This is a genomic window from Caballeronia sp. ATUFL_F1_KS4A, assembly GCF_023630905.1.
GTDB classification, from domain to species: domain Bacteria; phylum Pseudomonadota; class Gammaproteobacteria; order Burkholderiales; family Burkholderiaceae; genus Caballeronia; species Caballeronia zhejiangensis.
Map to the genome: position 1 here is coordinate 112,919 of NZ_JALQEB010000029.1, position 227,962 is coordinate 340,880.

Here is a 227,962-nt window from a genome sequence, read left to right on the forward strand (position 1 = left end):
CGCAGATACGCCATGCCCTTCGTCGTGATGCGTTCGGCGGGCACGCCGCGCGCGATCAACGCCTGCGCGACGGCATCGGCGCGCGCCGCCGACAGTGCGCGGTTATAGGCGAGCGAGCCTTCGTTGTCGGTATGGCCTTCGATCAGCACGGGCCGCATGCTGCGCTTCAACACTTGCGCCGCGCGATCGAGCATCGGCGAATCGCTGCGGCGAAGCGTCGATTCATCGGTATCGAAGAGCGGCGTGTTCGGCAAGCGCATCTCCACGCCTCCCTTGACCGGCAACATCGTGATGCCGTATTGCGCGTTCAACCGGTCTTCCTTCGACCGATTGAGCCCGCTTGAACATCCGGCGAGCAGCGCGAGCGACACACATGCGCCCACCGTTGCGCGCGAAGCCATTGCCTTCATTGCATAGTCCTGCATCGAAATCGAGTCTCGATTATAGGGAGCGCGAAAGGTGCCTTCTGTAAATAACGTTGCCTGACTGCGCGCATCGAGTGGAATGATTCGTGCGTGATTACAATGCTGGCGAGCTTTCATGTTTCGCCGGTCATCGATCTCACGAACAGAGCCTCATCATCCATGCCGATCCAGCCGCGCAACGACCCGACCCCGGACTCATCCGAGCGCACGCGAAAGATGCAGCGCACCGCTTCCGCCGCGCTCTATGCCGTGCTCGTTCTGGTCGCGCTCTATACGGCGCGTACCTTCATTCCGGCGGTCGTCTGGGCGAGCGTGATCGCGATTGCGCTGTGGCCGGCTTTCGGCTGGCTCGAACGCCGGCCCATGTTCAGACGGCATCACAACGTGCTTGCTGTCGGGCTGACCGCGGCCATCGGCCTGCTTTTCGTCGTGCCGTTTTTCATCGTCGCGGCGCAGACGGTGAGCGAAGCGCGCGACATGCTCCACTGGTTCCACGAAGTGCTGCGCACCGGCCTTCCGATGCCCGCGTTCATCGAGCATCTGCCGATGGGTTCGCAACAAGTCGCGCGCTGGTGGCAGGAGAATCTCGCGACGCCGCTCGAAGCATCGCCCGCAGTGAAGAACCTGCATAGCGCGACGGTCGTCGCGATGACGCGGCACTTCGGCGGGCGCGTCGTGCATGGTTTCGTCATCTTCGGCTTCATGCTGATGACGCTCTTCTTCGTGTTTCTCGCGGGTTCGAAGCTCGGCGAGCAACTGCTCGCGGGTTCGCGCCGCGCGTTCGGCCCGGATGGCGCCGCGATCGTTCGCCGGATGGCCGAATCGGTGCGCAGCACGGTCGTGGGGCTCGTGGTCGTCGGCTTGGGGGAGGGCGCGCTGCTCGGCGTCGCCTATGCGGTGACGGGCGTGCCCCATGCGACGCTGCTGGGCATGCTGACGGCCGTCGCGGCGATGCTGCCGTTCTGCGCGCCGATCGTCTTTCTCGGCTCGGCGCTATGGCTGCTCGCGCAAGGCTCGACCATCGCGGCGGCGTGCGTCGCCGTGTTCGGGCTGATCGTGGTGTTCGTGGCGGAGCACTTCGTGCGGCCGGTGCTGATCGGCGGATCGGCGCGGCTGCCGTTTCTGCTCGTGCTGTTCGGCATTCTCGGCGGCGCGGAGACGTTCGGGCTGATCGGCCTTTTCATCGGTCCGGCGCTGATGACGATTCTCGTCGTGCTGTGGACGGATTACGTCGACAACCGCAGTTAGCGCTTCAGCGCCTACTGCGGTGTCGCGAGGCAGCGCGACTGCATCCGTTCACCCGCGTTCCTGGACGCACACCCACGGCGACAGCACCACCGCCCACAATTGCGGATCGCGCGCGGCGACATCGGCGGCGGTCTCGGCCTGCATGCGTTCGACGAGTCCTGCCGAAAGCCATTGCGTGACCTGCTGCTTGTCGTCGTTGGCGATGGCTTCCGCGACGCTTACGAGATCGAGATCGCCCTTCACCCAGATGAGCTTGCCTTGCGCGAAAAAGCGCTCCAGCTCGGACCAGCCGATCTGGGCGGTTTCGGCGAGAAGCTTGACGTAGAGCGGGCTGGGCGTGGGAGCGTCGGACATGGAAAGAGTGCGGAGAAAAACGAAAGGCGTCCGACACTATAGCGCAGTGCCGGACGCCCTCGTTTCAAACGACTGCTGCGAGAAACTTTACAGATCGAAGAAAACCGTCTCGTTCGGGCCGCGCAGATGGATGTCGAAGCGATAGATCGTGCCCGACGAACCCGGCTTGGCCGACGCGCCCGCTTCGCGCTTCGCGACAAGCGTATGACGGCGCTCCGCCGGCACGCTCTGCAGCACGGTGTCCTTCGCGTTGGCTTCGGTTTCGTCCTCGAAGTAGATGCGCGTGTAGGTGTGCAGCAGCATGCCGCGCATCAGCACGATGACATCGAGGTGCGGCGCGGAATCGTCGGCGGTTGCGCCCGGCTTCACCGTATCGAAGATGAAGCGCAGCTTCGGATCCGTGCCCGTGCCGCAGCGCGCGAAACCGCGAAAGCCAGACTCGCGCGCTTCCTGCGCGCTCTGCACGTAGCGGCCGTTCGCATCGGCCTGGGCGATTTCGATCAGCGCGTCGTTGACGGGCTTGCCTTCCGCGTCGAACACGTTGCCGACGACGGCGATATGCTCGCCCGGCACTTCACGATCCGCCGCCGATGCGGTGAAGAGGCTCTTCAGATCGAAGTTGTACTGCTCGGGAACGAGGCCGTAAGCGAAGTACGGTCCGACGGTCTGCGAAGGGGTCTGTTTCAGCGTGGTCATGTTCGGTTACTCCGTCGGCGTTTGGTCCGGGCCGCGCAGCACGATGTCGAATTCGTAGCCGAGCGCGTAGTTTTCCTGCGTCGTGTCGATCGAAAAGGCCGAAACCAGACGCTTGCGAGCGTGCTCGGGAATGCCTTGGTAGATCGGATCGAGATCGAGCAGCGGATCGCCGGGGAAATACATCTGCGTGACGAGGCGCGAGCCGAAATATTCGCCGAAGAGCGAGAAGTGGATGTGCTGCGGACGCCACGCGTTCGGGTGGTTGCCCCACGGATACGCGCCCGGCTTGATCGTCATGAAGCGATAGCGGCCTTCGTCGTCGGTCAGGCAGCGGCCCGCGCCGAGGAAATTCGGATCGAGCGGCGCATCGTGCTGGTCCGCCTTGTGCACGTAGCGGCCGGCGGCGTTCGCCTGCCACACTTCCACGAGCGTGTTGCGCACCGGACGGCCGCCTTCGTCGAGCACACGGCCCGTCACGATGATCCGCTCGCCGAGCGGTTCGCCGTTTTTCGCGGCGTTACGGGTGAGGTCGTTGTCGAGCACGCCCAAGTCTTCAGCACCGTAGACCGGCACGCGGCGGTTGCGCAGATTTTCCTTCAGCGGAATGAGCGGCAAACCGGGGCTGCGCAGGACCGACGACCGGTAACCCGGCGACAGATACGCGGGATGGGATTCCCAGTCACGCGGTGTGAGGATGGGGGAGGTCATGTCGACTGTCTCCTGTATTTGTGGAAGTTGAATAGGATGTTTCTGACGGCTACTTTATAGAACGACACAAGTTATGGAAAATGATGTTTCGTGCCATCTTGCATAACGGATCGTCATGGATACCGATTTCACCAACACCCGCGTCAAGTTCCGGCATCTCCAGTGTTTTCTGGCCGTCACGCAACTCGGCAGCGTGCAGCGCGCCGCCGATAGTCTGTCGATCACGCAGCCCGCCGTTTCCAAAACGATCGGCGAGCTCGAATCCATTCTAGGCGTGCGGCTGTTCGAGCGTGGGCGGCGCGGCGCGGTGCCTACGCGCGAGGGCCGGCTCTTCGCGCCGCACGCGAGCGCGTGCGTGGCGTCGCTGCGCGAGGGCGTCGACATGCTTCTGCGGGAACGTGGCGACGTGCCGGGATCCATTTCGATAGGCGTTCTGCCGACGGTCGCGCCGGTGCTGCTTTCGCCCGCGCTGACATCGTTCCGGCAGCAGTGGCCGGCGGTGTCGCTGTCCGTCTGGACCGATTCCAACGCGCTCTTGCTGGAAAAGCTGAAGGCGGGCGACGTCGATCTCGTCGTCGGACGCTTGTCCGAGCCGGAAGCGATGCACGGGCTGTCCTTCGAGCAGATTTATCGCGAGCCGCTCGCGGTGGTCGTGCGCCGCGAGCATCCGCTGACGCTCGAAACGCCGCTCACGCCCGCGCTGCTCGCGCGCTTCGTGATCGTCGTGCCGCCTTTCGGCACGCTGATCCGTCAATCGGCGGAAAGCGTGCTGACCGCGTTCGGCGCGCACGCGCTGACGGCGCTCGTCGAAACGTTGTCGGTGTCGCTTGGGCGCGCGCTCGCGATGAACAACGACGCCGTGTGGTTCGTGCCGGCCGGCGCGGTCGAGCAGGACATCGGCCTCGGACTGCTCGCCGCGCTGCCGATGCCCTTCGCGGGCACCGACGAGCCCATCGGCCTGATCCGCCGCAACGACGCCGCGCGCACGCCGGTGGAAGAGGCGCTCGTCGACGCACTGCGCGACGCCGGCCGCTCGCGCGCCGGGAGCAAATGACCGCCGACGCCGGGCGGCGCGCAAGTTGCTGAAGCAGCATTTACCGCGCAGATTTGGCGCGAAAGAAATACTATGACAAAAAGCTGCAGATAAGCGGTGACGGCAACCATCGGCCTTGGCGGCAGTCACTACCGATGTTGCCGGCAGCCTTTGTCCTGCACCTCCCGCCGCACAAACGCGCCGCACTCGAACAAGTTCGCAAGATGAAGACTGTACTGCTCGTCGACGACGACCCCGCCACCATCGAAGCCTGGACCCTCTCTATGCAAGGCGAGGATTGCAATGTCTTATGCGCGTTCGACGGCAACAAGGCGTTGTCGATACTCGGCGAACAGAGCGTGGACATCGTCGTATCGGACTGGATGATGCCGGGCTTGGGCGGCGCGCTGCTCTGCCAGACGATGAAGAACGACGCGTCGCTCGCGCACATTCCTTTCCTGATGATTTCGGGGCATCCGAACCCGCCGGCGTTCGTCAGCTACGACGGCTATTTGCGCAAGCCCGTCGACGTGGGGACGCTGATCGCCGCGGTGAACCGCTTGTGCGCCGCAAAGAAACGTCCGCCGTATTGAGCGCCGTCTAGCGCAACACGGCGAGCGCATCGTCCATTTGCGACTGCGCGAGGCGGTTCAACTCCTGCGGAATCTGGCAGTCGAGCGGCAGGCAGGGCGTGACGATCACGCGGATATGCCCGCCGCGATCCGGCCACCCTTTCGCCGGCCAGACCTTGCCCGCGTCGTGGACGACAGGCACGACCGGCACCTTCGTCGCGCACGCGAGACGCACGCCGCCCGACGCCAGTTTGAGCGGCGCATCGTGCGCGACGCGCGTGCCTTCCGGAAAGATCACGACGGAATCGCCCTTTTTCAGCCGCGCGGCGCATTCGCGCGTCACGGCCGTATGCGCCTGACGGATCGAGCCGCGGTCGAGGCTCACCATGTCGAGCCCGCGCAGCACCCAGCCGAAAAACGGAATGTTCATGAGTTCGTGCTTGAACACGAAGCTGATGCGTCGCGGAAAGAGCGCCATGAACGAAAGCGTTTCCCACGTCGATTCGTGACGCGACAGGATGATGCACGGCCCGTCGGGCAGATGCTCCAGACCTTCGATCGAGCACGTCACGCCGGTGATGACGCGCATCATCACGACCATCGCGCGGCACCAGAGCTTCGCGAGCCGGTAACGTCCGTTGCGGCCGACGAACGGAAAGAGCGGCAGGATCAGAATCGACCAGACGATGCCGCTGCCCAGCAGATAGGTTGCAAAAAGCCACTTGACGAGGGTGCGTCGCATCGGGATTCGTGAATGACAGTGGGATGAACGGCGGGAATCCGCAAGCATAGCGTATCGGGTGAAACGCCTTGGATCGGCGTTTCGCGTCATGCGGCGTCATCGAAGCGATGCAACAATGGACCCCGACGAAACACACAGCAAGGAAACAGCGCAATGGAAAATCAGACGCCGGTGCAGTTCGACGAAGGCATGCTCGACGTGGGCGACGGTCATTCGATCTACTGGCGCGCGCAGGGCCCGCGCGACGCGCCGGTGATGCTCGTCGTGCACGGCGGCCCCGGCGGCGCGATGAACGTCAAATGGGCCGAGGTGCTGGAGCAGGACAAATGGCGCGTCGTGTTCTTCGATCAGCGCGGCTGCGGCAAGTCCACGCCGTTCGGCAAGCTGGAAGCGAACGGCATCGATGCGCTCGTCGGCGATATGGAAAAGCTGCGCGTCGCGTTACAGATCGAGCAATGGGCGATTTTCGGCGGCTCGTGGGGCACGACGCTCGGGCTCGCGTATGGCGTCGCGCATCCCGAGCGCTGCACGGGCTTTCTGCTGCGCGGCATCTTTCTCGCGCGGCGCGAGGACATCGACTGGTTTCTATGGGACGTGCGGCGCGTGTTTCCGGAAGCGCATCGCGCGTTCCTCGATGCCATCGAGGCGGCGTGCGGCCAGCGTCCCGCGAACGGGCAGGACATTTTGCGGATGACCGAAGCGCCGCTCGCGCGCTTCGACGAAGCCGGCACGCGGCTCGCGCGCGCGTGGACGCAGTACGAGACGACGCTTTCCGTCGTCAACAAGCCCGAGAAGGAACCGGCCGAGGAAGAGAAACGTCCGAGCGCGGAAGCGAACGCGGCGGCGATCTCGATGGCGTTGCTCGAACGGCACTACATGGCGAACGAGCTGCCGCCGATCCCGCTCTTGCCGCTCATCGCGCGGATTGCGCATCTGCCTTGCCGGATCGTGCATGGCCGCTTCGACATGGTGTGTCCGGCCGATCAGGCGCTCGACCTCGCGGCTCACTGGCCGGGCGCGGAACTGACCGTCGTGAATGCGGCGGGACACTGGACTTTCGAGCCCGGCAATGTCGCGGCGCTGCGCGCGGGCGCGGCGGCGCTCGCCGATGCGATCGCGCGGACGAAGCGCGCGACCGCCTGAGACGCTGAAGAGTCAGAGAATCGCGGGCGCCGCTTCGCTCAGGCGACGCCAGTCGAGATCGACGCCGATCACGACCGGTTTGGCGTTGCGCTGCGTCGCGATCGTCAGCGTCACACATAGCGACGTGCCCGTCACCGAGAGATACGGCGTGCTCGCGACGACCTGCTGCGGCTTCGCGTGCGCATCGACGAAATACGGACGATTGTCCCAGCGGCCCGTCGACGGATCGGCGATCGGCGCGAACCGCGCGGTCGGCGATCTCGCGGCCGCGCCCGCCAGGCCGGGCATGAACTCGCGGCCGCCCTGATCGAGGAAAAAGCAACTCAGCGTGCACGGCTGCGCGAGCAGGTCGGCGCAAGAGGCTTCGGCCGTCGCGCCCGACGCGAAACGCCGCGCCGCCTGCGTGAGTCCCGCGCGATAGGGCAGCAGAAGCAGATCGCCCGCGAGGCGCTCGGTGCGGCGCATCTGCGCGAGCGTGTCGAACACGTCTTCGAAAAGCGGCGTGACCGCGCCGCGCTCGGCGAGCCGCACCGACGGCATGCCGAGCAGATAGCCCTGGACGAAATCGACGTTCGAGCGCGCCGCCAGCATCAGATCCTTGTGCGTCTCGATGCCTTCGGCGACCACGAACATGCCCGACTCGTGCAGCAGATCGACGAGCTTCGGCAGCAACGCGTCGCGCATGTGAGCGCTTTTCGCCCGCACGAGACTGCGATCGAGCTTGACGATGTCCGGCCGCAGCGTCAGCAGCCGGTCGATGTTGGAATGCCCCGCACCGAAATCGTCGACCGCGACGAGAAAGCCTTGCGCGCGAAAGGAACGCGTCGCGCGCGCGATTTCCGCGACGTCCGTGCCGCCGGATTCGAGCACTTCGATCACCAGTTGCTCGGGCGCGAGACCGGATGCCCGCGTGGCCGCCGCGAGCCGCGCGGCATAGCCGGGATCGGTGAAGGTCGCCGGATTGATGTTGACGAAGAGCCAGTGCGCGGCGGGCAGCATCGGCGCCGCGTTGCGCAGATGCGTGAGATGGCTCATGCGGTCGAGCTCGGTCAGCTTGCCCGCGACGATCGCGCGCGCGAAGAGATCGAACGGTCCGACTAGCGCGCGGTCTTCGGCTTCGCCGCGCAACAGCGCCTCGTAGCCCACCTCGCGCTGGTGCGGCAGGCTGTAGATCGGTTGCAGATGCGTGCGCAGCGTGATGCCGTCGACGATCTCCGTATGTCCGGTCAGCACGTTCAGGGACGCTGTCGCGGCGGCCGCACGGCGGTGCCCGGAGACGGCATGCGGGAAGCGAGCGCCGGCGGACGAACGCACAAAGGAGCAGTCAGGTCGATGAACGGCACGGCAGTCACGCGTTTCGGTGGGGATGAGCGCAATATCGGCTGGTCGCGTGCAAACTTGAGCGCGATCCGTCCATGCGTCGAGCGGGCTTTGTCGTCTCCGGTTTGCCGCCGACGCCCGCGCGACCTATCTTTGTTGGTGCGATGCTACGATCCGCGTGCAACTTAAGCCGGGCCGTGCCCGTCGAAAGTCGCAACGAACCCCTTGAGAGAGATAGATGGCGCAACAGAAAACCAATCCCAAACTCGAGCAGGCGCTGACGCGCGGCGATCTCGCGATCCGCCAGGCCAACTCGGGCCGCGCCACCGCGGTGCTGCGCGCGCTCGGCAAGATGATCGTCGAGGCGTCGGCGACGATCGGCGTCGAGGCGCACGTCGTCATCCACGACGGCGACAAGATCTACGATCCGGCCGACGGCGTCTGGCCGCAGCAATTGCTCGTGTCGCTCGACGGTCCGGTCGAGGATAACGATCCGGACGAAATCCGCACCATCACGCTGCTCGCCGACACGCCCGCGACGATTTTCCGCTGCGAGTGGCAACGCGCCGACGGCAATATCGGGCGGCAGGAAGGCCGTCCGCTCGCGATGGTCGCGTTCATTACCGACGTGGATATCCCCTGGCTAGACGAAGAGGACTGATTTTTTAATTCGCTTCAGCGCGTTTCATACTGCGACACGATTATGTCGTGATAGAGCGGGCGTCCTTCCGGAAGGACGCCCGCTTTTTTTCGTCCTCCTCGACCGCCTTTCGGCAATCCCAAACTTTGCATATTTTTGGTTTCGCAGAATCTGCGAAGAAAAATGTAAGCAAACGTTACCGAACCCCTTTTATTAAATGTTTTCCAGCGTTTACGCGATGCTCCGCGACTGTTCGCCGAACGCTATTCTCCTGAATGCCTCTCGCGTTGGCCGGTGGCTGCTTACCCTCGTTCTTTCACCCTCATCGGGCGCGCATATACCTTCCTGGCATATGCATATTTCGGTTTGCGGCTGCGGCCGACGATTGGCTTTTTCGCCGATTAGAAGCTTTCTTCCACTGAATTAGCCCAAAAGTTGCTGAGAAACAGCGGCAAGCGCGCACCCCCTTTTTCGACTTCGTGAGAGGCTCGACCCGCCCGTGTAAGGAACCCTCCAATAAACGTCCTCAACACGCGGCACCTTTCCAATCGCCAAGAAAAAATGGGGTTTACAAATGGAACGTCTGAACCTTGCCAACAATGCCGCCGCTAACCAGACCGAATCGGCGGTACGCCCGACTCTCACGGTCGTCCCCGCGCTTCAGAAAACGGAGCGCATGCCGTTTACTATCCGTATCGTCGAAGACGATGGCGGACTGCAGAAAGCCGTGAGCATCAGACGTTCGGCCTACGGGCGGCATCTGCCCGAATTCGCCGAAAAGATGACGATCGAGCCGTCGGACCGCGATCGCGGCACGGCGGTGCTTCTCGCGGAATCGAAACTCGACGGCGCACCGCTCGGGACGATGCGTATTCAGACCAATGCGTACGGCCCGCTCGCCGTCGAGCAGTCGGTGCGTCTGCCGGATCATCTGGCGACGAGCCGCCTCGCGGAAGCGACGCGTCTCGGCGTCGCGGGCGGCATGGTGGGGCGGGTGGTGAAAGTGGCGCTGTGCAAGGCGCTCTGGATGTTCTGCGAACTGCACGGGATCGACTACATGGTGATCACGGCGCGCACGCCGCTGGATCGGGAGTATGAGGCGATGCTCTTCAAGGATGTTTTCGGCGTCAACGAATTCCTGCCGATGTCGCATGTCGGCGGGCTGCCGCATCGCGTGCTCGCGAAGGACGTCGCAGCGGCGCGCCAGCGCTGGGAAGAAGCCCGTCATCCGCTCTTCAATTACATGGTGAACACGCATCACCCGGACATCGATTTGCATTCTGTAGATTTATCTTTTGACTGGGAACCGGTACGATGCCCAGACGCTCCGTTGATGGCTTACGGCAGGTAAAAGAAACGGACGATCGTATTTAGGACGGTAATAGCGAATAACCGGACCAGGAGCGGTCCGGTTGGCCAAAAGCGGCGGCGCGCGGGGCTTCGGCCTCCGCCGCTGTCTGCGCCGGCGCATTTCGCGCTGGGCGCAAACGGGGGTTTTTCCAAGAATGGCGTCGGTTATTCCAGCTTCCTTATCGAGATTCAGACGCACGGGCTCGTGGATCGACGACGCGCTGTACGCGGTCGCCGTTTACGCCGTGCCTTTTCTGATTTTGCTCGGTACGATCGCCACGCTCTATTTCCTTCCGCGTCAATACGAAACGCGCGGCGCGGTTCCGCTCCAACTGCGCGTCGTCGCCGATAAAGCCGCGATCATGAATCCCGGCGACGCGCTCGTGGCGCTTCGAGGCGTCACGCCGGTATCGCGCTACAGCACGCGTCTTTCGGAAAAGCCGGTCTGGTTCAGTTTCACCACGCCAAGCATGAGCGCGCATTCATCGACGGTCGTCGAATTGCCGTCGCGTCACGCGCAAACGCTTGCCTGCTGGAACGCGGACACGCTTGCGCCGCTCGGCGACGCGAGCCGCGAATCCGTCAGCGGCCAGATGCGCGCGGTTAAAGCCGGTTTCTCGATTCACGTCGGGCGATTGAAAGAACCGGAAAACATTCTCTGCAGGGGCACATTTTCCGGACCCGCGCAAATCAACGCATTTACATGGGAATGGCAAGGCCTCCGTAATTCGGCGCTCGATTTTCAGGAAAGCTCCGGATTGATCGCCGGCGGTTTGCTGACGCTCGCGGTATTCGTCTTCGTGACGGCGCTCATCAATCACGAATGGACCTATGTGATTTTCGCGGTATGGCTCGTCGGCAATCTGCGCCTCTGCGCAAATGCGATGGGCTGGGACATGCAATGGCTCGGCCGCGTATTGCCGACCGAATACATTCAGCCATTGCGGCAAATCACCTTCGCGGCCTATTACCTGTTGACGGCCGCGCTCTTTCAACAGCTTTTCCGGCGGGAGTTGCGCGTGGTCGGTTATCGCTGGCTGCTGCGCGTCATTCAGTACGTCGGCATTGTGCTGCTCGCCGCCGCGATCGCGTTGCCGTATGAGCTTTTCATTCCGACGCTCTGGGTCATCGCGGGTTTCGGCATATGCGTGCTGTTGTTCTTCCTCGCGCGGCTCGTGTGGATGGCGCGTTCGCGCACCGTGCTGTGGTATGTCGCGTCGCTCGCGATCGTGCTTTTCTCCACGTTCTCCGAAGTGCTCGGCGCGGCCTTCGGGCTGAAGGTGCTCGTCGGCGGCGTCAATACGGTGATGGCCGCGCTGTCGTCGAGCATGATGGCGGCGTTCGCGATCGCCGAGCAGATGCGCGCGGAACGCGATTTCCGCCGCCAGGCGCAGATGGAACTGCGCAACACCTACGAAGTCACGCCGATCGGCCTCTTCACGCTCGATTCCGACGGTCACTTCGTGCGCGCCAATCCGGCGTTGCGCGCGATGCTCGATCTGCAAAAGGCCGACTACAAGGTGCGGCACTGGAACGACTACTTCGAAGCCGGCGCGTGGGGCGCGCTGCAGGCGCTCGCGTCGAAGGGCAGCGACGGCGAACTCGAAATGGGCGGCTCGCCCGAACGCGGCACCGCCGAGCGCCGCTATCTGTTGAAGGCAATCCGCTCGAACGGCTGGATCGAAGGCTCGCTGCAGGACACGACCGAACGGTCGAAGGCCGTCGAGCGCCTTCGCTTTCTCGCCGAGCACGATTCGCTGACGGGCTCGCTCAACCGGCGCGGCGTCGAGAAGGCGATTGCCGCGCAAAGCGAAGAGACGCTGCCGTGGGCACTGGCCTATGTCGATCTCGACCGCTTCAAGCTCGTCAATGATCTCTTCGGCCATCGCAGCGGCGACGAAGTGCTGCGCCAGGTCGCGGCCCGCACGCGCGCGCACTTCGCGCGCAGTTATCCGGTCGGACGCATCGGCGGCGACGAATTCGTCTGCGTGATGCACGACACGTCGATCGAAGACGCCATCGCGCAATGCCGCGAACTCATCTCCATTTTGTCGGATGCGCCGTATCAGGTCGGCAATCGCGCGTTTCAGGTGAAGGCGTCGATCGGTCTCGTCGAATGCTCGCAGGGCGTGCGCGTGCAGGACGCGCTCTCACACGCGGATCGCGCGTGCCGGGAAGCGAAAAAGGTCGCGCACACGCATCTCGTCACGTACCGCAAGGGCGCGGCGGCGTTCGAGGAGCGCGCGGAGGAACTGAAGCTCGTCGAGACGCTCGGGCGCAATCGCCTGCCGCCGGGACTTTTCCTCGTGATGCAGCCGATCATGTCGCTCACCAAGCCGACCGAATCGCTCAACTTCGAAGTGCTGCTGCGCATGCGCGCGCCCGATGGCGCAACGCTGCCTGCAGGCAAGGTGATCGTCGCGGCGGAGGAATCGGGCAACATTGCGGCGATCGATCGCTGGGTCATCTCGACGCTGCTGGACTGGATCGAAGCGCATCGGCATCAGCTCGGCAACACGCAGTTCATTTGCGTGAATCTTTCAGGCGGTTCGCTGAACGACGAGCAGTTCATGGAGGATATCTTCGCGCTCTTCGCGCGGCATCAGTCGATCGTGCATTACCTGTGCCTCGAAATCACGGAAAGCGTTGCGCTGCACGATCTGGAGAACACGCAGCGTTTCATCGCGCGCGTGCACGACATGGGCGGCAAGATCGCGCTCGACGACTTCGGCGCCGGCTACACGTCGTTCAAATATCTGAAGGCGCTATCCGCCGATGCGCTCAAGATCGACGGCGAATTCGTGCGCTCGATGTGCGCGCATCCGGCCGATATCGCCATCGTCGAGGCGATCGTCGCGCTGGCGCGCAATCTCGGCATGCGCAGCGTCGCGGAGTGGGTCGAGGACATCGATACCTTGCGCGCGCTGCAGGAGATCGGCGTGGACTATGTGCAGGGTTTCCTCGTCGCGCGGCCGCAGGACAGCTCGGCGATTCTCGCGGCGAGCTCGGCTGCGAGCTTCGTCAAGGATCCGGAAGTCATCGGTTTCGTCGAAAGCCTGTCGGAGCCGGTGCAGGCGACCGTCTTCGACTACGAATGGCACGCGCGCGCCTCGGGCACGCACTGAGCGGCGCGCGTCAAGCCGTCTTCATCTCGTTCAAAATCTTCGCCGCCGCGATGGGAATGCGCGTGTCTTCCCATTGCGCGAGCCATTGAATCTCCTTGCGCGTGAAATAGCCGGGATGGTTGCGCAGCGCGAACTGCAAAGAATCGACGATGTGATCGCGAATGATTTGCGGCGCGTTTTCGTCGTTGACGATCGCGTGAAGGGCTTCCAGGGTGCTCATGTTTTCGATAAGACGAGGTTGATCGGCGATGACGCTCTCCCGAACATAACCGACTAAAAATCCGGAAAAAATTCGGCGCGGATGTTTAAATAAAAGGACTCGAATTAATCCAGCGGGGACAAACACATGAATCGCTCACGGCGCGCACGCTCGCGCCACGAGGCACGCGCCGATGTCTGAGCGGCCCGCGCACAAAGCTTCGATGCACTCCATCGGCTCGAATCAACTGGGCATGCGCCAGTTCAACGAGCGCATCGTCTTGCAGGCAATCCGCCTGCATGGCGCGCTGCCGAAGGCCGAAGTCGCGCGCATGACGCGCCTGTCGATGCAGACGGTTTCGCTGATCGTCGATCATCTGATCGAAGACGGCCTGCTCGCTAAAGAGCCGCGTTCGCGCGTGCGCGGGCGCATCGGGCAACCGTCGGTGCCGATTTCGCTGCGCGCGGACGGCGCGTTTTCCATCGGCGTGAAAGTGGGGCGGCGCAGCCTCGACGTGCTGTCGATGGACTTCGCCGGCAACGTGCGCACGCGCGAGACGCTGGAGTATCCGTATCCGGATCCGCATACGCTGTTTCCCGCGCTGGAAGAGCGGCTCGCGCGCGTCACCGCCGCGCTCGGCGACGACGCGCGCAAGATCGCGGGCATCGGTGTCGCGGCGCCGTTGTGGATCGGCGGCTGGCGCGATTTCTTCGACACGCCGCCCGACGCGCTCGCGGCGTGGGACGACATCGACATCCGCGCGCGCATCGAAGCGATGACCGCGCTGCCGGTCGAATTCGCGAAGGACACGACCGCCGCGTGCGCCGCCGAACTCGTGATGGGCCAGGGGCGCGGGCTGCGCGATTTCCTGTATGTGTTCATCGGGACGTTCATCGGCGGCGGGCTTGTCATCGATGGCCGATTGCACGCGGGACCGGGCGGGAATGCGGGCGCGATCGGATCGCTGCCGCTCGTCGGCGGAGGCAAAGGCAAGCGCGCCGGGCAGTTGCTCAACACGGCGTCGGTGTACGTGCTGGAAAAGGCGCTCGCCGCGGCGGGCGCGCCGGCCGCCGCGGCGCACGATGAGCGCGCGTGGTCGCCGGAGTGGCGCGCGCTGTCGGAAGCGTGGATGCGCGAGACGTGTCCCGCGATCGCGACGGGCATCGCGTCGTCGGCTGCATTGCTCGATCTCGAAGCCGTGGTGATCGACGGTGAAATCGACCGGAATCTGCTGCGCGAAGTCATTGGCCGCACCGATGCGGCGCTCGGCAACTTCGACTGGCAAGGCATGACGCGGCCGCGTCTCGTCGAAGGGCAGATCGGCCCCGACGCCCGCGCGATGGGCGGCGCGATCCTGCCGCTTTACGCGCACTTCGCGCCGAAGCACGAGCTCTTTCTGAAGCCGCTCGACGTCTGAATCATTCGAGCGAAAGGCGCGTCGCGAATGCGAGCAGCGCCGCGGAGAACGTCCAGCGCTGCACCGTCTGCGCTTTCGGATGACGGCGCAGCCAGCCGGAAATACGCACCGCGCCCGCCGCGAGCGTCAGGTCGAACGCGACGCCGACAACGACCAGCACGACGCCCAATTCCACCACTTGCGACCAGACCGGCCCCGTCTCCGGCCGCACGAATTGCGGCAGCAGCACGGAGCAGAACAGCAGCGCCTTCGGATTGAGGATGCTGCTCAGAATGCCTTTCGCGTAGGCAGAGCGCAGCGTGGATGCAGTGTGTCCGGATGCGGCTTCGAGTCCGAAAGCGGGCGAGCGGAAGATCTGGATCGCCACGTACGAGAGATATAGGCCACCCGCGATACGCACGCCGTCGTAAAGCCACGGCGCGCTGCGCAGAAGCGCTGCAACGCCGAGCGCCGACAGCGTGACGTGCGTCGCGCGTGCCGTGGCGAGACCGGCGGCGACCGCGAGTCCGCGGCGGAATCCGCGCGTGCCGCTCGTCTGCAGCACGAGCGCCATGTCCGGTCCGGGCAGCGCGTAGACGACCGCGAGCGCGCCGATGAAAACCCAAAGCAAGTGTGCCGAAACCATGATGCGCTCCTGTTCAGAAGGCTTTATCGTGCCACTTCGGAAAGAGCGATTTATGGTCTTTTGAGGCGATTTTGCGAGTCGGGTTGCAGCTTTCCTCTAAGATCAGAAGAGTTTAAAGGGGATAGCACCATGACCGAAATCGACCGCATCGATCGCGCGATGCTTGCTGCGCTCCAACACGACGGCCGCATGCCCGTCGCGAAACTGGCCGAGCGCGTCGGCCTGAGCGAAACGCCGTGCGCGCGCCGTCTCAGGCGTCTCGAAAGCGAGGGATTCATCGACGGCTATCGCGCCGTGCTGTCGCGCAAGGCGCTGGAACTGGGCGTCGTCGCGTTCGCGCAGGTGCGCTTCAGCGTGCACGACCGCGCGCTCTCGGATCGCTTCGAGCGCGAAATTCAGGGCATTGCCCGCATCGTGTCGTGCCACAACATTTCGGGGACGGCGGATTATCTGCTTCAGATCATCGCGCGCGATCTCGACGAATACGGCATCTTCATGCGCGACGTGCTGCGGACTTTGCCGGGCGTCACCGCCGTGGAATCGATGCTCTCGCTGCGTGAAGTCAAACGCGACAGCGGGCTTCCCCTGCCGTGAAGATTGTCTAGACAAGGAGCGACATCGCTCGAATGGGAAGCCTCGGGATTCCCCTAATACAACGTAAGTTGTATATACAAGAAGATGAAGTGAACTCGACGCGGGTTGTCGTTCGCGTCTGTCCACACTCACTTCTTGATGCGCAGGAGCAATCCGTGACTTCGACTTCCCGTTTTCGCGACACCGAGATCCGCGCGCCGCGCGGCACGCAACTCAGCGCAAAGAGCTGGCTGACCGAAGCGCCGCTGCGCATGTTGATGAACAATCTCGATCCCGAAGTGGCCGAGAATCCGAAGGAACTGGTCGTGTACGGCGGCATCGGCCGGGCGGCGCGCGACTGGGCGTGCTACGACAAGATCGTCGAAACGCTGAAGCGTCTGGAAGCGGACGAGACGCTGCTCGTCCAGTCGGGCAAGCCAGTCGGCGTGTTCAAGACGCACGAAAACGCGCCGCGCGTGCTGATCGCGAATTCGAACCTCGTGCCGCACTGGGCGAACTGGGAGCACTTCAACGAGCTCGACGCGAAAGGTCTCGCGATGTACGGCCAGATGACCGCTGGAAGCTGGATCTATATCGGCAGTCAGGGCATCGTGCAGGGCACGTATGAAACCTTCGTCGAGGCCGGGCGACAGCATTACGGCGGCGATCTCAAAGGCCGCTGGGTGCTTACCGCCGGTCTCGGCGGCATGGGCGGCGCGCAGCCGCTCGCGGCGACGCTCGCGCTCGCGTGTTCGCTGAACATCGAATGTCAGCAGAGCCGCATCGATTTCCGTCTGAAGACGCGTTACGTCGACGAACAGGCGACCGATCTCGACGACGCCCTCGCGCGCATCCGGCGCTACACGTCCGAAGGCCGCGCGATCTCCATCGCACTGTGCGCGAACGCGGCGGACGTGCTGCCCGAACTCGTGCGTCGCGGCGTTCGGCCGGACTTGGTCACCGATCAGACCAGCGCGCACGATCCGCTCAATGGCTATCTGCCGAAAGGCTGGACGTGGGCGCAATATCGCGATCGCGCGCAAAGCGATCCGGCGGCGACCGTGAGGGCCGCGAAGCAATCGATGGCGGAGCACGTCCGCGCGATGCTCGCGTTCCGCGAACAGGGCGTGCCGACCTTCGACTACGGCAACAACATCCGCCAGATGGCCAAGGAAGAGGGCGTCGAGAACGCGTTCGACTTCCCGGGCTTCGTGCCGGCGTATATCCGGCCGCTCTTCTGCCGCGGCGTCGGGCCGTTCCGCTGGGCCGCGCTCTCGGGCAATCCCGAGGACATCTACAAGACCGATGCGAAGGTGAAGGAGATCATCGCCGATGACGCGCATCTGCATCGCTGGCTCGACATGGCGCGTGAGCGGATCAGTTTTCAGGGCTTGCCGGCGCGCATCTGCTGGGTCGGCCTCGGGCTGCGCGCGAAGCTCGGCCTGGCGTTCAACGAGATGGTGCGCAACGGCGAATTGTCGGCGCCGGTCGTGATCGGCCGCGACCATCTCGATTCCGGCTCCGTCGCGAGCCCGAATCGCGAAACCGAAGCGATGCAGGACGGCTCGGACGCCGTGTCCGACTGGCCGCTGCTCAACGCGCTGCTGAACACGGCGAGCGGCGCGACGTGGGTGTCGATCCACCACGGCGGCGGCGTCGGCATGGGCTTTTCGCAGCACGCGGGCGTCGTGATCGTCTGCGACGGGAGTCGTGAAGCCGATGCACGCATCGCGCGCGTGCTGCACAACGATCCGGCGACGGGCGTCATGCGCCATGCCGATGCCGGTTACGACATCGCGATCGAATGCGCGCGCGATCAAGGCCTCGATCTGCCGATGATCGACAAGCGATGAAAAAGCTCTGGCAACACTGCCACGCCGCGACGATGGCCGGCGGCAAGTATTCGGTCATCGACGACGCGGCGATCCTGACCGATGGCGCGCGCATCGAGTGGATCGGACCGCGCGCGGCCGCGCCGGATATCGGCGAATGCGAACGTGTCGAACTCGATGGCGCGTGGGTGACGCCGGGTCTGATCGACTGTCACACGCATCTGGTTTTCGGCGGCGATCGCAGCGGCGAATTCGAGGAGCGGCTCGAAGGCGTGAGCTACGCGGAGATCGCGGCGCGCGGCGGCGGCATCGCGAGTACGGTGCGCGCGACGCGCGAAGCCAGCGAAGACGCGCTGTTCAAAGCGGCGAAAACGCGCGCGCTCGGCCTGCTGCGCGAAGGCGTGACCACGCTCGAAGTGAAGTCAGGCTACGGGCTCGATCTCGCGAACGAGCGGAAGATGCTCGCCGTCGCGCGTCGTCTCGGCGAAGCGCTGCCGCTGACCGTGCGCGCGACCTGCCTCGCCGCGCACGCGTTGCCACCCGAGTACGCGAATCGCGCGGATGACTATATCGCCCATATCTGCGATGAGATGCTGCCAGCGCTCGTCGAAGAAGGCCTGGTCGATGCGGTCGATGCGTTTTGCGAGCACATCGCGTTCTCCACGGAGCAAGTCGAGCGCGTGTTCCGATGCGCGCGCGATCTCGGCGTGCCAGTCAAAGTGCACGCGGAGCAGTTGTCGTCCTTGCATGGATCGTCGCTGGCGGCGCGGTATCGGGCGTTGTCGGCGGATCATCTCGAATACATGACCGAGGACGACGCCATCGCGATGGCGCAATCCGGCACCGTCGCCGTGCTTTTGCCGGGCGCGTTTTACATGTTGCGTGAAACGCAGTTGCCGCCCATCGACGCACTGCGGCGGCATCGTGTGCCGATCGCGCTCGCGAGCGATCTGAATCCGGGAACGTCGCCCGCGCTTTCGCTGCGCATGATGCTCAACATGGCCTGCACGCTCTTTCGCCTGACGCCCGAAGAAGCGCTCGCCGGCGTGACCTTGCATGCGGCAAAGGCGCTCGGCTTGCACGCGACGCACGGATCGCTCGAAGCGGGCAAGACCGCCGATTTCGTCGCCTGGCGCATCGGCAGGCCGGCCGAGCTTTCGTACTGGCTCGGCGGCGCGCTCCCGAACCGCGTCGTGCGGGGCGGTGCGGAGGTCGATATCGAGCGCATCGCCCGATGAAACAAACGCCTCGTCCGAACCGGAACGAGGCGTTTCACCAAGAAAAGAAACGATGAGGCGCGGCGTTACGTGCGCTTGCGGATCATTCCCCAGACGACGAGCAGGATGATTGCGCCGATCACCGAGGCGATCCAACCCGCCGGTTGTCCCGGCTGATACCAGCCGAGCGCCCGGCCGACGTACCCCGCGATCAGCGATCCGGCGATGCCGAGGACGATGGTCATGATCCAGCCCATGCTGTCGTCGCCCGGCTTCAGTGCGCGTGCGATGAGACCGACGACGAGTCCGACGATCAAAGTACCGATAAATGCAAGCATGCGGTCGCTCCTTGACTAAGTTTTACGGCGTTTTGATTGCGTTTGCGGAAGGATTCCGGACGATCCGGTACATCCAAAGTAGCACGGCGCAATGCGTTTGGGTATGACACTGGCCGTTCGGCTAACCCGTGGAGCACGAACGATGCCGCGTCCCGCCCCAAGGTAAAATTCGTCGCATTGCCTCTCTGCATGCGTTGCTACGATATGACCGATTCCGAATTCCCCTCCACCGACGAAGCCATCCACGAAGACCGCCTCTGGCGCGACGACGGCTGGACCGCGCGCGTCATCAAGAACGAGGACGACGACGGCTGGGCCGTCGAGATGATTCAGGCGGGCGAGGCGGAACCCGCGCTCGTCGGCCCGTGGACAATGGGCCGCGACAAGAAAAATCCGAAGCCGCTCGATGCAGGCGCGTTCCGCACGCTCGTCAAGACGGCGTCGGAAGTCTTGCGTCGCCATGAACAGCAACGTCATGCGATGTTGAACAAGAACGTCACCATCGACGTGCGGGGGGAGGACATCACCGTCACGCTGGAGATCGTTCCGGATGAAGACGATCCCTACGCCAATCTCAAAGCCTTCGATGCGTACGGCGCGCAGCTCGCGTTCGTGCGTGTATCGCCGGCGTTCAAGCTCAGCAAGGCGAGCGCCGAACGCTGGGCCGAGAACGATTTCGCCAAGCCGAACTGAATCGGCTGCAGAGCGCGCATGGCGCGGGCACAAATAGAAACGCCGTCGCGCTTTCGTGCGACGGCGTTTGAAGAAATCTTGTGAGTCGAAGCGGCGCTCAGCCCTTTCTGACGACGAATTCGATTCGGCGATTCGCGAAACGTCCGCTGGCAGTATCGTTGTCGGCGATCGGATTGGCGTCGCCGTAGCCTGCTGCCGTGAGCGATTGCGGCGGCACGCCGTTACGCACGAGGAAGCCTCGGACCGCCTGAGCGCGTTCCTTTGACACTTCCAGCTTGGCCGCCGCTCCGCCCTGGGCATCCGAATAACCCGCGATTTCGAGATTCACCATCGAACCCTTGGCTGCGCAGTTCTTGAGCAGCTGCGCCGTCTCGCCGAGCGTGGCGTAGGCGCTTTCCGGCACCTGCGCACTCGAACGCTCGAAATTGACAACCTGAAGGTCGAGCACGCGCGTCAGCTTGTCGCCGGAGCAAGGCGTGTCCGTGGCGAGCAGGCTCTTTAGCGCGCTGCGAAAGGATCGTGTCGCCGTGGCGACCGCGCCGTCCACGTCGAACGCCGCGACCTGGAACATGCCGCCGAGCGAGCTTCTCATCCTATCGACCCAGCCGAGCTTCGCGTTTGCGGCCGCGCCGCTCAGTTCCACCTTCGAGCCGGTGATCTTGGCTTCCGCGCCGGGCACGGCCATGAGCGGGAAGAAGTCGCTCAGACGCGAAAGCCAGGCTGCCGGGCGTGTTTCGGCAACGACGGAAATATCAGCCGTGTAGGCTTTGCCGAAGCGAGCCGTCAATGCGTCGATGAGATGCTTCTTCTCTGCTTCGGTGCCGACCGTCGCCTCGATCGCCGGGACGCCCGCCGAGTTGACGCTGAACAGCAACTGCGCGTCTTTCCATGAAGCCGGCGCGGCTTTCATTGCCGAGGCCGATTGCGGTGCCGCCGCCGTGTTGGCCGACGCATCGATGGATGACACGGCCGGCGTTTCATCGCTGACCGGCGAGACCGATGGCGTCGCGGAGGAAGCCTGCGTCGACGCATCGGCGACCGGCTGCGTGGCTGGCGCGGCGCTCAGATCGACGCTTTCGCCATGCGTGAAGCCACGGTAATAGACGAGCGCGAGGATGACGGCCAACACAGCGAAAAGCAGCCAGATCCACTTGTTCGAACGCTTCTCCGCCGGCTTGCGAACCGGTGCGCGCATCGGCGGCGGCGAGGGGGGCAAGGACGGCGCGGGCTTGGGCGCCGAGGCGCTTTGCGTGACGGCTTTTGCGACGGGTTCGGGCGCAAGCGCCACCGCGACGTCGCCGTCGATGCGCGGTTCGAGGCTCGATGCGACGGTATCGAGGCGCGGCGTGATACAACTGGTGAAGCCTTCGGTGTTGCCAACGCCGATGGCCGTCGCGACCGCGTTCGACATCGACGAATTGATCTCGCCGACCTGATCGCGCAGGAGCTTGGGCACCTGCGGCAGTCCCCACTGTGCAAGCAGGAAGTGGCGTTTCATGACGCCGAACAGCACGGCCGCCACGATGCCGGCGAGCGCCGACGTCGCTTGCGTCGGAACGCCGGTTTCTGCCGAGACGGCGTCGGTCAGGGCATCGACACGCTGGCCCGTCGCGAGCGCGGCAAGCGAGTGCCCGGTGGTTTCGAGCTGCTTGAGCCCGCCGGTGGTGGCGATCAGCTTTGAGAACTGTTCCGCGATGTAGGCGTTGGTCTCCGGCTGCATGATGACGGCGTAGACCGACTGCGAGCCGGGCACGAGCGTCGCCCGGTCCATGAGCGAGGCGACGAGTCCGGGCGCGATGCGCGCCGCGAGTTGCCGGACCATTTGCCCAGGTATGCCGAACTGCTGCGACAACTGCTCCGCGACGTTTTCCGAGATCGCGGCGTTGACCGCCTGGACCAGATTGATGCTCATCGACTGAATTTCCTTTCTACATGAGCGCTTAACGCAAGCGCAGAAGCGCAGCGGATTCTATATGCACAGTTATCCTAAAAAGAATCGTGCAAACTTCTTTACAAAAACGGTGCTTCGATGCGACTTGCCTTACGCTTTTTTTAGCGTGCAAGCGGGCTCATTTGCGAGAAAAATTTGAGAATCCGCTTGCAGGCGATGCCGAGCCACGACGGTTCGGCGGGCGCGGTTTCCGCGCTTTTCACGGAAAGCGCGACGAGCGACAGCATGGAATGAGACTGGATGAGCGTGCGATACGAAGCGTCGAGCGGCGACGTCCACGCGCACGAGCGGCAATCGTGCTTCGCGCACATATTGCAGGGAGGTTGATCGCGGTTCATGGCAGAGTCCTTTACAAGTATCCGCTCATGATCTTCGATACGGGATCGCAAGGCGATCAGAGCCTTCCGATTGAACTCTTGGTTTTATTTTCGGAAATAGGACAAACTAGCTTGATAAATCCGGCACTGTTCGCACCAAAGGAGATGGCGATGCACTATCTGTTGATTTACGAACTTCGGTCTGACTATCTGGAGCGCCGCGCGCAGTTTCGCGATGAACATCTGGCGCTCGCGTGGGCGGCGGTCGAACGGGGCGAAATCGTGCTCGCCGGGGCGCTCGATGCACCCACCGATCGCGCGATGCTGCTGTTTCACAGCGAATCGCCCGCCGCCGCCGAAGATTTCGCGAAGAACGATCCTTACGTGACGAACGGGCTGGTGGAGCGTTGGGAAGTGCGCAAGTGGAACACGGTCGTGGGCGCGAACGCAGCCACGCCCGTGCGATAGCGCGACGCGAAGATCACGCGTCGGCGGTTTCTTCCTCCGGCCGGTCCCGCCGCGAGGAACCGCGCCGCTGCGCCGAGCGATACAGGCTCGTCAACGTATCGTCGATCTGTTGCGAACGCTCGAAGAGCGTCGCGAGCCAGTCGACGAACGCGGATACGCGCGGCGTCGCCTGACGGCTCTTCAGGAACGCCACCGACACCTTGAGCGGCGGCGATTTCCATTGCGGCAGCACTTCGCGCAACTGTCCCGAGCGCAGATAAGGCTGCGCCGCGATCCGCAGCGGCTGAATGAGCCCGAGCCCTTCGACGCCGCACGCGAGGTACGCGTGCTCGTCCGCGACCTGAACGAAACCGCGCATCTTCATCGTGACGGCTTCGCCGTCGACAGCGAAATCGAAATCGGCCGGGCGCCCGCTTTTCTCCGCAAGACAGTTCACCGCGACGTGCTGCGCGAGCTCGTCGAGCGTTTCCGGCGTGCCGTGCTTCTCCAGATACGCGGGACTCGCGCACGTCACCTGTTCGAGCATGCCGAGCCGGCGCGCGATCAATCCGGAATCGGGCAATTCGCCGAGCTGCACGCTGCAATCGACGCCTTCGCCGACGAGATCCACATTGCGATTGCCGATGCCGATCGACAGTTCGATCTGCGGATAGCGCGCGTGGAACTCCGGCAGCGCGGGCACGACGATCGACGTCGCGACGGTATCCGGCATTTCGACGCGCAGCCGTCCGCGCAGGCGCTCTTCGCCCGCGCCGAAACCGGATTCGAGCTCGTCGATATCGGCGAGAATTTGCGCGCAGCGCTCGTAATAAGCGGCGCCGTCGACGGTGAGATTCAGGCGCCGCGTCGTGCGTGCGAGCAATTGCACGCCGACTAGCGCTTCGAGTTGTTGCACGGTCGTCGAAACACTCGCGCGCGGCATGCCGAGCGACTCGGCGGCGCGCGTGAAACTGTTCGTATCGACGACACGCGTAAAGACACGCATGGCATGGACGCGATCGATCACGTTGAGTTTTCCTTTTATGACGATTGAATGGCGATGCGCGAGAAAAAACGACTTCACCGCGGCTGCGAAACCGCGGAAAAAAGGCGCATCGGCGATGGTTGAATCGTACGGACGGGAAGCGTCAACGTGAATACACAAAAATGGCGGATTCTTGCCTGATTCTTTTCGACGGCGAATCCTGCGCGCGTCACAGCATCGGCATTTCGCCGCGCAGGCGGCCCGCGACGCCCGAGAAGTCGCTGCCCGACGGCGCCTGATAAAGCCGCAGGCCCATCTCGGGAAGGATCGAGAGCAGATGATCGAAGACGTCGCCCTGAATGCGCTCGTATTGCGTCCACGCGGTCGTCGCGGTGAAGCAATAAACCTCGACAGGGATGCCGTCCGATTGCGGCTCCATCATTCGCACCATGATCGCCATGTCCTGGCGAATCTCCGGATGGCGCTGCAAAAACGCAAGCCCGTACGCGCGGAACGTGCCGATGTTCGTGAGCCGCCGCCGGTTCGCGGGCTCGTTCGCGAGTTCGCCGAGATTGCGGTTGGTTTGCTCCACCTCGGTCTGCTTCTGTTCCAGATAATCGTGCAGCAGGCGAAAGCGTTTCAGGCGCGCAGTCTCTTCCTCGGTGAGAAAGCGCACGCATTGCGCGTCGATACGCATCGTCCGCTTGATGCGCCGCCCGCCCGATTCGAACATGTGCCGATAGTTGCGATAGCTCTCCGAAAAGAGCTTGTAGGTCGGCACCGTGGTCACGGTGTTGTCCCAGTTCTGCACCTTGACGGTGTGCAGCGCGATGTCCTTCACGAAGCCATCGGCGGCGGCTTGCGGCATTTCGATCCAGTCGCCGATGCGCAGCATGTCGTTCGACGTCAGCTGCGTGCTCGCGACGAGCGACAGCAAGGTGTCCTTGAACACGAGCAGCAGCACGGCCGAGAGCGCGCCGAGACCGGAGAGCATCCAGAGCGGCGAACGGTCGATCAGTATCGACAGGACGAGCACGCCGCATACGAGCGCGAGTCCGAGCTTGCCGATCTGGATGTAGCCTTTGATCGAGCGTGTCTGCGCTTCCTTGCTTTCCGCATAAACGTCCTGCCACGCGGACAGGGCGCTGCCCGCGGCGAAGAACATGCAGATCCACGCGCCGCCGTGCGCGACGCGGCCGATGATCGTCGCCCAGTGACCGATGCGCGGCACTTCGTCGATGCCGAGCGCGACCGTCGCGAACGGCACCGCATACCAGAGCCGGTGATAAGCGCGATGCTTGATGAACGCGCGGTCCCACTTCTGATGCCCCGCGAGCACGAGCAGGCGATGCGCGACATGGAGCACGATGCGGGCCACGACCCATTGCACGAAGAGCGCGATCAGCGCGAGCGCGACGAGACCCGCCACCGTTTGCGCCCACGGATGAATGGCGAGCAGATGCGGCAGCGGATCGGGCAGGAAATCGAAATTCATAGGGATCGTGGAGGACTGAAGACGCGCGATCTTGCATCGCGACGCGCTCCGTATTGTGCATGATCGTGCGCGTTCGAGGCATCGGATGCGGCCGAGTTGCGGGCCGTGGCGCGCCTTATCGAAAACCCGAGTTCGATGAAAATGAATTTTTTTTGGCCGGATTTTCGAGTAAATATACTTTCATCGCGTTCAATCGCCATGAGGGCGCAGCGCATTTCATGTCCCGTTCACTATCGGTCCGTGCGCCGGCGAGCGCCGACGATCTGATCTCCGCGCGCATCGCGGCGGCCATGCCGACGCTCACGCCGATCCATCGGCGCATGGGGGCGTTCGTGCTCGCGAACCTGTTCCGCTCGGCGACGATGCGTATCGACGAGCTGGCGGGCGCGGTGGGCGCGTCGGTGGCGACGGCGAACCGTTTTGCGCGCGCGCTCGGCTTCTCCGGCTATCCCGCGTTTCGCGAGGCGCTCGTGCGCGGCTTCGAGGCGACCATCGCGCCGGTCGAGCGCTTGCGCACCGCGCTCGAATCGCCGGCGAGCGGCGCCGAAGTATTCGATGCATCGCTTGCACAGGCGGCGGCGAATCTGCGTCTCGCGCAAACATCCGTCGATGGCGCGAGGGCCGAAGCGATCGTCGATACGATTCTCGCCGCGCCGCGCGTCTTCGTGATCGGCTACGGCGCGAGCGCGTTTCTCGCCGGCCTGATGGAGCACGGTCTCACGCCGTATTGCGCGAACGTGCAATCGCTCGCGCTGATGGGCGGGCCGTCGCACGCGGCGCGCAGGCTTTTCACGGCTTCGCGCGGCGATGTGCTCGTCGCGATCGCGTTCCCGCGCTATGTCGACGACACCATCACGCTTGCGCGGCTCGCGCGCGATCACGGCTTGCGCGTGGTCGCGTTGACGGACAGCGCCGCGTCGCCGCTCGCGCAGGTCGCCGATCTCGTGCTCGCGATCCGCGCCGAGCGCAGGCTCGCGGCGAATTGCGATACCGCCGTGCTCGCCGTCATCGAAGCGCTGTGCGATGCGGTCGCGCATCGGGCGAAGCGTTCGGTGGAGGCGGCATCGGGATTGACCGAATTCGTGTTGCCGTGGCTCGTCGCCCCGGCGCTCGCCAAAGATGCGCGCGCCGCTCATACGACGCGCCGCACGACCGCGAAACGACACACTCACAGGGAACCGCGCGACTCATGAAGGTCACACCAGTCATTGCGATTCACGGCGGCGCGGGCACGCTCCTGCGCAGCGCGATGAACGCCGAAACGGAAGGGCGCTATCTCGCCGCGCTCACCGACATTCTCAGCGCGGCTCAGCGCGTGCTCGCCGATGGCGGCAGCGCGCTCGACGCCGTCACCGAAGCCGTGCGTCTGCTCGAAGACTGTCCGCTCTTCAACGCGGGGCACGGCGCGGTGTTCACGGCGGCCGGCACGCACGAACTCGACGCCTCCGTGATGGACGGCGCGACGCTCGAAGCGGGCGCGATCAGTTGCGTGACGCGCGTGAAGAACCCGGTGCTCGCCGCGCGCCGCGTGCTCGACGCGAGCGATCACGTCATGTTTACGGGCGCCGGCGCGGAAGCCTTCGCGCAGTCGCAGGGTCTCGAATTCGTCGATCCGTCGTACTTCTACACGGAAGCGCGCTTTCAGCAATGGCAGAAGGCGCGTAGCACGTCCGGCACCATGCTCGATCACGATGCGATGACGAAATTCGCCTTCGGTAACGGCCCGGACGATCCTATCGATCCCGACAAGAAGTTCGGCACGGTCGGCGCGGTCGCGCTCGATTCGAACGGTCATCTCGCGGCGGCGACGTCGACGGGCGGCATCACGAACAAGCAGGCGGGTCGCGTCGGCGATGCGCCCCTGATCGGCGCGGGCTGCTATGCGAACGACGCGACGTGCGCGGTTTCGACCACGGGCACGGGCGAGATGTTCATCCGCATGCTCGCGGCGTATGACGTGTCGGCGCAGATGGAATATCGCGGCGTGTCGCTGGAAGAAGCATCGAACGATGTCGTGATGAACAAGCTGCCGCGCATCGAAGGACGCGGCGGACTCGTCGCCGTCGATGCGAAAGGCAACGTCGTGCTGCCGTTCAACACGGAAGGCATGTATCGCGGATTCGCGCGCGTGGGCGAAGCGCCCGTCACGGCGATCTATCGATGATGACGCTGCCCGAAGCGTGCGTCATCGACGTACACGGCCTGTCCGTGAATTTCCGCTCGCGCTCGCGCACCATCGAAGCGGTGCGCAACATCTCGTTTAGCGTCGACCGCGGCGAGACGCTTGCGATCGTCGGCGAATCGGGCTCGGGCAAGTCGGTCACGTCGCTCGCGCTCATGCGTCTCGTCGAGCATGGCGGCGGACAGATCGTGTCGGGCAGCATCGCGTTTCGCCGGCGCAACGGGCAAGTGCTCGATCTCGCGAAAGCATCGTCGGCGACGATGCGCGGCGTACGCGGCGCGGACATCGCGATGATCTTCCAGGAGCCGATGACATCGCTCAATCCCGTGTTCACGGTCGGCGACCAGATCGCGGAAGCGATCGCGTTGCATCAAGGCAAGAGCCGTTCCGATGCGCGCGCCGAGGCATTGCGTCTGCTCGATCTCGTGCGGATTCCCGAGGCGAGGCGCGTGTTCGCGCGCTATCCGCATCAGTTGTCGGGCGGCATGCGCCAGCGCGTGATGATCGCGATGGCGCTCTCGTGCAAGCCCGCGCTCTTGATCGCCGACGAGCCGACGACCGCGCTCGACGTGACGATCCAGGCGCAGATCCTGCAACTCGTGCGCGGCTTGCAGGACGAGATGAACATGGGCGTGATCTTCATCACGCACGACATGGGCGTGGTCGCGGAAGTGGCCGATCGCGTGCTCGTCATGTATCGCGGCGAGAAGGTGGAAGAGGCGCCATCGGACGCGCTGTTTCATGCGCCGAAGCATCCGTACACGAAAGCGCTGCTCGCCGCCGTGCCGACGCTCGGCGCGATGCGCGGCACCGATCGTCCCGCGAAATTCCCGATCCTCGAAGTCGAGTCCGCCGACATCGCGCCCGACGATGCGAGCGCGTTGCGTCCGTCGGAAGCGGTCGAGAAGGAGAAGCAGCCCGCCGTCGATGAAGCCATTGAACCGATACTGCGCGTGCGCGATCTCGTCACGCGCTTTCCGGTGAAGAGCGGCCTCTTTGGCCGAACGACGGCGGCGGTGCACGCGGTCGAACGCGTGAGCTTCGACTTGCGGCCTGGCGAAACGCTTGCGCTCGTCGGCGAATCGGGTTGCGGCAAATCGACGACGGGACGTTCGCTGCTCAGGCTCGTCGAGAGCCAGAGCGGTTCCATCGAATTCGATGGACGCGATATCAGCAAGCTCGAAGGTCACGCGTTGCAGGCGCTCAGGCGCAATATCCAGTTCATTTTTCAGGACCCGTTCGCGTCGCTCAATCCGCGTCTGACCGTGGGCTTTTCGGTGATGGAACCGCTGCTCGTGCATGGCGTCGCGAGCGGAAGACAAGCACAGGCGCGGGTCGACTGGCTGCTCGACAAAGTGGGCTTGCCGCCAGAAGCCGCGCAACGTTATCCGCATGAATTCTCGGGCGGTCAGAGGCAGCGCATCGCGATTGCGCGCGCGCTCGCGTTGAACCCGAAAGTCGTGATCGCCGATGAATCCGTGTCCGCGCTCGATGTCTCCGTGCGCGCGCAGATCGTCAATCTGATGCTGGATTTGCAGCGCGAACTGGGCGTCGCGTATCTCTTCATTTCGCACGACATGGCGGTCGTGGAGCGCGTGAGTCATCGCGTGGCGGTGATGTATCTCGGGCAGATCGTCGAGATCGGGCCGCGCGCGGCGGTGTTCGAAGCGCCGCGTCATCCGTACACGCGCAAGCTGATGAGCGCGGTGCCGGTCGCCGATCCGTCGCGTCGGCACGCGAAGCGCATGCTCGCCGCCGACGAGATTCCAAGCCCGATCCGCAAGCTCGGCGATGAGCCGATCGTCGCAAAACTGGTTGCTGTCGGACCTGATCACTTTGTCGCCGAGCATCACGTTGGCGGCGCTTACTAAAAGCAATTCGAAGAGCACCTCGAAAAGCACTTCAACAAGGAGTCCAACGATGCCGTCCTTCAAATTGCGCGCGATGCTCGCAGCAAGCGCGTTCGCCACATTGACCGTTCTCGCGCCGGTCGCTGCGCACGCGCAAAGCACCGCCGTGATGGCCGTCGCCTCGACCTTCACGACGATGGATCCGTACGACGCCAACGACACGCTCTCGCAAGCCGTGGCGAAGTCGTTCTACGAAGGCTTGTTCGGTTTCGACAAGGACATGAAGATTCGCAACGTGCTCGCGACGAGCTACGAGGCGAGCCCCGACGCGAAGGTGTACACGATCCGTCTGCGCAAGGACGTGAAGTTCCAGGACGGCACCGACTTCAACGCCGATGCGGTGAAGGCCGTCTTCGACCGCGTGACGAATCCGGACAACAAGCTGAAGCGCTACAACCTCTTCAACAAGATCGAGAAGACCGAAGTGGTCGATCCGTACACGGTGAAGATCACGCTGAAGATTCCGTTCTCGGCGTTCATCAACGTGCTCGCGCACCCGTCGGCGGTGATGATCTCGCCGACCGCGCTGCAGAAATACGGCAAGGACATCGCGTTTCATCCGGTCGGCACGGGGCCGTTCGAATTCGTCGAATGGAAGCAGACCGACGACCTGAAAGTGAAGAAGTTCGCGGGCTACTGGCGCAAGGGATTGCCGAAGATCGACATGATCGACTGGAAGCCCGTGGTCGATAACAACACGCGCGCCGCGCTCATGCAAACGGGCGAAGCGGACTTCGCGTTCTCGATTCCGTTCGAGCAGGCCGCGACGCTCAAGTCGAGTCCGAAGGTCGATCTGATCGCGGCGCCTTCGATCATTCAGCGCTACGTCAGCATGAATACGCTGCAGAAGCCCTTCGACAATCCGAAGGTGCGCGAGGCGATGAACTACGCGATCAACAAGGAAGCGCTCGTCAAGGTCGCGTTCGCGGGTTATGCCGTGCCGTCCGAAGGCGTCGTGCCGCCGGGCGTCGACTACGCGACGCCGAAGCTCGGACCGTGGAAATACGATCCCGCGAAGGCGCGCGAGCTGTTGAAGGAAGCCGGTTATCCGAACGGCTTCGAAACCGTGTTGTGGTCCGGCTATAACCACACGACCGCGCAGAAGATCATCCAGTTCGTGCAGCAGCAACTCGCGCAAGTGGGCGTGAAGGCATCGGTCGAAGCGCTCGAAGCGGGGCAGCGCGTGCAGCGCATCGAGAGCGCGCCCGATCCGAAGACCGCGCCGGTACGCATGCTCTACATCGGCTGGTCGTCGTCGACGGGCGAAGCGGACTGGGCGATCTCGCCGCTCCTAAGCGGCGGCTCGTTCCCGCCGAAGCTCTTCAACACGGCGTACTACAAGAACGATCAAGTCGATGACGATCTGCAAAAAGCGCTCGCGACGACCGATCGCAACGAGAAAGCGAAGCTCTACGCCGATGCGCAAAAACGCATCTGGGCCGACGCACCGTGGATCTTCCTCGTCACGGAAAAGGTCGTGTATGCGCGCAGCAAGCGTCTGTCGGGCGCATACGTAATGCCGGACGGCTCGTTCAACTTCGACGAAATCGCAATCAAGTGATGGACGACGGCCGGGCTTCATCGCCCGGCCTTATCTGACGAACACGATGCTCAACTTCATCGCCAAACGCCTGTTCGGATTGCTGCCGACACTCTTCATCGTCGCAGTGCTGGTGTTCTTCTTCGTGCACATGCTGCCGGGCGATCCCGCGCGTCTCGCAGCAGGCGCGGAAGCCGACGAAGCCACGGTCGCGCTCGTGCGCGCCGATCTCGGCCTCGACAAGCCGCTGCCGCAACAGCTCGTGAGCTTCTTCGGCAAGGTCGTGCATTTCGATTTCGGCATGTCCACGCGCAGCAAGCGGCCCGTGTCGACGGAAATTGCCGAGCGCTTCATGCCGACCTTGTGGCTCACGCTCGCGAGCATGGTATGGGCCGTGATCTTCGGCATGACCATCGGCATCGTGTCGGCGGTGTGGCGCAATCGCTGGCCCGATCGACTGGGCATGACGCTCGCGGTGTCGGGCATCTCGTTTCCGGCCTTCGCGCTCGGCATGCTGCTGATGGAAATCTTCTCGGTGAAGCTCGGCTGGCTGCCCATCGTCGATGACGGAACGTGGAAAGGCTACGTGCTGCCATCGATCACGCTGGGCGCGGCGGTGGCCGCCGTCATGGCGCGCTTCACGCGCGCGTCGTTCGTCGAAGTGCTCGGCGAGGACTTCGTGCGCACCGCGCGCGCAAAGGGCGTGCATGAGCCGATGGTCATCGTGAAGCACTGCCTGCGCAACGCGATGATTCCCGTCGTCACGATGATGGGCCTGCAATTCGGCTTTCTGCTCGGCGGCTCGATCGTCGTCGAGAAGGTGTTCAACTGGCCGGGCCTTGGCCGCCTGCTCGTCGATGCCGTCGAGATGCGCGACTATCCCGTGATTCAGGCAGAGGTGCTGCTGTTCTCGCTGGAGTTCATCGTGATCAATCTGATCGTGGACGTGCTGTACGCGATCATCAATCCGACCATTCGCTTCAAGTGAGGACGCGATGAGCGTGACAGCCGAAAGCGCGGCAACCGCGCTGCAAGAGATCCGCACGCCGTGGACCGAGTTCTGGCGCAAGTTCAGGCGGCAACACATCGCGATGATCGCGGCCGTGTTCGTGCTGCTGCTGATCGTGATCGCGATCATCGCGCCGTACATCGCGCCGTATGACCCGGAAAACTACTTCGACTACGACGCCCTCAACGCCGGTCCTTCGGCTGCGCACTGGTTCGGCGTCGATGCTCTGGGCCGCGACATTCTGAGCCGCATACTCGTCGGCAGCCGCATATCGTTGACGGCGGGATTGCTCTCGGTCGTGCTCGGCGCGGTGATCGGCACGTTCTTCGGCTTGCTCGCGGGCTACTACGAAGGATGGTGGGACCGCATCGTGATGCGTATCGCGGACGTGCTCTTCGCGTTTCCCGGCATTCTGCTCGCGATCGGCGTCGTCGCGATTCTCGGTAACGGCATGGTGAATGTCGTGTGCGCGGTCGCGATCTTCAGCATTCCCGCGTTCGCGCGGCTCGTGCGCGGCAATACGCTCGCGCTGAAGCATCTCACGTATATCGAGGCGGCCAAGAGCATCGGCGCCTCGGACTGGACGATACTCGCGCGGCACATTCTGCCCGGCACGATTTCATCGGTGGTCGTGTACTTCACGATGCGGATCGGCACGTCGATCATCACGGCCGCGAGCCTGTCGTTTCTCGGACTCGGCGCGCAGCCGCCGACGCCCGAGTGGGGCGCGATGCTCAACGAAGCGCGCGCCGACATGGCGATGGCGCCGCATGTCGCCATCTTCCCGAGTCTCGCGATCTTCTTCACGGTGCTCGCGTTCAATCTGCTCGGCGACGGCCTGCGCGACGCGCTCGATCCGAAGCTCGACCGGCCATGATGCACATCGGCTCGCTCGTCGCGGGGCCGCGCGGCACGATCGCGGATGTCGCGGGCGTGACGGTCGGTCATTGCACGCTTGCGCAAGGCGCGGTGCAGACCGGCGTCACGGTGATTCGTCCGCATGACGGCGACGTGTATCGCGACAAGGTGCCCGCTGCGGCGTGCGTCATCAACGGGTTCGGCAAGAGCGTCGGGCTCGTTCAGGTCGACGAGCTTGGCGTGATCGAAACGCCGATCGCGCTGACCAACACGTTCGGCGTCGGCACGCTCGCCAATGCGCAGATTCGCGCGGCCATTGCTGCGAATCCGCGCATCGGACGCGAAGACCCGAGCGTGAATCCGCTCGTGTTCGAATGCAACGATGGCTATCTCAACGACATGCAGGCGCTCGCGATTCACGAAGCGCACTACACGAGCGCACTCGATGCGTGCAGTGTCGAGTTCGAGCGCGGCGCGGTCGGCGCCGGGCGGGGCATGTCGTGCTTCGAACTGAAGGGCGGCATGGGTTCGGCTTCGCGTGTGGTGCATATCGGCGGCGACGCTTATACGACGGGCGCGCTCGTGCTCGCCAATTTCGGCAAGCTGCAGCAATTGATTGTCGAAGGCGAAGCGCTCGGTCGCAAACTTCAATCGAGCATCGATGAGAAGCCCGAGCAAGGATCGATCATCATGTTGATCGCCACCGATGCGCCGCTCGATGCACGTCAGTTGCGCCGTCTCGCGATGCGCGCCGCCGCCGGTCTCGCACGCACCGGATCGGTCTTCGGACACGGCAGCGGCGACATCTCGCTCGCCTTCACGACCGCGTACACCGTGCCGCACGATGCAGACTTCATCGCGATGCCGCCGCTCATCAACGACGCGCGTCTCGATCCGCTGTTTCAAGCCGCCGCCGATGCCACCGAACAGGCGATCCTCGATGCGCTTTACAGCGCGGAAACGGTCGCCGGGCGCAACGGTCATCGGCGCATCTCACTCAAGGACGCATTGAGAACACGACCATGAAAGTGCTGATCTCGGTGGATATCGAAGGCATCGCGGGCGTGTTTCATCCGGAGCAGACGCGCGCCGGCAACACGGAATACGAACAGGCGCGCCGCTGGATGTCGCGCGAAGCCGATGCGGCCGCGCAAGGTGCATTCGATGGCGGCGCGACGCAAGTCTGGATCAACGATTCACATGGGGGCTTTCGCAATCTGTTGCCCGATCTCATCGATCAACGCGCGCGGCTCGTGCTCGGCAAGCCGCGCACGCTCGGCATGATGGCGGGACTGGAAGCATCGCCGGAAATCGTGTTCATGATTGGCTATCACGCGCGCGCGCAAAGCCGCGGCATTCTCGCGCATACGATCAACAGCGCGGCCTTTGCGCGCGTCATGCTCGACGGCGAGGAAGTGGGCGAGGCCGGACTCTATGGGCGGCTTGCCGAGGAACGCGGCGCACGCGTCGCGCTGCTGACCGGCGACGACGTGTTCGGCGCCGAAACGCTGCCCGCATTCCCAGGCGCGCGCTTTCTCTGCGTGAAGACGGCGCACGGCTATTCGAGCGGTGTCACCGAAACGCCCGCCGCAGCGTGCGAGGCGATCCGGCTCGCCGCGCGCGAAACGATCGAAACGTCTTCCGGACATGCCCGCCGTCCGGCGATCACGGAACACCGCTGCGAGTTGCGCGCGCAAACGAGCGCATTCGCCGATCTCTTCTGCCAATGGCCGACGCTCGAACGCATCGATGCCGTGACGCTCGCTTTCGATGCGCCTTCGATGGAGCATGTCGTGCGGATACTCAATTGCCTTTCGGCAATGTCTTTCATGATACGGTGAGTGGTTGAACCAGGCGCTTCGAGTATCGTTAGAATGGCGTCTTTCGCGAGACCGCTCATGGTTTCGACTTGCTTGCAGACGACGCTCATGCATACCGTGAAGCTTGAACATAACGACGACGAAGTCCTCGATCCCGCCGATCCGCAACTTGTCGTGCGCGGCTCGCTCTTCATCGACGGTCACGATGCCGGTTGCTGGGAAGAGCGGCGCGACGGCACATGGGCGGCGCATGTGCGGCACAAGGGCGGCTGGATCGTCGAGACGAGCCGTGGCGCGCTGATCGAGCGGCTCGCCCGCGGGGCATAACGCAGTTTTCTTCGAACTGATTTAACACATTTCATGTATCTGTCGATCATCGCCGTGGGGCTCGGCGGCGGGCTGGGTTCGTTGCTCAGATGGGTCCTCGGCTTGCGCCTGAATGCGATTTTTCCGAATCTGCCGCTCGGCACCTTTGCGGCGAACGTCATTGCGGGCTACATCATCGGCGTCGCAGTCGCTTTTTTCGCGCGCTTTCCCGATATTTCGGTGGAATGGCGCCTGTTCATCATCACCGGATTGATGGGCGGCCTGTCCACGTTTTCCACGTTCTCGGCCGAAGTGGTCGCGCATCTGCAGCAAGGGCGGCTCGGCTGGGCGCTCGGGGAGATCGCGATTCACGTTGGCGCGTCGCTCGTGATGACCGCGCTCGGCATCGCGACGGTGGCCGTCGCTTCCTGAAGGACCCGATCGGCGGCGCGGCATCGGCATCCGTCTTTTTATCGATTTGAACGTTTGCGCGCGCCGATTCCACTCATTCCCGTAAAGTTTTTTTTCCCGCGTTTTGAACGCTAGACCCTCGCTGCTTCGGCAGCGGTTTTTTCTTTTGACAGTAACGAAGGTGATGAAATGCCAGGCCTGCCGCTCATCGAAGTCAGACCGTATCGTGCGAGCGATCTCGACGGTGTAATCGATCTGTTCCAACGCGCCGTTCGCGAAACGGCATCGGCCGACTATAACGAAGCGCAGATCGCAGCCTGGTCGCAAGCCGATCGCGACGAATGGGAACTCGCGCGCTTGAGCCGCCCGACTTGGGTCGGACTTGTCGACGGCGAACTCGCGGGCTTCGCCGATCTCGAGAAGAACGGTCTCATCGACATGATGTTCGTCGATCCGATACATCAGCGCAAAAGCGTGGCGACGTCGCTGCTCGCGCGCATCGAGGCCGAAGCGGAGGTGCTCGGCCTGACGACGCTGCATACCTATTCGAGCGTCACGGGGCGGCCTTTCTTCGAATATTGCGGTTTCACGATGCTGCTGGCGCGCGCCGTCGTCGTGCGGCAGCAGCGCTTTGTCCAGTTCGTGATGGAGAAAGTGCTGGATCTGTGAAATCTGTATAGACAACACGCGTCGATCTTCCGGGGCGAGCCTAGTGAAATCCCGGATAACCCCTTGTTTCGTCCTTTCTGCGCGATTAGACTTGAGTCTAACTTGTATAGACAGGACGAACCATGATCACGCTTACGCCCGGAAAACTGACGCTGCCGCAACTGCGCCTCATCGCGCGAGGCTCGGACCCGCTTCTGCTCGATCCGGCCAGCTTCGACGCGATCGATGCCAGCGCGCGCGCAGTCGCCGCGATCGCCGCGAAGGGCGATCCGGCTTACGGCATCAATACGGGCTTCGGGCGGCTCGCCAATACGCACATTCCGGCCGATCAGCTGGAACTGCTGCAAAAGAATCTCGTGCTGTCGCATGCGGTGGGCGTGGGCGAGCCGATGTCGCGTCCGGTCGTGCGGCTTTTGATGGCGCTCAAGCTGTCGAGTCTCGGGCGCGGCCATTCGGGCATCCGCCGCGAAGTCATCGACGCGCTCATCACGCTCTTCAACGCCGACGTCCTGCCGATCATCCCGATCAAGGGTTCGGTCGGCGCATCGGGCGACCTCGCGCCGCTCGCGCATATGTCGACGGTGCTGCTCGGCATCGGCGAAGTCACGATTCGCGGTGAGCGCGCCAGTGCGCTCGACGGTCTGGCGGTCGCGGGCCTCAAGCCGCTCACGCTGCAGGCGAAGGAAGGTCTCGCGCTGCTGAACGGCACGCAGGCGTCGGCGGCGCTCGCGCTTTACAACCTTTTCGCGATCGAAGATCTGTTCCGCACCGCGCTCGTCGCGGGCGCGCTGTCCGTCGATGCAGCCGCCGGCTCGGTCGTTCCGTTCGATGCGCGCATCCATGAACTGCGCGGTCATCGCGGGCAGATGGAAGCCGCATCGGCGTATCGCACGCTGCTGAAGGGCTCCGGCATCAATCTGTCGCACGCGGATTGCGACAAGGTGCAGGACCCGTACAGCCTGCGCTGCCAGCCGCAGGTGATGGGCGCGTGCCTCGACCAGATGCGCCACGCGGCGGATGTCCTGCTGATCGAATCGAACGCCGTCTCCGACAACCCGCTGATCTTCCCCGATACGGGCGAAGTGCTCTCGGGCGGCAACTTCCACGCCGAGCCGGTCGCATTCGCCGCCGACAATCTCGCGCTCGCCGCAGCCGAAATCGGCGCGCTCGCGGAACGCCGCATCGCGCTTTTGATCGACGCGACGCTCTCGGGCCTGCCGCCGTTCCTGGTGCGCGATGGCGGCGTCAACTCCGGCTTCATGATCGCGCACGTGACGGCGGCCGCGCTCGCATCGGAGAACAAGACGCTCGCGCATCCGGCGTCGGTCGATTCGCTGCCGACGTCCGCGAATCAGGAAGACCACGTCTCGATGGCGACGTTCGCCGCGCGCAAGCTCGGCGACATCGCCAGCAACACCGCGAACATCCTCGCGATCGAACTGCTCGCGGCGGCGCAAGGCGTCGATCTGCGCGCGCCGCATCAGACGAGCGCGCCGCTCGCCGAAGTGATCAAGACGCTGCGCGCGCACGTGCCGCACTACGACCTCGACCATTACTTCGCGCCCGACATCGCCGCGATCGCGACGCTCGTGCAGCAAGGCGCGATCGCGCGGCACAGCCCGTTCTCGTTCGCGTCGGAACAAGCTGAATGAGCACGCCCGCGTATCAGGAGATCAAGGACTACATTCTCCAGCGCATTCATATCGGCGAGTGGAAGGAGGGCGACCAGGTGCCTTCCGAAAACGAGCTTGCGCGCGAATTCAAGGTCGCGCGCATGACCGTGAACCGCGCGCTGCGCGAACTGACCGCCGAACAGGTGCTGACGCGCGTGCAAGGCGCGGGCACCTTCGTCGCGCAGCCGAAATACGCGTCGACGCTCGTCGAGATTCGCAGCATTTCGGATGAAATCGTCGCGCGCGGTCACACGTATCGCGCGCAGGTGCTGCATTTGGGCGCGTCGATCGTCGATGAAGCGCTCGCCGCCGAAATGCATCTCGCGCTCGGCAGCCCGGTGTTTCATTCGCGCGTGCTGCATTTCGAAAACGACGAGCCGGTACAGATGGAAGAACGTTACGTGAATCCCGCGCTGGCGCCGGAATACGCGCGCCAGGATTTCACGACGATCACGCCGAACCAGTATCTGATGACCGCCGCGCCGCTGCAGCGCGTCGAGTATCGGATCGAGGCATCGGTGCCGTCGGCGGAAATTCGGCTCGCGCTCGCGATGGCCGAGCACGAGCCGTGTCTGCTGCTGCATCGGCGCACGTGGTCGCGCGATGCGGTGGCGTCGGTTGCGAATCTCTGGCATCCCGGCGACCGCTACCAATTCACCGGACACTTCTGAACGTGACGATCATTCGTGCCGATTCGCTGACGCCCACGCCGTGGAAGAACGGCGGCGGCATCACGCGCGAGATCGCGGCGGGGCCGCAGGGCGTGTCGCTCGATGCGTTCGCGTGGCGTCTGTCGCTCGCCGACGTCGCATCCGACGGTGCGTTCTCGAAGTTCGAGGGCGTCGATCGCGTGCTCGTGCTGCTCGACGGCGCGGGCATGCGTCTGACGGAAGCGCACGGCAACGTGCATGTTCTCGATGCGCCGCTCGCAATCGCGCGCTTTGCCGGCGAGACGCCGATTCACGCCACGCTCCTCGCCGGCCCGACGCGCGATTTCAACGTGATGGTGCGCCGCGATCGCGCGCGCGCAACGGTGAACGCCGGGCGCGCGTCATGCTCGCTCGCGTTCGAACACGACGTGACGTTTCTGTTCTGCGTGCAAGGGCGGCTCGACATCAAGTTCGCCGACGACACATGCCATACGCTCGAAGCAGGCGACACCTCGCGCATCGATGGCGCGAGCGCGCTCGAATGCGCGGTTCAGGATGGCGCATCGTGGCTGCATATCGGCATCGACATGATGTAGACGCGCATCGACATAACAACGGAGACAAGCGATGAACGCATTCTTCGCGGAGCACGCGCGCCTCGCCGATGGCTGGCGTCGCGACGTGCTGCTCGAATGGGACGACGCCGGCACGCTCGTGCGCGTCACGCCGGACAGCGCGGCGCCCGCGGGCGTCGAGCGCGCGAAAGGACCGATCCTGCCCGGCATGCCGAACCTGCACTCGCACGCGTTCCAGCGTGCGATGGCGGGCCTCACCGAGTATCGCGCGAGCGTCGCCGATACGTTCTGGAGCTGGCGCGATCTCATGTATCGCTTCGCCGCGCGGATCGGCCCGGAATCGATCGCGGATATCGCGCACTGGCTTTACATCGAGATGCTGAAGGCGGGCTACACGTCGGTGTGCGAGTTTCACTACGTGCATCACGCGCCCGATGGCGCGCCGTACGCGAATCGCGCGGAACTCGCGGAGCGCGTCGTCGATGCGGCGGAGCGCGCGGGCATCGGCATGACGATGCTGCCGGTGCTCTACGAATACAGCGGCTTCGGCAAGAGCGCGCCGCGCGACGATCAGCGGCGCTTTCTCAATACGCCCGATTCGCTGCTCGGGCTCATCGACGCCCTCGCGCGCTCGCGGCCCGAAAACGGCGCGCGGCGTTACGGCGTCGCGCCGCATTCGTTGCGCGCGGTGTCGGGCGAATCGCTCGCGGCGCTCATCGAGGGAATCGATGCGCGTTTTGAGCGCGCGCCGGTGCATATCCATATCGCCGAACAGATGGCCGAAGTGGACGCCTGCGTCGCGGCTACGGGGCATCGTCCGGTGGACTGGCTGCTCGAACATTTCAACGTCGATGAGCGCTGGTGCCTCGTGCACGCGACGCACGTCGATGCCCACGAATGCGCGCGTCTCGCGGCGAGCGGCGCGGTCGCGGGTCTGTGTCTCACGACCGAAGCGAATCTCGGCGACGGCGTGTTCCCGTCGCGCGATTATCTCGACGCGGGCGGGCGCATCGGCGTCGGGTCGGACAGTCATGTCGGCGTCGACTGGCGCTCGGAGCTGCGTCTGCTGGAATACGGGCAGCGCCTTTGCCGCCAGCAACGCAACGTGCTGGCGTCGCCGACGCAAAGCCGTCCGGCCGATCGTCTTTTCGATGCCGCGCTCGATGGCGGCGCGCACGCGACGGGACGCGCTGTCGGTGCGCTCGCGCAAGGCTTGCGCGCCGACTGGCTCGTGCTCGACGACGCGCATCCGGGCATCGGCGGACATGCGAGCGACGCGTGGATGTCGAGCGCGGTGTTTTGCGAGCATGGCGAGACGCCGATCCGCGATGTCTTCGTCTCCGGCCGCAAGGTGATCAACGCGCGCCGTCACGCCGACGAAGACGAAGCGCTCGCGCGTTATCGCGCCGCCTTGCGCGGCTTGCTGGATTGAGGTCTCACATGAACGGCTCTTCGATCTTCACGCTGGAACGCGGCAACGCGCCGCTCCTGATTTCGATTCCGCACCGCGGCACGCAGATTCCCTGCGCCCTCGCCGACGAGATGACGCCCGTCGCCAAGCTCACCGAGGATTGCGATTGGCATCTCGAACGCCTCTATGCGTTTGCGCGCGATCTGGGCGCATCGATCCTGACGCCGCACTACGCGCGCTATGTCGTCGATCTGAACCGCCCGCCCGACGACGCGAATCTCTATCCCGGCCGCGACACGACGGGGCTCTGTCCGGTCGATACCTTCGACAAGGCGCCGCTCTACAAGCCGGGCCACGAGCCGTCGCGCGATCAGATCGATGCGCGCCGCGCGATGTACTGGCAGCCGTATCACGATGCGCTCGCCGGCGAGCTCGATGCGCTGCGGCGGACGCACGGCCGCGTGCTGCTATGGGAAGCGCATTCGATCCGCTCGGTCGTGCCGCGCTTTTTCGATGGCCGCCTGACCGATTTCAACTTCGGCACGGCGGATGGCGCGTCGGCGGCGCCGGGGCTGGCGGAACGGCTTGCGAGCATCGTCGAGCGCGACGGCCGGTACACGACGGTGGCCAACGGGCGCTTCAAGGGCGGCTATATCACCCGGCGTTACGGGCGGCCCGAAGAGGGCGTTCACGCGGTTCAACTGGAGCTTACGCAGGTCAGCTACATGGAAGAAACGCCGCCATTCGCTTACGACGAAGCCAAGGCGAACGCGATCGAACCGCTGTTGCGCGAGCTCGTATCGGCCGCGCTTGCCTATGTGACCGCGGCTTTCTGACTGTCAGCCGGATGACGAATTGCTGGCGTCGGCGTAATGGCCGGATTCGCAGCGATCTCGCGTGCGCCCGGCGGACGTGAAAATTACGCTGGAAAAACAGTAACTTAAGCAGGGTCCGCCACGCGATCCCGCGCACGCCGCGCAACACGGAGCGAAACGCATTGTTGCGGTCCGGACAATTATGTTTCCTTGAAATTGGGGTTTCCCCTAAGTCCGCGGCCTCCTACACTGTCTTCAAGCGAAACGAAATCAGAAAACGCTTAAAAAGCTTCCGATTCGGTTTCGATTTCAAAACAAGACTACTGGAGGTTCATCATGATCAAGGCATTCGTTCCCGCACTCGTCGTCGCTGCTGCTTTGGCTGCCCCGACTTTCGCTTCGGCACAAAGCAATGCGCCGGTGACTCGCGCTCAAGTCCGCGCTGAACTGGTTCAACTGGAAAAGGCTGGCTACAACCCGTCGGAAGACCGCGTGAACTATCCGCAGAATCTGCAGGCCGCTCAAGCACGCGTGAACGCTGAAAATGGCGCGAACGCTTATGGTCCTTCGACCGCTGGCACTTCGCAATCGGGCGTAGCTGCTCCGGCCGCACGCGCCAACGTGTCGATGTCGGATCGCAACTCGGTCTACTTCGGTCACTAATCGAAGGTTGATGCAGCAGGGCAGTAGATGTGGTGAGCAGTAGCGGTTGAAGTAGCAGCAAGCATCAGAAAGTGCAGTACTTGCGAGAATGCAGTAGTAGTGCGTAGTAAAGCAGTACAGCAGCAAGAAGCAAGAAGCAAGAAGCAAGCAGTGAACGCCGGCCGCCATCGAGCGGCCGGCGTTTTTTATTGCGCGTCGTCTTTCTCTTCGATGCGCGGCGACACCGCCCCGCACGCGCGAATCACGAGTCGCACGACTTCTTCCGTCTGTTCATCGAAGGCCTTGCGTGTGAGCGCGCGCTTGCCTTTCAACGCGCGTATCTGCGCATCGAAGTCGGCATAGTGCTGCGTGATCGCCCAGATCATGAACATGAACGTGTCCGGCTCGACCGGCGCGAGCAAGCCGCGCGCGATCCAGCTTTCGATGACGATGACGCGTGTATCGAGCCAGGGCTTCACGCGTTCGTTGAGAATGTCCTGCATGTGATGCGCGCCGTGGATGATCTCGCTCGCCCACACCTTCGAGCCGAGCGGCCTGCGTCGCGACAGGTCCATCTTTGCGCGCACATAGCCGCCGATCGCTTCCACGGGATCGTCGCTGCATTCAAAGGTATCCGCCGCGCGATGCCAGTCCTCGAACAGATCTTCGAGCACGCGCCGATAAAGCGCGAGCTTTGTCGGAAAGTAGTAATGCAGGTTGGCCTTCGGCAAGCCGGCGCGTTCGGCGATCATCGCCGTGCTCGCGCCTTCGAGTCCTTTCTCCGCGAACACTTCCTCGGCGCAAGCGAGAAGCTGCGCTTCGTTGCTCTCGCGGATTTGCGCCTTGCTACGCCGTGAAGGCGGCGCAGTGTCTTCGTTTCCGGCGATGCCGTTCGCCGCGTCGTCGTATCTCATCGTCGAGTTCTTCATCGTCGAATTCTTGGGCCGTGTGCCGCATCGTGCCTGATTCGCGTCATTCGTGCCATTCGCATGTTTGGCGCTGCATCGCGTCGAAAAAGCCATTGCACCCAATAGCTGCCGATGCTGCATCGCAATGGCACGCTTATCGCTTTATTTGCTCGGTGTTTGCCCGCACACGAAAGACGTTGATTTGCTTATTTTAATCGGCTACAACCTGTCCAACTGGACAGGATTGAAGAGCGCTCGATTTATCGAAGAGGCGTGTCGTTCGCATCATTCATCGCATAAGAAAAACGTGCACCGGGCGCGTGCAGCATCGCACCGCAAACGTCCGGCATGCACGAAACGAAGTCACTCACATACGAAGTCCGATCGTAAGGAGCGAGGCGAATGAACGTCGTAACGGATGCAATCAGAGAAGCTGGTCTCGATACGTCCATCAAGGTGAACGGTCAGCGTCTATGGGACAGCCTGATGACGATGGCCAAAATCGGCGCGACACCGAAGGGCGGTGTCTGCCGTCTCGCGCTGACCGATCTCGATCGCGAAGGGCGCGATCTCATCGTGAGCTGGGCGAAGGCAGCGGGCTGCACGGTGAGCGTCGATCAGATGGGCAACGTGTTCATGCGCCGCGCAGGACGCAATCTCGACGCGCTGCCGGTGGTTACTGGCTCGCACGCGGATTCACAGCCTACGGGCGGGCGCTTCGACGGCATCTACGGCGTGCTTGGCGGACTCGAAGTGATCCGCTCGCTCAACGATCGCGGCATCGAAACCGAGCATCCGATCGAAGTCGTCATCTGGACCAACGAGGAAGGCTCGCGCTTCGCACCCGCGATGGTTGCGTCGGGCGTGTTCGCGGGCGTGTTCTCGCTCGATTACGGTCTGTCGCGCAAGGACGTCGATGGCAAGACGATCGGCGAAGAACTCGAGCGCATCGGTTATGCGGGCGATGTGCCGTGCGGCGGCCGCAAGCTGCACGCGGCGTTCGAGCTGCATATCGAGCAAGGGCCGATACTCGAGGCCGAAGACAAGACGATCGGCGTCGTCACCGATGCGCAAGGTCAGCGCTGGTACGAGATCACGCTGACGGGCCAGGAAGCCCACGCAGGCCCGACCCCGATGCCGCGCCGCAAGGATGCGCTCCTCGGCGCATCGCGCGTGGTCGATCTCGTGAACCGCATCGGCCTCGACAACGCGCCGCTCGGGTGCGCGACGGTCGGCATGATGCAAGTGCATCCGAACTCGCGCAACGTGATTCCGGGCCGCGTGTTCTTCACCGTCGATTTCCGTCATCCCGACGATGCCGTGCTCGCGCGCATGGATGCCGCGTTGCGCGAGGGCGTGGCACGCATCGCGGGCGAGATCGGTCTGGAGACCGCGCTCGAACAGATCTTCTACTACGAGCCCGTCAAGTTCGACGCCGCGTGCGTCGCTTCCGTGCGGGCGGCGGCGCAGCGCTTCGGCTATTCGCATCGCGACATGGTGTCGGGCGCGGGCCACGATGCGTGCTATCTCGCGCAGGTCGCGCCGACGTCGATGGTGTTCGTGCCGTGCGTCGATGGCATCAGCCACAACGAGATCGAAGACGCGACGCAGGAATGGATCGAGGCAGGCGCGAACGTGCTGCTGCACGCAATGCTGGAGCGCGCGTCGGAACCGGCTTCATAAGCGACGTTTTCTGTTGTTACGTTCAGCACTGTCCGCGTCGATCGAACGCGGACGGCGGGCACTCGTACGTCCTCACAAGGAACGCGCATGACCATGAAACCGACCGGCGATATCGCGAGCCATCGCCTCACGCAGGAACAGCTCGCATGCGAATTCGCGGATGTCGCGCCGCTCCTCGACGCCACCGCCGCCGCTGCCGCCGCGAGCCGCTGCCACTACTGCTACGACGCGCCGTGCGTCCAGGCATGTCCGACGAGCATCGACATTCCAGGCTTCATCCGCAAGATCGGCAACGGCAATCTGAAGGGCGCGGCCGTCGATATCCTGTCGGCCAATCCGCTCGGCGGAATGTGCGCGCGCGTGTGCCCGACGGAGATTCTTTGCGAGGGTAGTTGCGTACGCAACCATCAGGGCGACGAGCCGGTGAAGATCGGCGCGTTGCAGCGTCATGCGACCGATTGGGCGATGGCCAGAGGCGTCGCGTTATTCGAACGCGCGCCGGAAACGGGGCGCCGCATTGCGATCGTCGGTGCGGGACCGGCGGGACTCGCGTGTGCGTATCGGCTTGCGCTTGCGGGGCATCGCGCGGTGATCTTCGATGCGCGCGAGAAGCCAGGCGGACTCAACGAATACGGCATTGCTGCGTACAAGACCGTCGAGGATTATGCGCAGCGCGAAATCGAATGGCTGTATTCGATCGGCGGCATCGAGATCAACACAGGTCGGTCGCTCGGCCGCGACTTCACGCTCGACGGGTTGCGCAAGCAATACGACGCAGTGTTCATCGCGTTCGGCCTTGCTGGCGTGCGCGAGCTGGCGCTCGAAGGCGAAGCGCTCGAAGGCGTGATGAACGCGGTCGATTTCATCGAGCAAGTGCGCGAGGCAGATGATCTCGCGAGCGTGCCGGTCGGGCGGCGCGTCGTCGTGATCGGCGGCGGCAACACCGCGGTCGATGCGTGCGTTCAAAGCCGCAAACTTGGCGCGACGAACGTGACGATGGCGTATCGACGGGGCGTCGAGAACATGAGCGCGACGTGGGCCGAACGTGAGTTCGCGCAGACGAACGGCGTGAGCATCGTCACGCACGCGAATCCGGTGCGATTGGTCGGCGATAACGGGCAGGTGACGGGCGTCGAGTTCGAACGCGGCGGCGAGCGCTTCGTGATCGAAGCGGACATGGTGCTGAAGGCGATCGGGCAAACGCTTGTTCCCGTCGGAATCGATCGCGAGTTATTGACGCTCGATGGCGGGCGCATCGTCACCGACGAGAACCGTCAGACGACGCTCGCGAAAGTCTGGGCCGGCGGCGATTGCGCGACCCATGAAGGACTCGATCTCACCGTGCAGGCCGTACAGGACGGCAAGCTGGCGGCCGCGTCCATCGACGCGTCGTTCGAACTGACTGCGATCAAAGCCGCCTGAGCCAAAAGGAGAACCACGAACATGGCCGATCTGACTTGCAACATCGCCGGCATCACGTCGCCGAATCCTTTCTGGCTCGCGTCTGCGCCGCCGACCGACAAAGCCTACAACGTCAACCGCGCTTTCGAAGCGGGCTGGGGCGGCGTCGCGTGGAAGACGCTCGGGCTTGATCCGCACGTCGTGAACGTGAGTTCGCGTTACGGCGCGGTGCAATGGAACGGACAAAGAATCGCAGGACTGAATAACATCGAACTGATTACGGACAGACCGCTCGACGTGAACTTGCGCGAGATCGAACAGGTGAAGCGCGACTGGCCCGATCGCGCGCTTATCGTCTCGTTGATGGTTCCGTGCAACGAGAAGGACTGGAAGTGGATTCTCACGCAAGTGGAAGACACGGGCGCAGATGCGGTGGAACTGAACTTCGGTTGTCCGCATGGCATGAGCGAACGCGGCATGGGCGCGGCCGTCGGACAAGTGCCTGAATATGTCGAAATGGTGACGCGCTGGGTGAAGGAAGGCACGAAGCTGCCGTGCCTCGTGAAGCTCACGCCGAACATCAGCGATATTCGCATGGGTTCGCGCGCCGCGTTCAAAGGCGGCGCCGATGGCGTGTCGCTCATCAACACGATCAACTCGATCGTTGCGGTCGATCTCGATCAGATGGCGCCGATGCCGACCGTCGACGGCAAGGGCACGCACGGCGGCTATTGTGGTCCCGCCGTGAAGCCGATCGCGCTGAACATGGTCGCCGAAATCGCGCGCGATCCGCAGACGCCGAATCTGCCTATCTCCGGCATCGGCGGCATTTCATCGTGGCGCGATGCGGCGGAATTCATGGTGCTTGGCGCGGGCAGCGTGCAGGTGTGCACGGCCGCGATGCACTACGGCTTTCGCATCGTGTCCGATCTCGCCGATGGCCTCTCGAACTGGATGGACGAGAAAGGCTACGCAACGCTCGATGACATTCGCGGGCGCGCCGTGCCGAACGTCACGGACTGGAAGCATCTCAATCTCAAGTACGACATCAAGGCGCGCATCGATCAGGACAAGTGCATCCAGTGCGGGCTGTGTCATATCGCTTGCGAGGACACATCGCATCAGGCGATCCTGAAGGAGAAGGACGGCAAGCGTCATTTCGAAGTGGTCGATTCGGAATGCGTCGGCTGCAATCTGTGCATGCACGTTTGTCCTGTCGAGCAGTGCATCACGATGGAACGCGTCGATGCGGGCGAATATGCGAACTGGACCACGCATCCGAACAATCCCGCGCGCATCGATGCGGAAGAACCCGCGAAAGCGGCATGAACATAGACATAACGTAGCGCTCGTCGTCGTTGAATCCCCATGATCAACCGCACACTCAACCGGAGTGCATCCGATGAATCAGACAGCGCATGACGTCGAGACGAGCAGCTTGTATAACGATGACCTCGCACCGACCGGCCCCGCACAGCGCACGTGGAAGTGGTATCACTTCGCGGCGTTGTGGGTCGGCATGGTGATGAACATTGCGTCATACATGCTGGCCGCGGGTCTCACGGACCAGGGCATGTCGCCGTGGCAGGCGGTGTTGACGGTTCTGCTCGGCAACATGATCGTGCTCGTGCCGATGTTGCTGATCGGCCATGCGGGCGCGAAGCACGGCATTCCGTATGCGGTACTCGTGCGCTCGTCGTTCGGCACGCAAGGCGCGAAGTTGCCGGCGCTGCTGCGTGCGATCGTCGCGTGCGGTTGGTACGGCATTCAGACGTGGCTGGGCGGCAGCGCCATCTATACGCTCTTGAATATCCTGACGGGAAACGCATTGCATGGCGCGGCGCTGCCGCTCATCGATATCTCGCTCGGACAACTTGCGTGCTTTCTCGTGTTCTGGGCCTTGCAGCTCTACTTCATCTGGCACGGCACCGATTCGATTCGCTGGCTCGAAAGTTGGTCTGCGCCGATCAAGGTTGTGATGTGCATCGCGCTCGTGTGGTGGGCGACGAGCAAGGCGGGCGGCATCGGTTCCATGCTTTCGGCGCCGTCGCAGTTCGTCGCGGGCGGCAAGAAGGAGGGGCTTTTCTGGGCCACGTTCTGGCCGGGGCTCACGGCGATGGTCGGCTTCTGGGCGACGCTCGCGCTGAACATTCCCGACTTCACGCGCTTCGCGCGCACGCAACGCGATCAGGTGATCGGGCAATCGATTGGCCTGCCTGTGCCGATGGCGCTGCTCTCGGTGATCTCGGTTGTTGTCACGTCGGCGACGGTCGTGATCTACGGGAAGGCGATCTGGGATCCGATCGATCTCACGAGCCGCATGACGGGCATCGGTGTGGGCGTGGCACTGATCATCCTCACGCTCGATACGATGTGCTGCAATCTGGCGGCCAATCTTGTTGGACCGGCTTACGATTTTTCGAGCCTTTGGCCGAAGGGGATTTCGTATCGCGCGGGCGGCATGATTACGGCGACGATAGCCATCGTCATGATGCCTTGGAAGATTCTCGCGACTACGCAGGGTTACATCTTCACGTGGCTCGTGGGCTATTCGGCGCTGCTCGGTCCGGTCGCGGGCATTCTGATGGTCGATTACTTTTTGATTCGCGGCACGCGGCTCGATCAGCGCGAACTCTTCGATGAAGACGGTGAGTATTCGTATAGCGGCGGATGGAATGTGGCGGCGGTGGTGGCGCTTTTGGTCGGCGTGCTGCCGAATCTGCCGGGTTTTTTGCACACTGCGTTTCCGGGTTCCTTTCCTAACGTGCCCGCGTTTTTCAATACGCTCTATACGTATGCGTGGTTCGTTGGTCTCGTGCTGGCTGCCGTTGTGTATGGATCGTGGATGAAGTTGCGCGGTGGCGCGCGGGCCAGGGTTTTGAGTGCTTGAGTTTTTTGCTTTCGCTTTCGCTTTCGCTTTCGCTTTTGCTTTTGCTTTTGCTTTTGCTTCGCCGGATCCCGTTTTCTTTGTGGTCTATGAGCGTTGCCCCTGTGCGGGGCGGCAGTCACTTTCTTTGCTGCTGCAAAGAAAGTAACCAAAGAAAGCAGCTCGTTAAGGCCCGCGGTCACACGCAATTTGGGTAGTCCTCTCGTCGCAGATGGCACTCGCCTAAAGAGTGCCATCGAAGGACTAACCGGGCTTGGATCGCGCACGGTCTGACAAGCTAGTTTTCCAAGGGCGCTGGATCAGCACGAAACAGCTTCGGCACAGCGCTACGCGCTGCCGCCGGGTCTGCAAGGGAAACCAACGTAAGGAACACGCGGCGTGGTCAGAGGGAAGGGTAAGTAGAGAAGCACTCGCGGACCCGATTGGCCGTTCGGCCGCGAAGCGGGCTGGAGCTATTTGGTGCTGAACCGGTTTGGTGTGTGGTGCGATGAGACGGACCGTGCGCGAGCCAAGCCCGATGGGGCCTATGAGGGCACTCTTTAGGCAGCCCACGATGGACGAGAGGACTACCCAAATTGCGTGTGACCGCGGGCGTATCGGGAGCTGCTTTCTTTGCTTACTTTCTTTGCAGCAGCAAAGAAAGTGAGTGCCGCCCCGCACAGGGGCAGTGCTAATAGACCGACACGAACAAAGGATTTCACGAGAGCGGAAGCGAACAAGCAACGCAACGCAACGCAACGCAACGCAACGCAACGACAACCCCCCCCCCGGAGGGACACTTCAATGCCAACATTGATCCGCGGCGGCACCATCATCGACGCTGACCGCACCTACCGCGCCGATGTTCTCTGCGCAGACCCGCAAGCCGGTGGCACGATCCTGGCGATAGGCCTCGACATAGAGGCACCGGCCGATACGCACACCATAGACGCCGGCGGTCAGTACGTCATGCCGGGCGGCATCGATCCGCACACGCACATGGAACTGCCCTTCATGGGCACCACCGCGAGCGACGATTTCTATACCGGCACCGCAGCGGGATTGTCAGGCGGCACGACGAGTATCATCGACTTCGTGATTCCGAGCCCGAAGCAACCACTCATGGATGCGTTCAAAGAATGGCGCGGCTGGGCTGAGAAAGCATCGGCGGACTACGGCTTTCACGTCGCGGTGACGTGGTGGGACGAGTCGGTGCATCGCGACATGGGCCTGCTCGTTCACGAACACGGTGTGTCGAGCTTCAAGCACTTCATGGCCTACAAAAACGCAATCATGGCCGACGACGAAGTGCTCGTGAACAGCTTCACGCGCTCGCTTGAACTCGGCGCGCTGCCGACCGTGCACGCGGAAAACGGCGAGCTCGTCTTTCAGTTGCAGAAGCAACTACTTGCGAAAGGCTTCAGAGGACCGGAGGCGCATCCGTTGTCGCGTCCGCCCGAAGTGGAAGGCGAGGCGGCCAATCGCGCGATCCGCATCGCGCAAGTGCTCGGCGTGCCGCTCTATATCGTGCATGTGTCGGCGAAAGATGCAGTCGATGTCATCGCCAAGGCGCGCAACGAAGGACTGCGCGTGTTCGGTGAAGTGTTGCCGGGCCATCTGGTGATCGATGAATCGGTGTATCGCGATCCCGACTGGACGCGCGCCGCCGCGCACGTGATGAGCCCGCCGTTTCGCACGAGCGAGCACCGCGAAGCATTGTGGCGCGGGCTGCAATCGGGACAGCTTCATACGACGGCGACGGATCATTGCGTGTTCTGCGCATCGCAGAAGGCGATGGGCCGCGAGGACTTCACGAAGATCCCCAACGGTTGCGGCGGCGTGGAAGATCGCATGTCGGTGCTGTGGCATCACGGCGTCAACATGGGACGTCTCACGCCGAACGAATTCGTGCGCGTGACATCGACGAACGCGGCGCAAATCTTCAATCTCTATCCGCGAAAGGGGGCGGTGCAGATAGGCGCGGACGCAGATCTCGTCGTATGGGATCCGAACGCGACCCGCACGATCTCCGTAAAGGCGCATCATCAAAAGGTCGATTTCAACGTCTTCGAAGGCATGCAAGTGCAGGGCGTCGCGACGCACACGCTCACGCGCGGCGCGCTCGCGTGGACCGACGGCGATCTGCGCGCGGAACGCGGCGCGGGACAGTATCTGAAGCGTCCGCCGAACGCGTCGTACTTCGAGGCGGCGCGCGTCGCCAACAAGCTGAAGGAACCGCATCCCGTGAATCGCGCTGAATCGGCTTGATTTGCGCATCGGTCCACGAAGCTCCGCGTTGCATTCGACGCGGAGTTTTGTCACGTTTCGCGGCGTGGTCACGCGCCTGCAAGCATAATCCGGCAGGCTATCGATTTTTTTGCGCCGCCCGATCATGCCGATGAAAATCACAAAGAAGCTACGCCGCCTCGCCGCGCCAGGTTTGCTCTGTCTGCCGCTCGCGTGCGCGGCAAATCCCAACGCGCTGTGGGAAATCGTCCACGACTACTGCGAGCCCGCCGCCGAGGGCGCGCAGGTCCGGCAGAAATGCGCGGACGTGAATCTGGCGGGCGGCTATGCGGTGCTGAAGGATATCGTCGGCGTCGCGCAATATCTGCTGATTCCGACCGCGCGCGTGAGCGGCATCGAAAGTCCCGAACTGCTCGAGCCCCACGCGCCGAATTACTTTCGCGACGCATGGAATGCGCGCGGCTATGTCTTTCGCGCGTTGCGCCGGACGCTGCCGCGCGACGAAATTTCGCTCGCGATCAACTCGGCAAGCGGGCGCACGCAGAATCAATTGCACATTCATATCGACTGTCTCGCGTCGGATGTCGCCCAGACGCTGCGCGAACTGGGACCGGGCATCGGCACGGCGTGGAAGCCGCTGCCGGTGAGATTGCGCGGCCATGTGTACAGCGCGATGCGTATCGATGATGCTGATCTCGCGCATACGGATCCCTTCAAGCTCGTCGCGCCCTATGCCGCAAGCCGCGGCCAGACCATGGGCGAACAGACGCTGCTGCTCGTCGGCGCCGTGCGTGGCGATGGCGTGCATGCGTTCTTTCTTCTCAACGATCACGTTCAGCCAGGCAACTGGGCGTCATCCGAAGAGCTGCAGGATCATACGTGCTCGTTGGCCAATCGGTCTATAGAAAAGCCGTGAGGTTTTCAGAAGAATGAAGTGACGCAAATCGTTCGGAGTTCGGATGAATCGCAATCCGCAAATCAGAACTTTCGCGCCTTGTCACTTCTACTTCTGGGAACCACAATGAATGCACTTCGACATCACGTTTGACCCGTTGAAGGACGCGATCAATCGGCTTCAGCATGGTGTGTCGCTGGAGCTTGCGAGGGAGATTGCGTGGGACGATGTCGCGCCGAAGGTTGATGGTCGTCGCGACTATGGAGAGGTACGCGAAGTCGGTTTCGCGCCTATTCGGGGCCTCATGGTTTGCGTAGCGTTCACGCAGAGAAACGAAACGCGGCGCATCAACAGTTTGCGCCGCGCCAACAGAAGAGAGATAAATCGGTATGCAACAAACGTATAGAGGATTCATCCTTCCTACGCCCGAGGAAGAGGCGGCGATTCAGCGCGGCATCGAACTCGATCCGGATACGTGGAATCTGTCCTACGAAGAGTTTGAGCGACTGGAATCATCCGCCGCTTATCATCGTCGGCAGTCGATGTCTGGCGAGCTTCCGGCCGCATGACCCTCATCCCGCGTCGCGCGTGTTCATCCGATGCGCAAACACACGCGGCGCGATCCCTTCGACACGCGCTTCCGGCAAGACGCGCTTCAACGTTCGCAAGGTGAACGCAAGGTCTTCGCTAGCAGTATCGAATTCGAGCCGCAGTTCGCAGCCTTCACGCTGCGCCTGACTCACGTAGATGCCAAGCGGCGAATGAAACAACGCGCGTATGCGTTCCCGCGACGCTTCGCTATCCGCGAAATGCGCAAGCGCCAGAACCCGCACACGTTGACATGCACCTAACCCATCATCCTGCAATTTTCGACGGCTGACCGCCCACGCAAGCGACATATCCATGGCCGTTGCTCCATCACGTTTCCCTTGTGTAGAAGGATACGGCGGCTCGCGTCAACGTCACGCAAAGACATGTGCGCCGCGTGTAAAAAACGTATCAATCGAAGCCATGAAAGACCGCATCGTCCGGACCGATGGAAGCAGGCGACTTCCATGCCGCATCGCGCATCGAGTGACGCACCTGATGCTCGACGCCGAGCAGCACCGCGAAAATCGCCATGCGAACCGCAATGCCGTTGTCGGTCTGACGGAAGATCGCGAGGCGCGAGTCGTGATTCAGGTCGGTGGCGAGATCGTTCGCACCGGGGCGGCTGTCGCGCGGCAGCGGATGCATGATGAGCGTGTCGCGTCCGCATACATCGTCGACGAGCGCCTGGTTGATCTGGAAATCCGGCGTATAGCCTTCGATGGACTCATCGGCGAAACGCTCTTTCTGAATGCGCGTCGCGTAGACCACGTCGGCGCCCGCGAGTCCCGCGCGCAAGTCGCTCGTTTGTTCGATCACATGATCGCCGCGCGCGATGCGCTCGATGATATGCGCCGGCATCTCCAGCGAACCCGGCGACACGAGCGTAAATTTCAGTCCTTTGTAAAGCGAGAGCAGCTTGGCGAGCGAATGCACGGTGCGGCCGTACTTGAGATCGCCGACCATCGCGATATGCGCGCCATCGACGATCTTGCCGAGACGCGAAAACTCGCGCTGGATCGTATACAGATCGAGCAGCGCCTGACTCGGATGCTCGCCGGGGCCGTCGCCGGCATTGATGACGGGAATGTTCGTCGCGCGCGCGAATTCCGCGACGGAGCCTTGCTCCGGATGCCGCACGACAATCGCGTCGGCGTATCCGCTGATGACGCGGCTCGTGTCGTAGATCGACTCGCCTTTCGCCATCGACGAAAAGGTGAAGCCGGTCGTGTCGCACACGGAGCCGCCGAGGCGCGCGAACGCCGCGCCGAAACTCACGCGCGTGCGCGTGCTGGCCTCGAAGAACAGATTTGCAAGCACCGCGCCTTCGAGCACGCGCGTGATTTTTTTGCGCCGCGCGATGGGCTGCATCATGTCGGCCGTGCGGAACAGCGCTTCAGCCGAGTCGCGCGAAAATTGGTCGATCGAAAGCAATTGCGGCCGGCCTTCGAAGTCGATGGTCAAATGTGCGCTTTGCGTATATGGGCCACCTTCCGGCAAACCGCCGAGAATCTCGCCGACATAGCGCGCGGCGATCTCCGGCATCGCGCGCGACTCCGGCGATTCGTCCGGCAGCAACCATGTGTCCAGCGCACGCCGCGACACGCCGATGCGCGACGCGAACGCGTCGCGCGTCATGTTCAGACGCCGCATCGCATCGCGAAGAATCGTCTGCTGCTGAAGTTCCTGAGTCACCGTCACCGCTCCCGAAATATACGCGGTGCGTATATTAGGTCACTCGCCGATCAGATGCAAGACGAGTTCGCGCTGATGCTGCGCCGTCCGGTGCTCGAACACGTAGATGCCCTGCCAAGTGCCGAGCACCATCCGGCCAGCCTCGATGGGAATCGAAAGCTGCACCGTGGTCAGCGCGGTGCGCAGATGCGCGGGCATGTCGTCGGGGCCTTCGGTGTCGTGCACGTAGCGGCCGGGCGCTTCCGGCGCGACCGACTCGAAATAGCGTTCGAGATCCACGCGCACGTCGGGGTCGGCGTTCTCCTGAATCAGCAACGATGCCGACGTATGCCGGCAAAACAGCGTGAGCAAGCCAGTGCGGATGTCCTGAAGGTCGATCCAGTGATCGACGTCGCGGGTGACTTCGTGCAGGCCGCGCGAGCCTGTCGCGACCGTCAGATGGTGGAGTGCCTGTTTCATGTCGGTCTCGGTGCGAGGAATGGGCGGTGCGCCACATCGTGAGTTTACCGACTTCCCGCGTGGCGTTCGATTCGACGCGATGAACTATGCTGTCTGGACGATGGCTCCACGAAAGGCGCGCACGATGACACGAAACGCGGCTTACGGAACGCTCGCGCTGGCGGCTGTGCTCGCCGCGGCCCCGTACGGGACACACGCCGAAGAAAAGCGCGAGAACCGCGGCAACGATCCGTTTCTGCACGTTTCGAGCGCCATCGCCGATTGCGCCGCTCCGCGCGGCCCGTTCGAAACGCATCAGGAATGGCTCGACGAAGCGCATTACCGCATCGAACGCGGCAATAGCTGCTGGATCGCGGGGCGCTGCCGGCTCGCCAACAGCTACGACTACGACAAGGAAATCGCCGAAAGCGTGACGCGGCGCCTGAATTCGCTCAACGCCTCGCTGCAGTGGCGCGAGAAAACGAGTTTGTGGCTCACGTTGCAGCGCCGCTTCATCTATCTCGACGGCTGCGTGTCGGGCGACTTCGACACGGCGCGCTTCGTGAAAGAGCTCGGCGAAACGGCCGATGTCGAAAAGGTCATCGACCGAACGACGCGCCGGCCGTGATCTCGCAATTGACCTAAGCTAAAAGAGAGACCAAACACCAGGAACCGCCGCGCATATGCGCGTCCGGCTTTCGCCGATGAAAACGAACTTCGCTGACTGGCTGTGCAGACGCGTGCGCCACGCGCTGCTGCTGATGGCGTTCGCCCTCGTGCCGATGAGCGCCGTAGCCGCCGTGGCGGCGCCCGTCGTCGTGATTCCGCTGAAGGGCGCGATCGGGCCGGCGAGCGCGGATTACGTCGTGCGCTCGCTCGCCCGCGCCGCAGACGAGCACGCGCAACTCGTCGTGCTCGAACTCGACACGCCCGGCGGCCTCGATCTCTCGATGCGCTCGATCATTCAGGCGATGCTCGCGTCGCCGGTGCCGGTGGCCGCGTTCATCGCGCCGAGCGGGGCGCGCGCTGCGAGCGCGGGCACGTACATCACGTACGCGAGCCATATCGCCGCGATGGCGCCCGGCACGAATCTGGGCGCGGCGTCGCCGGTGCAGCTTGGCATCGGCGGATCGGAGCGCGAGGGCAAGGCGGCGTCGAACGCAGACGCGCAATCGACCGAAACGCGCAAGCAGATGCAGGACGCCGCCGCCTACATCCGCGGCCTCGCGCAATTGCGCGGACGCAACGTGCAATGGGCCGAGCGCGCGGTGCGCGAGGCGGTCGCGTTATCGGCGACGGAAGCGCTGGAGCAGAAGGTCATCGACGTGACCGCCAACGACGTTCCCGACCTGCTCGCGAAACTCGACGGCCGTCATGTCAAAACCGCGAGCGGCGATCGCGTTCTCGCGACGAAACAGGCGCCGCTCGTCGTGCTGCAACCCGACTGGCGCAGCCGCTTTCTCGCGACGATCACCGACCCGAGCGTCGCGCTCATCCTGATGATGATCGGCATGTACGGCCTCTTCTTCGAGTTCGCGAATCCGGGCATGGTGCTGCCGGGCGTCGCGGGCGCGATCTGCCTGCTTGTCGGATTGTTCGCTTTGCAACTATTGCCGATCAGTTTCGTCGGACTCGGATTGATCGTGCTCGGCATGGGCTTTCTCGTCGCGGAAATGTTTCTGCCGACATTCGGCTCGCTCGGCATCGGCGGAATCATCGCGTTCGCGATCGGCGCGCTCATGCTGATCGATACCGACGTTCCCGGCTTCGGCATTCCGGTCGGGCTCGTTGCCGGGCTCGCGCTCTTCACGGCGCTCTTCGTGTTCACCGTGTCGGGCGTCGCGTTGAAAGCGCGCAAGCGGCCCGTCGTGAGCGGCGGCGAAGCGATGCTCGGCACCATCGGCGTGATGCTGGCGCACGAATCCGGCAGCGGCTGGGCGCGCGTGCAGGGCGAACGCTGGCGCGTGCAGGCGGACGCGCCGCGAGCGTTGCCGCAAGAAGGCGCGCGCGTGCGGGTGATGTCGCGCCACGGTCTCACGCTGACCGTCGAGCCGCTCGAAGGCGAACGCGAGGCGGGCCATTCCTGAACACATCGACAACGAGGCTTGAAAAATGGGGCTTACCTTCGGTTTCAGCGGCATTGTCATTGCGTTCGTCATCTTCATCGTCGCGTCGGCGGTGCGTATTTTTCGCGAGTACGAGCGCGGCGTCGTGTTCATGCTCGGGCGCTTCTGGAAGGTGAAAGGGCCGGGGCTCGTGCTCATCATTCCGGTCGTGCAGCAGGTCGTGCGAATGGACTTGCGCACCGTCGTGTTCGACGTGCCGCCGCAGGACGTCATCACGCGCGACAACGTGTCGGTGAAGGTGAATGCGGTCGTGTACTTTCGCGTCGTCGATCCGGAGAAGGCGGTGATTCAGGTCGCGCGTTTTCTCGAAGCAACGAGCCAGCTCGCACAAACGACGTTGCGCGCGATTCTCGGCAAGCACGAGCTCGACGAGTTGCTGTCCGAGCGCGAGCGCCTCAATACCGACATCCAGCGCGTGCTCGATTCGCAGACGGACGCATGGGGCATCAAGGTATCGAACGTCGAGATCAAGGACGTCGACATCAACGAAACGATGATCCGCGCGATCGCCCGCCAGGCCGAAGCGGAGCGCGAGCGGCGCGCGAAGATCATCCATGCGGAAGGCGAGTTGCAGGCATCGGAGAAGCTGCTGCAAGCTGCGCAGATGCTCGCGCAGCAGCCGCAGGCGATGCAGTTGCGCTATCTGCAAACGCTCACGTCGATCGCCGGCGACAAGAACTCGACGATCGTCTTTCCGGTTCCGGTCGATCTCGTGAGTTCCGTCATCGACCGGCTGACCAAAGGCTCGACGCAAACTTAGACGAGAGCAGGGAAGTCGATCACCGTGTCGTTCACGCGGTTCACGAGGTTCGTGAAATTGATGACGCTCATCGCAAACAGCGTGTCGATGACTTGCGCTTCCGAATAGCCCGCTTCGCGCACTTCGGTAAGACGCGCCGCGTCGATCGTGCCGGTCGTGCCCGCGACATGCCGCACGAAGCGCACGAGCGCATCGCGCTTTGCATTGCCGGTCGCTTCGCCCGCGCGAATTTGCTGCGTTTCCTTCTGCGACAGCCCGACCATCTTGCCGACGAGCGTATGCGCGGCGGCACAGTAATCACAGCCCGCGAGTTCGCTGACGGCGAGCTTGATCGCTTCGACATCGGCCTTGTCGAGGCTGCTCTTCGCGAGAATCGCATCGCCGTTGAGCGCTGCGCCGAGCGCGGCCGGGCTATGCGTGCCGATGGTCGCGTAAGCGTTCGGCACCTTGCCCGCGGCCTTCTTGATGGCGGCGAAAAGATCGGCGGTGACGCCCGTTGCTTCGTTGACGTTGATTTGGGAAAGACGTGACATGGTGTGCTCCTTCGTTCGGTGGTTGGCCATGTGGATGGCATGGGTTGAACTTTAGGCGCGTGCGTCTTTCGCGTGAATGCTCGCGCGGCTCGTAAAACCGCGCGATCGTCTCATCGTGCGAATGCGGCGGCTTCGTGCCATGATCGGGGCTTCCGCACGCATCGCGAACGCGCACATGGACTATCTGACGAGCCTGAAGGTGTTTTGCACGGTGGTCGAAGCGAAGAGCTTCGCGCGTGCGGCCGACATACTCGGCTTGTCGCCGCCCGTCGTATCGCGTGCCATCGCCGGCCTCGAAGACCGCCTCGGCAGCCGGCTCTTCAATCGCACGACGCGGCAGATCTCGCTGACGGAAACCGCCGAGCGCTTCTTCGCCGACTGCTCGCGTCTGCTCGACGAATTGCAGGCGATGGAAGAGCGCGCGTCGAACCGCGCGAGCGAAGCGACCGGCCTGTTGCGGCTCGTCTCGCACACGACCGTGATGATGAGCCGCTACGCGCCGCTCGTCGCGAGCTTCAGGCGCGCGCATCCGCATGTGCGCCTCGACGTGACGTTGACGGAGCGACCCATCGATCTCGTCGGCGAAGGCTACGATCTCGCCATCGTGCTGCCTTTCATGCTATCGACCGATACCGCCGTCACGCGCCTGCTGGAAACCATTCCGCTCGTGCTCGTCGCGAGCCCCGCGTATCTCGCGCAACGTCCCGCGCCGCGCCATCCGTCCGAACTCGCCGATCATGTTTTCGTGCCGATGTCGCCGTCGATCCGCAAGCCGGCGCTCACGTTCCGCATCGGCGGCGAGGAACTGCGCGTGCCGCTCAGTCACGACATCACGTCGAACAGTGCGGTGTTCAATCGCGAGATGGCATTGCAGGGCTTCGGCATCGGCGTGTTGCCGACGGCGCTCGTGGCCGAAGAGGTCGCGTCGGGGCGGCTCGTCACGCTGCTCGACGCCTACGAGCGCGTCGATTCCGCGATCGAAATCCGGATCGCGTACAGCACGCGCGCGCTGTTGCCGGCCAAGGTGCGCGCGTTCGTCGAGCATGCCGTGCGCTTCTGCGCCGACGAGAGCCTGCGTCCCGACGCGCCGGCAAATCGTCTTCGCGCCTTGTAGCACAAGGCTCGGCGCGATTCTTTCCGTCTGCGTCATTCATTCATGCGCGCCGTGACGGTTGACTTGGTGCATATGCACAACTAGTCTTCCGGGCTATGACGGGCAATGGATTCAGGCCTTCCTTCAAACTTAATTGTGCATATGCACTTATCGCAAATGACGACTCCTACGACGAATATTCCTTCGGTAGCGGCGCCGGCGCTCGCGCGGCCCGCGCGCAAGATTCCCTGGATGCTGCTCGCGCTTGGCCTGGTCGGGCTCGTGCTGATCGCGGCGGCCACGTACTGGGCGCTCGTACTGCGCTTCATTCAGACGACCGACGATGCCTACGTCGGCGGCGATGTCACCGTGCTTGCGCCGAAGGTGAACGGTTTCGTCACCGACGTGCTCGTGCAGGACAATCAGCCCGTGAAGGCGGGGCAAGTGCTGATCCGCCTCGACGCCCGCGATTACGATGCGCGCCTCGCTCAAGCCGACGCCGAATTGTCGGGCGCGCGCGCGGCGGTGGTCGAGTTGCAGGCGAAGGACGCGCTGCAGGCGGCCGTCATCAACCAGCAGCAGGCGGAAGTGCGCGCGTCGTCGGCGGAACTCACGCGCACCGGGCAGGACCGTTCGCGCTATCGCGAACTCGTGAAGGACGATGCGGTGTCGAACCAGATCGTCGAGCGCGCGGACGCGGACTACACGAAGGCGCAGGCGGCGGTGGATCGCAGCGGCGCGTCGCTCGTCGCGGCCAAGCGTCAGTTGAGCGTGATCGAAGCGCAGATCGCCGATGCGCAGGCGCGCGTCGCGACAGCGGAAGCGGCACGTCGTGTCGCGGAGCTGAACGTCGAATACACGACGATCCGCTCGCCGGTCGATGGCTATGTCGGCAATCGCACGGCGCGCGTGGGCGTGCTCGCGAACGTGGGCACATCGCTGCTGACCATCGTTCCGTCGACGGGCCTTTGGGTCGATGCGAACTTCAAGGAAGATCAGTTGAAGAAGATGCGCGCGGGCGACGAAGCCGACGTCGAACTCGACGCATCGAGCGTGCCGCTCACCGGTCACGTCGAAAGTCTCGCGCCCGCGACCGGCGCGACCTTCAGCGTGCTGCCCGCCGAGAACGCGACGGGCAACTTCACGAAGATCGTGCAGCGGGTGCCGGTTCGCATCCGCCTCGATGTGCCGAAGGGCATGGAAACGGTGCTGCGTCCGGGCTTGTCGGCGACGGTGAAGGTGCATCTCGCGAAGCAGTCGAACGGCTGAGGAGCGCGGCGATGACACACACCATTCCTTCCGATCCCGCGAGCCAGCCGATACGGCAACGCGTGTTCGCCTTCGCGCTGATGTGCCTCGGCTTCTTCATGGCGACGCTCGATATCCAGATCGTCGCGTCGTCGCTCAAGGATATCGGCGGCGGATTGTCGGCGAGCCAGGACGAGCTGTCGTGGGTGCAGACGTCGTATCTGATCGCCGAAATTCTCGTCATTCCGATGTCGGGCTGGCTCTCGAAAGTGTTCTCCACGCGCTGGCTGTTCGTCGCATCGGCAATCGGCTTCACGCTCACGAGCATGTTGTGCGGCATGGCGTGGGACATCAATTCGATGATCCTCTTTCGCGGACTGCAAGGCGCGCTCGGCGCCGCGATGATCCCGACCGTCTTCACGACCGCCTTCGTGCTGTTCCCCGGCAAGCAGCGATTGATTGCATCTACAACTATCGGCGCGCTGGCGTCGCTCGCGCCCGCAGTCGGACCGGTGATCGGCGGATGGATCACCGATCAATGGTCGTGGCACTGGCTCTTCTATCTGAACGTGGTGCCGGGTCTCGTCGTCGCGTTGCTCGTGCCGAAGTACGTGCACGTCGACGAGCCCAATGTTTCGCTGCTGAAGAAGGGCGATTACATCGGCATCGTGCTGATGTCGGGCTTTCTCGGCTGTCTGGAATACGTGCTCGAAGAAGGGCCGCGCAAGAACTGGTTCGGCGACGACGTCATCATCGTCTGTGCGTGGATTTCGGGGATCTGCGGCTTCCTGTTCCTCGTGCATGCGTTCACGGCGAAGGATCCGATCGTCGATCTGCGTGCGCTCGCGGTGCGCAACTTCGCGATCGGCAGTCTGCTTTCGTTCGTGACGGGCATCGGCATCTTCGTGTCGGTGTTTCTGACGCCCGTGTTCCTCGCGCGCGTGCGTGGCTTCGATTCGCTCCATACGGGTCTCGCGCTGCTTTCCGTCGGCTGTTTTCAACTGCTTTCCATCGGCGTGTACGGGTTCGCGTCGCGCTTCATCGACATGCGCGTGCTGCTCGCATTCGGTCTGATCTGCTTCGGCGCGGGCTGTTACTTCTATACGCCGCTGACGCACGACTGGGGCTGGCAACAGTTCCTGCTGCCGCAGGCGCTGCGCGGCATCGGCCAGCAATTCGCGGTACCGCCCATCGTGACGATGGCGCTCGGTTCGCTTCCGCCATCGCGGCTCAAATCGGCGAGCGGGCTGTTCAATCTGATGCGCAATCTCGGCGGCGCAATCGGCATCGCGGTGAGCGCGACGATGCTCAACGATCGCCTCAATCTGCATTACCTGCATCTGAACGAGAGCGTGACGATTGGCCGGCCGGTCGTCGACGACATGATCGCGCGCAGTTCGGCGCATCTCGCTTCCGTCGCCGGCGATGCGTTGAACGCGTCGCAAGCGGGCCTGGCATCGCTGCACGCGCTCGTGATGCGCGAGGCGCTCGTGCTGACCTTCGCCGATTGCTTCTACGTGCTCGCGCTGTGTTTCCTCTTCGGCCTGATGACGGTGATGTTCGCCAAGCCGATCACGAGCGCGCCGCCTTCGTCCGACGCGCATTGAACCGGGCCTTATCTGGATGCTTCGATCATGAAGAAACTTCTCGTCGCAATACTTTCCGGCGTGACCGCGCTGACGCTCGCCGCGTGCGCGGTGCAGCCCGCCACGCACGCCGATCTTCCCGCGACGGTCAACGCGACCGCGCCCACGGACTGGAGCGTCGATGTGCCGAGACAGGCCGTCGATCCCGCTGCATGGTGGAATCAGTTCAACGATCCGGTGATGCATGAACTCGTCGCGTCGGTGCTGAACGATAACCTCGATGTTCAAGCCGCCGTCGAGCGCGTGAAGCAGGCGCAAGCGCTCACGACGCAACGCCGCGCGGCCTTGCTCCCGCAACTGGATGCGAGCGCGGGCGGCGCGTACACGCGGCAGAACACGCCGCCGCCGCTCGGCTATGTGAAGCAGGCGGGCTTCGGCCTCGCGCTGAGCTGGACGCCGGACGTGTTCGGCGGCGAGCGGCTGGAACTGCTGGCATCGCAGGCGCAGCTCGTCGGCCGCGAACACGCCGCGGATCAGATCAGGCTCGCGCTCGCCGCGGATACGGCCGCTGCGTATGTCGACCTTCGCTGGGCGCAGGCGGAATTGAAGATCCTGCAAGACAATCTGCAGATTCGCGAACGCGCGTTGAAACTCACGCAACGACGCCTGCAATACGGTCTGTCGACTCAACTCGATGTCGCGCGTGCGCAGAATCAGTTGAGCGACCTGCAATCGCGCATCCCGCGCACGCAATCGACGATCCAGCATCAGCTGAGTCTGATCGCGGTGTATTCGGGCCGCACGCCGGAATCCATCGACAGGCTGATGCTCGCGGATGCGGGCGACGCGCCCGTGATTCCCGTTCCCGCCAGCGGCGCGCCGCAGATGTTGCCGTCCGATGCCTTGTTGCGCCGCCCCGATGTGCTCGTCGCGTATGCGACCGTTCAGCAGCGCGCGGCGGAAGTGGGCGTCGCGCGTGCCGAGCGTTATCCGAAGTTCTCGCTGCGCTTGTCGGATGGCTTGCTCGCCTCATCGTATCTCGGCTTGCCGACGCTGACCGATAACCTCTTTTCCGCCGCGCTCAACGCGACGAGCCCGATCTTCAAAGCCGGACGCATCACGGCGCAGGTCGAGCAGAACGAGAGCCGGATGCGCGAGTCGGAACTGCATCTGCGTCAGACGATGCTCGAAGCGCTGAAGGATGTCGAGGATACGCGCAGCGATCTCGTCAGCACGACCGAATCGACCGCGCGTCTCACCGAAGCGCTCTCGGCATCCGGTCAATCGCTCACGCTGTCGACGCAGTTGTACAAGGGCGGCGCGGCCAGCTTTCTCGATGTGCTCGACGCGCAACAATCGTATCTGCGCGATGCCGATGCGCTGAATCAATCGAAGCGCGAACACGCGCTTGCCGCGGTGGCGCTTTATCGCTCGCTCGGCGGCGGTTGGAGCGCCACCGGCGACGACGATGCGATCAAGACCGCCAGCGATAAAACGGAGACGCCGAAATGAGTTTGATCGAAGAAACCGCCGCCGGCCTCGACGGTCTCGCGCAATTGCGCAGATTGATCGCAAGCGGGCGCAAGCCGGGCATTCTGGTATCGCTGGATTTCGATTTCATCGAAGTGGAAGCGGGCAGGGCAGTGTTCGCGGGCGTCCCCGGCGATCACGCGTATAACCCGATCGGCACCGTGCACGGCGGCTATGCGGCGACGCTGCTCGATTCCGCGTGCGGCTGCTCGGTGCATTCATGCCTGACCGCGACGCAGGCGTACACGACGCTCGAACTGAAGGTCGCGTATCACAAGGCGCTCACGCGCGACTCGGGCGTGTTGCGCGCGGAAGGACGCGTGCTGTCGATCGGACGGCGCGCCGCGTTCGCCGAAGCGACGCTCAAGGACGCGAGCGGCAGATTGTTCGCATCGGCGACATCTACGTTGCTTGTCATGGAGCGATAAAAAGCCCGGCTTTCCATCGCAGGAAGCCGGGCCGCGAGCAACCGCAAAAGCCGCTTATTTCACGCTTTCCAGCGCCTTTCGCACCGTCGCGAAGATCTGATCGATCTGATCGTCTTCGATGATGAGCGGCGGTGAGAACGCGAGGATATCGCCGGTGTAGCGCACGAGCACGCCCGCCTCGAAGCACTTGACGAACACTTCATACGCGCGCGCGCCGGGTGCGCCTTCGCGCGGATCGAGCTCGATGCCCGCGACGAGGCCAAGATTGCGAATGTCCTTCACGAACGGCGCATCGCGCAGCGCGTGTGCGGCGCTTTCGAACTTCGCGGCCTTCGATGCCGCGCGCTCGAACAGCTTGTCGCGCTGATACAGATCGAGCGTCGCGATGGCCGCTGCGGTCGCGACCGGGTGCGCCGAATAGGTGTAGCCATGGAACAGTTCGATGGCGTTGGCCGCGCCCGCGTTGACGACCGTGTCGTGCACGTTGCGATGCGCGGCGACGGCGCCCATCGGAATGGTCGCGTTGTTGATGGCCTTGGCCATCGTGATGAGGTCGGGCGTTACGCCGAAGTATTCGCTGGCCGTCGCTTTACCCAAGCGTCCGAAGCCGGTGATGACTTCGTCGAAGATCAGAAGAATGCCGTACTTCGTGCAGATATCGCGCAGCTTTTGCAGATAGCCTTGCGGCGGCACGAGCACGCCTGTCGAACCGGCGAGCGGCTCGACGATCACGGCGGCGATCGTCGACGGATCGTGCAGCGCGACGATGCGCTCGAGGTCATCGGCGAGATGATCGCCCCACGCGGGCTGGCCTTTCGTGAATGCGTTGTGCGCGAGATCGTGCGTATGCGGCAGATGATCGACCGACGGCAGCAGCGCGCCCGAGAACGTCTTGCGATTCGGCGCGATGCCGCCGACCGAAATGCCGCCGAAGCCGACGCCGTGATAGCCGCGCTCACGGCCGATCAGACGCGTGCGCTGGCCTTCGCCGCGCGCGCGGTGATACGCCAGCGCGATCTTGAGCGCCGTATCGACCGACTCGGAGCCCGAGTTCGTGAAGAAGATGCGGTCGAGGCCTTCGGGCATCAGGCTCGCGACTTTGGTCGCCGCTTCGAATGCGAGCGGATGGCCCATCTGGAAGGTCGGCGCGAAATCGAGCGTCGAAAGTGCCTTTTGCACCGCATCGACGATCTCGTCGCGGCAATGGCCTGCGTTCACGCACCACAGTCCGGCCGTGCCGTCGAGCACTTCGCGGCCATCGGTCGAGCGGTAGTACATGCCCTTGGCGCTGTCGAGCATGCGCGGCGCGGCCTTGAACTGGCGATTGGCGGTGAACGGCATCCAGAACGACGAGAGGTCTTCGATCACGGGGCGAGCGGTCATCACGGGGTCTCCTGAAGAAGTACGGCCACTGTATTCCCCGGCAAAATTGCAAGGCATAGACAGTTGCTTCACTGCGCTGCCAACTGTGCTGGCAGAATGCTGCAAACTGTATTGGCCGGCGGACTTTCTCCGCGTTATTCTCGACGCCATGATCGAACTCAAGCTGGAGCGCGGCGCGCGGCAGGCGCCGACGCTCGTCGAACAAATCGTGCGCGCGTTCTCCTCGGCGATCGAGGAGCAGACGTTGCGCGAGGGCGCGCTTCTGCCATCGGTGCGGCGTCTTGCCGAAGCCGAAAGTCTCAGCACATTCACGGTGACGGAAGCGTATGGCAGGCTCGTGTCGATGGGCCTCGTCACGGCGCGGCGCGGATCGGGTTATCGCGTGGCAATACGCGGGCGCAGCGAGCGCGTGCGCGCCGTCGAATGGCAGCCGCCGAGCCTCACCGCGACGTGGCTTTTGTCGGACGTATTCGCCGATCATTCCGTGCCGATCAAATCGGGCTGCGGCTGGCTGCCTAACGAATGGGTCAACGAGAGCGGTCTGCAGCACGCGTTGCGCGCGGTGAGCCGCGTACCGGCGGCGCGCATCGCGGATTACGGGCATCCGTACGGCTTCGCGCCGCTGCGCGAGCGGATCGCGGAGCAGATGGACCGCCACGGCTTGCCGATCGACGCCGCATCGAACGTGCTGCTGACCGCGGGCGCGACGCAGGCGCTCGATCTCATCGTGCGCACGCTGCTGCGTCCGGGCGATGCGGTCGTCGTCGAAGATCCGGGCTACTGCAATCTGCTGCAGATTCTGCGGCTCGCGGGTTTGCAGGTGCATGGCGTGCCACGCACGGCGGCCGGTGTCGATACCGACGTGTTCGAGCGCATCGTCGTCGAGCATCGACCGAAAGCGGTCTTTCTCAACACGACCTTGCAGAATCCGACGGGCGCGACCTTCGGCATGGCGTCGGCGTTTCGGCTGATGCAGATTGCGGAGCGGCACGGCCTGTGGGTCGTCGAGGACGATGTGAACCGCGAGCTCGCCGCGCCCGGCGCGCCCTTGCTCGCCGCCATGGAAGGGCTCAGCCGCGTGCTCTACGTCGGCGGTTTCGCGAAGACGATCACGCCCGCGTTGCGCTGCGGTTATGTCATCGCCGAGCGCGACGTATTGCGCGAACTGGCGCGCACGAAGATGGCGGTCGGGCTGACGTCATCGGAGGCGACGGAGCGCATCGTCGAGAAAGTGCTGACGGAAGGGCGCTACGCGCGGCATGTCGAATTCGTCGTGGAAAAGCTCAAGGATGCGCATGCGCTCGTCGAAGAACGCATGGATGCGCTGGGCGTTGAGTTGTTCCGGCGTCCGCGCGCGGGGCTTTTCCTGTGGGGCGCGTTGCCGATCGATCCGGCGGATGGAAGCGACGTCGCGACACGCGCATTGCAGCACGGCATATGGCTCGCGCCCGGCTCTTATTTCCGTCCGGACGATGCTCAAAGCGCATGTTTTCGATTCAACGTCCCTTATTCCGTGGACGATGCGCTTTGGACATTTCTGGAAAGAACGATAAAAGGCTTTTAAAACGGACACGACAAACTCGCATCATCGTGTCCGTTAATCGGATATTTATTGCGCCACTTGCGAAGAAGCGGAAGCCGAAACTTGCCCGCGTTGAATCTGCGCGGTGCGTTCCGTATTGCCGAAATCGCCGCGTCCTTGTGCGGCTTCTTCCGCAGCGAAGGTCTGCGCGCTGACGCCATGCTGCGAAGCCGGCGCTCCGACATCGGGACGATAATGCGGCGCCGGTCCATAACCGCTTGCAAATGCCGAGCCGGCGAAAAGAGAACTCAATGCAATAGCAAAGCCCACTACGAGTCGCTTGTTCACGAGGACGCTCCAACGAAGATATGAGGAGATGCGGTTGTCTGAAGCGACAACTGCAATCGGAGAAGCGAATCGTTGCTACGAAACGCCCCCGACATGTGAACGCAGTGTAGAAGGACTGAGCCTTTTTTTAATCGCACGAAAAGCCAATTGAGTTTTCGTCGATCTCAAACAATGGGATGACGTCAGGGTTTCATACGGAAGCATCGCCCGTTGTCGTGGATGGCGATGTTTCGGCACCGCCTTGTTCCGGCAATGCGGCTTTTGCCGCGCGTTTGCGGGGCGCGCTGCGCTTCACCGCCGGTTTCACTGCCGGTTTCGCCGCGACGGATTTCCTTGCTGCCGGCGCCGCTGCTTTCTTCTTCGCAGCAGTTTTTTTCGCCGCCGCTTTCCTCGCTACAGCCTTCGGTTTGACCGCGTTCTCCGCACTTTCCGCATCGATCAGAAACTTGCTGCGATCCTTCACGTTCGCGATCCACGCGGGCGGGCGCGCCCAGCCGCTCCACGTTTCACCCGTCTTCGGATTGCGATACTTCGCGGGCAGCTTGCCCTTCTTCGCGAGCTTGGTCATCGCTTCGTGACGGCCGGCGGGCGCGGGGTACGCGACCTGCGGCTTGCCCGCGCGTTTGGCCTTCTTGCCGTGACGGTCGATATCCGCGGTCGTGAGGCCGTGCCTTTCCATCAGCGCGCGAATATCGTCGAGTACGGCTTGCGCGCGTTTCGCGATCAGCTTCTCGGTCTGCGCCTGGAGCTTCTTCAACTTCGCCTGCATCTGCTTGAGCGTCGCCATCGTTGTCTCCTTGTTGTCGGTTATGTATGTGAGTCTAGGCGAGAGCGAAGCAAGCGGGATAACCTCGCCGCCCGCGCACGAAGTTATCCGCATTGGATGGATCGTTCGCGGGCAACGTATTCCAAATCACTCGCCGTAGATATCGAAGTCGAAGTACTTCTGTTCGATGCGCTTATACGTGCCATCCTTGATCATCGCGGCGATGGCGCCGTCGAGCTTATCCTTCAGGTCCGTATCTTCCTTGCGCAGGCCGATTGCCGTGCCCGGACCGAAGATCCCACTGTCTTCCAGCGCGCCGCCCGCGAAACCGTAGGGCTTGCCGCGCGGCGTCTCGAGAAAGCCGCGTTCGGCTTGCACCGCGTTTTGCAGCGATGCATCGAGCCGTCCGGCGAGCAGATCCTGATAAACCTGATCCTGATCCGCATAAGACACGACCTTCACGCCTTTCGCGCCCCAATGCACCTTCGCATACGTTTCCTGCATCGAGCCTTGCTCGACGCCGACAGCTTTTCCCGCGAGCGATTCCGCCGTCGGCTGGATGTTCGCATCGCGTTTGGCGACGAGGCGCGTGGGCACGTGAAAGAGCTTGCTGGAGAACGCGATCTGCTTGACGCGCGCGGGCGTCATCGACATCGTGGAGAGCACGCCGTCGAACTTGCGCGATTTGAGGCCGGGAATCATGCCGTCGAACGCATTTTCGACCCATACGCATTTCGCGTTGAGACGCCGGCATAGTTCATTGCCGACATCGATATCGAAGCCGACCAGCGTGCCGTCGAGCGCTTTCGATTCGAAAGGCGGATAACTCGCATCGACGCCGAAGCGGATAGTCGACCACTCTTTTGCATGCGCTCCGATCGATACGGCAAGCATCGAACCCAACAACACCGTTACCAGCCTCTTCACGATAGTCCCTTCTTTCTATGAGTATTCGAATGGTTGGCGAATTAAACCGCCGTTGAAGATTATAGAGGCGTGCGCGCAGTGCAAAAGAAAAAGCGGCCGCGAAAAATCGCGGCCGCTCGAGGCAAAACTGATAACTTTTCCGATGCTTAACCCGCGCGTACTTCGACGCGGCGCGGACGCGCTTGCTCGCGACGCGGAATCGTGAGTCTCAGCACGCCATTGCTGAGATTCGCGTCGATCTTCGTCGTGTCGAAGTCTTCGCTCACCGTGAAGGCGCGTACGAAACGCGGCGCGCGCAGTTCGGCATGATGCACGCGCACCGTGCCCGGCACAGGCAATGCTGCTTCGGCTTCGATGGTGAGGCGCGCATCGTGCACCTTCACGTCGAGCTTCTCGCGCGACACGCCGGGCAGATCGGCCCACAGCGTGATGCCATTGCTATCCTCGACGATATCGACCGCGGGTGTGACCGTTGCGCGGCGTGCATTGTCTTCGTTCTTGCGCGCAGCGTCGTTCGTGTTTTGCGCGGCGACTTGAGTGTTCTCGGTCATGATGTGCTTCCTCTTACTGAATGGTGATCGCACGCGGCTTCGATGCTTCGCGCTTGCCGATGGTGATGGACAACGTGCCGTTCTCATAGCGCGCTTCGACCTTGTCCGCGTCCGCGTTTTGCGGCAGTTCGATCACGCGGCGGAAGCTGCCGGTGAAGCGCTCTTTCGCATACGTGCGCGCGCCTTCCACCGTTGCCTGCGCCTTGCGTTCGCCGCTAATGGTGAGCGTGCCTTTATCGACGGTCACATCGAGCGATGCAGGCTCGACGCCCGGCGCGAACGCGACGATATGAATCGCATCGTCCGTGCTGCCGATGTTCAGACGCGGGAAAGCATCCGCGCGGCTCGAACGCATGCTCGAAGGAAGATTGCCGAAGAGCGAGGACATCTGCCGCTGCATGCGGTCCAGTTCAGAGAAAACGTCGCCGCTGAAATAAAAGTCACTCATGGTCCAGTCTCCGATAGTGCGGCCAGCGCGGCCTGCAACAGGAAGTTGAATCGACGACGCGGTTATCGCCGTCAGTGCATCGAAAGTAGGAGCGAAGGCTATCGTTTCAATACCGCCGCCCTATGTTTCAAGCGCAATTTTTTTTCTCCGGGCGGCTCTTGAAAGAAGCCGAAGCGCGCTTACATCCGTCCGAATGCGCTTCTTGCAGGTCGTTCTGCTACCGTCGAATACAGCGCAACTGCTGCTGTTTTTCATCTCATGGAGCCGGCATCATCATCGCGTGAAAGATCGATACGGATTCAGGCGAAGGAGCCGCTCATGGAACTCTTGAAGATGTTGCGCATCGTGCTTTGGAGCTTTTTCGGCGTGCGCAAGCGCGCTTCGCACAACGCAGACTTCGCGCAGGTCAGGTTGCCGCTATTGCCGGTCATCGCCGTGATGCTCGCGGGCGCATTCGGCCTGACGCTGCTGACGGTGGCGAAGCTCGCCACGGGCATCGCGCACTGAACGCACGAGCGCGCCGTCCCGCTCTTACAATGGCGATCGGATGATTGCCACGAGCGAGGACGGGAACGATGAAAGTATGCGTTTATGGCGCGGGCGCCATCGGCGGATGGATCGGCGTGAAGCTCGCGCAGGCGGGCTGCGATGTCAGCGTGGTCGCGCGCGGCGCGACGCTCGATGCGCTGAAGACGGAAGGGTTGCGGCTCGTCGAAAAGGACGCCACGCATGTCGTGAAGGTCGCGGCGAGCGCCGAACCCGCTGATCTCGGCGTGCAGGATCTCGTCGTGGTTGCAGTGAAGGCGCCCGCGATGGAATCCGTCGCCGCGCATATCGCGCCGCTGCTGTCGAATGAAACCCCCGTGCTGACCGCGATGAACGGCGTGCCCTGGTGGTTCTGCGACGGCCTCGGCGAACCGTTCACCGGCAAACGTCTTTCGTCCGTCGATCCGCAAGGCAGGATCGCCGCGGCGATTCCGGGCACGCAGACGGTCGGTTGCGTGGTGCACGCGAGTTGCTTCGTAGAAGCGCTGGGCGTCATCCGGCATCATCAGGGCAAGGGGCTGATTCTGGGCGAGGCGACGGGCGCACCGACCGCACGCACCGAATCGCTCGTTTCGCTCTTCTCGAAGGCGGGCTTCGACGCCACGCTCTCCGCGCAGATTCAACGCGACGTCTGGTTCAAGCTATGGGGCAACATGACGATGAACCCCATCAGCGCGATCACCGGCGCGACCACCGACCGCATTCTCAGCGACGATCTCGTGCGCGGCTTCGTCACGAACGTGATGCTCGAAGCGAAGGAAATCGGCGCGCGCTTCGGCATTCCCATCGAACAGAAGCCCGAGGATCGCCACGCCGTGACGCTCAAGCTCGGCGCGATGAAAACGTCGATGTTGCAGGACGTTCAGGCGGGCAAGGCGGTCGAGCTCGATGCGCTCGTCGCGTCCGTGCGCGAGTTGGGCGCGATGACCGGCGTGCCGACGCCGTTCACCGATGCGCTTCTCGGGCTCGCACGCCTGCACGCTCGCACGCTCGGGCTCTATCCGGCCTAAGCCGGCTCACCGCGCCACTCTGTCCGGCGAAGGCAGCACCTTCGCGCACACCCGACATCTTCAGAGGAACCCAATGGAGCAACAGGATCAGCGGGAAACCGCGAGCGAGCTCGTCGCAATGCGCGACATGCTGCGCGAGTTCGTCCGCGAGCGGGACTGGAGCCGCTTTCATTCGCCGAAGAATCTGGCTGCGGCGTTGTCGGTGGAAGCGAGCGAGTTGCTCGAACCGTTCACGTGGCTCGCCACCGGCGACAGAACCGAACTCGACGAATCGAAGCTGCAAGCCATTCGCCACGAAATGGCGGACGTGCTCGCCTATCTCGTGATGCTCGCCGACTCCCTCGACGTCGATCTGCATCGCGCGCTGATCGAGAAGATGGCGCTGAACCGGTCGAAATATCCGGCGCACAAAGTGAAGGGCGACGCGCGCAAGTACACGGAGTACGACGACTGACACCCGGACGAACGCCACTGGCGCACGATGCGCCCGCGCGGTTAAGCTTGGCGTTCAGCCCGTTCCCTTAGAGGATTGTCGATGGACTTTTCGCTTTCTCCGGAGTTGACCGATCTGCAGGCGCGCGTGCGCGCTTTCATCGCTGAAGAGATCGTGCCGTTCGAGCGCGATCCGCGTTGCACGCCGCATGGCCCGAACGAAGCGCTGCGCGCCGAGTTGATCGCGAAAGGGCGCGCGGCGAAGCTGTTGTCGAGCCACGTATCGCCCGAATTCGGCGGCCTGGGCCTGAATCACGTCGCGAAAGCCATTCTGTTCGAGGAGGCGGGCTATTCGCCGCTCGGTCCGGTCGCGCTGAACATCGCCGCGCCCGACGAAGGGAACATGCATCTGCTCGAAGCCATCGCTACGCCGCAGCAAAAGGAGTGCTGGCTGCGTCCGCTCGCGGCGGGCGAGATTCGCTCGTGTTTCTGCATGACCGAGCCGCCGCCGGGTGCGGGCGCCGATCCGGCGATGCTGCAGACCATCGCCGTGCAGGACGGCGACGACTACGTGATCGACGGACGTAAATGGTTCATCACGGGCGCGGAAGGCGCGGCGGTCGCGATCATCATGGCGAAGTTCGCCGACGGTCCCGCGACGATGTTCCTCGCCGATATGTCGAGCCCCGGCATCGTGATCGAGCGCGCGATGGATTCGCTCGATACGTGCTTTCCCGGCGGCCACGGCGTCGTGCGCTTCGAGGGCCTGCGCGTGCCGAAGGAAAACGTATTGGGCGAGCCGGGCGAAGGATTTCGCTACGCGCAGGTGCGGCTATCGCCGGCGCGTCTCACGCACTGCATGCGCTGGCTCGGCGCCGCGCGGCGCGCGCACGATGTCGCGACGGCGCATGCGCGGCAGCGTCAGGCGTTCGGCAAGGCATTGGGCGAGCACGAAGGCGTCGGCTTCATGCTCGCCGATAACGAAATGGATCTGCACGTCACGCGTCTCGCCATCTGGCATTGCGCGTGGGTGCTCGATCAGGGCGTGCTCGGCAAGCACGAATCGAGCATCGCGAAAGTGGTGTCGTCGGAGGCGCTGTGGCGGGTCGTCGACCGCTCGGTGCAGGTGCTCGGCGGGCAGGGCGTCACGCACGAAACCGTCGTCGCGCGGATTTTCGCGGACATGCGCGCGTTCCGTATCTACGACGGTCCGTCGGAAGTGCATCGATGGAGCATCGCGCGGCGCATCCTGCGCGGGCCGAAGCCGCGCGGCGAATCGGCCTGACGAATGCGCGCTTACTGCACGCGGGTTTCGCCGCGAGCCTGCCGTTGCGCGATGATGCGGCTCGCGCGCATCGCGTTGTCCGGGTAGTCCAGCCAGTCGTTCGGATCGTAGCCGACCGAGCGCCACAGCAGAAATTCCTGCCGGACCTGGTCGCGCGTTTTCGGCGCGTTCGGATCGGTGGTTTGCGCCGGCGGTTGCGCGAGCGCGGACGCGGCGCAGCACAAAGCGAGCGCGCCGAGGATGATGCGGGAAATGGATGTCATGACGAATACCTCACACCGCGTAGCACGGCGATTTCATTCTAGGTGACGGAACGAAAACGCGCAGAACACGTTGTTCGCGTTCGGCGCGTCGCGTTTCATATGTCGTGTGCTGACGAACCGCCCTATACTCGATTTCTTCGGGCGGGGCGTTCCGGCGATTCATAGAACCATAGCCTGAGCCAACGAATACACGACAAACAGGCCCAGTCATGAGCACGTCGAGCGTTGCCATCAGCAGCAGTTTTCCGGAGATGGACGAACTGAAAGCGATTCGCGTCGCGGGCGGCGCGCGCTTCGCGTGGCACACGATCGGCGAAGTGCGCGCACGCGAGCATATGTTTCCGATCCTGACCGCGGCGATCGGCTCGGACGATCCGCAAGCGCCCGCCATCGGCTTTTTCGGCGGCGTGCATGGGCTCGAATGCATCGGCACGCAACTCGTCCTCGAATACATGCGCGCGCTGTTGCGACGGCTCGAATGGGACGACACGCTGCATCATCAACTGCGCGCGGTGCGGCTCATCTTCATGCCGATCGTCAATCCCGGCGGCATGTTCGCGCGCACCCGCGCGAATCCGAATGGCGTCGATCTGATGCGCAACGCGCCGCAAAGCGCCGAAGGACGCGTGCCGTTTCTCGCGGGCGGACAGCGCATCGGGCCGTGGCTGCCGTGGTATCGCGGCCCGGCCGATGGCCGCATGGAAGTGGAGAGCGCGGCGCTGCTTTCCGTTGTCGAGGAACAGTTGATGTCGCGGCCGTTGAGCTTCGCGCTCGATTGTCATTCGGGCTTCGGCTGGGACGACAGCATCTGGTTTCCCTACGCGCGCACCGAGCGGCAAATGGCGCATCTGCCGGAAATGTTTCTGCTGAAGACGATGTTCGAGGAGTCGTATCCGCATCATGGCTACGCGTTCGAGCCGCAGAGTCATCAATACCTGCTGCACGGCGATCTGTGGGATTTCGCGTATGACCGCTCGCGCGCACCCAACATCTTCCTTCCGATGACGCTCGAACTCGGCTCGTGGCGCTGGATTCGAAAGAATCCGATGCAGCTTTTCTCGCGCCTCGGCATCTTCAATCCGATCAAGGCGCACCGGACGAGGCGCGTGCTGCGGCGTCATCCGAACTTCTTCGATTTCCTCACGCGCGCGGCGTTCTCGTCGCGTCGCTGGCTGCCTGGCGGCGAATTCCGCGAGGACGTGCTGCGGCGCGCGCGCGAGCACTGGCAACGCACGGCCCTGCGATGAGCCAGTGGATCCTTCTGCGCGGCCTCACGCGTGAAGCGCGTCACTGGGGCGCGTTCGATGCGGCGCTCGCCGCGCATGGGCTCGCAGGCGCGGGCGAGCGCGCGATATGCATCGATCTGCCGGGCAATGGCGTCGAACGCGCGCATGGGGCGCCGCTTTCCGTCGTCAGGATGATGGCGTTCGTTCGCGAGCGCGCCGCCGCGCTGAACATACGCATGCCGTGCCGCGTGCTTGCGATGTCGCTCGGCGCGATGGTCGCCACTGCGTGGGCCGAACATCATCCCGGCGAGATCGAGCGGCTCGTGCTGATCAACACCAGCATGCGCCCGTTCGCGGGCGTGTCCGAACGCCTGCGTCCCAATGCGTGGCCGATGCTCGCGCGAATCGCAATGACGTGGACGCTGCCCGAGCGATGCGAAACGCTCATCCACGCGCTGACGTGCAATCGTATCGACACGCGTGACGCGGATATCGCGCACTGGGCGCATCTTCGGCGCACGCGTGGCGCGAGCGCGGCGAACGCGCTGCGTCAACTCGCGGCGGCGGCGCGCTTTCGCGCGCGCGTCGATGTACCGCCATGTCCCGTATTGCTGCTATCGTCGGCGGCGGACCGGCTCGTCGATCCGATATGCTCGCTGCGCATCGCGGCGCAATGGCGTGCCTCGCACGCGGTGCATCCGTGGGCGGGCCACGATCTGCCTCACGACGATGCCAACTGGACGTGCGCAGCCATCGCCGCGTGGCTCGACGAGCGCAAGCGCACGCGTGACGTTTCCGTGACGAGTGCATGACACCCATTTGTTTCAAGGTCAATATGAAACCGCCCATCATCAATCTCGATGCGCTCGAACCGCAACCGCTGCCGCCGGAATTCGCGCCGACGGGCGCCGCCGCCGAACGTTACGCGCCGCGCATTGCGCGTATCGGCGGCATGCTCGGCGCGAGGAAGCTCGGCTATAGCCTCATCGTGCTCGAAGCGGGCAAGCGCGCGTTTCCGTTTCATCATCATCGCGTGAACGAGGAGATGTTCTTCGTGGTGGAAGGCGAGGGCGAAGTCCGCATCGGCCAGGAGACGCATGCGATTCGCGCGGGCGACGTCATCGCCTGCCCGCCGGGCGATGCATCGACGGCGCATCAGATCGTCAACACGGGCGCGCAACCGTTGCGCTACCTTGCGGTCAGCACGATGCAATCGCCCGAAGTGGTCGAGTATCCGGATACGGGCCGCCAGGCCGTGCTCGTCGCCGACGAGCCGGGCGTGAAGGGCTTGCGCGCCGTGTTTCGCGCAAGCGATTCGCTGCACTACTGGGACGGCGAATAGAAATGCAGCAGGCACGACGATGGCGAACACCGTCGTCGCCGCCTTCCATGCTTCATTCATGTAACCGTCACGAATTTCCCGTTAGCTCATGTAACGGACGTGCGTTTCGCGCGACGCATAGGGGAAATCTCGTGTTGCAACGCAGCATCCCATTGCGTATGCTGTTCCTGGCAGGTGGCACAGGCCGCCGCCGCACGCATTCGAGCATCGACACGAACAATCAAACGCCGGCAAGCACAGAGCGTTTCATCGGGCGGGCCGGTAAGCATTACGGTCGTCAGCCTGAGGGAGCCGCACATATGGAACTGACCACATCGTCGCAACCGACGCTGCACGTCTTCCATCAGGAAGGAGGGTGGCATTGGGGCATCACCGTCGAGCGAGCGGCGGGAGGCGGAATGAAGGTCGTCGCGTATAGCGACGAAGGCTTCGGATCCGAGGAAGAGGCACGCGAGGACGGCGAACACGTCCTGCGCTCGGAAGACTGGCGCTCGCGCCAGAGTTTCAGCCGCAGCGAGCGGCGTCAAGGGTATTCCTGATCGGGGCGGCACACGCTCGCCCCCGTTATCGTCCCACCGTTCTTTTTTCCCCTCGTTGCACCCACGCCTCGCTGCATCTTTCGCCTGCACCGGAAACGCGCGACACTGAACGCATCCGCATTCCGACAAGGCGCGTCCCATGCCGTCCGTTCCCTGTCCCTCGCACGCGACACCCGACAATCCCCGTTTCGCAATACGCCGCATGACGCCGCGCGATGTCGACGTCGCGCTCGAATGGGCCGCGACCGAAGGATGGAATCCCGGTCTCGACGACGCCCGCTCGTTCTTCGCCGCCGATCCGCACGGATTTTTCGTCGGCACGTGGGACGGCGCGCCGGTCGGCTGCATCTCGGCAGTCGCATACGGCGATGCGTTCGGTTTCATCGGCCTCTATATCGTGGTTCCGGAATGGCGCGGCAAGGGCTTCGGCATGCGCTTGTGGAACGAAGGCATGGCGTATCTCGGCGCGCGCACTATCGGGCTCGACGGCGTGCTCGCGCAGCAGCCCAACTATCGGAAATCCGGCTTCGTGCTGGCGTATCGCAACGTGCGCTATGAAGGCATCGCATCGGCGGATGAAGATCCTGCCGATGGAGCCACGATCACCGATGCGCTGAACATCCCCTTCGCGCGGCTTCTCGATTACGACACCCGCGTGTTCGCGTGCGAGCGCACCGCGTTCCTGCGAGCGTGGCTGTCGCAACCGCAGGCGCACGCGCGCGCACTCGCCGCGCTCGATGGCGACGCGGTGAGCGGCCTCGCCGTGATCCGGCGTTGCGGCGCGGGCCACAAGATCGGTCCGCTCTTCGCCGACGATCTGAGCACGGCGCGCGCGCTGTATCGTGGGCTCGTTTCCGTGCTGCCCGGCGAGACCGTGTTCCTCGACGTGCCCGAAATCAATCCTGCGGCGGTGGCGCTGGCGGTCGAACACGACATGACGAGCGTCTTCGAAACGGCGCGCATGTACACGCGTGCGGCCCCGGACGTGCCGCTCGCGCGTGTCTTCGGTGTAACGACCTTCGAGCTCGGCTGAGAACGCCAAAGACCGGTCAGGCCGGCGGCGTGCCGTCGTGGAAGAAGGTCTTCAGTTGCGAGCGCAGTTCGGGCGAATCCGTGTGCTGATGGACGGCGACGGCATGCTGCACGGCCGCTTCCATCAACTCGTCCTCGCTGTCGGCAGACAGGACGACGCTGCATTTCACGTCGCTCGGGCACTCGCGGCAATCGATGTACTTGCGTGTCATGGCATCCTCCTCGCATGAGACGCTGAATCCAGTATAGGCGGCGCGCCGCGTCACGGTGACGAGGTTTGCGCGCGCGCGCACACTCCGGTAACGTGTGACGTCTGTGCCACGCGCGAGCCCGCTCATGAGCCACGATCATCCGCACCATCACGACCACGACCACGATCACGATCACGCCGGCAGTGAATTGCCGGAGATGGACCTGCGCGTGCGCGCGCTCGAATCGCTGCTGGTCGAAAAAGGATATATCGATCCGCGAGCGCTAGACGTCTTCATCGAAACCTACGAGCACAAGGTCGGGCCGCGCAATGGCGCGCGCGTCGTCGCGAAGGCGTGGAGCGATCCCGCGTTTCGCACATGGCTTTTAGACGATGCCACCGCCGCCATCGCCTCGCTCGGTTTCACCGGCCGGCAAGGCGAGCACATGGTCGCGCTCGAGAACACGGAGGACGTACATAACATGGTCGTCTGCACGCTGTGCTCGTGCTACCCGTGGTCGGTGCTCGGGCTGCCGCCGGTCTGGTACAAGTCGGCGCCGTATCGCTCGCGTGCGGTGATCGATCCGCGCGGCGTGCTGCGGGATTTCGGCGTCGAATTGCCGGAACAGGTCGAGTTGCGCGTATGGGATTCCACCGCCGAAGTGCGCTATCTCGTCGTGCCGATGCGTCCCGCCGACACCGATCATCTCGACGAAGACGCGCTCGCCGATCTCGTCACACGCGATTCGATGATCGGCACGGGCGTCGCGCTCGCGCCGTCGCAGGCAACGGGAGCATCGGCATGAACGCGGCGCACGACATGGGCGGCATGCAGGCGTTCGGCCCCATCGAAATCGATGCCTGCGACGCGCCGGGCGCATCGCCGTTTCACGCGGAATGGGAGCGCCGCGTGCTGGCCGTCACGCTCGCGATGGGCGCGACGGGCCAATGGAACATCGACACGTCCCGTGCCGCGCGCGAAAGCCTGCCGCCCGCGCAGTATCTCGGCAGCAGCTATTACGAAATCTGGTTCGAAGGCTTGAAGAAACTCTTGACGGCGAAGGGACTCGCGAGCGCCGATGAGATCGCGAGCGGCCGTTCGCAATCCGCCGCGAAGCCGAACGTGCGCGTGCTGAAAGCGGAGGACGTAAGCGCCGCGCTGTTGCGCGGTGCGCCGGTCGATCGTCCGGCTACGTCGGCGGCGCGCTTTTCCATCGGTGATGAAGTCCGCACGAAACTGATGAATCCGCCGACGCACACGCGTCTGCCGCGCTATTGCCGCGGCAAGCTCGGGCGCGTCGTCGCGGTGCGCGGCACGCACGTCTTTCCCGATGAAAACGCGCTCGGTCACGGCGAGCATCCGCAATGGCTCTACACCGTGCGTTTCGAGGCGAAAGACTTGTGGGGCGCGGATACGACCGCGTCGTCGGTGTGTGTCGATTGCTGGGAGCCGTATCTCGAATGACCTCGACCGACGCTGAATCGAAGCTGAAAGAACTGCGCGCCGCGTTGCCCGAACTGCCTTTCGACGGCGACGGTCCCGTGTTTCGCGCGCCGTGGGAAGCGCAGGCGTTCGCGATGACGCTCGCGTTGCACGAGCGCGGCGTGTTCTCCTGGAAGGAGTGGGCGCACGCGTTGAGCATCGCGATCGAGGACGCGCAGGCGGCGGGCGATCCCGATCACGGCGACACGTATTACGCGCATTGGCTCAGCGCGCTCGAACGCCTCACTGCCGAAAAGGGATGCGTGAGCGACGCGATGCTTGCGCAGCGGCGCGACGAATGGGACGAGGCCGCGCGCGCCACGCCGCATGGCCAGCCGATCGTGCTTACGCGCGCATTGCCCGCCGCGACGCTCGATGCGTATCGCGCGGCGATCTATCGGATCGAAGCGCAGCCGGACATCGACATGAAGATCGGCGTCGGGAATCGCGATGTCGTTGCCTTGCTCGAAAAGCATGGCGTCGCAAGCGCGGTGTTCGTCACGGCGTTCAATCCGTTCGGTCATGTGCTCACGCCGCAAGAAAATGCGCTGCGCCAGCGGACGCTGATCGAACGCGTCGGACAGATGGGATTGCAGGCGCTGCCGGGCGCGGGCATTGATCCGCAGCATGTCTGGGTGGCCGAAGCGAGCCTCTTCGCGCTCGGCGCGACCCGCGACACCGCCGATACGCTGATGACGCAATTCGCGCAGAACGCCGTCGTGTATGTCGACCGCGCGGGCGTGCCGGAATTGCTGCTGCATCCGGATCATCGCTGAAACTAACCAACAGGAGAAACCCATGCCGCTCGTTCGCATCGATCTGCAGAAAGGCAAGGACAGCGCGTATCGCACGACTATCGGCGATGTCGTGTACGACGCGATGCGCTCGACACTCGACGTGCCCGAGAACGATCGGTTTCAGATCGTCGCGGAGCACGGCGCGACGGACTTCATCGTCGATCGCACGTATCTCGGCATCAGCCGCACGGACGATTGCGTCGTGATCCAGGTCACGCTCAACGAAGGCCGCGACCTCGCGAAAAAGAGCGCGTTCTACAAGGCGGTCGCCGATGGCTTGCACGAACGTCTCAAGCTGCGGCGCGAGGATGTTTTCATCAGCCTCGTCGAGGTGAAGAAGGAGAACTGGTCCTTCGGCAACGGCGAGGCGCAGTACGCTCCCAAATGACCGAAGCAACGATTCCCTTCGATGTCCGCCCGATGCCGCTTCCCGATCACGCGCCCGGCGACGTGCGCGTGTGGCTGCTTCATATCGATTTTTCGATGCCGCTCGACAGCGCCGCCTACGCCGTGATGAACGCGGATGAACGCGCGCGCGCCGCGCGTTTTCTGCGTCACGCGGATGGCGCGCGTTTCGGCGCGGTGCGTTGCGCGCTGCGACATCTGCTCGCGGCCGAAACGGGCGACGATCCCGCGCGTCTCGCGTTCGATGCCGTCGATCGCGGCAGGCCGTTTCTCGTTCGCCGGAACGCGCCGGATTTCAACGTGTCGCATTCGGGCGGCTATGGCTTGATCGCGATGTCGCGAGAAAGGCGCGTGGGCGCCGATATCGAGGAAGCGCGCGCGACGTTCGATTGGCGCGATCTCGCGCCCGCGGTGCTCGGGGATATCGACCGGCGCGAAATCGAAGCCTTGCCCGACGATGCCGCCCGAAACCGCGCGTTCTTCGACTGCTGGACGGCGAAAGAGGCGGTGCTGAAGGCGCACGGCGATGGCATCGGCAGCACGGATGTCGCGATGCACGGCTTTTCAGTTCTTCCGCGCAGGGACGTTCGCTATGCGGTGACGCGCGGCGCGGGCGCGTTCGACGCTATTTCGCTCACCGCGCCCGACGGATACGCTGCCGCGCTAGCCTGGTCCTATTGATGCGCCGCAGCGACGCTCACGCCACTTTCGTGCGGAGCAAATCCCGATGCGTGAGATACAGCCGCAAGTCGAATTCGATCTGATGGTAGCCGGGCTGCATCAACTCGCACAGGCGATAGAAGGCCTTGTTGTGATCGCTTTCCTTCAGATGCGCGAGTTCATGCACGACGATCATCCGAAGAAACTCGGGCGCGGTGTCCCTGAAAAGCGACGCAATGCGGATTTCCTTCTTCGCCTTGAGCTTCGCGCCCTGCACGCGCGAGATGGCGGTGTGCAGGCCGAGCGCGTGACGCAGCACGTCGAGCTTGCTGTCGTAGAAGACTTTGTCGATTGCAGGCGCGACGCGCAGGAATTCCTGCTTCAGATCTGAGCAATATTCATAGAGCGCGCGATCGGACTGTACGGCGTGCCTGTTCGGATAGCGCGCGTCGAGATACGAACCCAGTTGTTGCTGGGCGATCAGTCGGCGAACCTTGTCCTGCAGCACGTTCGGGTAGGCGCTCAGGTATTTCAGGTGTTGCATGACGGCCAAATTCGATAAAAATGCCTGCGTGCGCAGGCGGGCGTGGGACGCATCGGGCAGCGTCCGCAGCGTGATTTGCGCAGCGATTCAGCAATCATTTTAGTCAACGCCGCGCGGCCTCGCCGACGCCGTTCGCACAAGCGTGTTTCGACGCACGCAATTGCGTAAGTTTATGTTTCAGGCCGGTTTCGACCCCAGCGACCGTGCGAACATGCGCCCTCTTCGGGCAAGGGCGACAAAGGCGGTTTCTTCATGGCATCGAGCAAGGCTCATCATGCGACGGGATGGGCGGCAGGCATCATCGCGGCGGCGATCGTGACGCATCCGGCCACGGCGGGCGGCGCGAACATGCTCGCGGGCGTTTTCGCGCTGCTCGCGGGCGTCGCCGGGGCGACCGCGCCGGACTGGCTCGAAGTCGCGTGGTGGACGCGCGCGCGCAAGCTCTGGATCACGCATCGCACGCTCACGCACTGGGGCATCGGCTGGGTTGCGCTGCTCGCGCTTTCGTATCACTTTCTCGGCCGGCATCCGGCGGCGCCCGTCGCGTTCGGCTTCGCGTGCGGCGGGCTCATGCATCTCTTCGCGGACTGGCCGAACCCGCTCGGCGTGCCTTGGATCGCCGCGCGCCATTCGCTCAATCTATGGACGAGCGGCCATTGCGATCTGATCATCGTCGCGGCTGCGTGGGCTGCAGCGCTTTTCGTCGTCGACGATGTCTGGTTTCATCATGTCTATGGCCGCATGCTGCTGAACGCACTACATATCTAGCACGACATCGCGAGGAGTCACGTTCTCATGCAACCGAATCCCATGCGCAATCGCTTCGCTTTCTTCCTTGCCGCCTTTCTCGCGATGCTCGCGCTCGGCGGCTGCGCGGGCTTCTTCAATCGCGACGCGATGCGCGTGAGCGTCGCGGGCATCGAGCCGCTCGAAGGGCAAGGGCTGGAGATGCGTTTCGCCGTGAAGCTGCGCATTCAGAACCCGAACGACGCGCCGATCGACTTCGATGGCGTCGCGCTCGATCTCGATCTCAACGGCCGCGCATTCGCGAGCGGCGTCAGCGATCAGCGCGGAACGGTGCCGCGTTTCGGCGAAACGGTGCTGTCCGTGCCGGTGACGGTATCGGCATTCTCGATGGCGCGCCAGGCGTTCGGCTTTGCGAGCGGCGACACCGTCAGCAAGGTGTCGTATGCGGTGCGCGGCAAACTCGCGGGCGGCGCGTTCGGCGGCGCGCGCTTCGCCGACAGCGGTTACGTCGATCTGCCGGGCATGGGCGCGCCCGGCTACTAGGGCGCGGACGGCTCCCACGGATCGTAAGGCACGACGCGATCCGCCTCGTTGGCGTCGTTGCGGGCGATCACGGCGCGCGCTGCTTGCGTCGCGCTCAGATTGACCGGCTGATGCGGCACGCCCGGCGGAATGAATACGAAGTCGCCCGGCTCGTTGATGACCGATTCCGCCAGTCCCGGCCCATAGCGCGTCTCGATGCGTCCTTCGAGTATGTAGATGCCGGTCTCGTAGCCAACGTGGATGTGCGGCTCGCCGCGTCCGCCCGGCGGCACGACGACGATATGCATCGCGAGTCCGCGCGTGCCCGCCGTCTTCGCCGACAGCCCGATGAAATACGGCAGATGCTGAACCGTCGCGAGTTGCTCTTTCGGACGCACCGTGACGACCGTCTGCTGCGCTGTCTCTTCAGTGAAATCCTGCATGGCGATGCCTCCGTGAGCCGCTCTTGAGCTATCGACAATAGTCGAAAGCCGATGTCGCGCAAAGGTCATGCGATGCGGCTAACGTAGCCGGAATGCGCGCACCGTCTTTGTGCAACCGCACATGCCCGACCCGCGAGCGATGCGCCGGGGCGGCGCATAATCTCCTTGATTCGAAGCGCGAGCCGCAATCGCACCGCAACCGAAAGCCTCGGGAGGACACCATGCTGGTCAAGAACGAAGCGCGGGTCGAACATCTCATCAACGATCTTCTCGAGTTCGCGAGAGGGCGATTGCCGGAGCCAAGCTTCAAGGTCATCGAGCCGCTGCTTCGCTATTACTACGAGCAGGTCGATGTCGAGGATATCGCGAGCCGCGATGTCGCCGATCTCTACGGCGCCGCGATGGCGCACTGGCAGACCGCGCAGAAGTTCGTGCCGGGGCGCGAGGTGCTGCGCGTCTACAACCCGAATCTGGAGCAGCACGGCTGGCATTCGGATCACACGGTCGTCGAGATCGTCAACGACGACATGCCGTTTCTCGTCGATTCGGTGACGATGGAACTCAACCGCCTGGGGCTCGCGCTGCATTCGGCGATTCATCCGGTGTTTCGCGTCTGGCGCGCGAGCAAGGGCGCGCATACGGGCGAGATCGAGCGCATCGGTCAGGGTCATGCCGAAGCGGGCGACGGCAACTCCGAGCTCGAATCGTTCATCCATTTCGAAGTCAATCGCTGCGGCGACGGCGAGCGTCTCGACGAAGTGCGCGAGAACATCGCGCGCGTGCTCGGCGACGTGCGCGCGGCGGTCGAAGACTGGCCGAAAGTCACCGAGGCCGCGCGTGTAGCGATAGACGATCTGAAGGCGCGCGATACGACGCCCGACGGCATCGAGTCCCGCGCGTTCCTCGAATGGATGGTCGCCGATCACTTCACGTTCCTCGGCTGCCGCGATTACGAACTCGTCGAGCATGAAGGCGGCTTCGCGCTGCGCGGCGTGGCCGGCTCGGGCCTCGGCATTTTGCGCGAAACCTTGCGCGCGCCGTCCGACGGGGACGTGACGCCGCTGCCGCCGGGCGCGGCCGCGATCATCGAAGGCGCGGCGCCGATCTTTCTGACGAAGGCGAATTCGCGCGCGACGGTGCATCGGCCGGGCTATCTCGACTATGTCGGCGTGAAGCGCACGTCGCCGGATGGCAAGGTGATCGGCGAACGGCGCTTCCTCGGTCTCTATACGTCGACGGCGTATCTCGTGCCCACGTCCGAGATCCCGATCGTGCGCCGCAAATGCGCGAACATCGTGCGGCGCGCGGGCTTTCTCGCGAAGGGGCATCTGGCGAAGTCGCTTATCACGGTGCTCGAACAATATCCGCGCGACGAACTGTTCCAGGCCGATGAAGACGTGCTCTTCGATATCGCCATCGGCGTGCTGCGTTTGCAGGAACATCAGCGCACGCGGCTTTTCGTGCGGCGCGACCGCTTCGACCGCTTCGTGTCATGCCTCGTCTTCGTGCCGCGCGACAAGTTCAACACCGACTTGCGCCGCCGCATCAGCCGTGTGTTGATGGAAGCGTTCAACGGCAAGAGCATCGAGTTCACGCCGCTCCTGTCCGAATCGCCGCTCGCGCGCATTCATATCGTCGTGCGTGCGGACAGAGGCGCGATGCCCGAAGTCGATACCCGCGAACTCGAAGCGCGCGTCGTGCAGGTCGCGCGCCGCTGGCAGGACGATCTCGCCGATGCGCTCATCGACAGTCACGGCGAGGAAGCGGGCAACCGGCTCCTGCAGCGTTATGCCGATTCGTTCCCGGCGGGTTATCGCGAGGACTATCCGGCGCGCACGGCGGTGCGCGACATCGAATTGATCGAGGCGACGCATACGCGGCCCGGCGGCTTGTCGATGAGCCTGTACCGGCCGATCGAAGCCGGACGCCGCGCGTTTCGCTTCAAGGTGTATCGCGTCGGCGATCCGATCGCGCTGTCGCACAGCCTGCCGATGCTGGAGCATCTCGGCGTGCGTGTCGATGAAGAGCGGCCGTATCTGATCGAGCCGACCGGCGCGCCAAATGCGTGGATCCACGATTTCGGGCTGGAGTTGCAGGACGACGTGGAGTTCGATATCGACCGCGTGAAGCCGCTCTTCGAAAACGCGTTCGCGAGCGTGTGGTCGGGCGAGATCGAGAACGACGACTACAACCGTCTCGTTCTGCGCGCGGAGTTCGGCGCGCGCGACGTGACGATCATGCGCGCCTATGCGAAATATCTGCGGCAGGTTGGCTCGACCTTCAGCGATGCGTATATCGAGCGCGCGCTGATCGGCAATCCGCTGATCGCGAAGAAGCTGCTGCAACTCTTCATGGTGCGTTTCGATCCGGCGCGCGGCGGCTCGGCGGAAGATCGCGACAAGGCCGCCGAACGCGTGCTCGCCGATATCGAAGCCGCGCTCGACAAGGTGCCGAATCTCGACGAAGACCGCATCCTGCGTCAGTTTCTGGGCGTCATCACGGCGACGGTGCGAACCAATCATTTCCATCGCGATGCGCAAGGCCAGCCGCGTCCGTATGTGTCGTTCAAGCTCGATCCGTCGAAAGTGCCGGGCTTGCCCGAGCCGAAGCCGATGTTCGAAATCTGGGTCTATGCGCCGCGCGTCGAGGGCGTGCATTTGCGCGGCGGACGCGTTGCGCGCGGCGGGCTGCGCTGGTCGGACCGGCGCGAGGATTTCCGCACCGAAGTGCTCGGCCTCATGAAAGCGCAGATGGTGAAGAACACAGTGATCGTGCCGGTCGGATCGAAAGGCGGCTTTGTCGTGAAGAATCCGCCGCCCGTATCGGATCGGGAAGCGTTTCTCAATGAAGGCGTCGCGTGTTATCAGATGTTCCTGCGCGGCCTGCTCGACGTGACCGACAACCGCACGCCCGATGGCATCGTGCCGCCGCCCGATGTCGTGCGCCACGATCCCGACGATCCGTATCTCGTCGTCGCCGCCGACAAGGGCACGGCCACGTTCTCCGACTACGCGAACGCGATCGCGCACGAATACGGCTTCTGGCTCGACGATGCCTTCGCGTCCGGCGGGTCGGTCGGCTACGACCACAAGAAGATGGGCATCACGGCGCGCGGTGCGTGGGAATCGGTGAAGCGGCATTTCCGCGAGATGAACTTCGATACGCAGACGACCGATTTCACCGTGGTCGGCATTGGCGACATGTCCGGCGACGTCTTCGGCAACGGCATGCTGCTGTCGCGCCATATCAGGCTGATTGCGGCGTTCGATCATCGGCATGTGTTTCTCGATCCGACGCCCGATGCGGCCACGAGCTTCGATGAGCGCGCGCGTCTTTTCGCGCTGCCGCGCTCCAGCTGGGCCGACTACGATCCCGCATTGATCTCGACGGGCGGCGGTGTCTATCCGCGCACGGCGAAGTCGATTCCGATCTCGCCGCAAGTGCAGGCGGCGCTCGGCATCAGCGCATCGGTGCTCGCGCCGAACGAACTGATCCGCGCGATCCTGCTGGCCGAGGCGGATCTGCTCTATAACGGCGGCGTCGGGACGTATGTGAAGTCGAGCGCGGAGACGCATCAGCAAGTCGGCGATCGAACGAATGATGGCGTGCGCGTGAACGGCGCGGAACTGCGCGTGAAGGTCGTCGCGGAAGGCGGCAATCTCGGGCTCACGCAACTGGGGCGCATCGAGTTCGCGCAGAAGGGCGGCCGCATCAATACGGATGCCATCGATAACTCGGCGGGCGTCGACTGTTCGGATCACGAGGTCAACATCAAGATTCTGCTCGGCCTCGTCGTCGCGGATGGCGAGATGACCGAGAAGCAACGCAACGCGCTGCTCGCCGAAATGACCGATGAAGTCGGCCTGCTCGTGCTGAAGGACAACTATGCGCAGACGCAGGCGCTGTCGATCGCAAAGCGCCATGTCGCCGAAACGCTCGACGCCGAAGCCCGCATGATGCGCTTCCTCGAACGCGCCGGGCGCCTGAAACGGCGCATCGAGTTCCTGCCGAACGACGACGACATCAACGAGCGCGCGGCGGCGAAGTCGGGGCTGACGTCGCCAGAACGCGCGGTGCTGCTCGCGTACGGCAAGATGTGGCTCTACGACGAACTGCTCGAATCGGACGTGCCCGAAGACGCGCTCGTCGCGGACATGCTGCCCGAGTATTTCCCGAAGCCCTTGCAGCAGCGCTATAGCGAGACGATGCAGCGCCATCCGCTGAAGCGCGAGATTCTCGCGACGCATCTGACGAACGCGCTCGTGAATCGTGTGGGCTGTACGTTCGTGCATCGGCTGATGGAAGAGACCGATGCGCGCCCGAGCGATATCGTGCGCGCGGCGCTGATGTCGCGCGATGTCTTCGATCTCGACGATTTGTGGCGCAGCATCGACGGACTCGACAACATCGTCGCGGATGAAGTGCAGGCGCGCATGTTCGTCGATGTCGTGCGTCTGCTCGACGATACGTCGCTGTGGTTCCTGCGTCATCTGAAGCACAACGGATCGGGCTCGAACGAGGCGAAGGGTTTGCTCGCGCGTTGCCGCGAGGCGGCGCTTCGACTCGCGCCGCAACTGCCGGCGCTCTTGCCCGCGACGCAGCTCGACGCGTGGTACGCGCGGCGGCGCGATCTGGAGGATGCGGGCGTCGAGAGCAGTCTCGCGGCGCGCGTCGCGAGCGGCGAGATCGCGACCGCCGTGCTCGACAGCGCGGAAGTGGCGGCGTGTTCCGGGCGCGGCCTGGAACTGGTGGCGAGCGTGTATTTCGGCATCGGCACGTTGCTCGATTATCGCGGCATCGCCGAACGGGCGATGGCACTGCCGATCACGACGCACTGGGACTTACTCGCGCGCGCGGCGGCGCTGGAAGAGCTCGCGCGATTGAAGCGCGCGCTGACGGTGAGCGCGCTCGAACAGTCGCGCGGCATCGATGCGCCGGATGTGATCGTCGAGAGCTGGCGCGCGAAACGGCAGGACGCGCTGGATCGGTACACGCGCTTGCTGGCCGAATTGCGGGCGAGCGGCGGCGCGAGTTTGTCGATGCTGCTGGTGGTCGTCAGGGAGATGGCGGTGCTGGAGAGAGCGTAGGGACCGTGGGGATTGGCGGCCTTTTATCAATTCTCAACAAATCGTCTCAGGCGTTCCCCTCGGCACTCATTTTTAGGAACTGTCCTTCTTTTTGAAAGATTTGAATTGCCAAATAATTGTCGATTTTTCGAAAGCACCTGTCTGACGGCAGGTGTTTTCAAGATTCGACGTTTTGGAGGCAATTCATGAGCGTTATCAAAGGACGCCTGGCGATCGCGGTTGCGGTCGCGTCCGTTGCAGTTTTATTTGGCGGTTGCGCGACCGAGGCGTCGCACTCGGTTGCGGTTCCCGCCGTCGCGAGTTCCCAGAAGCCGTTCGCGGGCAAGCCCGTGCCCGTGGCCATCGGCAAGTTCGACAATCGCTCGAATTACATGCGTGGCGTGTTCTCGGATGGCGTCGATCGCCTCGGCAGTCAGGCGAAGACCATCCTCGCCACGGCCTTGCAGCAAAGCCGACGCTTCACCGTGCTGGATCGCGACAACCTTGGCGAAACGAAACAGGAAGCCGGGTTCGCGAACAAGGCGCAGTCGATTCGAGGCGCGAATTACATCATCACCGGCGACGTGACGGAGTTCGGCCGCAAGGATGTCGGCGATCAGCAATTGTTCGGTATTCTCGGACGCGGGAAGACTCAGGTGGCCTATGCGAAGGTCAGCCTCAATATCGTCGATATCGCCACGTCCGAGATCGTGACGTCGAGCCAGGGCGCCGGTGAATTCAGTTTGTCGAGCCGCGAAGTGATCGGCTTCGGCGGAACGTCGAGCTATGACTCCACGCTCAATGGCAAGGTGCTCGATCTTGCGATCAGCGAAGCGGTCAATCACCTGGCCGAACAAGTCGATGCCGGCGCCCTGCCGGCCGCAAAGTAATTCCACTCGTTTTCATCCGAACAACAACATGATCGTCAAGATTCACAAACTGACCGGCTTCGCGCTGCCGGTCGCGGTGGCGTGCTCGCTGCTGACGGGTTGCGCAACACAGACCACGTCGCTTTATCAATGGGACGGCTATCAGCCGCAGGTCTACGAATACTTCAAGGGACAAACGAGTCCGTCCGACCAGATCGCCGCACTCGAAGCGGCCCGCGAGAAGGTCTTCGCAAAGGACAAGACATTGCCTCCGGGCTTTCGCGCGCATCTCGGCATGTTGTACGCGACCGTGGGCAAGGGCGCCGAGGCTCGTCAGCAATTGACCGAGGAAAAGGAGCGCTTTCCCGAGTCGTCTACGTATATGGATTTTCTGTTGAGCAAACTTCAGTAAGCACCGACCATGACTTTCAATATTTCCCGCAAACTCATCGCGGTGCTGTCGATCCTCTTGACGATGACCGCATGCGCTTCGCGCTCGCCGAGCCAGACGGACTACACGGCGTTCCGCAACAGCAAGCCGCGTTCGATTCTCGTTCTTCCGCCTGTCAACGACTCGAAGGATGTCGGCGCGACCTACGGCATGCTGTCCCAGATGACGATGCCGCTCGCCGAGGGCGGTTACTACGTCGTGCCGGTCGCCGAGATGGAAGAGACCTTCAGGCACAACGGTCTGACGACTGCAAACGACATTCAGGACGTCTCGGCGGCGAAGCTGCGCAGCATTTTCGGCGCGGACGCAGCGTTGTACACGAAGATCACCGCATACGGCTCGTCGTATCAAGTGGTCGCGAGCACGACTCTGGTCACGGCCGCGGCGAAGCTCGTCGATCTGCGCTCAGGCGAAACGCTTTGGAGCGGTTCGGCCACGGCGAATGGCAAGGAGGTCGGCACGAACGTGAGCGTCGGGTCCGGTCTCATTGGCGCGCTTGCGCAAGCTGCTGTCACGCATGTCGTGAATGTCACCAGCGACAAGTCATGGGCCGTTGCGGGACTCACTAGTCAGCGCTTGCTGGCAACGGGTGGATCGAACGGTCTGCTGTATGGGCCACGCTCGCCGAAATACGGAACGGACTGACCGGGACATAACGCGAGAAGCGACAACGCGCCGAATCATCGGCGCGTTTTTTTTCGCCGATTAAACCGTCGTTTCCTTAATAGATGATCCTTAAATAAGGAATACACAGCAAAGCCATGAAGCACTGTATCCACTCGCTCGCCGCATCGGCAACTTTGTCCGATACATGCTAGATCACATGCACGATTTAACTGCTCGGGCACTTTACATCGCGTAAATCAAGGCATTAAATCAACAGGCGGGCCGAAGCGTCCGCTTGTTGCAATTCATCCCCGTTCTCGTGATTTCTCCGACGTGCATCCGATCGACATGCCACGCACGATCCGATGGCGGGTTCCTTGCGCTTTCGCGTACCAACTGGCAGGGTCGGACACGTCGCGGCGCTTCATATAGCAGCGAGGTCTCACAATGAGCAACATTTCAGGCGAAGCGATCGACACCCTCAAGGCGTCGGTGCGAGGCAGGCTCATCACACCGTCGGATTCCGATTACGACGAAGCGCGCAAGGTCTGGAACGCGACTATCGACAGGCGCCCCGCGCTCATCGTGCGTTGCGCCGGCGCGGCTGACGTCATCGCCGCGCTAGCGTTCGCGCGCGAGCAGGGCGTACTCGTTTCGATTCGCGGCGGATCGCACAACATCGCGGGCAGCGCAGTCAGCGACGACGCCTTGATGATCGATCTCTCCGCGCTGAAGTCCGTGCGTATCGATCCGCAAGCGAAGCGCGCCCATGTCGAGCCCGGCGCGCTGCTCTCCGACTTCGATCACGAAGCGCAGGCATTCGGCCTCGCGACACCGCTCGGCATCAACTCGACGACGGGCGTCGCCGGTCTCACGCTCGGTGGCGGCTTCGGCTGGATCAGCCGCAAGTTCGGCGTGACAGTCGACAATCTCGTCGCAGCGGAGATCGTCACGGCCGACGGCACCTGGCGCCGCGTGAGCGCGGACAGCGAGCCCGATCTCTTCTGGGCATTGCGCGGCGGCGGCGGCAACTTCGGCGTCGTGACGCTCTTCGAATATCAGCTGCATGAAGTCGGTCCGCAGATATACGGCGGCCTCGTCGTCTTTCCGCTCGAACAGGCGAATGAGGTTCTGCCGAAGTATCGCGAGTTCGTCGCGCAATGTCCCGACGAGCTCACCGTGTGGGCCGTGCTGCGTCTCGCGCCGCCGCTGCCGTTTCTTCCCGAGGACGCGCACGGCAAGCCCGTGGTCGTGCTGGCGAGTTGCTATGTCGGCCCGGTCGAAAACGGCGAAAGGGCGCTCGCGCCCGTACGCAGCTTCGGCACGCCCTATGGCGAACATCTCGGCGCGATGCCGTTCGCAGCATGGCAGAAGGCATTCGATCCGCTGCTCACGCCGGGTGAGCGCAACTACTGGAAATCGCACAACTTCGCGAGTCTGAACGACGCAACCTTCGACATCCTGACGAATGCGGTGAAGTCGCTTCCGTCGACGCAGTGCGAGGTCTTCATCGGCGCGATGGGCGGGCAGACGAATCGCGTGCCGGTCGATGCAACCGCTTATGCGAATCGCGATTCGATCTACACGATCAACATTCACGGCCGCTGGAGCGAGGCCGCGGACGACGAGAAGTGCACGAAGTGGGCGCGCGACATGTTCTCCGCGATGACGCCGCATGCAATCGGCAGCGTCTACGTGAACTTCATGACGGGAGAAGAAGGAGACCGTGTGAGAGCGGCGTATGGTCCGAATTACGAGCGGCTCGCCGAAGTGAAGCGGCGCTACGATCCGGATAACCTGTTCCGCAGCAATCAGAACATCACGCCGGCGGCGTGACGGCAGGTGCGTCGTGTTTCGCGATGAAACACGACGCACCGCAAGCGTCGTTCAGGGCCGATTCAGTTGACGGCCGATATCGCGCGTGCCGAACTTCGACGCGTCGTTATCGGCTTCTTCGTAGACGAGCTTGAGCGTTTCGACGCTCAGATATTGACGCAAGAGGCCCAAAAATTTTGGCTCGACCGCGAGACGCAGCCGGTCGAATCGTTGATGCAAGCGGCTCCGTTCGAGATAATCCGCGACGGCCCGCGCGAACTTCTCACGATCCATTTCTGCCGTTTCGGTCGCGCGCGGCGCGGGGTTCCTGAGGTCCTCGACTTGCCGCAAATCCAGCTTCAATCCCTGCGTTTCGAAGATCCGGGCACGGCTGCCGTCGGCGGCGAGAACCCAGGTGATGGCGGTCATGATGCTCCTCCTGTTCGCCAGCCCAAGCGGGCTCCCGCCATTGTGCGCCTAATCTTCGTTTAGCGGCTTCGTTGTCGCCCCGCATTCGTTTTCGCGGCGCAGCAACGCGCGCGCGAATGTGCATCAAGGCAGCATCGAACCGCTCGCTGCGAAGCGCGTGTGGAACGAAAACGCCTGATCGAGGCGATGCGGCGTATGTCCGCCGAGCGCTGCTGCATCGCGGTAATAGTCGCGCAAAAGATCGCGATAGAGCGGATGCGCGCAGTGCTCGATCACGCTCATCGCGCGTTCGCGTGGCGCGAGGCCGGTGAGGTTGGCGAGCCCGCGTTCGGTCACGACGATATCGACATCGTGCTCGTTGTGGTCGCAATGGGGCACCATCGGCACGATGCTCGAGATACGGCCTTCCTTCGCGACCGATTTCGTCGCAAACACCGCATACGCCGCATTGCGCGCGAAGTCGCCCGAGCCGCCGATGCCGTTCATCATGTGCGTGCCGCCGACGTGCGTCGAATTCACGTTGCCGTAGATGTCGGCTTCGAGCGCCGTGTTGATCGCGATGAGACCGAGACGCCGAATCACTTCAGGATGATTGCTCACTTCCTGCGGCCGCAGCACGAGCCGGTCGCGATAGCGTTCGATCTCGTTGAACACTTTCTCCTGCCGTTGCGCGGACAGCGTGATCGACGCGCCCGATGCGAACGTCGCCTTGCCTGAGTCGAGCAGATCGAAGGTCGAGTCTTGCAGCACTTCGGAATAGATCGTCAGCGCTTCGAACGGCGACGCCGCGAACCCCGACAGCACAGCGTTCGCAATGGTGCCGATGCCGGCCTGCAACGGCGGCAACTGTTTCGGCAGACGCCCGCGCGAGACTTCATGCTGGAAGAACTCGATGAGATGACCGGCGATCAACGCCGTGTCCTGGTCGGCGGGCAACACGGTGGATGCGCTGTCCGGCTTGTCGGTGATGACGATCGCGGCGATCTTCTCGATCGGAATCTCGATGGCGGCCGCGCCGATCCGGTCATGCGGGCGCACGATCGGCAGCGCTTCGCGCGCGGGACGGCGCTCGGGAATCCAGATGTCGTGCAGGCCTTCGAGCGAGAGCGGCTGCGCCAGATTGATCTCGACGATCACGCGTTCGGCGAGGATCGCGAAGCTCGCGGTATTGCCGACCGAGGTCGTCGGCACGATGCCGCCGCTCTCGGTGATCGCGGCTGCTTCGACGATCGCGAGGTCGAGCTTGCCGAGGCGATTCGCGCGCAGCAGTTCGACCGTCTCCGACAGGTGTTGATCGACGAACATTACGTCGCCGCGGTTGATCGCGCGGCGCAAGGTCGTGTCGACCTGAAACGGCAGGCGTCGCGCAATCGCACCGGCTTCGGTCAGGATGCGGTCCGTGTCATGACCGAGCGATGCGCCCGTCATGAGCGTGATACGCAACGGTTCGTCTTCCTCGCGGGCGCGGCGCGCGATCTCGAGCGGCACGGCTTTCGCGTCACCCGCGCGCGTAAAGCCGCTTGCGCCGACGATCATGCCGTCGCGAACGAGTTGAGCCGCTTCGGCGGCCGAGGTGATTTTTCCGCGCAACGCGGCACAGCGAATACGATCTTCGTACATCGACGTCTATCTTCAAGAGCTTCGTTTAACCGAAGGCGATTATAGGTAGCGCGGTTTGCCGTCGAAATCGCAACGTTGAAAGACATTGTTCCAATGCCGTGCGACATTGCGCTTTGTCCAAATCGATGCACGCGAGCGCGTTCGCACGCGCCATGAAAGTGCGGCAAAAGAGCGCGCTGGCGAAAAATCGATTCGACTATAAGACGCGCGACGCCGTGGATTAATCGCCGGACCAGGAAATCAGCTTTGCATGGCGAGGAAGGATGCGTTCAGCGATGCGCGTCGAAGGGCGCATCCGGATCCACCAGCGCCGTGCGGACGAAGTGCAGGCACGCGAGCACGCGCTGCACCTCGCGCCGCGCGTTGCGTTCGTCGCGCGTGCGTTCGAGCATGTCTTCTGCGATCACGATCGATGCGACGACCGAAGCTATCGCGCGACGCAGCGTCCGGCTATCCGGCGTGCGGAACAGCACGGCGATATCGCGCAACACACGCGCGAGCGACGTGCTCCACGCGATGCGCAATGCATCGGGAAAGCACGCCGTATGCAGCGCGCGGGAGTCGCGCCGAAGATCGATCATCGCTTGTCCGACTTCGAGCGTGACGAGCATCCACAGAAGCGCATGCCGATGTTCACGCGAGCGTCGCGTGAGCAAGGCGCGCAATTGCGACATCAGATCGTGCGTGCCCGAATGGAAGCGCTCGCCGAGTCCCGCGAGCTTGCCTTCGCATGCGAGCGCCGCTTGCGCGCGCAATTGCGCGAGCGTCTTGCCGACGAGCCAACGCGTGCGTGGCGGCACGATGACCGCGCACGCGATGGCCGCGCCGAGCATCGCGACGAGAACGGCAACGCCGTTGTTCAGCAACAGGCCCGGATCGTAGACGATGCGATTGTCGGGCGCGGCGAGCAGGCAGAAGAACACGCAGAAGCCGATGCCATAGCCCGCGCTCGACGGACGCATCGCGAGAAAAGCGCCTGCCGCGAGCGGCGGCGCGAGCATCGCGCACAGGAGCGCCAGGCCGTCGATCGCCGGATACACGCGACACAGATATGCATATCCGATGACGATCGCGAGCGCCGCACCCGCGGCCATCTGCGCGATGAATTTCGAAGGCCGCGCCAATGCCGACGACAACGCGCACGCGAGCGTCGCGCCGATGACGGCGTAGCCTCCGCTCGGCCACGCCGTCACGATCCAGAACCAGGCCGTCGCCGCGATCACGATGCCTGTACGCATGAAGGTCGCGACGACGACGAAGCGGCTGGTCCGCGCGTCGTATCGCGGCGCCGCGCGATGGTTCGGAATCGACAGATAGCGAATCGTATCGGCGATGAAGCGATACAGCAGCTCCGCCGATGTCGTGAAATCGAGTTGCGTCGCGTGATCGGTGTGAGGGAGCGCGCGTTGTGCATCGCGCAGGCGTTTCGGCAGCGTCGCTTTGTAGCGCTCCAGATGTTCCTTCAGCGCTTCGCGTTCGAAGTTCTGCGCAAGCTCTTCGAAGAAGGGCGCGAGTGCATCGCTCGCGCGCAGGCGCTTCATCGATTGATCGAGCGCATGCAGGCGCGCGCATGCGTTCATGAAGGCGCTGTTCAGTTGCGCCAGCTTGCCGTTGCCCTGACGCATCGCGGGCGACTCATACGTGGCGAAACCACGCGTCGCTTCGAAGCCGACGATCTCATCGACGAAATCGGCGAAGCGGCGTTCGCGCGCGATACGCGAAAGACGTCCGCGCAATACGTCGGCGGCGAATGCGGCGAAACGCATCCGGCGCGCATCGAGCGACTGCGTGAGCGTCGCGCTCGCATGACGCGGAAACACGAGCGCGCTCACCACGCTCGAACACACGATGCCGAGCATCACTTCCGCACCGCGCGTGAGCGTTGCGATGAGCAGGCTGTTCGGATCGGTGACGGCGGGAATGCCGATCAGCGCAGCCGTATAGCCCGCGAGCACGAAGCCATACCAGCGAAAGTGCCGGTAACGCACGGCGAGCGCGGTGCACGCCGCGACCCATATCGTCAGCGCGAGCGCATGGAGCTCGGGCTGTTGCACGAACACGGCGCCGAGCGCGAGCGCGGCGATCATGCCGAGCGCCGTGCCCGCGAAACGATAGACGCTCTTCGCGAGCACCATGCCGGAGAACGGCTGCATCAGGACGAAGGTGGTCGTCATCGCGACGCGCGGCTGCGGCAATTCCAGCCGCATCGCGATGCTCATCGCGATGAACGCGGCCAGCAAGGTCTTTGCGAGATGCAGCCAGACGTGGCCATCGGTGACGAGCCAGTCGCGCATCGACAGGCGTGCTTGCTGGAGCGACATGCTGACCGCCGATAGTCCTCTCGTCATGAAGGCGCCGATTGTAGGCAAGCGGACCGGGCGGATTAATGTGCAAATCAGGGAACATTCTTTCCTGATTCAACAACAATCGATCGCGCGCCAAGGCGGACAATAGCGCTTCCGAAGTGAATGTGACGGTTTGATGGACACCCTACAGAACATGCGGGTTTTCACTCGCGTGATCGAAGCCGGCAGCTTCACGGCTGCGGCTCAGTCGATGAACTCGACGACCGGCGCGATGTCGCGCGCCGTATCCGAACTCGAAGCCCATTTGCGCACGCGCCTGATGAACCGCTCCACGCGGCGTCTCGCGCTGACATCGGCGGGCGAGCGTTATCTGAAGCGCGTGCGGCAGATTCTCGCCGATATCGACGGCGCCGAAGAAGAAGCAAGCTGCGCGTATGAGCATCCGACGGGCACGTTGCGCATGTCCAGTTTCGCGAGCGTCGGACAACATTACATATTGCCTGCGATCGCGCGATATCGCGCGCTCTATCCCGATGTGAAAGTCGAACTCACGCTATCGCAGCGCATGCCCGATCTCTTCGAAGGCAGCAGCGACGTAGCGGTGGTGTCGGCGGGCGCGCTGTCGGATTCTGAAGTGATTTCGCACAAGCTGGGCGAGACCTTCAGCATTCTGTGCGCGTCGCCGGAATACATACGTTCGCGCGGCGCGCCCGACGTGCCCGCCGATCTCGCGCAACACGATTGCCTCACGCTGCAGACGCCCGCGTTTCCCGCGCGCGAGTGGACGCTCGAAGGGCCGGAAGGCCGCGAGACGATGCAGATCAGCGGAACGGTGCAGGTGAACATCGCGGAATCGCTCGTCGTCGCGATTCGCGAAGGCATGGGCATCGGCATGTTGCCGCTCTATGCTGCGATCGAAGGCTTGCGCAATGGCTCGCTCGTGCGCGTGCTGCCGCAGCACACGCTGCAGCGCACGAATCTCTATGCGCTCTATGCGTCGCGCAAGTTCGTCGATGCGAAGACGCGTACGTGGGTCGAATTCCTGCGCGCGCATCTTCCCGACGTGATCGCGCGCGATGAAGCGTTGCTCGCGGAAGTGGGCCGAACGCCATCGAAGGTTCTGCGCGCCGCGTGAATCACGTATCGCTCCACATGCGCAACAGGTTGTGATAGCAGCCGACGAGCGTGCGTTTCGCGCTTTCGTCGCCGTTGGTCGCATTCAGGCGTTGAATGGAGTTGTCGAGATCGAAGAGCAGCGCGCGTTGCGCATCGTCGCGCACGAGGCTTTGCGCCCAGAAGAAACTCGACACGCGTGCGCCGCGCGTGACGGGCCGCACCTGATGCAGGCTCGTCGCGGGATAGACGATCGCATGTCCCGCGGGCAGCTTCACTTCCTGCACGCCGTACGTGTCTTCGATGATGAGCTCGCCGCCGTCGTATTCGTCGGGCGGCGTGAGAAAGAGCGTGATCGATACATCGGTACGCACGCGCGCGCCATGCCCCGGCACGATGCGGATCGCGCCATCGACATGACTGCCGAAATGCATGCCGCCTTCATAGCGATTGAAAAGCGGCGGATACACGCGATTGGGCAGCACCGCGCTGATGAAAAGCGGATGACGCTCCAGCACGCCGACGAGCGCGTCGCCGAGTTCGAGCGCGATCGGCGAGCCTTCCGCGATCTGCATGTTGCGCTTGACCGGCGCGCCCTGATAGCCGGCGGTCGCGCGGCCATCGACCCATGAGTCGCTTGCTTCGAGACGCGCGCGCATTGCGGCGGCGTCCTCGGGGGAGAGCACGTTCGGTATCGAGAGGATCATTGTTCTTGCCTTCGCGAGCGCGCGCCATGAGTCGCATGGCGCGCGCATTCGCATCACATCACATCAACGGAAGCGGTAATTCAACGTCGCGATGAACGTGCGGCCGAGACCCGGAACCGCGCGTCCGCCATCGGACGGAATCAGGGCGTCGTAGTACTTCTTGTCGAACAGGTTCTGCACGTTGAACTGGATATCGTAGCGCTTCTGATGATATGCGGCCATCGCGTCCCAGCGCACGTAGCCGCCCGCTTGAACGAGATTGTTGTTCGCCGCGTAGCGCGACGATACATACGAAGGCCCGCCGCCGATCTGCCATACGGGCGTGAAGTCGTACGTCGTCCACAGCGTCAACATGTGCTTCGGCGTGTTGGCGGGCGTGTTGCCTTGCGTGCCGTCGAATGCCTTCAGGATGGTGCCATCCATGTACGTGTAGCCGCCGAACATCTGCCATTGCCGCGTGATGTGGCCGGCGATGCCGAGCTGATAGCCGCGCACGCGCACGTCGCCATCGAGTGAATAGCTGCCGTCCGAAGCGAGCGTGCGCGCATTGGTCTTCTCGATGTTGAAGAGCGATTGCGTGATCGACAGGCCGCCGTTCAGCAGATCCCACTTCGAGCCGATTTCATAGGACTTGTTGTGCTCGGGCGGCAGGTTTTGCTGGCCGTTGGTGAGCGTGAGCGCTTCGAGCGACGGATCGAACGACGTGCCGTACGAGACGTAGTACGACTGCCAGTCCGTCGGCTGCCATACGACGCCTGTGCGCACGCTCGTGAAATAGTTCGTCTGCGTCGCGTAACCGGGCTGATTGATCGAGTTGTTGATCGCCGCTTCATAGCGGTCCCAGCGCACGCCGCCGATCCACTTCCAGTGCTCGCCGATCGAGATGGTGTCGTTCAAATAGACGCCGATGCCGTTCGCGCTCGACTCCGCGAGATTGGTCGCCACTTCGCGATAGTTCGCCGGACGCGGCACATACGCCGGATCCACGAGCGGCACGATGGCGAGCGTGTTCGACGGCAGACCCGGCGTGGTCGCCGTGAAGGTCTGGTTGCTATACGTTTCGTGACTCAGATCGACGCCCGCGAGCATGTCGTGCTTCAAGGGGCCGGTCGCGAACTTGCCTTGAACGTCGGTCGTGTTGTAGACCGAGTGATCGTTGATGGTGCGGTCCTTGCCTTGCAGACGCACGAAGAGCGACGAGAGCGGCAGCGTCGTGTAATTGCCGTTCGAGAGCGCGGGCGACGTGCCGAGCGGGCCCGTCAGCACGGCCGCCGCGTTGGTCGCGCGCGCTTCGGTGCTGTAGTGGCTGAACTGCGTCTGGTTGCGCAGCGTGAACATGTCGTCGAAGCGATGTTCGATGCGCGCGTTCACCGTCTGCACATCCTGAATCGTGCGGTCGTCGGTGAAGCCGTAGAAGGTCTTCGTATCGACGGGCGCGGGATGGCCGTTCAACGGCGGAATGCCGTAGTCGGGCTGATCGCGGTTGTGCTGGATCAGCGCCGACAACGTCACCTGCGTCGGCGTGCCGATGCCGAATTTCACTTCGGGCGCGATGCCGTAGTCCTTGTTGATCATCTCGTCGCGCGTCGAGCCCATCGACTGGCCGAACGCGTTGATGCGGAACGCGGAGGTATCCGTCATCGGCTGATTGATATCGACCGTCGTGCGATAGCGGTCGTGCGTGCCGGCTTGCAGCGAGACATCGGCGCGCGGATTCAGCGTCGGCTGCTTGCTGACCTGATTGATGACGCCGCCCGTCGAACCGCGCCCGAAGTACAGCGACGACGGCCCGTACAGCACGTCGATCGATTCCAGATTGAACGTATCGCGATAGTACTGGCCGCGATCGCGGAAGCCGTCGAGATAGATGTCGGTGCGCGCCGAGAAGCCGCGCAGGTTGATGTTATTGCCGATCTGGCCGCCTTCGGCCGCGCCGAGCGTGACGCCGGGCACGTTGCGCAGCGCATCGGAGAAAGAGCTCACGGCCTGCGATTGCAGCACCGCCTTCGGCACCACGACGACGGCTTGCGGAATGTCGCGCAGGGCGGTCGGCACCTTTGCGCCGACGCTCGACATCTCCGGCTGGAAGTCGGGCGCGTCGGCCTGACCCGTCACCTTGACGGCGGGCAGGGTCGCGGTTTCGGGTGCGGCGGCGGGGGGCGTGTCTTGCGGTGCGGCTTGTGCGGATTGCGGTGCGGTCTGGGCGTAAAGCGGCGCGGCCATGGGCACGGCGGCAATAGTCACCAATGCCGCAGCAAGCGGCGTCTTTCTCAACATGTCGTTTTCCCGATGCTTGTTAGTGAAATTCAAATCGGCAGCGAAGCGGGTTTTCGACTGCCGACGTTGACCGATCCGAGATCGAGGCGAAGGCGGGCGACGTCGTCGAGAAAGAACCGGCGGCGGCGCCCTGAGAGCGCACGTCGCGCTCGACGGGCTTCATTGAGTCAACCTATCGGCGCGATCGTGTTAAATGCGAATCAGTATCATTACATGTCTCAGAAACATTTGGAAATATCCTAGTTTCGCGACGGGTCTTTTTGCCCCTTTTTGTGACGGCGGCGCAACGTAAGATTCTGTAAGGTTGGCTTTGGCGCTTGGGCGGCGCCGCTGAAGGCTTGCTGGCCGGGATTGAGCGGGCGAGCAGCAGGCGATGAAGAACGACGCTACGACGAAGCGCTTCAGAACCCCGCGACGCCCGATGTAACGAGCGAGTAAGGTCCGCTCGTCAATTGCTGTCTGAGAAACTCGATGCACACGCGAATCTTCGCCGAATGCGACGAGCGCGCCGACGTCACCGCCCACACGTCCGCGCGCTGCCGATAAGCCGGCAGAACGGGCACGAGACGGCCGTTTTGAAGACTGCCGGCGGCGTCCCAGATCGAGCACATCACGATGCCGAAACCTTCCTCGGCCCACTGCCGCACGATGTCGCTGTGGTTCGAAGCAATCGGCCCGGTCACTTTGACGCTTTCCTCGCCGTTCGGCCCGGCGAGCCGCCAGACGCCGAAACGCTGATCGCGCCCGCGAAACAGCAGGCAATCGTGATGCGCCAGTTCGGCCAGCGTTCTAGGCGTGCCGCGCCGTTCGAGATACGCGGGCGCGGCGGCGAGCACGCGAAAACTGTCGACGATCTTGTGCGCGATCAGATGCGGCTCCAGCACTTCGCCGACGCGAATGTCGATATCGAAGTTCTCGCCGACGAGATCGACGCGCCGGTCGAGCAGTTCGAGCCAGATTTCCAGCCCCGGATGGCGACGCCGTAGCAAGGTGAGCGCGGGCGAAACATGCTCGCGCCCGAGCCGCAGACTCGTGCCGATCCGCAAGACGCCGCGCGGATCGTCGAGGCCGGCGAAGGCGTCGGCCATGCCCTGGACGTCGTCGAGAATCTTTTGCGCCCATTGGAACGCCGCTTCGCCGTCGCTCGTGATGGACACGCGGCGCGTCGTGCGCGTGAAGAGCCTGACGCCGAGACTCGTCTCCAGCATCGCAATGCGCTTGCTGACGTGCGCCGGCGAGATGCCGGTCTCGGTCGCGGCGGCGATGAAGCTCGAACGCCGCGCGACGATGCAGAACAACTGCAAGTCGCGCAGGAATTGGTCGTTGTTCGCGACGAGCGCGCTTTGCGTTTTCATTCGAACGATGTTGGCCCGCTTGCGGCAGTGGATCAAGCCTAGCCGCAAGCGCGGCGCACGCGCAAGAACATCAGTTCGACAGCGACAGATACGGCGAGCTGAACGCCTGCGGCGGAAACACCGGCTGCGCGCCGCCTTGACGCGTGAAGCTGTAGCGCACATAAACGGCGGCGAGCCACTCGCGATACTGATACGCGTTGCCGAACGATGCCGTCGCGCCGAACGCGAGTTGTGGCGCGAGCTGGTATTCGCCCGTCGCGCTGAGCGAATACGACACGCCCGTCTTGCTCTGGCCGGGATAGACCGCGCCCGCATCCGGCGTCGCGCCGGAACTCGCGGCTCGCGCCTGATACGTGCCGTTCGTCGGGAAATAGTCCGACGCGTCCTGCCGATAATGCTGCACGCCGATCGAACCCTTCAGGTCGTACGTGAAAAGCCCCGTGCGTCCCATGTATTCGACCGGGAAGTTCAGGATCACGTACTGCTGCGGGCTGAAGTAGCCGCCTTGGCCATACGTGAAGTACGACAGGTTCTTGTCGTAGTGCATCAGCGTGGTGTTGGCGCCGACGGTCAGCGTCTGGTCGGCATCCTTGATGAGACGCGTGTAGATGCCGCCGCCGCCCTTCACCGCGTTGTTGGTCGCGACCTGATTGCCGTCGAGGAACTGATACGCCGCGTTCACGTAGACGCCGCTCGTGCCGTCGTCCCAGCCGAGGTCGGCGCGCGCGCCCGTCGATGTCACGCCGCCCCATTCGAGGTTCGCGCCCTGATCGCGCGCGCCGGCGTACGAAAGCAGGCTGTCGGTGACGGCGCGGCGGGCGACGGCGAGCGAATACGACACCTTGTCGGTGATCGCGTTCTGATACTGCAATCCGCCGACGACATTGGTCTCGCGAAAGCCGAGCGGCGTCGTGCCGACATCGCCCTTGAAGTTGCGGTTCTCGTAGCCGAGCGAGAGCCCGACGCCCGTCGCCGTCTGCGAGCCGTAGTTGTTGGTCGGCGGCGTGGCGGTCGCGCCGAGGCCGGAGCCGAAGCGCGCGAGCGTGTTCGGCTCGCTGCTCGCGGTGCCGGCGTCGAGCGTGACGGGCGTCGCGCGCACGATGACGTGGCCGTTGCCGGCCTTGATGCGGCCTTCGATGGGCGCTTCGATATCGGTCAGGTTCGAGAGGCCGTCCTCGCCGTCGCGGCTGCGGAAGATGAGGCCGCCGGAAATCGTGCTCGCCTGCTCGCGATTGATCTGCGCGAGTTCCTCCGCGACGCCCGCCGTCTGCGAATTCGCGACCGGCGCGGGAACGCCGCCCGTGCTCATCGCCGCGGCTGCGGCGGCGCGCTGCGCGGGTTGCGCCTGCGACGGGTAATAAGGCTGCGCGTAGCCCGCGGGCGGCTGCGGGATGTACTGCTGCTGCGCGTACTGCGGCGGCGCGTATGGCTGCGGCGCGTACTGTTGCGGCTGCTGGTAATAAGGCTGCTGCTGCGGCGGCGGCGCGCCGTAGGCGTACGGATCGGCGGGACGCGTCGTCGCGGTCTTGGGCGATGACACCGGCTTCCTCTTCGAGCTGGCGGGCAGCGGCGCGTTGTACGCATTGGCTTGCGCCTCGCGCGCGCCGGGCGACATCGGCCAGGGCTCGGCATACGGATCCTGCGCGGCGTAAGGCTGCTGCTGATACGGCTGCGGTTGATACTGCTGCGGCTGCGGATAAGCCGGCTGATACCCGCCATCCTGTCCCGGATACGGCTGCAACGGCGCGCCCGATTGACCCGAGCCATACGCGTCGGGTCCGTAGCCGCCGCTCGGCACCGGACGCGGCGCGGCGTTGGGCATCGTCATCGGAGCGGAGGACGGCGCGACGTAAGGCACGGAATACGGCGCGGGCTGAGGAGGCGGCAGATAGTTCGGCACGGGCTGCGAATAACCTTGAGGAAGGGCCTGACGATAAGACGCGTCCGATGCGAGCGCCGGGTTCGACGCCGTATCGACGGCCGTCTTGCCTTCGAACGGATTGGTGCCGGGCAGCGGATTCGAGCCGACACGGCTCATCGCGGTTTCCCAGCCGGGCGGGACATTGCCGCGTCCCTGCGCCGACGCCGCCGGCGCGGGCGTATTCGCGGCGACGAGCGAGCGTTGCAGGAACTGCGCGGCGAGATCGAGCTTGCCTTGCGCGCGATACATCCGGCCGATCGCGGCGAGCACGCCCGGATCGTTCGGCGCGGCTTCGTACGCCTGATTCGCGTAGGTCTGAGCGAGCTTGAAATCGCGCACGCCGCTCGCCGCCGACATCGCCGCCGTCTGCAAGCCGATATCGTCCGGACGGCGCGACAGCGCTTTTTGATAGCACGAGAGCGCGTTGCGGTCATCGCCCGCCGATGTGTACATGCGGCCGAGCGCCGCCTGCAGGTCGGCGTTGTCGGGCATCGCGGCGAGCCACGGCGCGATCACGTCGTAGGCGGCGGCGAGATCGCCTTGCCGGCGCACGACATCCGCACGCGCGATGACGATGCCCACGTTCAGATTGTTGAAGTCCGCGCGCTGCTGCGTCGTGAGCGGCATCGATTGCAGACGGCGCATCACCGAGCCGAGCTCGGCTTCCTGCTGCGTCGCCGACAGAATGCCCGCGTATTGCAGCAGAAGACCGGTATCGTTCGGCGCATTGGCGATGGCGCCGCGCACGAGCGACAACGCCCGCGCCGGATCGCCCGCCTTGACGTAGGCCGATGCCACCGCGCCCATCAATTCCGCATTGCCCGCCGCAACGGGTTCCGCGCGGCGCAAGATCGCGAACGCCTGCTGACGCTGACCGGACGCAGCGGCGCGCGTCGCGAGATCGGCCTGCTGATGCACCCACAGGCGATGTTGCAACGCGGTCATCGCCGGCGTGCGTTGCGCGGCCGGAATGCGGTCGAGTTGCGCGAGCCCGGCCGGCCAGTCCTGCGTTTCGGCGGAGAGCAGCGCGCTCGCGTAGAGCGCGTCGGTCATGTCGGGATGCGTGGCGAGCAGGCCGTCCATCATGCTGCGCGCATTGCCGACCGCGCCCTGACGCACGTAGATGCGCGCGAGATCGAGCCGCAGCCACGGATCGTCGGGATTGTTGAGCAGCGCGTCTTCGAAGAGACTGCGCGCCGCACCGAGATCGCCGCGTGCTTCCGCCGCGCGCGCCTGTGCCGCCTGCGCTTCGCCGCGCAGCTTGTTGATGCCGCCGGCCTTCGCCTGCTGTTCCGTGTTCAGCCGATTGGCGAACTCGAGCGCTTCGTCGCCGCGCCCTTGCGCGGCCAGTGCGCCGACGAGTCCGCGAATCGCATCGGGATTGTCGGCCTGGCGGCGCAGCGCCATGCGATACGCCGCTTCCGCGCCGCGTGGGTCGCCGTTCGCGAGCAGCATTTCGCCGAGCAGCACTTGCGCGGTGACTTCGGACGGATCGGTTGCGATCGCGCGTTCGAACAGCGCCTTCGCTTGCGCGATCTGGCCGTTGCTGCGCGCGCCGATGGCATCGCTTGTATAGGTCCAGTAGGTCGCGCTCGTGAGCGCGTCTTTCCAGCGCGCCGCATTGCCGGCCCGCGACGCGCGTTCGAGATACGTGCGCGCTTCGGAAAAACGCTCCTGCTTCAACGACGCGACGCCCATGCCGCCGAGCGCATCGGCGTCGTTCGGATTGCTCGCCAGCACCGACGAAAAACGCGCGCGCGCCGTCACGAGATCGCCGCGATCGAGCGCGGTGAAACCTTCCGCGACGGTCCGTCCGCGCGCATCGACGGCGGCGTCGGCCTGCGAGCGCTCGCGTGCCGATTTGTCCTGCTGCACCATCGAATCGAAGCGCGCTTTGACGGCGGCGTCATCGGGCGCGACTTGCAGATACGCCTGATAAAGCGGCGCATCCGATGCGCGCGCGCCGAGCCACAAGAGCGCCTGCCGCCAGCTTTTTTTCGCGTCGGCGCCCACAGCGCTGTCGCCCGACAACTTCGCGAGCCGCGCGATGCCGTCGCGCCGCGTCGTATCGCGATACGTCAGATGCTGCGCATAGGCGAGCTGATAGCGCGGCTCGTCGGGATTCTCGCGCGCCAGTTGTTCGAGGCCGCGCCGCGCTTCGTCCCAGCCCTGCGGCGTGGCGGCGAGCGCCTGGTAATACTCCAGCTGAAGTCCGGGCGTCGCGGGCTTGCCGTCGATCGCGCGCTTGTATTCCTGCACCGCCGATGCGCTTTGTCCGCTTTGCGCGAGACGCCGCGCGTCGTTCACGGTCTGATCGCGCGAACTGGTTTCGCCAAGCCGCCGGCCGAGTTCGTCGATGTTCGGATAACTCGGCGCGACCTGGCGCAACTGCGCGAGATACTGCTGCGCGCCGCTGCCGTCCTTGCGATCGGCGAGCACCATGCCCATGCCGAAAAGCGCATCGGGCTGCTTCGGATTGATGCGCAGCACTTTCTGCCACGCCTGTTCCGCGAGATCGCCGCGCTTGTGCGCCTGCCAGTATTTGCCTTGATCGATGAGCACGTTCAGCGGATCGGCGGCGGCCTGCGCGAAGGCCATCGCCGGTGCGGCGCAGATCAGCGCCGCGATCACGCGTTTTCTGGTCTGGATCAGCATGCGCTTCTCCAGTTCGGCACGAGACGGCCGTTTTCATCGAAGCGATATCGACCGTCGATGAAACCGCCGCCAAAGAGACCGAGCACGCGATCGTAATAGACCGGCTCGCGTCCCGCGCCCGGCGGCGCGGTCAGCGCTTCGAGATGCGCGCGCGCGAGGCCCAGGCCGCGTTCGTCGTTGAGCGCCTTGAAGTACGGCGCGAGCGCGGCCCAGTAAGACAGCGGACCTTCGCCCGTCGCCGCGCCGGTCGTCACGTTGACCTTTTCCGGCGGAAAGCCCGCCTGCGCGACGCTCTGGCGCATGCCGCCGAGCGCATCGAGCCACGGACGCGCGAGCGGATCGCCCGGTGACGTCATGCCGGCCCACAGATAGACGCGGATCGCGTCGTAGCTGCCGACATCGCCGTTCTTCGGATCGACGACGAACCGGCCGTTCTGATACGCGGCCCAGTCCGGCGCGTAGCCGCGCGGCGACGTCACCTTGATCGTCTTCGCGGCGCTCTGCGCGAGCTTCGTCCACGGGCCGTCGGGCATGTCGTGCGCGAGCCCGCGCAAAACCGGCAGCGGCAGATAGCTCGGATTCAGCCGCGTCACGTCGCCGATGCGAAAGCCTTGCGGACCGGGCAGAAGCATCGGTCCGAGGCCGGGCAGGTCGACGGTTTCCTGCTTCACGATCTGCGTCGCGAGCGCGTAGGCGAGCTTCGTGTACGCCGGTTCCTTCCACAGGCGACCGGCCTGGAAGAGGTCGTACGCGATCCACACATCCGAGTCCGACGCCGAATTCGGGTCCATCACGCCGAACGAGCCGTCCGGTTTCTTGCCCCATTGCCATGCGGGCAGACGCACGTTATTCGAATCGAACTGATTGGCCGACAAGTTCGTGCGCGTCCAGCCGAGCACCCGGTCGAAGGTCGCGCGGTCGTTGGCGACGAGCGCGAAGAACAGCGCGTAGGACTGGCCTTCGGAGGTCGTCTGCTGCGCTTCGGTCGAACGGTCGATCACGCGGCCATCGGCCTGAACGACGCGCTCCACGAACAGCCGATACGCGGACCAGTCGCATTGCTGCGCCGCGTTTGCGCCCGTCACGGACGCGGCAATCGTTGCACCAGCGAAAATCTTGGCGGTCGATACCCGCATATCAGTCCCTCAGGCGCCGCGCGGCGATCGAGCGCAGCGTACGGTAGAACAGGGCCGCGATGATGAGCGCGGCGAGCACGCCGGCGAGCACCAGCAGAATCGGATGCGACGACAGCGCCCAGCGCATGTAATGCATCGGCGAAAGATGGCCGACGTAGTACGCCTCGCCGTTCGACGTGACCGTCACCGTGCGGCCGTGGATCACGGCCATCGCGCCTTGAATCGACGGCAGCAGGTCGTTGTCGAGCAGCGCCGCGGAAAGATCGGCGTCGGACTGGCCCGCCGCGCTGATGAGCGCCACCGCGCTGCGCCCGCTCTTGAGCGGCGATTCGAAGCCGGTCAGAAGCGCATCGCCGTTCGAGCTGACGAGCGACAAATCCGCGCGCGCGGGCGAGCGTTCCGGGCCTTGCTCGCCATGCCACCAGTCGACGAGCTTGAACGCGACATCGGAAAGCTGGAACGTGCGCGCGTCGCCGTCGCCGGAAAAGGGCATCTGCTTCGCCCAGCGTTGCAGCAGCGGCTGGCGTCCGGGCGAACCGAGGATCAGCAGATCCTTGTCGGCGAAGCGGTCGACGTCGTTCGCGCTCGTGACCGTCACGCCCGTCACCGGATAACCCGTCGATGCGCCCATGCGGCCCATTTCGAGCAGATACAGGCTGTAGTCGGCCGAGTTCGGCTCGTTCGGCAGCACGACCGCCGTCTGCGAAAGATCGGCCATGCGCGTGAACGGGAAGCCGCCGTTGGCGAACGCGGCCAGATCGGGCAGCGCCATGTAGTGCGGGAAACCGGAGAGATCGATGGTCGAATTCGGATCGACCGCGCCGACGACGTTATCGAGCACGCGGCCCTGGCATTCGCCCGTCTTGGGGATGTCGTAATAGAAATGCAGACGCAGTTGCGCGCGCGGCGTGATGAGCAGCGGCGGCAGATAAATCTCGCGGCGCGCGGCGACCGTCTTGTCCGGCATCACGCGGCTGAAGTAGTGACCGAGGTCGAACGTCGATGTCGATACGGCCGGAATGCGCAGCGACTGCACGAAGCCATTGTTGACGCTGATATTGAGCGACGAGCGATCCGGCGCGGGCCGCACCGTGTAGCGATAGCCGAGATCGACGGGCACGCCCTTCGTCTGCCACATGAAGAGATCGGGCGGCACGCGCAGATTCACGCGCACGGCATCGGCGTCGTAGCCGTAGGCGGTCAGGTCGCGCGCTTCCGCGAGCTCGCCGAAGCGCACGGGGCGGTCGGTCGGCAGCCAGTTGGGGGCATCGTACGGGCGGCGCGGCTGAAGGTCGTTGAACTGCGTGATCGTCGCGCTCGTGCCGGACAGCGTGTTCTGTCCGACGCCAAGGGCCTTCGCGGCGGTCTTCAGCTCGTTGTCGTCGCGGCCGAGCACGAGCAAGAGACGCCCGCGCGCGTTCGCGTCGCGTTCGACGAGCGCGATCGTCGGACCGGAGACAGCCGGAATGTCGACGCCCGCGATCTTCGCATCGCCGATGGCGAACACCACGGCATTGCCCGACAGCGGCACGTTGTCCGTCTGCGCCGGAAAGATCGCGCCGCGATAGCCCGCGAGCGAGCCGAAGTACGACGCGACCATGCCGGCGGCTTCGAGCGTCGGCAGGCTCGGCTTGCCCGCGAACACGAAAGGCAGTTCGAGGCGGCGCACGTCGCGCCGGTCGAAGAACGGAGTCGGCAGCGCGGCGAGATCGGGCTTGTTCGCGATCGACGCATACGTGAGATCGAGCGAACTCGCGTTGCTGACGCTCGCCCAGAGCGTCGAGTTCGACGGATCCTCGCACTGCTGCGTGTAGTGGCCGATCAACTGCACGTTGAGGTGATTGAACTCGGTGATGAAGCGCGGATCGATCGCCACGTCGCGCGCGACCAGCGTGCCGGCCTGTTCTTTCGGCACCGGCAGCGTCGCGGCCACTTCGCCGTTGATGAGCACCTTCAACTGCGAAATCGACGGCAACAGCGACGGCGAATAGCTATAGATCAGATGCAGGATCGCGCCGGTCACGACTTCGTCGCCGCGCACCGAAAACGCGATGCCGTTCTGGCCATCGGTGCCGCGCAGTTGCAGCGGATCGAGCGCGCCGTAATCGGCGAAGGTCAGCGTCTGACGGCGGCCGCCCGGAACCAGCGTGCCGGGATCGGCGGTCGTCGGAATGCGCGACGTGAGCGGCTTCTCGGGCTTGCCGGAAAACGCGGGCACGGGCATCGCGAGCGGCGCTTGCTGAATCGACGCCGGGTTGTAGACGACGGCGGGACTCGGCGCGGGCACGGCGCCGACGCCGGTCGCCTGCTGCGCGCCGCCGGTTGCCGCAGCGCTTTCGGCCGCCGCCGCGATGGACGCGAAGGGCGCGGCGAACGCCGTCTGCAAGGCCACGAAGACGGCCAGCGCGCGTGCAAAGGGTCGTTCGCAAAAACGCGGCGCGCGCTCGCCCGTTTCTTTTTCAACGCGCAACTTCGACATACCGATGCCCATTTTTATTGGTCTTTGGTTTTCAGCTTCTTCACATCGACCGGGCGCTTGTTCATCCAGGTTCGAAGGTCGCTGTACAAGTGCTCGAACAGTCCCGCGATGCCGCGCGTGCCGACGAGCAGCACATGCGACAGGCCGCGCAACGGCGTGTCCGGACGGCGTCCCTCCGACCATCCGGTCCAGGCGTCCGCGCGCGCGAAAGTGGTCTTCACGAAGTCGTATTCCTGCTCGCGCGTGAGTTGCGAGAAGCGCAGGCCGACGCGTCCGGGTTCCGTATAGCCGACCGTCGCCGGAAACGCGTATTCCTCGTCGCCGCGAAAGAGCGAGACGGTGACGCGCTCGTGCATCGGCACTTCGATCTTGCTCGGCAACGCGACGCCGACGCCGCCTTCCGAATAATCGATGGTCTCGCAGGCGAGCGTGCGGCCGGTCGAGAACTTGAGCATGACGGGCATTTTCATCGTGACGCGATGCGTCGCGCGGACCTGCTTGCGCTCGCTCGCCGCCGCCACCGATGCGCCGAGAATCAGCATGTTGTAGACCGTCCAGCAGAGGTTGAGGATGGTCGTGTTCACTTCGCTGCGCACATGCCAGTTGATGGCGATATGCACGATGCCCGCGACGAAGCCGAGCAGATTGAGGAGCAGCAGGAACAGATACGGCCGCGAGATGGACCAGTCGAAGTAATCCTTCGCGATCTGCCCGCCCTTGGCCGTCACGTTGAACTTGCCGAGCTTCGGGTTGATGACGGCGAGCAGCGTCGGCGCGGTGATGTACGACGCGAGCACCGATTCGTACACTTCGGCCCAGAACGAATGGCGGAAGCTGCGCTGCATGCGCGAATTGGTGATGCTCGCGTGCATCATGTGCGGCAGCGCGAAGATCGCGATGGTGCTCGCCGCCGCTTCGATCACATGCGCGCCGAAGAACAGATACGACAGCGGCGCGGTAAGAAACACGAGACGCGGCACGCCGTAGAAGAAGTGCAGCATGCCGTTGAGATAACAGAGCCGCTGGCCGATCTTGAGGCCCTTGCCGGTAAGCGGATTGTCGATGCGGAAGATCTGCGTCATGCCGCGCGCCCAGCGGATGCGCTGCCCGATATGCCCTGAAAGACTTTCCGTGGCAAGACCCGCGGCCTGCGGAATCGCGAGGTACGCGGTCGTATAGCCGAGCCGATGCAGCTTGAGCGCCGTATGCGCGTCTTCGGTCACGGTCTCGACCGCGATGCCGCCGATCTCCTCGACCATCGAACGGCGCAGCACGGCGCAGGAGCCGCAAAAGAAGGTCGCGTTCCAGAGATCGTTGCCGTCCTGCACGAGACCGTAGAACAGTTCGCCTTCGTTCGGCACCTTGCGGAACGTGCCGAGATTGCGTTCGAACGGATCGGGCGAGAAGAAATGGTGCGGCGTCTGCAGCATCGACAGCAGCTTGTCGCGCAGGAACCAGCCGAGGCAGATTTGCAGGAAGGAGCGCGTCGGGATGTGATCGCAATCGAAGATCGCGAGGAATTCGCCCTTCGTGATCTTGAGCGCCTCGTTGATGTTGCCCGCCTTCGCGTGACGGTTATGCGTGCGGATCGTCCAGTTGACGCCCACTTCCTCGCAGAACGTCTTGAATTCGGGGCGACGGCCGTCGTCGAGTACGTGGATCGCGAGCTTGTCCGACGGATAGTCGAGCGCGAGCGCCGCGTAGATCGTCGGCTTCACGACGGAAAGCGGCTCGTTGTACGTCGGGATGAATACGTCGACGGTCGGCCACTGGCTGCGGTCGGCCGGCAGCGGCAAGGGCTTTCTCTTCAGCGGCCACGCGGTCTGGAAGTAGCCGAGCATGAGCACGAGGGTCGCGTAGACTTCGGCGGCGACGAGCAACATGCCCCACGCGGCGTCGAGCGGACGTTCCCAGTAAGTCGTTTCCGTGAGCCGCCAGAACATGTAGCGGCCCGACGCGACGATCGACAGCATGATCATCACGAGCGTCGCGTACTGGCCTTGCAGGCGGCGAAAGCCGAGCGCGCAGACGAAGCAGATCGTCGCGAACGCGAGTTGCTGGCCGAACGCGAGCGGCACCGTGACGACGAAGTAAAGCGCGAACGCGGCGAAGAGCGTGAGCAGGATCACGACGATCCGGCTGCTCCAGATGCCTGCATCGACGAAACGTTCGAGGCGCGAGGTCGCGACGCTCACTTCGGTCTCGGGCGACGGGATCTTGGCGGAACTCATGCGAGCTTCCTCGGCGAAGCGGCCATCGCATCGACGGCCGAGAGGAGCCACTCGCCGCACGCGCGCAAATCGGCGGCGGCTTGCGACAGCGGATCGTAGTGGATGAGCGTCGTGTCGCACGCGAGCGATTCGGAGACGCCTTCGTCCTGATGGATGACGCCCGGAAACAGCTTCGTGCCGAGCATGTTGCGCAGCACCTTCAGCACGTCCTTGCTCAATTGACGCGACTGATCGACCTGATTCACGACGTAGCCCTGACCCGCGAAATCGGCGCGCGGCGCGGCGTAGGCGTCGATCATGCGCTCCATGCCGGGGATCGCGGCGTAGGACGCGGCATCGGCCAGCACGACGTTCAGCGCGAAGTTCGCCGCCGTGAGCGCGGTGCGCGTGTAGACGGACGAGCCCGGCGGCGTATCGACGATCACGATGTCGTTGGCGTCGAGCGCGAGCGAACCGAGCGCATGCGCGAGCCACGCCGGATCGCTATCGACGAGCGCCTCGAAGCGGCGGCGGTCGTCTTCGGTCACCGCGCCGTAAGGCAGCACGGTCACGCCGTCGACGCCATCGAACATCACCGTCTGCCAGGGATCGCGGCTGAGCGTCGCGCGCGAGATGCCGTCGATGCTGTCGAGCGGAATGCCGAAGTGCAGGCGCAGCGCGTTCTGCGGATCGAGATCGAGCACGATCACGCGACGATTGCGCGCGGCGAGCACCGACGCCAGATTGGCGGCGAGCGTCGTCTTCCCGACACCGCCTTTCGCGGAAACTACCGTGATGACTTTCATGAGCGTGAGAGGCGGCTCGCGCGAGCGTGCGTGTTCGTGGATTCGTCGCCCTGCGGACGGGCGTGGCGCAGGCGCTCGAACATGGCGTCGAGCGAGTTCGCGGACGCGCTCGGCGCGCTCTGCGTTTGCGGCTTGAAGAGCTTGCCGAGGATCGATTGCGGCGCGGCGGGCGCAGCGGCTGTCACCGGCGCAACTTGCGCAGGCGTGCGGCGCGCCGCGAAGTCCGTTCCGAACGAGGCGGCGGGGCGCGCGAGTTCAGTAGCGTTCGATTCGACCGGCGGGACCATTGTATGAACCGGCGCTGCGTTCGTCTTGGACACGGTCGCCGAATCTGGAATCGTTTCCGTTTGCGCCGGCGCCGATTCGCCGAGCACCGAAAAGCGCAGCGCGCTCAACGACTCCGCCGCCGGCGGATTGACGGCCGGAATCGTGCGGCGATGCGGCCGCGTGAAGAGAGGCTGCCTGCCGCGATGGATCGGCGTCGGCTTGTCGGCATGGTGAGCGGCGGGCGGGGCGGCGGCTTCGTCCGGGCGCGCCCGCGCGGCGTTCGGCTGCACGTCGTGGCGCGGCGCGATCTCCGGAATCGCCGGCTGCGCGAAGTCGAGCGTGGCAAGCAGCGGCCAGCGGGTGCGGGCCGTCGTGGCCTCCTTCTCCCGGCCGATTTCCTGATAGTCGCCTGCATTGCCGCCGAAATGATCGAAGAGCTTCTCGATATCGCGCGAAGTATTCATGATGCCGCTTCCTCGTCGTGCCTGTTCTTGATGCCTGGCCGGTGCTGCCTGTTTTTAGCCGCCCGTTCGGGGCGGTCGATGCCGCCGCGTCGAGGCGGCGGTCGCAATGTGCTGAAGATGCTTCAGGCCGCGACGCGCGCGAGCCTGAATTCGATGGCCGCGTCGTCGCCGAAGTCGCTCGCCTGACGGATCGCGAGTCCTTGTGCGCCGAGCCCGGCGAGCCATCGCTGATAGGCGCCTTCGAGGAACGCGGGCGTCCATGCGAGCGCGCTTTCGCCGAAGGCGGGCAGCGGCGCGCAGAAATGCACGATGCTCAGATAGTCGCGCTCGTCGGAGAGCTCGACGAAGCCCCAGTCGGTGTCGTGCCACAGCGCGTTGAGCGCGTCGGCGAGCGCCGACGTGGAATCGCAGGGCGGCAGCGGCCGGGCTTCGGCGAAGCGGCTGCCGACGTTGTGCATCAGTTGACGCAGTTCGTTGCGCCCGATCTGCGCTTCGAACTCCTCCGCGAGCGCTGCCAAAAGGCCGCGCCATTGTCTGGAAATCTGACTGTCCAACAGATAATCGAAAATAGCGGCCATGTTTTGTTCGGCAGGGCGTGAGCCGCCGCGCGTGGTTGATCGGTCCTGCAGACTTGTTTGCGTTCTCGCGGGGGACTGCCGAACCGCGACGATGGATCCGGACGTTTGTCCAGGCGCTATGACACGTCTGAACTTACTTCAATGCAGTTGTTTTCGCCAGTAGAAACACTAGCAGAGGATTTTTTGTCGGATCGGGCGATCAGGACGCAGCAGACGACCCAATTCGGGCGTTCGGCCCTCGCGAGGATGGACGAAATATCGACAGACGCGCGCTATTCGGAAGTCGGATTCGCGCTCGCCCGCAACGGCGGCGGAAGTGTACCATCTCGTTAATGAGCAAAATCAGAGCGTTGGCTCTGAATCACACCGATTGACTTTTCGCGAATCGGCGCAGCCACGGCGTGAACTAAGCCATTGTTTTGTCTGATTAAACGGCCTAAAGGCAATCGGACGCGTTGCGGGGCATTTATCTCCCGCAGGCAACGGCCGACAGGCAATCGAAACGCCGCTTCAAGCGTGTCGCAAGGCCAAAAAAAACGCCCCGAATGGGGCGTTTCGTATGACGTTTCGAACGTTCAGGGATTCGCGCGTACGGCGTCCCTGACTGCGTCCATCACAATGCCGTAATTGAGCGGGATGTCCAGCGAATCGGAGTAGCCGGGTTCGTCGGCGGACTCCTTGGGGACAGCGTGAACCGGAATCGGTTCGTAGGCGGTTTCGCCTGCCGGATTGTCGCGTCCTTCGATGGCACCCTGCAATTGCGGATTCTTCACGGTTAACTCCTTCCGGTAATGGAGCGGCGAGGAACTGCAATATAAACCAATGTCATGACATTTTGGCGACTTCGATTTGGAAACTCGCTCCGAAACTGCTGCGGGCGGCGCGCCGGTAATCGCCGCTGTCGCGCATCTCGAAAGAGTGCGGGGCCTCTAGTTTAATGGTGCGGCGCGCCTCCGAAAGCGCCGTTTCATTATGACGATCGCATGCCGATATTGCGCCCGCCTCGCGAATTCGGCCCGGAAATTGCATGAGTCCATGTTTATCAGGTAAGTTTTTAATCATCGCCGCACGCTATTCGATTCTACGAATCGGTATTCTCCGGAAACAAACTCCATCGAAAGCGTCGGCTGTGGCGCCGGTTATTTCGCTCTATCATCAACCGCGCGGTCGGATCACGCCGGCGCGCCTGCCGCACATGCAAAGGAGAAAGTGGCAATGAGCAGAATCGCGATCATCGGGGCGACGGGCAATGTCGGCAGCCGTCTGGTAGAAGAATCGTTGCGCCGCGGACACACGGTCACGGCGATCGCGCGCGATACGTTCGGGCTCGCGCAGCGCGACGGCCTCACTCCGCTGAACGTCGATGCCCTCGATGCCGACGCGCTCGCCGCCGCGCTCGCCGGACACGACGCCGTGTTCAGCGCGACGCGCTTCGCCACGGTCTCCGAGCCGGCCATCGTGGAGCCGGTGAAGCGGGCGGGCGTGCGGCGCCTGCTGGTCGTGGGCGGCGCGGGCAGCCTGTACGCGGCGCCCGGCCAGCGCGTGCTCGATTTGCCCGATTTCCCCCCGCCGTACAAACCGGAAGCTACGGCGGGCGCGGCATTTCTCGACGCGTTGCGGCGCGAACGCGACGTCGACTGGACGTTCATCTCGCCGTCGGCGGAATTCGTACCGGGTCCGCGGACGCAGAAATTCCGGCTCGGCGTCGACGAATTGCTCGTCGACGGCAGCGGCCGTAGCTGGATTTCGTTCGATGATTACGCGATCGCGTTTCTGAACGAGTTCGAACGCGAATCGCACATCAAACAGCGCATCACCATCGGATATTGAACGCCGTCAGCCGTGCAAATCGACTTCCATTTGCTCGGCGTCTTTGGGCATCGCGGCGGCCAGAATCATCGCGGATGCGTTTTGCGGCTTCGGATCGCGCTGCGACGGCCGATAAACCTGATCCCCGCGATGAATCGGCATTCCCGATAGCGAGCATACGCCTTCGGCCGTCGCCGTGGTTGCGCGCCAGCCCTGATAGCCGTAGTGGCACGTACCGGGATCGGACCAGTACACGAGCGCCGTCGCGCTGCTCGGGCGCTCGATCACGCGCACGATGGCTTGCGGAAACGGCAGCCGATCATCCGAATGATGCGGATGCGTGCGATTCCAGTCGCGCGTCAGGCGTTCGAGAAACGCGCTCTCCGCGCGGGCGGATTTCTGGGAAGGTGCGGTGCGGGCGATATCCGTGGGCATCGCCTCGAGCAGGTGAACCGTCTGTGACCACGGGTCCGCTCTTTTCGTAAAAGCTGTCATGGCATTGTTCCAGGCTTTGACTCGACCTAGAACGTACGTCATTAAGCATATTCCGATAAATACCGCATCAGTGAATACACTATCCCGTTGCTGCGAATAATCGGGCGGCAACACAAGCGACCCTTCGTCGCGCCTTGGTGGGCGGGCGTTTAAGCGATTCGTAAGCTCGCTCGCGGACCGGTGCAGACCGAAAAATCGATCGGAATCTCCCTCGTTCGCGAGGGTTTTGCGCGATTTGTACGGCAAGCGCACCTGGCGCGGATGCGAGAGCGACAGCGAAGCCCCGATCGGAGCCTCGCGGGATGGGCCCTTCGCATAGTCCGCGATGCGTGTCGCGGACCGGCCAATTTACGCGACGGCGCGCGCCGCCGCGCGGCCTCGCAGCCACTCCAACGCGAGCAGCAGGCTCGTCGAGAACACGATGAGAATCGTTGCGAGCGCCGCTATCGTCGGGCTGATATTTTCGCGGATGCCGGTGAACATCTGGCGTGGCAGCGTCGTCTGGTCGGCGCCGGCGAGAAAGAGCGTGACCACGACTTCGTCGAACGAAGTGGCGAACGCGAACAGCGCGCCCGAAATCACGCCCGGCGCGATGACCGGCAGCGTCACGCGGAAGAACGTCTTGAGCGGGCTCGCGCCGAGCGACTGACTCGCGCGCACGAGATTGTGGTTGAAGTTCTGCAACGTCGCGCCGACGGTCGTCACGACGAAGGGCACGCCGAGCGCCGCGTGCGCCAGAATCAGCCCGAAATACGTGTTCGCGATGCCGAGCGGTGCAAAAAACAGATACATGCCGACGCCGACGACGATCACCGGCACGATCATCGGCGAGATGAGCACGGCCATCAGCACGCTCTTGCCGATGAAATTCGCCTTCGTCAGTCCGACCGCGGCGAGCGTGCCGAGGATCGTCGCGACGAGCGTTGCCGAAGGTGCAACGATGAAGCTGTTCTTCGCCGCCATGCGCCATTCCTGCGACATGACGAGATTGTGATACCAGCGCATCGACCAGCCCGGAATCGGATAGACGAGGAACGTACTCGACGAGAACGACAGCGGCACGATTGCGAGCACAGGCAGGATCAGATACAGGAGCGTCAGCACGCACAGGATGCGCAGCGCGAAATACCAGATGCGCTCGATCGCGGACGTGTGCGGCGCGAACATCGGTTTGGCGAGTTTCATCTTCTTTACCCCAGGCTCACGTTCGCGCGCGTGAAGCGGCCGTAGACCACGTAGAGCAGCAGCGTCGCGGCGAGCAGCAGCGCGCCGAGCGCGCACGCCATGCCCCAGTTGATCGTCACGTTGGTGAAGTAGGCGATGTAATAGCTGACCATCTGATCGTTCGGCCCGCCGAGGAGCGCCGGCGTGATGTAATAGCCGATGGCGAGAATGAACACGAGCAGCACGCCCGCGCCGATGCCCGGATACGTCTGCGGCACGTACACGCGCCAGAACGCGGCGAACGGATGACTGCCGAGCGACACGGCCGCGCGCTGATACGTCGGCGGCACGGATTTCATGACGCTGTAGAGCGGCAGGATCATGAACGGCAGCAGGATATGCGTCATCGAGATATACACGCCGACACGATTGAACAGCAGCGCGAGCGGCGAGCCGATCAGTCCCGCGCCGATCAGCGCCGTGTTCACGAGGCCCTCGCTTTGCAGCAGCACGATCCAGGCGGCGACACGCACCAGTACCGACGTCCAGAACGGGATCAGCACGAGCACCATCACGAGGTTGGCGCGGCGTTCGGGCAGCGTCGAAATCCAGTACGCGAGCGGATAGCCGAGCAGCAAGGCAAACAGCGTCACGCCGACGCCGATCACGAACGTGCGGCCGAATACGTTCAGATAGATCGATTGATCCGGGTCCGCATGGACGATATTGCCGAAGCCGTCCTGCTTGTGATCCAGCGACGCGAGGACATAGAACGGCGAATAGCGGCCGGCGTTCTTCGCGATCGCCTGCCAATAGGCGGGATCGTTCCAGCGCTCGTCGAGTTCGACGATCTTCGACTTGATCTGCGCGGCGGGCAGTGGCTTGCCGTCGTCGCCGGTGAGCGGCATCGCGCGCGCGGTCTTCGCGACGAGCGAGCGGTAGCCCGGAATCTCGGTGTTCAGCCGGCGGGCGAGGGCGCCCATTGATTCGCCTTCGGAAATCGCGGTCAAATCCTGCGCGAGCGCGGCATACGCTTCATCCGATGGCGGCGTCTTGCGGTCCCATTTCGCGAGCGCGGCGCCGGTGTGCGGCAGCGCATTGGCCACTTCGGGATTTTCGATGGCGCGTGTGAGCAGCGCGCCGATCGGCACGACGAAAATCAGAAACAGGAAGATGGCGAGCGGCGCGATCAGCGCGAGCGCCATCGCGCGCTTTTTCGCATCGGCGATCTTCAGTTCGCGCTTCAGACGCGCGCTCGATTCGCGCGATTCTTCCGCGGGGATCGTCATGGTGTTCACGCTTGTGTCTCCTTCTTGACGGTCGCGCCTCCTGGCGACGCGCGACCGTCGCGCCAGCCAGTGCTTACTTCGACGCCCACGCGGTAAAGCGCTGCTCGAGCTCGTCCCCGTGATCGGTCCAGAACGCCATGTCCTGCAGCACGGCGTTCTTCGCGTTCTCAGGCGAGTTCGGCATGTCGGCCTTGGTCTTCGCGTCGAGCGCGGCGATCGCGGCCTTGTTCACCGGGCCGTACGCGATGTTCTTCGCATAGGTTTCCTGCGGCTTCTGCGACACCGAATACGCGATGAACTGCTGCGCCACGTCCTTGTTCGGCGAGCCCTTCGGAATCGCCCAGTAGTCGAGGTCGTAGATGCTGCCGTTCCAGACGACCTTCAGGTTCTTGCCTTCCTTGCGCGCAGCGTCGATACGGCCGTTGTACGCGGTGGACATCACGACATCGCCCGCGACGAGGAATTGCGGCGGCTGCGCGCCCGCTTCCCACCACTGAATCGACGGCTTGAGTTCGTCGAGCTTCTTGAATGCGCGATCCGCGCCCGCCTTGGTGCCGAGCACCTTGTAGACGTCCTTCGGCGCGACGCCGTCGGCCATCAGCGCGAATTCGAGGTTGTAGCGCGCGCCCTTGCGCATGCCACGCTTGCCGGGGAATTTCTTCGTGTCCCAGAAGTCCGCCCAGCCGGCCGGAGCGGTCTTCAGCTTGTCGCCGTTGTAGGCGAGCGCGGTGGACCACACGAAGAAGCCGACGCCGCAGGTTTGCGGCGATTCGGGCACGAGATCGGATTTCTTCGCGATCTTCGACCAGTCGAGCTTTTCATAGAGACCTTCGTCGCAGCCGCGGCCGAGATCGCCGGATTCCACTTCGACGACGTCCCAGTTGACGTGCTTCGCTTCGACCATCGCCTTGACCTTGGCCTGCTCGCCGTTGTATTCGACGGCCGTGACCTTGTTCTTCGACGACTGCTCGAAGGGCTGGTTGAACGCGACTTTCTGCGCGTCGCCGTTCGCGCCGCCGAAGTTGACGACGGTGATTTCCGCCGCGCCCGACACTGCCGACGCGCATGCGAGCGCCGCCGCCATGGAACACAAAGCGAACTTCTTCATGATGGTTTCCTCTCTTCTTCGACTTGGTTTTGTCAGTGGACCTACGGTTGGGAAGTTCAGGCGAACACGCGCAGATGCTCGGGCGCGAATTCGAGCGCGACGGGCGCGCCGGGCGTGAAGCCGTCGAGCGCGGGCGTGCCGAGCGGCACCTTGACGAAGCATTCGTCCTGTTCGCGCACGCCGCAGCGCATGCGAACGTGGTCGCCGAAATAGATGAGGCTTTTCGCTTCGCCGGACAGCGCGTTGATGTTGCCGTTCGCATGGCCGTTGCCTTGCGTGAGATCCGTGAGCTTCATGCGTTCGGGCCGGATGCACGCAATCGCTTCCGCGCCGGGCTTCGCGTTCGCGACATTGAGCCCGGACACGCGCGTGCCGTCGGCTAAACGGATCTCGCAGAACTCGCCCTGAATCTGTTCGATGGTCCCGCGCAGCCGGTTACTGTCGCCGATGAAGTTCGCGACGAACTCGTTGCACGGCGCTTCATACAGATGATCGACGGTGTCGAGCTGCTGCACGATGCCCTTGTCGAATACGGCGACGCGGTCGGACATGGTGAGCGCTTCGCCCTGATCGTGCGTGACGTAGACGAACGTGACGCCGAGCTTCTCGTGCAGCGCCTTGAGTTCGATCTGCATGTGCTCGCGCAACTGCTTGTCGAGCGCGCCGAGCGGTTCGTCCATCAGCACGAGCTTGGGTTCGAACACGAGCGCGCGGGCGAGCGCGATACGCTGCTGCTGCCCGCCGGAAAGCTGCGCCGGATAACGCTTCGCGAAGCTCTCCATGCGAACCATCTTGAGCGCGTTGTTCACGCGATGCGCGCGCTCTTCGGCGGACATCTTCCGAACGGTCAGCGGATATTCGACGTTCTGCTGCACCGAAAGATGCGGAAAGAGCGCGTAGTTCTGAAACACCATGCCGATGTCGCGCTTGTGCGGCGGCACTTTGTTGAGCAACTTGCCGTCGAGCCAGATCTCGCCGCCGGTCGGGAACTCGAAGCCGGCGAGCATCATGAGACAGGTCGTCTTGCCCGAGCCGGATGGCCCGAGCAGCGTGAGAAATTCGCCCTGATAGATGTCGAGATCGAGCGATTTGACGACGAGCGTTTCGCCGTCGTACGTCTTTCGAACGCCGCGAAAACTGACGATCACCTGATCGGATTTCATCTGTCCGTGTCTCCTTCGGAAAAACCCTGTTGCTTACTGCCGGACGGCTGCCGACGTGCGGAAATTATTTCCACTACCTGCGATAACTATAGCCCGCCACGGTTCTACAATGTGGAGCCATTTCAATATTCAAAATAGAACCACTTGAGGGTGACCGGAATAGTGGTTTTCATGCGATGGGAGATACCGTGGATACGATCATCCTGGCCGACTGGCTGAGCGCGCGGCTCGATCGCACGGCCGCCGAGCCGATGTACCGGCAAGTGCTCGAACTGATGCAGCAGGCCATTCTCACGAGCCAGCTCGCGCCGGGCACGAAGTTGCCGAGTTCGCGCACGCTCGCGATCGATCTCGGCATCGCGCGCAATACCGTCCTGCATGTCTACGATCAGCTCACGGCCGAAGGCTATGTGAATTCGACGACCGGCAGCGGCACGTATGTCGCCGACACCGCGCCGCGCGATGGCGTCGCGAAGAAAGCGAAAGCCGAGGAAACGAAGGCGTCGTGCACGATCTCGCGGCGCGGCGAGCGCCTGATCGCGCAGGCGGGCGTGTCGCCGAAACAGTGGGGCGCGTTCATGCCCGGCGTGCCGGACGTCGCCGAGTTTCCGGCACGCACATGGAGCCGCTTGCAGGCGCGTCTATGGAAGCGCGCGAACCCCGATCTGCTGACGTATGCGCCGGGCGGCGGCTATCGTCCGCTGCGGCGCGCGTTGTCGGATTATCTGCGCGTCGCGCGCTCCGTGAAGTGTCAGCCGGACCAGATCATCATCACGACCGGCATTCATCAGTCGATCGATCTCGCCGTGCGCCTGCTCACCGATTTCGGCGATCGCACGTGGGTCGAGGAGCCGTGCTACTGGGGCGCGCGCAGCGTGCTGCAATCGTCGGGGCTGACGCTCGTGCCGATTCCCGTCGACGAGGAAGGGCTCAATCCGGCCGCGCGCGACATGACCGAGCCGCCGCGCATCGCGCTCGTGACGCCGTCGCATCAATATCCGCTCGGCATGGTGATGAGTCTCGCGCGGCGTCGCGCGCTGCTCGAGTTCGCGCGCCAGCACAAGGTGTGGATCATCGAGGACGATTACGACAGCGAGTTCCGCTACGGCAGCCGGCCGCTTTCGTCGTTGCAGGGACTCGACGACGCGGGGCAGGTGATCTATGTCGGCAGTCTCGGCAAGATGCTTTATCCCGGCTTGCGCATGGGTTACATGGTCGTGCCGGAGGAGCTTGTCGAAACGTTTCGCATCGGCGTGGCGGAACTGTATCGCGAAGGGCAACTGATGCAGCAGGCGGTGCTGACCGAGTTCATTCTCGACGGGCATCTGACGTCGCATGTGCGGCGCATGCGCGGACTGTACGGCGAGCGTCGCGAATTGCTGATCAACGCGATCCGCGCGCGTTTCGGCGATACGCTCGCCGTGCGCGGCGACGAAGCCGGACTGCATTTCGTGCTCGAACTGCCGCAGTTCGTCGACGATCGCGCGGTCGCCGCCGATGCGCTGGCGGCCGGCGTCGTCACGCGCCCACTGGTCAATTACTTCATGAACCGCGACGAGGCGTTGCGCGGTTTGATGCTTGGCTACGCGTGCGTGCCGAATCATGACATCGCGCCGAATTTCGCGAAGCTCGCCGATGTGATCGAGCACGCAATGGCGCCCATGCAGGTCGCGCAGGCATGAAGCCGTTCATCGCGCTACTCGGCTGCGCCGCGCCGGACCGCGCGGACGACGCGTGCGAGCGCCTTCAATGCATCGGCGGGCGAATCGGCGAATTGCGCGGCGACGATCGCGCCATCCACGGCGAGCGCGAGCGCTTGTGCATCGGCTTTGGCGGTGCGCGAAGCCGGCATCAGCGCGCGGATCGCCGCGGTCATGTCACGCTTGTGGCGACGTGAAATATCGATGGCCTGCGGCAGCGTCGCGCCGACTTCGACGACCGAATTGATGAACGCGCAGCCACGATAATTCTCGCTGCCGAACCATTCGGCGAGCGCGGGCACGAGCGCGTTGAGCGTTCCGCCGTGGCGCGCGAGCGCGTCGCGGAACCATGCCATCCAGTTATCGTGACGAAACGTGAGGAACGCGACGATCAGATCGTCCTTGCTCGGGAAATAGCGATAGAACGTCTTTTTCGCGACGCCCGATTCGGCGATCACGCGATCGATGCCCGTTGCGCGAATGCCATCGCGATAGAAGAGATCGTGCGCGGTGTACAGGATGCGCGCGTCCGGCGCGAGCTCGGAGAAATCGCTGGAGATTGCGGAAGTATTCATGCAATCGATTGTAGACAGGTTCGTCTACCTGCGCTAGAGTGCGTCGGGTAGACAGACCTGTCTACTCATCTCATCGCTTAGAGCAAAGAGGACTCGCCATGGAATCCAAGCCGCCGTTTCCGCCGTTCGATGAAGCATCCGCCAAGCTGAAAGTCCGTCTCGCCGAAGACGGCTGGAACACGCGCGATCCGGAGCGCGTATCGCTCGCGTATAGCGTGGACACGCGCTGGCGCAATCGCGCCGAATTCGCGAACGGGCGTGAGGAAGTCGTCGCGTTTCTGCGTCGCAAATGGGCGCGCGAACTCGACTATCGGCTTATCAAGGAATTGTGGGCGTACACGGGCAATCGCATCGCGGTGCGTTTCGCGTACGAATGGCACGACGACGCGAACAACTGGTATCGCAGCTACGGCAATGAAAACTGGGAATTCAACGAAGCGGGATTGATGACGCACCGTCACGCCTCGATCAACGATCTGCCGATCAAGGAAGCGGACCGCAAATATCATTGGCCGCTCGGTCGCCGGCCCGACGATCATCCGGGCCTGAGCGACCTGGGCTTCTGACTTCGGGGCCGGCTACATATCGCGTCGTCGCCGGAACGCCCACCATCCGGCGAGCGCGGTGAAGGTCGCGACGATCGCCACGAGCAGCCAGAAGCCGTGGTGATTTTCCGCGAGCGGAATGCCGCCGACGTTCATGCCGAAGAAACCCGCGACGATATTGATCGGCAGCGCGAGCACGGTCACGAGCGTCAGCGTGAAGAGCGTGCGGTTGCTTTGCTCGTCCATGCGCGTCGCGACTTCTTCCTGCAGGAGCTTGATGCGCTCGACGAGCCCGGCGAGATCGTTGAGCACGAGCGAGAACTCTTCGGTCGCGTCGCGAAGGTCCTGAATGTCCTGCGAATGCAGCCAGCGCGGCGGCCGCGCGAGCAGCCGGAACACGGAGCCGGGTTCGGGCGCGAGCAGGCGCTGCAGCCGGACGAGCACGCGCCGCAGTCCGCCGAGATCGGTGCGGGTCGCGGCGCCGCGCATCGACAGGAAACGGTCTTCGATGCCGTCGACCTCGACGCTCGTGCGCCGCACGATATGCACGAGCAGATCCGCCTGATCGCGCAACAGATGCGCGAGCAACTCGGCGGGCGAACGGAAAATTTCGCCGCGTCTAACCGACTCGCGCAGCGAATCGACCGATCGCAAGGGCTTGAGCCGCGCCGTCACGATCAGCTTCTGATGCGTGTAGACCCACAGCGTCGCGATCTCCGAGGGCGTCAGCTCGAAGTTGAACATCACATCGTTGATGACGGCGAGGAGCGCGCCTTCCTGATGCTCGATGCGCGTCGAATGCGAGCCTTCGTTGAGCGTGTCGAAGAACGCGTCGGGCAGGCCGAGGCGGCCGCGCATCCACCGTTCGCACGAACTGTTCGCGAGATCGAAGTGCAGCCAGACGAATTCCTTGGGCGTGTCGTCGCGGGCGAGCCATTCGCTTGCGGCTTCGGCATCGATCGGCACGCCGGGCAGATCGGCATGAAATCGGAAACCGCAGACGAGGCCGGAAAAGTCGGAGCCGTAAGGCGGTCTTTGCAGGGTAGCGGGATTCATGCGGGCGTTCGGTTACATTCTGAGTATGTCGGCGTGTCGGCGGATGACGCGGCCCCGACGCTTCTGGCATGCGCGTCGCCACGCGCTAGTGTGCCATCGGTCGCGCCCCGGATCGCGATCGTATCGCGTGAACGCGAGCGAAACGACGGCCACGAACGCGGTGCGCCGTGCAAATATGACTGTCATTTTGTCGGCGTATCATCGCGCCACGCAAGACGGGCGCACGCGAGGCGCCGCGCGCGAAACTGGGGAGAAGGCAGTGGAAGACCATGACGACATGGACGGGGCGACGCAAACCACCGCGAACGGGCTGGTTCGCCTGGCGTCGGTGATTGCGGGACTGGCGCGCGAAGGCGCGATCGATACGCGCTTCGGCGCGAAGCTCCTCAAGCGGCTCGACAAGGAAGCGCGGCGCGTATCCGAACCCGGCGGCGCGCCGCTCGACGAGACGGAGCAGTCCGCGCTGTTCGGGGCGCTCGGAGAACTGGATGTCGCGTTGCGCCAGCGCGACGCGGCATCGCTCGTCGAGGCGAATGCGCGGCTGCGCGAGAGCGAAAGCGCGTCGGGAAAGCGTCGCAAAAGCCGGAAGAGCGGCGACGCCTGAGCTTGGCGGCGGGCGGGCGCGAAACATGCTGTTGGGCAGTCGTATGTTTCCGTCGAACGCCCATGCCCCTGTACTTGCATTCTCCTCATTGCGCGCTTTGGACGAATCGCAGCGTCGATGTCGACCGCGATTCGTGGCGCATCCTCATCGTCGACGACAACGCCCATAGCGCCGAAGCGCTTTGCGCCGCGCTCGAAGCTGAGGGCTTCGACACGCGTTTTGCGTTGTCCGGCGTCGATGCACTCCATACGATCGACAACTGGGTGCCGCAAATCGTCATTCTCGATATCACGATGCCGGAACACGACGGTTTCGCAACCGCGCGCGTGCTTCGCCGTATCGCCCGCACGCGCGACGCGGTGATCATCGCGTTCACGGCGCTCGGTGAGGACATCGTGCGGGCAGAGGGCATGCATTCCGGATTCGACGGTTATTGCCAGAAGGGCAACCCGCCCACGGAACTGCTCCGCCTGATCGGACGGCTCGTTCACTGAGATAACGCGGGATGTCGTTCGCGCTAGCGGGAAATTCGCACGCCCGTGCGCTAAATAATTGTTCGTTCCCCGCTAAACGAAGCAGCCGAGCGCGCCGCTTGTCAACACGCGCAATCGCCCGCCAGGCGGACGTTTAGGACGATTTTGAACGATCGTGCGGCCAACTATTGTTGGTCCATATCGAAAACTGAATTGAAATTTATGGAGATAAAAAAGCGATAGTAGGGGTATACACTGCATTCCATCGACGTAGCAGACAGTTTCTCGCAAGACCGCTGCGGCGCTTTCTGATTGAACGTCAACCGTCTTTGGAGCTCACACCATGAAACGCAATCTTCTCGCTACCCTTCTGATCGCCGCTACCGCCACGCTCGCCGCTCCCGCTTTTGCAAGCGGCTACGGTCCGGCTCCGTTCTACCGTCCGGCTGTCGGCGCGCCGACGTCGCAACAAGGTCCGAGCGCACAAGCGATCGCCGCCGAAGAAAACGCGAACGGCACGAGCACGACCGCTTTCGGCGGCTCGCGCGACGCGCTGGCTCAGTCGGGCACCCGCACGCAATCGGCCAACAAGGCTCAGTCCGTCTTCTTCGGTCAATAACCGGTTCGGCCAGCCCGGCTCATCCGCCGGGCCGACAGGCTGAAAGACTGATTCGGCGCGCGCCGCGCAGGCTCAAAAGGTCTGCGTTGCGCGCGCCGAACGCATTTCAGGCCGCGAGCGCGCCGCGCATCACGTTCGCGAGCTCCGACGCCTCGAACTTCGACACATACGCGTTCGCACCGACCTTGCGCACGTGCTGCTCGTTCGCCGATCCCGACAGCGACGAGTGAATCACCACCGGAATGTGCATCAGCCCCGTCTCCGCCTTGATGCGGCGCGTGAGGGTGAAACCGTCCATTTCGGGCATTTCCAGATCGGTGAGCACGAGCGCGATGTGATCCGCGACCTCGGTGCCGTCCTTCTCCGCCTTTCTGAGCGCCGCTTCCAGTACGTCCCACGCTTCCTGGCCGGTTTTGGTCATCACGAAGGGCACGCCCATCGCCGTGAGACTTTGCTCGATGAGCGCCCGCGCGACGCCCGAATCGTCCGCCGCAAGCACGCGCGCGCCCGGCTTGAGCTGCAGCCGACCGGTGTTGGCCTCGGTGATATCCGTTTCCTGCGACGGCAGCACATCACGCACGATGCGCTCGACGTCGAGCACCTGCGCGAGCCGCGAGCCGTCGACGTTGCCATCGAGCCGCGCGAAACTCGTCACCGTCTTGCCGCCCGAGTGCGATTCCGCCGACAGCACCTGATTCCACTCGAGCCGCACGATGTCGTCGACTTCCTCGACCGCGAAGCCTTGCGTCGTGCGCGCGAATTCGGTGACGAGCAGAATTTTCGGACCGTTTTTCGGCCGGCAGCCGGTGATGCGCGCGAGATCGATCACGGGAATGATCTGGCCGCGGATATCCGCGACGCCGAGAATCTCCTCGCTCGAACCGGCGACGGCGGTGATCGTCGGCATCGCGAGAATCTCGCGCACCTTGAACACGTTGATGCCGTACAGCTCCCGTTGCTCCGAGCCCGGCGACTCGCCGAGCCTGAACAGAAGCAACTCGAACATGTTGCTGCCCGCGAGCCGCACGCGCTGCTCGATATCCTGTTGTGAACTGCTCACCTCGTTCTCCCTCTAAGCGATGCCTTCGTGTGTTTGCCGGTGGCTTCACTTTCCACCAGATGCCTGATTAGCGGCATTAATCGGCGAAACTGAAGGCACGCGTGACGACGCGCGAGATGAAACGCGCGGCGCACGTCTCGCGCGGCGCCGGTGATCTATACTTTTTTTGAATGGTCGGGTTAATGCCGATGAAGGCATCGCGCGCGAGGCTTTACGCTGCATACAGGCGCAAGATTACCCGTCGCCCAGGCGCAACAACGTTCCCCGCTCATAACGGAGGCGCTCGATGGCAACAGTCGCACAGGTTCTGAATTCGAAACCCGACCAGACGGTCTTTACCGTTCCAGCCACGGCGTCGGTCTTCGATGCAATCAAGCTGATGGCCGACAAGCACATCGGTGCGGTGATCGTCACCGAAGGCGACGAGATCGTGGGCATCATGACCGAGCGCGACTATGCGCGCAAAGTCGTCCTGATGGACCGCGTCTCGAAGCACACGCCGGTGCGCGACATTATGACGTCGCACGTGCGCTACGTGCGCCCCGACCAGACCACCGACGACTGCATGGCGCTCATGACCGACAAGCGCATGCGTCACTTGCCGGTGATCGACAACGGCAAGCTCATCGGCATGATCTCCATCGGTGATCTGGTGAAGAACATCATGGCCGAGCAGCAGTACACCATCCAGCAGCTCGAGTACTACATTCGCGGCGAGCACACTTGATTGCCGGCGGTCCGGCTGTAAGCATTTCGTTATAATCGGCAGGCTTCGCCTATGAGCGCGGAGCCACGCTCGTCGTGCGCGATCCGCGCGCGCGGAGCATCGAGGGAGCGCCGCCGATGACACCGACTGCCGCATCCGCATCTCCATCCGCCGACACCGCAAAAACGCTCGCCGCCGACGCGCCGTTCTTCATCGTGATGAACGCGGGCTCGGGACGCCGTCAGTCCGACGCGACCCGCAGCCTGCTCGAAAGCGAACTCGGCGCGGCCGGGCGACGTTTCGAATTGCGCGTCGTCGACGATCCGCGCGGTCTCGCGGACGTCGCGCGCGAAACCGCGGCGGCGGCGTGCCAAGCGGGCGGCGTGCTCGTCGGCGCGGGCGGCGACGGCACGCTTTGCACGGTCGCGCACGCGGCGCACGACGCCGGCTGCCCGTTCGCCGTGCTGCCGCGCGGCACGTTCAACTACTTCAGCCGCGACCACGGCATTCCCGCCGATCTCGAGCAATCGACGAAACTTCTGCTCGACGCGCGCGCCTATCCGGTGCAGGTCGGCTTCGTGAACGCGCGCATGTTTCTCGTCAACGCGAGCCTCGGGCTTTATCCGCGCTTGCTCGAAGATCGCGAAATCTACAAGCGGCAATTCGGGCGCAGCCGGCTCGTCGCGCTCTGGTCGGCGCTTTCCACGATGCTCAAGCCGCATCGCCATCTGCGTCTGCATATCGATCACGATGGCAGCACGACCGAAATTCGCTCGTCGACGCTCTTCGTCGGCAACAACCGCCTGCAGATGGAGCAGATCGGCATGCCGGACGAAGCGCGCGCGCTGGAACAGGGCTTGCTCGTCGCGATTGCGCCGCGGCCGGTCGGACGGCTCATGCATCTGTGGCTGTCGCTGCACGGCGCGGCGGGGCGTCTGTCGGATTCCGATCACGTCGTGAGCTTCACGTTCGAGCGCATCACGGTGACGCATCCGTCGAAGAAGCGCAGACTCGTCAAGATCGCGACGGATGGCGAGGTCGCGAAACTGCAGATGCCGCTGGAATTTCGCGTGTCCGACAAACCGCTTTTCCTGCTCAAGCCTGAGCCGACAGTGGCCGAAGCCAATCGCTCATGACCTTGCTGTTGCAGATTTCCGATACGCATTTCGGCACCGAGCGGCCGCCGGTGGTCGCAGCGCTCCTGCGGCTCGCCGATGCGCTCGCTCCCGATCTCGTCGTGCTGTCCGGCGATATCACCCAGCGCGCGCGCAAGCGGCAGTTCGCGTCGGCGCGCGCGTTCGTCGATGCGCTCGGCGCGACGCCGACGCTCGTCATCCCCGGCAATCACGACATTCCGCTTTTCGATCCGCTCGCGCGGCTGTGTTATCCGTACGCGAATCATCAGCGCGCGTTCGGCGCCGATCTCGAACCGGCGTTCGATTCGGCGGGGTTGCTCGTGCTCGGCGTGAACACGACGCGGGCGTATCGTCACAAGGACGGCGAAGTGTCGATGCAGCAGGTGAGGCGCGTCGCCGCGCGGCTGGAGGCGGCGAGCGCGGCGCAGTTGCGCGTCGTGGTCACGCATCAGCCGGTGGCCGTCACGCGCACTCAGGACGAAAAGAATCTGCTGCACGGACGCGAGCGCGCGGTGCCGCGCTGGGCGCGTGCGGGCGCGGACCTGATTCTCGGCGGGCATATTCATCTGCCCTACGTGTTGCCGCTGCACGATACCTTCGCGGGACTCACGCGCCGCATGTGGGCGGTGCAGGCGGGCACGGCGCTGTCGTCGCGCACGCGCGGCACGATCGACAATTCGGTGAACGTGATCCGCCACGACGCAAGCGTTGGCAATGGCGACGGGCGTCGCGCGACGGTCGAACGCTGGGACTATTCGGAGACGACCGAAGCATTCGAGATGATCGCGCGCCACGATCTCGCGCTCGGCGTCGCGCAACCGACGGATGCTGTCACGTCGCCCGGATGACGAGTTCGGCGAAGCCCGTCGCGGCATCGTGCTCACGCGTGTAACCTTCGCCGGGCAGATGCGCGACGATGATCTCCGCCGTCGTCCGCACGATGCAGCCCGGCGTGACGTGGCCGCCGGAGACGCGGCCATCGGCATCGGCGATGCTCATGTGCAGGTGCGGGCCTTGCGCTGACAGCGTGCCGGCGAGCGTGACGATTTCGAGATCGCCGCGCAATTCAACGGCTTCGTCGCGGCCCGCGTAGCGCAGACGCGCGACGTTCAGGCTGCCGATGCCCTGAAGGACGAACGCGGCGGAGAGCGCGTGTGCGCGGAAGGCATGATCGAGCGCGGCGCGCAGATCGTCGCCGGGCGACAGACGAAGGGTCATCGCATGCATGGATGAAGGACTCGTAGAGGATCACGTTCAAGACTACACGCTGGCGGATCGCGGTGGCATCATGGGCGCGGTCCGCCGTGGCTATTTCTTACTGTGGAGACGCCATGAGTTTCGAACTGACGATGCTTGCCTGGACGCTCGTGCTCGCGCTGGTGCAAGTGTTGCTCCCTGCGGTCGTGCGCAACCGCGAAGTCGGCATCAGATACCAGGCCGGCCCGCGCGATGCCGCCACGCCGCCGCCCAGCAAGCTTTCCGGACGGCTGATGCGGGCGCAGTCGAATCTGTTCGAGACGCTGCCGATTTTCGCCATTGCGGTGCTGATCGTGCACGTCACGGGGCGCGAGAACACGCTCACGCACTATGGCGCGCTCGCGTATTTCGTCGCGCGTCTGGTCTACGTGCCGCTCTACGCTGCCGGCGTGCCGTTCGTGCGCTCGCTGGTGTGGCTGGTGTCGGTCGTGGGCATCGTGCAGATTCTCGTTCCCATCATCTGACGAGGAGTGAAGGGCAATGACCGATCAAGCTTCGACCATCGAGATCGAAACCGCGCCGAATCCCGAATTCGCCGTGATCCTGATGCACGGCCTCGGCGCCGATGCCAACGACTTCGTGCCGCTCGTGCCCGAATTGCGTCTCGCCGATGCGCCCGCGATCCGCTTCGTGTTTCCGAACGCGCCGGAGATCGCCGTGACGGCGAATAACGGCTATGTGATGCGCGCGTGGTACGACATTCTGTCGTTCGAGGGCATCAACCGGCGCGTGGACGAGGCGGGCATCGTCGCTTCGGTCGGGCGCGTGCGGGCGCTTATCGAGGCGCAGAACGCGCGGGGAATTCCCAGTGAGCGCATTTTTATCGCGGGATTTTCGCAGGGCGGTGCGATGACCTATCAGGCGGGGCTCACTCATCCCGAGAAGCTCGCTGGGTTGATCGTGCTGTCGGGCTACATTCCTTCCGAAGGGCTGATCGATGAATCGCTTTCCGAAGCGAACCGATCGGTTCCCATCTTTGCCGCGCATGGGAGCTTCGATGATGTGCTCAATGTGGCTCTCGGTGAGCAGGCGTGCGAATTCGCTCGCGGGCAAGGGTGTGAGGTCGAATGGCATGCCTATCCTATGGCGCATTCGGTTTGTATGGAGGAGGTTGAGGCGTTGCGGGCTTGGTTGGGGGGGCGGTTGCGAGGGTGAGGTTTTTTTTCGCCGGATCCCGTTTTCGTGTCGGTCTATTAGCGTTGCCCCTGTGCGGGGCGGCACTTACTTTCTTTGCTGCTGCAAAGAAAGTAAGCAAAGAAAGCAGCTTTCAGGCCCGCGGTCACACGCAATTTGGGTAGTCCTCTCGTCCTCGATGGCACTCGCCTAAAGAGTGCCCTCATCACAATAACGGGACTTGGATCGCGCACGGTCCGCCGTCCGAAGACGTTGAGGACACTGGTTCAGCACGAAAGAGCTTCGGCACAGCGCTACGCGCTGCCGCCGGGTATGCAAGGGAAACCAAAGGGCGGCGATTGCAGTGAGATGGAGACGTTAGTAGCGGAGCACATGCATCCCCGCTTGACCGGTCGGCCGCGAAGCGGGCCGGAGCTATTTGGTGCTGAACCAGTTTGTTGTGTGGTGCGATGTGACAGACCGTGCGCGAGCCAAGCCCGATGGGGTGTTTGGGGGCACTCTTTAGGCAGCCCACGATGGACGAGAGGACTACCCAAATTGCGTGTGACCGCGGGCGTATCGGAAGCTGCTTTCTTTGCTTACTTTCTTTGCAGCAGCAAAGAAAGTGAGTGCCGCCCCGCACAGGGGCAGTGCTAATAGACCGACGCGAAACCGGGATCCGGCGAAAAAAAGACTCACGCACCCGAGTCACAAAAACCAGCAATCAAGGCAAGCATCCCACGCCGCAATTCCACAGGACTAACGGGCTTGGAAAGCACGTCCTGCTCACACGCGAGCGGCACGATACACGCGGCCGGTTCACCGGTAACGACGAGACAAGGACAAGGCCGCCCAAGCCGCGTCGCACCGAGCATCGCCACTTCCCGCGCGGTCTTGGCATCACGAAGTCGAAAGTCGGTAATGATGAGATCCGGAAACCGCTCGATATCGCCGAGAATCGTCTCGAACTCCTCGAAGCTCGCCGCCGAGTCATAAAGCACGCCCCATTGCGACAGCAGCGCTTCGGTCGACGCCCGCACGAGCCCATCGTCCTCGACGAGCAACACATAACGCCCCTTGAGCTGCGCCATTTCCGCCGCCTCGGAACGCGCCGGCGCACGCGCCGACGGCGTGTCGGGCGACGGTCCGCACAGCGGCATTTCGAGCGAAAAGCGCGAGCCGCGCCCTTCGGTGGACTTCAGTTCGATGCGATGCTGATCGAGCATCGACATCACCGCATTGACGATCGACAGCCCGAGCCCCAGCCCCTTGTCGCGATCCTGCTCGGGATTGTCGACCTGAAAGAACGGCTGAAAAATCGCATCGAAATAATCGGCCGGAATGCCGATGCCGTTATCCAGCACGTCGATACGCGCGCGCGTCGGCGAACGCACCACGCCGACGATCACGGTCGGCTTCGAAGTCTTGCTCTGATCTGCATACTTGATCCCGTTGGACACCAGATTGGCCACGGCGCGCCCGAGCCAGTGCGCGTCGCTGCGCACGCAGACGACATCGTCCTTCGGCAGCCGCAGGCGCAATTCGACGCCGCGGCTCATCGCGAACGGACGCAACTGCTCGGCGGCTTCCTCGACGATCTGTCGCACGTCGAATACGTGATAGCGCGGCACGACGCGCCCCGATTCCAGCCGCGAGAGATCGAGCACCGCGTTCAGCAGCCGCGCGAGGATCACGGACGAACGCCCGCACTCGTTGATGAGCCGTTCGGCCTGATCGAATTCGCCATTGCGGATGGCCTCGGCCGCCGCCTGCAGGAACAGATTGAGCGCGTGCATCGGCTGACGCAGATCGTGCGTCGCCGCGGCGAGAAAGTTGGATTTCTCGCGGCTCGCGGTCTGCGCGGCGATCATCTGCTGTTCGCGCAGCGCGAGCAGCGCGTTGGTCTTGTTCTCCTGATCCTTCTTGGAGACTTCGAGCTCGCGATTCTTGCGGCCGAGCGAAACATTCGCGGTGCGCAATTCGTCGTTGAGGGAAGCCAGCGCGCGCTCCGAACTATAGCGCTCGCGCGAGACGCGCTCGGCGTGCGTGCAGACGCCGTGCCCCACGACCACGACGTTGAACATATAGAAGAGCCCCGCGAAGAAATCCTCGGGGTTGAGCAGATGAATCGTCACCTGCAACACCACGATCGACGCCAGCGTGATGATGCCCGCTGTCAGCGCGACGCGAGAGCGCAGATAAAAGAAACTGAACTGGAAGAACAGCGCAAGGCACAGCCCGATGAAATGCTGCGTGTAGTTATAGGGCGCGGGCGTGATCGCGACCATTGCGAGGATCAGGCACAAGAGCCCGTAAATGCCCGTCAGAATGATGCGTTGCGCGGTGGCGTGCGAGCGGAACGACGGCCGCAGCACCAGCACGCCGACAAAAAACAGCAGCGCGATGCCCGCGAAGCGCAGCGCGAGGATGTCGGGCAGGCGCGAATCGAGCGCGCGGTTGCCCCGCGCGAAGCTGAAGTCCCACCAGAGGAAGCACGTCCAGATGGCAAGCGCGAGCAGCGTCGACGCGCGCCGGAATGCGCAGAAGCGCTGGCTGTGGTCTTCGAGAAACTGCGCTTCGAGGACGGGATCGGAAAACGGCGCCGGAATCGAGAGATTGCGCACCAGGCTCGCGCCGGCCTCGCGGGCCGCCGAGAGAAGAATGCCTGGATTGCGCACGCCGGCGGCGCGTTGCGGTACGGCCATCTTCATGCTCGCTCAGGGAATCGGGATATCTACTTTATGCCAACGCGGTCAGACAAATACGCCTTTTTTAGCAATCGGCCATTATCTCCGGCAATTATTGCGCTTTTTTGGCGAGTTGCGAGGGCACGCGGCGAGACGGAAGGAAGGAGGAAGGGAGCCGATCGGCGGGCGTTTGATCGTTTGCCCGCCGATTCGAAGGACAGCCACAACGAATGCCCCCCGCACGATGACGAGGGCGGTCTCGAGGAGAACCGTTCAGCTTTTCGGTTTGGCCTTGGTGGTGCGCTTCGTGACCTGCGTTTCCTTCGCGCCTGCGGCCTTCGCGGGCGATGCCTTGCTGCCGGCCGTTTTCTTGCGGCTCGACATTTCCGTTTCTGCGGGTTGGCTCGCTTGAGCCTTGCGTGGGGATGGCATGTTGACCTCCTTCAGTATGTGTCCATATCGACACATTGATAACCATAGGATGCGGTCAGCCGGTATTCAAGACTCGGCGGGCTTCTCGCGCGGCGCATCGGCCAAAAAACTTCTGAGAGCGAAGCATTTCGCCCGATGCCCGCAACGAGCGCGACGAGCGCGATCAGTGGATGAGCTTCAGCCCCGCCGGCAGCGTTTCGCCGAACACGCGTCCGACCTCGGCGCGATCGAGCTCGACGGTCTCGCGGACCATCGCGATCCACGCCTGCGCCGCGCCCATCGTTTCGAGACGCTGCACGACAGCCGCGCGCGCATCGTCGGGCAGATCGCGCGAGCGGTCGCCGGTCATGCGCGCGATCTGCACGGCGGCGAACGCGGCGGGATCGACCTTCTTCCAGTCGAGCGCGAGGATCGCATCGAGCCAGACGACGGCGACCTCGGGCGGCACGACACCGTGCGCGCTGCCGTAAAAGGGCGCGCGGGCGCCGATGCGGCCCAGCGCCCACCAGCTTTGCACGCTCTCCGAAGGCTTTTTCAGGCGCGTGAGCAGCCATTCGCCGACCTCGATCTTGCGCTCGACCGGCACGCGTTCCAGCGACGCCGCGAGCCGCACCATGTCCTCGTAGCCCGCGCGCGCAGCGCCCGCCGCCTTGCGATAGCGGCTCGTGCCGGGCGGTTGCAGCACGAAGGCCATGTCGTCGAGCAGCTTGAGTTGCGCCGCTTCGGGCAGGCCACCGGCCGCGCGGCGCCAGAGCGTCCACCATTCGGACCAGATCTGGCTTTCGTTGCTGTACTGAATGCCCTGATCGAAAAGCGTCCAGAGTTGCTCGACACGCCATTCGTCGAGCGGATGCCCGAAGCCCGGACGCATGCAGTAGCCCGCGAGATTGAGCCACAGACGCTCGTGATCGGCGGTGCGGCGGCGCTTTTTCGCGCGCTCGAACAGCGCGCCGAAGACCTCGCGCAAGAGTGCGATGTCCCAGGTGTCGCGCGGGCCGAGCGTCTGTTCGAGCTGCGCGCGCAGGCGTTTGACTTCCTTCGGCCCGACATCGTGCGACTTCGCGCCGAACGTGCGGTCTATCAGTTCGATGGCTTTCGGCAGCGCCGGATGCGATTCGCTCACGGTCTCGTCGGTCTGCGACGCCTCGCGGCGCAACTGGAATTCGAGCAGCCAGCGTTGCGCGGGATCGTCGACGGCGATGCAGTGCATCTCCAGCGTGCCGACTTCGGTGAGCGAGGTCGTCAGCTGAACCGCCGTTTCGCGCGCTCGGCCCTTGCCGGCGGCATGCGGATCGACGACGGTCGCGATCGGCGGCAGACGGATGAAATCGCCCGATGCGGCCGCGAGGTCTGCGAGCGCGCCCGCTTCGTAAGCCGTCTCCGACACCGACGACGCCAGGTGAAAGCGCACCGGCGCGCCGAGCGTGAGCGCGAAGGTGCGATCGGCGAGATGGATCGCCTGGCCTTCTTCGGTGCCGCGCGGCAGGACGCAGACGCCACGCATCGCGTTGGCATCGTCTTCGAGCAGCAGGAAGAAGCTGCGCGCCGAGCCACCGCCGATCTTCGGCGCATTGCCCGCGCGCGCGAGCGCGTAGGCGACCGCGCCGCGCGCGACCGCGACATCGGGATTGCCGTTCGCGAGCACGTTGACGGCTTCGCCGCGCCAGCCGGAAAGCGTATCGGCGATGCGGCGCGCGAGCGGAGCGGCGCGAAACACGCCGCCGTTCAACAGCAAGGTGTCCGGAATGGCGAGCGTTTCGGCGGGCGCATCGACGAGGCCGAGCGCCTTCTTCGCCTCGCCGGCATGCTGGCCGAGAAACGCCGCGATATGCCGCGTGATGGCCGCGTCGCTCGCATACGGCAGCCCGAATTCGACGATGCCGCCGCGCGAACGGCCGGGGCGATCGCTCGGGGCGACCATCGGAAAGAATCCTTCGACGATGATCCGCTCGATCTCGTCGCGCGTGACATCGGCCGAACGCGCGCCGCCGATCAGCTTCGAGCCCGCGCCGAGCAGCGTGATCGACGTGGATGCGGGCGCGTTGTCGCCTAGCAATTGCTCTTTCGCCGCGCGGCAGCGCTCGACGAGTTGCGACAGGCGTCCGGCGGAAAGACGCGCATCGCTGCCCGCGAGACGCTTCTCGACGAGATGCGCGAGCGCGAGATCCATGTTGTCGCCGCCGAGCATCAGATGGTTGCCCACGCCGATGCGCGTCAACACCGGCTCGCCGTTCTCCATCGCGACCTGGATGAGCGTGAGGTCGGTCGTGCCGCCGCCGACGTCGACGATCATCACGAGCCGCGTCGCCTTCAGATCATCCGCGAGCGTCGCGCGATGATGAAACAGCCAGTCGTAAAGCGCGGCCTGCGGCTCTTCCAGCAGCCGCAGTTTTTCGAGTCCCGCCATGCGCGCGGCTTCGAGCGTCAGCGCGCGGGCGCCTTCATCGAACGAGGCGGGCACGGTCAGCACGACGTCCTGCGTGTCGAGCGGTGCATCCGGAAAGCGCTCGTTCCACGCCGCGTGGACGTGCGCGAGATAGCTCGCGCTCGCCATGACCGGCGAGATTTTTTCGACGTCGTCGCCCGCGCCCCACGGCAAGATGGCCGCGAGGCGATCGACCGCCGCGTGCGACAGCCAGCTTTTCGCGCTCGACACGAGCCGTCCCGGCACCTGCGCGCCGAGCATCCGGGCGAATCTGCCGATGACGGCGGGCGCTTCCATCTCGCCCCACGGCAATTGCAGATCCTCGGACTTGAGTTCGCCTGGCGCGAAGTGATAGCGCAGCGACGGCAGAAGCGGCAGCGCCGCGACTTCCCCCGCGCCGACGAGCTGGTCGATGTCGAACACGCGGATATCGTTCGAGCCGATTTCCGCGTACGCGACGACCGTATTGCTCGTCCCGAGATCGATGCCGACGCTGTACCGCGCGCCGGACACCTTTTTCTTGCGCCCGGACACTTACAGGCCCATGCCCTGATCCGCGCCCGCGTTCGCGCCGCCGCGCACGTCGAACTCGACCTTCCAGCGCTCGGACGAGCCGCGCGGAATCGCTTCGAGTTCGAGCGTGCCCGCTTCGGTCACGCGTGCGTGCAGCTTGACGGGCACGACCTCGCCCGGCGTGCGGCCTTCGGGCGGCAGCGACGCTTCGATCTCTTCGAGTTCCTGCAATTCGTCCGGTTGCCAGTAATCGAGCAGCGTGCCGACCTGATCCTGACGACGCACCGAGGAGCCGAAGAAGCGGAAATGCACCGGCTCGCCGACGACGAGCCCGAATTCCTGCGCGGGCAATTCGGCGTCCGTGCCTTCCTCCATGCCGAACGGCGCGACGCACAGCGCCTGCACGGGCGGCTCCAGTCCGGGAACGGCCGGCATCGCCGATTCGACCGCGACGTAGTACGCGCGCGCCGTGCCGCCACGGATGCGCACGCCCTTGCCGCGCCGCACGTAGCCGTAATAGGCCGCGCCGCGCGCCACCGCGAGATCGAGGTCCGCGCCTTCGAGCAGACGCGCGGCGGGCGCGTTTTCGGAGGCGAGCCATGAATTCAGCGTCGTCATCACGCGCTCGACGAGCAGCGGCGACTTGAACACGCCGCCGTTGAACAGCACGACGGTCGGATGCAGCAGCGTCGCGCCCTGCGGCGCCTGATGCTGCAGGCCTTCGACTTCCGTGAGCGCGTTGACCTGACGGCCGAGGAACGCGGCGAGATGGCGCGTGACGGCGGCGTCCTGCGCGTACGGCAGACCGAGTTGCGTGAGACCGACGCGCGCGCGCGAAACGGGGCGAGCCGCGGCATCGACTTGCGGGAAAAAGCCTTCGAGCAGGATCTGCGTGAGTTCGGCGCGCGTGAGTTCGGTGCGCAGCGACCCGCCGATCAGCTTCGAGCCGCGGCTCGGGACGACGAGCGGCACCGCATCGACGGACGGATCGGAAAGCAGCGTTTCCTTCGCCGAGCGGCACGCGTAGGTGAGGGCGCGCAACTGCCACGGATCGGGCTGCGTGCCCGATTGCGCGAGCTTGCGCGCGACGGTATGCGCGAGCGCGAGGTCCATGTTGTCGCCGCCGAGCAGGATGTGCTCGCCAACGGCCACGCGATGCAGTTCCAGATTGCCTTCGCGCTCGACGACCGCGATCAGCGACAAGTCGGTCGTGCCGCCGCCGACATCGACGACGAGAATCACATCGCCCACTTTGACCTGCTTGCGCCAGCCGCCCGACGATTTTTGAATCCAGCTATAGAGCGCGGCCTGCGGCTCTTCGAGCAGCGTCATGCGCGTGTAGCCGGCTGCGGCGGCGGCTTCGGCGGTGAGTTCGCGCGCGGCGGGATCGAAGGACGCGGGAATCGTCACGGTGACGTCCTGCTGATCGAAAGGCGCATCGGGATGCGCGTGGTTCCACGCTTCGCGCAAATGCGTCAGATAGCGCACCGAGCTTTCCAGCGGCGACACGCGCTCGACTTCCTCGGGCGCATCGGACGGCAGGATTGACGCGCGGCGATCGACGCCCGGATGGCACAGCCAGCTTTTCGCGCTGGAAACGAGGCGGATCGGCGTGCCCGCGCCCCGGCTGCGCGCGAGTTCGCCGACGATGAACCTGCGCTCCTGCGTCCACGGCAGCGTGAGATCGCCGGGCGCGAGCTCGTTCTCGTGCGGCAGATAGAGAAACGAGGGCAAAAGATCGCGTTCTTCGGCGGCGCCGGGCGCGGTCAGTTGCGAGATGGGCAGCACGCCTTGCGCGGTCTTTTCGCCGTCGCTCGCGCTCATGTCGACGTAGGAGAGCGCGCAATGCGTCGTGCCGAGATCGACGCCGATCGAGTAGCGCGCCGGGTTATCGTTCGCTTGAATGTCGCTCACAGTTCCACCTCCGCGGGCGCGACGATGCTCGCATCATGGGACGGCGCGAGCTTCGGCAGGCGCGTGTCCTCGACCTTCCATCCACGATGGCTGATGCTGCCCGAAAAGGGCGGCTTGCCGACGACGTTGCCCGTCAGCCGGATGGCGGCGGCATCGAAACCCTCCTGCAGCGTGATGCGCGTGCCTTCCGCTTCGGTGCGCACGGGCTTGACCGTGAAATGCTCGCGCAGCACGTTACGGCAGCCGTCGTGCACGAGGCGGGCGGCCGCGCCGATATCGGCGTCGCTGTAATTGACGATGTCTTCTTCCACGAAATCGATGAAACGCGCGTCGCGCTGCAAAAGGCCGAGCAGTTGCAACGCGGCGACCGGGCTCGCCTCCTTCAGCGCGGACGGCGCGGGTTGAACCGGCGCGGCGGCAGGCTTCGGCGCTTCGGCTTTGAAATCGGGCGCGGCTGCGGGGGCTTCAGGCGCTTCGGGCGCTTCGCGCAGGCGCTGCACGCGGCCCGCGAACGATGCATTGCCGAGAATGCCGAAGAAGGCGCCGAAGGCAATGCCTATCCTGCCGAAAAAGCCTGGATTCATGTCGGTCATGTGATGCTCCTGTAGGCCGCGCGAGGACGACCCTATCCTCGGGCGGCGCGGGTGGCCGGTGTTCGGTGCCGTATCGGCGGGGTGATGCCGGGAATGTCTGCCCGTGCGGCTTTTCAGAAAAGGCACGAAAAACGCCAACGGCCTTTATACCGTATCCCGATATTTTCCATGATGTCGCGCCCCGGCCGGGAAAATCGCTCCGGATGGGCGCGCGGCGGCGGGCCTCATTCTCGCGATTTGCGCCGTCAAGTCAAGGCGCGGCAGGCTTCGCGGCGCGCTTCAGGCCTTGTAGCCGATCTTGCGCAGCAGGTCGTGGCGCCACTTCACGTCGTCTTCGCTTTCGACGCCAAGCGGCGGGAACCCGTCCACCACGCCGACGATCCCGCGTCCCTGATCCGTCTGCGCGACAAGCACCTGCGTCGGATTGGCGGTCGCGCAGAAGATACGGCACACCTCCGGCACCGCCTTCACGGTATTGAGCACGTTGACGGGAAAGAAGCCGTCGCCGAGCACGATGATGAAGCTGTGTCCCGCGCCGATGTTCTGCGCGTTGCGCGCGGCCAGCTCGACGCCATGCTCGTCCGTGCCCGACGTGCGTACGAGCCGCTTGCCGGACGCCTCGCAGAACGCGAGTCCGAAGCGGATGCCGGGCACCGCGCCGACGAGCGCCTCGTGCAGATCCTCGACCGTCTTGATGAAATGCGACTGACCGAGGATGAAGTTGGTTTCCTCGGGCTTGTCGATGGCGATGGCGAGCAGTTCCATGGCGGATCTCCGGTGCGCGCTGGAAATTCCATGGTAGGCGCTTTTCTACGCGCGTATTTCGAACCCCGCGAGATACGCCGCCGCATCGCCGCCGTCCCAGACGCGGCCATCGCAGAACGTCGCCGCGCGCCGTTCGCCGGGAATCGCAATGCCCGCCGCCTGCGCCGCCTCGCGATAAAGCGCGGTCTGATTCACGCTCGCCGCGATGGCCGCATCGTCGATATCGGCGCCGAGCATGCCCCAGCGCCGGTATTGCGTAATGAACCAGACGCCGTCCGATACGCGCGGATAGTTCACCGCGCCTTCATCGAAGAAACGCACGGGCAGCGCGCGCGCATCGCCGCCATCGGATGCGGCGAGGCGCGGCTCGATCAGCGCGCGCGGCACGCCGAGCAGCGCGGACGACGACAGCGCCTCGGCGATCTCCTCGCGATGCGCCCGCGTATCGAGCCAGGCGCACGCATCGAGCATCGTGCGAACGAGCGCGCGCGCCGTCGCGGGATAGAGCGCCGCGAAATCGCGCCGGCACGCGAGCACCTTCTCCGGATGATCCGGCCAGATCTCGCTCGTGTACGCGACCGTCCTGCCCGCGTCGCGCGCCTCGGCGACGGCGTGCCACGGCTCGCCCGCGCAGAAGCCGTCGAGCGCGCCCTCGACGAGCGCATCGGCCATGCGCGGCGGCGGAATCACGATGCTCTGCACATCGCGCAACGGATGCACGCCGTGCGCCGCGAGCCAGTAATACAGCCACATCGCGTGCGTGCCGGTCGGAAAAGTCTGCGCGATGACCGGCGGCCGCCCGAGCGAATGCAACGCTTCCTTCACGCTGGCGCCGTTCCGGATCGCATCGGCCAACGGACGCGACAGCGTGATCGCCTGACCGTTGCGATTGAGGACCATCAGCACGGCCATGTCCGCCTGCGGCCCGCCGATACCCAGTTGCACGCCGTACACGAGGCCATAGAGCGCGTGCGCCGCGTCGATCTCGCCGGACAGCAGCTTGTCGCGCACGGCCGCCCACGACGGCTGACGGCACAGCTCGATCGAGATGCCATGACGCGCGCCGAGATCGCGCAACGCGGCGACGGCGAGCGGCGCGGCATCGGAAAGGGCGACGAAGCCGAGCCGCAGATGCGTGCGTTCGGGTTGGGAGGAAGTGATGTTCATGAGATGTCGATAAAGCTAGAGCAGATCGGCCATCGAAAGCAATTGGCGCGCGATCTCGGCGACCTTCACGCCCTGATCCATCGCGCGCTTGCGAAGCGCCGCATAGGCTTCGTTTTCGGACATGCCGCGCCTGTCCATCAGAAGACGTTTCGCGCGGTCGATGACCTTGCGCTGCTCCAGTTCGTCCTCGACCTTCGCGAGCCGCTGACGCAACTGCGCTTCATGCGCGAAACGCGCGAGCGCGACTTCGATGATCGGCGCGAGACGCTCGGGCGCGAGTCCTTCGACGGAATACGCGGTGACGCCCGCGCCCACTGCCGCGCGAATGAACTGCTGATCCGCGTCGTTGCTGAACATCAGCACGGGACGCGGCGCGGCCTTGTTCATCACCGCGAGCTGTTCGAGCGTGTCGCGCGAGGGCGACTCGGTATCGATGATGACGACATCGGGCTTCTGGCTCTCGACGGCCTTGTGCAGCGCCGAAGGCGCGGCCGCTTCGGCGAGCATGTCATAGCCCATGCGCGCGAGTTGCTCGCGCAAATCGCCTATGGGCTTGTCGGTGTCGGTGACGAGAAGAACGCGAAGCATGCGGGAAGCGGAAGCGGTCATGCGAGGGACGCTTGAGACTTTAACGCGCCGTCCGCGCTTTGAGAACCCGCTTTACGCGGCATGAGCGAAGCCTTTGGCGCTCTGCATATGCGCCGCGAATTCCGCCGCTTCGCCGATTGCACCGCCGATCAGAATCACCGCCGGACTGCCGAGGCCGGCAGCGTTGGCATCATCGGCAAGACGATCGAGTGTCGTCACGAGCCGCTTTTCCTGCGACGATCCCGCGTGCTGCACGACGGCCGCAGGGGTGCTCGCGGGCAACGCATCGAGCAACGATGCCGTCAGACTCGCGATGCGGCTCATGCCCATATAGATCGCGAGCGTGGTGCCCGTTGCGGCGAGCGCGGCCCAATCCGGCTGACTGTGATCCTGCATGTGCGCGGTGACGAACGTCACGCCCTGACAATGATCGCGATGCGTGAGCGAGATGCCGAGTCCAGCCGCCGCCGCGAATCCCGATGACACGCCATTGACGATATCGACCGGAATATCCGCCCCGCGCAATGCGGCGATCTCTTCGCCCGCGCGTCCGAAGAGCAACGCGTCGCCGCCTTTCACGCGCACCACATGCAGTCCTTTCTTCGCGTATCGCTGCATGAGGCGCTGAATGAAGGCTTGCGGCGTGGACTTGCATCCGCCGCGCTTGCCGACGCGAATCACGCGCGCGTTCGGCGCAAGCGTGACGATGTCGGCGTTGGCGAGATCGTCGACGAGAAGGACGTCGGCGGCGGCGAGCGCCTTCGCGGCGCGCAAGGTCAGCAAGTCCAGATCGCCGGGGCCCGCGCTCAACAGAGTGACTTTGCCTTTGATGGTGCTCATCGTTGCTTCCTGAGTCTGCGTGCTTCGTATGTGAGGCATCGGCGCGGCAAACGCAGATAGCGTCCGCTCGTATCGTTGCACGATGGGGACGCCTTTGTCCTTGCTTTCATGTATCGGGGCGCCGCGAACGCCGTTGCTCGCAGCGCTTTCGACAATGCAATAAGCGGGCCATTGGTCGAATAAGGCTTCGAGCACGTTATCCGCACTGTCGTTGTGCGCGGGTGGCACCGCGAGGGCGCATGGGCGCTTGCTCGATGTGATTGCGTGCGTTAACCGTGCAGTACAAAGTCGAGGAGCGTACGAAGTGATCGCTTGCACGTTCGCACGGCATCAGTGCTGCGTCGCACCATCCCTGTGCCCGCCTGCATCGAAACATGACGTGAAGCTCATGCGCGCAGTCCGTGCATATAACGCGCAAAGCCTTGCGCGACAAGCGTCTGAAGTCGATGCGGCGCGCATGGCATAGGCCTTGCCTTATGTCTCGCCATCGGATCAACGGCGATCCGTCCTGAATACAGCGCCCGGCAAGTGAAGAACATGCGGGCATCGGACAACGGCGTCCCCCGCATCGGCTTCCCGGCCCATGCGCGGGACGCCTTTCTTTTTTTGCGGAAAGACGATGGACAAAGCCACCCGGATCGATCTCTTCAGCATGCGCAGCGCGCCGATGCGCGCCTTCCATCTCACGTGGATGGCCTTCTTCGTATGCTTCTTCGCGTGGTTCGCCTGCGCGCCGCTGATGCCGCTCATCAAGCGGGAATACGGACTCACGGCGGATCAAGTTGCGAACATCAATATCGCGGCCGTCGCCGTGACGATTCTGGTGCGCCTCGTCGTCGGACCGATGTGCGATCGCTTCGGCCCGCGCCGCGTGTATGGCGCGCTGCTGCTCGCGGGTTCGGTGCCTGTCATCGGCGCGGCGCTCTCTACGGGCTACGACAGCTTCCTGTGGTGCCGTCTCGCGATCGGCGCGATCGGCGCGAGCTTCGTCATCACGCAGTACCACACGTCGGTGATGTTCGCGCCGAACGTCGTCGGCACCGCGAACGCAACGACTGCCGGCTGGGGCAACGCGGGCGCGGGCGCGGCGCAGGCGATCATTCCGCTTCTCGTCGCGGCAGCGATCGCGCTCGGCGTGGGCGAAGCATCGGCATGGCGCGTCGCTTTGATCGTGCCGGGCATCGCGATGCCGGTGATGGCCTTCTTCTACTGGCGCTATACGCAGGATTGCCCGCAAGGCGACTTCGTCGCGCTGCGCCGTGCCGGCGTCGCGATCGACGGCGGCAAGAAGGGCGGCTGGCAGAGCTTCCTGACCGCGTGCTCGAACTATCGCGTGTGGATGCTCTTCGTCACGTACGGCGCGTGCTTCGGCGTCGAAGTGTTCATCCACAACATGGCGGCGATCTATTACGTCGATCACTTCGGCCTCTCGCTCGCGCAAGCCGGCATGGCGGCGGGCAGCTTCGGTCTGCTCGCGCTCTTCGCCCGCGCGCTCGGCGGCTGGCTCTCCGATAAAGCCGCCGCGAAGAAAGGCCTCGATATCCGCGCGACCTTGTTGTTCGCGCTGATCGCGGGCGAAGGCATCGGCCTCTATGCGTTCGCGCATGCGCCGAGCGTCGTGCTCGCCATCGTCGCGATGCTTGCGTTCGGCCTCTTCACGCACATGGCATGCGGCGCGACTTACGCGCTCGTGCCGTTCATCGATCGCAAGGCGCTCGGCGGCGTGGCTGGCGTGATCGGCGCCGGCGGCAACGTCGGCGCGGTCGCAGCGGGCTTCCTGATGAAAGGCCTCGGCAACGCGCAAGCCACGCTCTCGATGCTCGGCGTGATCGTCGCGACGACGGCGCTCTGCGCGCTCGCCGTGCGCTTCTCCCCCGAACACAAGGCACGCGAAGCGGCACTGCGCGAAAGCGCGCTCGCAGCCAATAACGTCATTGCAAACTGAGAAGGCCCCGTCATGAAAATCGTCGTCATCGGCCACGGCATGGTCGGCCACAAGTTCCTCGAATGTCTCGCCGAGAGCGGCAACGAAGCGCTCGACGTGACGGTCCTGTGCGAAGAACCGCGCGCCGCGTACGACCGCGTGCATCTGACCGAATTCTTCACGGGCAAGAGCGCGGATGATCTCTCGCTCGTCGAAGAGGGCTTCTTCGAACGTTCGGGTTATGCGCTGAAACTGAATGCGCGCGCGGTGTCGATCGATCGCGCGGCGCGCACGGTGACGGCTTCGACGGGCGAAGTGCTCGCGTACGACAAGCTCGTGCTCGCGACCGGCTCCTATCCGTTCGTGCCGCCCATCGAAGGCCGTGATCGCGACGGCTGCTTCGTGTATCGCACGATCGAAGATCTCGAAGCGATGCAGGCATGCGGCGCGCGCTCGAAGACGGGCACGGTCGTCGGCGGCGGTCTGCTCGGTCTCGAAGCAGCGAAGGCGCTGCGCGACATGGGACTCGAAACGCATGTGATCGAATTCGCGCCGCGCCTGATGGCCGTGCAGGTCGATGACGGCGGCGGACGCGTGCTGCGCGCGAAGATCGAGGAACTCGGCGTCACGGTTCATACGGGTAAGAACACGCTTGCGATCGTCGATGGCGAAGGCGCGGCCAACCGCATGAATTTCGCCGATGAGACGCATCTCGACACCGACATGATCGTGTTCTCGGCAGGCATTCGTCCGCGCGACGACATCGCGCGTGCCGCGGGTCTCGACATCGGCGCGCGCGGCGGCATCGTGATCGACGACGCCTGCCGCACGAGCGACGAAGCGATCTATGCCATCGGCGAATGTGCGTTGTGGAAGGGCCAGTTGTTCGGCCTCGTCGCGCCGGGTTACGACATGGCGCGCATCGTCGCGAAGCAGATCATCGGCGAGGAGGCGGCGTTCGCGGGCGCGGACATGAGCACCAAACTCAAGCTGATGGGCGTCGATGTGGCGAGCATCGGCGATGCACACGGCAAGACGCCCGGCAGCCGGACGTATCAGTACAGCGACGAGCGCAAGCAGGTCTACAAGAAGATCGTCGTGTCCGACTGCGGCAAGTTTCTTCTCGGCGGCGTGATGGTCGGCGATGCAGCGGAATACGGCACGCTGCTGCAGATGATGTTGAACAAGATCGAGTTGCCCGAAGCGCCCGAATTCCTGATCCTGCCGTCGAGCGATGGAAAAGCGAAGCCCGCGCTCGGCGTCGAAGCCTTGCCCGATGCGGCGCAGATCTGTTCGTGCAACAACGTAAACAAGGCTGAAATCTGCGCGGCTGTCTGCGCGGGCGCAACGAGCATTGGCGCGATCAAGTCGTCGTGCAAGGCGGGCGCATCGTGCGGCGGCTGCGTGCCGCTCGTCACGCAAGTGATGAAGTCGGAGATGAAGCGGCAGGGTCTCGCGGTGAACAATCATCTGTGCGAGCACTTCCCGTATTCGCGTCAGGAGCTTTATCACATCGCGCGCGTGGAAGGACATCGCACGTTCGGCACGCTGCTCGCGAAGCACGGCAAGGGACGCGGCTGCGATATCTGCAAGCCTGCCGTCGCGAGCATTCTTGCTTCGTGCTGGAACGAGTTCGTGCTGAAGAAAGAGCACGCGAGCCTGCAGGATTCGAACGATTACTACCTCGCGAACATCCAGCGCGATGGCACGTACAGCGTCGTGCCGCGCATGCCGGGCGGCGAAGTGACGCCCGATGGCTTGATCGCGGTCGGCCAGGTCGCGAAGAAGTACGGCCTCTATACGAAGATTACGGGCGGCCAGCGTGTCGACATGTTCGGCGCGCGCGTAGAGCAATTGCCGTTCATCTGGGAAGAGCTCATCGCGGCGGGCTTCGAATCGGGTCATGCGTATGGCAAGGCCCTGCGCACCGTGAAGTCGTGCGTCGGCTCGACGTGGTGCCGTTATGGCGTCGGCGATTCGGTCGGACTCGCGATCGAACTGGAGAATCGCTACAAGGGTCTGCGCACGCCGCACAAGATCAAGTTCGGCGTGTCGGGCTGCACGCGCGAGTGCGCCGAAGCGCAAGGCAAGGACGTCGGCGTGATCGCGACGGAGAAGGGCTGGAATCTCTACGTATGCGGCAACGGCGGCATGAAGCCGCGTCACGCCGAGCTTATTGCGTCCGATCTCGATCACGACACGCTCGTGCGGTACATCGACCGCTTCCTGATGTTCTACGTGCGTACGGCGGATCGCCTGCAACGCACGAGCGTATGGCGCGACAACCTCGAAGGCGGACTCGAGTATCTGATCGACGTCGTCATCAACGACAAGCTCGACATCGCCGCCGAGCTCGAAGCGGAGATGCAACTCGTCGTCGATACCTACGAGGACGAATGGAAGAAGGCCGTCACCGATCCGCATACGCGCAAGCGCTTCCGTCACTTCGTCAACAGCGAACAGGGCGATGCGAACGTGACCTTCGTGGAAGAGCGCGGCCAGATTCGCCCCGCCACGCTCGAAGAGCGCAAGTCGAAGCTTGCCGAAACCGTTTAACGCGTGAGGAAAAACATCATGAACGACCGTATCGAACAGGACTGGACCGCCGTTTGTGAACTCGACGACATCGTGCCGGATACGGGCGTGTGCGCGCTCGTGAAGGGCACGCAAGTCGCGGTGTTTCATGTCGCGGGCGAAGAGGCAGCCGTGTACGCGATCGACAACTACGACCCCCATTCGCAAGCCGCGGTGCTCTCGCGCGGCATCGTGGGAAGTCTGGGCGAGCGTATCGTCGTTGCATCGCCGATCTACAAGCAGCACTTCGATCTGCGCACGGGCGAATGCCTGGAAGCGCCGGAGCTTTCGGTGAGCGCGTATCGCGTGAAGGTCGCGGGCGGCAAGGTGTGGGTCGCGGCATGAAGACCGAATATGCGGTTGCGGCCATGGCGGCGTTGAAGCACGCCGCATCGCGCCAGCGGCTCGTGGTGATCGGCAACGGCATGGCCGGTATGCGTACGGTCGAAGAACTGCTGAAGATCGCGCCCGAGCTGTACCACATCACCGTATTCGGCGCCGAGCCGTACGGCAACTACAACCGCATTCTGTTGTCGCCGGTGCTCGCGGGCGAGAAGAGCGTCGACGACATCATTCTCAACACGCGCGAATGGTACGACGCGAACGGCATCACGCTGCATGCGGGCGATGCCGTGATCGAAATCGATCGTGCGCGGCGCGTCGTGCGTTCGGAGAAGGGCGTGGAAGCGCACTACGACCGTCTGCTGATCGCGACCGGCTCGAAGCCATTCATCATTCCGGTGCCGGGTTGCGAGCTTTCCGGTGTGATCGCATTTCGCGACATTCAGGATGTCGAAACGATGATCGAAGCGGCACGCGATCATCGGCACGCGGTGATCATCGGCGGCGGTCTGCTCGGGCTCGAAGCGGCCAACGGCTTGCAGCGGCAGGGCATGTCGGTAACGGTCGTGCATGCGAGCGGCAGCCTGATGGATCGTCAGCTCGACGCCACCGCGTCCGCGTTGCTCAAGCGTTCGCTCGAAGCGAAAGGCCTCAACTTCGCGATGGCCGCGCAGACCACGGAGATCGTCGGCGACGACCGCGTGCGCGCCGTGCGTTTCGCGGACGGCACGCAGATCGACGCTGATCTCGTCGTGATGACGGCGGGCGTGCGGCCCAACATCGCGCTCGCGAAAGAGGCGGGGCTGCACTGCGAGCGCGCCATCGTCGTCGACGACACCTTGCAGACTTTCGATCCGCGCGTGTATGCGGTGGGCGAATGCGTGCAGCATCGCTCGGCGACCTTCGGTCTCGTCGCACCGATCTGGGATCAGGCGCGCGTGGCGGGCGCGCATCTCGCGGGCGCGGGGCATCGCCGTTACGTGCAGCGCGCGACGGCGACGAAGCTCAAGGTGACGGGCGTCGATCTGTATTCGGCGGGCGATTTCATCGGCGGCGAGGACAGCGAGGATCTCGTGCTGCGCGATCCGCGCCGCGGCGTGTACAAGCGTGTCGTGCTGCAGGCGGGACGCGTGATCGGCGCGGTGCTGTACGGCGACGTGAAGGACGGCGGCTGGTATTTCGATCTGATTCAGAGCCGCGCGGACGTATCGCATCTGCGCGGCAAGCTTCTTTTCGGCAAGACGCTTTGTGAAGCCTGAATACGGCCAAGGATAGAGAAACGTGAGCATGTCCATCATCCCCATTCAAACGGCTTCTGTTAAAACGACTTGCCCGTATTGCGGCGTCGGCTGCGGTGTGAACGCATCGCCGAAGAGCGCGACCGAAGTGTCGATCGCCGGCGATGAAACGCATCCATCGAACTTCGGCCGTCTGTGCGTGAAGGGCTCGGCGCTCGGCGAAACGATTGGACTCGAAGGGCGTCTGCTCAATCCGAAACTGCGCGACCGCCGCAGCGGCGCGCTTACCGATGCATCGTGGGCCGATGCCATCGGCACGGTTGCGAGCGGCTTTTCGCGCATCATCGCGGAGCATGGTCCCGACGCGGTCGCGTTCTATGTATCGGGTCAGTTGCTCACCGAGGACTACTACGTCGCCAACAAGCTGATGAAGGGCTACATCGGCAGCGCAAACATCGATACGAACTCGCGGCTGTGCATGTCGTCGTCGGTGGCGGGACACAAGCGCGCGTTCGGCGAAGACCTCGTGCCGATGAGTTATGAGGACCTCGAACTCGCGGACCTCGTCGTGCTCGTGGGATCGAACACGGCATGGTGTCATCCGATTCTCTTTCAGCGCATCGTGAAGATGAAGGAGAAGCGACCGGAGATGAAGATCGTCGTCATCGATCCGCGCTATACCGCGACTTGCGAAATGGCCGATCTGCATCTGCCGCTCAAGCCTGGCAGCGATGTGGCGCTGTTCAACGGCCTGCTCGCGTTCCTCGCGGAGCACGGCGCAATCGATGCGGCTTTCGTCGATGCACATACCAGCGGTTCCGACGACGCGCTCGCAGCGGCGGGTTCTTCGGATCTCGCGCAAACCGCGAAAGACTGCAAGCTCGATCAACATGATCTGATGGAGTTTTATCGTCTTTTCGCGCGCACGGAGCGCGTGGTGACGGTCTATTCGCAAGGCGTGAATCAGTCGAGCGCCGGCACGGACAAGGTCAACTGCATCATCAATTGCCATCTGCTGACGGGGCGAATCGGCAAGCCTGGCATGGGACCGTTCTCGTTCACCGGCCAGCCCAACGCGATGGGCGGACGCGAAGTCGGCGGCCTCGCGAATACGCTTGCCGCGCATCTCGAGTTCGGCGATCCGCTGCATGGCGAGATGGTGCGGACGTTCTGGAATTCGCCTGCGATTGCAGAGCGCGCCGGATTGAAGGCCGTCGAGTTGTTCGATGCAATCGAAGCGGGCCGCGTGAAAGCCGTATGGGTGATGGGCACCAATCCTGTCGTCAGCCTGCCCGATGGCGATCGCGTGAAGCGCGCGCTCGAGAAATGCGAGCTCGTGGTTGCATCGGACATCATCGAAAAGACGGATACGAACGCGTTCGCCGATGTGCTGCTGCCCGCGCTCGGCTGGGGCGAGAAGGATGGCACCGTGACGAACTCGGAGCGGCGCATCTCGCGTCAACGCGCGTTCATTCCGACGCCGGGCAAGGCGCGCGCGGACTGGCGCATCATCTGCGATGTCGCGCGGCGCATGGGCTTCGAAGGCTTCGATTTTGCGGGTCCGCATGAGATTTTCGACGAGCACGCACGGTTGAGCGCGTATCGCAACGATGCGTCGGCGGGCGTGCATCGCGCGTTTCATATCGGTGGACTGGCCGGGCTCGATCGCGCGCAATACGATGCGCTGCAGCCGACACAATGGCCGTTGCGCGACTCGGCAGAGGGAGGAACGGAGCGGCTCTTCGAAGATCACCGCTTCAGTCATGCAGATGGCCGTGCGCGCTTCGTAGCAACCGTTGCACGCGCGCCCGTGAACGCGCCCGATGACGACTATCCGCTCGTGCTCAACACCGGGCGCGTGCGCGACCAATGGCACACGATGACGCGAACGGGCCGCTCCTCGAAACTCGCGGGCCATATCAGCGAATCGTTCATCGACATGCATCCGCAAGACGCGCTCGCATGCGGCGTGCGCGAAGGCGAACTCGCGCGCGTGTCGAGTCGCTGGGGCTCGATGATCGCGCGCGTGCAGCATGGCGGTGGCATGCCGCGCGGCAGCGTGTTCGTGCCGATCCACTGGAACGATCAGACCGCCTCCGACGCGCGCGTCGGTGCGGTGGTGAATCCCGTCGTCGATCCGGTTTCGGGCGAACCGGAGTTCAAGCACACGCCTGTCGCAATCGAGAAGTTTCACGTGACATGGCACGGCTTTTCGCTCTCTCGCGCCGCGCCGGACCTCGACATGGTCACGCACTGGACGCGCGTGCATGGCACGGGCTTCGTCCGCTACGAAATGGCGGGCCGTAATCGTTTCGATGCATCCCATGGCGATCATCACGATTGGGCGCGTGCGCTCTTTCATATCGACGATGAGCACGCTGACTGGATCGAATACGAGGACAAGAGCGCGGGCGTGTATCGCGCGGCGCATGTGGTCAATGAGCGTATCGAGAGTTGCGTGTTCATCTCCGAGCGGCCCGATCTGCCCGCGCGTGCGTGGCTCGCGACGCTGTTCGAAAAGGGACGCCTCGACGACGAGGACCGCGCGAGCCTCCTGCTCGGTCAGCCGATAGGCAAGGGCGAGGACACCGGGCCGACCGTGTGCTCGTGCTTCGGCGTCGGACGCAATACGATCTGCAACGCGATCCGCGACAAGGGATTGAAGACAGCCGCCGAAATCACCTCGTGCGTGAAGGCGGGCGGCAACTGCGGATCGTGCGTGCCGGAGTTGAAGAAGCTCATCGTTGAGACGGAAATGGCGCGTCTCTCCACGGTCTGATTCGTCCGTGGTCTAACGAACGAACGCGGGCGCATGTCGCCCGCGTTTCGCGTTTTCAAGCCTTCCGATTCCTGCGGAGATCTCCGGACAAACCCTCGAAAACAGGGCGTTTCCGGGCTATTGGTATGCTCGAATGAGCGCTCGCCAACCAAACTCCTTACGATTTATTACCACGTGAAATGGTGTGTTGGATTGCCAACGCATTCGCCGGTTCATCTTCCGTACAGTCACCTCAAAACACAGGCACTAAACAAACGGATGCCTGAAAACAACACCAAAAGGTAATACGGGGATTGCGATGAAGAACGCAAAACTATTCGAACAAGCGGAAGGCCAGCGCGCCACGATCCGCTCATCCCAGGCCAGCATCGACCTGTTGCACGAACGACGACTTCTGATCGACGTGCGAGCCTCATTCCCAGTCTGATTCGTCAAGCCGCCCCAAAGGGGCGTCCTTTCTCAAACGCTCGCTGATCCATCGAAGCCAGATTCGATCAGACGTCGGAGAAGGAATACTAACGAAACGATATTTGCTGTATCCGCTACATATCGGCGTCGATGTAGCTGGAATTGACTGTGCGCCTACACTTGGAGACCTCACCATGCAACGCAAACTGATCGCAGCAGCCGCCGTCCTCTCGCTCGTTTCCGCCGCTGCCTTCGCAACGGGCACGAACTCCAGCTCGAGCTCGACCTCGGGCGGCACGACCAGCGCAGCCGTGTTCGGCTTCGGCTCGTTCACCGCAACCAACGCGGGCGCCGCCAACGGCCACGCTTCGTCGATCGCCGGCCAGGGCTACGGCGTGACGGGCAACGCGACCAACGCGACGACGAGCCACATCAACACGTCGTCGGTGGGCGGCAAGGGTTTTGGCGGCTCGACGGCGACGGGCGTCTCGGGCGCCGACGCTGCCGCGAATGCCTGGAGCAAGCTGGGCGGCGGCTGGCGCTAAGCACACGGCGACGGACGGCGAACTTCGCCGCAACGGGGTTCGCTTTCCCGCAACCGATGTGATCCCGGTTCGAACAACAAAAAACGAAATCCAATCTTACCGATTCGATAAGGAATGCAAATCATGAAACGCACTCTGATCGCTGCTGCACTGCTCTCGTTCGTCTCCGTCGCCGCGATGGCCACGACCACGAACTCCAGCTCGTCCTCGACCTCGGGCGGCACGACGTCCGCTTCGGTCTCGGGCTTCGGCCGCTTCACGGCGACGAACTCGGGCACGGCCAACGGCAATGCGCAATCGATCGCCGGCAACAAGTTCGGCGTGACGGGCAACGCCACCAACGCAACGACGAGCCACACGAATACGTCGACGGTGAGCGGCTTCGGCCACGGCAACGCACAAGCGGGCGGCACCTCGGGCGCGGACGCAGCGGCCAATGCATGGAGCAAGCTCGGCGGCGGCTGGCGCTAAGCTGGTCGGCGACTCAAGGCAGGGGCGGCGTCATGACGAGCGTGCGCTTGCGGGATACCGCCTTTGCCGAACTCATAAAAATACTCTAAGTCGTCCGGGACCGTCATGCGCTGTGGCGTTCCCCTTTTCTTCCGGAGAACCAAAATGAACAAGACCACTCTGCAATTGGCATGCGCGGTGCTGTTTTGCGCCGCGCAACTCGCCCACGCCGACACCACCGCCAATTCCTCGTCGGGCTCGGTTTCGGGTTCGACGTCGACGGGCATCGGCCAGGGCGGCGGATCGAGCCTCAACAACATCGGCACGTCGGCGAATTCGACGGCCAACACCAGTTCCAATTCGTCGTCGGTCGGCGGCCTCGGCGTCGCGACGGCGAGCGGCGGCCGTTCGACCGCGCAGGGCGGCTCATCGAATGTGAACATCTCGCTGACGATGCCGCAACTGACGACATCCGGCACGGATGCAAGCGGCGCCGATGCGACCGGCAAGGCGGCCACGAGCGGCCCCGGCACGAGCGCCTTCGACACGCGCACGACGGTCGACTACAACCAGAGCTCGTACTCGGTCCGCACGACGCCGTCGATCGCCGCACCCTCGCTCACCACGACGCTCTCCGACACCTGCATGGGCTCGGCCAGCTTCGGCCTGTCGATCACCGGCTTCGGCGCGACCGGCGGCACGACGCTCGTCGATCAGGCTTGCGTACGCCGCCTCGATGCACGCGAATTCCGCGCAATGGGCCTGACCGATGTCGCGCTCGCGCTCCTCTGCCAGAGCGAAGCGAACCGCCGCGCCGTCGAGGCGACGGGTCATCTGTGCCCGGGCACGACCACGCCGCTCGCGAAATCGGGCGAGGACGCGGTGCTGTCGGATGACGAGAAGTATCGCGATCCGCTGGTGCGCGCGCGCCTCGGCCTGCCGGTGACCGCCGCCAACAATCCGGAAGTCAGCATGAAAACGCAGAACGAGGCCAAGCAGGCTCAGCCGGCGCCCGCGAAGCAGGTCGCGCAGCCGACGCCGGTCGCCGCTCGCGTGTACGATCAGGCTGATACGAATGGCGTCGAAGTGGCGAGCACGCCCATCGGCGAAAAGATCGAAGTCTCGCTGGTGAAGTGAGGAAGCAACAGGTCCAATGGCAGGGTGACGCCATGGAGCGAGAGAGACGCGCCTGAGCAATCGGGCCGTCTCTACCTTTGAAGGGTTGGCTTTTGAAAGACTGGTCCCGGAGAGTCAACCCTCGTTTTCCCGCTGAGGCATGCGATGAAGAGTCACAAGAAAATGGCGGCCATCGCGCTCGCGGCGAGTGCGACGGTCTCGATGATGCCGATGAGCGCGCGCGCCGATGCAAGCGCCGGCGTGATCTGGGCCGCGAGCCCGGTCGGCGTGCAGTCGATGCCCGATGCGCAGGCGCTCGCGCTCTTGCCTTCGAGCGGCTACGTGCCCTTGCAGACGTCGGGCGGCAAGTGCCTGCTCGTCGCGCGGCGCGGAACGCAGATCGTCGCAGTGGAGTTGTCGCCGCTCGCGATCGGCGCGAAGGTGATCGGCTGGAAGCCGCAGCAGATCGACATGAGCACGGTCACGTCGAAGTGGGGCTACGTGCCGCCGAAATCGTCGATCGATACGAAGAGCTTCCGCAATCCCGTCACGAGCACGATCTCGGAAGCGAACAAGACGGATACGTCGAAAGGCGGATCGTATGCGCGCGCGAGCAGTTGGGGCAATGGCAACGTCGAAGCGCATAGCAGCGCGATCGCGTCGGCAATGGGCGAGACCGAAGCCGCCGAATCGGTGACGGTGAACGGCAAGACGTATCGCAAGTACAGCCACTTCAGGCCGGCGACAGCCGAAGCGCCGATGGCCGCATCGGATGAATACTTCTGTCAGTGATGCACGCGCTTCATGTCGTGGCGGACTTCCGTTCCACGACCGGTGGCACGGGCAAGGCGACGTCTTCGACGGGTCGCGATTCAGTGCCGAAACGCGCGACCGAGAACGAGAACGTGTTGACGCCGTTCTCGCTCGTCGCCGACACGGTGCCGCGATGCATCTCGGCCACCGCCTTCACGATGGCAAGCCCGAGGCCGTGATTCTCGCGGCTATTCGTGCGCGAACTTTCCGCGCGATAGAAGCGGTCGAAGAGATGCGCCATCACATGCGGCTGGATCGATTCGCCGGGATTGGCCACGGCGATGCGAATGCGCCCATGTTCCCGCGTGATGGCCACGGAAATCGTCGCGCCGGGCGCGCAATGCTGAATTGCGTTCATCACGAGATTGGACAGCGCACGGCCGAATAGCGACGTATTGACGAATGCGCGCGCATCGCCGTTCGCGACGGCGCGCACTCGCGCTTCTTCCAGCGGAATCTCGAGAAACTCCAGTGTGCGATTGACCTCCGCCGCGAGCGACACTTCGACGAGTCCCGTCGCGCGTTCGCCCTGATCGGCGCGCGCGAGAAACAGCATGTCGTTGATGATCGCGCGCACGCGTTCGAACTCCTCGAGATTCGATTGCAGCGTGTGACGCAGCTCGTCGATCGAACGATCGCGCGTCAAGGCGACTTCCGTCTGACCGATGAGAATCGTGACCGGCGTGCGCAATTCGTGCGCGACATCGGCGTTGAAGGATTCGAGCCGGCCATATGCGTGATCGAGCCGTTCGAGCGCGCCATTGAAGGACTTCGCGAGATCTTCGAGTTCCATCGGCAGCGCGCGCGTGTTCAGGCGTTGCGATCGATTGGTCGGACTCAGCTTCGATGCATCGCGCGTGAGGCGCGTGAGCGGTGCGAGGCCGAGCCGCGCGACCGAATAACTCAGCAGCAGGACCGCGACCGTGGCGAGCGCCATCAGCGCGGCGAGCGCGAGACCGAACGCGCGCATCGTATGAACGTTCGGCGAGCAATCGATCGCGACGAAGAGCTGCAGCGGCGGACGATCCCCGTTGGGCGGAATCGTGAGCGTGGTCATCAGCATGTCGTAGGCGCGATCTTCCGGACGGAAGTGAACGTAACCGCCCATCACGCGCTTGACGACGCGGCCCGCGGGCGGCGAGCCGTATTCATAGCGCGGATCGTTGCTGGACACGGCAAAGAGCGTGGAGCCGTCGCGCGGGGTGATGTCGGCGAGCTTCTCCTTCGCGATCTTCCATTTCTCCGGCGTCGATACATGCGTGACGATGAGCCGCGCAATCTCCGCGCGATTGTCGAGCGAGTCGCGCAAATGCTGCTCCAGTTGCACGCGCAGCACGAGAAAGAGTCCCGAGCCGACGAGCGCGAACACGAACAGCGCGACGAGCGCGAACATGACGGCGAGCCGCCGCGAAATGGAGCGTTGCGTGCGCGGCTCGCGCGCGTCGCGTGCCTCGCGTGGCGTCGACGATATCCACTGCGTGTTCATGATGGTCTCGCGTCTTCCCTTGCTTCGCGCGTGTCGCGAACTTCGCGCACTTCGAGCACATAGCCCATGCCACGCACGGTATGAAGCAGTTTGGTGCGGAACGGTCCGTCCAGTTTCGCGCGCAGCCGCTTGATCGCCGTTTCGACGACGTTCGTGTGACTTTCGAAATCGACTTCCCAGACGAGCTCGGTGATCGCGGTCTTCGAGAGAATGTCGCCGTGACGGCGCGCGAGCACCGAGAGCAACTGAAATTCCTTCGCGGTGAGGTCGAGCCGCACGCCGTCGCGTGTTGCGCGGCGGCCGATCAGATCGACATAGAGATCGCCGACCGATATCAATGTCGATTCCTGCGCGCGCGTGCGGCGGGCGAGCGCATGCAGACGCTCGACGAGTTCGAGAAACGAGAACGGCTTCGTGAGGTAATCGTCCGCGCCTTCGCGCAGGCCGCGCACACGATCGTTGATGTGATCGCGCGCGGTCAGCATGATGACCGGCGTCGACTTCTGGAGGCGCAGCGCCTTCAATACCGCGAAGCCGTCGCGTCTCGGCAGCATCACGTCGAGCACGATCACGTCGTAGTCGTATTCGATGGCGAGATGCGTGCCTTCCTCGCCGTCCATCGCGACATCGACGACCCAGCCTTGCTCGGTCAACCCCGAGCGCAGGTAATCCACCACTTTGTGTTCGTCTTCGACTATCAGGACTTTCATGCCTGGCACCTGTGCGCGTTCAGTGTGTGTTTACCGCATTGTTCAACTGCTAACTATACGAGCCTCGCGGGCATCGTGCTTACGTTTTCTTTCTACTCGCCCGAAGTAGTTGCGTTCGCAAGCTTCTGATCGTCGTTCGATGCAGTGTCCCATCCGCCGCCCAATGCCTTCACGAGCGTCACCGATACGGTGCGCTGCTGTCCGCGAATCTGCACGTCCTGTCGTTCGCTCGTGAGCAATTGCTGCTGTGCGGTGATGACGTCGAGATAGGCGACGAGCCCGCCCGAATAACGATCGTTCGCGAGCGACAGCAAGCGTTGCGCATCGACGACCGCGGCGTGCGACTGTTTCGCCGCGCCGTCCAGCACCGACAATCCGACGATGCCGTCCTGCACTTGCTGAAACGCGCCGAGCACCGTCTGCCGATAATTCGCGACGGCCGCGACATAGCCTTCGTTCGCGAAATCGACGGCTGCGGAGCGCCGTCCACCATCGAAGATGACCTGGCTTGCCATCGTCCCGATGGTCCACAAAAGGCTCGGCGCGGAAATCAGACTTGAGAACGCCGTGCTTTCCCAGCCGACCGTGCCGTTCAACGTGAGGCTCGGAAAGAACGCCGCTTTCGCGACGCCGATCTGCGCATTGGCCGCGGCCATCGCACGCTCGGCGGATGCGACATCCGGCCGGCGTTGCAGTACATCGCTCGGCACGCCGAGTGGAATCGGCGGAAGCGGGCGTTCGTTCAATTCAGGCGCGATCGAGAATTGCGGCGCGGGCGTCCCGACGAGCGCGGCGATCGCATGTTCGAATTGCGCGCGCTGATTGAGCAGCAGTTGCGCCTGCACGCGCGTCTGATCGAGTTGCGCTTGCTGCTGCAATACATCGAGGCCTGACACCGCGCCGAGATCGTGTTGCGCCTGCACGTAATCGAGCGCTTTCTTTTGCAGCACGACAGAACGATTCAGCACGTCGATCTCCGCATCGAGCTCGCGCATCGAGAAGTAGTCGCTGGCGAGATCGGTGGTCAGCACGAGACGCGCATTCGCGAGATCGTCGCGCGACTGATCCGCCGATGCATGCGCGGCCTCCACTTCGCGACGGATGCGGCCGAACAGATCGACGTCGTAGTTGACCGTCGGCGCGAGCTTCAGATCGCTTTGAACGGTAGCGTTGCTCGGCGTCGCGTAGTTGGTGACGGGCCGGTTCTTCGAAATGCGCGAGCGCGACGCGTTTGCACCGAGATCGACTTCAGGCAGCCCCAGCGCGGATGTTTGCGCGAGCGTCGCGCGAGCCTGTGCGTAGTGCGCGCTCGCCGCGGCGAGCGTCTGATTCTGTGCGAGCGCCTGCGTTTCGAGACCGTTCAACGTCACATCGCCGAAGCCTTGCCACCAGTCGAGCGCGAGCGGCGCATGCGACGGCTCGCCCACGCGCCAGTACGAATCCGTCTTCCACGTAGGCGGCGTTGCGGCGACGGGCCGATGATAGTCGGGCCCGACCGTACACGCGGCAAGCAGCGAGACGAGCGTGATGCCAAGCGCGGTCTTCATGATGCGGCCTTGCTGCCCGACGCGGGCTGTCGTTGCGTTTGCTGCGGCGCGATCACGACGTGATCGCCATCGGCGATCGAATCGCTCGGGTTGATGATGACCTTGTCGGTCGCGTCGATTCCGCTCTCGATTTCGAGCGATTGTCCGAGATCCTGCGCGATCACGATCTTGCGCAGGCTCACATGACCGTTGCCATCGACGACCGCGAGACGTGGACCTTCGGAACGGAAGAGCAGCGCGTTGCCTGGCACGAGCAGACGCGCGTGCGCGGTCGCGGGCACGGCGACCTGCACATACGCGCCGGGCCGTAGCCGCCCATCGGGATTCGGCAGCGTCACTTCGACTTGCAACGAGCGCGTGGGCACGTCGATCGCGCCGGAGATGTGGGCGATCTTGCCGTGGAACTGTTCGCCGGGCAGCTCCGCCTGCGTGACCGTCACGTCCTGTCCGACCGATACGTTCTGCGCATAAGCCTGCGGCAACTGCACGAACACGCGCAACGGGTCCGACTGGGCGAGCGCGAAGAGCGCGCGGCTCGTGCCGCTGCCCGCATCGATCAGATCGCCGACATCCACATTGCGCTGCGTGACGACGCCCGCAAAAGGCGCGACGATGCGCTTGAACGATTCGAGCTGACGCAGACGCTTCACGTTGGCATCGGCGGCCGCGAGATTCGCGACGTCCTGGTTGTACGTGCTCTGACGCTCGTCGAGTTCCTGTTGCGACACGGCATCGCGCTGACGCAATTGCTGCCAGCGTTCGAGCGAGCTCTTCGCGAGTCCGAGGCTCGATGCAGTCTGATCGCGTTGCGCGACCGCTTGCGCAAGCTCCTGATCGATCTCGGGCGTGTCGAGATCGGCGAGCAACTGGCCTTGCTTCACGCGCGATCCGATATCGACGTACCAGTGCAGCAGATAACCCGTCGCACGCGCATAGATCGGCGATTCGACGAAGCCGCGCAAGGTCCCCGGCAACGTCGTTTCGCCGCCGCCATCGGTCTCTTTAGGCATGACGACGTTCACGTATTGCTGCGCGTTCTGCTGCGTGCGCGCGGCGATGGAATGGCTATGCAGCACATCGGTGACGACCGTGCGCGCCGCGCCTATCGCGAGCAACGCGAGCACGATCACGAGCGCGATCTTCGCGCGTTTCCATTCGACGTTGCGCGGCGGCAGCGCGGGCCCTTCGTTCGGGTCGCGAGCGGGAATCGCAAGCGATGCGTGGTTCTTTTCAGTCATGTTCGTCGGGATGCTTTGATGTCAGTGTTGGCCGCTGCCGTCTTCATGTTGCGTGTTACCTCTTCGCGCGGCGCGCCGTGCAAGACGTGCGTGAATGCCTGCGAAGACGAGCGGCACGAAAAAGAGCGTGGAAACCGTTGCGAACAGCAGGCCACCGATCACCGCGCGGCCGAGCGGCGCGTTTTGCTCGGCGCCTTCGCCGAGGCCGAGCGCCATCGGAATCATGCCGATGATCATCGCGAACGCGGTCATCAACACGGGGCGTATGCGGCTCGCGCCCGCCTCGAGCGCGGCGGTGAGCGGCGGCATGCCCGCGTTCAGACGCTGTCGCGCGAACGAGACCATCAGGATGCTGTTCGCGGTGGCGACGCCCATCGTCATGATCGCGCCGGTCAGCGCGGGCACGCTCAGGTGCGTGCCGGTGAGAAAGAGCATCCAGATGATGCCCGCGAGCGCGGCGGGCAATGCGCTTACGATGATGAGCGGATCGATCCACGACTGGAAGTTCACGACGATCAGCAGATACACGAGCACGATCGCCATCGCGACGCCCAGTCCGAGGCCGACGAACGACGTCCGCATCGTCTCGACCTGACCGCGCACGACGATCTGGCTGCCGCGCGGAAGCGTCTTCTGCGCTTCATCGACGAGTTGATTAACCTGGCGCGCGACGCTGCCGAGATCGCGGCCTTCGACGCTCACGAAGAGATCGATCACGGGCCGGATGTTGTAGTGCGTGACCACCGCGAACTGATTCTTCGGCGAGAGGCGCACGAGATTGCCGAGCAGTTGCGTGGGACCGTTGAGCGATGCGGACACGGGCGTTCGCAGCAGTTCGTCGATCGATGAAATCTGATACTGCGGCGTCTGCACCGCGAGGTTGTATTCGACGCCGTTGCGCGGGTTGAACCAGAATCCCGGCGCGGTTTGCGAGCTTCCCGAAAGCGAAACCAGCACGTTCTGCGCGACGTTGCTTGCGGACAGATTGAGTTGCTGCAGGCGCGTGCGATCCATCTGCAAATCGATGGCCGGTTCGTCTAGCTTCTGCTGGATGTGCGTATCGACATTGCCGGGAATCATGCGGATCTGCTTCATCAGCTTGCTCGCGACTTCGAAATTCGCCTGGCCGTTCTGCCCTTGAATCTGCACGTCGATGGCGGCGGGCAAGCCGAAGTTGAGAATCTGCGTGACGATGTCCGCAGGTTGGAAGAAGAATTCGACGCCGGGAAAGCGGCGCGGCAGGAGCGCACGCAATTCGTCGATGTACTTTTGCGTCGGCGAATGATCCGCGTTGAGCGCGACCTGAATTTCGCCGTCGAGCGTGCCGATCGTTCCGGCATTGCTGTACGACAGGTTGATGCCGCTATAAGGCAGACCGAGGTTATCCAGTATCGTCGCGAGTTCGTCTTGCGGCACGATCTGGCGCACGACCTTTTCGACTTCATCCGCGAGTCGCGCGGTCTCCTCGATGCGCGTGCCGGTCGGCGCGCGCATGTGCAGGCGAATATCGCCCGCATCGACGCTCGGGAAGAAGTCTTCGCCGAGCACGAACACGAGGCCCGCCGACAACAGGCAGAAGCCGAGAAAGAGCGTCGCGAACAGACGCCGCTTCACGAGCAGGCTCGACAGAATCACGATATACGCGCCGCGCATGCGCTCGAAGCCGCGATCGAAGCGCTGATGCAGACGCACGAAGAGATTCGGCTTTGCCTTCGCATCGGGTGCGTGCGCGTGGCCCATCAACAGCATCGCGAGCGTCGGCACGAGCGTGCGCGAAAGGATGTACGACGCGAGCATTGCGAACACGACGGCTTCCGCAAGCGGCACGAACAGGAACTTGGCGACGCCGGTGAGAAAGAACATCGGCACGAACACGATGCAGATGCACAGCGTCGAGACGAGCGCGGGCACCGCGATTTCACCTGCGCCTTCGAGGATCGCGTCGTGCAGATTCGTGCCCATGTGCAGATGACGCTCGATGTTCTCGATCGTGACGGTGGCATCGTCGACGAGAATGCCGACTGCGAGTGCGAGGCCGCCGAGCGTCATGATGTTGATCGTCTGCCCGAGCGCATGCAGCACGATCAGCGACGAGAGAATCGAGAGCGGTATCGAGATCGCGATGATGCAGGTGCTGCGCCAGTTGCCGAGAAAGAGCAGGATCATCGCGGCGGTGAGCGCGGCGGCGATGAGCGCTTCGCGCACGACGCCTTGCACGGCGGCCTTCACGAACACCGACTGATCGAAGAGCGCGCTGATCTTCAGATCGGAAGGCAGCGACGCCCGCGCTTGCGGCAAGAGATCATGCAACGTATTGACGATGGACAGCGTCGACGCGTTGCCGTTCTTCAGCACCGAGATCAGCACGCCGCGATGCCCGTCCTGACGCACGATGTTGGTCTGCGGCGAGAAGCCGTCGCGGACGTGCGCGACTTCGCGCAGATAGGTCGTCGCGCCGTTGATCGTGCGAACCGGAATGTCGTTCAGGCCCGCGACGGTCGCGGGCGAACCGTTCATGTCGACCGTATATTCGCGCGGGCCGATCTTTGCGGTGCCGGTCGGAAGGATCAGGTTTTGCGCGTTGACGGCCTGGACGACATCGGTCGGCGTGAGTCCTTTCGCGAGCAGCGCGCGCGTGTCGAGATCGACGGAGATGAGGCGCGTCTTGCCGCCATACGGATAAGGCACGGCCGCGCCCGGAATCGTCACGAGTTGAGGGCGCAAGAAATTGAGCGCGGTATCGTTCAGGTCCTGCTCGGATTGCTTCGGACTCGAAAGCCCGAGCTGAATCACCGGAATGCTCGACGCCGAATAGCTGATGACGAGGGGCGGCGTCGCGCCCGGCGGCATCTGCTTCACTTGCGCCTGTTCGACGGCCACTGTTTGCGCGATCGCGGTCTGGATGTTCGCGGTGGGCTGCAGAAAGAGCTTGATGATCGCGATGCCTTGCAGCGATTGCGACTCGATGTGCTCGATATTGTTCACCGTGGTCGTGAGGCTGCGCTCGTTGACCGACGTGATGCGATTGGCCATGTCCTGCGCGGAAAGGCCTGTGTAGTTCCAGATGATGCTGACAACCGGAATGTCGATTTCGGGAAGCACGTCCACAGGCGTCGTCATGAGGACGAACGGCGTCGCCAGCAGGATCATGATGGCCATCACGATGAACGTGTATGGCCGCTTAAGCGCAACGTTGACTATCCACATTGAGTCGTTCGGAAGAAGCTGGGAGAGGGCGCTGCGAATGAGGCGAATGCAACGCGCGGGACGCAATGACGGAGCGGGGCGTGCGGTTCGCCATCAGTGTCGTTATGGTAGTGGCCGGGTGCCAACGACAATATGACGTGAATATGGCGCCGATGTCAGATAAGGCGGTTTGAAAGCAAGCTTGCGAAAGCCCATGGTAGGGCGGAGCATTCGCATCGGACAGCGGGGAATAGCGAAGCGCGAGCGCGGGTTACGCGCTTCGAAGGGACGCGAGCGAGACGGCGCGGAAGGCCGCGCGTGTCTCGTTCGATGAGCGTGCGTTACTGCGGGGTTTGACCGAGCGGCGTCGTCGACATCGTGCGTCCCGAAGACGACGAACCGTCGCTGGACGAGCCATATGCGCTTTGCGCGCTGACCTTGGCTTCGGCTGCCTGTATGTCGTTCGGATAGAACGCATCGCGCTCGGACGGGTTATAGCCGGCTTGTTCGACGCGTTGCAGATCCGCTTTCACCTGTGCGCGCGTGAGACCTTCGGATTGTGCGAGCGCGGCGAGCGGCGCGGCAGCAAGGGCAATTACAGCGATGCGTGTGACTAGTTTCATGGCGCACTCCTCATGCGGGTAAAGATGAACGGGACATGCGGTTGCGCGATATGCAGCGTCGGCACGCTCGCTACAGCCACCACTGAATTCTATTTGTCGTACCGTGACGAGATGCTGGCGATGAGATGACGCTTTGGTCAGATTGGGGCTGTCTGTGAATGCGCGCAGCCGGTGATAGACTCGCCCGCGAGACGCGCCTTGTAAGCTACCTGAACAACATCGTTCGCGGATGTTGTCCCCGATATCCCATCAGGACTCGATAAATTGCCGTTCAATCTGCCGACCACGGCCACCGCGCCGTTTTGCCCATCGGAAGTCAAAGGCTCCGTCGCCGTTTCGCCGGGCGCGCCGCTATGGAAGAAGCTTCTGCAATTCGCGGGGCCGGGCCTGCTCATTCCATCGGCTATATGGACCCGGGCAACTGGGCGACGGATATCGAAGCCGGCTCACGCTACGGCTATAGCCTGCTCTTTGTCGTCGTGTTGTCGAGTCTTGCGGCGATGGTGCTGCAATGTCTTTCGATGCGCCTTGGCATCGTCACGGGAAAGGATCTCGCGCAGCTATCGCGTGAGCGTTACGCGAAACCGGTCGCGAGCGTGCAATGGATGCTCGCGGAGTTATCGATCATCGCGTGCGATCTCGCGGAAGTGCTCGGCGGCGCACTCGCGTTTCATTTGCTGTTCGGCGTTTCGCTGATGTGGGGCGTGGTGCTCACCGCATTCGATACGCTCATCGTGCTGGGCCTGAAAGGCAAGAACTTTCGCGATCTCGAAGCCATCATGCTCGGGCTCATCGCGACGATCGGCGTCGGTTATATCGTCGAGCTCGTGCTCGTCAAACCGCATTGGCCTTCGGTTGCTGCCGGGCTCGTACCATCGATTCACGCGTTGAGCGATCGCGAGCCGCTTTATCTCGCGATAGGCATTCTCGGCGCGACCGTGATGCCGCATAACCTGTATCTGCATTCCTCGATCGTGCAGACCCGCGTGGTGAATCGCGATGCGAAGAGCCTTGCATCGGCGATCAATCTTTCGCGGCTCGATACGATCGTGTCGCTCGTTCTCGCGCTGCTGATCAATGCGGCGATCCTGATTCTCGCGGCATCGGCATTTCACGCGACGGGACACACGCAAGTGACCGAGATCGAAGATGCGTACAAGCTGCTTGCGCCTATCGTGGGAACCGGGCTTGCGGCGATTCTCTTCGCGGTGACGCTCTTTGCATCGGGCCAGAGTTCGACGTTCACCGGGACCATTGCAGGGCAGGTCATCATGGAAGGGTTCCTGCAACTGAAAATCCCGTGCTATCAGCGCCGATTCATCACGCGGGCGCTTGCGCTCGTGCCAGCGTTGATCGGCGTGTACGTGATGGGCAACGGCGCGGTCGGCAAGCTGCTCGTCGCGAGTCAGGTCGTGCTGAGCCTGCAACTGCCGTTCGCGCTTTATCCGCTGATCCGGATGACGAGCGATCGCGGCCTCATGGGAGCGTTCTCGAACAAACCGTTCATGAAGCTCGTCGCGTGGGCGCTGTTCGTGGTCATCAGCGCGGCGAACGTCTGGCTCGTGGTGCAGACGGTCGCGGAGTGGCTCGGCTGAAATGAAAAAGCGCCATGCACGATTCGATGTGCATGGCGCTTCGTCAAGCCGCGAGCGTTGTCTACTTTACCACCGCCGCCGGCGCATCCGACTTGACCGAGACCGGCGCGGGAAGCGCCGCTTCGACAGGCCGCGTTTCATCGACCGTGGTTCTGCCGCCATCGCGGAAGAACGCCTGTTCCGCGGCCTTGTTCAGCACGAGAATACTGATCCGCCGATTCGTCGGCTCGTCGACGACATCCTTGTTGAGCGGCAGCACGTCGGACAGTCCGCGCACTTGCAGCACCTTGCTTTCCTTCATGCCGCCCGCGACGAGCGCGCGCCGCGCGGCATTCGCCCGTTCGCTCGAAAGCTCCCAGTTCGAATAGCCCGCCTGACCGCCGGAATAGGGCACCGCATCCGTATGCCCCGCGATCGACACGCGGTTATCGACATCGTTCAGCGATGCGCCGATGTTCGTCAGAATCGTCGTCACATAGCTTTCGAGTCTCGAACTGCCCGATGCGAACATCGGCCGCTTGAGCGAATCGACGATCTCGATACGCAAGCCTTCACTCGTGATCGCGATGCGAATCTGATCCTTGTACGCGCGCAGCGCAGGCGTCTGCTCGATGAGCGCCATCAGCTTCTGCTTGAGTTGCTGCAGCTTGCGCAAGTCGTCCATTGCAACGGCAGCGCGCGCGATCGATTGCGGCACCGGTTGCGTCTGGGTCTTGTTGCCTTCACCCGGACGCGTGCTCGACAGATCCCTGCCGCCGCCCGCGATGACGCTCGTATGCGCCGACGCGCCGCCATCGTTGCCGAACAATGCGGAAAGCGGCGTATTGAAGTATTGCTCGATGCCTTCCTTGTCGTACTTCGATGTCGATCCGAGCAGCCACATCAACAGAAAGAACGCCATCATCGCGGTGACGAAGTCGGCGTAGGCGATCTTCCATGCGCCGCCATGATGGCCGTGTCCGTGCGCCTTCTTCTTGCGCTTGACGACGACAGTCGGCGCAAGCACGGACTGCAGCGGATCGCGTGACGGTTTCTCAGCCATGTGCGTTGGTCCTTTGCGTACCCGATGTCATCACGAAGCCGCCTTCGGCATCTTGGTGGCACGAACCGCGTCGTCGAGTTCCTTGAAGCTCGGACGATCGGCGGTGAAGAGCACCTTGCGGCCGAACTCGACCGCGATCGTCGGCGCATAACCGTTCATCGATGCGAGCAGCACGGACTTCACGCACTGGAACGGCTTCGCTTCGGCCGCGCCCTTCGCGTTGAGCAGGTCCGCGAGCGGGCCGATGAAGCCGTACGCCAGCAGAATGCCGAGGAACGTGCCGACGAGCGCACCCGCGATCATCTCGCCGAGCACGGCGGGCGCGGCGCCGACCGAGCCCATCGTGTGCACGACGCCCATCACCGCGGCGACGATACCGAACGCAGGCAGGCCATCGGCCATTTTCTGAATGGCGTTCGCGGCGATCGAGCTTTCGGTGTGGTGCGTGTCGAGCTCTTCGTCCATCAGATCCTGCATTTCGAGCGCGTTGACATTGCCCGCCGACATCATGCGCAGATAGTCGACGATGAAGTCGAGCAGATGATGATCGGCCATGACGTGCTCGTACTTCTGAAAGACCGGGCTGGACTCGGGCGCATCGACATCGGCTTCGAGCGCCATCATGCCTTCCTTGCGCGCCTTCTGAAGCAGTTCGTAGAGCAATGCGATCAGCGCGAGATATTTCTCTTTCGTGTAGCCGCCGCCCTTGAACGCCTTCGGAATCGATTGCAACGTTTTCTTGAGCGTCGCGGTCGGATTCGACACGACGAACGCGCCGATCGCCGCGCCGAAAATGCACAGCAGCTCGAACGGTTGCACGAGGGCCGCGAGGTGGCCGCCGACGCCGACGAAGCTTCCGATCACCGAGCCGATGACCAACAACCATCCGATGATGACAAACATGATTTCTCCGCAAAAGTCCGGGCGCCGCGGGCCGTGCGTGCTCGGGATTGAGACGCGCACGGCTCGCGACGCATTGTTCGCTTGTTGTTGGACTTATCGGCGCGAAAGTGCCGGAGATTTAGGGTGTCGCGCGCAAGTTTTTCTTCGCAATGTTTGCGGCGTAAATGTTACGTTCGTGGCGCCGCTTACTTCGCAGGTAATGGATCGCGTGATCATGTTTCGTCTAACATCGGTTGCATGAACTCGACCCTCGTACATCCGGCCGTTCGATCGGACGTCGGCGCGCTATTGCGCGAATGGCGTCAGCGCAGGCGCATGAGCCAGCTCGATCTCGCAGGCGTTGCGGACGTGTCCACGCGTCACCTGAGCTTCGTCGAATCGGGCCGCTCGCTGCCGAGCCGGGACATGCTGATGCGCCTCGCCGAGCAACTGGACGTGCCGCTGCGCGAGCGCAACACGCTGCTCGTCGCGGCCGGTTATGCGCCGGTTTATCGCGAGCGCGCGCTGGCCGATCCGCAACTTTCCGCTGCCAGGCGTGCTGTCGATCTCGTGCTCAAAGGGCATGAGCCGTATCCCGCGCTCGCGGTCGATCGTCACTGGACGATGATCGCGGCCAACGCGGCTTTCGCGCCGCTCGTCGCATCGGCGGATGCGCAATTGCTCGTGCCGCCCGTCAACGTGCTGCGGCTGTCGATGCATCCGCAAGGTCTCGCCGATGCCATCGACAACTGGCACGAGTGGCGCGCGCATCTGCTCGCGCGCCTGCGCCGGCAAATCGACGTGTCCGGCGATGCGACGCTCGTCGCGCTCTTGGCCGAACTGGAGGCGTATCCCGCGCCGCGTCACGCGACCCACGAGCCGCGCGGCGAGACCGATCCCGTCGTCGTGCCCTTGCGTTTGCGCACGCAGCACGGCGTGCTGTCGTTCTTGAGCACGACGACGGTTTTCGGCACGCCCGTCGACATCACGTTGTCGGAGCTTGCGATCGAAGCCTTCTTTCCCGCCGACAATTCGACCGCCGCCATCCTTCGCGAACTCGCCGACGCAAGACGTTGAGCTTGCGTCGCGCCGCGCATGCTTACAGAATTGAACCTAGTCGACATGCGCGGATCAATGAGAAAGCAGGCTGCGCGCCGCATGGCGCGCAGCCTGTGTCAGCTTTTGTCCAACCAACGCGGAAGGCAGCGATGATTCAAACATTCGAACAAGTGATCGGCGGGCAAACGATGCAGTTTTGCGCCAGCATCGCGGAGGGCGGCGGGCCGCTGCGCGTCATCATCAGCCGTGCGGATTCGGCGGAATCGCTCGTGATCGTCGAAGCGGACGGCATCATCGGCGCGATCAAGGCCGAAGTGGGAGCGCCCGATACGCTCGTCGCCGATGCCGTTCGCAAGGCGCAGCAGGAAGCGCTCATCGAGCGTGCGCTGGAAACCGGCGCGGTGCAGACCACTAGCCTGTAACGCTCTTCGTCCACGAGCATCAGTAAGAATGCCCGCGCCGCTTTCAAGGCCGCGCGGGCATTGCTTTATGCGCGCGATGGCCGCCCGGCGTTCTACATGCGCGGTTCGCCGTTTTTCGGATCGGCGGGCACCATCGGCGTCGCGGAATCCGGGCCGTCAGGCATGTCCGGATCTTCGGGGTTCGGCGCGGCGTCGGGATCGAGCAGCTTGTCCGGGTCCGGTTCGAGCGGCTCCTCGGGGGAGCGGGGCATTGTCGACATGGTGTTGTCCTCAAAAGATTCGCGGCTTTACCTGGGCGTTGCAACGGCCGTTCCCGACGTCCGTCTCTAAGTAACACGTTCTTCGGCGTTCGCGCTCGCCGGATTGTTCACATGACGCGCGATCGACGCGGCGCACAACAGAAGCGCGACGGAGATCGCCGCCGACCAGCGCACCGCATCGACGATCTGGTGCGCGCTCGCCGCGCCGTCGCCATGAGCCGCGAGCGCGCCGAACGCCGCGACGCCGATCGCGCCCGCCGCCTGCCGCGCCGTGTTGAGCACCGCCGACGCCGTGCCCGCACGCGGCTGGCCGACGGTGCCGAGCAGCGCGGTCGTCATCGCCGGGACCGCGAGTCCCATCCCCGATGGAATCAGCAGGAACGGCACGAGCAGCGCGGCCGTGGGCGTCGTCGCATCGACGAAGGCGAGCGCGGCGAAACCGGCGGCGTCGAGCAGCGCGCCGAAGATCATCGGGCCGCGCGAGCCGAAGCGCGCGACGACAGGGCCGCTCGCCAGGTTCGAGATCAGGAATCCGCCCGTCAGCGGCAGGAACGCGAGGCCGGTCTGCAAGGGCGTGTGACCGAGCACGCGCTGCAAATACAGGCTCAGCACGAAGACCATTCCATAGTAGGTGAGATTCACGCCGATACCGAAGGCCACGGCCGCGCTGAACGTGCGCTCGGCGAAGAGCGACAGCGGCAGCATCGGCGTGCGGCTTTCGCGCTCGATCGCGATGAACGCGCCGCCCGCCGCCAGCGCGAGCAGCAAAGCGCCGATGACGAGCGGATGCATCGGTCCGAGCGGGCGCAATTCGATCACCGCGCCGACGAACGAGGCGAGCGCGACGATCCCCAGCGCCTGGCCGGGCAGGTCGATGCCGCGCGCACGACCGGCATCTTTGGGTCGCGCGTTTTCTATCCACGCGAGCGTCGCGACGATGCCCGCCGCGCAGATCGGCAGATTGACCCAGAAAATGCTGCGCCAGCCGAACGCCGCGATCAGCACGCCGCCGACGATCGGCCCCGCCGCGATCGACACCGCGCCCGCCGCCGTCCACAAGCCGACCGCTCGCGCGCGCAGACGCCGGTCGTGGCCGCACGCCGCATTCAGCAGCGCGAGCGAGTTCGGCAGCATCGCCGCCGCGCCGACGCCCTGCAAGGCGCGCGCGGCGATGAGTTGCGTCGCGTCGCCGGAAAAGGCGCACGCGAGCGACGCCAGCGCGAAAAGCGCGAGTCCGCCGACGAACATGCGCCGCGCGCCGAAGCGGTCGCCGAGCGAACCGGCCGAGAGCATGAGCGCGGCGAAGGCGAGCGCGTAGCTGTCGATGGTCCATTGCAGGCTCGCGACGCTCGCACCCAGATCGTGGCCGATGCGCGCGAGCGCGACATTCACGATCGAGACATCGAGTTGCGAGACGACGAAGCCGACGCTGGTCGCCGTCACGGTGAGCGTCTGCCGTGCGGACAGACGCGTTTCGGATGAAGAAAGATTCGAGTTCATGCCGGCCATCGTAGGCGCGCGGCGCGGCCGATGTTTCGGCGTGGGCCGAAACGTGAAAGCGCAATGAAAAATGGCGCACCGCGTGAACGGTGCGCCACTTCGCGTGTGGAACGCTAACGCCGGATCAGCGCGCCTGCTTGATGAACAACGTCGTCAGCGCGCCGACCGCGCACAGTGCGCCGACGTAGATCGCGGGCGCCATCGGGCTCGATTTCATCATCAGCGAGACGACGATCGGCGTGAGTCCGCCGAACACCGCATACGCGACGTTGTACGAAAACGAGATGCCGGAGAAACGCACGGCCGCGGGGAACGACTTGACCATCACGAACGGAATCGCGCCGATCACGCCGACGAAAAAGCCCGCGAGCGCGTACCACGGCAAAAGCGCGGAGGCATCGGCCGCGACCTGCTGGAACATCATCCAGTACGTGACGGCGAGCGCCACGCCGCCGACGAAGATCGTCTTGCCCGCGCCGATGCGGCCCGCGATCGCGCCCGCCAGCACGCAGCCGATCGTGAGACACAGCGTCGCCGCGCAGTTCGCGACGAGCACCGTCGCCGGCGCGATGTGGAACTGCTTCTGCAGCAGCGTCGGCGTCATCAGGATCACGACGACGATCGCGGCGGAAAGCATCCACGTCAGCAGCATCGACACGATGACGGCGCGGCCGTGATCGCGCAGCACGGCCTTGAGCGGAAGTTCCGCGGCGAGCGACTTGCGCTTCTGCAACTCGGCGAACACCGGCGTTTCATGCAGCCAGCGACGCAGATACACCGAGCACAGACCGAAGATGCCGCCGAGCAGGAACGGCAGGCGCCACGCGAAATCGGCGACTTCGGCCGGCGCGAACGCCTTGTTGATGCCCGTGGCGATCAGCGAGCCGAGCAGAATGCCCGCCGTCAGGCCGGCCGTGAGCGTGCCGCACGCATAGCCGATATGACGCCCCGGCACATGCTCCGACACGAACACCCACGCGCCCGGCACTTCGCCGCCGACCGCCGCGCCCTGCATCACGCGGAACACGAGCAGCAGGACGGGCGCCATCAGGCCGATCGACGCGTACGTGGGCAGGAGGCCCATCAGGAGCGTCGGCACGGACATCAGCAGCACGGAAAGCGTGAACATGCGCTTGCGTCCGAGCAGATCGCCGAAGTGCGCCATGATGATCCCGCCGAGCGGGCGCGCGAGATAACCCGCCGCGAAGATGCCGAAAGTCTGCAATTGACGCAGCCAGTCAGGAATCGACGGCGGAAAGAACAATTGGCCGATGACCGGCGCGAAGAACACGAAGATGATGAAGTCGTAGAACTCGAGCGCGCCGCCGAGCGCGGCGAGCGTGAGCGTCTTGTAATCGCCGCGCGTGAGCGCACGGCTGGCCGCGCGCGGGGCGTCGGACAGAGGTGTTGCCTGCATCGGAAAAGAACCCGTAAGTGGAAAAGCCACGCATGACGCGCGGTAGAACGAGGCTTTGCCCTGCGGGAGTGACTAAACGCGCCGGGTGGACGCGAAGCGAAGGCCCGGGCGCGGAACGCGAACGATCCGGGCCGGAAGCCAGCGGGCGCGGATTCGAAAGCCGCTGCCCGTCATCCGCGCTGCGCGATGCGACGGACAGTCGCGGCGCAGCTTGCTACGCGACGTCTCGGTAAAACGGCGGAAGCGGGAACTTTTGAGCCAAACACGGCATGTTACAGGATGAAAGCGCGCGCAAAAGCGAAAACCCGTTCTAATTTCGAGATGGTTGCGCGCATCAGACGCCGCCCGTTCCGGGCGCTACGCAGTCACATGCGTTGACAATTCGGATGAGTCCGATGGGAAAGGGTCGCATCGCTGCCCAGAATTCGCAGCTTGTAAATCCCCGTCTCATCCCGCGACGAGACGCCCGGCGGGCGCCGCAAAACGGCCTCCGCTTCATGTCCCTTGGACTCATCAGGTAAGACACTATGCGCGTCGCCGTTTTGCAAACCGACCCCAGTTATCGAAATCTCATCAGCGATGTCGTCAAACGACTCGGCCACACTTGCGTGACTTTCGGCGATGGCCTCGTGCTGTCGAAGGCGCTGTCCCGCTCCACGGTCGATCTGCTGATTCTCGACTGGAATTCCACGGGCCTCTGCGGCCTCGATCTGCTGAAATCCGTGCGCTCGAGCTTCGGCGAACGGGTGCCGGTCATGTTCGCGACGCCGGACGGCGCCGAACACAACGTCGTCTGCGCGCTCACCGCCGGCGCGGACGATTTCGTCGTGTATCCGATCCGGCCGGGCGAGTTCGGCGCGCGCGTCGAAGCGCTCTTGCGCCGCGCGTATCCCGCGACGTCGAGCGCATGCCTCGAAGTCGGGCCGTATCGTTTCGACGCACGCCAGCAAACCGTCACCGTGCGCGGCAAGCCGGTGCAGTTGAGCGGCACGCAATTCCGCCTCGCGCAGCTTTTCTTCTCGAACATCGGGCGCGTGCTGTCGCGCGATCATATTTTCGCGATGGTCTGGGGACGCGAGTTCCGCGAAACGACCCGCACGATCGACAGCCACGTTTCGCGCCTGCGTCTCGCGCTGGAAATCGAGCCGGTCAACAACTTCCGCCTGCAGCCGGTGTACAAGAGCGGTTACCGTCTGCTGCATCTCTACGATGAAGGCGCGGATTCGGATGGCGGTCTCACCGATCCCGCGCCTGCGCAGATCGCGGCCTGAAGCCCATCAAAAAGCAAATGCCGCCGGTTGACAAACCGGCGGCATTTTTCATTTCGCGCGCGTCTTAAAGCGCCGGCAATGCGGGGCGCGTCTCGATGCTCCGGCGAATCAGCGTTTCGACTTCCTTGCGCTCATCGCCGGCGAGCGGCAGGCGCGGCGGACGCACCGGCTCCGTGCCCAGGCCGACGATCGCCTCGGCGAGCTTGATGTTCTGCACGAGCTTGTGCGACACGTCGAGCGCGAGCAGCGGCGCGAACCAGCGATAGATCGCGCGCGCTTCCTCGACACGCCCCGCGCGAATCAGCTTGCTGATCGCGACCGTTTCGCGCGGGAACGCGCACACGAGACCCGCGACCCAGCCGTGCGCGCCCATCAGCATCGCTTCCATCGCGAGATTGTCGACGCCGCAAAAAATCGCATAGCGGTCGCCCGTTTCGTTGATGAGATCGGTGATGCGGCGCACGTCGCCGCTCGATTCCTTGATCGCCGCGAACTTCTTGTCTTCGGCAAGTTCGGCGAACATCTTCGGCGTGACATCGACGCCATAAGCGAGCGGATTGTTGTAGACCATCAGCGGCAGCGGACTGGCATCGGCGACCATGCGGAAATGATTGAGCGTCTCGCGCCGGTCGGACAGATAACGCAAACCCGGCAGCACCATATAGCCCGCCGCACCGTGGCGCGCGGCGCGCTCGGCCTGGCGGCAGCCGTCGAGCGTGCTGTTCTCGGCGATCGTCAGGAGCACCGGCACGCGGCCGCGTGCGGCGTCCACGGCGATGTCGAGCACGTCGAGCTTTTCGTCCAGCGATAACGTCGATGCTTCGCCGAGCGAGCCGCACACGATGATGCCGTCCACGCCCGCTTCGATCTGCGCGTCGATGTTCTTCGCGGTCCACGCACGGTCTATGCTGAAATCGGCGTTGAACTTGGTGGTCACGGCGGGCATCACGCCTTCCCAGATATGCGTCACGGCGGCTCTCCGAAATTGATTGGACGGTACGCAGTGTAAGCACCGAAAAATCAGGCGTCTTGCATGATTCGCGCGCGCCGCGTGCCGATTTCGGCATAGCCGTTTCGCAGCGCGAAAAGCCCCTCCGGACGACCTTCGATTATGCCGATTTCGTCATCCAAACCGTCCAGCCGCGTCAAGACGCCCGGCGTAAGCGTTTCTACGATAGCGGCATGAAAACCATCGACATCATCGACTCGCATACGGGCGGCGAACCGACGCGCCTCGTGATCGCGGGCGGCCCCGATCTGGGCAACGGCACACTCGTGCAACGGCTCGACGCGTTTCGCACGCGCTTCGATGACTGGCGCCGCGCCATCGTCACGGAGCCACGCGGCTCGGACGTGATGGTCGGCGCGTTGCTCTGCGAACCCGACGATCCCGCAGCCGCGGCGGGCGTCATCTTCTTCAACAACGTCGGCTATCTCGGCATGTGCGGGCACGGCACGATCGGGCTCGTCGCGTCGCTCGCCCATGCGGGCAGGATCGCGCCGGGGCGGCATCGGATCGATACGCCCGTCGGGCCCGTCGATGCGACGCTGCACGAGAACGGCAGCGTCAGCGTGCGCAACGTGCCGGCGTATCGGCATCGGCGGGCGGTATCGGTCGATGTGCCCGGCCACGGCACGCTCACCGGCGACGTCGCGTGGGGCGGCAACTGGTTCTTTCTCGTCGCGGATCACGGTCGCGAACTGGTGCCCGCGCGCATCGCCGAGCTGACCGCGTTCACGGAGGCGATCCGCGATGCCTTGCATGCGCAGGGCATCACCGGCGCGGACGGCGCGTTCATCGACCATATCGAACTGTTCGCGGATTCGCCCGTCGCCGGCGTCGACAGCCGCAATTTCGTGCTGTGCCCGGGCAGCGCCTACGACCGTTCGCCGTGCGGCACCGGAACGAGCGCCAAGCTCGCGTGCCTCGCGGCGGACGACGCGCTCGCGCCGGGCGACATCTGGCGCCAGGAGAGCATCATCGGCAGCGTGTTCGAGGGCAGTTACGCGCTCGACGGCGACGCGCTGATCCCGACGATCACCGGTTACGCGCACGTCATGTGCGAAGGACGGCTCGTGTTCGACGCGCGCGATCCGTTCATCAAAGGCATATGACGGCGGACGTGATCGTCGTCGGCGGCGGGATTGTCGGGGCGGCGTGCGCAGCCGAGCTTGCCGCGCGCGGCATGACGGTCGATGTGCTCGACGCGGGCGGCATCGGCGGCGGCGCGACGGCGGCGGGCATGGGCCATATCGTCGTGATGAACGATTCGCCCGCCGAATTCGCGCTGGCGCGGGCTTCGCGCGAACTGTGGCTCGCGCTCGGCCCGCAACTGCGCGAGCGCGATGCGTTCTCGCGCTGCGGCACGCTCTGGATCGCGGAAGACGACGAGGAACTCGACGCCGCGCGCGCGATGCGCGACGCATTCGCCGCGGCGGGCGTGCGCGCGCATATGGTCGACCGCGCCGCGCTGCGCGAATCCGAGCCGTCGGTGAGCCACGCGATGCAAGGCGGCCTGCTCATCGACGACGACGCGATCGTCTACGCGCCCGCCGCCGCGCAATGGCTGCTGGCGAGTTCGACGCGCATTCGCGTATCGACCGGCTGCGCGGTGCATTCCGTCGACGCCGCCGGCGCGCACGCGCGCGTCACGCTCGCGAATGGTGAACGACGAACGGCTGCGCACGTGGTCATCGCCAACGGGCTCGCCGCGCCGGATCTGATCGCGGGCCTGCCGCTCGAAGCGAAGAAGGGGCATCTGCTCATCACCGATCGTTATCCGGGCACGGTTCGTCATCAGGTGCTGGAGCTCGGCTATATCAAGAGCGCGCATCACGCGCGCGGCACGTCGGTCGCGTTCAATGCGCAGCCGCGTCCGACCGGGCAAGTGCTGATCGGGTCGTCGCGTCAATTCGGCACGCTCGATCCCGCCGTCGAAATGAACGTGCTCGCGATGATGCTCGCGCGCGCGACGCGCTATCTGCCGGGAATCGGCGGGCTCGATGCGATTCGCGCGTGGACCGGTTTTCGCGCCGCCACGCCCGACGGCTTGCCGCTGATCGGACCGGCGCGTTTCCCCGGCGACAGGCTGTGGCTCGCGGCGGGTCACGAAGGGCTCGGCGTGACGACGTCGCTCGGCACCGCGAAACTCCTCGTCGCGCAGATGCTCGGCGAGCCGCTTGCATTCGATATGCCCGACACGAACGCTTTCTCCCCGCAACGATTCGCGCCGGAGCACGCCGATGGCTGAGCGCGTGCGCGTCATCATCGACGGCGAATCGCTCGACGTGCCCGCGTTCGCGACCGTCGCGGCCGCGATCGCGATGCGGGGCATTCGTGGCACGCGGCGCTCTGTCACCGGCGAGCCGCGCGCCGCGCTGTGCGGCATGGGCGTGTGTCACGAATGCCGCGTGACGGTCGATGGCCGCGCGCATGTGCTCGGCTGTCAGACGCTTTGCCGCGACGGCCTGTCGATCGAGACGGCGCGATGAACATCGAACGAGTGGACATCGCGATCGTCGGCGCGGGACCGGCGGGCTTGAGCGCGGCGCGAATGGCGGCGCGAGCGGGCGGGCGCGTCGCGCTCATCGACGACAATCCGCGCGCTGGCGGCCAGATCTGGCGGCAAGGTCCGACGCAAGCGCCCGCCGCGCCATTGCGCCAATGGCTCGACGAAACGCGCTCGCACGCGAAGCTGATCGTGATGAACTCGACGAAGGTCGCGGCAGCGCCCGGCGACAAACGGCTGCTGCTCGAACGCGACGGCGCGCCGCTCGTGCTCGCGTATTCCAAGCTCATCCTCGCGACCGGCGCGCGCGAGCGGCTGCTTCCTTTCGACGGCTGGACCTTGCCCGGCGTGACCGGTGCAGGCGGCTTGCAGGCGCTCGTCAAAGGCGGCATGCCGGTGCGTGGCGAGCGCATCGTCGTGGCGGGCAGCGGGCCGCTGTTGCTCGCCGCCGCCGATACCGCGCGTCGTCACGGTGCGCGCGTCGTCGCGGTCGTCGAACAGGCGCCGTTCGCGCGGGTGGCACGATTCGTCGCGTCGCTGGCGCTGACGCCGGGAAAGCTGGCGCAGGCCGTCGCGCTCGGCGTCGCGTGTTACCGGACGGGCAGCGTCGTCGTGAAGGCGCATGGAAGCGCGCGCGTGGAGGCGGTCACGATCCGCACGCGCGGGCGCGATGAAACGCTCGAAGCGGATCGCATCGCGTGCGGTTTCGGACTCGTGCCGAACACGACGCTCGCGCTCGCACTCGGCTGCTTGACGGACGAACGCGACGGCGCGATCCACGTCGACGGCGCCCAGCGAACCTCTCAGCGAGACGTATTCGCGGCGGGCGAATGCGCGGGCATCGGCGGGATGGAACTCGCGCGCGTCGAAGGCGCGATCGCGGCGCAGGCGGCGCTCGGCGTCGCCATCGATGCGCGTTTGGTGCGCGAACGCGATCGCTGGCGTGCCTTCGCGCGACGCGTCGCACGTACGTTCGAACTCGGCGCCGACGCCCGCGCGATGCCATCGCCGGACACGTTGCTGTGCCGCTGCGAGGATGTTTCAATCGGCGAAGTCGCCTCATACGCAAACTGGCGCGATGCCAAATTGCAGACGCGTTGCGGCATGGGGCCGTGTCAGGGGCGCATCTGCGGCGAGGCGGCGTCGCTCCTGTTCGGATGGCCGCGCGCGGTGGCGCGTCCACCGTTCGCGCCGGTTTGCATCGACACGCTGATCGCTGCGGGCGAACTGACCGAAACGCGTCATTTCTAGTGGGGCCAGCGCCAATTTTGTCCGCGTATTGGCGCTCCTATAATCGGTCGCCAGAATCCATCGAGCGCAACCGACACCCGCACGCATGACGATCGCACCACCTCCGGCATCGACGCTCGCCGACATGCTCGCGCATTTCGCGCTGCTCGCGCCGGTTTTCGACGCGATGCCCGACATCGTGTTCTTCGTGAAGGATCGCGAGGCGCGCTACGCGATGGTCAATCGCACGCTCGCGCGCCGCTGCGGTCACAAGGACGACAAATCCGCGCTGCTCGGCAAGACCGCCGAGGACGTATTCCCGCGTCGCTTCGGGCGCATCTACACGGCGCAGGATCAGGCGATCATCGCGCAGGGACATCAGCTGATCGATCAGCTCGAACTGCATCTGTATCCGGGGCGCGAGCCCGGCTGGTGCATGACGTGCAAGCAGCCGCTGCACGATACGCAGGGACATATCGTCGGGCTCGCGGGCATTTCGCGGGATCTGCAAGCGGCCGAAGGCACGCATCCCGCGTACAGCCGGCTCGCGGCGGTCGTGCAGCACATTCAGGAAAATTACGTGCAGCCGCTCAACATGCGGCAGCTCGCGCAGATGGCGAACATGTCCATCGCGCAACTGGAGCGCTACTTTCACAAGGTCTTTCATCTGACGCCGCGCCAGGTGCTGTTGAAAACGCGGCTCGACGCGGCCACTGCGCTCCTCGTCTCGCAGGAGAAAGTCACCGATGTCGCCGCGCTGTGCGGGTACACCGATCACAGCGCCTTCACGCGCCAGTTCAAGGCGACGGTCGGCCTCACGCCGAGCGAATATCGCGCGCTGCTGCAGGCGGGCACGTCGAGCGCCTCGCGCCCCGATTCCATCCGCGAGACAAACGTCTGATGGGAAAACAGGGCACGGCCGATGCCGGAATTACACGATCGTGCGCGTGTGACGAGCGTTTGGGCGAGGCGGATCGGCCGGGAGGCCCGCGCGACGCGGCGCTTGCGGCGAAAGATGCAAACCGGTCCGGTTTTTGCTCTTTTAGGCACGCTGCAACCGGGCGATTTTTCGCGTCGGCGCAGTCACAAACCGCGAGGCGTTCCGCACCGGCGTACGCGCGGCATAAAAAACGGTGCGTTCGGAATTCCCGCCGCGTTCTCGTGTCAATTAGTGCGCGCTACCGCGCGCGCGGCGGAAAGAGCTGGAGACCGACGCGAGAATTCCGTTTTTGGCAGTAGAAAAGAACATCATGAACGAAGTGGCAAGACTGGGGCATATGCGGATCGTCCTCATCGAAGACGATCCCGAGAGCAGAGCGTCGCTGCAGACGTTGCTGGAAGAAGAGGGTGCCGAAGTCATCGCCGTAGCCGACGCCGAAGACGGCGCGCAAGCGGCGATCGAGCATCTTCCGGATGCGGTGATCTGCGATCTCGACCTTCCCGAGATGGACGGTTTCTACCTCGTCCAACGTTTGCGGGATCACGAAATACGCGGAAATCTGCCGCCGTCCGTGGCGATCGCGCTGACGGGGCACGGCGGCGAGGAATACCGATTACGCAGCATCGGCGAAGGCTTTCAGCATTTCATGACGAAGCCGGTGCATCCCGACGAACTCGTCACGCTGATCCAGGACGCGGCTCGGGCCCGTGTGGTGATGTGATGTGATGTGAGTCGCGCGGGCCGCCATCGACGGCGGCCCGGAACGCCTAGGACCGGTCGCGGTTGCGCGCCCGCGTCGCGCCCGTGATGACGGCGATGCCCAGCATGATGACGGCCACGATCATGATCGTGTGCTGCGAGACGTGCATCGCCACGAGCGCCCACGACACGCCGCCAATGAAAATCAGCCAGCCTACGAGATAAATGATCAGCGTCATCGACTTCTCCTTTTTCGTTGTGTGTTAGAAATCGTTGCGCGGCCTTCATCGAAGGGCCGTATGCTTTCGACGCCCGGCCGCGCATCAGTTCGCTGGATGCAAGTGGCGTACCGCGAGCGGCATCGTCGAATATGAAGAAGAGTCCAGGCATGCTGACCGTTCATCATCTCAACAATTCCCGCTCGCAGCGCGTGCTGTGGATGCTCGAAGAACTCGGCGTCGAGTACGAGCTGAAGCGCTATCAGCGCGACCCGCGCACGATGCTCGCGCCGGCCGAGTTGCGCGCGGTGCATCCGCTCGGCAAATCGCCCGTCGTGACCGTCGATGGCCTCACGCTCGCCGAGTCGGGCGCGGTCATCGAATATCTCGTCGAACGGTACGGCGAAGGCCGTTTCGCGCCGCCGCCCGGCACGACGCCCGAACGCCTGCGCTACAACTACTGGATGCATTACGCCGAAGGCTCCGCGATGCCGCCGCTCCTGCTCAAGCTCGTCGCGCGGCGGCTGGAGAGCGCGAAAATGCCGTTCTTCGCTAAGCCGATCGCAAGGCGCATCGCGCAGACGATGCAGAGCAGTTTCATCGATCCGCAACTGCGTCTGCATTTCGGCTATATCGATGCCGAACTGGCAAAGTCGCCGTGGTTCGCCGGCGATTCGTTCACCGCCGCCGACGTGCAAATGAGCTTTCCCCTCGAAGCCGGCAGCGCCCGCGCGGGCGCGAAGTCGATGCCGCATATCCGCGCCTTTCTCGAACGCATTCACGCGCGTCCGGCATATCAGCGCGCGCTCGAAAAAGGCGGCCGATACGATTACGCAAGCTAGCCATCCGGCCTATTGCGGGAACGGTAAGCGCGTTGCGTACAATGACTCGGACGCAATCACTCAGCCCAAAGGCGACGCATGGCCCGAATCGTTCCCGACGACTGGAAGAACCTCGAAGCGACCGGCGCGGCGGCGCGCGAACTCGAAACGCTCGCGCGCCTCGAAAAGCTGCCCGACGACTACACGGTCTATCACGGCGTGCACTGGACTCGCGTCAACGAAGGATTTTCGGTCTTCGGCGAAGCGGATTTCGTAGTCGTCGCGCCGTCCGGCCGCGTGCTGATGATCGAGCAGAAGGCCGGTTTTCTGCGCGAGACGGGGCAAGGTCTCGTCAAGGTCTATTTGCAGAAAGAGCGCAACGTCGCCATTCAGCTCGCGCGCACGCTGGAGAACCTGCATCGGCGGTTCACGGCGGCGTTCGGCGCGGGCACGTACCGGATCGAGGAACTGCTTTACTGCCCCGATTACACCGTCAAGAACACGGCGATCGCGGGCGTGTCGCCGGCGCGCATCGTCGATGCGAGCCGCAAGTCGCAGCTTGCGCGCGTCGTGCTCGAAATCCTGCCGCCGGACGAGCCGCGCTTCGAATCGGCGGCGCGCATCCATCATTTTCTCGCCGACGAACTTTCGCTCACGCCCGATACCAACGCGCTCGTCGGTGCGGCGAACACGCTCGTCACGCGTCTGTCGGGCGGGCTCGCGACGTGGGCGCGGCGGCTCGAATTCGAACCGTTCCGTCTGCGCGTGATCGCGACCGCGGGCGCGGGCAAGACGCAACTCGCCGTGCGCGTGATGCGCGACGCGCTCGCGCAGGGCAAGAGCGTGCTCTACGTGTGCTTCAACCGGCCGCTCGCCGACCATATTCGTGCGATCGCACCGAAAGAGGCGAAGATCGCGAATTACCATCAGTTGAGCGCGGCCGTCGCGCGCGATGCGGGCAGTCCGCCCGACTTCAGTCAGCCGAATGTCTTCGCGACGCTCGAAGATCGCTTCGCCGCCGTGCCCGTGCCCGAGCAATGGAAGACCGATGTGCTCATCGTCGATGAAGGCCAGGATTTTCAGGCGGCGTGGGTCGAGGCGCTCGAACGTCTGCTGAATCCTGAAGGCGCGTGGTGGTGGCTCGAAGATCCGATGCAGAACCTTTATTTGCGCGAGCCGGTGCCGCTGCCGGGCTGGACGATCCTGCGCGAAACGACGAACTATCGCAGCCCGCGCGATCTGCTCGGTTTCATCCGCAAGGTCGTCGGGCCAGATGTGCGGCTCGATGCGGGCAGTCCCTTCGACGGCTCCGACGTGAGCGTTTCGACCTACGCCGACGGGCATCCCGAGGAAATCATCGAGGCGACCAAGCGCGCGATCACGCACGCGTTGTCGCTCGGCTTTCGCAAGCAGGACATCGCGGTGCTGTCGTTCCGGGGCCGCGAGGGTTCGGCGCTCACTGCCGTCGATCACCTCGGCCCGCATCGGCTGCGCGCCTTCACCGGAACGTACGATCTGTTCGGCAACCCGGAGTATCGCGAGGGCGACGTGCTGCTCGAATCGATCTATCGCTTCAAGGGGCAATCGGCGCCCTGCGTGATTCTCACCGAAGTCGATTTCGACGCGCTCGACGAGCAGGCCGCGCGCAAGATCTTCGTCGGCGCGACGCGGGCGACGATGAAGCTGATCGTCGTCGCGTCCGAGCGCGCGGCCCGGGCGATCGAAGCCTTGCAATAGCGGATGGCCGTCATCCGCACCGAATCCCCGTTGCGCGCACACGCCGCGCGACCCTGGTTTCGCCGGCTCTGGTATGCGGCGCTGATCGCGCTCGCGGTCGCGCCGCCGATCGGCGCGGTCGGCTACATGCTGTATTCGGGTCTGGTCGCGCGCGAGACGCATCGGCTCGTTCTGCCTTACGACGTGTACTGGGACGCGGCGCAGTTTCAGATCGCGTACGCGCGCTTCGAAAATCACGTTCTGCTGTATCGCAATGGCATCGACGAGGACGCGGGGGGCGTGCGCGCGAGCTATCGGCTGCTGCGGGCGCGGCTCAGGCAGGTGTCGGAATCGGCGGGGGTGTCGGACGATCATCAGGCGCTGCTGAACCGGCAGCGCGAGATTCTGCGTCAGTTGCAAACGGCGCTCGATTCCATTCAAGGCGATATCGACGGATTGCAGAGCGAGCACCAGCGCACCCTGCGCGTGATCGGCGTATTGCGGCAGAACGCGCCCGTCGTCGCGGAACTGGCGGGCGGGCGTCGGCTGATGGATGTCGCGGAGCGCGAGGCGATCGTGCGCGATTTCGAGGCGAAGCGCCGCTATCTGATTTACGGCGGCGTGCTGCTCGGCCTGCTCTCGGCGGCGGCGACGATCCTGCTGCTCTTGAACGGCTATCGGCGCACGCGCCTTATCGAACAGCAGCGCGCGGCGCTGGCGGCGGAGCATCAGGCGACGCGCGCGGCGCGCGAGGCGGGCGTCGCGAAAGACACGTTCCTCGGCATGATCAGCCACGAGCTGCGCACGCCGCTGCATGCGATCGTCTCGTCGGTCGAATTGCTCGGGCTGAACGCGCGCGGCGACGCCGACCGCAAGATCATGCAGCGTCTGGAAGCGGGCGCGCGTCATCTCGAAGCGCAGATGCGTGATCTGACCGATTACGCGCGTCTCGGCGCGGGCAAGCTCGAACTGCGCATGGCCGTTTTCGATCCGGTCGAATTGCTCGAATCCATCGTCGATGCGAACACACCCGCCGCGAGCGCGAAGGGCCTGGCGTTGCGCGGCGATTATGCGGGCGAGCGCGGCCCGATCGAATCCGATCCGCATCGGGTGCGGCAGATCGTGACGAATCTCGTGACCAACGCGATCAAGTACACCGAAGCGGGTTCCATCGACGTGCATTTCGCGCGCACGGAGAAGCGCCTCGACATCTCCGTGATCGATACGGGGCCGGGCATTTCCCGCGAGCAGTTGCCGCTCATCTTCCAGGAATTCACGCAGCTCGATTCATCGAGCACGCGGCGCTTCGACGGCGCGGGAATGGGCCTCGCGGTCGTGCGCGGACTTGTCGAGCTGCTCGGCGGGAAGATCGAGGTTTCGAGCGAAGTCGGGCAGGGCGCGGCGTTTCGCGTGAGCCTGCCGGCGGTCGCGGCGCGTCATGTGCCCCGGCGTGAGCCGGAAGCCGATGCGCCCGAGTTGCGCAAGTCGCGCGTGCTCGTGATCGACGACCACGAGTCGATCCGCGATTCTCTGATCGAAATGCTCACGCATCTCGGCTATTACGCGGTCGCGCTGCCGGATGTCGACAGCGCGCTCGCGTGGCTGCGCGCGAACGACGCCGACGTGATCCTCGCGGACCTGCATATGCCGGGCAAGGACGGCTATTCGTTCGCGAACGAGTATCGTGCGCGCAGTGCGCCCGGCGCGAGCGTGCCGATCATCGCGGTGAGCGCGTACGCGCCCGAACTGGTGGATCCGAGCGCGGCCGTGCTGTTCTTCGACTATCTGCTGAAGCCGGTGCGCTACGAGGTGCTGAAGGGCGCGGTGCATCGCGCGGTGACGGTGCGCCGGCGCGTCAGCTAATTGCGCATCAGCCGCTTGGAGAGATCGGCGACGAGAATGCCGAGCCTCGCGGGCTTCTCGAAACACGTCGCGTTGTAGTCGCGGATGACCTGGCTGATTTCCGATTCGCTCGCCTTGCCCGTGGTGAGCTCGCCCGTCAGCACGAAAACCGGCGCGTCCGGATTGTCCGACTCGCGCACCGCGCGGATCGCATCCGCCGACGTATGCACGCCGAACAGCCAGTCGATCACGACGGCATCGAACACTTGCGTCTGCAGCGCTTCGAGGAACGCGTCGAGGCCGTAGAAGGCCATCGCCGCGAATCCGGTGGCTTCGAGATAGTCGTGCAGATTGTCGGCCGAGGCGTGATCGTCGTCGACCACGGCGATGATGGGTTTGTCGGTATCCGGCCGGCGCGGCTGGATTTCGATCTTGTGGACGTCGCTGGCTTCGTGCAGCAGCACGCCTTCGTGCTTGGTGACGATCCAGCGATTGTTGAGTTTCTGCGCGATGAAATCCGGACGGCTGCCCGCATCGAGCGCGTTGCCGACCCACGCCATGCAGGGAATTTCCACCGAACCGAGCTTGAGCACGGCGTCGTGCGCGGTGCCTTCGGTTTCGTCGGGGCGCGTGTTGATCGAATCGAAGAGCTTGAGCGCGGGTTCGTCGAAGGCATCGGCGACGCGGCGAATCTGCGCGAGCGTCCACGGACTGTTCCCGCGCAGTTTCCGGTGGCCCTGCGAGAAGCTCAGGTCGAGAATGCGGCACAGCTCCGCTGTCTGCTGACGCTTTCCGATGCCGTGACGGCCCATGAGTTCGCGCACGCGTTCAGCGACGGCGAGGGATTCCGATGAAGACGTTTCAGTGACCATACAGCCAGTCGGATGCGTGAGAGTGGGACCGCGAGGGGCGTGAATCGGCGCGGGCCGGGCAGCCCATGCGCAGCCGATCCGACATTGTAAATGGCGCGGGTCCGCGCGCTCAAAATTGTCTCGATGGAACTCATTGATTCTAGTGATGAAACATTCCGCTACGCGAGCGCCGATGCCAGCTCGCGCGTCGGCTTCGACATGGCGGGAATCTCGTCGAGCAAAGTCGAAAGCTGGCTTTCGGCATCGCGTCCGCTGAATTCGCGCAAGGTCGCGAGCAACGTCCGCCACGGCGCGGGCCAGCGGGTCTCGCGCACGCAGCGGCCATTCGCGTCGGTGATCCGCAGCAGCGTGGTGTCGGGGAAGTAGGTCAGCGTGACGGGCATTCCGTCCAGTACGCAGGTAGCGGTGCAGGCTTTCGGTGTGAACATGCTTTTCCAGGTTGATTCGGTGTCGGGATCGACGGCTGGTGCAGGTAGCAACGGCCGTGCCTGGCACCACGATCCGGTGCGAATTCGCACGCTCATCAAATCAAACAGGGTGAAAGTTCGCGAACATTGAACGGAGTATTGTCGATTTTGGCGACAATTGGCGGCTTTACGCGGGATACACTGCGAGCATCATCGAATGGAGGTTGCCGTGCTCGTTGCTGCTTTCGTCATTTGCCCGCTCGGCGTGGCCGCGCTTTTCGGATTCGCGCTTTTTGCCGATAAGCATTTCAAGGATTCGGTCGCCATGCCGCGCGGCCACGTTTCCGGGATGGAAAGGCCCGAGCGCCGGCAAACGCACTGAGGGGCGAGGGAATCGAGATTTCTTCACGCCCAACGAGATATTTTGATTTTTGATGGATTTTTGGCGTTTGACTCGAGAAATCTTAACTTTCCGAGTCGGCCGCCCTGCTTGCGAACGCACCGTGCACCACTTCCTCGATTCGGTCGAGTACGGGGCGAGGAAGGTGCTGATACTGCTTCCTGCGATGCGCCGACAGGACCCCCTTGTTCGACTGAACCATCCGAATGAGCGCTGAAAGATCCTTTCGCGGCAAGTCGAACTCGTCGTTCAGTTGCGCAAAAGCGGCGTCGCGGAATTTCCTCGCGCACGGCCTCCTTGATCATCGCGTGCAGAAACGCGACTTCACGATCCGCGTTGAAGAACCGATACGCGCGGCTCGAAGGCGCACTCAGTACGAGCGGCTCCGTCTCGACGCGACGGTAATTCCACAGTCGCGTGACCGGGCGCGAGAACGCCGTCAGCACGGCGTGGTAAGCCGGAATGTTTCGCTCCATCACAGCCGACACCGGAATCACGGTATCCGCGCCTAGCACGCCCGAGCGCGCAAGCACGTGCTGGATGAGAAATCGATGCAGCCGGCCGTTGCCATCGAAGAACGGATGCAGATAAACGAAGCCGAAGGCCGCGCAGGCGGCCTTCACGAGCACATCGGGGCACCGTTTCCGATCGTTCACGAAGGCTTCCCAATCGGTCATCACGCGTCGAAGATCGTCAACCGGCGCGGGAAAGAAGTCGATCCGGCCCGCAGCGTCCTCCAGCCAGTTTTGTCTCGTCCGATACGACGCTTCCTGGCTATACACGTCCCGCACGATCACGTTTTGCAACTGCACCAGCCATTCTTCGTCGATCTTCGCAGGCTCGCCCGCGCGCTTCAGAAGCTGCACAAAACGCTCTTGCTTGTCGGAGCTGGGGGTTTCGGATTCGATCGCGTAGCTGCCGCGCGTCTCCGATAAATACAGAAAAGCGAGCGCGCGCTTGTACAGATCGGGGTCCTGCATCGCGTCGAGCGCGCTTTGCGCTTCCAGAAGCAGGTCTGTCAAGGGCGGATCGTCCGGAATCGCGGCGCGGTGCACAACCGGACAAAACCACGGCGTGCCCGGCGCGTTATTGCGCACGCGGTAGCGAGGCGAATTCACGGGCTGCGGCGCCGTGTAATAGACATCGGGCGCAAAGAGGTCGACGTAACCGCCGCGGACGCTCACGCCCGCATCCAGTGCCTTGCCGGTCAGCCATTCCCACAGGAAACAGGCGCGGCGAATCTGCTCGCCGGAAGGCGTCGCGCGCAGACGGGCGATGAGTTCTTCCGGCTCGATATGCTCGAACGCGGCATCGATAATCTCGAGATTCACGCCTTCGTGGCGTAGCGCGAACTCCAGATGACCGACGGGCGTATCGTCGAACGCCACGCTGTTTGGAAACAGAATATGGCTCTCGCTGTCGACGCGCCGGTTTACCGACGAACTGGCGTACGCCAGCCTCCGCGGCGGCGTTACGCGCAGTTCGCCGATGGCGATGAGTCGGGAATAACCGATCGGTGTCATCGAGATTTCTTAACGTTTATCGAGAAATTATAACTTTAGGCGCGTTTCCGCGATTTGTATCGAGAAATCTTAACCCCCGCCCGCTTCGACTCCGCCACCGATCCGCTTTTGCTATCGAACGATCGCCCTTTCGAATTGTTGCGCTATTGCCGCCGGACTATAGTGCCTCTCACGGCATGACCATCCAAAGCAACGAACAACGAAAGGAGACGCATCCATGAACCGTATCGACCTGGCGAACCGCGTCGTGATCGTCACGGGCGGCGCGCGTGGCATCGGCCTCGCTGTGGCGGAACGCGCGCTGCAGTCCGGCGCCGAGGTATCGCTCTGGGATGTCGACGGCGAGCGCCTCGCCCGCACGAGCGCCGAGCTCGCGGCAAAGTACAGGGAGCGCAAAGTCAGCGACGCGGTCGTCGAACTGACCGAAGAATCCTCCGTCGATGCAGCCGTGAACAAGGCGCTGGCGGCGCACGGCAAGATCGACGTGCTCGTCAACAACGCGGGCATCACCGGTGGCAACGGCACGACCTGGGAACTCGCGCCCGACGTATGGCGGCGCGTGATCGATGTCAATCTGATCGGGCCGTACCTGACGTGCCGCGCCGTCGTGCCTCACATGCTGAAGTCGGGCTACGGGCGCATCGTCAATATCGCGTCGATCGCGGGCAAGGAAGGCAATCCGAACGCGTCGCACTACAGCGCGTCGAAGGCCGGGTTGATCGGGCTCACGAAATCGCTCGGCAAGGAACTCGCGGGCAAGAACATCCTCGTGAACGCCGTCACGCCCGCCGCTGCCAAGACCGAAATCTTCGATTCGATGTCGCAGCAGCACATCGACTACATGCTCTCCAAAATTCCGATGAACCGCTTCCTGATGCCGGAAGAAGCTGCGTCGCTGATTCTGTGGCTCGCGTCCGAGGACTGCGCGTTCAGCACCGGCGCGGTGTTCGATCTGTCGGGCGGACGCGCGACGTACTGAAACGCATCATCGGGAGACTCACATGAACCATTCCGCACAGGCGGAAGGCGCGGTCACGTCGCGTGTCATGCGCCGGCTGCTGCCGTTTCTGCTGCTCATGTACGTGCTCGCGTTTCTGGACCGCGCGAATATCGGCTTTGCTCAAAAGGCGCTGCAGCAGGACACCGGCCTCACGAACGCCGCGTTCGCCTTCGGCGCGGGCGTGTTTTTCGTCGGCTATGCGATTTTCGAAGTGCCGAGCAATCTGCTGTTGCATCGCGTTGGCGCAAAGCTGTGGATGTGCCGGATCATGGTGACGTGGGGCCTCGTCTCCGCGGCGATGGCCTTCGCGCATAACGCCACGACGTTCTATACCCTGCGCTTCCTGCTCGGCGTGGCGGAGGCGGGCTTCTTTCCCGGCATCGTCTATTACCTCACGCGCTGGTTTCCGCAATCGTCGCGCGCGCGTGCGCTCGGCGTGTTCTATTTCGGCGCGCCGCTCGCGTTCATCTTCGGCGCGCCGCTGTCCGGTCTGCTGCTCGATCTGCACGGCGCGTTCGGCCTGAAAGGGTGGCAATGGCTCTTTCTGGTCGAAGGACTGCTCGCGTCGATCGTCGGCGTGTGGGCGTTCTGGTATCTCGACGACGATCCCGCGAAAGCCCGCTGGCTTACGCCCGATCAGCGCGCGCTGCTCGCCAGCCGCCTCGACGACGATGCGCGCGCGGCGTCGTCGCACGGACCGCGCAGTGTGCTCGCGTCGCTCGTCGATCCGCGCGTGCTCGTGCTCTGTTGCGTGTACTTCCTGATTCAGGCGGCGGTGTACGGCGTCGTGTTCTATCTGCCGCAACAGGTGTCGGCGCTGCTCGGCACGAAAGTCGGATTTCGCGTGGGACTGGTGACGGCGCTGCCGTGGATGGCCGCCGTGATCGTGACGTGGATCGTGCCGCGCTACGCCGATCGCACCGGCCGGCATCGCGTGTGCGCGGTCGCGCTGCTCGCGATGTCGGGCGTCGCGATCGCCGTGTCGGGCATCGCGGGATCGCCGGTCGTGTCGCTGATCGCGCTGTGCTGCGCGGCGAGCGGCTTCATCGCCGCGCAACCGCTCTTCTGGACCTTTCCGACGCGTTATCTCACGGGCGCGGCCGCCGCGGCGGGCATCGCGCTCATCAATTCGCTGGGCGGACTCGGCGGCTTCTTCGCGCCGATGGCCCGCACCGCCGCCGAAGCCGCGTTCCATTCGGCGAGCGCGGGGCTGATGGTGCTGGCGGGCGCGAGCGTGCTCGCGGCGCTTGTCATCGTCGTGCTGGTGCGCGTGCCCGAACGTCATTCGATTACGCGCGGCGAAACCGCCAGCGCATCCTGAACAGAAAGAACAGAGAAGGAGACGAACACATGTCCATGCCGACGATCAAGCAAGTACGCGCTTTCACCGTTCGCGGCGGCGGCGCCGATTACCACGATCAGGGCGCCGATCACTGGATCGACGATCACATCGCCACGCCGATGGCCCGCTATCCCGAATATCGCGCGAGCCGCCAGTCGTTCGGGCTGAACGTGCTCGGCTCGCTCGTCGTCGAGATCGAAGCGAGCGACGGCACCGTCGGCTTCGCGGTGACGACGGGCGGCGAGATCGGCGCGTTCATCGTCGAGAAGCATCTGGCGCGCTTTCTCGAAGGCCAGCGCGTGACCGACATTGAAAAGATGTGGGATCAGATGTACAACGCGACGCTTTATTACGGGCGCAAGGGCATCGTGCTCAACGCGATTTCGGGCGTCGATCTTGCGCTGTGGGATTTGCTCGCGAAGGTGCGCCGTGAGCCGGTGTTCCATCTGCTCGGCGGACCGGTGCGCGACGAGCTGCAGTTCTATGCGACGGGCGCGCGTCCGGATCTCGCGAAGGAGATGGGTTTCATCGGCGGCAAGATGCCCTTGCAGCACGGCCCGGCGGAAGGCGAGGAAGGGCTGCACAAGAACATCGCGAAGCTCGCGGACATGCGCGCGAAAGTCGGCGACGATTTCTGGCTGATGTTCGATTGCTGGATGAGCCTCGATCTCAACTACGCGAAGCGCCTCGCGAACGCGGCGCGCGAGCACGGCCTGAAGTGGATCGAAGAAGCGCTGCCGCCCGACGACTACTGGGGCTATGCCGAACTGCGCCGTTCGGTGCCGGGCGGCATGATGGTGACGACCGGCGAGCACGAAGCGACGCGCTGGGGCTTTCGCATGCTGTTCGAAATGGGTTGCGCGGATCTCGTGCAGCCGGATGTCGGCTGGTGCGGCGGCATCACGGAGCTCATCAAGATTTCGGCGCTCGCGGACGCGCACAACGTGCTCGTCGTGCCGCACGGTTCGTCGGTGTACAGCTATCACTTCGTCGTGACGCGCCATAACTCGCCGTTCGCCGAGTTTCTGATGATGGCGCCCAAGGCCGATCAGGTCGTGCCGATGTTCACGCCCTTGCTGCTCGACGAACCCGTGCCGGTCAACGGCCGCATGAAGGTGCCGGAGACGCCGGGCTTCGGCGTGCGGCTGAATCCGGAATGCGCGTTGACGCGGCCTTACACACACTGAGGGGCATCGCATGTTGCTGGAGAACAAGGTCGTCGTAGTGACGGGCGGCTCGCGCGGCATCGGCCGTGCGATCGCGCTCGCGAGCGCGCGCGAAGGCGCGGACGTCGCGATTAACTACTGGCGCGACAACGACACGTCTTACGGGAAGGCGTCGGCGGTGGAATCGATCGTCGGCGAGATCGAGGCGCTCGGGCGGCGCGCGATCGCGGTCGAAGGCAACGTCGCCGAGCGCGAAACCGGCATCGAACTGATCCGGCGCACGGTGGAAGCGTTCGGGCGCGTCGATGTGCTGTCGAGCAACGCGGGCATCTGTCCGTTTCACGCGTTCCTCGACATGCCGGCTTCTGTCTATGAAACCACGGTCGCCGTGAATCTGAACGGCGCGTTCTACGTCACGCAGGCCGCCGCGAACCAGATGAAAGCGCAGGGCACGGGCGGTGCGATCGTCGCGACGAGTTCGATCAGCGCGCTCGTCGGCGGCGGCATGCAGACGCATTACACGCCGACCAAGGCGGGCGTGCATTCGCTGATGCAATCCTGCGCGATCGCGTTGGGACCGTACGGCATCCGCTGCAATTCGGTGATGCCCGGCACGATCGCGACGGACCTCAACGCCGACGATCTCTCGAACGAGGACAAGCGCGCCTACATGGAAAAACGCATCCCGCTCGGACGTCTCGGCGCACCGGACGATGTCGCGCAGTGCGTCGTGTTTCTGGCTTCGGATCGGGCGCGCTATGTGACGGGCGCGTCCTTGCTCGTCGATGGCGGGCTGTTCGTGAACCTTCAGTGACGCGACGACGCCGAGTACTTGCGCAACAACGCGATGAAGTACTCGGCCGGTTCGCTCAAGGTTTCGAACTTGCGCCGCAACAAGCCGAATCCGGACAGGCTCTTGCCGATCTCGATCGGCAGTTCGATCAGCAATTGCGCGCGCAGATAGTCGCGCACGACTGATTCCGGCAGCATCGCGACGGCTTCGCTGTTTTGCAGCAGTTGCAGCGTCGCGAAGATCGACGCGCATTCGACGATATCGGCGGGCGTCGTCAGCCCGGCGCGCGCGAGTTCGTCTTCGAAGAGGCCGCGCGCGGGACTCGTGATCGGTTGCAGAATCCAGGGCCAGCCGACGAGCGTTTGCAGCTCGAGCGAAGCCTTGTCCGCCAACGGATGCTCCGCGCGCACGACAAGCCGCATCGCTTCGCGCGCGAGCGGCTCGAAGTCGAAATCGTTGTGCTGCAACGGCGTGGTGAGGCGTCCGAGCGCGAGGTCGACTTCGCGGCGATGCAGCAATTGCACGACCTGATCGCTCGTCTCGCCGAGAATGCGCACGTTCAGTAGCGGACGTTCGGATTTCAATTCGGTGACGGCCATCGCGAGCACGTCGGGCGCTGCGCCCATGATCGCGCCGACCGTCAGTTGACCGTGACCGCCGCGGCGCTTGGCGTCGAGATCGTCGGCGAAGCGCGTCAGGTCCGCGAGCGAGCGGCGCGCGTAAGCGAGCGCGGCGGTGCCGAGCGGCGTCGGCTGCATGCCGCGTGCATTGCGCTCGAAGAGCAGAAAGCCGAATGCTTCCTCGATGTCGGCGAGCATACGGCTCGCGCTCGGCTGCGCGACGTTGATCGCGTCGGCGGCCTGATGCAGATTGCGCGCGTCGTCGAGCGCGACGAGAAGGGCGAGATGTTTGAACTTCAGCCGATTGACGAGCGCGATCGGTGAAAGGCTGGACGACACACTTTGGGACACGTTCTGGTTCATTCGACAGTCCGCTCTGAACCGCGCGATGATACGGCGCAGCGATACGTTTTTGCGATCGGCCAATCCTGCAATCGGATTGTCGTGTTATCGGTCGGCGAATTATAGTCGCAGCACAACGAGTCCCGAACACAGGGATTCACCAAACATAAAAAGGCGGTCCGCCATGGAGACAGTGGCATTTCGCATGACCCTCAAGCCGGGCATGCGCGAGGAATACGAGAAGCGTCATCGCGAGATATGGCCGGAACTGGCCGATGCGTTGCGCGCCGCCGGAATCCGCGATTACCGGATCTTTCTGGACGACTCGAACGGGCATCTCTTCGCCATTTATCAGCGCACCGACACGCACACGACCGATGCGTTGCCGACGCTGCCCATCATGCGCAAGTGGTGGAACCTCATGGCCGAGTTGATGGACACGCACGCGGACAATTCGCCCGTGACGACGCCGCTCGTGCCGGTCTTTCATCTTCCCTGAAACGTTCGCCTCTTTCGCGAGGAACGCCATCATGCAGGTCGTCGATCCGCACATTCATTTGTGGGACTTGAAGACGCATCATTACCCGTGGCTTGCGAATCCGCAGACGTCGTTCGTCGGCGATGCGCGCGACTTGCAGCACGACTATCTGCTCACCGATCTGCTGCGCGATGCCGAAGACATCGAAGTGCTGAAGCTCGTGCACGTCGATGCAAATCACGATCCCGCCGATCCCGTCGAGGAAACGCGCTGGCTTCAATCGATCGCGGATATCGAAGGCATGCCGAACGGCATCGTCGCGGGCGCGGATCTGTCGGCGGATAACGCGCAGCAAGTGCTCGAAGCGCATGCGGCGTTCGCCAATACGCGCGGCATCCGCCAGATTCTCAACGTGCATGACAGCAAGCTCTACGACTACGTCGGGCGTCATTACATGCGCGAGCCGCAATGGCGCAGGCACTTCGGCTTGCTCAAGCGCTTCGGCATGTCGTTCGATCTGCAGCTTTATCCATCGCAGATGGAAGAGGCGGCGCAACTCGCGCGCGAGCATGCGGATACGCAATTCATCGTCAATCATGCGGGCATGTTCGTGGATCGCGCATCGACGCAAGGTTATCGCGCGTGGCGCGACGGCATGCGCTTGCTGGCCGCTTGCCCGAACGTCGCGGTGAAGCTGAGCGGCTTTGCGATGTTCGATCACGGCTGGACTATCGAAAGCCTGCGTCCTTACGTGCACGAGACGATCGATACGTTCGGCGTCGAGCGCGCGATGTTCGCATCGAACTTTCCGGTGGATCGGCTGTTCGGCACGTACACGGCGTTGTGGAACGCGTATGCGCGCATCGTCGCCGACGCGAGCGACAGCGAGAAAGCAGCGCTCTTCGTGCGCAACGCGGAACGCATCTACCGCATCTGAGGAAAACGACATGACGACGCCACGTCTTGAACTGAGACACGCCAGCAAATCGTTCGGCCGCGTGCGCGCGCTCGGCGACGGCAGCCTGCAACTCTTTCCCGGCGAAGTGCACGCGCTGCTCGGCGAAAACGGCGCGGGCAAATCGACGCTCGTGAAGTTGCTCGCGGGCGTCTATCAGCCGGATGCGGGTGAGTTGCTCGTCGAAGGCGAGGCGCGCCGCTTCGCGAATCCGGCGCAAGCGCGCGATGCGGGCATCGCCGTGATCTATCAGGAGCCGACGCTTTTCGCCGATCTTTCCATCGCCGAGAACATTTACATGGGCCGCCAGCCGCGCGATCGCTTCGGGCGCATTCGCTACGACGAGATGCATCGCGAAGTCGATGCGTTGCTCGCGTCGCTCGGCGTGAATCTGCGCGCGCAACGGCTCGTGCGCGGATTGTCGATCGCGGATCAGCAAGTCGTGGAAATCGCGAAGGCGCTGTCGCTCGACGCGAACGTGCTCATCATGGACGAGCCGACGGCCGCGCTTTCGCTGCCCGAAGTCGAGCGGCTCTTCGCGATCGTGCGTGCGTTGCGCGAGCGCGATGCCGCGATTCTCTTCATCACGCATCGTCTCGATGAAGTGTTCGCGCTGACGCAGCGCATGACGATCATGCGCGACGGCATGAAGGTCCACGACGCGCTCACCGAGAACATGAACATCGATGCGATCGTGAGCAAAATGGTCGGCCGCGATCTCGACACGTTCTATCCGAAAGCCGATGTCGCGCCCGGCGACGTGCGTCTTTCGGTGCGCAATCTCACGCGCGAAGGCGTGTTCAAGAACGTGTCCTTCGATGTGCGCGCGGGCGAGATCGTCGCGCTCGCGGGACTCGTCGGCGCGGGACGAAGCGAAGTGGCGCGCGCGATCTTCGGCATCGATCCGGTCGATGGCGGCGAGGTGAAGATCGCCGGCAAGAAGCTCGCGCTCGGGCATCCGGCGGCGGCGGTGCGCGCCGGGCTCGCGCTGGTGCCGGAAGATCGTCGCGCGCAAGGGCTCGCGCTGGAGTTGAGCATTGCGCGCAACGCATCGCTGACGGTGCTCGGCCGATTGATGCGCCACGGGCTCATCACGGCGAGAAGCGAATCGACGCTCGCCGCCGACTGGGGCAAGCGCCTGCGTCTGAAGGCCAGCGATCTCGATGCGCCCGTCGGCACGCTGTCGGGCGGCAATCAGCAGAAGGTCGTGCTCGGCAAATGGCTCGCGACGAATCCGAAGGTGCTCGTCATCGACGAACCGACGCGTGGCATCGACGTGGGCGCGAAAGCGGAGGTGTATCGCACGCTCGCCGAACTCGTCAGAGAAGGCATGGCCGTGCTGATGATTTCCAGCGAGCTGCCCGAAGTGCTCGGCATGGCCGATCGCGTGCTCGTGATGCACGAAGGCCGCATCAGCGCCGATATCGCGCGCGCCGAGGCGAACGAAGAACGCGTAATGAGCGCTGCGCTGGGCGCATCGCCTGCCGTTTTGGGGCACGCAGCATGATGACTCGACATACATCTTCACTCCCCGCGATGCACGCCGCCGATACGAAGCGCGAAAGCCTCGCGGTCACGATCGCGAAGAGCCGCGAGCTGACGCTCTTCATCGTGCTGCTCGTGCTGATCGGCGCGACCGCCGCGGTGAAGCCCGATTTCCTGAACCTGCAGAACCTGCGCGACGTGCTGCTCAACGTGTCGATCATCGGCCTGCTGACGGCGGGCATGACGATCGTGATGCTGATGCGGCATATCGATCTGTCGGTGGCGTCGGTCGTCGGCGTGAGCGCGTATGGCGTCGGCAGCCTCTTCGTCATGTTCCCGCACATGCCGGTGATCGTGGCGATGTTCGCGGGAATCGGCATCGGCTTCGTGATCGGCGCGGTGAACGGCGCGCTCGTCACGTTCGGGCGCGTGCCGTCGCTCGTCGCGACGCTCTCGGCGCTCTATATCGTGCGCGGCGCGGATTACGCGTGGGTCCACGGCGGCCAGATCAACGCGACGAGCCTGCCCGACGCATTCGCGTCCATCGCGACGGGCTCGCTTATCGGCGTGCCGAATCTCGTGCTGATCGCGCTCGTCGTGCTGATCGCGCTGTCGGTGTATCTGAAGCAGTATCGCGGCGGCCGCGAGCATTATGCGATCGGCTCGAATCCCGAGGCCGCGCGTCTTGCGGGCATACGCGTGGATCGCCGCGTGATGATCGGCTTCCTGCTTTCCGGCGCGATCGCGGGGCTCGCGGGCGTGCTGTGGCTCGCGCGTTTCGGCACCGTCGATGCCAGCACGGCGAAGGGCATAGAACTGCAAGTCGTCGCCGCGGCCGTCGTGGGCAGCGTCGCGATCACGGGTGGCGTCGGGACCATCGCCGGCGCGACGCTCGGTGCGCTCGTGCTCGGTGTCATCAACATCGCACTGGTGGTGCTGCGCGTGTCGCCGTTCTGGCAGCAGGCGATTCAAGGCGCGCTGATCGTCGCGGCGATCGCGCTCGATACCTTGCTCGCGCGTTCCGTCGCGCGCCGCATGATGAGGAAACGCGATCATGGCTAAACCCGATTCCGCTCTGTCCACGACGAAACGCCGCCCTCTGCAATGGGAAGCGATGCTCGCGATCGTGCTCGTCGTATCGCTCGTCGCCGGGCGCGTGCTGTCGCCGTTGTTCCTGTCGACGGCGAACATCTCGAACATGCTCGCCGACTTCACCGAGATCGCATTGATCGCGCTGCCGATGACGCTCGTCATCGTCGCGGCGGAGATCGATTTGTCGGTGGCGTCGGTGCTCGGCGCATCGAGCGCGCTGATGGGCGTGCTGTGGCACATGGGCTTGCCGATGCCGCTCGTGATCGTCCTCGTGCTCGCGTTCGGCACGCTTGCTGGCCTGCTCAACGGCCTCGTGATCGTGCGCTTCAGTCTGCCATCGCTCGCGGTGACGATCGGCACGCTCGCGCTTTTTCGCGGCCTTGCGTACGTGCTGCTCGGCGATCAGGCGATCGCGGATTTTCCCGCGTCGTACACGGCGTTCGGCATCGATACGGTCGGCGACACCTTCCTGCCGATGCCGTTCGTCCTCGTCATTGCAGGCGCGATCATCTTCACGGTCTTGCTGCAAGCGACGCCTTTCGGCCGCAGCCTCTTCGCGATCGGCGCGAATCCGACGGCCGCGCAATTTTCCGGCATCGATGTGGCGAAGACGAAGCTGAAGCTCTTCATGATGTCGGGCGCGATGGCGGCGCTCGCGGGCATCGTCTACACGCTGCGCTTCACGAGCGCGCGCGGCGACAACGGCGAAGGCTTCGAGCTTTCGGTGATCGCGGCGGTGCTGTTCGGCGGCGTGAGCATCTTCGGCGGACGCGGCTCGATGATCGGCGTTCTGCTGTCGCTCGTCATCATCGGCGTGCTGCGCAATGCGCTGACGCTCGCGGACGTATCGAGCGAAACGCTCACCATCGTGACGGGCGCGCTGCTGCTTTCGTCGGTGCTGATCCCGAATCTCGTCGCGCGCTGGCGGGCCGCGCGCGAGAAGCGTCTGATGGCGCAGGCGCTTTGAACGTCGTAATCAACCAGCGCAGCCAATGCGCAATGACAGGAGACATGCCAACATGAATAAACCTCATCGATTCCTGCGCGGGCCGGCGCTGGCGGCGGCCTTTCTCGCGGCGACCGTGGCGCTTTCGGCAAGCGCCGCCGATATCAAGAGCGGCCTGAAGATCGCTTTCCTGCCGAAGCAGATCAACAACCCGTACGAAGTGATCGCCGACGACGGCGGCATGGCCGCGATCAAGGAGCTCAAGGGCGATGGCAAGGTCGTGGGTCCGTCGGATGCGGGCGCGTCGTCGCAGGTGAGCTACATCAACACGCTCATCACGCAGCGGCAGAACGCGATCGTGATCGCGGCGAACGATGCCAACGCGGTCGTGCCGTATCTCAAGAAGGCGATGTCGCAAGGGATCAAGGTCGTGACCTTCGACTCGGACACGGCGCCCGATGGCCGGCAGATCTTCGTCAATCAGGCCGATTCGGAAGCGATCGGGCGCGGACAGATCCAGTTGCTGTCGAAGCTGATCGGCGGCGAGGGCGAATTCGCGATTCTCTCGGCGACGCCCAATGCGACGAATCAGAACACCTGGATCAAGTGGATGCAGGAGGAACTGAAGAAGCCCGAATATTCGAAGATGAAGCTCGTGAAGATCGCGTACGGCAACGACGACGATCAGAAGTCCTTCGTCGAGACGCAGGGCTTGTTGCAGGCTTATCCGAACCTGAAGGGTATCGTCGCGCCGACATCGGTCGGGATCGCGGCGGCGGCGCGCTATATCTCCAGTTCGCCGGCGAAGGGCAAGGTCGTCGTGACGGGCCTCGGCACGCCGAATCAGATGCGCGCGTTCGTGAAGAACGGCACGGTCAAGGCGTTCCAGTTGTGGGATCCGGGTCAACTGGGTTATCTCGCGGCGTTCGCGGCGGCCAATCTCGCATCGGGGACGATCACCGGCAAGGAAGGCGATTCGTTCGAGGCGGGCAAGCTGGGCAAGCGCACGGTGGGCAAGAGCGGGGAAGTGATTCTCGGCCCGCCGACGACCTTCGATGCCGCGAATATCGACAACTTCAATTTCTGACGCGAAGGGCGCGCTTCGAGCCTGAGAGGATGACGAAACGCCCTGCGGGGCGTTTCGTTTTTCAGCGGCTGCCGCGTTGTCGATGCACGAAGGAAAAGCCTTTGCGATCAAAGCGTTGAGGCGATGCTCCCACGGCTATCCACAAGGCTCTCCACAAAAACTGTGGATAGGTTTTTGCTGCGTTGCTACGCCTCCTGTGCGGTCGACCGAACATCTAACTTGTTGAACTAAAGGCGTTTGAGACTAGTGATATACGGCCTAACTTGACCGTACAGTGTTTCCGATACCCGGCCAACCGGGAACATTTTGGGAACAGAAACGATTCAACTCAGTGAGCTTCAACTCACGGACCTGACCGTCGCCGACGATGGCCGGAAGCTGCGCGACAGCAAAAACGGCGCGGGCAAGGTCCGCATAGGGCTTGACGGCAAAATCAGCGTGTCCTTCCGCTATCGCTTCCGATTCGAAGGGGCCGAGAATTAAACAGCCGTGGTACGTGGCCTAAAGTCACCCTCAAGGACATTCGCTTCAAGTTCATCGACGTAAAGGCGCAGATCGGATCCGGGATCAACCCCGCCGCGCAGAAACGCGACGCGCGTGAACAGCAAAACATTGCAGCGATGGCGCGCTCGCGCCTGGTCGCGAACCACTCGTCCGTTTGGCCAGATGTGCGACACGCCTTGGTCGAGCAACGCCAGCGTCTGCGTCGCGCCTTCCACCGCGCGATCTGGGCCATTAGCGTGCCGAATGGAGATACGTGTGTCTCGCCGAGTCGTCCATCGACTTCCGAATGCGGAATCCATCGCTAGGGCATTCGGACATATCCGATAGCGCCCTCAATCTACAGGACATACGATCACTGTCCGGGGCTCTATGTCAGCCACTTTCTGATGGAATTCGTGTTGTCGGTTGTCGCCGAAGCGGCGTAAGCACCGAAGAATGGCCAAAGCGCAAACCGGCTCATTAAGCGCCATCGGGCACACAACGGTCGATGGCATCGGGCACGGCATCGGCAGGTGATGGTGGACACCGCCAGTTACACCCGCTTTACGCAACGTCTTGCCGCCGTGACCCCTATCCTCCGACACTGCGGTTCAATCACGCCCCGCAGACATCACTTAGAAAAGGAAATCTCATGTCGATTGGGGAGAAGCATACGACGGGCGAAGGCGGTATTGGCTCAGTCTTTGGCCGTCTGACGGACAGCCTGCGCGAAGCCATCTTCGTCGAAAATCCCAAAGGCGACGCCGGCAGTTCCAATCCAAACGTCACCCCAAACCAACCAACCGCAGCGACACAAGCGGCAGCGTCTGCGGCGGATAACCCTATGACGCCTCGGCTGCACGAAGCCGTGATGAGCCGCGCGACGGGGTTTCGTCAACTCGCAACCAACATGCAGGCGCTCGAAAAGGTCATCCCCGACGAAACCTCGCGCCTGAGAGCGGCCTTCGCTGTGCTCCAGCAAAGTGGCGGCTCAATACCCAACCTGCTGCAGGACATCGACCTGCACGCGCGTGACCTCGAGACACAAAGCCTGCGCTTTCGCGAGGAATCCGACCGCGAACGCAAACAACGAGTCGGTCAGCGGGAGAAAAGTCTCGAAGATGCCAAATCGTTAATCGACGCCGCGCAATTGGAAGTGAACCGGCAGCAGGAAATTATCGACGCCCAGCAGAAAAAGATAACTCATCTGAAGGTCGAGATTCAAAACCAGACAGCCGAACTCGACCGCGCTAGCGAGCAGTTCTCAGCAGCCGTCGAGCACGAAAAGAACTGGCTCGCCGCGCAAAGCAAAAACGTCAAGGCGTTAGCCACCGACTAATTCGTTTCAACCCAACACCGCTGCAGGAGCATTATGGACAAGGGCAACCTCTCACCCCAGGGTTTCACGCCCAAAACGTTCTGGGAGCGCCCGGAAGGAACGATGGGCATGGTGGTGGCCGCGCTGCTTGGTGTGGGCGGCATCACCGTGCTGTACAAGCTGCTTCCGTACCTGGTGTCCATCGCGACCAATACGCTAACTCTCGTCTTGACGTGTGTGGCGCTGGCCGCCATTCTTTATGTCGTGTTCGACCCGCGCTTCCGGACGCTGATCGCATACGCGTACAAGAGCCTAATGCGCTGGATCACTGGTCTTCTCATTGAAATCGATCCAATCGGCATCCTGAAGAACTACATCAGCGATTTGCGCAAGAGCAAATCCGTGATGGATGCGCGCATCAGCGATCTCAATGGCGTCATCCAACGTCTCAAGAACATCATCAAGAAGAACGAATGCGAGGCGCAGCAGGCGCTGAAAATCGCGCAGCAGGCGCAGAAAGTCGGTAACAACCAACAACTACTATTGCAATCACGTCAGCATGGTCGATTGGAGAAGGCCAACATGACCTATCTTGACCTTGAACAGAAATCCCAGTTTCTGTTCAACGTGCTGACGCGCTACCAGGATTACGCCGGAACCATGATCGCCGACATGGAGGACGAGGTACGTGTGGAAACGGAGCGGCGGGAAATGACGCGTTCCGCCCACGGCGCCATGAGTGCAGCCATGCGCATCCTCAAGGGGCAGGACGCAGGGCGCGACATGTACAACGCATCCATGGAGTACCTGGCTGTCGACTATGCGAGCAAGATCGGCCAGATCGAAGACTTCGTCCGCGTGTCCGAATCCTTCGTCTCGGGCATGGACCTGGAGAACGGTGTGTTCGAAGCCGACGCGATGAAGAAGCTCGAGGAGTGGGAGCGCAACAGCAACAACCTGTTAATGGATCAGGACACCGTCGCCTCGCTCAATCCGGGCCGCGCGTCGAGCGCCGCCGCTTCCAGCCAGGAAGTGCGATTTCTGGAGTCACTTCCACCGGAGTCTTGACGCATGACTGTCTCAAGCGCCAAGGCCGTTCTTTGAAATTTTTCCGCCTGATCCAATCGATGACGCTGGTAATGGCGTATCGCCAGAGAACGGTCGAACGCGCGCTCTTTGCGTCGATGCACCGCGACCGGACCAGTCATTCAACGACTTGAACAATACTCAGCCATGAAGCTCAAACCACTTCCCAAATTCATCCTCATTGCCGCCATCGTCGGTGCTCTAGGCTACGGCGTCACCGTGGCAAATCAGAACGGCTGGCTGGGCACTTCGAAACTGCCCTCGAGCACGACGGTAACGGCGGACGTTCCCACGGGCGCGCTGCCGAACAGTCCCTCCGACCGGAGCGGAATGCCGATAAGCGGCTCGAACGTCTCGAGCTACGACCTCGGTGCGTCAAGCATGAACCGCCCCGTCCGCCTGCTTACCATTCCGTGGAACGCCACCTCCGCGCTGATGTACGCCAACGGCGATGCGGAAACCACGCCGAACAGTCTGCTGGGCCAGCGCGGCGTCAAGCTTCTTATCGAACGGCAGGACGACTACGGCCGGATGACCGAGGAAATGGCGAGCTTTGCAAAGGACTATAAGGGAGGCACTGCCAACCCGAGCAATGGCACGCCGATGGTGATCATCATGGGCGATGGTGTGCCGGCCTTCATTGCGGCGACCGACGATGTACTGAGCAAGTTCGGTCAGTCCGCCGAAGTGGTCGGTGCGGTCGGCTACTCGCGTGGCGAAGACCGCTGCATGCTTCCACCGGACGTTCGTTCGGATCCACAGAAAGCCCGGGGCTCACTGATTGGCGCCGTGCTGCGCGACGGTGATTGGAACATCTGCGTCAAGTGGGCGGGCGATAACGGCATCCCCGTCAATCCGAACGAACAGACCTACGACCCGGATGCCATGAACTTCGTCGCCACCTCAAGCTTCGCCGAGGCCGATGAAAAGTACATTTCCGGGTATTGCGAAGAGCGTACGGTCACGCAAGGTGGCAAACGCACCGCAGAAAAGCGTCGCGTCTGTCAGAACGGCACGGCAACCTGGACGCCAGGTGACGTCAAGGTCGCCATGAACCGAGGTGGCCTGGTGTCAGTGGCATCGACCAAGGAATACATGTGGCAGATGCCGTCCACGCTCATCGTGAACAAACAATGGGCCGAGAGGAATCCGGATGTCGTCAGCAACATATTGGCGGCCACGTTCGATGCGTCCGACCGCATCAAGGGCGCGCTTGGCCGCGGCGATGACTCAGAGCTCCTCAAGGGTTCGGCCGTGCTGGTGAAAGTACACAAGGAACAGACGCCGCAGTGGTGGGCCAAGTATTTCAAGGGCGTCACTGAACGCGACAAGCAGGGCCTCATGGTCGACCTAGGCGGGTCCACCACGAACAACCTGGCGGACAACCAGTTTCTGTTCGGCCTGAACGGCAACGATTCGGTCTATAAGCGTGTCTACGAAGTGTATGGCGGCATCAGCAAGAAGCTCTATCCCGACATCATGCCGAACCTGGTTCCCTACGCGCAGGCGGTGAACACCGCGTACTTGCAGCGCGTCGCGGAAGCCACCAAACCGAGCGCCCCGGTCACTACGGCCGACATGCCCACGTTCCGCCAGGATGCGGTGGTACAGCGAACGGTGACGCAAAAATCCTGGTCCATCGAATTCGATACGGGAAAGGCCTCGTTTAAACCGCAAGCTATTCCTGTCCTGGAGGAACTGCTGAACCAGATTTCCGTGTCCGGCCTGTCCGTGGTTATCACCGGCAATACGGACAACGTGGGCGACAGCAGCGCCAATCTGCAGTTGTCGCGCAAGCGCGCCGAAGCCGTGCAGACCTGGTTGCAGATGAATGCACCCAGCAGTTTCCCGCAAGGCCGTATCCGCGTGCGCGCCTACGGCGATGCGCAGCCGGTGGCTGACAACGCAACGGCCGAGGGCCGCGCTAAGAATCGCCGAGTCGATATCAGCATGGTTCAGACAGGCACCTGATCTTTTCATTTGTGGATGTTTCAAAGAACGGGCGCATACGCGCCCGTTCCTTTAGGAGATTTGATGAGAGCACTTTGGACTCCCTATGTGTGGTTCAGTCGTCGCAGTATCGTTGTCCTTATCGGCGTACAAGTAGCCGTTACGCTGGGGATTTGGCTGTCGCTGAGAGCCACGTGGCTGCCTTCTCCGGTTGGCATCATCGAGGCTTGGCGGCAGCTCATCGTCAACCAAGGCCTTCTGCCGAACCTGCTTGAAAGCATCCGCACCAGCCTGATTTCATTGGTTGCCGCGGGACTATTGTCGACGCTCATCGTCTTTCTTTCGACCGCGCCCTTGTTTTGGCCCTTCGCCAAATTCATGGCTGCGCTGCGCTTTCTCGGTTTCGCCGGCCTCACCTACATCTTCACGCTGCTCACGAAGAACGGTGACGACCTGAAGGTGGGCCTGCTCACCTTCGGCATGACCGTATTCATGACCACCAGCTTGATGGCCGAGGTGAAGGCCATCCCGCAATCCAGCATCGACCATTGCCGCACCCTGGACATGCACGGCTGGCGCATTTCCTATGAGCTGGTGCTGCGAGGCAAGCTCGACACAATCCTTGATCTCGTCAGGCAAAACGCGGCCGTCGGCTGGACGCTGCTGACCATGGTAGAAGGCTTGGTGCGTTCCTCGGGCGGCGTGGGCGTGATGCTGCTCAACCAGAACCGCTACTTCAACCTGGACGGCGTCTTCGCGATTCAGATCACTATCCTTCTGTACGGCCTTCTGCAGGACTGGTTCTTGGGCTGGGTGCGTCAATCCGTATGTCCCTATTTGGCCACCGAATAAACCGACCGCAAGCAGAGAGTTCCTACGCCATGTCCGACACCGTTGCCGATTACAGCTACACCCGCTCTGAATGCCTCATGTCCATCGAGAACCTCGGCGTTCACTACGACAGGCCAATTCTTCGTGGCATCAATCTCAAGATCTACGATATCGTTCGCCCGAACCTGACCCAAGGTCAGGTGGTGACGATCCTGGGCCCGTCTGGCATTGGAAAAACTCAGCTGTTGCGCTGCATTGCGGGGCTACAGTCACCAGCGACCGGTACCGTCAGCATCCAAGCCGAACACGGCGACAAGCACGTGCACGCCGGCGACGTGGGTATGGTCGGCCAGCACTATCCCCTGTTCAACCACCGGACTGTGGTGGACAACCTGTTGATCGCCGCCAAGCGGGCGAACAAGACGCGAGAGGCCGTCGACCATTACCTGGGTGATTTCAAGCTGGCCGATCAGGCCTCCAAATATCCAATGCAACTTTCCGGTGGGCAGCGCCAACGCGTCGCCATTATTCAGCAGTTGCTAAACCGCTCGCGCTTCCTAGTCATGGACGAACCGTTCTCGGGCCTGGATCCGCAAGCGAAGCAGATGGTCTGCGATACGCTGCTGACTGTGTCGCAAAAACACGAATGGAGCACAACCATTGTAATTTCGCACGACATCGATGCGGCCATATACATCTCAGACACCATTTGCGTACTTGGACGAACCCGTGATGGCCAAGGTCAGCCCCTTCCTGGCGCCACCATCGTGGACTGCTATGATCTGATGGAGATGGGCCTGGCTTGGCGGCCCGACAAGCAAAAGCTTCCTCAGTTTGCGACGCTGCGCGAGAACATCATAGATCGGTTCAAGACACTGCTTTAACTCAGGCCTGAATCGCGCGCCGGGAGCTCGGGTGAACAGCCCGGCGCAGGGGCGGGGCGAACGTTGGACGCTTCTCGATGTTGGGGCGCCTACCGCCCCTTTCAATGCATTTCTAACGCGGCTCGCGTGGCATCAGCACCGGTTCGTTACCAAATCCGAGTGATTCAGGCGGTTACGTACGGCCTACCGGGATGTCTGCGGGTGTGTGCCCGAAACTGTGGACAACCGCACACATTCATTTGATCCCCTGGCCGCCGCGCATCACCTGCACGGCGGTCGCCGATTCGAACCGCGCGTGCACCATATCCCCGGATTTCAACCCGGCGAGCGGCACATCCGGCGCGGCTTGCAGCGTCACCGTCTTGTTCGGCCCGCGCAGCGTGATGCGCCGGTTCTTCGCATCGACGCGCTCGATCGTCCCGATCACCTCGACGACGCGCGCCTCCGCCGCCACGCCCCCCGACGCGGGAATCAACGCGTCCGTGTCGATGCGCTCGCGGATGCCGTTCGACTTCACCTTCGTCGCGCTCACGAGCACCGCGCTGCGATATTCGATGTTCACGATATCGCCGAGCTGAAGTTTCTTCACATCGCCGACTTCGGGATTCACCGCCACTTCGACGACGCGCCCGCCCGGACCCTGCAGCGACACGCTGTTCGTCGTCGGATCGATGCCGACTACGCGCGCCTGCACCTGCGCGATGGCCGCCGCGCCGCGCGTCGTCGGGGCGGACGCGGCATCGTCGGCGGATGCGCTTCCGATCGCGCCGAGAGCGAGCGCCACGCAGGCGGCGAGAATCCTGACCGAACGATGCGAAGCTTGAGATGACGAGCGGAACATGCCGTGCCTCCTTATGTTCGTGTTGCTTCAGTCAACTTGCGGAACGCGCTCAGCGGCGCGACTTCGACAGCAAATGTCCGAGCCCGAGGTTCGTCGCGATCTGCCAGATATAGACGCGCGAGTAACGCACGCCGTAGCGCCGCTCGATCAGTTCGCGCAGACGCGCATTGGTCCACGTATCGCTCTCGAAACCGTGCGCGCGCGCGGGCCCACGCAGCGCGGCGGCGATCCAGTCGAGCGCCTCGCGATCCAGCACCGACGCGCGCCCGCCCACGCCCATCTTGCCGAGCGCGTCGAGGCCGCCTTCGTCGACGATCGCCTTGTAACGCCGCACCGTTTGCAAGGAAAGATGCAGCGCCTCGGCCACCGCCTCGACCGACGCGCCACCGAGCAGCATGCGTCCGGCCGTCATGCGCCGCACGACGCTCGGCAGTGTGTCGGGACGGGAGAGCATGGCGCGCGCCGCTCGATCGTTAGGATTACTTCGGTTGACCGGGACGTCAGGCGCCACTGTGCGAACCCGAGCCGGTGCCTCGCGCGCGTTCCTGTGCCGGTCGATGCCGGCGAGCGGCGGGTGCAACGTTGCGGCGTCCGTATGCGTTCATGCGTGCCCCCTGGTCGAATGGAGACGGCGGGACTTGATCGGGCGTGCTTGACGTCAGGCCGATGCGTGGCTCGAATAGGAGCCGACTTACAGAGAAGTATCAATAAACGTTTTCAGGCTCGATGGGCAACCATCGGCGAAAATTTTTTGGGCTTGATAAATCCCTGTGAATTGCCTATGAACGCTGCCTATGAGCAGCGAAAACGCGACCGGCGAGCGCGCTGGGCGCAATGTACCGGGTCTGCGTTTCAAAGGACGCGCGCGAACCGCCGCCAGCGAGGCGCGGCCTGCCTCGGCAATGTGCCGACGACGCTCAAACGCGATAAAACTCGATGTCCTGTCCGGCGTGCACCGCACGCTTGAGCCACTCGGGCATATCGCCGATGCCGTCCCACGTATCGCCGCTCGCGTTTCGGAATATCGGCGCCCCGGCATCCGACGAATGCGGTATCAGGGGCAATTGCGGCATCGGCCGCTTTGCCTTGGGTGCGCCATGAGTCCCGTTGGTCTTGGTGAAGGAGGGCGGCGGCGGATTCTCCGCCGGCGCTTCGGCCAATGCTTCGGCCAACGCTCTTTCCGAAATGCCGAACTCAGCCATTCGGCTGCGCAAATACGCAATGATGCTGTCTCGCTTTCTTTCGTCCACGGCTTTCCTGATTCAGCTTTTTGATTTTCAGAGGACGAACCGAAACCCCGCGCGGACCGGGGCGGTTCGATGACTTGAATATATGTGTTTTATGAAGCGTGACGCAGTGCATGGCACGCGTCAATTAGTGTATTACCGCACGCCTATTAATTCGCGCGATGACTTTGCCTTTAATGTGTGCATTGCCACCAATGCGAACGTTCGCCCGCCCGAGCATCGCCGTGACGGACGCGCGAACGGGAAGCGCGCGGAACGTCACGTGGGGAGCCACGAACCGATGGCGAAGCCGCTCCGCCAATTCCGCATGGCGGCCGAAACCTCGCTAACTCTATTGTATGCTGCCGATGGCAACTATTAAAACGTTTTAACGACTGTGTTGTTCCCCAGGTAATTCGGCACCGTGCGCGCGAATGGCGGCAATCAGCTCCGCGGGCGTAATCTCATAACGCACTTCGCGGTGAATGCCGGGTTTGCGCTCGTCGATTTCAATCAGCAGTACGGCTTTGCCGTCCGCTGCCGGTTCGAGGCGCAGCGAACGCACTTCCTGTCCGCTGGCATCGTCGTATTCCGTCAGGAGCGTCATGGCGCCAGTGGCGGCGCTTCTCGGCATCGACATTCTTCCTCCCGTCTTGCGACGTCGTTGTTGTTGTGTCGCCGCGCCGAACACCGGCATGCACGAATACCGGGCGCGCCATGCGGAGTTTCAACTTGGCAAGTGAAGCGGACGCGAAGGATGGCGCGGCCCGCGCCGTCCTCCGGTATCTCATTATTGCCTGTCAAAAGCGCGCGCGTAAAGCGGGAGACCCGTCGAAGCCTTGCGACCCCTAATTTTCTCTGCTCAGGCCGATGTTTCAGGCGCTCGCGCCGATCGCGTCGCGCGCCTGGCTCGTGAGCTCGAACGAGCGCAGACGCGCCTTGTGATCGAAGATCTGCGCGGTGACGATCAGCTCGTCGGCCTGCGTCTGATCGATGACCGAGCGCAGCCCGGCTTCGACATCGGCGGGCGCGCCGACGACCGAACACGCGAGCGAATGCTCGACGCCCGCGCGCTCGGCGTCGCTCCACGCGATCGACTCGACCGGCGGCGGCAATTGTCCGGGCGTGCCGCGCCGCAGATTGATGAACTGCTGCTGCAGCGACGTGAAGTGAAAGCGTGCTTCATCGGCGGTATCGGCGGCGAACACGTTCACGCCGACCATCGCGTAGGGCTTTTGCAGCGTCGCGGAAGGGCGGAATTGCTTGCGATAGACCTCGAGCGCGGTCAGCAGATAATCCGGCGCGAAATGCGACGCGAACGCGAACGGCAGCCCGAGCGCGGCCGCGAGTTGCGCCGAGAACAGCGACGAGCCGAGCAGCCAGATCGGCACGTTCAGGCCGGCGCCGGGCACCGCGCGCACGCGCTGGCCTTCGACCGGATCGGCGAAGTAGCGCTGCAATTCGACGACGTCATCGGGAAACGATTCGGCGCTGCCGTGCAGGTCGCGGCGCAGCGCTCGCGCCGTGGTCTGGTCGGTGCCGGGTGCGCGTCCGAGTCCGAGATCGATGCGTCCCGGAAACAGCGAAGCCAGCGTGCCGAACTGCTCGGCGATCACGAGCGGCGCGTGATTCGGCAGCATGATGCCGCCCGAGCCGACGCGAATCGTCTTCGTGCCCGCCGCGATATGGCCGATCACGACGGCGGTCGCCGCGCTGGCGATGCCCGTCATGTTGTGGTGCTCGGCGAGCCAGTAGCGCAGATAACCCCAGCGCTCGGCGTGCTGGGCGAGATCGAGCGAATGGGCGAAGGCGTCGGCCGGCGTCGAGCCGAGCGGAACCGGGGAAAGGTCGAGTAGCGAGAAGGGGATCATTGCGGCTTTCCGAAAGCGTGACGGATCGCGATGCATCCGGCATCGCGCTGGTTTCACGCGCTGAAAAGACCGATTGTGCCGAAAGTCCGCGGAATCTGCCGGAATGCACCGTGGGGCGAAGTGTCAGGCGAGGCGAGGATAGCCGCGCTCGATGGCCTCGCGCTCGTAGTCGAGAATGGCCGCGTAGTCCGTCTGTGTGCGTCTGACGATGCCTTTGAGCCTCAGCCGTGCGGCGAGCGCGGGGTCGTCCGCGAGTGCACCGGCGAGGGCGTCGAGGATTGCGTCGATGGAATCCGGCGGCACGCGCAGCGACGCGATGAACGGCAGCGCGCTCGCGCCGGCGGTCACGTCGAGCACGCGCACGCCCGCCGTCAATTCGGGCAGATGCGCCTGCGCGAACGCGAACGTGACGCAGTCGATCGCGGCGATGTCAGCGCGCGCTTCGGCGATTGCGGCGAGCGACGCGAGATGCGCGCCGGTTTTCGTCACCGACGCGAAAAAGCGCCCGTCGTGCGCGTAAGGAGCGACGGCGTGTCGGAAAAGGTTCATGCCGCTGTTGGAATCGTCGTCGTTGTAGGCTGCGCGCAGGTTTCGGCAGTCTTCGACCGATTGCGCGCCGACACGCGCCCCGACGACGATCACGCTGCGATAAGCGCCGGTTTCGCAGCCGGGCGCGTTGAAATCGGGCGCGCCTACGACTTGCACGCGATTCGCGAGCGCATGCACGAGCGGATAGCCGCAGGTTTGCGACAACAACACGTCCTCGCGCAGCCAGAACGCGGTGAGATCCGCACCGGGATCGACGATCTCGAGCGTATCGCCGCGTGCGCGTAGCCAGTCCGCGAGCTGCTCGCGGACACGTTCGAGCAGCGTGCGCCAATCCGCGGCGAGCGCGGGCGCGACGTTGTACATCGGCAGGGCGGCGATCCAGTGCATGACGCGAATCGTACCGTGGGAGGCGTCAGCTCGCGAGACGCGCGGGTTCGCGGCGCGCGTCGCGGCGTCGATCGGCAGATGCGTCCGGCGCGGCGAACGGATGCACCGGTTCAGCAGCCTGCGCGAACGCGTGACGGCTCGCCCATTCGCCGTATCCGCGCACGACGAAACCGCCGTTGCTCGCGCGATAGGCATCGCGCCGCCGCGCATAGATCCGCCCGAGCGCGAACCACGGCACGCCCGGCAGATCGTGATGCACGGCGTGAAAGTTATTGTTGAGAAAGAGCAGTCGCCACGGCCACGCAGCCTCGTTGACGACCGTGCGTTCGCTATGGCTCTCCGCCGCGCGATGCTCCTGAAACGAGCGAATCGACGCCAGCGCGAGCGACGCATAGCCGACACCGAACACGAAGGCGCGCCACGGAATGCCGCATCGCGTGTCGAGCCAGCTCGCGAGCAGCACGAGCGACGCGAGATGCACGATCCAGCTCGCGCCGATTTTCCAGCGCCGCTCGACGACGGCCTGCGCCGCCTCGCGCCACGATGCCGCGATCGAGAACCACGGCCCGATGAGCATCCGGCCCGCGAAGGTATTGCGCGCGGCGAGCGCGGCGCGCAGGACGGGACCCGCGCTCCCCCACTGTTCGGGCGTCACGTAATAGCTCTCGGGATCGCGTCCCGGCTCGGTCAGATGCGCGTCGTCGTGATGCCGCAGATGCGACTCGCGATACACCTCATACGGAAACCATACCGCGAGCGGGGCGATGCCGATAAGCATGTTGACGAGCGGCCAGCGCGTCGGATGACCGTGCATCAGCTCGTGCTGCAGGGACATATACCAGCACGACAGCACCGCGAGCAGCGCGACGGCCGGAACCAGCCCGATCGCGCGCGCGTTGAGCGCGACGCCGAACCATCCGCCGTAGATCGCGACGGCGACCGCCCACGTCGGCCATTCGCTGCGCCAGCGCCAGGTTTCGCGCTGGCGTTGGAGTTCCTGGCATTGGGCGTCGTCGAGATAGCGGGGCATGGCGGACGTCGAAAATGGCGAAGGGCCATGGTAGCGGCGCGTCGCACGCCTCCCAACCAAGGAATCCGGCTAAGGATTTCGCATTCGACGCAATATGCATCCGATTTTTGACCATGCATCGGCGCACGTTATGCTTTGTCCCTTCATCCTCGCAAGCGCGCGCATATGTCCGAACCGATCGAGCCCGCTTCCGCGCCGCATCAGGCGCATCGCAACCTGCCGCGCAAATCCGCGCGGCTCATCGGCGGGCTGATCGCGTTCAACGTGCTCGCATGGCTCTGGGCGTTGGTCGCGTTCCGTCACTATCCGCTGCTGCTCGGCACGTCGTTGCTCGCGTATTCGCTCGGGCTGCGCCATGCGGTCGATGCCGACCATATCGCCGCCATCGACAACGTCACGCGCAAGCTGATGCACGAAGGCAAGCGGCCGCACTTCGCCGGCTTCTTCTTTTCGCTCGGACATTCGACGATCGTCATCGCCGCCACCGCGCTCATCGCCGCGACGGCGATGGCCGTGCACGGCCGGTTCGCCGAGTACCGCGAGATCGGCGGAATCATCGGCACGTCGGTGTCGTCGCTCTTTTTGTTCGCGATCGCGGCGATGAACCTGTTCGTGCTGCGCGGCGTATGGCGCGCGTTCCGTCGCGTGCGGCGCGGCGAAACCTGCCGCGACGACGACATCGACATGCTCACGGTCGGCGGCGGTCCGCTCGCGCGCATCGCCCGTCCGCTTTTCAGGCTGATCGGCAAGAGCTGGCACATGTATCCGCTCGGCTTTCTGTTCGGCCTCGGCTTCGACACGGCGACCGAAATCGGGCTGATGGGCATCGCGGCGGCCGAAGCGGCGCGCGGCATGCCGGTGTGGTCGATTCTCGTGTTCCCGATGCTGTTCACGGCGGGCATGTCGCTCATCGACACTGCCGACAGCCTGCTGATGACCGGCGCCTACGGCTGGGCCTTCATGAAGCCGATCCGCAAGCTCTACTACAACCTCACCGTGACGCTCGTCTCGGTGCTGATTGCCGTGCTGATCGGCGGCATCGAGGCGCTCGGGCTGATCGCGGACCGGCTGCGGCTGAAGGGCGGACTGTGGGACGTGGCAGCGTCGCTCTCCGAGCACTTCGGGATGCTCGGCTACGGCATCGTCGCGCTGTTCGCGGCGTGCTGGATCGTCTCCGCGCTCATCTACAAGTGGCGCGGTTACGAATCGCTCGACGGCGGGGTCGCCAGATAATCAACGGGCATTCTTCCTGCTTCGTGGATGCGCCAGCCGCTCATCCACATTTCGCATCGAGCGGCGTTCAGGGAGAAAGAACATGAACGACCCGCAAGCGGGGGCCGACTCGCCGCATCTCGACAGCGCCGAGCAGGAGCAAGCCGCCGAGCATTCCGCACCGCATCCGCTCGTCATCCACGAGATCGTGCGCGAGGAAGGCGAAGTCGCGATGGAGCGCACCTTCGCCGCGCTGATGTGGTCGGCGCTCGCCGCCGGCCTGTCGATGGGATTCTCCTTTCTCGTCCAGTCGATTCTCGAAAGCGCGCTGCCGGAGGCCCGCTGGACGGGACTCGTATCGAGCTTCGGCTACACGATCGGCTTCGTCTTCGTGATCCTCGGACGTCAGCAGCTCTTCACCGAAAGCACGCTGACGGCGGTGCTGCCGGTCCTTACGCGGCGCGATTTGTCGACGTTGTTCAAGGCGCTGCGCCTTTGGGCGATCGTGCTTTTCTTCAACCTGGTCGGCACGACGATCTTCGCGGCGATCCTGCAGATTCGCGGCGTCTTTTCGCCGGAAGTGAGCGAGGCGCTCGCCAAGGTCGCGATGACGCCGCTTTCCGCCGATTTCGGCGTGACCGTCGTTCGCGGCGTGTTTTCCGGCTGGTTGATCGCGCTGATGGTATGGCTGCTGCCGAGCGCGCGCTCGGGGCGGCTCCTCACGATCCTGCTCGTGACCTACACCGTCGCTGTGAGCAAGCTCACGCACGTCATCGCCGGATCGGTCGAAGTGGCCTACGCGGTGATGATCGGCGCGGCGGACATCTCCGACTACTTCTTCGTGTTCCTCGTGCCGACGTTCATCGGCAATGTGATTGGCGGCGTGTCGCTCGTCGCGATCGTCAATCACGCGGCGATCGCGCCGGAGATCACGAGCGCGCCGCAGCGGCATCGCGACTAAGCGCGCATCATTTGTTGTTGCCCGCGCCCGTGCCGTAAAGGCCGTTGTTGAAGCCGGTGCTGCCCTCGGCCTTGTGCTTCTTGTCGGCGGTCGCGGCGCGGCCCTGCGCGGCATCCTTCGATTGCGGTTTCTGCGATTCGACCAGCGGCGAGCCCGATGGATTCGCGCGCGAGCTCGAATCCGACTGACGGCTTTCCTGTCGCTCCGAGCCGCCGCCGTTCGTGATCTGCGCGACGCCGACCGTGCTGAACGTCGCGATGAGACTGGCGACGATCGCGTTCGCGAGCATCGGCGAGGGCCGGCGCGATGCGCCCGCGCGGTCGTGAAAGAAAGTGGACATGGCGATTCCCGGCATGATCGAAAGACTAGCTTTCGAGCATGAACGGTGCCTGACGCGGCAAAGCGGCGCGTTGAAACGCGCGTGCCGTGAATCGTCGGAAGTTCAAAGGACCGTTGCACGCCCGCTTCGTCGCGAGACGCGGGCGCGAACGAGGGATTCGCGCCGCAGCGCGAGCGGCGAAAGCGGTTCTTAGGCCGCTTTCGCCCAAAGCCTGTTGGTCGATCTTTTACGGCTGCCGGAGCCGTCGCGCGGACCGCTGTCGACTGTGTCGAGCGCGACGCGCAACGCTTCGATGCGTTGCTTCTGCGCCGGCACGAGCGCGTAACCCTTGACCACGGCGGCGAGCCGCTCCCGCCAGTATTCGACGTTGAGCGTGCCGGAAGACTGCTTGTGCATCGTGCGAAGTTGCGCGAGTGCGCGCTCGATGTGCTGAAGCTCGACGTCAGCCAACGCCGAGGGCAAGAGACTGCCCTTGGTCTCGTTTTTCTTCTTCATTATTTGGTCTTCCTCTCGGCCATACGACGGCTTGTCCCGACATCGGACACGCGCGCCGTTGAGGCACCCCGTTCACCCGCGCATATTTTTGTGGCTAAGCGGGTGGCCCTTGCTCTTTTCTTCGGATGACCGATCGTTGCCTGTCTCGGCGATTTCGATCGTTAACAAAAATGTACGCAACGCGGACCTGATGGCTCCGTCTGTCATCGCACATTGGTGTGAGAGCAACGCGGGGATTTCGATGTTGCGTCGCGCAAGGGCGACGCAGGCCGATCATTCGTCGTTCGCGGACGGCGTTTTTGCCGTGCGTTTGCCGCTGCGGCCGATCTGTTCTTCCATCGCGAGATCGAGCTTGCTGGCCTTGCGCGGCTTGGCCGGATCGCGGGCGTTGACGAACGCGACGAAGTCGTCCATCGGCATCGGCTCGGAGATTTTCTTCGTGCCTTCGGGCGCGCGCTCGGCGAGATAGAAGTAGCCGCCCGGCATCGAGATGGCCGCGTAATTCGCGTTGCCGCTGCGCGTCTTGAGCCGTTCGACGGCGCTGATGGCTTTGGTCGAGCGCATGGTCCTGTCTGCTTATTTCTGAGGTTCGTCGTGAGCGGTGGCGTCCGCCGGCGCGCATTTCTTGCCCGCGCCTTCGATCCACATGTTCGACGGATGACGCTGCCCCGGATAGTACCGGTACGTGGTCTCGCCGTTGTCGTAGCGGACCTTGATGACGTTGGAATCGCCGAATTCGAGCATCACGCCTTGCGGGATGGACGTCTGCTTGTATTGGGCGTCGTGCTTTTTCGCTTCGGCGGCGATGCATTGCACGATGCCGTTCACCTTGTTTTCCGTCGACGATTTCTCGACTTCGGGTTGTCCTGCATCTTCGTTATGAAACTGGGCGCAGGCGGCGAAAAGCACAGGCAACGCGAGCGCCGCGGCGAGTTTTTTCATGGTCTTTCCCGTTTGATCTTCTGGTGCCGAACACGACATTAGAGCACAAGCCCTTGACAGTCCGGTCACGCTGCAGCAAGGCCCGCGCCCGCGTGCGCCGCGCTTCATGCGTCGGGCGGCACGCCGAGCAGCGGCAGCGTCGCGCCGACGATGCCCGAGAACACCGGCCCCGCGACCGTTCCGCCGTAATAGGTGCCCCCCGTGGGCTCGTCGATCATCACGGCGACGATCACGCGCGGATCGCTCATCGGCGCGATGCCGACGAACGACGCGCGGTACTTGTTCGCCGCATACGAGCGTCCGACCTGCTTGCGCGCCGTGCCCGTCTTGCCGCCGACGCGATAGCCTTCCACCGCCGCCGCGCGGCCCGTGCCGTGGTCGCCGGTCGCGTTTTCGAGCATGTTGCGCACGGCCTTCGCGGTCGCGGGCTTCGTCACCTGCACGGCGTCGCGGCGCGTTTCGCCGTGAATCAGCGTGGCGGGATAAAAGCGTCCGTCGCCGGCGTACGCCGTGTAGATCTGTGCGATCTGCACGAGCGACAGCGATAAACCGTAGCCATACGCCATCGTCGCCTGTTCGATCGGCTTCCAGCGCTCGGGCGCGCGCAGGCGGCCGGTCGCGGCGCCCGGAAACGTCAGCTCGGGCGCGCGGCCGATGCCGTATTCGCGGTACTTGTCCCAGATCGTCTGCGCGGGAATCTGCAGCGCGAGCTTCGTGAGCGCGACGTTGCTCGACATCTGCACCGCCTCGGACACGGTGATGACGCCGTGATTCGACGTGTCGTGAATCACGTTCGGGCCGAGCTTGAACGTGCCCGGCGATGTGTCGATGCGCGTTTCGGGCCGCACGCGGCCGAGATCGATCGATAGCGCGGCGACGAGCGGCTTGATCGTCGAGCCGGGCTCGAAGGTGTCCGTGAGCGCGCGGTTGCGCAACTGCTCGCCGGTGAGGCGCGAGCGATCGTTCGGATCGAAGCTCGGATAGTTGGCGAGCGCGAGCACTTCGCCGTTCTTCGCATCCAGCACGACGACGCTGCCCGCGCGCGCCTTGTGCTTCGCGATCGCCGCCTTGAGTTGCGAATGCGCGAGTTGCTGGATGCGCCGGTCGATCGTCAGCTGAATGGTTTCGCCGTTCTGCGGCATGGCCGGCTCGCCGATCTGCGAGACCACGCGCCCGAGCCGGTCGCGGATCACTTCGCGCTGGCCGGCCGCGCCCGTCAGACGCGCGTCGGCGGCCAGCTCGACGCCTTCCTGCCCGTGATCCTCGTTATTCGTGAAGCCGACGACGTGCGCCGCCGATTCGCCTTCGGGATAGAAGCGCTTGGTGTCCGGCACGAGCGTGATGCCCGCGCGCCCGATCGTCGCGATGCGCTCGGCGGTTTCCGCTTCCACCTGACGTTTGAGCAGGACGAACGCGCGAGTCCCGTCGATGCGGCGCTGCAGATCCGTCGGCGGCATGTCGAGCAGGCGCGCGATCTCGCCACCGTGATCGCCGTCGAAGAGCTTGGGCGTCGCCCAGACTTCGTAGGTCGCGAGGCTGACGGCGAGCATCGCGCCATTGCGATCGACGATGCGTCCGCGCGTCGCCGAGAGCGCCAGCGTGCGCTGATAGCGCTTCTGGCCTTCGCCGATATAGAACTTGTGGTCGATGACCTGGACCCACAGCGCGCGTCCGGCTAGCGTCAAAAACGCCGCCGTCACCCCGATGACGACGAGCCGCGAGCGCCAGGCCGGCAGCCGGTTTGCGAGCACCGCGCTGCGGTGATGCGTCTGGAAATCGCTGCCGCCGCGCGTCTTCTTCTTGAACATCGTGGTCTTCTGATTAAGCTTGGTTGGGCAGACGGGCGAGGGCGGCGTCGAGTTCGGCGCCATCCGGCAGACGAATGCCGAGTTCGCCTTCGAGCACGCGGCGCAGACTGGCCGTGCCGTCGAGTTCGCGATGATCGCTGCCTTCGCGTTCGTCGTGGATCGAGAAACGCCGGTTGAACAGGGCGAGGCGCTTGCCCGGCGCGAGACGCGCGGCGAGCAGGTTGTGCAGGAAGATCGACTGCGGATACATCGACACGAAATGATTGGCCATCTCGTAGTCGGCGTCATACTGCGGATCGAGGTCGAAGCGATAGACGTTCGTCCACGCGCCGTTCACGAGCGCCTGCAGGACGTAGCCGGGCGCTTCGCCGGCGCCTTCGAGGCGGAAAGCGCCGTGCGGTGTGATCTGTTCGAGGCCCGTCTGGAGCGCGAGCGGCGCGGAAAGCGTCATGCCGCCGAAGCCGACGTCGGCGAGGAACGCGCCTTCGTCGAGATCGACGAGCAGCAGCATATGCGTGCGCGCAGGCATGTCAGACAGCTCGCGGCCCCACAGGACGCGTCCTGCGAAGCTGCGCACGCGAAAACCGAGCGCCTGAAGTACGCTGCGAAACAGCAGGTTGTGCTCGTAGCAGTAGCCGCCGCGCCGTCCGGCGACGAGCTTGCGCTGGATCGATTCGAGATCGAGCCGGATCGGGCGGCCGATCAGCACGTCGAGATTTTCGAAGGGAATGGCCTGAGGATGCAGCAGATGCAGCGCGCGCAGTGTGTCGAGCGTCGGGGCGGGCCGCACGGATTCCGCGTACCCGATGCGCTCGAAGTAGGCGGCGAGGTCGATGGAAGTGTCGTGTGCGTTCATATGGAGTTCAGGCTTCGTCAAGCTTCGATGTCGCAATGTCCGCGAGTGCTGTCGTCAGGCGCGCATATTTTACGACACGAAAGGTTAAAAATTACAAAATGCATACGTTATTCGTCGCGCGAGCTTGCAACGCGTCGTTCGAATGAACTGTGCCGCATCGATGCAGGTCTTTCCAGGTTCAAGCGCAACTGACAAGGGGCGATACGCCATGCCGAAAGAATCGAACGAAGCGAATCAATCGAAGGAAAACAACCCGGCCAGCGCGACGTGCGCCGGCAAGCATCCCGCGCCGCCATGCACGCTCGTGATTTTCGGAGCGGGCGGCGATCTCACCAAGCGCTTGCTGATGCCGTCGCTCTACAACCTCTCCGCCGACAAGCTGCTCGACGACGGCATGGAGATCATCGGCGTGAATCACGGCGAGCGCGAGACGTCCGAATGGCGCGACGAGCTCACGCAATCGCTGCGCACGTTCGCCGCCGACAAGGCCGCGACGTTTCACACGTCGCAGTTGAACGAGGACGCGTGGAACTGGGTCGTCGGGCGGCTCGAATATTTCCCCGGTGAATTCGAAGAGGACGAAACCTTTGCCCGGCTCAAGGCGCGGCTCGCGCAGGCGAAGTCGGACAACGTCGTGTTCTATCTCGCGGTGGGCGCGCGGTTCTTTCAGCCGATCATCGAGCATCTCGGCGCGGCGGGCATGCTCGAAGAGAAGGACGGCAATTTCAGACGGCTTGTCATCGAGAAGCCGTTCGGCAGCGATCTGGCGTCGGCGCAGGAACTGAACCGCTGCATCCTCAAGTATGCGGACGAGTCGCAGGTGTACCGCATCGACCATTTTCTCGGCAAGGACACGGTGCAGAGCATTCTCGCCGTGCGCTTCGCCAACGCGATGTTCGAACCGATCTGGCGGCGCGAGTACATCGACAACGTGCAGATCACGGCGGCGGAGACGATCGGCGTGGAAGGGCGCGGCAAGTTCTACGAGCAGACGGGCGCGTTTCGCGACATGCTGCCGAACCATCTGTTCCAGTTGCTCGGCATGGTCGCGATGGAGCCGCCGAATTCCTTCGATGCCGAATCCGTGCGCGACAGAAAAGCCGAAGTCTTCGATGCGATCCGTCCGCTCACCGCCGACGACGTCGTGCTCGGCCAGTACGAAGCCGGACCCGCCGGGCCGGGCTACAAGGAAGAACCGGGCGTGGCCAAAGATAGCCGGACCGAAACCTACGCGGCGGCGCGCGTGTACGTGGAGAACTGGCGCTGGGCCGGCGTGCCGTTTTATCTGCGCACGGGCAAGCGGCTCACCGAGCGTCGCACGGAGATCGCGGTGCAACTGAAGGCGGTGCCGTTTTTGCTGTTTCGCGATACGCCCGTCGATGCGCTGACGCCGAATGTGTTCACGCTGCGCATCGATCCGGCGCACGGCACGAGCTTCGATTTCAACGTGAAAGTGCCGGGACCGGTAATGCAGATCGGCAAGGTGCGTTCGAGGTTCGACTATGCCGACTTCTTCGCGGAGCGCGCGAACGTCGGCTATGAGACGCTGCTCTACGACTGCATGCTCGGCGACGCGACGCTCTTTCAGCGCGCGGACAGCATCGAGACGGCTTGGGCGGCGGTGGATCGCGTGCTGCATCCGGACAGTCCGCTGCCCGTGCGCGGTTACGCGGCGGGCAGCGCGGGGCCGGCCGAAGCGGACGAGCTGCTTGCCGACGACGGCCGCGCGTGGCGACCGCTGACCGACGCGCACAAGAAGAACTGAACTCATCTCATCGCAACGCAAACTCAAAAGGACAACGAGCGTGAGCACAGAATCAAGAGCCAAGCAGAAGACCCACGTCACGGCGGACAAACTCGCGATCAAGGCGGAACGCATTCTCGCGATCGATATCGGCGGGACCGGGTTGAAGGCGGCCATCATCTCGGAGGACGGTGAGATGAAGAGCGACCGCGTGCGCGTGGCGACGCCGCATCCGGCGAAGCCCGACGTGGTCGTGGAGACGCTCATCGAACTGATCGCGCCGATCGTCGCCGAGCCGCCGACGCACATTTCCATCGGCTTTCCGGGCGTCGTGCGCGATAACGTCGTGCTGACCGCGCCGAATCTCGGCACGCCCGCCTGGCGCGGCGTGCCGCTCGCGCAACTGATCGCCGAGCGCCTCGGCAACGTGCCCGCGCGCATGATCAACGACGCCGAGATGCAAGGGCTCGCGGCGATCGAAGGGCGCGGCATCGAAATGGTGCTGACGCTCGGTACGGGCGCGGGCACCGCGCTCTTTCGCGACGGCGAACTGATGCCGCATCTGGAGCTCGCGCATCATCCGGTCGCGAAGGACAAGACTTACGACGAGTACATCGGCAACGCGGCGCGCGAGAAGGCGGGCAAGAAGCGCTGGAGCCGGCGCGTGGAGAAGATCATCGGCATCCTGGCGACGCTGACGAACTACGACAAGCTGTGGATCGGCGGCGGCAACGCGGCGCATATCAAGTTCAAGCTGCCGGATAACGTCGCGGTCGTGTCGAATGCGGCGGGCATCGAAGGCGGCGCGCGGCTGTGGCATCCGCGCTCGGTGCGCGAGACGCGCCAGTTGCCGCATTTCAATCAGCGTGAAGGGGCGCACTGATGAACGCCAACAGCAAATACGGACTTCACAGCGTGAACGGCGACGCCGATGCGGCGTTCGCCGCGCTCGCCAAAGCGGAACTCGTCGTCACCGATTGCGACGGCACGCTGCTCTATACCGACAAGGCATTGGGCCAACCGGCGATTGACGCCGTGCGTCGCCTGAAGGAAGCGGGCGTGCGCTTTACCGTGGCGAGCAGCCGGCCGGGCAAGGGCATGAGGCATATCGTTGAGGCGCTCGACGTCGACATGCCTTACGCGTCGTACAACGGCGGCAGTCTCGTCAGGCCGGGCACGTGGGATTTGCTGTCGTCGCACAAGCTGCCGCGCGATGTCGTGCAGACATCGCTCGAAGCGCTCGCGTCGGCGAACGTCGACGCGTGGGTGTTCATCGACGACGCCTGGTATCTGACGAATCCCGAAGGCACCTACGTGCCGCTCGAAACGCGCACGGTCGGCTACGAAGGCGTGCTCGTCACGCGTTTCGACGATGTCGATCTCGGCGAGGTCGACAAGATCGTCGGCTCGACCGCCGATACGGCGCTGCTCGCGCGCGTCGAAAGCAGCGTGCAAAAGCAACTGGAAGGCCGCGGACACGCCGCGCGCTCGCAGACCTATTACCTCGATATCACGAGCCTGGAAGCGAACAAGGGCACTGCGGTACGCGAACTGGCGCAACTCGCGAACGTGCCGCTCGAACGCGTGGCCGTGCTCGGCGACATGGGCAACGATGTGGCGATGTTCGAGATCGCGGGCGTATCGATCGCGATGGGGCAGGCATCCGACAGCGTGCAGCGTCGCGCGAGCCTGGTCTCGAAGAGCAACGACGAGGACGGCTTCGCGGTCGGCATCGACGCGCTCTTGGCGGCGCGCGGCTGAAGGAAGAAGGGACATCGACGCGCTGCGCAGCCTTGACGGATGAGCGGCCGCGTCGAAGTTCAGAATGATCCGCGTGTTTGGTTCAAAAGCGCGCGCTGCGGATCAGGCTCACGCTCGTTACGGATGATGCAGGGAAATCAACGACGGCGCATCGGTGCGCGCGGGGCGCCGCCACCGGCACGCTCGTCCTTGTGACGGAAGTTGATGCGGCCCTTCGTCAGGTCGTACACCGACAGTTCCAGCGTCACGCGGTCGCCGGCCAGAATACGGATGTGATTCTTGCGCATGCGGCCCGAGGCGTAAGCGCCCACGACGACGCCGTTGTCCAGCGTCACGCGATAGCGGCTGTCGGGAAGCACTTCGTCAACGATACCGTCGAGTTCGATGAGTTCTTCTTTCGCCATATGGGGCTCCTGTAATGAGTTGTAGTGGGTGCTGCCGCGCATCGCGCGAAAAACGCGCATTCGACGCCAACGAACCGTTCTGCGCCGCTGCCCGAAAGCGTCGTCGCTACGAATCGTAAGTGGCGATGCAAAGCGTGGCCTGGCGCGTCCATGCACGATAAACGTGCATGCGGGGCGCGCCGCGTCTCTATCTCAGGCTCGTCGTGAGCTTGACGGCATAGGCCGGACGACAGGGCGAACCGCGGATGCGGCGCGCCGTGGCCGGCATGACCGGGACGGCGACATCGGCAACAGCAGAGCCGATGTGCGGTTGAAACGGAAAAGCAACGTGTGCTGCGGAAGTGAGCGCTTCTGCCGTGCGCTTACGTCATGTGCGGTCGATAGGCCGATTTTGCAAGGCCAGATGACATTCTCTCGCAAATCGCTTGATTAGACAACGAATTTCGCCCGAAGGTTCCGAAAAGGAACATTCTTGCTACAGCCAGCCGGCCTTCTTGAAGCGCCAGTAGAGCACGACATCGACCACCAGCATGACCGCGAGACACGTCGGGTAGCCGTAGACCCAGTCGAGCTCGGGAATCGACTTGAAGTTCATGCCGTAGATGCCGGCGATCATCGTCGGCACGGCGAAGAGCGCGGCGAACGAGCCGAGGCGCTTGGTCACTTCGCTTTCCGCGAGCGCGATCAGACCGAGATTCACCTGGATCGCCGTGACGATCATTTCGCGCCGTCCTTCGATGGTCTTCACGATGCGCAGCAGGTGATCGTACACGTCGCGGAAATATTCCTGCATGCCGGAGCACACGCCGGGCGAGCGCCCGCCATACAGCTTGCTGACGGCTTCGAGCAGCGGCGCGGTGTGATGCTGCAGGATCGTCATGCGCCGCTTGAGCGAGTACAGATCCTCGATGATCTCGCGCGATTCCACCGAGCCTTTTTGCTCGAAGATGCGCTCTTCCACTTCGTCGACTTCCGCGCCGAGCGTCTCGAGCACGGGAAAGTATCGATCGACGACCGCATCGAGCAGCGCGTACATCACGAACGCGGGGCCGTGCTTGAGCAGATGCGGCTCGCGCTCGCAGCGCTTGCGCACTTCCTGAAAACCTTGCGTCGTGCGGTTGCGGACCGAAAGCACGTAGTTCGTGCCGACGAACACGTTCATTTCGCCGACGAGCACTTCGCCTTCTTCGTCGAATTCGACCGTATGAAAGACCGCGAACAGCGAGTCGCCGTATTCCTCGATCTTCGGCCGCTGATGCCCGTGCTGCGCGTCTTCGACCGCCAGCTCGTGCAAGCCGAACTGCTGCGTCATGTGCGCGAGTTCGCCAGGACCGGGCTCTTTCAATGCAACCCAAATGAAAGAGTCGGGCAGATCGCGATAGGCGTTGATGTCGTCGATCTCGACGTCCGCGAGCTTTCGGCCATTCTGATAAGCCGCGCAATTGACCAGCATGGGGCGCCCTTTATCGTTATCTGGATATAACCGGCCACGTGTCGATGGACGCTCGAAGTCGCGTGATTTCGCCAGGGGCGCGAGCGCGTGGCCTTGATCCATCGAATCTTAGCCGGACACGCGCCCGGCTGCCAGCACGCGCGGATTCTCCGGCGCTCGTTGTCTGCCGTCAGTTCGAGACGAGGTCGATGTTGTATTCGGGCGGCGCCGGCAGACTCGGGACGTGCGCCGCCTGCGAATCGAACTTGGTGAGCTTGCCTTCGACCGTCGCGCCGATATCCATGCGCAACTGCTGATAGTAAATGTTGCCCAGCACGCGCGCGTTCGACTGAAGTTCGACGAAATGCGCGACGGTGACATCGCCCGTCACGCAGCCGTTGATGATGACGTTATAAGCGCTCACGTTGCCGCGAATCGCGCCCTGATCGCTCACGACGAGCAGCGTTTCTTCGCCCGGACGGCCGGCCACGTTGCCCGTGACCTGGCCGTCCATGCGCAGGCCTTCGCTGAACTCGAGATCGCCCGAGATATGCACGTTATGCGCGACGAGCGTCGCGAGCTTGGCCATCTTGATGCCGTTGGAATCCTTCTTCGATGAAAACATGTCGAGTCCTTGCGATGCGGTAAAGGGTTGCTGCACGAAGCCCGCGCTGACGCGTGCCGCTCAATTGGGTTTTTGTTGCTTCCTGAGGAAAGCGAGATCGGTCTGCAGACGCTGGATTTCGGCCGCGCTGTCCTTTGCGCGTTCTTCCAGCGAGGTACGGCTCGCCATCTCCTGTTCGAGCGCGAGCTGCGCATGCGCGAGCTGCTCGCGCAGCTTCTGCTCGGAGACGGGCGGCGCGCAGAGCGTGTCGAGCTTGCGCACGTCTTCATGCGAGCGTTTGAGTGCGAAGCCTGCGGCGGCGAGCGCCGCGATCGCACACACGGCCGCGATCAGTCCGAGCCAGATGCCCGCGCCGCGCCTCGGCGTCAGCGAATAGGACTGGCGGGAGAGTTGCAGCGACAGCCGCTTCGAATCAACTTTGCGCATGCGACAAACGCCTGAAGAGCGCGAGATAGGGAGAAGGATTGATCTGAGCGCCGTCGACGATCACTTCGAAATGCAGATGCGGCCCCGTCGAGCGGCCGGTCGAGCCGACTTCCGCGATCACCTGTCCCGGCATCACGAATTCGCCGGTTTTCACGAAGATGCGCGACGCGTGTCCATAGCGCGTCACCATGCCGTCGCTGTGGCGGATGTCGACCGAAATGCCGTAGCCGTTGCGCTCGCCCGCCGCGATGACGCGTCCGCCCGCGCTGGCGAGAATCGGCGTGCCCGCCGGTCCGGCGAAGTCGATGCCGGGATGAAAGCTCAGACGCCCCGTGAACGGGTCCAGACGGTTGCCGTAAGGCGAACCGCTGCGCAGGCCGGGTGCCGGATTGCGGCCGAGAAAGGCCATGTACGCGGCGTAGTGGGCGAGCGTTTGCGTCTGCAATTGCGAGACTTCGTCGTTCAGGCAATCGATGATCCGATGCGCGCTCTTCAAACGCTGCCGCGGCGCGCCCGCCGCCGCGCGACCGATATCGCACAGGCGCGGCGGCAAGGCGGGGCCGCCCGCGCCGTCGAGCGACGTGGCTGGCTCTTCGCTGTCGGGCAGCGGCGGCACGTCATGCACGCCGGACGTGCCGCCCGCGCCGTGCGCGGCCTTCAGATGCGTGTCGAATTCGTGCAGCTCGCTGACTTGCGCGGACAGGCCTTCGACGCGCGGCGTCAGCTCGATCAGCGCGGCATTGATGCGGCCGAGCTCTTCGATCTCGTACGAGCGGCGCGACATCAGCGTCTGCTCCTCGCCGAGATGGCTGCGCGCGAACATGGTGCCGATCGCGATGCCGAGCGCGAGCGCGGCCACGAGAAGCGTAATGGCGCCGATGACCGCGATGGCGCGCGCCGTGCGGGCCTCGACGAAACGGATGCGCTGGCGGGACATGGACCGCCGTGACCAGATGACGAAAGCCATTAGCGCACGGCGCGGCCCGTCGGGGCAGCGGGAAAGAAACTAGAGGAAATCACGGGAATGGAGTGCGCCGCGCTCTCCACGGCAATGCAATGAAACTGGCCGGCGATTATGCCCGAGCTCGCGTGGGCGAGTGACGTTTCGGCAGGACATCGAAGCAAAATTCCACGAATTTATCGAGTCAAATTTTGTGATGTTCGCGGTGGCGTCACGCCTACCACGTTCGGTCTCGAATCGCTGTCAAAAAGCGTGTCGCCGGTCAGGATCACTTGACATCGACCCAGGCCATCTGCGCGCCGTCCCCCATCAGGAAGCCGCGGTTCGCTTCGGCCGCCGCGCGCAGGTAGTCCCATACAGCCGTGATGCGCTTCAGCTTGCGCAAATCCTCGCGGCAGGACAGATAGAAGGCGCGCGTCACGACGATATCGTCGGGCAAGACCGGCACGAAGCGCGGATCGGGCGCGGTCATGAAGCACGGCAGGATCGCGAGCGCGCGGCCCTGCAGCGCGGCGAAGTACTGCGCAATCGCGCTCGTACTGCGCCAGCGCGACACCGCGCCCGGCACCGCGCGTTCGAGATACAGCAATTCGTAGCTGAACGCGAGATCGTCGATATAGCTTGCGAAACGATGATGACGCAGATCGTCGCTCGTGCGGATCAGTTCGTGCGCGTCGAGATAGTCGGCGGTCGCGTAGAGCTTGAGCCGGTAATCGCACAGCTTCGTATAAACGTATTGGCCCTGCTCGGGTCGTTCGAGCGTGACGGCGATATCCGCCTCGCGCTTCGACAGACTCACGAAATGCGGTACCGGCAGCAGATCGATGGAGATGTTCGGATGCGCGTCCTGAAAGCGCGCGAGTTGCGGCGCGAGAAAGAAGCAGCCGAAGCCTTCCGTCGAACCGACGCGAACGTGTCCGGACAGCGCGTGCCCCGTGTTGGCGATCTGCTCGGTCGCGGACTGCACCGTCGTCTCGATCGAATCGACGTAACCGAGCAGGCGCTGGCCTTCGGCCGTCAGAATGAATCCGCCGCTGCGCGATTTGTCGAACAGAAGCGTGCCGAGCGCGTCCTCCAGCGCGCGAACGCGCCGCGCGACCGTCGTGTAATCGACGCCCAGACGCTTCGCCGCGCCGCTCGCGCGCTGCGTGCGCGCGACTTCCAGAAAGAAGCGCAGGTCGTCCCAGTTGAGGCGCCCGATATCGAGCTTGGCGCTTGGAATAACGTTTGGCATGGCGTTTTTTTGCATATCGATCGGGTGTTTTTCTAGTGCCATGATGGACTTTTGCATAACTATACTCAAGGAAACGAGCGTGCTGCACTGCGCGCCGATTTCTTATAAACGGAGACG

217 protein-coding genes and 1 pseudogene (1 of these 218 only partly in view) are annotated in these 227,962 nt (G+C 63.8%); 121 read left to right on the plus strand and 97 right to left on the minus strand.

Annotated elements, in window-relative coordinates; all coding sequences use genetic code 11:
* On the minus strand, positions 1–410 hold the 5' portion of the coding sequence (locus tag NCS03_RS15715; RefSeq protein ID WP_167561848.1) for an OmpA family protein. The gene continues 118 nt to the left of window position 1, outside the view; only the first 410 of its 528 coding nucleotides appear in the window; it begins with the start codon at positions 408–410; its stop codon lies beyond the left edge, outside the window.
* Positions 411–584: 174 nt separating this feature from the next.
* Here NCS03_RS15715 and NCS03_RS15720 point away from each other — a divergent pair, with 174 nt between their 5' ends.
* On the plus strand, positions 585–1,673 hold the full coding sequence (locus NCS03_RS15720) for an AI-2E family transporter (RefSeq protein WP_033536337.1): 1,089 nt from the start codon (positions 585–587) through the stop codon (positions 1,671–1,673).
* A gap of 48 nt (positions 1,674–1,721) precedes the next feature.
* On the opposite strand, the gene NCS03_RS15725 is transcribed toward NCS03_RS15720, so the two are convergent.
* The 3 genes from NCS03_RS15725 to pcaH form a co-directional block, all read right to left on the minus strand.
* Positions 1,722–2,027, minus strand: coding sequence for a DUF2288 domain-containing protein (locus NCS03_RS15725; RefSeq protein WP_008353766.1), 306 nt, complete (start codon positions 2,025–2,027; stop codon positions 1,722–1,724).
* A gap of 87 nt (positions 2,028–2,114) precedes the next feature.
* Positions 2,115–2,723 carry a protocatechuate 3,4-dioxygenase subunit alpha gene (gene pcaG / locus NCS03_RS15730; RefSeq protein ID WP_008353765.1) on the minus strand — a complete coding sequence of 203 codons (609 nt, stop codon included), beginning with the start codon at positions 2,721–2,723 and terminating at the stop codon, positions 2,115–2,117.
* Positions 2,724–2,729: 6 nt separating this feature from the next.
* Positions 2,730–3,431, minus strand: coding sequence for a protocatechuate 3,4-dioxygenase subunit beta (gene pcaH / locus NCS03_RS15735; protein ID WP_033536333.1), 702 nt, complete (start codon positions 3,429–3,431; stop codon positions 2,730–2,732).
* Between the two features lie 115 nt (positions 3,432–3,546).
* On the opposite strand from pcaH, the gene pcaQ reads away from it, so the two are divergent.
* Positions 3,547–4,485, plus strand: a complete 939-nt coding sequence (gene pcaQ, locus NCS03_RS15740; protein WP_034471860.1) for a pca operon transcription factor PcaQ — start codon at positions 3,547–3,549, stop codon at positions 4,483–4,485.
* Positions 4,486–4,538: 53 nt separating this feature from the next.
* Entirely contained in the window at positions 4,539–5,057 is a 519-nt protein-coding gene (locus tag NCS03_RS15745; protein WP_235366236.1) for a response regulator transcription factor, read from the plus strand.
* A 7-nt stretch (positions 5,058–5,064) separates the two neighbouring features.
* Here the strand turns inward: NCS03_RS15745 and NCS03_RS15750 are convergent, their stop codons facing one another.
* Positions 5,065–5,778 carry a lysophospholipid acyltransferase family protein gene (locus NCS03_RS15750; protein WP_008353761.1) on the minus strand — a complete coding sequence of 238 codons (714 nt, stop codon included), beginning with the start codon at positions 5,776–5,778 and terminating at the stop codon, positions 5,065–5,067.
* Between the two features lie 153 nt (positions 5,779–5,931).
* On the opposite strand from NCS03_RS15750, the gene pip reads away from it, so the two are divergent.
* Entirely contained in the window at positions 5,932–6,921 is a 990-nt protein-coding gene (gene pip, locus NCS03_RS15755; RefSeq protein ID WP_008353760.1) for a prolyl aminopeptidase, read from the plus strand.
* A gap of 12 nt (positions 6,922–6,933) precedes the next feature.
* Here the strand turns inward: pip and NCS03_RS15760 are convergent, their stop codons facing one another.
* Positions 6,934–8,154 (minus strand): EAL domain-containing protein, encoded by a 1,221-nt coding sequence (locus NCS03_RS15760; protein WP_144403698.1) that lies wholly within the window; start codon positions 8,152–8,154, stop codon positions 6,934–6,936.
* Between the two features lie 325 nt (positions 8,155–8,479).
* On the opposite strand from NCS03_RS15760, the gene NCS03_RS15765 reads away from it, so the two are divergent.
* The 3 genes from NCS03_RS15765 (at position 8,480) to NCS03_RS15775 (ending at position 13,356) form a co-directional block, all read left to right on the plus strand.
* Positions 8,480–8,902, plus strand: coding sequence for a hypothetical protein (locus tag NCS03_RS15765; RefSeq protein ID WP_008353757.1), 423 nt, complete (start codon positions 8,480–8,482; stop codon positions 8,900–8,902).
* Positions 8,903–9,455: 553 nt separating this feature from the next.
* Entirely contained in the window at positions 9,456–10,232 is a 777-nt protein-coding gene (locus tag NCS03_RS15770; RefSeq protein ID WP_175979147.1) for an N-acyl amino acid synthase FeeM domain-containing protein, read from the plus strand.
* A 154-nt stretch (positions 10,233–10,386) separates the two neighbouring features.
* Entirely contained in the window at positions 10,387–13,356 is a 2,970-nt protein-coding gene (locus NCS03_RS15775; RefSeq protein WP_250458885.1) for a putative bifunctional diguanylate cyclase/phosphodiesterase, read from the plus strand.
* A 10-nt stretch (positions 13,357–13,366) separates the two neighbouring features.
* On the opposite strand, the gene NCS03_RS15780 is transcribed toward NCS03_RS15775, so the two are convergent.
* Positions 13,367–13,576 (minus strand): hypothetical protein, encoded by a 210-nt coding sequence (locus NCS03_RS15780; RefSeq protein ID WP_008353754.1) that lies wholly within the window; start codon positions 13,574–13,576, stop codon positions 13,367–13,369.
* Between the two features lie 172 nt (positions 13,577–13,748).
* On the opposite strand from NCS03_RS15780, the gene NCS03_RS15785 reads away from it, so the two are divergent.
* On the plus strand, positions 13,749–14,972 hold the full coding sequence (locus tag NCS03_RS15785; RefSeq protein WP_250529371.1) for an ROK family transcriptional regulator: 1,224 nt from the start codon (positions 13,749–13,751) through the stop codon (positions 14,970–14,972).
* A gap of 1 nt (position 14,973) precedes the next feature.
* Here NCS03_RS15785 and NCS03_RS15790 read toward each other — a convergent pair whose 3' ends face one another.
* Positions 14,974–15,597, minus strand: coding sequence for a LysE family translocator (locus NCS03_RS15790; RefSeq protein ID WP_250529372.1), 624 nt, complete (start codon positions 15,595–15,597; stop codon positions 14,974–14,976).
* Between the two features lie 129 nt (positions 15,598–15,726).
* Between NCS03_RS15790 and NCS03_RS15795 the strand changes: the two genes are divergently transcribed.
* The 3 genes from NCS03_RS15795 to hutI all read left to right on the plus strand — a co-directional run bounded on the left by NCS03_RS15795 (position 15,727) and on the right by hutI (position 19,240).
* Positions 15,727–16,191, plus strand: coding sequence for an Lrp/AsnC family transcriptional regulator (locus NCS03_RS15795; protein ID WP_008353751.1), 465 nt, complete (start codon positions 15,727–15,729; stop codon positions 16,189–16,191).
* 155 nt (positions 16,192–16,346) lie between these two features.
* Complete coding sequence (gene hutU, locus NCS03_RS15800; RefSeq protein WP_250435582.1) at positions 16,347–18,023, plus strand: urocanate hydratase; 1,677 nt, start codon at positions 16,347–16,349, stop codon at positions 18,021–18,023.
* Positions 18,020–19,240, plus strand: coding sequence for an imidazolonepropionase (hutI, locus tag NCS03_RS15805; RefSeq protein ID WP_008353748.1), 1,221 nt, complete (start codon positions 18,020–18,022; stop codon positions 19,238–19,240). The genes hutU and hutI overlap by 4 nt, the downstream gene beginning before the upstream one ends.
* A 65-nt stretch (positions 19,241–19,305) precedes the next feature.
* Here hutI and NCS03_RS15810 read toward each other — a convergent pair whose 3' ends face one another.
* On the minus strand, positions 19,306–19,557 hold the full coding sequence (locus NCS03_RS15810) for a GlsB/YeaQ/YmgE family stress response membrane protein (protein ID WP_008353746.1): 252 nt from the start codon (positions 19,555–19,557) through the stop codon (positions 19,306–19,308).
* A 204-nt stretch (positions 19,558–19,761) separates the two neighbouring features.
* On the opposite strand from NCS03_RS15810, the gene NCS03_RS15815 reads away from it, so the two are divergent.
* Entirely contained in the window at positions 19,762–20,250 is a 489-nt protein-coding gene (locus tag NCS03_RS15815) for a hypothetical protein (RefSeq protein WP_008353745.1), read from the plus strand.
* Positions 20,251–20,347: 97 nt separating this feature from the next.
* Here the strand turns inward: NCS03_RS15815 and NCS03_RS15820 are convergent, their stop codons facing one another.
* A complete protein-coding gene (locus NCS03_RS15820; RefSeq protein WP_250529373.1) occupies positions 20,348–22,162 on the minus strand; it encodes an OmpA family protein in 1,815 nt (604 codons plus the stop codon).
* Positions 22,163–22,302: 140 nt separating this feature from the next.
* Positions 22,303–22,539 (minus strand): hypothetical protein, encoded by a 237-nt coding sequence (locus NCS03_RS15825; protein ID WP_008353743.1) that lies wholly within the window; start codon positions 22,537–22,539, stop codon positions 22,303–22,305.
* Between the two features lie 150 nt (positions 22,540–22,689).
* On the opposite strand from NCS03_RS15825, the gene NCS03_RS15830 reads away from it, so the two are divergent.
* Positions 22,690–22,986: a YciI-like protein gene (locus tag NCS03_RS15830; protein WP_008353742.1), complete on the plus strand. Its 297-nt coding sequence runs from the start codon at positions 22,690–22,692 to the stop codon at positions 22,984–22,986.
* Positions 22,987–22,999: 13 nt separating this feature from the next.
* Here NCS03_RS15830 and NCS03_RS15835 read toward each other — a convergent pair whose 3' ends face one another.
* A complete protein-coding gene (locus tag NCS03_RS15835) occupies positions 23,000–23,992 on the minus strand; it encodes a LysR family transcriptional regulator (protein ID WP_033536340.1) in 993 nt (330 codons plus the stop codon).
* A gap of 187 nt (positions 23,993–24,179) precedes the next feature.
* The gene (locus tag NCS03_RS15840) at positions 24,180–25,445 is read right to left on the minus strand and encodes a mechanosensitive ion channel family protein (protein ID WP_008353740.1); all 1,266 of its coding nucleotides are present in this window, start codon (positions 25,443–25,445) and stop codon (positions 24,180–24,182) included.
* Between the two features lie 218 nt (positions 25,446–25,663).
* On the opposite strand from NCS03_RS15840, the gene NCS03_RS15845 reads away from it, so the two are divergent.
* From NCS03_RS15845 to NCS03_RS15925, 17 genes are all read left to right on the plus strand, one after another.
* Positions 25,664–26,638 carry a MurR/RpiR family transcriptional regulator gene (locus NCS03_RS15845; RefSeq protein WP_033536341.1) on the plus strand — a complete coding sequence of 325 codons (975 nt, stop codon included), beginning with the start codon at positions 25,664–25,666 and terminating at the stop codon, positions 26,636–26,638.
* Entirely contained in the window at positions 26,635–27,609 is a 975-nt protein-coding gene (locus NCS03_RS15850) for an isoaspartyl peptidase/L-asparaginase family protein (protein WP_250529374.1), read from the plus strand. The genes NCS03_RS15845 and NCS03_RS15850 overlap by 4 nt, the downstream gene beginning before the upstream one ends.
* The gene (locus NCS03_RS15855) at positions 27,606–29,498 is read left to right on the plus strand and encodes a dipeptide ABC transporter ATP-binding protein (RefSeq protein WP_008353736.1); all 1,893 of its coding nucleotides are present in this window, start codon (positions 27,606–27,608) and stop codon (positions 29,496–29,498) included. Before NCS03_RS15850 ends, NCS03_RS15855 begins: the two co-directional genes overlap by 4 nt.
* A gap of 49 nt (positions 29,499–29,547) precedes the next feature.
* The gene (gsiB, locus tag NCS03_RS15860) at positions 29,548–31,098 is read left to right on the plus strand and encodes a glutathione ABC transporter substrate-binding protein GsiB (RefSeq protein WP_250529375.1); all 1,551 of its coding nucleotides are present in this window, start codon (positions 29,548–29,550) and stop codon (positions 31,096–31,098) included.
* A gap of 46 nt (positions 31,099–31,144) precedes the next feature.
* Entirely contained in the window at positions 31,145–32,065 is a 921-nt protein-coding gene (gene gsiC / locus NCS03_RS15865; protein WP_008353734.1) for a glutathione ABC transporter permease GsiC, read from the plus strand.
* Positions 32,066–32,072: 7 nt separating this feature from the next.
* Positions 32,073–32,963, plus strand: coding sequence for a glutathione ABC transporter permease GsiD (gene gsiD / locus NCS03_RS15870; RefSeq protein ID WP_250458904.1), 891 nt, complete (start codon positions 32,073–32,075; stop codon positions 32,961–32,963).
* On the plus strand, positions 32,960–33,970 hold the full coding sequence (locus NCS03_RS15875) for a DmpA family aminopeptidase (RefSeq protein WP_250458906.1): 1,011 nt from the start codon (positions 32,960–32,962) through the stop codon (positions 33,968–33,970). The genes gsiD and NCS03_RS15875 overlap by 4 nt, the downstream gene beginning before the upstream one ends.
* Positions 33,967–34,785 (plus strand): M55 family metallopeptidase, encoded by an 819-nt coding sequence (locus tag NCS03_RS15880; RefSeq protein WP_175979158.1) that lies wholly within the window; start codon positions 33,967–33,969, stop codon positions 34,783–34,785. The genes NCS03_RS15875 and NCS03_RS15880 overlap by 4 nt, the downstream gene beginning before the upstream one ends.
* 57 nt (positions 34,786–34,842) lie before the next feature.
* Complete coding sequence (locus NCS03_RS15885; protein ID WP_033536342.1) at positions 34,843–35,091, plus strand: hypothetical protein; 249 nt, start codon at positions 34,843–34,845, stop codon at positions 35,089–35,091.
* A 33-nt stretch (positions 35,092–35,124) separates the two neighbouring features.
* A complete protein-coding gene (gene crcB / locus NCS03_RS15890; RefSeq protein WP_008353729.1) occupies positions 35,125–35,502 on the plus strand; it encodes a fluoride efflux transporter CrcB in 378 nt (125 codons plus the stop codon).
* A gap of 168 nt (positions 35,503–35,670) precedes the next feature.
* Positions 35,671–36,150, plus strand: a complete 480-nt coding sequence (locus tag NCS03_RS15895) for a GNAT family N-acetyltransferase (protein WP_008353727.1) — start codon at positions 35,671–35,673, stop codon at positions 36,148–36,150.
* Between the two features lie 122 nt (positions 36,151–36,272).
* Complete coding sequence (hutH, locus tag NCS03_RS15900; RefSeq protein WP_250529376.1) at positions 36,273–37,802, plus strand: histidine ammonia-lyase; 1,530 nt, start codon at positions 36,273–36,275, stop codon at positions 37,800–37,802.
* Positions 37,799–38,494, plus strand: a complete 696-nt coding sequence (gene hutC / locus NCS03_RS15905) for a histidine utilization transcriptional repressor HutC (protein ID WP_008353725.1) — start codon at positions 37,799–37,801, stop codon at positions 38,492–38,494. Before hutH ends, hutC begins: the two co-directional genes overlap by 4 nt.
* A 2-nt stretch (positions 38,495–38,496) precedes the next feature.
* Positions 38,497–39,069 (plus strand): HutD/Ves family protein, encoded by a 573-nt coding sequence (locus NCS03_RS15910; protein WP_250521577.1) that lies wholly within the window; start codon positions 38,497–38,499, stop codon positions 39,067–39,069.
* Between the two features lie 31 nt (positions 39,070–39,100).
* The gene (locus tag NCS03_RS15915) at positions 39,101–40,480 is read left to right on the plus strand and encodes a formimidoylglutamate deiminase (RefSeq protein ID WP_175979160.1); all 1,380 of its coding nucleotides are present in this window, start codon (positions 39,101–39,103) and stop codon (positions 40,478–40,480) included.
* 8 nt (positions 40,481–40,488) lie between these two features.
* A complete protein-coding gene (gene hutG / locus NCS03_RS15920; RefSeq protein WP_250502874.1) occupies positions 40,489–41,295 on the plus strand; it encodes an N-formylglutamate deformylase in 807 nt (268 codons plus the stop codon).
* A gap of 318 nt (positions 41,296–41,613) precedes the next feature.
* Positions 41,614–41,937, plus strand: coding sequence for a DUF4148 domain-containing protein (locus NCS03_RS15925; RefSeq protein WP_033536343.1), 324 nt, complete (start codon positions 41,614–41,616; stop codon positions 41,935–41,937).
* A gap of 185 nt (positions 41,938–42,122) precedes the next feature.
* On the opposite strand, the gene NCS03_RS15930 is transcribed toward NCS03_RS15925, so the two are convergent.
* Complete coding sequence (locus NCS03_RS15930) at positions 42,123–42,845, minus strand: TetR/AcrR family transcriptional regulator (RefSeq protein WP_250440483.1); 723 nt, start codon at positions 42,843–42,845, stop codon at positions 42,123–42,125.
* Positions 42,846–43,226: 381 nt separating this feature from the next.
* Here NCS03_RS15930 and NCS03_RS15935 point away from each other — a divergent pair, with 381 nt between their 5' ends.
* From NCS03_RS15935 to NCS03_RS15960, 6 genes are all read left to right on the plus strand, one after another.
* On the plus strand, positions 43,227–44,507 hold the full coding sequence (locus NCS03_RS15935) for a Zn-dependent hydrolase (protein ID WP_008353719.1): 1,281 nt from the start codon (positions 43,227–43,229) through the stop codon (positions 44,505–44,507).
* A gap of 87 nt (positions 44,508–44,594) precedes the next feature.
* On the plus strand, positions 44,595–45,929 hold the full coding sequence (locus NCS03_RS15940) for an NAD(P)-dependent oxidoreductase (RefSeq protein WP_250529377.1): 1,335 nt from the start codon (positions 44,595–44,597) through the stop codon (positions 45,927–45,929).
* Positions 45,930–45,950: 21 nt separating this feature from the next.
* Positions 45,951–47,237 (plus strand): NAD-dependent dihydropyrimidine dehydrogenase subunit PreA, encoded by a 1,287-nt coding sequence (gene preA / locus NCS03_RS15945; RefSeq protein WP_250529378.1) that lies wholly within the window; start codon positions 45,951–45,953, stop codon positions 47,235–47,237.
* Positions 47,238–47,310: 73 nt separating this feature from the next.
* Complete coding sequence (locus NCS03_RS15950; RefSeq protein ID WP_175979164.1) at positions 47,311–48,798, plus strand: NCS1 family nucleobase:cation symporter-1; 1,488 nt, start codon at positions 47,311–47,313, stop codon at positions 48,796–48,798.
* 780 nt (positions 48,799–49,578) lie between these two features.
* Positions 49,579–51,042: a dihydropyrimidinase gene (hydA, locus tag NCS03_RS15955; protein WP_250521583.1), complete on the plus strand. Its 1,464-nt coding sequence runs from the start codon at positions 49,579–49,581 to the stop codon at positions 51,040–51,042.
* A gap of 130 nt (positions 51,043–51,172) precedes the next feature.
* Positions 51,173–51,937, plus strand: coding sequence for a CDP-diacylglycerol diphosphatase (locus NCS03_RS15960; RefSeq protein ID WP_239295030.1), 765 nt, complete (start codon positions 51,173–51,175; stop codon positions 51,935–51,937).
* On the opposite strand, the gene NCS03_RS31350 is transcribed toward NCS03_RS15960, so the two are convergent.
* Complete coding sequence (locus tag NCS03_RS31350; RefSeq protein ID WP_502801523.1) at positions 51,921–52,331, minus strand: hypothetical protein; 411 nt, start codon at positions 52,329–52,331, stop codon at positions 51,921–51,923. The two genes, NCS03_RS15960 and NCS03_RS31350, sit on opposite strands and share 17 nt — an antisense overlap.
* A 184-nt stretch (positions 52,332–52,515) precedes the next feature.
* Between NCS03_RS31350 and NCS03_RS15970 the strand changes: the two genes are divergently transcribed.
* A complete protein-coding gene (locus NCS03_RS15970) occupies positions 52,516–52,767 on the plus strand; it encodes a hypothetical protein (protein ID WP_175979168.1) in 252 nt (83 codons plus the stop codon).
* Positions 52,768–52,915: 148 nt separating this feature from the next.
* Here NCS03_RS15970 and NCS03_RS15975 read toward each other — a convergent pair whose 3' ends face one another.
* Positions 52,916–54,199: an aspartate carbamoyltransferase gene (locus NCS03_RS15975; protein ID WP_033537153.1), complete on the minus strand. Its 1,284-nt coding sequence runs from the start codon at positions 54,197–54,199 to the stop codon at positions 52,916–52,918.
* Between the two features lie 39 nt (positions 54,200–54,238).
* Complete coding sequence (locus NCS03_RS15980) at positions 54,239–54,658, minus strand: secondary thiamine-phosphate synthase enzyme YjbQ (RefSeq protein WP_250529380.1); 420 nt, start codon at positions 54,656–54,658, stop codon at positions 54,239–54,241.
* A 124-nt stretch (positions 54,659–54,782) separates the two neighbouring features.
* On the opposite strand from NCS03_RS15980, the gene NCS03_RS15985 reads away from it, so the two are divergent.
* The 3 genes from NCS03_RS15985 (at position 54,783) to NCS03_RS15995 (ending at position 57,523) form a co-directional block, all read left to right on the plus strand.
* Positions 54,783–55,265, plus strand: a complete 483-nt coding sequence (locus tag NCS03_RS15985; RefSeq protein ID WP_250529381.1) for a BON domain-containing protein — start codon at positions 54,783–54,785, stop codon at positions 55,263–55,265.
* Between the two features lie 76 nt (positions 55,266–55,341).
* A complete protein-coding gene (locus NCS03_RS15990) occupies positions 55,342–56,724 on the plus strand; it encodes an NfeD family protein (RefSeq protein ID WP_372492556.1) in 1,383 nt (460 codons plus the stop codon).
* Positions 56,725–56,749: 25 nt separating this feature from the next.
* Positions 56,750–57,523: a slipin family protein gene (locus NCS03_RS15995; RefSeq protein WP_175979171.1), complete on the plus strand. Its 774-nt coding sequence runs from the start codon at positions 56,750–56,752 to the stop codon at positions 57,521–57,523.
* Here NCS03_RS15995 and NCS03_RS16000 read toward each other — a convergent pair.
* Positions 57,520–58,056 (minus strand): carboxymuconolactone decarboxylase family protein, encoded by a 537-nt coding sequence (locus tag NCS03_RS16000; protein ID WP_008353697.1) that lies wholly within the window; start codon positions 58,054–58,056, stop codon positions 57,520–57,522. The two genes, NCS03_RS15995 and NCS03_RS16000, sit on opposite strands and share 4 nt — an antisense overlap.
* A gap of 175 nt (positions 58,057–58,231) precedes the next feature.
* On the opposite strand from NCS03_RS16000, the gene NCS03_RS16005 reads away from it, so the two are divergent.
* The 5 genes from NCS03_RS16005 to NCS03_RS16025 all read left to right on the plus strand — a co-directional run bounded on the left by NCS03_RS16005 (position 58,232) and on the right by NCS03_RS16025 (position 63,941).
* Complete coding sequence (locus tag NCS03_RS16005; protein ID WP_250521593.1) at positions 58,232–59,170, plus strand: LysR family transcriptional regulator; 939 nt, start codon at positions 58,232–58,234, stop codon at positions 59,168–59,170.
* Between the two features lie 156 nt (positions 59,171–59,326).
* Positions 59,327–60,418, plus strand: coding sequence for an HlyD family secretion protein (locus tag NCS03_RS16010; protein WP_008353695.1), 1,092 nt, complete (start codon positions 59,327–59,329; stop codon positions 60,416–60,418).
* 11 nt (positions 60,419–60,429) lie between these two features.
* Positions 60,430–62,004 carry a DHA2 family efflux MFS transporter permease subunit gene (locus tag NCS03_RS16015; protein WP_175979173.1) on the plus strand — a complete coding sequence of 525 codons (1,575 nt, stop codon included), beginning with the start codon at positions 60,430–60,432 and terminating at the stop codon, positions 62,002–62,004.
* Positions 62,005–62,031: 27 nt separating this feature from the next.
* Positions 62,032–63,495, plus strand: a complete 1,464-nt coding sequence (locus NCS03_RS16020) for an efflux transporter outer membrane subunit (protein WP_250529382.1) — start codon at positions 62,032–62,034, stop codon at positions 63,493–63,495.
* On the plus strand, positions 63,492–63,941 hold the full coding sequence (locus NCS03_RS16025; RefSeq protein WP_008353692.1) for a PaaI family thioesterase: 450 nt from the start codon (positions 63,492–63,494) through the stop codon (positions 63,939–63,941). Before NCS03_RS16020 ends, NCS03_RS16025 begins: the two co-directional genes overlap by 4 nt.
* A gap of 54 nt (positions 63,942–63,995) precedes the next feature.
* On the opposite strand, the gene aptA is transcribed toward NCS03_RS16025, so the two are convergent.
* Positions 63,996–65,324: an omega-aminotransferase AptA gene (gene aptA, locus NCS03_RS16030; RefSeq protein ID WP_250529383.1), complete on the minus strand. Its 1,329-nt coding sequence runs from the start codon at positions 65,322–65,324 to the stop codon at positions 63,996–63,998.
* A gap of 148 nt (positions 65,325–65,472) precedes the next feature.
* Between aptA and NCS03_RS16035 the strand changes: the two genes are divergently transcribed.
* A complete protein-coding gene (locus NCS03_RS16035; RefSeq protein WP_175979176.1) occupies positions 65,473–66,888 on the plus strand; it encodes an aminotransferase-like domain-containing protein in 1,416 nt (471 codons plus the stop codon).
* 45 nt (positions 66,889–66,933) lie between these two features.
* Here the strand turns inward: NCS03_RS16035 and NCS03_RS16040 are convergent, their stop codons facing one another.
* From NCS03_RS16040 to NCS03_RS16060, 5 genes are all read right to left on the minus strand, one after another.
* Entirely contained in the window at positions 66,934–67,194 is a 261-nt protein-coding gene (locus NCS03_RS16040; protein WP_008353687.1) for a hypothetical protein, read from the minus strand.
* Positions 67,195–67,384: 190 nt separating this feature from the next.
* On the minus strand, positions 67,385–67,981 hold the full coding sequence (locus NCS03_RS16045; protein ID WP_250435620.1) for an H-NS histone family protein: 597 nt from the start codon (positions 67,979–67,981) through the stop codon (positions 67,385–67,387).
* A 126-nt stretch (positions 67,982–68,107) separates the two neighbouring features.
* A complete protein-coding gene (locus NCS03_RS16050) occupies positions 68,108–68,854 on the minus strand; it encodes an ABC transporter substrate-binding protein (RefSeq protein ID WP_284504377.1) in 747 nt (248 codons plus the stop codon).
* A gap of 179 nt (positions 68,855–69,033) precedes the next feature.
* The gene (locus NCS03_RS16055) at positions 69,034–69,438 is read right to left on the minus strand and encodes an Hsp20/alpha crystallin family protein (RefSeq protein ID WP_250435622.1); all 405 of its coding nucleotides are present in this window, start codon (positions 69,436–69,438) and stop codon (positions 69,034–69,036) included.
* A 13-nt stretch (positions 69,439–69,451) separates the two neighbouring features.
* The gene (locus tag NCS03_RS16060) at positions 69,452–69,886 is read right to left on the minus strand and encodes an Hsp20/alpha crystallin family protein (RefSeq protein ID WP_008353683.1); all 435 of its coding nucleotides are present in this window, start codon (positions 69,884–69,886) and stop codon (positions 69,452–69,454) included.
* Between the two features lie 318 nt (positions 69,887–70,204).
* Here NCS03_RS16060 and NCS03_RS16065 point away from each other — a divergent pair, with 318 nt between their 5' ends.
* The 4 genes from NCS03_RS16065 to NCS03_RS16080 all read left to right on the plus strand — a co-directional run bounded on the left by NCS03_RS16065 (position 70,205) and on the right by NCS03_RS16080 (position 73,159).
* Positions 70,205–70,393 carry a DUF2970 domain-containing protein gene (locus NCS03_RS16065; RefSeq protein ID WP_008353682.1) on the plus strand — a complete coding sequence of 63 codons (189 nt, stop codon included), beginning with the start codon at positions 70,205–70,207 and terminating at the stop codon, positions 70,391–70,393.
* A gap of 68 nt (positions 70,394–70,461) precedes the next feature.
* A complete protein-coding gene (locus NCS03_RS16070; RefSeq protein WP_250529385.1) occupies positions 70,462–71,442 on the plus strand; it encodes a 2-dehydropantoate 2-reductase in 981 nt (326 codons plus the stop codon).
* Between the two features lie 73 nt (positions 71,443–71,515).
* Positions 71,516–71,896 carry a nucleotide pyrophosphohydrolase gene (locus tag NCS03_RS16075; RefSeq protein ID WP_008353680.1) on the plus strand — a complete coding sequence of 127 codons (381 nt, stop codon included), beginning with the start codon at positions 71,516–71,518 and terminating at the stop codon, positions 71,894–71,896.
* 81 nt (positions 71,897–71,977) lie between these two features.
* Positions 71,978–73,159, plus strand: coding sequence for an acyl-CoA dehydrogenase family protein (locus NCS03_RS16080; RefSeq protein WP_250440495.1), 1,182 nt, complete (start codon positions 71,978–71,980; stop codon positions 73,157–73,159).
* An 11-nt stretch (positions 73,160–73,170) separates the two neighbouring features.
* Here NCS03_RS16080 and NCS03_RS16085 read toward each other — a convergent pair whose 3' ends face one another.
* On the minus strand, positions 73,171–73,422 hold the full coding sequence (locus NCS03_RS16085; protein ID WP_033537146.1) for a DUF4148 domain-containing protein: 252 nt from the start codon (positions 73,420–73,422) through the stop codon (positions 73,171–73,173).
* Positions 73,423–73,631: 209 nt separating this feature from the next.
* On the opposite strand from NCS03_RS16085, the gene NCS03_RS16090 reads away from it, so the two are divergent.
* From NCS03_RS16090 to NCS03_RS16110, 5 genes are all read left to right on the plus strand, one after another.
* Positions 73,632–74,669: a M14 family zinc carboxypeptidase gene (locus NCS03_RS16090; RefSeq protein ID WP_250529386.1), complete on the plus strand. Its 1,038-nt coding sequence runs from the start codon at positions 73,632–73,634 to the stop codon at positions 74,667–74,669.
* Complete coding sequence (locus tag NCS03_RS16095; protein ID WP_250529387.1) at positions 74,666–75,460, plus strand: alpha/beta fold hydrolase; 795 nt, start codon at positions 74,666–74,668, stop codon at positions 75,458–75,460. The genes NCS03_RS16090 and NCS03_RS16095 overlap by 4 nt, the downstream gene beginning before the upstream one ends.
* A gap of 23 nt (positions 75,461–75,483) precedes the next feature.
* Positions 75,484–75,990, plus strand: coding sequence for a cupin domain-containing protein (locus NCS03_RS16100; protein ID WP_033537144.1), 507 nt, complete (start codon positions 75,484–75,486; stop codon positions 75,988–75,990).
* 299 nt (positions 75,991–76,289) lie between these two features.
* Positions 76,290–76,529, plus strand: coding sequence for a hypothetical protein (locus NCS03_RS16105; RefSeq protein WP_008353671.1), 240 nt, complete (start codon positions 76,290–76,292; stop codon positions 76,527–76,529).
* 139 nt (positions 76,530–76,668) lie between these two features.
* On the plus strand, positions 76,669–77,562 hold the full coding sequence (locus NCS03_RS16110; RefSeq protein WP_051079073.1) for a GNAT family N-acetyltransferase: 894 nt from the start codon (positions 76,669–76,671) through the stop codon (positions 77,560–77,562).
* Positions 77,563–77,578: 16 nt separating this feature from the next.
* Here NCS03_RS16110 and NCS03_RS16115 read toward each other — a convergent pair whose 3' ends face one another.
* Complete coding sequence (locus NCS03_RS16115) at positions 77,579–77,773, minus strand: DUF1059 domain-containing protein (RefSeq protein ID WP_008353669.1); 195 nt, start codon at positions 77,771–77,773, stop codon at positions 77,579–77,581.
* A 124-nt stretch (positions 77,774–77,897) separates the two neighbouring features.
* Here NCS03_RS16115 and nthA point away from each other — a divergent pair, with 124 nt between their 5' ends.
* Genes nthA through NCS03_RS16140 form a run of 5 tightly spaced genes read left to right on the plus strand, consistent with a single transcriptional unit; the run spans position 77,898 to position 81,117 of the window.
* Positions 77,898–78,557 (plus strand): nitrile hydratase subunit alpha, encoded by a 660-nt coding sequence (gene nthA / locus NCS03_RS16120; protein WP_008353668.1) that lies wholly within the window; start codon positions 77,898–77,900, stop codon positions 78,555–78,557.
* Positions 78,554–79,216: a nitrile hydratase subunit beta gene (gene nthB / locus NCS03_RS16125; RefSeq protein WP_175979185.1), complete on the plus strand. Its 663-nt coding sequence runs from the start codon at positions 78,554–78,556 to the stop codon at positions 79,214–79,216. The genes nthA and nthB overlap by 4 nt, the downstream gene beginning before the upstream one ends.
* Positions 79,213–80,010, plus strand: a complete 798-nt coding sequence (locus tag NCS03_RS16130; protein WP_250529388.1) for a nitrile hydratase accessory protein — start codon at positions 79,213–79,215, stop codon at positions 80,008–80,010. The genes nthB and NCS03_RS16130 overlap by 4 nt, the downstream gene beginning before the upstream one ends.
* Before the next feature lie 22 nt (positions 80,011–80,032).
* Complete coding sequence (locus NCS03_RS16135) at positions 80,033–80,419, plus strand: tautomerase family protein (RefSeq protein WP_008353665.1); 387 nt, start codon at positions 80,033–80,035, stop codon at positions 80,417–80,419.
* Positions 80,416–81,117, plus strand: coding sequence for a 4'-phosphopantetheinyl transferase family protein (locus tag NCS03_RS16140; RefSeq protein WP_250460247.1), 702 nt, complete (start codon positions 80,416–80,418; stop codon positions 81,115–81,117). Before NCS03_RS16135 ends, NCS03_RS16140 begins: the two co-directional genes overlap by 4 nt.
* Before the next feature lie 16 nt (positions 81,118–81,133).
* On the opposite strand, the gene NCS03_RS16145 is transcribed toward NCS03_RS16140, so the two are convergent.
* Entirely contained in the window at positions 81,134–81,640 is a 507-nt protein-coding gene (locus NCS03_RS16145) for a M48 metallopeptidase family protein (protein WP_008353662.1), read from the minus strand.
* Positions 81,641–81,892: 252 nt separating this feature from the next.
* Here NCS03_RS16145 and NCS03_RS16150 point away from each other — a divergent pair, with 252 nt between their 5' ends.
* Positions 81,893–82,408 (plus strand): metal-dependent hydrolase, encoded by a 516-nt coding sequence (locus tag NCS03_RS16150; protein WP_008353661.1) that lies wholly within the window; start codon positions 81,893–81,895, stop codon positions 82,406–82,408.
* A 27-nt stretch (positions 82,409–82,435) separates the two neighbouring features.
* A complete protein-coding gene (locus NCS03_RS16155; protein WP_175979188.1) occupies positions 82,436–82,930 on the plus strand; it encodes an LEA/WHy family protein in 495 nt (164 codons plus the stop codon).
* Here the strand turns inward: NCS03_RS16155 and NCS03_RS16160 are convergent.
* Positions 82,927–83,352, minus strand: a complete 426-nt coding sequence (locus NCS03_RS16160) for a cupin domain-containing protein (RefSeq protein ID WP_008353659.1) — start codon at positions 83,350–83,352, stop codon at positions 82,927–82,929. The two genes, NCS03_RS16155 and NCS03_RS16160, sit on opposite strands and share 4 nt — an antisense overlap.
* Positions 83,353–83,573: 221 nt before the next feature.
* On the opposite strand from NCS03_RS16160, the gene NCS03_RS16165 reads away from it, so the two are divergent.
* The 5 genes from NCS03_RS16165 (at position 83,574) to NCS03_RS16185 (ending at position 92,180) form a co-directional block, all read left to right on the plus strand.
* The gene (locus tag NCS03_RS16165) at positions 83,574–88,439 is read left to right on the plus strand and encodes an NAD-glutamate dehydrogenase (RefSeq protein WP_250521591.1); all 4,866 of its coding nucleotides are present in this window, start codon (positions 83,574–83,576) and stop codon (positions 88,437–88,439) included.
* 185 nt (positions 88,440–88,624) lie between these two features.
* On the plus strand, positions 88,625–89,308 hold the full coding sequence (locus NCS03_RS16170; RefSeq protein WP_175979191.1) for a CsgG/HfaB family protein: 684 nt from the start codon (positions 88,625–88,627) through the stop codon (positions 89,306–89,308).
* A gap of 28 nt (positions 89,309–89,336) precedes the next feature.
* Complete coding sequence (locus NCS03_RS16175) at positions 89,337–89,699, plus strand: DUF4810 domain-containing protein (RefSeq protein WP_008353656.1); 363 nt, start codon at positions 89,337–89,339, stop codon at positions 89,697–89,699.
* Positions 89,700–89,708: 9 nt separating this feature from the next.
* A complete protein-coding gene (locus NCS03_RS16180) occupies positions 89,709–90,383 on the plus strand; it encodes a DUF799 domain-containing protein (RefSeq protein WP_250529389.1) in 675 nt (224 codons plus the stop codon).
* Between the two features lie 408 nt (positions 90,384–90,791).
* Positions 90,792–92,180, plus strand: a complete 1,389-nt coding sequence (locus NCS03_RS16185) for an FAD-binding oxidoreductase (protein ID WP_250529390.1) — start codon at positions 90,792–90,794, stop codon at positions 92,178–92,180.
* Positions 92,181–92,231: 51 nt separating this feature from the next.
* On the opposite strand, the gene NCS03_RS16190 is transcribed toward NCS03_RS16185, so the two are convergent.
* From NCS03_RS16190 to NCS03_RS16200, 3 genes are all read right to left on the minus strand, one after another.
* A complete protein-coding gene (locus tag NCS03_RS16190) occupies positions 92,232–92,588 on the minus strand; it encodes a host attachment protein (protein ID WP_250435640.1) in 357 nt (118 codons plus the stop codon).
* 123 nt (positions 92,589–92,711) lie between these two features.
* Entirely contained in the window at positions 92,712–94,208 is a 1,497-nt protein-coding gene (scpC, locus tag NCS03_RS16195) for a succinyl-CoA:acetate CoA-transferase ScpC (RefSeq protein ID WP_250529391.1), read from the minus strand.
* Between the two features lie 269 nt (positions 94,209–94,477).
* Positions 94,478–96,556 (minus strand): FUSC family protein, encoded by a 2,079-nt coding sequence (locus NCS03_RS16200; RefSeq protein ID WP_250529392.1) that lies wholly within the window; start codon positions 96,554–96,556, stop codon positions 94,478–94,480.
* Positions 96,557–96,689: 133 nt separating this feature from the next.
* Between NCS03_RS16200 and NCS03_RS16205 the strand changes: the two genes are divergently transcribed.
* Complete coding sequence (locus tag NCS03_RS16205; protein WP_033537142.1) at positions 96,690–97,649, plus strand: LysR family transcriptional regulator; 960 nt, start codon at positions 96,690–96,692, stop codon at positions 97,647–97,649.
* Between the two features lies 1 nt (position 97,650).
* On the opposite strand, the gene NCS03_RS16210 is transcribed toward NCS03_RS16205, so the two are convergent.
* From NCS03_RS16210 to NCS03_RS16260, 11 genes are all read right to left on the minus strand, one after another.
* Positions 97,651–98,334: a Fe2+-dependent dioxygenase gene (locus tag NCS03_RS16210; protein WP_008353646.1), complete on the minus strand. Its 684-nt coding sequence runs from the start codon at positions 98,332–98,334 to the stop codon at positions 97,651–97,653.
* A gap of 63 nt (positions 98,335–98,397) precedes the next feature.
* The gene (locus NCS03_RS16215; protein WP_008353644.1) at positions 98,398–100,611 is read right to left on the minus strand and encodes a TonB-dependent receptor; all 2,214 of its coding nucleotides are present in this window, start codon (positions 100,609–100,611) and stop codon (positions 98,398–98,400) included.
* Positions 100,612–101,012: 401 nt separating this feature from the next.
* On the minus strand, positions 101,013–101,966 hold the full coding sequence (locus NCS03_RS16220) for a LysR family transcriptional regulator (RefSeq protein WP_175979197.1): 954 nt from the start codon (positions 101,964–101,966) through the stop codon (positions 101,013–101,015).
* Between the two features lie 70 nt (positions 101,967–102,036).
* Entirely contained in the window at positions 102,037–106,542 is a 4,506-nt protein-coding gene (locus tag NCS03_RS16225) for a cellulose synthase subunit BcsC-related outer membrane protein (protein WP_250529393.1), read from the minus strand.
* Positions 106,536–107,678 carry a cellulose synthase complex periplasmic endoglucanase BcsZ gene (bcsZ, locus tag NCS03_RS16230; RefSeq protein ID WP_175979199.1) on the minus strand — a complete coding sequence of 381 codons (1,143 nt, stop codon included), beginning with the start codon at positions 107,676–107,678 and terminating at the stop codon, positions 106,536–106,538. The genes NCS03_RS16225 and bcsZ overlap by 7 nt, the downstream gene beginning before the upstream one ends.
* 1 nt (position 107,679) lies before the next feature.
* Entirely contained in the window at positions 107,680–110,169 is a 2,490-nt protein-coding gene (gene bcsB, locus NCS03_RS16235) for a cellulose biosynthesis cyclic di-GMP-binding regulatory protein BcsB (RefSeq protein ID WP_250529394.1), read from the minus strand.
* A gap of 2 nt (positions 110,170–110,171) precedes the next feature.
* Positions 110,172–112,388: a UDP-forming cellulose synthase catalytic subunit gene (bcsA, locus tag NCS03_RS16240; protein WP_033537141.1), complete on the minus strand. Its 2,217-nt coding sequence runs from the start codon at positions 112,386–112,388 to the stop codon at positions 110,172–110,174.
* A complete protein-coding gene (gene bcsQ / locus NCS03_RS16245) occupies positions 112,385–113,173 on the minus strand; it encodes a cellulose biosynthesis protein BcsQ (protein ID WP_175979200.1) in 789 nt (262 codons plus the stop codon). The genes bcsA and bcsQ overlap by 4 nt, the downstream gene beginning before the upstream one ends.
* On the minus strand, positions 113,170–113,904 hold the full coding sequence (bcsP, locus tag NCS03_RS16250) for a cellulose biosynthesis protein BcsP (RefSeq protein WP_239295024.1): 735 nt from the start codon (positions 113,902–113,904) through the stop codon (positions 113,170–113,172). Before bcsP ends, bcsQ begins: the two co-directional genes overlap by 4 nt.
* A gap of 122 nt (positions 113,905–114,026) precedes the next feature.
* Complete coding sequence (bcsD, locus tag NCS03_RS16255; RefSeq protein WP_008353636.1) at positions 114,027–114,482, minus strand: cellulose biosynthesis protein BcsD; 456 nt, start codon at positions 114,480–114,482, stop codon at positions 114,027–114,029.
* Between the two features lie 575 nt (positions 114,483–115,057).
* Entirely contained in the window at positions 115,058–115,255 is a 198-nt protein-coding gene (locus NCS03_RS16260) for a hypothetical protein (RefSeq protein WP_008353634.1), read from the minus strand.
* A gap of 442 nt (positions 115,256–115,697) precedes the next feature.
* Here NCS03_RS16260 and NCS03_RS16265 point away from each other — a divergent pair, with 442 nt between their 5' ends.
* On the plus strand, positions 115,698–116,312 hold the full coding sequence (locus NCS03_RS16265; protein ID WP_250529395.1) for an NAD(P)-dependent oxidoreductase: 615 nt from the start codon (positions 115,698–115,700) through the stop codon (positions 116,310–116,312).
* Between the two features lie 6 nt (positions 116,313–116,318).
* Here NCS03_RS16265 and NCS03_RS16270 read toward each other — a convergent pair whose 3' ends face one another.
* The 5 genes from NCS03_RS16270 to NCS03_RS16290 form a co-directional block, all read right to left on the minus strand.
* The gene (locus NCS03_RS16270) at positions 116,319–116,786 is read right to left on the minus strand and encodes a DUF3331 domain-containing protein (protein WP_144403834.1); all 468 of its coding nucleotides are present in this window, start codon (positions 116,784–116,786) and stop codon (positions 116,319–116,321) included.
* Positions 116,787–117,134: 348 nt separating this feature from the next.
* On the minus strand, positions 117,135–117,971 hold the full coding sequence (locus NCS03_RS16275; RefSeq protein WP_008353631.1) for an ABC transporter permease: 837 nt from the start codon (positions 117,969–117,971) through the stop codon (positions 117,135–117,137).
* 5 nt (positions 117,972–117,976) lie between these two features.
* The gene (locus NCS03_RS16280; protein ID WP_051079071.1) at positions 117,977–119,248 is read right to left on the minus strand and encodes an ABC transporter permease; all 1,272 of its coding nucleotides are present in this window, start codon (positions 119,246–119,248) and stop codon (positions 117,977–117,979) included.
* Between the two features lie 64 nt (positions 119,249–119,312).
* The gene (locus NCS03_RS16285; protein ID WP_409017527.1) at positions 119,313–120,347 is read right to left on the minus strand and encodes an ABC transporter substrate-binding protein; all 1,035 of its coding nucleotides are present in this window, start codon (positions 120,345–120,347) and stop codon (positions 119,313–119,315) included.
* 56 nt (positions 120,348–120,403) lie between these two features.
* Positions 120,404–121,510, minus strand: coding sequence for an ABC transporter ATP-binding protein (locus NCS03_RS16290; RefSeq protein ID WP_008353628.1), 1,107 nt, complete (start codon positions 121,508–121,510; stop codon positions 120,404–120,406).
* Positions 121,511–121,698: 188 nt separating this feature from the next.
* Here NCS03_RS16290 and pdxR point away from each other — a divergent pair, with 188 nt between their 5' ends.
* Positions 121,699–123,192, plus strand: coding sequence for a MocR-like pyridoxine biosynthesis transcription factor PdxR (gene pdxR / locus NCS03_RS16295; protein ID WP_250521604.1), 1,494 nt, complete (start codon positions 121,699–121,701; stop codon positions 123,190–123,192).
* A gap of 14 nt (positions 123,193–123,206) precedes the next feature.
* On the opposite strand, the gene NCS03_RS16300 is transcribed toward pdxR, so the two are convergent.
* Positions 123,207–123,785, minus strand: a complete 579-nt coding sequence (locus NCS03_RS16300; RefSeq protein ID WP_008353626.1) for a TetR/AcrR family transcriptional regulator — start codon at positions 123,783–123,785, stop codon at positions 123,207–123,209.
* A gap of 98 nt (positions 123,786–123,883) precedes the next feature.
* Here NCS03_RS16300 and NCS03_RS16305 point away from each other — a divergent pair, with 98 nt between their 5' ends.
* A complete protein-coding gene (locus NCS03_RS16305) occupies positions 123,884–124,351 on the plus strand; it encodes a nuclear transport factor 2 family protein (RefSeq protein WP_008353625.1) in 468 nt (155 codons plus the stop codon).
* A gap of 12 nt (positions 124,352–124,363) precedes the next feature.
* Here NCS03_RS16305 and NCS03_RS16310 read toward each other — a convergent pair whose 3' ends face one another.
* On the minus strand, positions 124,364–125,386 hold the full coding sequence (locus NCS03_RS16310) for a transporter (RefSeq protein ID WP_008353624.1): 1,023 nt from the start codon (positions 125,384–125,386) through the stop codon (positions 124,364–124,366).
* A gap of 259 nt (positions 125,387–125,645) precedes the next feature.
* Here NCS03_RS16310 and NCS03_RS16315 point away from each other — a divergent pair, with 259 nt between their 5' ends.
* From NCS03_RS16315 to NCS03_RS16325, 3 genes are all read left to right on the plus strand, one after another.
* On the plus strand, positions 125,646–125,990 hold the full coding sequence (locus tag NCS03_RS16315) for a hypothetical protein (RefSeq protein ID WP_033537148.1): 345 nt from the start codon (positions 125,646–125,648) through the stop codon (positions 125,988–125,990).
* Between the two features lie 62 nt (positions 125,991–126,052).
* Positions 126,053–126,484 carry a response regulator gene (locus NCS03_RS16320; protein ID WP_250529396.1) on the plus strand — a complete coding sequence of 144 codons (432 nt, stop codon included), beginning with the start codon at positions 126,053–126,055 and terminating at the stop codon, positions 126,482–126,484.
* 322 nt (positions 126,485–126,806) lie between these two features.
* The gene (locus tag NCS03_RS16325; protein ID WP_008353619.1) at positions 126,807–127,082 is read left to right on the plus strand and encodes a hypothetical protein; all 276 of its coding nucleotides are present in this window, start codon (positions 126,807–126,809) and stop codon (positions 127,080–127,082) included.
* Positions 127,083–127,188: 106 nt separating this feature from the next.
* On the opposite strand, the gene NCS03_RS16330 is transcribed toward NCS03_RS16325, so the two are convergent.
* Positions 127,189–128,142: a chemotaxis protein gene (locus NCS03_RS16330; protein ID WP_008353618.1), complete on the minus strand. Its 954-nt coding sequence runs from the start codon at positions 128,140–128,142 to the stop codon at positions 127,189–127,191.
* A 286-nt stretch (positions 128,143–128,428) separates the two neighbouring features.
* On the opposite strand from NCS03_RS16330, the gene NCS03_RS16335 reads away from it, so the two are divergent.
* From NCS03_RS16335 to NCS03_RS16345, 3 genes are all read left to right on the plus strand, one after another.
* Complete coding sequence (locus NCS03_RS16335; protein ID WP_175979204.1) at positions 128,429–128,869, plus strand: CBS domain-containing protein; 441 nt, start codon at positions 128,429–128,431, stop codon at positions 128,867–128,869.
* Between the two features lie 116 nt (positions 128,870–128,985).
* Positions 128,986–129,984, plus strand: a complete 999-nt coding sequence (locus NCS03_RS16340) for a diacylglycerol/lipid kinase family protein (RefSeq protein ID WP_033537147.1) — start codon at positions 128,986–128,988, stop codon at positions 129,982–129,984.
* A complete protein-coding gene (locus tag NCS03_RS16345) occupies positions 129,981–130,832 on the plus strand; it encodes a metallophosphoesterase family protein (RefSeq protein ID WP_008353615.1) in 852 nt (283 codons plus the stop codon). The genes NCS03_RS16340 and NCS03_RS16345 overlap by 4 nt, the downstream gene beginning before the upstream one ends.
* Here NCS03_RS16345 and NCS03_RS16350 read toward each other — a convergent pair.
* Entirely contained in the window at positions 130,816–131,211 is a 396-nt protein-coding gene (locus NCS03_RS16350; RefSeq protein WP_250460388.1) for a PPC domain-containing DNA-binding protein, read from the minus strand. The genes NCS03_RS16345 and NCS03_RS16350 overlap by 17 nt on opposite strands.
* Positions 131,212–131,315: 104 nt before the next feature.
* Here NCS03_RS16350 and NCS03_RS16355 point away from each other — a divergent pair, with 104 nt between their 5' ends.
* Positions 131,316–131,705, plus strand: a complete 390-nt coding sequence (locus NCS03_RS16355) for an MAPEG family protein (protein WP_008353613.1) — start codon at positions 131,316–131,318, stop codon at positions 131,703–131,705.
* A 16-nt stretch (positions 131,706–131,721) separates the two neighbouring features.
* Entirely contained in the window at positions 131,722–132,396 is a 675-nt protein-coding gene (locus NCS03_RS16360; RefSeq protein WP_008353612.1) for an alpha/beta hydrolase, read from the plus strand.
* Positions 132,397–133,049: 653 nt separating this feature from the next.
* Here the strand turns inward: NCS03_RS16360 and NCS03_RS16365 are convergent.
* From NCS03_RS16365 to cobA, 9 genes are all read right to left on the minus strand, one after another.
* The gene (locus NCS03_RS16365) at positions 133,050–135,065 is read right to left on the minus strand and encodes an ATP-binding response regulator (RefSeq protein ID WP_250529397.1); all 2,016 of its coding nucleotides are present in this window, start codon (positions 135,063–135,065) and stop codon (positions 133,050–133,052) included.
* Between the two features lie 249 nt (positions 135,066–135,314).
* Positions 135,315–135,473, minus strand: coding sequence for a hypothetical protein (locus NCS03_RS16370; RefSeq protein ID WP_160172890.1), 159 nt, complete (start codon positions 135,471–135,473; stop codon positions 135,315–135,317).
* 163 nt (positions 135,474–135,636) lie between these two features.
* Positions 135,637–138,432: an Hsp70 family protein gene (locus tag NCS03_RS16375; RefSeq protein ID WP_250529398.1), complete on the minus strand. Its 2,796-nt coding sequence runs from the start codon at positions 138,430–138,432 to the stop codon at positions 135,637–135,639.
* On the minus strand, positions 138,433–140,325 hold the full coding sequence (locus tag NCS03_RS16380) for an Hsp70 family protein (protein ID WP_250521607.1): 1,893 nt from the start codon (positions 140,323–140,325) through the stop codon (positions 138,433–138,435).
* Positions 140,322–140,918 carry a DUF2760 domain-containing protein gene (locus tag NCS03_RS16385; protein ID WP_250435658.1) on the minus strand — a complete coding sequence of 199 codons (597 nt, stop codon included), beginning with the start codon at positions 140,916–140,918 and terminating at the stop codon, positions 140,322–140,324. The genes NCS03_RS16380 and NCS03_RS16385 overlap by 4 nt, the downstream gene beginning before the upstream one ends.
* A 279-nt stretch (positions 140,919–141,197) precedes the next feature.
* Complete coding sequence (locus tag NCS03_RS16390) at positions 141,198–141,683, minus strand: adenosine-specific kinase (RefSeq protein WP_250529399.1); 486 nt, start codon at positions 141,681–141,683, stop codon at positions 141,198–141,200.
* 45 nt (positions 141,684–141,728) lie between these two features.
* Complete coding sequence (locus tag NCS03_RS16395; RefSeq protein WP_250440528.1) at positions 141,729–142,850, minus strand: CmpA/NrtA family ABC transporter substrate-binding protein; 1,122 nt, start codon at positions 142,848–142,850, stop codon at positions 141,729–141,731.
* Between the two features lie 15 nt (positions 142,851–142,865).
* Positions 142,866–143,438 (minus strand): ANTAR domain-containing response regulator, encoded by a 573-nt coding sequence (locus tag NCS03_RS16400; RefSeq protein ID WP_034471835.1) that lies wholly within the window; start codon positions 143,436–143,438, stop codon positions 142,866–142,868.
* Between the two features lie 72 nt (positions 143,439–143,510).
* Positions 143,511–144,278 carry a uroporphyrinogen-III C-methyltransferase gene (gene cobA, locus NCS03_RS16405; RefSeq protein WP_250440530.1) on the minus strand — a complete coding sequence of 256 codons (768 nt, stop codon included), beginning with the start codon at positions 144,276–144,278 and terminating at the stop codon, positions 143,511–143,513.
* 619 nt (positions 144,279–144,897) lie between these two features.
* Between cobA and NCS03_RS16410 the strand changes: the two genes are divergently transcribed.
* From NCS03_RS16410 to NCS03_RS16450, 9 genes are all read left to right on the plus strand, one after another.
* Positions 144,898–146,223, plus strand: coding sequence for an MFS transporter (locus NCS03_RS16410; protein ID WP_008353599.1), 1,326 nt, complete (start codon positions 144,898–144,900; stop codon positions 146,221–146,223).
* 12 nt (positions 146,224–146,235) lie between these two features.
* Positions 146,236–148,758, plus strand: a complete 2,523-nt coding sequence (gene nirB, locus NCS03_RS16415; RefSeq protein ID WP_250529400.1) for a nitrite reductase large subunit NirB — start codon at positions 146,236–146,238, stop codon at positions 148,756–148,758.
* A gap of 18 nt (positions 148,759–148,776) precedes the next feature.
* Entirely contained in the window at positions 148,777–149,121 is a 345-nt protein-coding gene (gene nirD / locus NCS03_RS16420; RefSeq protein WP_008353596.1) for a nitrite reductase small subunit NirD, read from the plus strand.
* Positions 149,118–150,377, plus strand: coding sequence for an NAD(P)/FAD-dependent oxidoreductase (locus tag NCS03_RS16425; protein WP_250529401.1), 1,260 nt, complete (start codon positions 149,118–149,120; stop codon positions 150,375–150,377). The genes nirD and NCS03_RS16425 overlap by 4 nt, the downstream gene beginning before the upstream one ends.
* A gap of 28 nt (positions 150,378–150,405) precedes the next feature.
* Entirely contained in the window at positions 150,406–153,135 is a 2,730-nt protein-coding gene (locus tag NCS03_RS16430; protein ID WP_250529402.1) for a nitrate reductase, read from the plus strand.
* Positions 153,136–153,737: 602 nt separating this feature from the next.
* Entirely contained in the window at positions 153,738–154,088 is a 351-nt protein-coding gene (locus tag NCS03_RS16435) for a hypothetical protein (protein ID WP_175979217.1), read from the plus strand.
* Between the two features lie 123 nt (positions 154,089–154,211).
* Positions 154,212–154,559: a hypothetical protein gene (locus NCS03_RS16440; protein ID WP_175979218.1), complete on the plus strand. Its 348-nt coding sequence runs from the start codon at positions 154,212–154,214 to the stop codon at positions 154,557–154,559.
* 144 nt (positions 154,560–154,703) lie between these two features.
* The gene (locus NCS03_RS16445) at positions 154,704–155,675 is read left to right on the plus strand and encodes a hypothetical protein (RefSeq protein WP_008353590.1); all 972 of its coding nucleotides are present in this window, start codon (positions 154,704–154,706) and stop codon (positions 155,673–155,675) included.
* Positions 155,676–155,819: 144 nt separating this feature from the next.
* The gene (locus NCS03_RS16450) at positions 155,820–156,446 is read left to right on the plus strand and encodes a hypothetical protein (RefSeq protein WP_250529403.1); all 627 of its coding nucleotides are present in this window, start codon (positions 155,820–155,822) and stop codon (positions 156,444–156,446) included.
* Positions 156,447–156,456: 10 nt separating this feature from the next.
* Here the strand turns inward: NCS03_RS16450 and NCS03_RS16455 are convergent, their stop codons facing one another.
* From NCS03_RS16455 to NCS03_RS16480, 6 genes are all read right to left on the minus strand, one after another.
* On the minus strand, positions 156,457–157,953 hold the full coding sequence (locus NCS03_RS16455) for a heavy metal sensor histidine kinase (protein WP_008353588.1): 1,497 nt from the start codon (positions 157,951–157,953) through the stop codon (positions 156,457–156,459).
* Positions 157,950–158,663, minus strand: a complete 714-nt coding sequence (locus tag NCS03_RS16460) for a heavy metal response regulator transcription factor (RefSeq protein WP_008353587.1) — start codon at positions 158,661–158,663, stop codon at positions 157,950–157,952. Before NCS03_RS16460 ends, NCS03_RS16455 begins: the two co-directional genes overlap by 4 nt.
* A gap of 92 nt (positions 158,664–158,755) precedes the next feature.
* Positions 158,756–160,210, minus strand: coding sequence for an efflux transporter outer membrane subunit (locus NCS03_RS16465; protein ID WP_250529404.1), 1,455 nt, complete (start codon positions 160,208–160,210; stop codon positions 158,756–158,758).
* Positions 160,207–161,448: an efflux RND transporter periplasmic adaptor subunit gene (locus NCS03_RS16470; RefSeq protein ID WP_250529405.1), complete on the minus strand. Its 1,242-nt coding sequence runs from the start codon at positions 161,446–161,448 to the stop codon at positions 160,207–160,209. Before NCS03_RS16470 ends, NCS03_RS16465 begins: the two co-directional genes overlap by 4 nt.
* A gap of 21 nt (positions 161,449–161,469) precedes the next feature.
* A complete protein-coding gene (locus tag NCS03_RS16475; RefSeq protein ID WP_175979222.1) occupies positions 161,470–164,655 on the minus strand; it encodes an efflux RND transporter permease subunit in 3,186 nt (1,061 codons plus the stop codon).
* Positions 164,656–164,975: 320 nt separating this feature from the next.
* Positions 164,976–165,257, minus strand: a complete 282-nt coding sequence (locus NCS03_RS16480; RefSeq protein WP_008353580.1) for a DUF4148 domain-containing protein — start codon at positions 165,255–165,257, stop codon at positions 164,976–164,978.
* A gap of 264 nt (positions 165,258–165,521) precedes the next feature.
* Between NCS03_RS16480 and NCS03_RS16485 the strand changes: the two are divergent.
* Positions 165,522–166,852 (plus strand): annotated as a pseudogene (locus NCS03_RS16485) (Nramp family divalent metal transporter).
* A 61-nt stretch (positions 166,853–166,913) separates the two neighbouring features.
* On the opposite strand, the gene motB reads toward NCS03_RS16485, so the two are convergent.
* Together motB and motA are read right to left on the minus strand one after the other, a co-directional pair.
* Positions 166,914–167,894 carry a flagellar motor protein MotB gene (gene motB / locus NCS03_RS16490; protein WP_008353578.1) on the minus strand — a complete coding sequence of 327 codons (981 nt, stop codon included), beginning with the start codon at positions 167,892–167,894 and terminating at the stop codon, positions 166,914–166,916.
* Positions 167,895–167,924: 30 nt separating this feature from the next.
* Positions 167,925–168,797 carry a flagellar motor stator protein MotA gene (gene motA / locus NCS03_RS16495; protein ID WP_008353577.1) on the minus strand — a complete coding sequence of 291 codons (873 nt, stop codon included), beginning with the start codon at positions 168,795–168,797 and terminating at the stop codon, positions 167,925–167,927.
* 237 nt (positions 168,798–169,034) lie between these two features.
* Between motA and NCS03_RS16500 the strand changes: the two genes are divergently transcribed.
* Together NCS03_RS16500 and NCS03_RS16505 are read left to right on the plus strand one after the other, a co-directional pair.
* The gene (locus NCS03_RS16500) at positions 169,035–169,853 is read left to right on the plus strand and encodes a helix-turn-helix domain-containing protein (RefSeq protein ID WP_250529406.1); all 819 of its coding nucleotides are present in this window, start codon (positions 169,035–169,037) and stop codon (positions 169,851–169,853) included.
* 131 nt (positions 169,854–169,984) lie between these two features.
* Entirely contained in the window at positions 169,985–170,257 is a 273-nt protein-coding gene (locus NCS03_RS16505) for a hypothetical protein (protein WP_250529407.1), read from the plus strand.
* 92 nt (positions 170,258–170,349) lie between these two features.
* Here NCS03_RS16505 and NCS03_RS16510 read toward each other — a convergent pair whose 3' ends face one another.
* The 3 genes from NCS03_RS16510 to NCS03_RS16520 all read right to left on the minus strand — a co-directional run bounded on the left by NCS03_RS16510 (position 170,350) and on the right by NCS03_RS16520 (position 173,434).
* The gene (locus NCS03_RS16510; RefSeq protein WP_008353574.1) at positions 170,350–170,517 is read right to left on the minus strand and encodes a hypothetical protein; all 168 of its coding nucleotides are present in this window, start codon (positions 170,515–170,517) and stop codon (positions 170,350–170,352) included.
* Positions 170,518–170,583: 66 nt separating this feature from the next.
* Entirely contained in the window at positions 170,584–172,026 is a 1,443-nt protein-coding gene (locus NCS03_RS16515) for an MFS transporter (protein ID WP_250529408.1), read from the minus strand.
* Between the two features lie 115 nt (positions 172,027–172,141).
* Positions 172,142–173,434 carry an MFS transporter gene (locus tag NCS03_RS16520; RefSeq protein WP_250435671.1) on the minus strand — a complete coding sequence of 431 codons (1,293 nt, stop codon included), beginning with the start codon at positions 173,432–173,434 and terminating at the stop codon, positions 172,142–172,144.
* Positions 173,435–173,961: 527 nt separating this feature from the next.
* Here NCS03_RS16520 and NCS03_RS16525 point away from each other — a divergent pair.
* Positions 173,962–174,705 (plus strand): response regulator transcription factor, encoded by a 744-nt coding sequence (locus NCS03_RS16525; RefSeq protein WP_008353569.1) that lies wholly within the window; start codon positions 173,962–173,964, stop codon positions 174,703–174,705.
* Positions 174,706–174,769: 64 nt separating this feature from the next.
* On the opposite strand, the gene NCS03_RS16530 is transcribed toward NCS03_RS16525, so the two are convergent.
* Positions 174,770–175,675 carry a dihydrodipicolinate synthase family protein gene (locus tag NCS03_RS16530; RefSeq protein ID WP_008353567.1) on the minus strand — a complete coding sequence of 302 codons (906 nt, stop codon included), beginning with the start codon at positions 175,673–175,675 and terminating at the stop codon, positions 174,770–174,772.
* A gap of 212 nt (positions 175,676–175,887) precedes the next feature.
* Between NCS03_RS16530 and NCS03_RS16535 the strand changes: the two genes are divergently transcribed.
* The 6 genes from NCS03_RS16535 (at position 175,888) to NCS03_RS16560 (ending at position 181,105) form a co-directional block, all read left to right on the plus strand.
* Entirely contained in the window at positions 175,888–176,820 is a 933-nt protein-coding gene (locus NCS03_RS16535; RefSeq protein WP_250435672.1) for a 4-hydroxyproline epimerase, read from the plus strand.
* The gene (locus NCS03_RS16540; protein WP_250529409.1) at positions 176,817–177,956 is read left to right on the plus strand and encodes an NAD(P)/FAD-dependent oxidoreductase; all 1,140 of its coding nucleotides are present in this window, start codon (positions 176,817–176,819) and stop codon (positions 177,954–177,956) included. Before NCS03_RS16535 ends, NCS03_RS16540 begins: the two co-directional genes overlap by 4 nt.
* Positions 177,949–178,197 (plus strand): 2Fe-2S iron-sulfur cluster-binding protein, encoded by a 249-nt coding sequence (locus tag NCS03_RS16545; RefSeq protein ID WP_250459846.1) that lies wholly within the window; start codon positions 177,949–177,951, stop codon positions 178,195–178,197. The genes NCS03_RS16540 and NCS03_RS16545 overlap by 8 nt, the downstream gene beginning before the upstream one ends.
* Positions 178,194–179,465, plus strand: a complete 1,272-nt coding sequence (locus tag NCS03_RS16550) for an NAD(P)/FAD-dependent oxidoreductase (RefSeq protein ID WP_250529410.1) — start codon at positions 178,194–178,196, stop codon at positions 179,463–179,465. Before NCS03_RS16545 ends, NCS03_RS16550 begins: the two co-directional genes overlap by 4 nt.
* Before the next feature lie 85 nt (positions 179,466–179,550).
* The gene (locus NCS03_RS16555; RefSeq protein WP_008353561.1) at positions 179,551–180,345 is read left to right on the plus strand and encodes an AraC family transcriptional regulator; all 795 of its coding nucleotides are present in this window, start codon (positions 179,551–179,553) and stop codon (positions 180,343–180,345) included.
* A 349-nt stretch (positions 180,346–180,694) separates the two neighbouring features.
* The gene (locus NCS03_RS16560; protein WP_051079069.1) at positions 180,695–181,105 is read left to right on the plus strand and encodes a response regulator; all 411 of its coding nucleotides are present in this window, start codon (positions 180,695–180,697) and stop codon (positions 181,103–181,105) included.
* A 46-nt stretch (positions 181,106–181,151) separates the two neighbouring features.
* Here the strand turns inward: NCS03_RS16560 and NCS03_RS16565 are convergent, their stop codons facing one another.
* Entirely contained in the window at positions 181,152–181,322 is a 171-nt protein-coding gene (locus NCS03_RS16565; RefSeq protein ID WP_008353559.1) for a hypothetical protein, read from the minus strand.
* 149 nt (positions 181,323–181,471) lie between these two features.
* Between NCS03_RS16565 and NCS03_RS16570 the strand changes: the two genes are divergently transcribed.
* The 3 genes from NCS03_RS16570 to NCS03_RS16580 all read left to right on the plus strand — a co-directional run bounded on the left by NCS03_RS16570 (position 181,472) and on the right by NCS03_RS16580 (position 185,701).
* Positions 181,472–182,143 (plus strand): glutathione S-transferase, encoded by a 672-nt coding sequence (locus NCS03_RS16570; protein ID WP_175979231.1) that lies wholly within the window; start codon positions 181,472–181,474, stop codon positions 182,141–182,143.
* A 78-nt stretch (positions 182,144–182,221) separates the two neighbouring features.
* Positions 182,222–183,859 carry an ATP-binding domain-containing protein gene (locus NCS03_RS16575; protein WP_008353556.1) on the plus strand — a complete coding sequence of 546 codons (1,638 nt, stop codon included), beginning with the start codon at positions 182,222–182,224 and terminating at the stop codon, positions 183,857–183,859.
* A gap of 3 nt (positions 183,860–183,862) precedes the next feature.
* The gene (locus NCS03_RS16580) at positions 183,863–185,701 is read left to right on the plus strand and encodes an ATP-binding response regulator (RefSeq protein WP_008353554.1); all 1,839 of its coding nucleotides are present in this window, start codon (positions 183,863–183,865) and stop codon (positions 185,699–185,701) included.
* Here the strand turns inward: NCS03_RS16580 and NCS03_RS16585 are convergent.
* The 4 genes from NCS03_RS16585 to NCS03_RS16600 form a co-directional block, all read right to left on the minus strand.
* A complete protein-coding gene (locus NCS03_RS16585) occupies positions 185,698–186,552 on the minus strand; it encodes a helix-turn-helix domain-containing protein (RefSeq protein ID WP_008353552.1) in 855 nt (284 codons plus the stop codon). The genes NCS03_RS16580 and NCS03_RS16585 overlap by 4 nt on opposite strands.
* Positions 186,553–186,710: 158 nt before the next feature.
* Entirely contained in the window at positions 186,711–186,980 is a 270-nt protein-coding gene (locus NCS03_RS16590; RefSeq protein ID WP_033536125.1) for a hypothetical protein, read from the minus strand.
* 166 nt (positions 186,981–187,146) lie between these two features.
* Positions 187,147–187,299 carry a hypothetical protein gene (locus tag NCS03_RS16595; RefSeq protein ID WP_250529411.1) on the minus strand — a complete coding sequence of 51 codons (153 nt, stop codon included), beginning with the start codon at positions 187,297–187,299 and terminating at the stop codon, positions 187,147–187,149.
* A gap of 65 nt (positions 187,300–187,364) precedes the next feature.
* Complete coding sequence (locus NCS03_RS16600) at positions 187,365–188,882, minus strand: Fic family protein (RefSeq protein WP_250529412.1); 1,518 nt, start codon at positions 188,880–188,882, stop codon at positions 187,365–187,367.
* Positions 188,883–189,099: 217 nt separating this feature from the next.
* Here NCS03_RS16600 and NCS03_RS16605 point away from each other — a divergent pair, with 217 nt between their 5' ends.
* The 4 genes from NCS03_RS16605 to lra1 are packed head-to-tail and all read left to right on the plus strand — an operon-like array spanning position 189,100 to position 193,204.
* Positions 189,100–189,861, plus strand: a complete 762-nt coding sequence (locus NCS03_RS16605) for an SDR family oxidoreductase (protein ID WP_250521627.1) — start codon at positions 189,100–189,102, stop codon at positions 189,859–189,861.
* A 22-nt stretch (positions 189,862–189,883) separates the two neighbouring features.
* A complete protein-coding gene (locus tag NCS03_RS16610; RefSeq protein ID WP_008353546.1) occupies positions 189,884–191,203 on the plus strand; it encodes an MFS transporter in 1,320 nt (439 codons plus the stop codon).
* Between the two features lie 29 nt (positions 191,204–191,232).
* A complete protein-coding gene (rhmD, locus tag NCS03_RS16615; RefSeq protein WP_008353545.1) occupies positions 191,233–192,411 on the plus strand; it encodes an L-rhamnonate dehydratase in 1,179 nt (392 codons plus the stop codon).
* Positions 192,412–192,421: 10 nt separating this feature from the next.
* On the plus strand, positions 192,422–193,204 hold the full coding sequence (lra1, locus tag NCS03_RS16620) for an L-rhamnose 1-dehydrogenase Lra1 (RefSeq protein WP_008353544.1): 783 nt from the start codon (positions 192,422–192,424) through the stop codon (positions 193,202–193,204).
* On the opposite strand, the gene NCS03_RS16625 is transcribed toward lra1, so the two are convergent.
* Positions 193,198–194,166 carry a LysR family transcriptional regulator gene (locus NCS03_RS16625; RefSeq protein ID WP_250529413.1) on the minus strand — a complete coding sequence of 323 codons (969 nt, stop codon included), beginning with the start codon at positions 194,164–194,166 and terminating at the stop codon, positions 193,198–193,200. The two genes, lra1 and NCS03_RS16625, sit on opposite strands and share 7 nt — an antisense overlap.
* 163 nt (positions 194,167–194,329) lie before the next feature.
* Between NCS03_RS16625 and rhaM the strand changes: the two genes are divergently transcribed.
* The 11 genes from rhaM to NCS03_RS16680 all read left to right on the plus strand — a co-directional run bounded on the left by rhaM (position 194,330) and on the right by NCS03_RS16680 (position 206,740).
* On the plus strand, positions 194,330–194,644 hold the full coding sequence (gene rhaM, locus NCS03_RS16630; protein WP_175979237.1) for an L-rhamnose mutarotase: 315 nt from the start codon (positions 194,330–194,332) through the stop codon (positions 194,642–194,644).
* 31 nt (positions 194,645–194,675) lie between these two features.
* A complete protein-coding gene (locus tag NCS03_RS16635) occupies positions 194,676–195,560 on the plus strand; it encodes an amidohydrolase family protein (RefSeq protein ID WP_250529414.1) in 885 nt (294 codons plus the stop codon).
* Between the two features lie 10 nt (positions 195,561–195,570).
* On the plus strand, positions 195,571–197,085 hold the full coding sequence (locus NCS03_RS16640) for a sugar ABC transporter ATP-binding protein (protein WP_250440551.1): 1,515 nt from the start codon (positions 195,571–195,573) through the stop codon (positions 197,083–197,085).
* On the plus strand, positions 197,085–198,125 hold the full coding sequence (locus tag NCS03_RS16645) for an ABC transporter permease (protein WP_502801525.1): 1,041 nt from the start codon (positions 197,085–197,087) through the stop codon (positions 198,123–198,125). Before NCS03_RS16640 ends, NCS03_RS16645 begins: the two co-directional genes overlap by 1 nt.
* Positions 198,118–199,122, plus strand: a complete 1,005-nt coding sequence (locus NCS03_RS16650) for an ABC transporter permease (RefSeq protein WP_250440552.1) — start codon at positions 198,118–198,120, stop codon at positions 199,120–199,122. The genes NCS03_RS16645 and NCS03_RS16650 overlap by 8 nt, the downstream gene beginning before the upstream one ends.
* A 52-nt stretch (positions 199,123–199,174) precedes the next feature.
* The gene (gene rhaS / locus NCS03_RS16655; RefSeq protein ID WP_008353534.1) at positions 199,175–200,188 is read left to right on the plus strand and encodes a rhamnose ABC transporter substrate-binding protein; all 1,014 of its coding nucleotides are present in this window, start codon (positions 199,175–199,177) and stop codon (positions 200,186–200,188) included.
* Positions 200,189–201,323: 1,135 nt separating this feature from the next.
* On the plus strand, positions 201,324–202,010 hold the full coding sequence (locus NCS03_RS16660) for a hypothetical protein (RefSeq protein WP_008353533.1): 687 nt from the start codon (positions 201,324–201,326) through the stop codon (positions 202,008–202,010).
* A 33-nt stretch (positions 202,011–202,043) separates the two neighbouring features.
* Positions 202,044–203,057 carry a COX15/CtaA family protein gene (locus NCS03_RS16665; RefSeq protein WP_250529415.1) on the plus strand — a complete coding sequence of 338 codons (1,014 nt, stop codon included), beginning with the start codon at positions 202,044–202,046 and terminating at the stop codon, positions 203,055–203,057.
* A 165-nt stretch (positions 203,058–203,222) separates the two neighbouring features.
* A complete protein-coding gene (locus NCS03_RS16670; protein ID WP_250529416.1) occupies positions 203,223–205,046 on the plus strand; it encodes an OmpA family protein in 1,824 nt (607 codons plus the stop codon).
* A gap of 63 nt (positions 205,047–205,109) precedes the next feature.
* Positions 205,110–205,877, plus strand: a complete 768-nt coding sequence (locus NCS03_RS16675) for an ABC transporter permease (protein WP_250529417.1) — start codon at positions 205,110–205,112, stop codon at positions 205,875–205,877.
* A 29-nt stretch (positions 205,878–205,906) separates the two neighbouring features.
* Positions 205,907–206,740 carry an ABC transporter ATP-binding protein gene (locus NCS03_RS16680; RefSeq protein ID WP_250529418.1) on the plus strand — a complete coding sequence of 278 codons (834 nt, stop codon included), beginning with the start codon at positions 205,907–205,909 and terminating at the stop codon, positions 206,738–206,740.
* Between the two features lie 235 nt (positions 206,741–206,975).
* Here NCS03_RS16680 and NCS03_RS16685 read toward each other — a convergent pair whose 3' ends face one another.
* The 7 genes from NCS03_RS16685 to NCS03_RS16715 all read right to left on the minus strand — a co-directional run bounded on the left by NCS03_RS16685 (position 206,976) and on the right by NCS03_RS16715 (position 212,644).
* Positions 206,976–207,581: a copper-binding protein gene (locus NCS03_RS16685; protein WP_008353527.1), complete on the minus strand. Its 606-nt coding sequence runs from the start codon at positions 207,579–207,581 to the stop codon at positions 206,976–206,978.
* A gap of 49 nt (positions 207,582–207,630) precedes the next feature.
* Positions 207,631–208,035, minus strand: coding sequence for a helix-turn-helix domain-containing protein (locus NCS03_RS16690; protein ID WP_008353526.1), 405 nt, complete (start codon positions 208,033–208,035; stop codon positions 207,631–207,633).
* Positions 208,036–208,498: 463 nt separating this feature from the next.
* Positions 208,499–208,831: an H-NS family nucleoid-associated regulatory protein gene (locus tag NCS03_RS16695; protein ID WP_008353524.1), complete on the minus strand. Its 333-nt coding sequence runs from the start codon at positions 208,829–208,831 to the stop codon at positions 208,499–208,501.
* 364 nt (positions 208,832–209,195) lie between these two features.
* Entirely contained in the window at positions 209,196–209,441 is a 246-nt protein-coding gene (locus NCS03_RS16700) for a hypothetical protein (RefSeq protein WP_008353523.1), read from the minus strand.
* Between the two features lie 241 nt (positions 209,442–209,682).
* Complete coding sequence (locus NCS03_RS16705; protein WP_008353522.1) at positions 209,683–210,678, minus strand: LLM class flavin-dependent oxidoreductase; 996 nt, start codon at positions 210,676–210,678, stop codon at positions 209,683–209,685.
* A gap of 123 nt (positions 210,679–210,801) precedes the next feature.
* Positions 210,802–211,614 carry a phosphate/phosphite/phosphonate ABC transporter substrate-binding protein gene (locus NCS03_RS16710; protein WP_250529419.1) on the minus strand — a complete coding sequence of 271 codons (813 nt, stop codon included), beginning with the start codon at positions 211,612–211,614 and terminating at the stop codon, positions 210,802–210,804.
* Between the two features lie 25 nt (positions 211,615–211,639).
* A complete protein-coding gene (locus tag NCS03_RS16715) occupies positions 211,640–212,644 on the minus strand; it encodes a fatty acid desaturase (RefSeq protein WP_250529420.1) in 1,005 nt (334 codons plus the stop codon).
* A gap of 165 nt (positions 212,645–212,809) precedes the next feature.
* On the opposite strand from NCS03_RS16715, the gene NCS03_RS16720 reads away from it, so the two are divergent.
* Both NCS03_RS16720 and NCS03_RS16725 read left to right on the plus strand, forming a co-directional pair.
* On the plus strand, positions 212,810–213,877 hold the full coding sequence (locus tag NCS03_RS16720; RefSeq protein ID WP_008353519.1) for a HoxN/HupN/NixA family nickel/cobalt transporter: 1,068 nt from the start codon (positions 212,810–212,812) through the stop codon (positions 213,875–213,877).
* An 82-nt stretch (positions 213,878–213,959) separates the two neighbouring features.
* Positions 213,960–214,817, plus strand: a complete 858-nt coding sequence (locus NCS03_RS16725; protein ID WP_250529421.1) for a formate/nitrite transporter family protein — start codon at positions 213,960–213,962, stop codon at positions 214,815–214,817.
* 7 nt (positions 214,818–214,824) lie between these two features.
* Here NCS03_RS16725 and NCS03_RS16730 read toward each other — a convergent pair whose 3' ends face one another.
* From NCS03_RS16730 to NCS03_RS16755, 6 genes are all read right to left on the minus strand, one after another.
* The gene (locus NCS03_RS16730; protein ID WP_008353516.1) at positions 214,825–215,157 is read right to left on the minus strand and encodes a hypothetical protein; all 333 of its coding nucleotides are present in this window, start codon (positions 215,155–215,157) and stop codon (positions 214,825–214,827) included.
* 189 nt (positions 215,158–215,346) lie between these two features.
* A complete protein-coding gene (locus NCS03_RS16735; RefSeq protein ID WP_008353512.1) occupies positions 215,347–215,652 on the minus strand; it encodes a hypothetical protein in 306 nt (101 codons plus the stop codon).
* A gap of 273 nt (positions 215,653–215,925) precedes the next feature.
* Entirely contained in the window at positions 215,926–216,216 is a 291-nt protein-coding gene (locus NCS03_RS16740; RefSeq protein WP_034471787.1) for a hypothetical protein, read from the minus strand.
* Between the two features lie 12 nt (positions 216,217–216,228).
* Complete coding sequence (locus tag NCS03_RS16745) at positions 216,229–216,594, minus strand: hypothetical protein (protein WP_008353509.1); 366 nt, start codon at positions 216,592–216,594, stop codon at positions 216,229–216,231.
* Between the two features lie 104 nt (positions 216,595–216,698).
* Complete coding sequence (locus NCS03_RS16750) at positions 216,699–218,402, minus strand: peptidoglycan D,D-transpeptidase FtsI family protein (RefSeq protein ID WP_250529422.1); 1,704 nt, start codon at positions 218,400–218,402, stop codon at positions 216,699–216,701.
* Between the two features lie 13 nt (positions 218,403–218,415).
* Positions 218,416–219,258, minus strand: coding sequence for an arylamine N-acetyltransferase family protein (locus tag NCS03_RS16755; protein WP_250529423.1), 843 nt, complete (start codon positions 219,256–219,258; stop codon positions 218,416–218,418).
* 208 nt (positions 219,259–219,466) lie between these two features.
* Between NCS03_RS16755 and zwf the strand changes: the two genes are divergently transcribed.
* The 3 genes from zwf to NCS03_RS16770 are packed head-to-tail and all read left to right on the plus strand — an operon-like array spanning position 219,467 to position 222,763.
* Positions 219,467–221,023 (plus strand): glucose-6-phosphate dehydrogenase, encoded by a 1,557-nt coding sequence (gene zwf, locus NCS03_RS16760; RefSeq protein WP_250502926.1) that lies wholly within the window; start codon positions 219,467–219,469, stop codon positions 221,021–221,023.
* A 40-nt stretch (positions 221,024–221,063) separates the two neighbouring features.
* Positions 221,064–221,885, plus strand: a complete 822-nt coding sequence (locus NCS03_RS16765) for an ROK family protein (RefSeq protein ID WP_372492552.1) — start codon at positions 221,064–221,066, stop codon at positions 221,883–221,885.
* Positions 221,885–222,763, plus strand: a complete 879-nt coding sequence (locus tag NCS03_RS16770; protein WP_250435698.1) for an HAD family hydrolase — start codon at positions 221,885–221,887, stop codon at positions 222,761–222,763. Before NCS03_RS16765 ends, NCS03_RS16770 begins: the two co-directional genes overlap by 1 nt.
* Positions 222,764–222,900: 137 nt before the next feature.
* On the opposite strand, the gene infA is transcribed toward NCS03_RS16770, so the two are convergent.
* The 6 genes from infA to NCS03_RS16800 form a co-directional block, all read right to left on the minus strand.
* Positions 222,901–223,167, minus strand: coding sequence for a translation initiation factor IF-1 (infA, locus tag NCS03_RS16775; protein WP_006999277.1), 267 nt, complete (start codon positions 223,165–223,167; stop codon positions 222,901–222,903).
* A 475-nt stretch (positions 223,168–223,642) separates the two neighbouring features.
* A complete protein-coding gene (corA, locus tag NCS03_RS16780) occupies positions 223,643–224,620 on the minus strand; it encodes a magnesium/cobalt transporter CorA (protein WP_008353501.1) in 978 nt (325 codons plus the stop codon).
* Positions 224,621–224,789: 169 nt separating this feature from the next.
* A complete protein-coding gene (locus NCS03_RS16785; RefSeq protein ID WP_175979247.1) occupies positions 224,790–225,224 on the minus strand; it encodes a bactofilin family protein in 435 nt (144 codons plus the stop codon).
* A gap of 60 nt (positions 225,225–225,284) precedes the next feature.
* Positions 225,285–225,650 (minus strand): hypothetical protein, encoded by a 366-nt coding sequence (locus NCS03_RS16790; RefSeq protein ID WP_175979248.1) that lies wholly within the window; start codon positions 225,648–225,650, stop codon positions 225,285–225,287.
* Complete coding sequence (locus NCS03_RS16795; RefSeq protein WP_250529424.1) at positions 225,637–226,587, minus strand: M23 family metallopeptidase; 951 nt, start codon at positions 226,585–226,587, stop codon at positions 225,637–225,639. The genes NCS03_RS16790 and NCS03_RS16795 overlap by 14 nt, the downstream gene beginning before the upstream one ends.
* Positions 226,588–226,879: 292 nt before the next feature.
* The gene (locus tag NCS03_RS16800; protein ID WP_502801524.1) at positions 226,880–227,860 is read right to left on the minus strand and encodes a LysR family transcriptional regulator; all 981 of its coding nucleotides are present in this window, start codon (positions 227,858–227,860) and stop codon (positions 226,880–226,882) included.
* Positions 227,861–227,962: the final 102 nt, after the last annotated feature.

Bases quoted from the DNA above. Each gene is read 5' to 3' on its own strand.
- NCS03_RS16355 (WP_008353613.1), top strand. From the start codon at position 131,316: ATGAGTTTCGAACTGACGATGCTTGCCTGGACGCTCGTGCTCGCGCTG.
- NCS03_RS16500 (WP_250529406.1), top strand. From the start codon at position 169,035: ATGAACTCGACCCTCGTACATCCGGCCGTTCGATCGGACGTCGGCGCG.
- NCS03_RS16220 (WP_175979197.1), bottom strand. From the start codon at position 101,966: ATGAAAACGCAAAGCGCGCTCGTCGCGAACAACGACCAATTCCTGCGC.
- NCS03_RS15980 (WP_250529380.1), bottom strand. From the start codon at position 54,658: ATGAAACAGGCACTCCACCATCTGACGGTCGCGACAGGCTCGCGCGGC.
- infA (WP_006999277.1), bottom strand. From the start codon at position 223,167: ATGGCGAAAGAAGAACTCATCGAACTCGACGGTATCGTTGACGAAGTG.
- NCS03_RS16575 (WP_008353556.1), top strand. From the start codon at position 182,222: ATGGCCCGAATCGTTCCCGACGACTGGAAGAACCTCGAAGCGACCGGC.
- NCS03_RS16010 (WP_008353695.1), top strand. From the start codon at position 59,327: ATGACGACTCCTACGACGAATATTCCTTCGGTAGCGGCGCCGGCGCTC.
- NCS03_RS16565 (WP_008353559.1), bottom strand. From the start codon at position 181,322: ATGACGCTGATCATTTATCTCGTAGGCTGGCTGATTTTCATTGGCGGC.
- NCS03_RS16045 (WP_250435620.1), bottom strand. From the start codon at position 67,981: ATGGCGACGCTCAAGCAGATGCAGGCGAAGTTGAAGAAGCTCCAGGCG.
- NCS03_RS16065 (WP_008353682.1), top strand. From the start codon at position 70,205: ATGGAACTCTTGAAGATGTTGCGCATCGTGCTTTGGAGCTTTTTCGGC.
- NCS03_RS15875 (WP_250458906.1), top strand. From the start codon at position 32,960: ATGATGCACATCGGCTCGCTCGTCGCGGGGCCGCGCGGCACGATCGCG.
- bcsD (WP_008353636.1), bottom strand. From the start codon at position 114,482: ATGGCCGCTATTTTCGATTATCTGTTGGACAGTCAGATTTCCAGACAA.
- hutC (WP_008353725.1), top strand. From the start codon at position 37,799: ATGAGCACGCCCGCGTATCAGGAGATCAAGGACTACATTCTCCAGCGC.
- NCS03_RS16745 (WP_008353509.1), bottom strand. From the start codon at position 216,594: ATGAAAAAACTCGCCGCGGCGCTCGCGTTGCCTGTGCTTTTCGCCGCC.
- nirD (WP_008353596.1), top strand. From the start codon at position 148,777: ATGAACGACCGTATCGAACAGGACTGGACCGCCGTTTGTGAACTCGAC.
- NCS03_RS16710 (WP_250529419.1), bottom strand. From the start codon at position 211,614: ATGCACTGGATCGCCGCCCTGCCGATGTACAACGTCGCGCCCGCGCTC.
- NCS03_RS16175 (WP_008353656.1), top strand. From the start codon at position 89,337: ATGATCGTCAAGATTCACAAACTGACCGGCTTCGCGCTGCCGGTCGCG.
- NCS03_RS16680 (WP_250529418.1), top strand. From the start codon at position 205,907: ATGTCCGACACCGTTGCCGATTACAGCTACACCCGCTCTGAATGCCTC.
- NCS03_RS15795 (WP_008353751.1), top strand. From the start codon at position 15,727: ATGACCGAAATCGACCGCATCGATCGCGCGATGCTTGCTGCGCTCCAA.
- NCS03_RS15820 (WP_250529373.1), bottom strand. From the start codon at position 22,162: ATGAGCATCAATCTGGTCCAGGCGGTCAACGCCGCGATCTCGGAAAAC.
- NCS03_RS15790 (WP_250529372.1), bottom strand. From the start codon at position 15,597: ATGGTTTCGGCACACTTGCTTTGGGTTTTCATCGGCGCGCTCGCGGTC.
- NCS03_RS16685 (WP_008353527.1), bottom strand. From the start codon at position 207,581: ATGTTCCGCTCGTCATCTCAAGCTTCGCATCGTTCGGTCAGGATTCTC.
- NCS03_RS16670 (WP_250529416.1), top strand. From the start codon at position 203,223: ATGAAGCTCAAACCACTTCCCAAATTCATCCTCATTGCCGCCATCGTC.
- NCS03_RS15885 (WP_033536342.1), top strand. From the start codon at position 34,843: ATGGTTTCGACTTGCTTGCAGACGACGCTCATGCATACCGTGAAGCTT.
- NCS03_RS16705 (WP_008353522.1), bottom strand. From the start codon at position 210,678: ATGATCCCCTTCTCGCTACTCGACCTTTCCCCGGTTCCGCTCGGCTCG.
- hutH (WP_250529376.1), top strand. From the start codon at position 36,273: ATGATCACGCTTACGCCCGGAAAACTGACGCTGCCGCAACTGCGCCTC.
- NCS03_RS16755 (WP_250529423.1), bottom strand. From the start codon at position 219,258: ATGAACGCACACGACACTTCCATCGACCTCGCCGCCTACTTCGAGCGC.
- NCS03_RS15935 (WP_008353719.1), top strand. From the start codon at position 43,227: ATGAACGTCGTAACGGATGCAATCAGAGAAGCTGGTCTCGATACGTCC.
- NCS03_RS16285 (WP_409017527.1), bottom strand. From the start codon at position 120,347: ATGAAGAAGTTCGCTTTGTGTTCCATGGCGGCGGCGCTCGCATGCGCG.
- NCS03_RS16130 (WP_250529388.1), top strand. From the start codon at position 79,213: ATGACCTCGACCGACGCTGAATCGAAGCTGAAAGAACTGCGCGCCGCG.
- NCS03_RS16050 (WP_284504377.1), bottom strand. From the start codon at position 68,854: ATGCTTGCCGTATCGATCGGAGCGCATGCAAAAGAGTGGTCGACTATC.
- NCS03_RS16060 (WP_008353683.1), bottom strand. From the start codon at position 69,886: ATGAGTGACTTTTATTTCAGCGGCGACGTTTTCTCTGAACTGGACCGC.
- NCS03_RS16225 (WP_250529393.1), bottom strand. From the start codon at position 106,542: ATGCTGATCCAGACCAGAAAACGCGTGATCGCGGCGCTGATCTGCGCC.
- NCS03_RS16115 (WP_008353669.1), bottom strand. From the start codon at position 77,773: ATGACACGCAAGTACATCGATTGCCGCGAGTGCCCGAGCGACGTGAAA.
- NCS03_RS16455 (WP_008353588.1), bottom strand. From the start codon at position 157,953: ATGAACACGCAGTGGATATCGTCGACGCCACGCGAGGCACGCGACGCG.
- NCS03_RS16600 (WP_250529412.1), bottom strand. From the start codon at position 188,882: ATGACACCGATCGGTTATTCCCGACTCATCGCCATCGGCGAACTGCGC.
- zwf (WP_250502926.1), top strand. From the start codon at position 219,467: ATGCCGAAAGAATCGAACGAAGCGAATCAATCGAAGGAAAACAACCCG.
- NCS03_RS16520 (WP_250435671.1), bottom strand. From the start codon at position 173,434: ATGCAGGCAACACCTCTGTCCGACGCCCCGCGCGCGGCCAGCCGTGCG.
- corA (WP_008353501.1), bottom strand. From the start codon at position 224,620: ATGCTGGTCAATTGCGCGGCTTATCAGAATGGCCGAAAGCTCGCGGAC.
- NCS03_RS16155 (WP_175979188.1), top strand. From the start codon at position 82,436: ATGCAACCGAATCCCATGCGCAATCGCTTCGCTTTCTTCCTTGCCGCC.
- NCS03_RS16410 (WP_008353599.1), top strand. From the start codon at position 144,898: ATGGACAAAGCCACCCGGATCGATCTCTTCAGCATGCGCAGCGCGCCG.
- NCS03_RS15750 (WP_008353761.1), bottom strand. From the start codon at position 5,778: ATGCGACGCACCCTCGTCAAGTGGCTTTTTGCAACCTATCTGCTGGGC.
- NCS03_RS15845 (WP_033536341.1), top strand. From the start codon at position 25,664: ATGTCCCGTTCACTATCGGTCCGTGCGCCGGCGAGCGCCGACGATCTG.
- NCS03_RS16215 (WP_008353644.1), bottom strand. From the start codon at position 100,611: ATGTTGAGAAAGACGCCGCTTGCTGCGGCATTGGTGACTATTGCCGCC.
- NCS03_RS16790 (WP_175979248.1), bottom strand. From the start codon at position 225,650: ATGCGCAAAGTTGATTCGAAGCGGCTGTCGCTGCAACTCTCCCGCCAG.
- NCS03_RS16510 (WP_008353574.1), bottom strand. From the start codon at position 170,517: ATGTCGACAATGCCCCGCTCCCCCGAGGAGCCGCTCGAACCGGACCCG.
- NCS03_RS16635 (WP_250529414.1), top strand. From the start codon at position 194,676: ATGCAGGTCGTCGATCCGCACATTCATTTGTGGGACTTGAAGACGCAT.
- nirB (WP_250529400.1), top strand. From the start codon at position 146,236: ATGAAAATCGTCGTCATCGGCCACGGCATGGTCGGCCACAAGTTCCTC.
- NCS03_RS15810 (WP_008353746.1), bottom strand. From the start codon at position 19,557: ATGCTTGCATTTATCGGTACTTTGATCGTCGGACTCGTCGTCGGTCTC.
- NCS03_RS16525 (WP_008353569.1), top strand. From the start codon at position 173,962: ATGCGCGTCGCCGTTTTGCAAACCGACCCCAGTTATCGAAATCTCATC.
- NCS03_RS16020 (WP_250529382.1), top strand. From the start codon at position 62,032: ATGAAGAAACTTCTCGTCGCAATACTTTCCGGCGTGACCGCGCTGACG.
- NCS03_RS16735 (WP_008353512.1), bottom strand. From the start codon at position 215,652: ATGAAGAAGAAAAACGAGACCAAGGGCAGTCTCTTGCCCTCGGCGTTG.
- NCS03_RS16340 (WP_033537147.1), top strand. From the start codon at position 128,986: ATGACACCGACTGCCGCATCCGCATCTCCATCCGCCGACACCGCAAAA.
- NCS03_RS16625 (WP_250529413.1), bottom strand. From the start codon at position 194,166: ATGAACCAGAACGTGTCCCAAAGTGTGTCGTCCAGCCTTTCACCGATC.
- bcsP (WP_239295024.1), bottom strand. From the start codon at position 113,904: ATGAATACTTCGCGCGATATCGAGAAGCTCTTCGATCATTTCGGCGGC.
- NCS03_RS16800 (WP_502801524.1), bottom strand. From the start codon at position 227,860: ATGCAAAAAAACGCCATGCCAAACGTTATTCCAAGCGCCAAGCTCGAT.
- NCS03_RS16000 (WP_008353697.1), bottom strand. From the start codon at position 58,056: ATGTCACGTCTTTCCCAAATCAACGTCAACGAAGCAACGGGCGTCACC.
- rhaM (WP_175979237.1), top strand. From the start codon at position 194,330: ATGGAGACAGTGGCATTTCGCATGACCCTCAAGCCGGGCATGCGCGAG.
- NCS03_RS16145 (WP_008353662.1), bottom strand. From the start codon at position 81,640: ATGCAACACCTGAAATACCTGAGCGCCTACCCGAACGTGCTGCAGGAC.
- NCS03_RS15990 (WP_372492556.1), top strand. From the start codon at position 55,342: ATGAAAACGAACTTCGCTGACTGGCTGTGCAGACGCGTGCGCCACGCG.
- NCS03_RS15915 (WP_175979160.1), top strand. From the start codon at position 39,101: ATGAACGCATTCTTCGCGGAGCACGCGCGCCTCGCCGATGGCTGGCGT.
- NCS03_RS15725 (WP_008353766.1), bottom strand. From the start codon at position 2,027: ATGTCCGACGCTCCCACGCCCAGCCCGCTCTACGTCAAGCTTCTCGCC.
- NCS03_RS16385 (WP_250435658.1), bottom strand. From the start codon at position 140,918: ATGACCGACATGAATCCAGGCTTTTTCGGCAGGATAGGCATTGCCTTC.
- NCS03_RS15785 (WP_250529371.1), top strand. From the start codon at position 13,749: ATGTCTGAGCGGCCCGCGCACAAAGCTTCGATGCACTCCATCGGCTCG.
- NCS03_RS16395 (WP_250440528.1), bottom strand. From the start codon at position 142,850: ATGAACATCACTTCCTCCCAACCCGAACGCACGCATCTGCGGCTCGGC.
- NCS03_RS15970 (WP_175979168.1), top strand. From the start codon at position 52,516: ATGCGCAAACACACGCGGCGCGATCCCTTCGACACGCGCTTCCGGCAA.
- NCS03_RS16005 (WP_250521593.1), top strand. From the start codon at position 58,232: ATGGACTATCTGACGAGCCTGAAGGTGTTTTGCACGGTGGTCGAAGCG.
- NCS03_RS16275 (WP_008353631.1), bottom strand. From the start codon at position 117,971: ATGAAACTCGCCAAACCGATGTTCGCGCCGCACACGTCCGCGATCGAG.
- NCS03_RS15850 (WP_250529374.1), top strand. From the start codon at position 26,635: ATGAAGGTCACACCAGTCATTGCGATTCACGGCGGCGCGGGCACGCTC.
- NCS03_RS16200 (WP_250529392.1), bottom strand. From the start codon at position 96,556: ATGACGAGAGGACTATCGGCGGTCAGCATGTCGCTCCAGCAAGCACGC.
- pcaQ (WP_034471860.1), top strand. From the start codon at position 3,547: ATGGATACCGATTTCACCAACACCCGCGTCAAGTTCCGGCATCTCCAG.
- aptA (WP_250529383.1), bottom strand. From the start codon at position 65,324: ATGACCGCTCGCCCCGTGATCGAAGACCTCTCGTCGTTCTGGATGCCG.
- lra1 (WP_008353544.1), top strand. From the start codon at position 192,422: ATGTTGCTGGAGAACAAGGTCGTCGTAGTGACGGGCGGCTCGCGCGGC.
- NCS03_RS15880 (WP_175979158.1), top strand. From the start codon at position 33,967: ATGAAAGTGCTGATCTCGGTGGATATCGAAGGCATCGCGGGCGTGTTT.
- NCS03_RS16210 (WP_008353646.1), bottom strand. From the start codon at position 98,334: ATGATCCTCTCGATACCGAACGTGCTCTCCCCCGAGGACGCCGCCGCA.
- NCS03_RS16470 (WP_250529405.1), bottom strand. From the start codon at position 161,448: ATGACTGAAAAGAACCACGCATCGCTTGCGATTCCCGCTCGCGACCCG.
- hutG (WP_250502874.1), top strand. From the start codon at position 40,489: ATGAACGGCTCTTCGATCTTCACGCTGGAACGCGGCAACGCGCCGCTC.
- gsiB (WP_250529375.1), top strand. From the start codon at position 29,548: ATGCCGTCCTTCAAATTGCGCGCGATGCTCGCAGCAAGCGCGTTCGCC.
- NCS03_RS16750 (WP_250529422.1), bottom strand. From the start codon at position 218,402: ATGTTCAAGAAGAAGACGCGCGGCGGCAGCGATTTCCAGACGCATCAC.
- NCS03_RS16770 (WP_250435698.1), top strand. From the start codon at position 221,885: ATGAACGCCAACAGCAAATACGGACTTCACAGCGTGAACGGCGACGCC.
- NCS03_RS16165 (WP_250521591.1), top strand. From the start codon at position 83,574: ATGCTGGTCAAGAACGAAGCGCGGGTCGAACATCTCATCAACGATCTT.
- NCS03_RS16095 (WP_250529387.1), top strand. From the start codon at position 74,666: ATGAGCCAGTGGATCCTTCTGCGCGGCCTCACGCGTGAAGCGCGTCAC.
- NCS03_RS15765 (WP_008353757.1), top strand. From the start codon at position 8,480: ATGGCGCAACAGAAAACCAATCCCAAACTCGAGCAGGCGCTGACGCGC.
- NCS03_RS15950 (WP_175979164.1), top strand. From the start codon at position 47,311: ATGAATCAGACAGCGCATGACGTCGAGACGAGCAGCTTGTATAACGAT.
- NCS03_RS16700 (WP_008353523.1), bottom strand. From the start codon at position 209,441: ATGCCGAGAAGCGCCGCCACTGGCGCCATGACGCTCCTGACGGAATAC.
- NCS03_RS16435 (WP_175979217.1), top strand. From the start codon at position 153,738: ATGCAACGCAAACTGATCGCAGCAGCCGCCGTCCTCTCGCTCGTTTCC.
- motB (WP_008353578.1), bottom strand. From the start codon at position 167,894: ATGGCTGAGAAACCGTCACGCGATCCGCTGCAGTCCGTGCTTGCGCCG.
- NCS03_RS16300 (WP_008353626.1), bottom strand. From the start codon at position 123,785: ATGAATACTTCCGCAATCTCCAGCGATTTCTCCGAGCTCGCGCCGGAC.
- NCS03_RS15995 (WP_175979171.1), top strand. From the start codon at position 56,750: ATGGGGCTTACCTTCGGTTTCAGCGGCATTGTCATTGCGTTCGTCATC.
- NCS03_RS16100 (WP_033537144.1), top strand. From the start codon at position 75,484: ATGAAACCGCCCATCATCAATCTCGATGCGCTCGAACCGCAACCGCTG.
- NCS03_RS16170 (WP_175979191.1), top strand. From the start codon at position 88,625: ATGAGCGTTATCAAAGGACGCCTGGCGATCGCGGTTGCGGTCGCGTCC.
- NCS03_RS16185 (WP_250529390.1), top strand. From the start codon at position 90,792: ATGAGCAACATTTCAGGCGAAGCGATCGACACCCTCAAGGCGTCGGTG.
- NCS03_RS15780 (WP_008353754.1), bottom strand. From the start codon at position 13,576: ATGAGCACCCTGGAAGCCCTTCACGCGATCGTCAACGACGAAAACGCG.
- NCS03_RS16690 (WP_008353526.1), bottom strand. From the start codon at position 208,035: ATGCTCTCCCGTCCCGACACACTGCCGAGCGTCGTGCGGCGCATGACG.
- NCS03_RS16360 (WP_008353612.1), top strand. From the start codon at position 131,722: ATGACCGATCAAGCTTCGACCATCGAGATCGAAACCGCGCCGAATCCC.
- NCS03_RS16725 (WP_250529421.1), top strand. From the start codon at position 213,960: ATGAACGACCCGCAAGCGGGGGCCGACTCGCCGCATCTCGACAGCGCC.
- NCS03_RS16795 (WP_250529424.1), bottom strand. From the start codon at position 226,587: ATGTCCCGCCAGCGCATCCGTTTCGTCGAGGCCCGCACGGCGCGCGCC.
- nthB (WP_175979185.1), top strand. From the start codon at position 78,554: ATGAACGCGGCGCACGACATGGGCGGCATGCAGGCGTTCGGCCCCATC.
- NCS03_RS16730 (WP_008353516.1), bottom strand. From the start codon at position 215,157: ATGTCCACTTTCTTTCACGACCGCGCGGGCGCATCGCGCCGGCCCTCG.
- NCS03_RS16550 (WP_250529410.1), top strand. From the start codon at position 178,194: ATGAACATCGAACGAGTGGACATCGCGATCGTCGGCGCGGGACCGGCG.
- NCS03_RS16205 (WP_033537142.1), top strand. From the start codon at position 96,690: ATGGACACCCTACAGAACATGCGGGTTTTCACTCGCGTGATCGAAGCC.
- NCS03_RS16055 (WP_250435622.1), bottom strand. From the start codon at position 69,438: ATGACCGAGAACACTCAAGTCGCCGCGCAAAACACGAACGACGCTGCG.
- NCS03_RS15940 (WP_250529377.1), top strand. From the start codon at position 44,595: ATGACCATGAAACCGACCGGCGATATCGCGAGCCATCGCCTCACGCAG.
- nthA (WP_008353668.1), top strand. From the start codon at position 77,898: ATGAGCCACGATCATCCGCACCATCACGACCACGACCACGATCACGAT.
- crcB (WP_008353729.1), top strand. From the start codon at position 35,125: ATGTATCTGTCGATCATCGCCGTGGGGCTCGGCGGCGGGCTGGGTTCG.
- NCS03_RS16075 (WP_008353680.1), top strand. From the start codon at position 71,516: ATGGAGCAACAGGATCAGCGGGAAACCGCGAGCGAGCTCGTCGCAATG.
- preA (WP_250529378.1), top strand. From the start codon at position 45,951: ATGGCCGATCTGACTTGCAACATCGCCGGCATCACGTCGCCGAATCCT.
- gsiD (WP_250458904.1), top strand. From the start codon at position 32,073: ATGAGCGTGACAGCCGAAAGCGCGGCAACCGCGCTGCAAGAGATCCGC.
- NCS03_RS16370 (WP_160172890.1), bottom strand. From the start codon at position 135,473: ATGCCATCCCCACGCAAGGCTCAAGCGAGCCAACCCGCAGAAACGGAA.
- gsiC (WP_008353734.1), top strand. From the start codon at position 31,145: ATGCTCAACTTCATCGCCAAACGCCTGTTCGGATTGCTGCCGACACTC.
- NCS03_RS15960 (WP_239295030.1), top strand. From the start codon at position 51,173: ATGAAAATCACAAAGAAGCTACGCCGCCTCGCCGCGCCAGGTTTGCTC.
- NCS03_RS15985 (WP_250529381.1), top strand. From the start codon at position 54,783: ATGACACGAAACGCGGCTTACGGAACGCTCGCGCTGGCGGCTGTGCTC.
- NCS03_RS16325 (WP_008353619.1), top strand. From the start codon at position 126,807: ATGAAACGCAATCTTCTCGCTACCCTTCTGATCGCCGCTACCGCCACG.
- NCS03_RS16650 (WP_250440552.1), top strand. From the start codon at position 198,118: ATGGCTAAACCCGATTCCGCTCTGTCCACGACGAAACGCCGCCCTCTG.
- NCS03_RS15855 (WP_008353736.1), top strand. From the start codon at position 27,606: ATGATGACGCTGCCCGAAGCGTGCGTCATCGACGTACACGGCCTGTCC.
- hutI (WP_008353748.1), top strand. From the start codon at position 18,020: ATGAAAAAGCTCTGGCAACACTGCCACGCCGCGACGATGGCCGGCGGC.
- rhmD (WP_008353545.1), top strand. From the start codon at position 191,233: ATGTCCATGCCGACGATCAAGCAAGTACGCGCTTTCACCGTTCGCGGC.
- NCS03_RS15895 (WP_008353727.1), top strand. From the start codon at position 35,671: ATGCCAGGCCTGCCGCTCATCGAAGTCAGACCGTATCGTGCGAGCGAT.
- pcaG (WP_008353765.1), bottom strand. From the start codon at position 2,723: ATGACCACGCTGAAACAGACCCCTTCGCAGACCGTCGGACCGTACTTC.
- NCS03_RS16085 (WP_033537146.1), bottom strand. From the start codon at position 73,422: ATGACATCCATTTCCCGCATCATCCTCGGCGCGCTCGCTTTGTGCTGC.
- NCS03_RS16570 (WP_175979231.1), top strand. From the start codon at position 181,472: ATGCTGACCGTTCATCATCTCAACAATTCCCGCTCGCAGCGCGTGCTG.
- NCS03_RS16590 (WP_033536125.1), bottom strand. From the start codon at position 186,980: ATGTTCACACCGAAAGCCTGCACCGCTACCTGCGTACTGGACGGAATG.
- NCS03_RS16180 (WP_250529389.1), top strand. From the start codon at position 89,709: ATGACTTTCAATATTTCCCGCAAACTCATCGCGGTGCTGTCGATCCTC.
- NCS03_RS16560 (WP_051079069.1), top strand. From the start codon at position 180,695: ATGAACGAAGTGGCAAGACTGGGGCATATGCGGATCGTCCTCATCGAA.
- NCS03_RS16515 (WP_250529408.1), bottom strand. From the start codon at position 172,026: ATGGCCGGCATGAACTCGAATCTTTCTTCATCCGAAACGCGTCTGTCC.
- NCS03_RS16190 (WP_250435640.1), bottom strand. From the start codon at position 92,588: ATGACCGCCATCACCTGGGTTCTCGCCGCCGACGGCAGCCGTGCCCGG.
- bcsZ (WP_175979199.1), bottom strand. From the start codon at position 107,678: ATGCGGGTATCGACCGCCAAGATTTTCGCTGGTGCAACGATTGCCGCG.
- NCS03_RS16270 (WP_144403834.1), bottom strand. From the start codon at position 116,786: ATGACAGCTTTTACGAAAAGAGCGGACCCGTGGTCACAGACGGTTCAC.
- NCS03_RS16070 (WP_250529385.1), top strand. From the start codon at position 70,462: ATGAAAGTATGCGTTTATGGCGCGGGCGCCATCGGCGGATGGATCGGC.
- NCS03_RS16400 (WP_034471835.1), bottom strand. From the start codon at position 143,438: ATGCTTCGCGTTCTTCTCGTCACCGACACCGACAAGCCCATAGGCGAT.
- NCS03_RS16310 (WP_008353624.1), bottom strand. From the start codon at position 125,386: ATGAATCCCGCTACCCTGCAAAGACCGCCTTACGGCTCCGACTTTTCC.
- NCS03_RS16135 (WP_008353665.1), top strand. From the start codon at position 80,033: ATGCCGCTCGTTCGCATCGATCTGCAGAAAGGCAAGGACAGCGCGTAT.
- cobA (WP_250440530.1), bottom strand. From the start codon at position 144,278: ATGAGCACCATCAAAGGCAAAGTCACTCTGTTGAGCGCGGGCCCCGGC.
- NCS03_RS15825 (WP_008353743.1), bottom strand. From the start codon at position 22,539: ATGAACCGCGATCAACCTCCCTGCAATATGTGCGCGAAGCACGATTGC.
- NCS03_RS16025 (WP_008353692.1), top strand. From the start codon at position 63,492: ATGAGTTTGATCGAAGAAACCGCCGCCGGCCTCGACGGTCTCGCGCAA.
- NCS03_RS16675 (WP_250529417.1), top strand. From the start codon at position 205,110: ATGAGAGCACTTTGGACTCCCTATGTGTGGTTCAGTCGTCGCAGTATC.
- NCS03_RS16445 (WP_008353590.1), top strand. From the start codon at position 154,704: ATGAACAAGACCACTCTGCAATTGGCATGCGCGGTGCTGTTTTGCGCC.
- NCS03_RS16580 (WP_008353554.1), top strand. From the start codon at position 183,863: ATGGCCGTCATCCGCACCGAATCCCCGTTGCGCGCACACGCCGCGCGA.
- NCS03_RS16555 (WP_008353561.1), top strand. From the start codon at position 179,551: ATGACGATCGCACCACCTCCGGCATCGACGCTCGCCGACATGCTCGCG.
- scpC (WP_250529391.1), bottom strand. From the start codon at position 94,208: ATGTACGAAGATCGTATTCGCTGTGCCGCGTTGCGCGGAAAAATCACC.
- NCS03_RS16080 (WP_250440495.1), top strand. From the start codon at position 71,978: ATGGACTTTTCGCTTTCTCCGGAGTTGACCGATCTGCAGGCGCGCGTG.
- NCS03_RS16425 (WP_250529401.1), top strand. From the start codon at position 149,118: ATGAAGACCGAATATGCGGTTGCGGCCATGGCGGCGTTGAAGCACGCC.
- NCS03_RS16305 (WP_008353625.1), top strand. From the start codon at position 123,884: ATGGAATCCAAGCCGCCGTTTCCGCCGTTCGATGAAGCATCCGCCAAG.
- NCS03_RS16715 (WP_250529420.1), bottom strand. From the start codon at position 212,644: ATGCCCCGCTATCTCGACGACGCCCAATGCCAGGAACTCCAACGCCAG.
- NCS03_RS16475 (WP_175979222.1), bottom strand. From the start codon at position 164,655: ATGTGGATAGTCAACGTTGCGCTTAAGCGGCCATACACGTTCATCGTG.
- NCS03_RS16480 (WP_008353580.1), bottom strand. From the start codon at position 165,257: ATGAAACTAGTCACACGCATCGCTGTAATTGCCCTTGCTGCCGCGCCG.
- NCS03_RS16150 (WP_008353661.1), top strand. From the start codon at position 81,893: ATGGCATCGAGCAAGGCTCATCATGCGACGGGATGGGCGGCAGGCATC.
- NCS03_RS16320 (WP_250529396.1), top strand. From the start codon at position 126,053: ATGCCCCTGTACTTGCATTCTCCTCATTGCGCGCTTTGGACGAATCGC.
- NCS03_RS15930 (WP_250440483.1), bottom strand. From the start codon at position 42,845: ATGAAGAACTCGACGATGAGATACGACGACGCGGCGAACGGCATCGCC.
- NCS03_RS16140 (WP_250460247.1), top strand. From the start codon at position 80,416: ATGACCGAAGCAACGATTCCCTTCGATGTCCGCCCGATGCCGCTTCCC.
- NCS03_RS16640 (WP_250440551.1), top strand. From the start codon at position 195,571: ATGACGACGCCACGTCTTGAACTGAGACACGCCAGCAAATCGTTCGGC.
- NCS03_RS16335 (WP_175979204.1), top strand. From the start codon at position 128,429: ATGGCAACAGTCGCACAGGTTCTGAATTCGAAACCCGACCAGACGGTC.
- NCS03_RS16390 (WP_250529399.1), bottom strand. From the start codon at position 141,683: ATGGAACTGCTCGCCATCGCCATCGACAAGCCCGAGGAAACCAACTTC.
- NCS03_RS16465 (WP_250529404.1), bottom strand. From the start codon at position 160,210: ATGAAGACCGCGCTTGGCATCACGCTCGTCTCGCTGCTTGCCGCGTGT.
- NCS03_RS16290 (WP_008353628.1), bottom strand. From the start codon at position 121,510: ATGAAATCCGATCAGGTGATCGTCAGTTTTCGCGGCGTTCGAAAGACG.
- NCS03_RS16105 (WP_008353671.1), top strand. From the start codon at position 76,290: ATGGAACTGACCACATCGTCGCAACCGACGCTGCACGTCTTCCATCAG.
- NCS03_RS16720 (WP_008353519.1), top strand. From the start codon at position 212,810: ATGTCCGAACCGATCGAGCCCGCTTCCGCGCCGCATCAGGCGCATCGC.
- NCS03_RS16015 (WP_175979173.1), top strand. From the start codon at position 60,430: ATGACACACACCATTCCTTCCGATCCCGCGAGCCAGCCGATACGGCAA.
- pcaH (WP_033536333.1), bottom strand. From the start codon at position 3,431: ATGACCTCCCCCATCCTCACACCGCGTGACTGGGAATCCCATCCCGCG.
- hydA (WP_250521583.1), top strand. From the start codon at position 49,579: ATGCCAACATTGATCCGCGGCGGCACCATCATCGACGCTGACCGCACC.
- NCS03_RS16665 (WP_250529415.1), top strand. From the start codon at position 202,044: ATGGACAAGGGCAACCTCTCACCCCAGGGTTTCACGCCCAAAACGTTC.
- NCS03_RS16350 (WP_250460388.1), bottom strand. From the start codon at position 131,211: ATGCATGCGATGACCCTTCGTCTGTCGCCCGGCGACGATCTGCGCGCC.
- bcsB (WP_250529394.1), bottom strand. From the start codon at position 110,169: ATGGGCATCGGTATGTCGAAGTTGCGCGTTGAAAAAGAAACGGGCGAG.
- NCS03_RS31350 (WP_502801523.1), bottom strand. From the start codon at position 52,331: ATGAATCCTCTATACGTTTGTTGCATACCGATTTATCTCTCTTCTGTT.
- NCS03_RS16605 (WP_250521627.1), top strand. From the start codon at position 189,100: ATGAACCGTATCGACCTGGCGAACCGCGTCGTGATCGTCACGGGCGGC.
- NCS03_RS16460 (WP_008353587.1), bottom strand. From the start codon at position 158,663: ATGAAAGTCCTGATAGTCGAAGACGAACACAAAGTGGTGGATTACCTG.
- NCS03_RS15775 (WP_250458885.1), top strand. From the start codon at position 10,387: ATGGCGTCGGTTATTCCAGCTTCCTTATCGAGATTCAGACGCACGGGC.
- NCS03_RS16545 (WP_250459846.1), top strand. From the start codon at position 177,949: ATGGCTGAGCGCGTGCGCGTCATCATCGACGGCGAATCGCTCGACGTG.
- NCS03_RS16660 (WP_008353533.1), top strand. From the start codon at position 201,324: ATGTCGATTGGGGAGAAGCATACGACGGGCGAAGGCGGTATTGGCTCA.
- NCS03_RS15720 (WP_033536337.1), top strand. From the start codon at position 585: ATGCCGATCCAGCCGCGCAACGACCCGACCCCGGACTCATCCGAGCGC.
- NCS03_RS16610 (WP_008353546.1), top strand. From the start codon at position 189,884: ATGAACCATTCCGCACAGGCGGAAGGCGCGGTCACGTCGCGTGTCATG.
- NCS03_RS15770 (WP_175979147.1), top strand. From the start codon at position 9,456: ATGGAACGTCTGAACCTTGCCAACAATGCCGCCGCTAACCAGACCGAA.
- bcsQ (WP_175979200.1), bottom strand. From the start codon at position 113,173: ATGAAAGTCATCACGGTAGTTTCCGCGAAAGGCGGTGTCGGGAAGACG.
- NCS03_RS16505 (WP_250529407.1), top strand. From the start codon at position 169,985: ATGATTCAAACATTCGAACAAGTGATCGGCGGGCAAACGATGCAGTTT.
- NCS03_RS16430 (WP_250529402.1), top strand. From the start codon at position 150,406: ATGTCCATCATCCCCATTCAAACGGCTTCTGTTAAAACGACTTGCCCG.
- NCS03_RS16365 (WP_250529397.1), bottom strand. From the start codon at position 135,065: ATGAAGATGGCCGTACCGCAACGCGCCGCCGGCGTGCGCAATCCAGGC.
- pip (WP_008353760.1), top strand. From the start codon at position 5,932: ATGGAAAATCAGACGCCGGTGCAGTTCGACGAAGGCATGCTCGACGTG.
- NCS03_RS16585 (WP_008353552.1), bottom strand. From the start codon at position 186,552: ATGGTCACTGAAACGTCTTCATCGGAATCCCTCGCCGTCGCTGAACGC.
- motA (WP_008353577.1), bottom strand. From the start codon at position 168,797: ATGTTTGTCATCATCGGATGGTTGTTGGTCATCGGCTCGGTGATCGGA.
- NCS03_RS15815 (WP_008353745.1), top strand. From the start codon at position 19,762: ATGACCGATTCCGAATTCCCCTCCACCGACGAAGCCATCCACGAAGAC.
- NCS03_RS16110 (WP_051079073.1), top strand. From the start codon at position 76,669: ATGCCGTCCGTTCCCTGTCCCTCGCACGCGACACCCGACAATCCCCGT.
- NCS03_RS16160 (WP_008353659.1), bottom strand. From the start codon at position 83,352: ATGCAGGATTTCACTGAAGAGACAGCGCAGCAGACGGTCGTCACGGTG.
- NCS03_RS16450 (WP_250529403.1), top strand. From the start codon at position 155,820: ATGAAGAGTCACAAGAAAATGGCGGCCATCGCGCTCGCGGCGAGTGCG.
- NCS03_RS16345 (WP_008353615.1), top strand. From the start codon at position 129,981: ATGACCTTGCTGTTGCAGATTTCCGATACGCATTTCGGCACCGAGCGG.
- rhaS (WP_008353534.1), top strand. From the start codon at position 199,175: ATGAATAAACCTCATCGATTCCTGCGCGGGCCGGCGCTGGCGGCGGCC.
- NCS03_RS16740 (WP_034471787.1), bottom strand. From the start codon at position 216,216: ATGCGCTCGACCAAAGCCATCAGCGCCGTCGAACGGCTCAAGACGCGC.
- bcsA (WP_033537141.1), bottom strand. From the start codon at position 112,388: ATGAGTTCCGCCAAGATCCCGTCGCCCGAGACCGAAGTGAGCGTCGCG.
- NCS03_RS16645 (WP_502801525.1), top strand. From the start codon at position 197,085: ATGACTCGACATACATCTTCACTCCCCGCGATGCACGCCGCCGATACG.
- NCS03_RS15840 (WP_008353740.1), bottom strand. From the start codon at position 25,445: ATGAATTTCGATTTCCTGCCCGATCCGCTGCCGCATCTGCTCGCCATT.
- NCS03_RS16540 (WP_250529409.1), top strand. From the start codon at position 176,817: ATGACGGCGGACGTGATCGTCGTCGGCGGCGGGATTGTCGGGGCGGCG.
- NCS03_RS15830 (WP_008353742.1), top strand. From the start codon at position 22,690: ATGCACTATCTGTTGATTTACGAACTTCGGTCTGACTATCTGGAGCGC.
- NCS03_RS16535 (WP_250435672.1), top strand. From the start codon at position 175,888: ATGAAAACCATCGACATCATCGACTCGCATACGGGCGGCGAACCGACG.
- NCS03_RS16440 (WP_175979218.1), top strand. From the start codon at position 154,212: ATGAAACGCACTCTGATCGCTGCTGCACTGCTCTCGTTCGTCTCCGTC.
- NCS03_RS16090 (WP_250529386.1), top strand. From the start codon at position 73,632: ATGAGCACGTCGAGCGTTGCCATCAGCAGCAGTTTTCCGGAGATGGAC.
- NCS03_RS16785 (WP_175979247.1), bottom strand. From the start codon at position 225,224: ATGTTTTCATCGAAGAAGGATTCCAACGGCATCAAGATGGCCAAGCTC.
- NCS03_RS16035 (WP_175979176.1), top strand. From the start codon at position 65,473: ATGATCGAACTCAAGCTGGAGCGCGGCGCGCGGCAGGCGCCGACGCTC.
- NCS03_RS16265 (WP_250529395.1), top strand. From the start codon at position 115,698: ATGAGCAGAATCGCGATCATCGGGGCGACGGGCAATGTCGGCAGCCGT.